152 protein-coding genes, 1 rRNA gene and 8 pseudogenes are annotated in these 175,330 nt (G+C 71.2%); 95 read left to right on the top strand and 66 right to left on the bottom strand.

Annotated features, from left to right (window positions below; all coding sequences use genetic code 11):
* The 3 genes and pseudogenes from rrf to AC5P09_RS16895 all read left to right on the top strand — a co-directional run.
* Nucleotides 1-74 (top strand): 5S ribosomal RNA (gene rrf / locus AC5P09_RS16905); the annotation flags it as partial.
* A gap of 95 nt (nt 75-169) precedes the next feature.
* Nucleotides 170-1,462 (top strand): annotated as a pseudogene (locus AC5P09_RS16900) (hypothetical protein); the annotation flags it as partial.
* Between the two features lie 42 nt (nt 1,463-1,504).
* Nucleotides 1,505-2,359 carry a tetratricopeptide repeat protein gene (locus AC5P09_RS16895; protein WP_493874700.1) on the top strand — a complete coding sequence of 285 codons (855 nt, stop codon included), beginning with the start codon at nt 1,505-1,507 and terminating at the stop codon, nt 2,357-2,359.
* A gap of 54 nt (nt 2,360-2,413) precedes the next feature.
* Here the strand turns inward: AC5P09_RS16895 and AC5P09_RS16890 are convergent, their stop codons facing one another.
* The gene (locus AC5P09_RS16890) at nt 2,414-3,706 is read right to left on the bottom strand and encodes a DUF1015 domain-containing protein (RefSeq protein ID WP_493874692.1); all 1,293 of its coding nucleotides are present in this window, start codon (nt 3,704-3,706) and stop codon (nt 2,414-2,416) included.
* Between the two features lie 74 nt (nt 3,707-3,780).
* Here AC5P09_RS16890 and AC5P09_RS16885 point away from each other — a divergent pair, with 74 nt between their 5' ends.
* From AC5P09_RS16885 to AC5P09_RS16870, 4 genes are all read left to right on the top strand, one after another.
* Nucleotides 3,781-4,845, top strand: a complete 1,065-nt coding sequence (locus AC5P09_RS16885) for an HAD-IIA family hydrolase (RefSeq protein WP_493874691.1) — start codon at nt 3,781-3,783, stop codon at nt 4,843-4,845.
* 112 nt (nt 4,846-4,957) lie between these two features.
* On the top strand, nt 4,958-6,001 hold the full coding sequence (locus AC5P09_RS16880) for a FecCD family ABC transporter permease (protein ID WP_493874690.1): 1,044 nt from the start codon (nt 4,958-4,960) through the stop codon (nt 5,999-6,001).
* Entirely contained in the window at nt 5,998-7,035 is a 1,038-nt protein-coding gene (locus AC5P09_RS16875; protein ID WP_493874689.1) for a FecCD family ABC transporter permease, read from the top strand. The genes AC5P09_RS16880 and AC5P09_RS16875 overlap by 4 nt, the downstream gene beginning before the upstream one ends.
* Nucleotides 7,032-7,967, top strand: a complete 936-nt coding sequence (locus AC5P09_RS16870; RefSeq protein ID WP_493874688.1) for an ABC transporter ATP-binding protein — start codon at nt 7,032-7,034, stop codon at nt 7,965-7,967. Before AC5P09_RS16875 ends, AC5P09_RS16870 begins: the two co-directional genes overlap by 4 nt.
* Here the strand turns inward: AC5P09_RS16870 and AC5P09_RS16865 are convergent.
* Nucleotides 7,951-8,298 carry an SCP2 sterol-binding domain-containing protein gene (locus tag AC5P09_RS16865; protein ID WP_493874687.1) on the bottom strand — a complete coding sequence of 116 codons (348 nt, stop codon included), beginning with the start codon at nt 8,296-8,298 and terminating at the stop codon, nt 7,951-7,953. The two genes, AC5P09_RS16870 and AC5P09_RS16865, sit on opposite strands and share 17 nt — an antisense overlap.
* Before the next feature lie 42 nt (nt 8,299-8,340).
* Here AC5P09_RS16865 and AC5P09_RS16860 point away from each other — a divergent pair, with 42 nt between their 5' ends.
* The 7 genes from AC5P09_RS16860 (at nt 8,341) to AC5P09_RS16830 (ending at nt 16,139) form a co-directional block, all read left to right on the top strand.
* Nucleotides 8,341-8,703, top strand: coding sequence for a hypothetical protein (locus AC5P09_RS16860; protein ID WP_493874686.1), 363 nt, complete (start codon nt 8,341-8,343; stop codon nt 8,701-8,703).
* 7 nt (nt 8,704-8,710) lie between these two features.
* Nucleotides 8,711-9,526, top strand: coding sequence for a TlyA family RNA methyltransferase (locus AC5P09_RS16855; protein WP_493874685.1), 816 nt, complete (start codon nt 8,711-8,713; stop codon nt 9,524-9,526).
* Nucleotides 9,523-10,428 carry an NAD kinase gene (locus AC5P09_RS16850; protein WP_266442047.1) on the top strand — a complete coding sequence of 302 codons (906 nt, stop codon included), beginning with the start codon at nt 9,523-9,525 and terminating at the stop codon, nt 10,426-10,428. Before AC5P09_RS16855 ends, AC5P09_RS16850 begins: the two co-directional genes overlap by 4 nt.
* Before the next feature lie 177 nt (nt 10,429-10,605).
* A complete protein-coding gene (recN, locus tag AC5P09_RS16845) occupies nt 10,606-12,324 on the top strand; it encodes a DNA repair protein RecN (RefSeq protein WP_493874699.1) in 1,719 nt (572 codons plus the stop codon).
* A 75-nt stretch (nt 12,325-12,399) separates the two neighbouring features.
* On the top strand, nt 12,400-13,710 hold the full coding sequence (locus AC5P09_RS16840) for an alpha-amylase family protein (protein ID WP_493874684.1): 1,311 nt from the start codon (nt 12,400-12,402) through the stop codon (nt 13,708-13,710).
* Between the two features lie 272 nt (nt 13,711-13,982).
* Nucleotides 13,983-14,747 (top strand): hypothetical protein, encoded by a 765-nt coding sequence (locus AC5P09_RS16835; protein ID WP_493874683.1) that lies wholly within the window; start codon nt 13,983-13,985, stop codon nt 14,745-14,747.
* A gap of 255 nt (nt 14,748-15,002) precedes the next feature.
* Nucleotides 15,003-16,139, top strand: a complete 1,137-nt coding sequence (locus tag AC5P09_RS16830; RefSeq protein WP_493874682.1) for a glycosyltransferase family 4 protein — start codon at nt 15,003-15,005, stop codon at nt 16,137-16,139.
* Nucleotides 16,140-16,143: 4 nt separating this feature from the next.
* Here AC5P09_RS16830 and AC5P09_RS16825 read toward each other — a convergent pair whose 3' ends face one another.
* Complete coding sequence (locus tag AC5P09_RS16825) at nt 16,144-17,784, bottom strand: PucR family transcriptional regulator (RefSeq protein WP_493874681.1); 1,641 nt, start codon at nt 17,782-17,784, stop codon at nt 16,144-16,146.
* A gap of 62 nt (nt 17,785-17,846) precedes the next feature.
* On the opposite strand from AC5P09_RS16825, the gene AC5P09_RS16820 reads away from it, so the two are divergent.
* On the top strand, nt 17,847-18,803 hold the full coding sequence (locus tag AC5P09_RS16820; RefSeq protein WP_493874680.1) for an LLM class F420-dependent oxidoreductase: 957 nt from the start codon (nt 17,847-17,849) through the stop codon (nt 18,801-18,803).
* Nucleotides 18,804-18,822: 19 nt separating this feature from the next.
* On the opposite strand, the gene AC5P09_RS16815 is transcribed toward AC5P09_RS16820, so the two are convergent.
* Both AC5P09_RS16815 and AC5P09_RS16810 read right to left on the bottom strand, forming a co-directional pair.
* Complete coding sequence (locus tag AC5P09_RS16815; RefSeq protein WP_493874679.1) at nt 18,823-20,205, bottom strand: FAD-binding oxidoreductase; 1,383 nt, start codon at nt 20,203-20,205, stop codon at nt 18,823-18,825.
* Between the two features lie 67 nt (nt 20,206-20,272).
* Nucleotides 20,273-22,075, bottom strand: coding sequence for a glycoside hydrolase family 15 protein (locus tag AC5P09_RS16810; protein ID WP_493874678.1), 1,803 nt, complete (start codon nt 22,073-22,075; stop codon nt 20,273-20,275).
* Nucleotides 22,076-22,599: 524 nt separating this feature from the next.
* Between AC5P09_RS16810 and pyrG the strand changes: the two genes are divergently transcribed.
* From pyrG to AC5P09_RS16750, 12 genes and pseudogenes are all read left to right on the top strand, one after another.
* On the top strand, nt 22,600-24,264 hold the full coding sequence (gene pyrG, locus AC5P09_RS16805) for a CTP synthase (RefSeq protein ID WP_493874677.1): 1,665 nt from the start codon (nt 22,600-22,602) through the stop codon (nt 24,262-24,264).
* A gap of 86 nt (nt 24,265-24,350) precedes the next feature.
* Complete coding sequence (locus AC5P09_RS16800; protein ID WP_307673770.1) at nt 24,351-24,977, top strand: NUDIX domain-containing protein; 627 nt, start codon at nt 24,351-24,353, stop codon at nt 24,975-24,977.
* Between the two features lie 161 nt (nt 24,978-25,138).
* Nucleotides 25,139-27,229 (top strand): tetratricopeptide repeat protein, encoded by a 2,091-nt coding sequence (locus AC5P09_RS16795; RefSeq protein WP_493874676.1) that lies wholly within the window; start codon nt 25,139-25,141, stop codon nt 27,227-27,229.
* Between the two features lie 134 nt (nt 27,230-27,363).
* On the top strand, nt 27,364-28,488 hold the full coding sequence (gene ald, locus AC5P09_RS16790; protein WP_493874675.1) for an alanine dehydrogenase: 1,125 nt from the start codon (nt 27,364-27,366) through the stop codon (nt 28,486-28,488).
* A 425-nt stretch (nt 28,489-28,913) separates the two neighbouring features.
* Entirely contained in the window at nt 28,914-30,050 is a 1,137-nt protein-coding gene (locus AC5P09_RS16785; RefSeq protein ID WP_266442077.1) for a ParA family protein, read from the top strand.
* A complete protein-coding gene (locus AC5P09_RS16780) occupies nt 30,035-30,622 on the top strand; it encodes a hypothetical protein (protein ID WP_493874674.1) in 588 nt (195 codons plus the stop codon). Before AC5P09_RS16785 ends, AC5P09_RS16780 begins: the two co-directional genes overlap by 16 nt.
* An 18-nt stretch (nt 30,623-30,640) precedes the next feature.
* A complete protein-coding gene (locus AC5P09_RS16775) occupies nt 30,641-31,726 on the top strand; it encodes a segregation and condensation protein A (protein ID WP_493874673.1) in 1,086 nt (361 codons plus the stop codon).
* Nucleotides 31,723-32,397: an SMC-Scp complex subunit ScpB gene (gene scpB, locus AC5P09_RS16770; RefSeq protein ID WP_307673765.1), complete on the top strand. Its 675-nt coding sequence runs from the start codon at nt 31,723-31,725 to the stop codon at nt 32,395-32,397. Before AC5P09_RS16775 ends, scpB begins: the two co-directional genes overlap by 4 nt.
* On the top strand, nt 32,397-33,524 hold the full coding sequence (locus tag AC5P09_RS16765; protein WP_266442086.1) for a pseudouridine synthase: 1,128 nt from the start codon (nt 32,397-32,399) through the stop codon (nt 33,522-33,524). Before scpB ends, AC5P09_RS16765 begins: the two co-directional genes overlap by 1 nt.
* A 109-nt stretch (nt 33,525-33,633) precedes the next feature.
* Nucleotides 33,634-34,593: a sigma-70 family RNA polymerase sigma factor gene (locus AC5P09_RS16760; protein ID WP_493874672.1), complete on the top strand. Its 960-nt coding sequence runs from the start codon at nt 33,634-33,636 to the stop codon at nt 34,591-34,593.
* Nucleotides 34,590-35,144: a TIGR03086 family metal-binding protein gene (locus AC5P09_RS16755; protein WP_493874671.1), complete on the top strand. Its 555-nt coding sequence runs from the start codon at nt 34,590-34,592 to the stop codon at nt 35,142-35,144. The genes AC5P09_RS16760 and AC5P09_RS16755 overlap by 4 nt, the downstream gene beginning before the upstream one ends.
* A 375-nt stretch (nt 35,145-35,519) precedes the next feature.
* Nucleotides 35,520-35,876, top strand: a pseudogene (locus tag AC5P09_RS16750) (MFS transporter); the annotation flags it as partial.
* Here the strand turns inward: AC5P09_RS16750 and AC5P09_RS16745 are convergent.
* Nucleotides 35,768-36,007, bottom strand: a complete 240-nt coding sequence (locus AC5P09_RS16745; protein ID WP_493874670.1) for a hypothetical protein — start codon at nt 36,005-36,007, stop codon at nt 35,768-35,770. The pseudogene AC5P09_RS16750 and the gene AC5P09_RS16745 sit on opposite strands and share 109 nt — an antisense overlap.
* Before the next feature lie 44 nt (nt 36,008-36,051).
* On the opposite strand from AC5P09_RS16745, the gene AC5P09_RS16740 reads away from it, so the two are divergent.
* The 3 genes from AC5P09_RS16740 to AC5P09_RS16730 all read left to right on the top strand — a co-directional run bounded on the left by AC5P09_RS16740 (nt 36,052) and on the right by AC5P09_RS16730 (nt 38,379).
* A complete protein-coding gene (locus AC5P09_RS16740) occupies nt 36,052-36,573 on the top strand; it encodes an MFS transporter (protein WP_493874669.1) in 522 nt (173 codons plus the stop codon).
* A 61-nt stretch (nt 36,574-36,634) separates the two neighbouring features.
* Entirely contained in the window at nt 36,635-37,366 is a 732-nt protein-coding gene (locus AC5P09_RS16735; RefSeq protein ID WP_493874668.1) for an NUDIX hydrolase, read from the top strand.
* Nucleotides 37,363-38,379 carry an ADP-ribosylglycohydrolase family protein gene (locus tag AC5P09_RS16730; RefSeq protein WP_493874667.1) on the top strand — a complete coding sequence of 339 codons (1,017 nt, stop codon included), beginning with the start codon at nt 37,363-37,365 and terminating at the stop codon, nt 38,377-38,379. Before AC5P09_RS16735 ends, AC5P09_RS16730 begins: the two co-directional genes overlap by 4 nt.
* Nucleotides 38,380-38,406: 27 nt before the next feature.
* Here AC5P09_RS16730 and AC5P09_RS16725 read toward each other — a convergent pair whose 3' ends face one another.
* The 3 genes from AC5P09_RS16725 to AC5P09_RS16715 are packed head-to-tail and all read right to left on the bottom strand — an operon-like array spanning nt 38,407 to nt 40,091.
* A complete protein-coding gene (locus AC5P09_RS16725) occupies nt 38,407-38,817 on the bottom strand; it encodes a Rieske (2Fe-2S) protein (RefSeq protein WP_493874666.1) in 411 nt (136 codons plus the stop codon).
* Nucleotides 38,814-39,398 carry a DUF6529 family protein gene (locus tag AC5P09_RS16720; protein WP_493874665.1) on the bottom strand — a complete coding sequence of 195 codons (585 nt, stop codon included), beginning with the start codon at nt 39,396-39,398 and terminating at the stop codon, nt 38,814-38,816. The genes AC5P09_RS16725 and AC5P09_RS16720 overlap by 4 nt, the downstream gene beginning before the upstream one ends.
* An 18-nt stretch (nt 39,399-39,416) precedes the next feature.
* On the bottom strand, nt 39,417-40,091 hold the full coding sequence (locus tag AC5P09_RS16715; protein ID WP_493874664.1) for a hypothetical protein: 675 nt from the start codon (nt 40,089-40,091) through the stop codon (nt 39,417-39,419).
* A 240-nt stretch (nt 40,092-40,331) separates the two neighbouring features.
* Between AC5P09_RS16715 and aroH the strand changes: the two genes are divergently transcribed.
* From aroH to der, 5 genes are all read left to right on the top strand, one after another.
* Entirely contained in the window at nt 40,332-40,700 is a 369-nt protein-coding gene (gene aroH / locus AC5P09_RS16710; protein ID WP_493874663.1) for a chorismate mutase, read from the top strand.
* Nucleotides 40,697-41,782 (top strand): prephenate dehydrogenase, encoded by a 1,086-nt coding sequence (locus tag AC5P09_RS16705; RefSeq protein ID WP_307673757.1) that lies wholly within the window; start codon nt 40,697-40,699, stop codon nt 41,780-41,782. The genes aroH and AC5P09_RS16705 overlap by 4 nt, the downstream gene beginning before the upstream one ends.
* 86 nt (nt 41,783-41,868) lie before the next feature.
* Nucleotides 41,869-42,555, top strand: a complete 687-nt coding sequence (gene cmk / locus AC5P09_RS16700) for a (d)CMP kinase (protein ID WP_493874662.1) — start codon at nt 41,869-41,871, stop codon at nt 42,553-42,555.
* 62 nt (nt 42,556-42,617) lie between these two features.
* Nucleotides 42,618-43,205, top strand: coding sequence for a lysophospholipid acyltransferase family protein (locus AC5P09_RS16695; RefSeq protein WP_493874698.1), 588 nt, complete (start codon nt 42,618-42,620; stop codon nt 43,203-43,205).
* Nucleotides 43,206-43,284: 79 nt separating this feature from the next.
* Complete coding sequence (der, locus tag AC5P09_RS16690) at nt 43,285-44,760, top strand: ribosome biogenesis GTPase Der (protein WP_493874661.1); 1,476 nt, start codon at nt 43,285-43,287, stop codon at nt 44,758-44,760.
* Between the two features lie 49 nt (nt 44,761-44,809).
* On the opposite strand, the gene AC5P09_RS16685 is transcribed toward der, so the two are convergent.
* Both AC5P09_RS16685 and AC5P09_RS16680 read right to left on the bottom strand, forming a co-directional pair.
* Nucleotides 44,810-45,163 carry a hypothetical protein gene (locus tag AC5P09_RS16685; RefSeq protein WP_493874660.1) on the bottom strand — a complete coding sequence of 118 codons (354 nt, stop codon included), beginning with the start codon at nt 45,161-45,163 and terminating at the stop codon, nt 44,810-44,812.
* A gap of 96 nt (nt 45,164-45,259) precedes the next feature.
* Nucleotides 45,260-46,042, bottom strand: a complete 783-nt coding sequence (locus AC5P09_RS16680) for a DUF8842 C-terminal domain-containing protein (protein ID WP_266442135.1) — start codon at nt 46,040-46,042, stop codon at nt 45,260-45,262.
* A 545-nt stretch (nt 46,043-46,587) separates the two neighbouring features.
* Between AC5P09_RS16680 and AC5P09_RS16675 the strand changes: the two genes are divergently transcribed.
* Together AC5P09_RS16675 and AC5P09_RS16670 are read left to right on the top strand one after the other, a co-directional pair.
* Nucleotides 46,588-47,265: a LysM peptidoglycan-binding domain-containing protein gene (locus tag AC5P09_RS16675; protein WP_493874659.1), complete on the top strand. Its 678-nt coding sequence runs from the start codon at nt 46,588-46,590 to the stop codon at nt 47,263-47,265.
* 116 nt (nt 47,266-47,381) lie between these two features.
* The gene (locus AC5P09_RS16670; protein ID WP_493874658.1) at nt 47,382-47,879 is read left to right on the top strand and encodes a LysM peptidoglycan-binding domain-containing protein; all 498 of its coding nucleotides are present in this window, start codon (nt 47,382-47,384) and stop codon (nt 47,877-47,879) included.
* Between the two features lie 42 nt (nt 47,880-47,921).
* Here AC5P09_RS16670 and AC5P09_RS16665 read toward each other — a convergent pair whose 3' ends face one another.
* From AC5P09_RS16665 to AC5P09_RS16655, 3 genes are read right to left on the bottom strand one after another with little or no spacing between them, the layout of a single operon-like run.
* Complete coding sequence (locus AC5P09_RS16665) at nt 47,922-48,617, bottom strand: ABC transporter ATP-binding protein (RefSeq protein ID WP_493874657.1); 696 nt, start codon at nt 48,615-48,617, stop codon at nt 47,922-47,924.
* Nucleotides 48,614-51,301 (bottom strand): ABC transporter permease subunit, encoded by a 2,688-nt coding sequence (locus AC5P09_RS16660; protein ID WP_493874656.1) that lies wholly within the window; start codon nt 51,299-51,301, stop codon nt 48,614-48,616. The genes AC5P09_RS16665 and AC5P09_RS16660 overlap by 4 nt, the downstream gene beginning before the upstream one ends.
* On the bottom strand, nt 51,301-51,777 hold the full coding sequence (locus tag AC5P09_RS16655; protein WP_493874697.1) for a hypothetical protein: 477 nt from the start codon (nt 51,775-51,777) through the stop codon (nt 51,301-51,303). Before AC5P09_RS16655 ends, AC5P09_RS16660 begins: the two co-directional genes overlap by 1 nt.
* 121 nt (nt 51,778-51,898) lie before the next feature.
* On the opposite strand from AC5P09_RS16655, the gene AC5P09_RS16650 reads away from it, so the two are divergent.
* The 4 genes from AC5P09_RS16650 (at nt 51,899) to AC5P09_RS16635 (ending at nt 55,663) form a co-directional block, all read left to right on the top strand.
* Complete coding sequence (locus tag AC5P09_RS16650; RefSeq protein WP_493874696.1) at nt 51,899-52,435, top strand: MTB12 C-terminal domain-containing protein; 537 nt, start codon at nt 51,899-51,901, stop codon at nt 52,433-52,435.
* On the top strand, nt 52,410-53,702 hold the full coding sequence (locus AC5P09_RS16645; protein WP_493874655.1) for an ABC transporter substrate-binding protein: 1,293 nt from the start codon (nt 52,410-52,412) through the stop codon (nt 53,700-53,702). The genes AC5P09_RS16650 and AC5P09_RS16645 overlap by 26 nt, the downstream gene beginning before the upstream one ends.
* Before the next feature lie 68 nt (nt 53,703-53,770).
* On the top strand, nt 53,771-54,574 hold the full coding sequence (locus tag AC5P09_RS16640) for a hypothetical protein (RefSeq protein WP_493874654.1): 804 nt from the start codon (nt 53,771-53,773) through the stop codon (nt 54,572-54,574).
* A gap of 48 nt (nt 54,575-54,622) precedes the next feature.
* Nucleotides 54,623-55,663, top strand: coding sequence for a helix-turn-helix transcriptional regulator (locus tag AC5P09_RS16635; protein ID WP_493874653.1), 1,041 nt, complete (start codon nt 54,623-54,625; stop codon nt 55,661-55,663).
* Here AC5P09_RS16635 and ctaD read toward each other — a convergent pair.
* Nucleotides 55,662-57,233: pseudogene (gene ctaD, locus AC5P09_RS16630) on the bottom strand (aa3-type cytochrome oxidase subunit I); the annotation flags it as partial. The gene AC5P09_RS16635 and the pseudogene ctaD sit on opposite strands and share 2 nt — an antisense overlap.
* Before the next feature lie 430 nt (nt 57,234-57,663).
* On the opposite strand from ctaD, the gene AC5P09_RS16625 reads away from it, so the two are divergent.
* Entirely contained in the window at nt 57,664-57,879 is a 216-nt protein-coding gene (locus AC5P09_RS16625) for an I78 family peptidase inhibitor (protein ID WP_307673747.1), read from the top strand.
* Between the two features lie 111 nt (nt 57,880-57,990).
* Here AC5P09_RS16625 and AC5P09_RS16620 read toward each other — a convergent pair whose 3' ends face one another.
* Nucleotides 57,991-58,998: a phosphatase PAP2 family protein gene (locus AC5P09_RS16620; protein WP_493874652.1), complete on the bottom strand. Its 1,008-nt coding sequence runs from the start codon at nt 58,996-58,998 to the stop codon at nt 57,991-57,993.
* 237 nt (nt 58,999-59,235) lie between these two features.
* On the bottom strand, nt 59,236-60,420 hold the full coding sequence (locus tag AC5P09_RS16615; RefSeq protein WP_493874651.1) for a mannosyltransferase family protein: 1,185 nt from the start codon (nt 60,418-60,420) through the stop codon (nt 59,236-59,238).
* Nucleotides 60,421-60,699: 279 nt separating this feature from the next.
* On the opposite strand from AC5P09_RS16615, the gene AC5P09_RS16610 reads away from it, so the two are divergent.
* Nucleotides 60,700-62,301, top strand: coding sequence for an MFS transporter (locus AC5P09_RS16610; protein WP_493874650.1), 1,602 nt, complete (start codon nt 60,700-60,702; stop codon nt 62,299-62,301).
* A 306-nt stretch (nt 62,302-62,607) separates the two neighbouring features.
* Entirely contained in the window at nt 62,608-63,780 is a 1,173-nt protein-coding gene (locus AC5P09_RS16605) for an acyl-CoA dehydrogenase family protein (RefSeq protein WP_493874649.1), read from the top strand.
* Between the two features lie 39 nt (nt 63,781-63,819).
* Here the strand turns inward: AC5P09_RS16605 and AC5P09_RS16600 are convergent, their stop codons facing one another.
* Nucleotides 63,820-64,260, bottom strand: coding sequence for a cell division protein SepF (locus AC5P09_RS16600; RefSeq protein ID WP_266442164.1), 441 nt, complete (start codon nt 64,258-64,260; stop codon nt 63,820-63,822).
* Nucleotides 64,261-64,560: 300 nt separating this feature from the next.
* On the opposite strand from AC5P09_RS16600, the gene AC5P09_RS16595 reads away from it, so the two are divergent.
* The gene (locus tag AC5P09_RS16595; RefSeq protein WP_493874648.1) at nt 64,561-65,751 is read left to right on the top strand and encodes a DUF5685 family protein; all 1,191 of its coding nucleotides are present in this window, start codon (nt 64,561-64,563) and stop codon (nt 65,749-65,751) included.
* An 11-nt stretch (nt 65,752-65,762) separates the two neighbouring features.
* Here AC5P09_RS16595 and AC5P09_RS16590 read toward each other — a convergent pair whose 3' ends face one another.
* A complete protein-coding gene (locus AC5P09_RS16590; RefSeq protein ID WP_493874647.1) occupies nt 65,763-66,704 on the bottom strand; it encodes an ABC transporter substrate-binding protein in 942 nt (313 codons plus the stop codon).
* 405 nt (nt 66,705-67,109) lie between these two features.
* Here AC5P09_RS16590 and AC5P09_RS16585 point away from each other — a divergent pair, with 405 nt between their 5' ends.
* The 3 genes and pseudogenes from AC5P09_RS16585 to AC5P09_RS16575 all read left to right on the top strand — a co-directional run.
* Nucleotides 67,110-67,973 carry an amino acid ABC transporter permease gene (locus AC5P09_RS16585; RefSeq protein WP_493874646.1) on the top strand — a complete coding sequence of 288 codons (864 nt, stop codon included), beginning with the start codon at nt 67,110-67,112 and terminating at the stop codon, nt 67,971-67,973.
* Complete coding sequence (locus AC5P09_RS16580; protein ID WP_493874645.1) at nt 67,970-69,727, top strand: FAD/NAD(P)-binding protein; 1,758 nt, start codon at nt 67,970-67,972, stop codon at nt 69,725-69,727. Before AC5P09_RS16585 ends, AC5P09_RS16580 begins: the two co-directional genes overlap by 4 nt.
* Nucleotides 69,728-69,759: 32 nt before the next feature.
* Nucleotides 69,760-69,894 (top strand): annotated as a pseudogene (locus AC5P09_RS16575) (ATP-binding cassette domain-containing protein); the annotation flags it as partial.
* A gap of 733 nt (nt 69,895-70,627) precedes the next feature.
* Here the strand turns inward: AC5P09_RS16575 and AC5P09_RS16570 are convergent.
* Nucleotides 70,628-70,819: a hypothetical protein gene (locus AC5P09_RS16570; RefSeq protein ID WP_493874644.1), complete on the bottom strand. Its 192-nt coding sequence runs from the start codon at nt 70,817-70,819 to the stop codon at nt 70,628-70,630.
* A gap of 736 nt (nt 70,820-71,555) precedes the next feature.
* On the opposite strand from AC5P09_RS16570, the gene AC5P09_RS16565 reads away from it, so the two are divergent.
* Nucleotides 71,556-72,524, top strand: a complete 969-nt coding sequence (locus tag AC5P09_RS16565; RefSeq protein ID WP_493874643.1) for a helix-turn-helix domain-containing protein — start codon at nt 71,556-71,558, stop codon at nt 72,522-72,524.
* A 495-nt stretch (nt 72,525-73,019) separates the two neighbouring features.
* Here the strand turns inward: AC5P09_RS16565 and AC5P09_RS16560 are convergent, their stop codons facing one another.
* The 4 genes from AC5P09_RS16560 to AC5P09_RS16545 form a co-directional block, all read right to left on the bottom strand.
* The gene (locus AC5P09_RS16560; RefSeq protein WP_493874642.1) at nt 73,020-73,568 is read right to left on the bottom strand and encodes a hypothetical protein; all 549 of its coding nucleotides are present in this window, start codon (nt 73,566-73,568) and stop codon (nt 73,020-73,022) included.
* Between the two features lie 1,153 nt (nt 73,569-74,721).
* Complete coding sequence (locus AC5P09_RS16555) at nt 74,722-76,077, bottom strand: AAA family ATPase (protein WP_493874641.1); 1,356 nt, start codon at nt 76,075-76,077, stop codon at nt 74,722-74,724.
* 818 nt (nt 76,078-76,895) lie between these two features.
* Nucleotides 76,896-78,551, bottom strand: a complete 1,656-nt coding sequence (locus AC5P09_RS16550; protein WP_493874640.1) for a recombinase family protein — start codon at nt 78,549-78,551, stop codon at nt 76,896-76,898.
* The gene (locus AC5P09_RS16545; protein WP_493874639.1) at nt 78,548-78,760 is read right to left on the bottom strand and encodes a hypothetical protein; all 213 of its coding nucleotides are present in this window, start codon (nt 78,758-78,760) and stop codon (nt 78,548-78,550) included. Before AC5P09_RS16545 ends, AC5P09_RS16550 begins: the two co-directional genes overlap by 4 nt.
* 63 nt (nt 78,761-78,823) lie before the next feature.
* Between AC5P09_RS16545 and AC5P09_RS16540 the strand changes: the two are divergent.
* From AC5P09_RS16540 to AC5P09_RS16510, 7 genes and pseudogenes are all read left to right on the top strand, one after another.
* A pseudogene (locus AC5P09_RS16540) lies at nt 78,824-79,500 on the top strand (amino acid ABC transporter ATP-binding protein); the annotation flags it as partial.
* 26 nt (nt 79,501-79,526) lie between these two features.
* On the top strand, nt 79,527-80,606 hold the full coding sequence (locus AC5P09_RS16535; RefSeq protein WP_493874638.1) for an LLM class flavin-dependent oxidoreductase: 1,080 nt from the start codon (nt 79,527-79,529) through the stop codon (nt 80,604-80,606).
* Entirely contained in the window at nt 80,603-81,898 is a 1,296-nt protein-coding gene (locus AC5P09_RS16530; RefSeq protein WP_493874637.1) for an NtaA/DmoA family FMN-dependent monooxygenase, read from the top strand. Before AC5P09_RS16535 ends, AC5P09_RS16530 begins: the two co-directional genes overlap by 4 nt.
* Before the next feature lie 4 nt (nt 81,899-81,902).
* Nucleotides 81,903-82,685: a DUF1684 domain-containing protein gene (locus AC5P09_RS16525; RefSeq protein ID WP_493874636.1), complete on the top strand. Its 783-nt coding sequence runs from the start codon at nt 81,903-81,905 to the stop codon at nt 82,683-82,685.
* Between the two features lie 210 nt (nt 82,686-82,895).
* Complete coding sequence (locus AC5P09_RS16520) at nt 82,896-83,801, top strand: S1 family peptidase (protein ID WP_493874635.1); 906 nt, start codon at nt 82,896-82,898, stop codon at nt 83,799-83,801.
* Between the two features lie 151 nt (nt 83,802-83,952).
* Complete coding sequence (locus AC5P09_RS16515) at nt 83,953-84,822, top strand: slipin family protein (RefSeq protein WP_493874695.1); 870 nt, start codon at nt 83,953-83,955, stop codon at nt 84,820-84,822.
* 231 nt (nt 84,823-85,053) lie between these two features.
* Nucleotides 85,054-86,136, top strand: a complete 1,083-nt coding sequence (locus AC5P09_RS16510) for a S1 family peptidase (RefSeq protein ID WP_493874634.1) — start codon at nt 85,054-85,056, stop codon at nt 86,134-86,136.
* 194 nt (nt 86,137-86,330) lie between these two features.
* Here AC5P09_RS16510 and AC5P09_RS16505 read toward each other — a convergent pair whose 3' ends face one another.
* Complete coding sequence (locus AC5P09_RS16505) at nt 86,331-87,404, bottom strand: DUF3533 domain-containing protein (RefSeq protein ID WP_493874633.1); 1,074 nt, start codon at nt 87,402-87,404, stop codon at nt 86,331-86,333.
* A gap of 153 nt (nt 87,405-87,557) precedes the next feature.
* Between AC5P09_RS16505 and AC5P09_RS16500 the strand changes: the two genes are divergently transcribed.
* A complete protein-coding gene (locus AC5P09_RS16500) occupies nt 87,558-90,986 on the top strand; it encodes a DNA polymerase III subunit alpha (protein ID WP_493874632.1) in 3,429 nt (1,142 codons plus the stop codon).
* Complete coding sequence (locus AC5P09_RS16495) at nt 90,983-91,951, top strand: DNA polymerase Y family protein (RefSeq protein WP_493874631.1); 969 nt, start codon at nt 90,983-90,985, stop codon at nt 91,949-91,951. Before AC5P09_RS16500 ends, AC5P09_RS16495 begins: the two co-directional genes overlap by 4 nt.
* 138 nt (nt 91,952-92,089) lie before the next feature.
* Here AC5P09_RS16495 and AC5P09_RS16490 read toward each other — a convergent pair whose 3' ends face one another.
* Nucleotides 92,090-92,464, bottom strand: a complete 375-nt coding sequence (locus tag AC5P09_RS16490; RefSeq protein WP_493874630.1) for a cupin domain-containing protein — start codon at nt 92,462-92,464, stop codon at nt 92,090-92,092.
* 94 nt (nt 92,465-92,558) lie between these two features.
* Here AC5P09_RS16490 and AC5P09_RS16485 point away from each other — a divergent pair, with 94 nt between their 5' ends.
* Nucleotides 92,559-93,005 carry a MarR family winged helix-turn-helix transcriptional regulator gene (locus AC5P09_RS16485; protein ID WP_493874629.1) on the top strand — a complete coding sequence of 149 codons (447 nt, stop codon included), beginning with the start codon at nt 92,559-92,561 and terminating at the stop codon, nt 93,003-93,005.
* Between the two features lie 182 nt (nt 93,006-93,187).
* Complete coding sequence (locus AC5P09_RS16480) at nt 93,188-94,048, top strand: esterase/lipase family protein (RefSeq protein ID WP_493874628.1); 861 nt, start codon at nt 93,188-93,190, stop codon at nt 94,046-94,048.
* A gap of 55 nt (nt 94,049-94,103) precedes the next feature.
* Here the strand turns inward: AC5P09_RS16480 and AC5P09_RS16475 are convergent, their stop codons facing one another.
* Nucleotides 94,104-95,117 (bottom strand): lytic polysaccharide monooxygenase, encoded by a 1,014-nt coding sequence (locus AC5P09_RS16475; protein WP_493874627.1) that lies wholly within the window; start codon nt 95,115-95,117, stop codon nt 94,104-94,106.
* Nucleotides 95,118-95,258: 141 nt separating this feature from the next.
* Here AC5P09_RS16475 and AC5P09_RS16470 point away from each other — a divergent pair, with 141 nt between their 5' ends.
* Nucleotides 95,259-95,708 (top strand): GNAT family N-acetyltransferase, encoded by a 450-nt coding sequence (locus tag AC5P09_RS16470; RefSeq protein ID WP_493874626.1) that lies wholly within the window; start codon nt 95,259-95,261, stop codon nt 95,706-95,708.
* A 30-nt stretch (nt 95,709-95,738) separates the two neighbouring features.
* On the opposite strand, the gene AC5P09_RS16465 is transcribed toward AC5P09_RS16470, so the two are convergent.
* Nucleotides 95,739-95,873 carry a hypothetical protein gene (locus AC5P09_RS16465; protein ID WP_493874625.1) on the bottom strand — a complete coding sequence of 45 codons (135 nt, stop codon included), beginning with the start codon at nt 95,871-95,873 and terminating at the stop codon, nt 95,739-95,741.
* 139 nt (nt 95,874-96,012) lie between these two features.
* Between AC5P09_RS16465 and AC5P09_RS16460 the strand changes: the two are divergent.
* Nucleotides 96,013-96,625 (top strand): annotated as a pseudogene (locus tag AC5P09_RS16460) (class I SAM-dependent methyltransferase).
* Nucleotides 96,626-96,689: 64 nt separating this feature from the next.
* Here AC5P09_RS16460 and AC5P09_RS16455 read toward each other — a convergent pair.
* Both AC5P09_RS16455 and AC5P09_RS16450 read right to left on the bottom strand, forming a co-directional pair.
* Nucleotides 96,690-97,193, bottom strand: coding sequence for a ribonuclease FAU-1 family protein (locus AC5P09_RS16455; protein WP_493874624.1), 504 nt, complete (start codon nt 97,191-97,193; stop codon nt 96,690-96,692).
* Nucleotides 97,174-98,100, bottom strand: a complete 927-nt coding sequence (locus AC5P09_RS16450) for a GNAT family N-acetyltransferase (protein ID WP_493874623.1) — start codon at nt 98,098-98,100, stop codon at nt 97,174-97,176. Before AC5P09_RS16450 ends, AC5P09_RS16455 begins: the two co-directional genes overlap by 20 nt.
* 71 nt (nt 98,101-98,171) lie before the next feature.
* Between AC5P09_RS16450 and AC5P09_RS16445 the strand changes: the two genes are divergently transcribed.
* Entirely contained in the window at nt 98,172-98,543 is a 372-nt protein-coding gene (locus AC5P09_RS16445; protein ID WP_307673724.1) for a GntR family transcriptional regulator, read from the top strand.
* 265 nt (nt 98,544-98,808) lie between these two features.
* Here AC5P09_RS16445 and AC5P09_RS16440 read toward each other — a convergent pair whose 3' ends face one another.
* Together AC5P09_RS16440 and AC5P09_RS16435 are read right to left on the bottom strand one after the other, a co-directional pair.
* A complete protein-coding gene (locus AC5P09_RS16440) occupies nt 98,809-99,579 on the bottom strand; it encodes a DUF72 domain-containing protein (protein ID WP_493874622.1) in 771 nt (256 codons plus the stop codon).
* Between the two features lie 15 nt (nt 99,580-99,594).
* Entirely contained in the window at nt 99,595-100,689 is a 1,095-nt protein-coding gene (locus tag AC5P09_RS16435) for a DUF5925 domain-containing protein (RefSeq protein ID WP_493874621.1), read from the bottom strand.
* A 101-nt stretch (nt 100,690-100,790) separates the two neighbouring features.
* Between AC5P09_RS16435 and AC5P09_RS16430 the strand changes: the two genes are divergently transcribed.
* Complete coding sequence (locus AC5P09_RS16430) at nt 100,791-102,203, top strand: GH39 family glycosyl hydrolase (protein WP_493874620.1); 1,413 nt, start codon at nt 100,791-100,793, stop codon at nt 102,201-102,203.
* A gap of 39 nt (nt 102,204-102,242) precedes the next feature.
* Here the strand turns inward: AC5P09_RS16430 and AC5P09_RS16425 are convergent, their stop codons facing one another.
* From AC5P09_RS16425 to AC5P09_RS16395, 7 genes are all read right to left on the bottom strand, one after another.
* The gene (locus AC5P09_RS16425; protein ID WP_493874619.1) at nt 102,243-106,046 is read right to left on the bottom strand and encodes a lipopolysaccharide biosynthesis protein; all 3,804 of its coding nucleotides are present in this window, start codon (nt 106,044-106,046) and stop codon (nt 102,243-102,245) included.
* Nucleotides 106,039-106,839, bottom strand: coding sequence for a polysaccharide deacetylase family protein (locus AC5P09_RS16420; RefSeq protein WP_493874618.1), 801 nt, complete (start codon nt 106,837-106,839; stop codon nt 106,039-106,041). Before AC5P09_RS16420 ends, AC5P09_RS16425 begins: the two co-directional genes overlap by 8 nt.
* Complete coding sequence (locus tag AC5P09_RS16415) at nt 106,832-107,857, bottom strand: glycosyltransferase family 2 protein (RefSeq protein WP_493874617.1); 1,026 nt, start codon at nt 107,855-107,857, stop codon at nt 106,832-106,834. The genes AC5P09_RS16420 and AC5P09_RS16415 overlap by 8 nt, the downstream gene beginning before the upstream one ends.
* Nucleotides 107,854-108,675: a glycosyltransferase family 2 protein gene (locus AC5P09_RS16410; protein WP_493874616.1), complete on the bottom strand. Its 822-nt coding sequence runs from the start codon at nt 108,673-108,675 to the stop codon at nt 107,854-107,856. The genes AC5P09_RS16415 and AC5P09_RS16410 overlap by 4 nt, the downstream gene beginning before the upstream one ends.
* Nucleotides 108,676-109,041: 366 nt before the next feature.
* A complete protein-coding gene (locus AC5P09_RS16405) occupies nt 109,042-110,139 on the bottom strand; it encodes a GNAT family N-acetyltransferase (protein WP_493874615.1) in 1,098 nt (365 codons plus the stop codon).
* A gap of 1 nt (nt 110,140) precedes the next feature.
* A complete protein-coding gene (locus AC5P09_RS16400; RefSeq protein WP_493874614.1) occupies nt 110,141-110,575 on the bottom strand; it encodes a hypothetical protein in 435 nt (144 codons plus the stop codon).
* A gap of 138 nt (nt 110,576-110,713) precedes the next feature.
* On the bottom strand, nt 110,714-111,922 hold the full coding sequence (locus AC5P09_RS16395; RefSeq protein ID WP_493874613.1) for a S8 family peptidase: 1,209 nt from the start codon (nt 111,920-111,922) through the stop codon (nt 110,714-110,716).
* Nucleotides 111,923-112,218: 296 nt separating this feature from the next.
* Between AC5P09_RS16395 and AC5P09_RS16390 the strand changes: the two genes are divergently transcribed.
* Nucleotides 112,219-113,025 carry an SGNH/GDSL hydrolase family protein gene (locus AC5P09_RS16390; RefSeq protein ID WP_493874612.1) on the top strand — a complete coding sequence of 269 codons (807 nt, stop codon included), beginning with the start codon at nt 112,219-112,221 and terminating at the stop codon, nt 113,023-113,025.
* A gap of 11 nt (nt 113,026-113,036) precedes the next feature.
* Here the strand turns inward: AC5P09_RS16390 and AC5P09_RS16385 are convergent, their stop codons facing one another.
* From AC5P09_RS16385 to AC5P09_RS16370, 4 genes are all read right to left on the bottom strand, one after another.
* Nucleotides 113,037-114,674 (bottom strand): serine/threonine-protein kinase, encoded by a 1,638-nt coding sequence (locus AC5P09_RS16385; RefSeq protein WP_493874611.1) that lies wholly within the window; start codon nt 114,672-114,674, stop codon nt 113,037-113,039.
* Between the two features lie 156 nt (nt 114,675-114,830).
* Complete coding sequence (locus tag AC5P09_RS16380) at nt 114,831-116,525, bottom strand: urease accessory protein UreH domain-containing protein (protein ID WP_493874610.1); 1,695 nt, start codon at nt 116,523-116,525, stop codon at nt 114,831-114,833.
* Nucleotides 116,522-118,375 carry a tetratricopeptide repeat protein gene (locus tag AC5P09_RS16375; RefSeq protein WP_493874694.1) on the bottom strand — a complete coding sequence of 618 codons (1,854 nt, stop codon included), beginning with the start codon at nt 118,373-118,375 and terminating at the stop codon, nt 116,522-116,524. Before AC5P09_RS16375 ends, AC5P09_RS16380 begins: the two co-directional genes overlap by 4 nt.
* A gap of 318 nt (nt 118,376-118,693) precedes the next feature.
* Nucleotides 118,694-120,226: a DUF4331 domain-containing protein gene (locus AC5P09_RS16370; protein WP_493874609.1), complete on the bottom strand. Its 1,533-nt coding sequence runs from the start codon at nt 120,224-120,226 to the stop codon at nt 118,694-118,696.
* A 208-nt stretch (nt 120,227-120,434) separates the two neighbouring features.
* Here AC5P09_RS16370 and AC5P09_RS16365 point away from each other — a divergent pair, with 208 nt between their 5' ends.
* From AC5P09_RS16365 to AC5P09_RS16350, 4 genes are all read left to right on the top strand, one after another.
* Nucleotides 120,435-120,977 (top strand): sigma-70 family RNA polymerase sigma factor, encoded by a 543-nt coding sequence (locus AC5P09_RS16365; RefSeq protein ID WP_493874608.1) that lies wholly within the window; start codon nt 120,435-120,437, stop codon nt 120,975-120,977.
* A complete protein-coding gene (locus AC5P09_RS16360) occupies nt 120,974-121,774 on the top strand; it encodes an anti-sigma factor (protein ID WP_493874607.1) in 801 nt (266 codons plus the stop codon). The genes AC5P09_RS16365 and AC5P09_RS16360 overlap by 4 nt, the downstream gene beginning before the upstream one ends.
* A gap of 126 nt (nt 121,775-121,900) precedes the next feature.
* A complete protein-coding gene (locus AC5P09_RS16355; protein WP_307673706.1) occupies nt 121,901-122,167 on the top strand; it encodes a hypothetical protein in 267 nt (88 codons plus the stop codon).
* 280 nt (nt 122,168-122,447) lie between these two features.
* Complete coding sequence (locus AC5P09_RS16350; protein WP_493874606.1) at nt 122,448-124,175, top strand: amidohydrolase; 1,728 nt, start codon at nt 122,448-122,450, stop codon at nt 124,173-124,175.
* Nucleotides 124,176-124,308: 133 nt separating this feature from the next.
* On the opposite strand, the gene AC5P09_RS16345 is transcribed toward AC5P09_RS16350, so the two are convergent.
* Both AC5P09_RS16345 and AC5P09_RS16340 read right to left on the bottom strand, forming a co-directional pair.
* The gene (locus AC5P09_RS16345) at nt 124,309-125,091 is read right to left on the bottom strand and encodes an ABC transporter permease (protein WP_493874605.1); all 783 of its coding nucleotides are present in this window, start codon (nt 125,089-125,091) and stop codon (nt 124,309-124,311) included.
* Nucleotides 125,088-126,035, bottom strand: a complete 948-nt coding sequence (locus AC5P09_RS16340; protein ID WP_493874604.1) for an ATP-binding cassette domain-containing protein — start codon at nt 126,033-126,035, stop codon at nt 125,088-125,090. Before AC5P09_RS16340 ends, AC5P09_RS16345 begins: the two co-directional genes overlap by 4 nt.
* Before the next feature lie 63 nt (nt 126,036-126,098).
* Between AC5P09_RS16340 and AC5P09_RS16335 the strand changes: the two genes are divergently transcribed.
* Nucleotides 126,099-126,812 carry a TetR/AcrR family transcriptional regulator C-terminal domain-containing protein gene (locus tag AC5P09_RS16335; protein WP_493874603.1) on the top strand — a complete coding sequence of 238 codons (714 nt, stop codon included), beginning with the start codon at nt 126,099-126,101 and terminating at the stop codon, nt 126,810-126,812.
* Nucleotides 126,813-126,819: 7 nt separating this feature from the next.
* Here the strand turns inward: AC5P09_RS16335 and AC5P09_RS16330 are convergent, their stop codons facing one another.
* The 3 genes from AC5P09_RS16330 to hmgA are packed head-to-tail and all read right to left on the bottom strand — an operon-like array spanning nt 126,820 to nt 130,115.
* On the bottom strand, nt 126,820-127,977 hold the full coding sequence (locus AC5P09_RS16330; RefSeq protein WP_493874602.1) for a type ISP restriction/modification enzyme: 1,158 nt from the start codon (nt 127,975-127,977) through the stop codon (nt 126,820-126,822).
* Between the two features lie 26 nt (nt 127,978-128,003).
* Complete coding sequence (locus tag AC5P09_RS16325; protein WP_493874601.1) at nt 128,004-128,753, bottom strand: GntR family transcriptional regulator; 750 nt, start codon at nt 128,751-128,753, stop codon at nt 128,004-128,006.
* 27 nt (nt 128,754-128,780) lie between these two features.
* Nucleotides 128,781-130,115: a homogentisate 1,2-dioxygenase gene (gene hmgA, locus AC5P09_RS16320; protein WP_493874600.1), complete on the bottom strand. Its 1,335-nt coding sequence runs from the start codon at nt 130,113-130,115 to the stop codon at nt 128,781-128,783.
* A gap of 158 nt (nt 130,116-130,273) precedes the next feature.
* On the opposite strand from hmgA, the gene AC5P09_RS16315 reads away from it, so the two are divergent.
* The 11 genes and pseudogenes from AC5P09_RS16315 (at nt 130,274) to AC5P09_RS16265 (ending at nt 144,194) form a co-directional block, all read left to right on the top strand.
* On the top strand, nt 130,274-130,909 hold the full coding sequence (locus AC5P09_RS16315) for a hypothetical protein (RefSeq protein WP_493874599.1): 636 nt from the start codon (nt 130,274-130,276) through the stop codon (nt 130,907-130,909).
* Complete coding sequence (locus tag AC5P09_RS16310; protein ID WP_266442293.1) at nt 130,906-131,523, top strand: TetR/AcrR family transcriptional regulator; 618 nt, start codon at nt 130,906-130,908, stop codon at nt 131,521-131,523. The genes AC5P09_RS16315 and AC5P09_RS16310 overlap by 4 nt, the downstream gene beginning before the upstream one ends.
* Nucleotides 131,524-131,672: 149 nt before the next feature.
* The gene (locus tag AC5P09_RS16305; RefSeq protein ID WP_493874598.1) at nt 131,673-133,925 is read left to right on the top strand and encodes a molybdopterin oxidoreductase family protein; all 2,253 of its coding nucleotides are present in this window, start codon (nt 131,673-131,675) and stop codon (nt 133,923-133,925) included.
* A gap of 134 nt (nt 133,926-134,059) precedes the next feature.
* Nucleotides 134,060-135,484 carry a CitMHS family transporter gene (locus AC5P09_RS16300; protein ID WP_493874597.1) on the top strand — a complete coding sequence of 475 codons (1,425 nt, stop codon included), beginning with the start codon at nt 134,060-134,062 and terminating at the stop codon, nt 135,482-135,484.
* A gap of 50 nt (nt 135,485-135,534) precedes the next feature.
* The gene (locus AC5P09_RS16295) at nt 135,535-136,779 is read left to right on the top strand and encodes an MFS transporter (RefSeq protein WP_493874693.1); all 1,245 of its coding nucleotides are present in this window, start codon (nt 135,535-135,537) and stop codon (nt 136,777-136,779) included.
* 134 nt (nt 136,780-136,913) lie between these two features.
* Complete coding sequence (locus tag AC5P09_RS16290; protein WP_493874596.1) at nt 136,914-137,489, top strand: hypothetical protein; 576 nt, start codon at nt 136,914-136,916, stop codon at nt 137,487-137,489.
* A gap of 307 nt (nt 137,490-137,796) precedes the next feature.
* Nucleotides 137,797-138,537: pseudogene (locus AC5P09_RS16285) on the top strand (class F sortase); the annotation flags it as partial.
* A gap of 171 nt (nt 138,538-138,708) precedes the next feature.
* Nucleotides 138,709-140,046: an ABC transporter ATP-binding protein gene (locus tag AC5P09_RS16280; RefSeq protein ID WP_493874595.1), complete on the top strand. Its 1,338-nt coding sequence runs from the start codon at nt 138,709-138,711 to the stop codon at nt 140,044-140,046.
* Nucleotides 140,047-140,261: 215 nt separating this feature from the next.
* The gene (locus AC5P09_RS16275; RefSeq protein ID WP_493874594.1) at nt 140,262-141,650 is read left to right on the top strand and encodes an aldehyde dehydrogenase family protein; all 1,389 of its coding nucleotides are present in this window, start codon (nt 140,262-140,264) and stop codon (nt 141,648-141,650) included.
* Nucleotides 141,651-141,661: 11 nt separating this feature from the next.
* Nucleotides 141,662-142,744, top strand: a complete 1,083-nt coding sequence (locus tag AC5P09_RS16270; RefSeq protein WP_493874593.1) for a Zn-dependent alcohol dehydrogenase — start codon at nt 141,662-141,664, stop codon at nt 142,742-142,744.
* A 127-nt stretch (nt 142,745-142,871) separates the two neighbouring features.
* Nucleotides 142,872-144,194 (top strand): MFS transporter, encoded by a 1,323-nt coding sequence (locus tag AC5P09_RS16265; protein WP_493874592.1) that lies wholly within the window; start codon nt 142,872-142,874, stop codon nt 144,192-144,194.
* Here AC5P09_RS16265 and AC5P09_RS16260 read toward each other — a convergent pair.
* The 3 genes from AC5P09_RS16260 to AC5P09_RS16250 form a co-directional block, all read right to left on the bottom strand.
* Nucleotides 144,186-145,145, bottom strand: coding sequence for a DMT family transporter (locus tag AC5P09_RS16260; protein ID WP_493874591.1), 960 nt, complete (start codon nt 145,143-145,145; stop codon nt 144,186-144,188). The two genes, AC5P09_RS16265 and AC5P09_RS16260, sit on opposite strands and share 9 nt — an antisense overlap.
* A 284-nt stretch (nt 145,146-145,429) precedes the next feature.
* Nucleotides 145,430-146,143 carry an ArsR/SmtB family transcription factor gene (locus AC5P09_RS16255; protein WP_493874590.1) on the bottom strand — a complete coding sequence of 238 codons (714 nt, stop codon included), beginning with the start codon at nt 146,141-146,143 and terminating at the stop codon, nt 145,430-145,432.
* A 41-nt stretch (nt 146,144-146,184) separates the two neighbouring features.
* Complete coding sequence (locus AC5P09_RS16250) at nt 146,185-146,826, bottom strand: TetR/AcrR family transcriptional regulator (protein WP_329342224.1); 642 nt, start codon at nt 146,824-146,826, stop codon at nt 146,185-146,187.
* 90 nt (nt 146,827-146,916) lie between these two features.
* Between AC5P09_RS16250 and AC5P09_RS16245 the strand changes: the two genes are divergently transcribed.
* The 3 genes from AC5P09_RS16245 to AC5P09_RS16235 all read left to right on the top strand — a co-directional run bounded on the left by AC5P09_RS16245 (nt 146,917) and on the right by AC5P09_RS16235 (nt 149,150).
* On the top strand, nt 146,917-148,068 hold the full coding sequence (locus AC5P09_RS16245; protein WP_493874589.1) for an acyl-CoA dehydrogenase family protein: 1,152 nt from the start codon (nt 146,917-146,919) through the stop codon (nt 148,066-148,068).
* A gap of 121 nt (nt 148,069-148,189) precedes the next feature.
* The gene (locus tag AC5P09_RS16240) at nt 148,190-148,435 is read left to right on the top strand and encodes a YiaA/YiaB family inner membrane protein (RefSeq protein WP_493874588.1); all 246 of its coding nucleotides are present in this window, start codon (nt 148,190-148,192) and stop codon (nt 148,433-148,435) included.
* Nucleotides 148,436-148,526: 91 nt separating this feature from the next.
* Nucleotides 148,527-149,150, top strand: a complete 624-nt coding sequence (locus tag AC5P09_RS16235; protein ID WP_493874587.1) for a TetR/AcrR family transcriptional regulator — start codon at nt 148,527-148,529, stop codon at nt 149,148-149,150.
* A gap of 12 nt (nt 149,151-149,162) precedes the next feature.
* Here the strand turns inward: AC5P09_RS16235 and AC5P09_RS16230 are convergent, their stop codons facing one another.
* Nucleotides 149,163-149,624: a MaoC family dehydratase gene (locus tag AC5P09_RS16230; protein WP_493874586.1), complete on the bottom strand. Its 462-nt coding sequence runs from the start codon at nt 149,622-149,624 to the stop codon at nt 149,163-149,165.
* 103 nt (nt 149,625-149,727) lie between these two features.
* Here AC5P09_RS16230 and soxR point away from each other — a divergent pair, with 103 nt between their 5' ends.
* The gene (gene soxR / locus AC5P09_RS16225) at nt 149,728-150,201 is read left to right on the top strand and encodes a redox-sensitive transcriptional activator SoxR (RefSeq protein WP_493874585.1); all 474 of its coding nucleotides are present in this window, start codon (nt 149,728-149,730) and stop codon (nt 150,199-150,201) included.
* 181 nt (nt 150,202-150,382) lie between these two features.
* Here soxR and AC5P09_RS16220 read toward each other — a convergent pair.
* A pseudogene (locus tag AC5P09_RS16220) lies at nt 150,383-150,640 on the bottom strand (RNA ligase (ATP)); the annotation flags it as partial.
* Between the two features lie 148 nt (nt 150,641-150,788).
* Between AC5P09_RS16220 and AC5P09_RS16215 the strand changes: the two are divergent.
* Nucleotides 150,789-151,529: a hypothetical protein gene (locus tag AC5P09_RS16215; RefSeq protein WP_493874584.1), complete on the top strand. Its 741-nt coding sequence runs from the start codon at nt 150,789-150,791 to the stop codon at nt 151,527-151,529.
* On the opposite strand, the gene AC5P09_RS16210 is transcribed toward AC5P09_RS16215, so the two are convergent.
* Together AC5P09_RS16210 and AC5P09_RS16205 are read right to left on the bottom strand one after the other, a co-directional pair.
* On the bottom strand, nt 151,475-152,203 hold the full coding sequence (locus tag AC5P09_RS16210) for a 3-keto-5-aminohexanoate cleavage protein (protein ID WP_493874583.1): 729 nt from the start codon (nt 152,201-152,203) through the stop codon (nt 151,475-151,477). The two genes, AC5P09_RS16215 and AC5P09_RS16210, sit on opposite strands and share 55 nt — an antisense overlap.
* 98 nt (nt 152,204-152,301) lie before the next feature.
* Nucleotides 152,302-152,904 carry a hypothetical protein gene (locus AC5P09_RS16205; protein WP_493874582.1) on the bottom strand — a complete coding sequence of 201 codons (603 nt, stop codon included), beginning with the start codon at nt 152,902-152,904 and terminating at the stop codon, nt 152,302-152,304.
* Nucleotides 152,905-153,145: 241 nt separating this feature from the next.
* On the opposite strand from AC5P09_RS16205, the gene AC5P09_RS16200 reads away from it, so the two are divergent.
* Nucleotides 153,146-155,944, top strand: a complete 2,799-nt coding sequence (locus AC5P09_RS16200) for a penicillin acylase family protein (protein ID WP_493874581.1) — start codon at nt 153,146-153,148, stop codon at nt 155,942-155,944.
* Nucleotides 155,945-155,962: 18 nt separating this feature from the next.
* Here the strand turns inward: AC5P09_RS16200 and AC5P09_RS16195 are convergent, their stop codons facing one another.
* Both AC5P09_RS16195 and AC5P09_RS16190 read right to left on the bottom strand, forming a co-directional pair.
* Nucleotides 155,963-157,282: a serine-threonine protein kinase gene (locus AC5P09_RS16195; protein WP_493874580.1), complete on the bottom strand. Its 1,320-nt coding sequence runs from the start codon at nt 157,280-157,282 to the stop codon at nt 155,963-155,965.
* 102 nt (nt 157,283-157,384) lie between these two features.
* A complete protein-coding gene (locus AC5P09_RS16190; protein WP_493874579.1) occupies nt 157,385-158,617 on the bottom strand; it encodes an exo-beta-N-acetylmuramidase NamZ family protein in 1,233 nt (410 codons plus the stop codon).
* A gap of 228 nt (nt 158,618-158,845) precedes the next feature.
* Between AC5P09_RS16190 and AC5P09_RS16185 the strand changes: the two genes are divergently transcribed.
* From AC5P09_RS16185 to AC5P09_RS16175, 3 genes are read left to right on the top strand one after another with little or no spacing between them, the layout of a single operon-like run.
* Entirely contained in the window at nt 158,846-159,619 is a 774-nt protein-coding gene (locus tag AC5P09_RS16185; RefSeq protein WP_493874578.1) for an SDR family oxidoreductase, read from the top strand.
* The gene (locus tag AC5P09_RS16180) at nt 159,616-161,277 is read left to right on the top strand and encodes a class I adenylate-forming enzyme family protein (RefSeq protein ID WP_493874577.1); all 1,662 of its coding nucleotides are present in this window, start codon (nt 159,616-159,618) and stop codon (nt 161,275-161,277) included. Before AC5P09_RS16185 ends, AC5P09_RS16180 begins: the two co-directional genes overlap by 4 nt.
* 41 nt (nt 161,278-161,318) lie before the next feature.
* On the top strand, nt 161,319-161,912 hold the full coding sequence (locus tag AC5P09_RS16175) for a TetR/AcrR family transcriptional regulator (RefSeq protein WP_493874576.1): 594 nt from the start codon (nt 161,319-161,321) through the stop codon (nt 161,910-161,912).
* A gap of 56 nt (nt 161,913-161,968) precedes the next feature.
* Here the strand turns inward: AC5P09_RS16175 and AC5P09_RS16170 are convergent, their stop codons facing one another.
* The 5 genes from AC5P09_RS16170 to AC5P09_RS16150 form a co-directional block, all read right to left on the bottom strand.
* Nucleotides 161,969-163,192 carry an acyl-CoA dehydrogenase family protein gene (locus AC5P09_RS16170; protein WP_493874575.1) on the bottom strand — a complete coding sequence of 408 codons (1,224 nt, stop codon included), beginning with the start codon at nt 163,190-163,192 and terminating at the stop codon, nt 161,969-161,971.
* 6 nt (nt 163,193-163,198) lie between these two features.
* Nucleotides 163,199-164,230, bottom strand: coding sequence for a phosphotransferase family protein (locus AC5P09_RS16165; protein ID WP_493874574.1), 1,032 nt, complete (start codon nt 164,228-164,230; stop codon nt 163,199-163,201).
* A 161-nt stretch (nt 164,231-164,391) separates the two neighbouring features.
* A complete protein-coding gene (locus tag AC5P09_RS16160; protein WP_493874573.1) occupies nt 164,392-164,688 on the bottom strand; it encodes a hypothetical protein in 297 nt (98 codons plus the stop codon).
* Nucleotides 164,689-165,362: 674 nt separating this feature from the next.
* Nucleotides 165,363-165,695 (bottom strand): DUF202 domain-containing protein, encoded by a 333-nt coding sequence (locus AC5P09_RS16155; protein ID WP_493874572.1) that lies wholly within the window; start codon nt 165,693-165,695, stop codon nt 165,363-165,365.
* Nucleotides 165,692-166,084, bottom strand: coding sequence for a YidH family protein (locus AC5P09_RS16150; RefSeq protein WP_388355897.1), 393 nt, complete (start codon nt 166,082-166,084; stop codon nt 165,692-165,694). Before AC5P09_RS16150 ends, AC5P09_RS16155 begins: the two co-directional genes overlap by 4 nt.
* 66 nt (nt 166,085-166,150) lie before the next feature.
* Here AC5P09_RS16150 and AC5P09_RS16145 point away from each other — a divergent pair, with 66 nt between their 5' ends.
* Nucleotides 166,151-166,816 (top strand): hypothetical protein, encoded by a 666-nt coding sequence (locus tag AC5P09_RS16145; RefSeq protein WP_493874571.1) that lies wholly within the window; start codon nt 166,151-166,153, stop codon nt 166,814-166,816.
* 31 nt (nt 166,817-166,847) lie between these two features.
* On the opposite strand, the gene AC5P09_RS16140 is transcribed toward AC5P09_RS16145, so the two are convergent.
* Together AC5P09_RS16140 and AC5P09_RS16135 are read right to left on the bottom strand one after the other, a co-directional pair.
* Nucleotides 166,848-167,363, bottom strand: a complete 516-nt coding sequence (locus AC5P09_RS16140) for an NUDIX hydrolase (RefSeq protein WP_493874570.1) — start codon at nt 167,361-167,363, stop codon at nt 166,848-166,850.
* A gap of 24 nt (nt 167,364-167,387) precedes the next feature.
* Complete coding sequence (locus AC5P09_RS16135) at nt 167,388-168,287, bottom strand: DMT family transporter (protein ID WP_493874569.1); 900 nt, start codon at nt 168,285-168,287, stop codon at nt 167,388-167,390.
* 431 nt (nt 168,288-168,718) lie between these two features.
* Between AC5P09_RS16135 and AC5P09_RS16130 the strand changes: the two genes are divergently transcribed.
* From AC5P09_RS16130 to AC5P09_RS16115, 4 genes are all read left to right on the top strand, one after another.
* Nucleotides 168,719-169,672, top strand: coding sequence for a hypothetical protein (locus AC5P09_RS16130; RefSeq protein WP_493874568.1), 954 nt, complete (start codon nt 168,719-168,721; stop codon nt 169,670-169,672).
* 31 nt (nt 169,673-169,703) lie between these two features.
* On the top strand, nt 169,704-171,242 hold the full coding sequence (locus tag AC5P09_RS16125; RefSeq protein WP_493874567.1) for an APC family permease: 1,539 nt from the start codon (nt 169,704-169,706) through the stop codon (nt 171,240-171,242).
* Nucleotides 171,243-171,386: 144 nt separating this feature from the next.
* The gene (locus tag AC5P09_RS16120; RefSeq protein WP_493874566.1) at nt 171,387-172,145 is read left to right on the top strand and encodes a molybdopterin-dependent oxidoreductase; all 759 of its coding nucleotides are present in this window, start codon (nt 171,387-171,389) and stop codon (nt 172,143-172,145) included.
* Nucleotides 172,129-172,749 (top strand): cytochrome b/b6 domain-containing protein, encoded by a 621-nt coding sequence (locus AC5P09_RS16115; protein WP_493874565.1) that lies wholly within the window; start codon nt 172,129-172,131, stop codon nt 172,747-172,749. Before AC5P09_RS16120 ends, AC5P09_RS16115 begins: the two co-directional genes overlap by 17 nt.
* Before the next feature lie 4 nt (nt 172,750-172,753).
* Here the strand turns inward: AC5P09_RS16115 and AC5P09_RS16110 are convergent, their stop codons facing one another.
* Both AC5P09_RS16110 and AC5P09_RS16105 read right to left on the bottom strand, forming a co-directional pair.
* Nucleotides 172,754-173,821: a hypothetical protein gene (locus AC5P09_RS16110; RefSeq protein ID WP_493874564.1), complete on the bottom strand. Its 1,068-nt coding sequence runs from the start codon at nt 173,819-173,821 to the stop codon at nt 172,754-172,756.
* The gene (locus tag AC5P09_RS16105; protein WP_493874563.1) at nt 173,818-174,435 is read right to left on the bottom strand and encodes a hypothetical protein; all 618 of its coding nucleotides are present in this window, start codon (nt 174,433-174,435) and stop codon (nt 173,818-173,820) included. Before AC5P09_RS16105 ends, AC5P09_RS16110 begins: the two co-directional genes overlap by 4 nt.
* Nucleotides 174,436-175,330: the final 895 nt, after the last annotated feature.

Genomic DNA, 175,330 nt, shown 5'->3' with positions numbered 1-175,330 from the left:
ACCCGGAAGCTAAGCCTTACAGCGCCGATGGTACTGCAGGGGGGACCCTGTGGGAGAGTAGGACGCCGCCGAACAATCTTTGGAAGGACCCCTGGTCCCCAGCGTTCAGCTGGGGACCAGGGGTCCTTTTTGTTTTTCCGGAGCGCGCCGGGTACTCGGCTGCGCGAGAATGAACTTGCAGTACCGAAGACAGGAGTCACCGATGTCCACCAACTCTCCCGACGACCGACCGGAGCGCGACCAGCGGCGACGGGACAGTGGTGACCGCGGCGACCGCGGCGACCGGGGCGACCGCGGCGGTTACCGCGGAGACCGTGGCGGCGTCCGTCGCGACAATGACCGCCGGGACAGCGACCGTGGCGGTTCCGACCGTGGCGGTAACGACCGCGGTAGTTATGTCCGTCGCGATGATCGCCGTGATGACCGGCGAGGCGATGACCGTGGGGACCGCGGTGGTTTCCGCCGTGACGACAATCGCGGAGCGTCTCCGAGCCGTGACGACCGTCCCGCAGGACCGCGCCGCGATGACCGTGGGGACCGCGGTGGCTTCCGGCGTGACGACAACCGTGGTGGGTACAGCGGTGGCCGGCGAGATGACCGTCGAGAGGGCGACCGTGGGCCTCGTCCGGCGTTCCGCCGTGATGACCGTCCGGCCGGGCCGCGCCGGGACGATCGTCCCGCGGCGCCGCGCCGTGATGACCGTTCGGCCGGGCCGCGCCGTGATGACCGTTCGGCCGGGCCGCGCCGGGACGATCGTCCCGCGGCGCCGCGTCGCGATGACCGTTCGGCCGGGCCGCGGCGTGACGACCGTGGGGACCGCGGTGGCTTCCGGCGTGACGGTGACCGTCCCTCCTTCCGGCGTGACGACCGTGGCGAGCGTGGGGAGCGCGTAGAGCGTCGGGACGACAATCGCGGTGGCTTCCGGCGCGATGACAATCGTGGTGGGTTCGCTGGTCGGCGTGACGATCGTCGGGGCGATGACCGTGGTGGTTTCGCTCGCCGTGATGACCGTCGGGATGACCGGCGCGATGATCGCCGTGACGGCGGTGACCGGGGCGGCTTCCGTCGTGACGACCGCGGTGACCGTCCCTCCTTCCGCATCGATGACCGTGACCGTGGAGTCCGCCGGGACGACCGAGGTGACCGTGGCGATCGCGGTGGCTTCCGCAGTGATGAGCGGCGGGACGACCGCCGTGATGACCGTCGGGGCGATGACCGCGGTGGTTTCCGGCGTGACGACCGGCGCGACGACAACCGCGGAGGAGTCCGTCGTGACGACAGTCGCGGTGGTTTCCGTCGTGACGACAGCCGCGGGGGGCAAGGCGGAGACCGCGGCGGGTACCGGGGCCGGGACGACCGTGGCGGCGGCCCCCGTGGGCCGCGTCGTGACGACCGGCGTGACGACCGTGGCGGACGTCCCGGCGGCTTCCGTGGCGGTGACGACCGGCGTGGTGGCGGGCGTTTCCGGGACGAGCGCGACCGCGACCGGGAGCCCATCAAGCGGCTGCCGATCCCGGAGGACGTCACGGGCGAGGAGATCGACAAGGACGTACGGCAGGAGTTGCAGAGTCTGCCGAAGGGGCTCGCCGAGGACGTCGCCAAGAACCTGGTGATGGTGGCGCGGCTCATCGACGAGGACCCCGAGGCGGCGTACGCCTACTCGAAGGTGGCCCTGCGGCTGGCGTCGCGGGTCGCTGCCGTACGCGAGGCCGGCGGGTTCGCGGCGTACGCGAACCAGAAGTACAGCGAGGCGCTCGCGGAGTTCAGGGCCGCGCGGCGGATGACCGGCGGTGTCGACCTGTGGCCCGTCATGGCGGACTGCGAGCGTGGGCTCGGGCGGCCGGAGAAGGCGCTGGACATGGCCGGGGCGCCCGAGGTGCACAAGCTGGACAAGGCCGGGCAGGTCGAGATGCGGCTCGTCGCGGCCGGCGCTCGGCGTGACATGGATCAGCTCGACGCGGCCATCGTGACGCTGCAGAGCCCGGAGCTGGCCTCCAACTCCGTACAGCCGTGGACCGCGCGGCTGCGGTACGCGTACGCGGACGCGCTGCTGGCGGCCGGTCGTGAGGGCGAGGCACGGGAGTGGTTCGCGAAGGCCGCGGAGGCCGACAAGGACGGCAGCACGGACGCGTCGGACCGGCTTGCCGAGATGGACGGTGTGGAGTTCGTCGACGCCTTCGACGAGAGCGAGGCGGAGGCTGAAGCTGAGGCGGAGGCGGAGGCTGAGGACGACGCTGTGTCCCAGGAGGCGCCCGCGCATGCCGTCGAGGTCGCTGAGGACTCCGAGGCTGACAACGACAACGACAACGACAACGACAACGACAACGACAACGACGCCAAGGACGACCACAAGGACTGACGTCGCTGAGTGAAAGGGCGGGGCCCCTGACCGGGGTCCCGCCCTTTCGCATGTTCAGACGTCCAGCGCGCGCAGCACCAGGCCCGAGGCCGGCTTCGGGCCGAACGACGTCGACTTGCGGGGCATGGTGACGCCCTGGCGGGCGAGGTCCCGTACGACCTCCTCGCGGACCGGGTGCATCAGGACCGCCGTTCCGCCGTCGCGTTCCGCCTTCGCGACCGTGGCGGCCGTGTCGTGTATGTAGGCGATGTGGGCGGGGGAGTCCTCTGGGATGTGCCAGACGTGGTCGAGGAGGGTGGCGTGCAGGACCGTGGCGTCCAGGGTGCGCCAGGCCGCCGGGCGGTCCGTGGGGATCGTGCGGGCCAGCAGGGCCGGGTCGGGGCGGTCGACGAGGTGGAAGGCGCCGTCGCCGGCCAGCAGGAAGGCGTTGCCTGCGCGGGCGGCGTCGGCCAGGGCGTCCAGGGCCTCGGCCAACGGGAGTTCCAGGCGATGGATGCGGAAGTGGCCCTCCAGGGGCGCCAGGGCCTCCGCGACCGGCAGGCCGTGCAGAAGGCGGTGGATGGCGCGGACGCGCAGGGGATAGCGGGCCGTGTCGACGAGGAGGACCAGGCCGTAGTCCCAGGGGCTGGGAGAGGGGTGCTCCGCGCGTAGCCGTCGGTAGGTGGCCCAGCGGTGGTGGCCGTCGGCGATCAGGGCCTGGTGATCGGCCAGGTCGGAGCGGATGCGGGCCAGGTCGGCGGGGTCGGTGACCGACCACAGGCGGTGGCTGAAGCCGTCCTCTGTGGTGGTGGCGAGCAGCGGGGGCTGTGCGGCGGTGCGTTCGACGGCCTCGGCGGTGGCGGACGCCGAACCATTTCCGCGGTACGTCAGGAGCAGCGGCTCCAGGTTGGCGGAGGTGGCGCGCATCAGGGCGGCGCGGTCGGCGACCACGTGCGGCATGACGTCCTCGTGGGGCAGGACGACGCCCTCCGAGGGCTCCGACAGGCGCAGGGCGCCGATGATGCCGCGCTGGAGCATGCCGTCGCCGTCGCGCTGCTCGTAGACGTACAGGCCCGGTTCGGTGTCGGTGGTCAGGATGCCTTCGGAGAGCCAGCGGCGCAGGGTGTCGGCGGCCTGTTCGTTGCGGACGCTGGGGGTGGCGGCCTGGGGCAGGATCAGCCTGACGATGTTGTACGGGTCGGCGGACTGGAGATGGTGCAGGCCGTCGGGGCGGACCACGACGTCGTACGGCGGGGAGGTCACGGCGGCCAGGCTGCCGACTCGGTCGGGGTCGTAGCGCAGGCCTCGGAACGGGGTGAGTTCCAGGCCCCGGCGCGTCGTTGCTTCCGAATGGCCTGCTGTGTTCATCCCGGCATCGTACGGGTGTCAGTGGCATGGGGGATGATCGGGGGAAAGCGAGCCACACCAAGGAGCGATGCGGAATGAGCCAGGGCGTCAGGACGAAGCCCGAGGGCAGTGGGCAGGCCCTGAGCGAGGCGTACGACACGGCGCTGCTCGACCTGGACGGGGTGGTGTATGCGGGCGGGAACGCGATCGCGTACGCCGTCGAGTCGCTCGCCACCGCCCGCGCGGGCGGGATGCATCTCGCGTACGTCACCAACAACGCGCTGCGGACGCCAGACACCGTGGCCGGCCACCTCACCGAGCTGGGCATACCGACGGAGGCGTCGGACGTCATCACCTCCGCGCAGGCGGTCGCCCGGCTGATCGCCGAGCAGGTCCCGGCAGGCGCGCGGGTGCTGGTGATCGGCGGGGAGGGGCTGCGGGTGGCGCTGCGGGAGCGCGGCCTCGAGCCGGTGGAGTCGGCGGACGACGATCCGGCGGCGGTCGTGCAGGGGTACGGCGGGCCCGAACTGCCCTGGGGGCGTTTCGCGGAGGCGTGTTACGCCATCGCGCGCGGGGTTCCGTGGTTCGCGTCCAACACCGACCTGACGATTCCCAGCGCACGCGGGATCGCGCCGGGCAACGGCGCGGCGGTGGAGGTGGTGCGGATCGCCACGGGTGCCGAGCCGCAGGTGGCGGGCAAGCCGTTGCCGCCCATGCACCGGGAGACGGTTCTGCGGACCGGTGCCCAGCGGCCGCTGGTGGTGGGGGACCGGCTGGACACGGACATCGAGGGCGCGTTCAACGGGGAGGTCGACTCGCTGCTCGTCCTGACCGGGGTGACGGACGGCCCGCAGTTGCTCGCCGCGCCGCCGCAGCACCGGCCGACGTATGTCGACGCCGATCTGCGGGGGATGCTCACCGGGCAGCCCGAAGTCGTCGAGGAGGGCGACGGGTTCCGGTGCGGTGGCTGGACGGCGGTGGCCGGTGGCATGGGGGTCCCCCCGCTCGGGCGAAGTCGAGAGTGGGGGAGGCTGGAACTAGACGGTGACGGTGAGGCTCTGGACGGCTTGCGCGCGCTGTGCGCGGCGGCCTGGACGGCGGCCGGAGCAGGTGTATGCGCACTGGACGGAGGGAAGGCGCTGGCACGACTGGGTTTGTGAGCCGTCGGGGGTGTCCACCCGGGCGGGGCCGGCGCAGGCTCGTCCTGTGAGGGTGCGAAGCGTTCGTGACACGGAATCGTGGCTGAATGCGAGGGTAGGCTAACCTAACTGCGTGTTGGTAGACAGTCCTCCCGAACAGCGCGCGGAGACCGCCCCCGCGCCCCCAACCCGCCGGGCGATACGAGCCATTGGGCTGCTCGTCTCCGTGGCGATCCTGGTGCTCGTCGCGCTGGCCAGCATCGCGATCGGCGCGAAGGCGTTGTCCATGGGGCAGGTCTGGCACGGCCTGTTCCAGGACACGGGGACATACGGCGACGTCGTGGTCGCCGACCGGATCTCGCGAACGGTGCTGGGGCTGCTCGCCGGTGCCGCGCTCGGCCTGGCCGGGGCCGTGCTCCAGGCGCTCACGCGCAATCCGCTGGCCGATCCCGGACTGCTCGGCATCAACGCGGGTGCGTCCGCCGCGGTCGTCACCGCCATCACGTTCTTCGGCGTCACCTCGCTGAGCGGCTATGTCTGGTTCGCGTTCGCCGGCGCGGCGGCGGTCGGGGCGCTGGTCTGGTTCCTCGGCGGCAGCCGGGGAGCGACACCGGTGCGGCTGGCGCTCGCCGGCACCGCGATCAGCGCCGCGCTCTACGGCTATCTCCAGGCCGTGATGATCCTGGACGACGTGGCGCTGTCCCGGATGCGCTTCTGGACCGTCGGTTCGCTGGCCTCGGCGAGCGACTCGGCCATCCTCCAGGTCCTTCCGTTCATCGCGGTGGGCACGCTCCTCGCGCTCTCGCTGGCCCGGCCGCTGAACGCCATGGAGATGGGCGACGACACCGCCAAGGCCCTCGGCGCCAACCTGAACCGCACCCGGGCGCTGGCCATGCTCTCAGCAACCGTGCTGTGCGGGGCGGCGACCGCCGCGTGCGGGCCGATCGTGTTCGTCGGGCTGATGGTCCCGCACGTCGTACGGTCCTTCACCGGGCCCGACCTGCGCTGGATCCTGCCGTACGCGACCATCCTGTCGCCGGTGCTGCTGCTCGGTGCCGACGTCATCGGCCGGATCATCGCCCGACCCTCGGAACTCCAGGTCGGCATCGTCACCGCGATCATCGGCGGCCCGGTCTTCATCTATCTCGTACGACGGCGGAGGACGGCGCAGCTGTGAAGACCAACCGTGCCATCAGGACGCCGGGCGGGCTCTCGCTCCGTGTGGACGTCCGTGCCGTCACCGTCGTGGCCCTGCTGCTGTGCGCCGCGCTCGCCGCGAGCGTCGTGCTGATCGGCACCGGCGACTTCCCGATCCCGGCCGCCGACGTGCTCAAGACGCTCGCCGGCGACGGCAACGCGGGCCAGGAGTTCATCGTCAACGAACTGCGGTTGCCGCGGGTCCTCGTCGGGCTCCTGGTGGGTGCCTCGCTGGGGGTCGGGGGTGCGCTGTTCCAGGCCATCTCCCGCAATCCGCTGGGCAGTCCGGACGTGCTCGGGCTCGGGCAGGGAGCCACAGCCGGCGCGCTCGTGATGATCGTGCTGTTCTCCGGCAGCGCGGCGCAGGTCACCCTCGGCGCGCTCGTAGGCGGTCTCGCGACCGGGTTCGCCATCTATCTGCTCGCCTGGAAGCGGGGAGTGCACGGCTACCGACTGGTCCTGGTCGGTATCGGTGTCTCCGCGATCGTCACCGCGATCAACGGCTATCTGCTCACCGTGTCCGACATCGTGGACGCCGCCCGTGCGGTCGTCTGGATGACCGGGTCGCTCAACGGGCGTGACTGGGACCAGGTCTGGCCGCTGCTCATGCTGTGCGGCGTGCTCGTGCCGTTCGTCCTCGCCAATGCGCGCGGGCTGCGGATGATGGAGATGGGCGACGACGTGTCGTACGCCCTCGGGGTGCGTGTCGAGCGCGTACGGCTGCTGCTGTTGGTCGCCGCCGTCCTGCTCACGGCGACCGCCACCGCGGCCGCCGGTCCCGTCAGCTTCGTGGCGCTCACCGCACCGCAGCTGGCCCGCCGGCTGACCCGCTCGCCCGGCCCGAACCTGCTGCCGTCCCTGTGCATGGGCGCCGCCCTCCTGGTCACCGCCGACTGGATCTCGCAGCGCACCTTCGGCGCCGACCAGGTGCCCGTGGGGGTGGTCACCGGTGTCCTCGGCGGCGTCTACCTGCTGTGGCTGCTGGTCACCGAGCGAAAGGCGGGCCGGATATGAGCCCGCAGAAGGAATCCCGGCCCGAGACGCGCGGCACGGCGAACGAGAACACCCGAAGGAGCACTGTGAACCGCCTGTCCGCCGAGAACGTGACCCTCGCCTACGACCAGCGGGTCATCGCCGAGGAGTTGTCGGTCGAGATACCCGACAACTCCTTCACCGTGATCGTCGGCCCGAACGCGTGCGGCAAGTCCACGCTGTTGCGGGCGCTGTCGCGGATGCTGAAGCCGAACCAGGGGCGGGTGCTCCTCGACGGCAACGTCATCCAGTCGATGCCGGCGAAGAAGGTCGCGCGCACCCTCGGGCTGCTCCCGCAGTCGTCGATCGCGCCCGACGGCATCACCGTCGCCGACCTCGTCGGCCGCGGCCGCTACCCGCACCAGGGCATCCTGCGCCAGTGGTCCACCGAGGACGAGCGGGTCGTACAGGAGTCGATGACCCAGACCGGGGTGGCCGAACTAGCCGACCGGTATGTCGACGAGCTGTCCGGCGGTCAGCGGCAGCGGGTGTGGATCGCGATGGCGCTCGCCCAGCAGACGCCGCTGCTGCTGCTCGACGAGCCGACGACCTACCTCGACATCCAGCACCAGATCGACGTCCTCGACCTGTGCGCCGAACTGCACGAGGAGCAGGGTCGCACGCTGGTCGCCGTGCTGCACGACCTCAACCACGCCGCCCGGTACGCCACGCACCTGATCGCCCTGAAGGACGGCAGGATCATCGCCGAGGGGGCGCCGAACGACATCGTCACCGCGGACCTGGTCCAGGAGGTCTTCGGGCTGCGCTGCCAGGTCATCGATGACCCGGAGACGGGCACGCCGCTGGTGGTGCCGGCGGCGCGGAAGGCGCGTACGGACGCGAAGGCCGACCTGGCGAAGACCGACGCCGAGGAGACCGACGTCGAGAAGGTGGCCGCTACAGAAGCTTCCTGAGGCGGAGCAGGTCCCTGAGGCCTGCCTCCAGCTTCACCCGGCCCGAGCCCCAGGCCTTCGCGAAGTTCAGCTCGCCGTTCACCATGGCGACCAGGTCGTCGCCGGCCAGGGTCAGTCTGATCTGGGCCTTTTCCGGCGGCGGTCCCTGCAGTGTGTCCTGGACCACGATCCGGCCGCCCGTCATGCGGCCGACGAACGTGACGTCCAGGTCGGTGATGCGGCAGCTGACCGATCGGTCCAGAGCGGCGGCAGCGCCGACGTCGCCTTCGGCGGTCTGCATGTTGTCGGAGAGCTTCTCGAGTGCGGCGCGGCACTCCTCGATCGTGGCCATCGCGATCGACGGTACCGCAGCGGTTCGGGGTAGCGTCTGGGCATGAGCGACTCGGTTCCGGAGACGGAGACCCCGCAGGAGACGGCGGAGACAGGGGAGACGCGGGAGACGGTGGAGGCGCAGGCCGATCACGACCCCGCCGCCCCCGCCGCGCTGAACGTGCCCCGCACTCCCACCGGCAACGCCGAGGTCGACGCCCAGTTGGAGCGGCTCGCCGATGCCGACCACCTCGCCACCGACGGACACGTCGAGGTGTACGAGGATGTACACCAGGGGCTGCGCGACGCGCTCACCGCGCTCGACGCCCGCCCGGGACCTCCGGCTCCCACCCGTCACCCGACCACCACCCCTCAACGAGACCCTTCGGGTCACACCTTTCAATCGCCGTACGCAAGCAGGAGCTGAACCGAACGTGGCAGGAGTCGCACGCCGTCGTCTCGACGCGGAGCTGGTCCGCCGGAAGCTGGCGCGCTCGCGCGAGCACGCGAGCCAGCTGATCGCCGCGGGGCGGGTCACCGTCGGCAAGGCCGTCGCGACCAAGCCGGCCACGCAGGTGGAGACCGCCGCGGCGATCGTGGTCGCGGTCGACGACGGCGATCCCGACTACGTCTCGCGCGGCGGCCACAAGCTCGCCGGCGCGCTCGAGGCGTTCGTACCGCAGGGGCTGGTCGTCGAGGGGCGGCGGGCGCTGGACGCAGGCGCGTCCACCGGCGGTTTCACGGATGTGCTGCTGCGGTCGGGGGCCGCGCACGTCGTCGCCGTCGACGTCGGCTACGGACAACTCGCCTGGTCTCTTCAGAGCGATGAACGCGTCACCGTCAAGGACCGTACGAACGTACGCGAGTTGACGCTGGAAGTGATCGATGGGGAGTCTGTGGATCTTGTCGTGGGGGATCTGTCCTTCATCCCGCTCGGACTGGTGCTGCCCGCCCTGGTGCGGTGCGTGAAGCCGGACGCCGATCTGGTGATGATGGTCAAGCCGCAGTTCGAGGTGGGGAAGGAGCGGCTGGGCAGTGGGGGAGTCGTACGGAGTCCGCAGCTGCGCGCTGAGGCCGTGCGCGCGGTGGCCCGGCGGGCGTGGGAACTGGGGCTCGGCGTGAAGGGTGTCACCGCCAGCCCCTTGCCCGGCCCGTCCGGGAATGTCGAGTATTTTCTGTGGCTGCGGTCGGGTGCACCCGAACTGGACCCGGCCGACGTTGATCGTGCAGTGGCGGAGGGGCCGCGTTGACACAGAACCGAGCTCGTACTGTTTTCCTGCTGGCCCACACCGGGCGGCCCGCGGCGATCCGCAGCGCCGAACTGGTGGTGAAGGGGCTGCTGCGCGAGGGCATCGGCGTGCGTGTGCTGGAGGCGGAGGCGCTCGATCTGCCGCTGCCGGAAGAGGTGGAGCTGGTCAAGGAGGCGACTCCGCAGTGCCTCGACGGATGCGAGTTGCTGATCGTCCTCGGGGGTGACGGGACGCTGCTGCGGGGGGCCGAGTTCGCGCGGGCTTCCGGAGTGCCGATGCTGGGCGTCAACCTGGGGCGAGTCGGGTTCCTCGCGGAGGCCGAGCGGGACGATCTCGACAAGGTCGTCGAGCGGGTGGCGACGAAGGCGTACGAGGTCGAGGAGCGGATGACCGTCGATGTCGTCGTGCATCGCAACGGCGACATCGTGCATACGGACTGGGCCCTGAACGAGGCGGCCGTACAGAAGGCCGGTGCCGAGAAGCTGCTGGAAGTCGTCCTGGAGATCGACGGGCGGCCGGTCACCGGGTTCGGGTGTGACGGGATTGTGCTGTCCACCCCGACGGGGTCCACGGCGTATGCGTTCTCGGCGGGTGGGCCGGTGGTGTGGCCCGAGGTCGAGGCCTTGCTGATGGTGCCGATCAGTGCGCACGCGCTGTTCGCGAAGCCGTTGGTGACCTCGCCGGACTCCGTGCTGGCGGTGGAGGTGCTGCCGCACATTCCGCCGGGTGTGTTGTGGTGTGACGGGCGGCGGACTGTGGAGTTGCCGCCGGGGGCGCGGGTCGAGGTGCGGCGGGGGGCTGTGCCGGTGCGGCTTGCTCGACTGCATCACGCGTCATTCACTGATCGTCTTGTGGCGAAGTTCGCGTTGCCGGTGTCTGGATGGCGCGGGGCGCCGCACTAGCGCTACCGGAGGGGTTGCGGGGTAGCGATACAGCCCCGCGCCCCTTATGGACGTCCACTCACCTGGGTGACATGCGAGGTCGGTGCGCATTCGTTACCTGCACCTTCACATGTCAGGGTCGGGGGGCGTCGCACTTCCCCTCCCTGACCTCGTAAGGTCGTGTCCGTGCTGGAGGAAATGCGGATACGGTCGCTCGGAGTCATCGACGACGCGGTCGTCGAGCTGTCGCCCGGGTTCACCGCTGTCACGGGTGAGACGGGTGCCGGCAAGACCATGGTGGTCACCAGCTTGGGGCTGTTGCTCGGTGGTCGTGCCGACGCGGCGCTCGTGCGGATCGGCGCCAAGAGCGCGGTCGTGGAGGGGCGGATCAGTGTGTCCGCGGGCGACACCGCCGCCGTACGGGCCGAGGAGGCCGGCGCGGAGCTCGACGACGGGGCACTGCTGATCAGCCGTACCGTTTCCGCCGAAGGGCGGTCCCGGGCGCACCTGGGCGGGCGCAGCGTACCCGTGGGAGTGCTGGCCGAGCTCGCCGACGAGCTGGTGGCCGTGCACGGGCAGACCGACCAGCAGGGGCTGCTGAAGCTGTCCCGGCAGCGGCAGGCGCTGGACCGGTACGCGGGGGGTGCGGTGGCCGGGCCGCTGGCCAAGTACACCGAGGCCTACCGGCGGCTGCGGGCGGTCTCCGTCGAGCTCGACGAGATCACCACGCGCGCGCGTGAGCGGGCCCAGGAGGCCGACATGCTGCGTTACGGCCTCGACGAGATCGCCGGCGTCGAGCCGCGCGCCGGCGAGGACGTGGAGCTGGCGGAGGAGGCGGAGCGGCTCGGGCACGCGGAGGCCCTGTCGTCCGCCGCCACGGCCGCTCACGCCGCGGTGGCCGGCAATCCGGAGGACCCCGAGGGCATCGACGCCGCCACGCTCGTCGCGGGCGCGCAGCGGGCCCTGGACGCCGTGCGCTCGTACGACCCGGCACTGGCCCAGCTCGCCGACCGGATCGGGGAGATCGGGATCCTGCTCGGTGATGTGGCGGGGGAACTCGCCGGGTACGCAGACGACCTGGACGCCGATCCGCTGCGGCTGGCGGCCGTCGAGGAGCGGCGGGCCGCGCTGACCGCGCTGACGCGGAAGTACGGCGAGAACGTCGCCTCGGTGCTGGACTGGGCCGAGCGCAGTGCCGCGCGGCTCACCGAGCTGGACGGCGACGACGAACGGATCGGGGAGCTGACCGCCGAGCGGGACGCGCTGCGGACCGAACTGGGCGGGCTCGCGCAGGCGTTGACGGACGCGCGGACGGACGCCGCCGAACGGTTCGCGGCCGCCGTGACCGCCGAGCTGGCCTCGCTGGCCATGCCCCACGCGCGCGTGTCCTTCGACATCCGGCAGACCGAGGATCCGGAGGGCGTCGAGGTCGGCGGGCGTACGGTCGCGTACGGGCCGGCCGGTGTCGACGAGGTCGAGCTGCTGCTGGCCCCGCATCCGGGAGCGCCGCCCCGGCCGATCGCCAAGGGCGCGTCCGGTGGTGAGCTGTCGCGCGTCATGCTGGCGGTGGAGGTCGTCTTCGCCGGGACCGATCCCGTGCCGACCTATCTCTTCGACGAGGTCGACGCCGGTGTCGGCGGCAAGGCCGCGGTGGAGATCGGACGGCGGCTGGCCCGGCTCGCGAAGACCGCGCAGGTCGTCGTCGTGACGCACCTGCCGCAGGTGGCCGCCTTCGCCGACCGGCAGTTGCTGGTGGAGAAGACCAACGACGGGTCCGTGACCCGGTCCGGTGTGAAGGTGCTGGAGGGCGAGGAGCGGGTCCGGGAGCTGTCCCGGATGCTCGCCGGGCAGGAGGACTCCCAGACGGCCCGGGCGCATGCGGAGGAGTTGCTGGCGACGGCCAGGGCGGACCTGTGACGAGCTGACGCCGGTCGCCCCTCCCACGGCCGTCGCGTCCGGCCGTACGACCCCACCGAGCTGACGGAGGCTGCCGTGTCCTGGTCCGACCACGCCATCTGGTGGCACATCCATCCGCTGGGCTTCCTCGGCGCGGAGCGCACCGCCCTGCCCCCGGGCGAGCCTCCGCGTCACCGGCTGCCCGCCCTCGCCGACTGGCTGGACCACCTGATCGCGCTGGGCTGCAACGGCCTCGCCGTGGGCCCGGTCTTCGCCTCCGAGACCCACGGCTACGACACGACCGACCACTTCCGGATCGATCCCCGTCTGGGCACCGAGGAGGACCTGACCGAGCTCGTCGAGCGCGCCGCCTCCCGTGGGGTGCGGGTCCTGCTGGACGGCGTCTTCAACCATGTGGGCCGGTCCTTCGGCCCCTTCGCCGACGTGGCACGACACGGCACGGCCTCGGCGTACGCCGACTGGTTCGTCCCCGAAGGGGACGACTTCCGCACCTTCGAGGGCCACCGTCATCTGGTGGCCCTGAACCACGCTTCCCCCGCCGTCGCCGACCACGTCGTCGCCGTCCTCGACCACTGGCTCGACCGGGGTGTCTCCGGCTGGCGGCTGGACGCCGCGTACGCCGTCCCCCCGGCCTTCTGGCGTACCGTCACCGACCGCGTCCGGGCCCGGCATCCCGAGGCCTGGTTCAGCGGCGAGGTGATCCACGGCGACTATGCCGAGTACGTCACCGAGGGCGGGCTGGACTCCGTGACGCAGTACGAACTGTGGAAGGCGATCTGGAGCTCGCTGAACGACGCCAACCCGCACGAGCTCGCCTGGGCGCTCCGGCGCCACAACGCCATGCTGGACGTCTTCGCGCCGCAGACGTTCGTCGGCAATCACGACGTCACCCGCATCGCCAGCCGCCTGCGTGAGCCCGGGCAGCTGGCGCACGCCCTCACGGTGCTGTTCACCGTCGGCGGGATTCCGTCCGTCTACGCCGGCGACGAACGTGCCTGGCAGGGCGTCAAGGAGGAGCGCGAGGGCGGGGACGACGCGGTCCGGCCGGCCTTTCCCGCCGACCCGTCGGGTCTCGGCGCCGAAGGGTTGTCCGTCCAGCGGCTCCACCAGAGCCTTGTGGGCATCCGGCGACGTCACTCGTGGCTGGTACGCGCCCGGACCCAGGTCCACACCCTCGGCGACGCGGTGCTCACCTACACCGCCGACGATCCCGGCACCGGCGCGGCCGTCGCCGTCGCGCTCAACTTCGGTACGGAGCCCGCCGCGGGCCGTGTTCCCCCCGCTCACTGGACGCACGCGGCGGGCGATCCCGTCATCGACTCCGCCACCGGATCCGTGTCCCTGCCGCCGCTCGGCTGGTCCGTCGCCACGGCGGCGGGGACCTGACGCGCATCGTCCGACAGGGATGAGTGATGTCCGCATTTACGCGGGCCGACTGGTCGCCGAGCGCGGCGCGGCGCGGCGACTGCGGAGGCGACCCGGCTGCGTGCCGGGCGGCGGGCGAAGGTCTGGGTCGCCGACATCAACGGCCCCGACCAAGTGATGGTCTCCGGTGCGCAGCGACCGGTTCCGCCGCCACCCCCGCCCAACTGGACGCCCCCGTCGCCGACGGGCGGCCTGACGGAACCGCCGCCCCGCCCGCTTCCTAAGGTGGGCGCATGATCACGCGGATGAGAAGAAGCGCCGCCTTCGCCCTGGCGGCCGGGCTGGCACGGGCGACCACGGCGGGACTGCGCGCCGGCGCCCCCGGCGGCCGGGACCGGTGGGAGCGGACGAACTACGCGGGCCGGACCGTCGAGTTGTACGCGGGCCCCGCATGCGCCGTGGCGGCCGCGCTGGGGTCGGCCCGGGTCCGTCCCGCCGCCGGATTCGCCGTGCTCGCCGCCGGTGTCTGCGGTGCCTACGACGATGTCGCCGGGGCCGACGACCCCCGGCGCGGATTCCGGGCCCACCTGTCCGCTCTCCGGCACGGGGAGGTCACCAGCGGGGCCGTGAAGCTGTTCGGGATCTCCGCGGCCGGGCTCGTCGCGGGAGCCCTGCTGAAGGAGCGGGCCGTCGACAAGGTGCTCGCAGGGGTCGTGATCGCCGGGGCCGCGCATGTCGTGAACCTCGTGGACGTACGGCCGGGGAGGGCTGCCGCGGCCGTTGTCGCGCTCGGCGCGCCCGGTCTGCTGCGGGAGGGGCCCGGGGCGGAGCTGGCCGCGGCCGCCATGGGGGCCGCGGTGGCCGTACTGCCCGACGACCTCGGTGAGCGCACGATGATCGGCGACACGGGCGCGCACGCGCTGGGTGCGGCTCTGGGCGCCGCCGCGGTGGTGGGCAACGGGCGGGCCGGGCTGCTCGCGCACGCTGCCGCGGTGGTCGCCGCGGCCGTGTACGGGGACAGAGTGAGCGAGGTGGCGCGTTCGGTGGGCGGGCGGTGACGGGGGCGCGATCCCGGGGCCGACAGGTGCGGGCACATACGTGCGGAACGGCCCTTCCCTCACTCGTGTGGGTGACCAGACCCGCCGTGCCGGCGGGCCGACCGGCTCCCGGCGTTCCCGGAACAGCCGTACGTGCTGGCATCCTTGGCGGAGAACAGCAGTAACGCGTAGGAAGCGCGCGGTACACCCCTCCGCTCGACACCTTCTGTACGTTTCCTCGTGACCGCCCGACGCCGAACCAGGAGCCCCGGCCACGTGACCCCCGTGAGCAGCCACTCACCGCACGGCCAGTCGCAGCTGCGCACCGTACAGGTGCTGGGCGGAGGCAACGCCGGCAGCAGCGCGCATGTGCGCTCCCTGACCTCGGGGCTGGTCGCACGGGGCGTGCGAGTCACGGTGTGCGCCCCCGTCGAGGCCGATCGCGCCTACGACTTCACCGGGGCCGGTGCCGAACACGTGCACGTGCCGCGCAGCAGCGACCCCGGCTCGGTGGCCGCGCTACGGATGGCCTGCACCAACGCCGACCTGGTGCACGCGCACGGACTGCACGCCTCCTTCCGCGCGGTGCTCGCGCTCAGCGGGCGGCGTACCCCGCTCATCGTCACCTGGCACGACCGGGCGCACACCGAGGGCGCACGCGCCCATTTCCTGCGCCTGTTGGAGCGGCGGGTGGTGAAGGCCGCCGCCGTGGTGCTCGGTACCACCTCGGCCCTCGTGGACCGGGCCCGCCGCACGGGTGCACGGGACGCCCGGCTCGCCGCCGTCGCGCTGCCCGGGCCCCGCGAGGCCGTCGAGCAGGAGGATCCCGACCGGCTGCGCCCCAAGGTCCGGGCCGAACTCGGTGCCACCGGACGCCCGTTGCTGATGGCCGTCGGCTCCCTCGACCGGCACCGGGGCTACGACCTGCTGCTGGACGCCACGCGCGCGTGGCGCCGCCTCGACCCCGTGCCGCTGGTGGTGATCGCGGGGGAGGGGCCGCTGCGCGCGGAGTTGCAGCGGCGGATCGAGGACGAGGGGCTGCCGGTCCGGCTCATCGGCCGTCGGGAGGACGTCACCGAGCTGCTCGCCGCCGCCGACCTCGCGCTGCTGCCGAGCAGCGGCGAGTCGCGGGACGTCCTCGCCCAGGAGGCCCTCCACGCGCGCGTGCCCCTCGTCGCCACCCACGCGGGCGGCATCCCCGAACTGGTCGGCGAGGCGGCCGAACTCGTCCCGGACGGTGACGCGGAGGCCTTCGCGGACGCCGTCGTACGGCTGCTCGGTGATCCCGAGCGGCAGGAGCTGCTCAGGGAGAAGGGCCTCCGGCAGGCGGCCACTTGGCCGACCGAGGACGAGACGGTCGCCCAGGTACTCAGTGTCTACGACGAGTTGACCCAGCCACGGCCGCTGATCTAGGAAGCTAGGACACGAGTCTGCGGGCTCGCAGCGCCAGGCTCAACGCCAGGACCGTCTGCGGGTCGTCGAGGTCGGTGCCCAGCAACTCGCCGATGCGGGCGAGGCGGTTGTACAGGGTCTGCCGGTTGAGGTGGAGTTCGCGGGCCGTCTCCGCCTTGCGGCCCGCGTGGGCCAGGTAGGTCTGCAGGGTGGGCAGCAGCGGCGGCTTGGAGCGGTCGTCGTGGTCGCGGACCGGGCCGATCGCGCGGTCCACGAAGGCCGCCAGGTCCGGATGGTCGCGCAGCCGCCACAGCAGCAGGTCGATGTCCAGGCGGCGGGCGTCGTACCAGGGCCGGTCCGACAGCCCCTGGGCTGCCGTCGCCGTCTCCGCCGCGTGCCTGAGGCCCGCCGAGGCCGCCGCCCAGCCGCCCGCCACCCCGACGACCACCACCGGCGGCTGCGCCCCGGGCCGCTGCATCCCGGCCCGCTCCACGCCCGCCCGGAGCGCCGCCGCGACCCGGTCCGCGACCGCCGACCGCTCCGACTCCGAACGCAGGCCCAGCAGCAGCGGAACACGGCCCTCGACGGGGCGTACGCCCAACAGGACCGGCACTCCCACGGCGGCCAGCTCCTCCGCGACCGCACGGGCCAGGACCGCCCAGCCGCCGCCGGTGGAGAGCGCGTCGCCCAGCCCCATCACCACGGGGAGCAGCGGGCTGTCGCCCGGTTTGAAGCCCAGCACGCGCGCCTGCGCGGGCGCGTCCTGAGCGGCGATCCGGCCCTCGGCGAGGTCGGTGAGGAAGTCACCGCGCCCGCGCGCCGCCAGCTCCTCCTCCTGCCGGGCCTGCATCAGCACCACGGCCAGGATGCCCGCGGCCCGTTCGGCGGCCATCCGGTGCACCGGCGCGAGCGGAGCCCGTACCGGCAGCAGGACGAGGCGGGCCCGGACCGAGCCCGTCCCGGCCCCGCCGCCCGGCACGTCCACCAGGACCGAGCCCGCCGGCGGCCCGTCCTTGTCCCGGCCGCGCAGCCCGTCCCACACCTGGAGCGGATCGGCGCCCTCGGGGCCGGCCCCGGCGGCGTACAGCAGCCGGCCGTCCGTCGTCTCCAGGAAGACGGGGTTGCCGCCGAAGTCGGCCAGGATCCCGAGCACCTGGGGGATCCCGCCGCCGCCCAGCAGGGCCTCGGTACAGCGGCGGTGCACCTCCTCCGCCCGCTGGAGCAGGGCGTAGTGGCCATTGACGATCTCGGTGTGGATCTCCTCGGTGACCGCCACGAAGGGCACCTCGCGGTGCAGCTGGACCAGCGGCAGACCGGCCGCGCGCGCCGTGTCGACGAGGGCCGCGGGCAGCCGCGTGAAGCGCGGGCCGAGCTCCACGACGAGGGCCGCGATACCCCGCTCGGCGAGGGTGCGCACGAACGCGCGCTGTTCGGCCGGACGGGTGCCGAGGCCGTAGCCCGTGGTCAGCAACAGCTCACCGCCCTTGAGCAGCGAGGCGATGTGCGGCACCTCGCCCGCGTGCACCCAGCGCACGGTGCGCCCCAGCCGGTCCGCGCCCGCGAGGACCTCGGGCAGCCCGCTGCGCAGGCCGGGCAGCTCCAGAGCACGCTGAACGGTGATCCCGGCGTCCTGGGTCTCGAATCCGTGGTCCGTGCGGCTGTCCATGCAGCGGACGCTACCTGTGGCGCGCCCGGTTAGGGAGATCACCGCCGGGTAGCGGCGGGAGCATGGACATCAGTGTGGTCGCCGTGGGGCGGGAGGACGACAGTCCGGTCGACGAGCCGTTGCGTGTCGCGGTGCTCGCCGACCGGCTCGGATATCGCGAGGTGTGGGCCGGCGAGGGGCCCACCTGGGACTCCTTCGTCCTGGCCACCGCGATCGGGCGGACCACCGAGCGGGTCGCGCTGACCGCCGGCCCGGTCCCGGTGTCGGTGCGCGACCCGTTCACGATCGCCCGGGGTGCCGCGGGCGTCGCGGCCGTCACGGGCCGCCCGGCCGGGGTGGCGCTCGGCACCTCCAGCAAGCGCGTGGTCGAGGGCGTGCACGGGCGGCCCCGGGTCCGGCCCGCGGCCGTGCTGGAGGAGAGTGCGGCGGCCGTACGGCGCTTTCTGCACGGTGTGCCGGGGGAGCCGGTCGTGCCGGACAGTCCCTTCCGGCGCCGGCTCCCGCCGCCCGGCGGCCGGCTCACCGTGGCGGCGTTCGGGGACCGCGCGATCGCCACGGCCGCCGCGCACGCCGACCGCATGCTGCTGGACATCGTCTCGCCGGAACAGGTGCGCGTGCTGCGGGGCAAGCTGCTCGCGGCGGCCGTGAAGGCCGACCGCACCCCGCCCACGCTGGCCGCCTGGCTGCCCGCGGCCGTCGATCCGGAGCCGGAGTCCCTCGCTCAGGTCCTCGGAAGCATCGCCGGATATCTGACCGTGCCGGGCTACAGCGACATGTTCACCGCGGCGGGCCTCGGCGAGGCGGTTCAGCTGGCCGCGGCCGGCGCCGACCGGGACACCCTGCTGCGCGCGCTCCCGCCGAAGGCCGCGGGCGTGGTCGGTCTGGTCGGGGACCTCGACGCCGTACGGGCCCGGATCGACGCCTATGCCGAGGCCGGGCTCGACGAGATCGCGCTGGTGCCGGCCACGGCGGGCGACCCGGCGGGGGAGCGGACACTGACGGCGCTCAGGCCGGTCTGACGCTCAGGCCGGTCTGAGCTCAGGCCGGCTTGATGTTGTGGTTGAAGCGGAAGACGTTGTCCGGGTCGTACTGCCGCTTCACCATCGCCATCCGCCGGGCGTTCTCGGCCCCCAGACCGGCCACCACGCGCTCTGCGCCCTCGTCGCCGATGAAGTTGAGGTAGACCGCGCCGGTGCTCCACGGCCGCACGTCGGCGCGCACGTCCCGGACCCACTGGACGGCGCGTTCGTCGTCGGCCGGGTCCTCCCAGGCCGCGAACGGGTGCACCGCCCACGGCGCGTCCCGGTACGGCACGGGATACTCGCGCGGCCCGTCGGCGATCGCACCGCCCTGCGGGAACAGCACGTGCTGGGTGCTGGACGGCACGGGCATGGAGCGCGCGCGGTCGCAGAAGACGTCCACGAAGTCGTCGGGCGCCTGAGAGACGTACTCCGCCGACCAGTAGTTCCGCAGCCCGGGTGGATCGTCGATCATGCACTGGACGTCGGCGTACGGCATCGCCCCGACGACCTCCGCCTCGTGCGGCAGCGCCAGGAGCGGCTCGGCGAGCTTGCGCAGGTCCTCCTCGCCCCCTGCGTACGTCAGCAGCACCCCGCACAGCAGCGTGCCGACCAGAGGCGGCGGGACGAACTCCTCGGGCGGGCCGGTGAGATAGATGACACCTCCGGCCGCCTCGACCGGGCCGACCGAGATCAGGTCGCGGTAGGTGCGGACGACCTCGGGGCCGTGCTCCGGCAGGTACAGGACCAGGGCGATGGAGAACTCGGGCAGCTCGTGCAGCTTCAGGGTGATCGCGGTGGCGATGCCGAAGTTGCCGCCGCCGCCGTGCAGGGCCCAGAACAGCTCGGGGTTCTCGTCGGCGCTCGCGTTGATCCGGTTGCCCACGGCTGTGACCAGCTCGACGCCGAGCAGATTGTCGACGGCGAGCCCGCAGCAGCGGTCCAGCCAGCCGGTGCCGCCGCCGAGGACGAAGCCTCCGACGCCGGTGGTGGAGGCCCGGCCGCCGGTGGTCGCGAGGCCGTACGGCTGGGTGGCGCGGTCGAGGTGGCTCATCGTGGCACCGCCCCCGACCCGTACCGCCTCGGCCGCCGGGTGGACAGTCACTCCGTGCATCCGCCGCAGGTCGACGACCAGCCCGCCGTCGTTCAGCGCCATGCCCGCCACGCTGTGCCCGCCGCCGCGGACCGCGATCTTCAGGTCCAGATCCCGCCCGAAGCGCACGGCCCGTACGACGTCGTCCTCGTCCGAGCACTGCGCGATCACCGCGGGCCGCCGGTCGATCATGCTGTTGTGAACGATCCGAGCCTGGTCGTATCCCGGATCGCCGGGCGCGAACACCTCACCGGTCAGATCCTCGCGCAACGCGGCAAGAGCCGCGCCCGCCTTCGAGAGGGAAGCCATGGCCGCCCCCTTCCGTGCAGGGGGTTGGTGGCTTCCAGCCTAGGCGGGCGCGGTGGGTCGGTCCTGTTCAGCCGCCGTACGCCCCCGACGCCGTCAGACGCAGAGCCGTGTCGATCAGCGGAACGTGGCTGAACGCCTGCGGGAAGTTGCCGACCTGGCGTTGCAGGCGTGAGTCCCACTCCTCGGCCAGCAGACCGAGGTCGTTGCGCAGGGACAGCAGCTTCTCGAACAGCTTGCGGGCCTCGTCCACGCGGCCGATCATCGCGAGGTCGTCCGCCATCCAGAACGAGCAGGCGAGGAAGGCTCCCTCGTCGCCCGCCAGGCCGTCCACGCCCGCGTCCTCGCCGGCCGTCGGGTAGCGCAGGATGAAGCCGTCCGATGTGGACAGCTCGCGCTGGATCGCCTCGATCGTGCCGATCACGCGCTTGTCGTCGGGGGGCAGGAAGCCCATCTGGGGGATGAGGAGCAGCGAGGCGTCCAGCTCCTTCGAGCCGTACGACTGCGTGAAGGTGTTGCGCTCCTTGTCGTAACCCTTCTCACACACGTCCCGGTGGATGTCGTCGCGCAGTTCGCGCCACTTCTCCAGCGGGCCGTCCGCGTCACCGGACTCGATCAGCTTGATGGTGCGGTCGACGGCGACCCAGGCCATCACCTTGGAGTGCACGAAGTGGCGGCGCGGGCCGCGCACCTCCCAGATGCCCTCGTCCGGCTCGTCCCAGTGGCCCTCCAGGTAGCGGATGAGCTTCAGCTGGAGCAGGGACGCGTAGTCGTTGCGGGCCAGGCCCGTCATGTGGGCCAGGTGCAGGGCCTCGGTGACCTCGCCGTACACGTCCAGCTGGAGCTGGTGCGCGGCGCCGTTGCCGACCCGGACCGGCCCGGAGTTCTCGTAGCCCGGCAGCCAGTCCAGCTCGGCCTCGCCCAGCTCGCGCTCGCCCGCGATGCCGTACATGATCTGCAGGTTCTCCGGGTCGCCGGCGACGGCCCGCAGCAGCCACTCGCGCCAGGCGCGGGCCTCCTCGCGGTAGCCGGTGCGCAGCAGCGAGGAGAGGGTGATCGCCGCGTCCCGCAGCCAGGTGTAGCGGTAGTCCCAGTTGCGGACGCCGCCGATCTCCTCCGGCAGGGAGGTGGTGGGGGCGGCGACGATGCCGCCCGTCGGGGCGTACGTCAGCGCCTTCAGCGTGATCAGCGAGCGGACCACCGCCTCGCGGTACGGACCGTGGTACGTACAGTGCTCCACCCAGTCCCGCCAGAAGTCCTCCGTCGCCTCCAGGGACTGCTCGGGCTCCGGCAGCGGCGGCGGCTGCTTGTGCGAGGGCTCCCAGGAGATGGTGAACGCGATCCGCTCACCCGGGGCGACCGTGAAGTCCGCGTAGGTCGTCAGCGACTTGCCGTAGGTCTCGGCCTCCGTGTCGAACCACACGGAGTCCGGACCGGCGACGGCCACCGTACGGCCCTCGTGCTTGTGCACCCACGGGACGACCCGGCCGTAGGAGAAACGCATCCGGAGCGCCGAGCGCATCCTGACGCGGCCCGAGACGCCCTCCACGATCCGGATCAGCTGCGGGGCGCCGTCACGCGGTGGCATGAAGTCCGTCACACGGACCGTGCCGCGGGGGGTGTCCCACTCGGATTCCAGGATCAGGGAGTCGCCGCGGTAGCTGCGCCGGGCCGCGGTGGGCGGTTCGGCGTCGGCCGCGTGCGCGGGACCGAGCCGCCAGAAGCCGTGTTCCTCGGTGCCCAGCAGACCGGCGAAGATGGCATGCGAGTCGAAGCGGGGCAGGCACAGCCAGTCCACTGTGCCGTCCCGGCAGACCAGGGCAGCGGTCTGCATGTCTCCGATGAGTGCGTAGTCTTCGATGCGCCCGGCCACGTGCAACTCCAGTCGAACGGCCACGTCGCCCCCGGGAAATACGGGGGCTGTCGCTAGTGCGGTCAAGGGGTCTTTGTCATGCGTCGTTGAGTGGTGAAGCAAAACAGTCCGTGCTGCTGTGAGGCAAAACGACATCTGTTGCTCAACGAACTGACGAGCTCTCGTTGTTCCGGTGCTTACGGGCGGGGGTGGTGCCGTGTTGCCGGCCTGGCTCGATCAGCGAGTGTCCGAGCAGGATACGACGCACGTAGATGATCTGCGTGCCGCTCCCGGCAACGTGGGTGAGCCGAACGGGTGAGCACCGGGTGAGAAACACGTGAGGTTGTGCGGCCCCGTGTCGACCTGTGTGCGGAGCGTGGCCGGAAGCCATCCCGGCCGGGCGCTGATACCCTGGTAGCCCGTGGACCGGTGGGCACGAAACCCCCGAACCGCAGCGACGGCACCTCCAGTAAAACCCGGGTTCTCCGGGCCGGACGAGCCGTACCGCACCCCCAGATCGCGACCACGGGAGCCCCCTCTTGGCCATGCCGACCGCTGCTTTTCGAAACAGCACAGCCACGACGACCAAGCACATCTTCGTCACCGGGGGTGTCGCCTCCTCGCTCGGCAAGGGCCTCACCGCCTCCAGCCTCGGCATGCTGCTCAAGGCCCGCGGCCTGCGGGTGGTCATGCAGAAGCTCGACCCCTACCTGAACGTCGACCCGGGCACGATGAACCCCTTCCAGCACGGTGAGGTGTTCGTCACCAACGACGGCGCCGAGACCGACCTGGACATCGGCCACTACGAGCGCTTCCTCGACCGCGACCTGGACGGCTCGGCCAACGTCACCACCGGCCAGATCTACTCGACGGTGATCGCCAAGGAGCGGCGCGGCGAGTACCTGGGCGACACCGTCCAGGTCATCCCGCACATCACCAACGAGATCAAGCACCGCATCCGCCGCATGGCGACGGACGAGGTGGACGTCGTGATCACCGAGGTCGGCGGCACGGTCGGCGACATCGAGTCGCTGCCGTTCCTGGAGACCGTGCGTCAGGTCCGTCACGAGGTCGGCCGCGACAACGTCTTTGTGGTGCATATCTCGCTCCTGCCGTACATCGGCCCCTCGGGGGAGCTGAAGACGAAGCCGACCCAGCACTCGGTTGCGGCTCTGCGGAACATCGGTATCCAGCCGGACGCGATCGTGCTGCGCTGCGACCGCGAGGTCCCCACCGCGATCAAGCGCAAGATCTCGCTGATGTGCGACGTCGACGAGGCCGCCGTGGTCGCCTGCCCCGACGCCCGCTCGATCTACGACATCCCGAAGACCGTGCACGGCGAGGGCCTGGACGCCTACGTCGTCCGCAAGCTGGACCTCGCGTTCCGCGACGTGGACTGGACGACCTGGGACGACCTGCTCGACCGCGTCCACAACCCGGACCACGAGATCACGCTCGCCCTGGTCGGCAAGTACATCGACCTGCCCGACGCCTACCTCTCGGTCACCGAGGCGCTGCGTGCCGGCGGGTTCGCCAACAAGGCCCGCGTGAAGATCAAGTGGGTCACCTCGGACGACTGCAAGACCCAGGCCGGCGCCGCCCAGCAGCTCGGTGACGTCGACGGCATCTGCATCCCCGGCGGCTTCGGCGACCGCGGTGTGCTCGGCAAGGTCGGCGCCATCCGCTACGCCCGCGAGAACAAGCTCCCGCTGCTCGGCCTGTGCCTGGGCCTGCAGTGCATCGTGATCGAGGCCGCGCGCAACCTGGCCGACATCCCGGACGCCAACTCCACCGAGTTCGACGCCGCCACCGGCCACCCGGTCATCTCCACCATGGCCGAGCAGCTCGACATCGTCGCCGGCGAGGGCGACATGGGCGGCACCATGCGCCTGGGCATGTACCCGGCCAAGCTGGCCGAGGGCTCGATCGTGCGCGAGGTGTACGACGGCAAGGAGTACGTCGAGGAGCGCCACCGGCACCGCTACGAGGTGAACAACGCCTACCGCGCGGAGCTGGAGAAGAAGGCGGGCATCCTGTTCTCCGGCACCTCGCCGGACGGCAAGCTCGTCGAGTACGTGGAGTACCCGCGCGAGGTCCACCCGTATCTGGTCGCGACCCAGGCGCACCCGGAGCTGCGCTCGCGTCCGACGCGTCCGCACCCGCTGTTCGCCGGGCTCGTGAAGGCGGCGGTCGAGCGGCAGAATTCGTAGCTGCACGACAGTTGTACGGTGGCCGGGGCGCGCGCATTCAAAAGGTGTGCGCCCCGGCCTCTTTTTCGTATCGGGAAGGACAGGGCATGACGATCAAGGACACCCCCGAAGCGTGGGAGATCCGGGCGACCGAGACCCCCTTCGTGGGCAACAAGACCTCGGTCCGCACGGACGAGGTGGTCATGCCCGACGGTTCGGTGGTCAAGCGCGACTACCAGGTCCACCCCGGCTCCGTGGCCGTCGTCGCCCTCGACGGTGAGGACCGTGTCCTGCTCATCAAGCAGTACCGGCACCCGGTGCGGCAGAAGCTGTGGGAGATCCCGGCCGGCCTGCTCGATGTCCCCGGCGAGAACCCGCTGCACGCCGCCCAGCGCGAGCTGTACGAGGAAGCGCACGTCAAGGCCGAGGACTGGCGGGTGCTGACCGACGTGTACACGACGGCCGGCGGCTGTGACGAGGCCGTACGGATCTTCCTCGCCCGCGATCTGTCCGAGGCCGAAGGAGAGCGCTTCGAGGTGGAGGACGAGGAGGCCGACATGGAGCACGCGCGCGTGCCGGTCGACGAGCTCGTCCGGGGCGTGCTCGCGGGGGAGCTGCACAACAACTGCCTCGTCGTGGGCGTGCTCTCGCTGGTCGCCGCGCGCGCCGGGGACGGGCTCGACGCCCTGCGCCCGGCCGAGGCCCCCTGGCCCGCGCGACCCTTCGAGTCCTGAACGCACACCCCGTGCCGCTGATGTGACCATCTGCTGATCCGATCGGGGGACGTGTCCGCCGCGCTCCACACGGAACGTAGCAGAGCGTGAACTAGGCTCTGGAAACGCCCGAACCGGAGTCCCGGCGGGCTTGCGCGTGCGGTGGGACGGGAGTGTGGCCCGTGGCGGATCAGGCGGTGGACACAGGCGGCGTGCAGCTGTCCCAAGACGCTGCTGCGGAGACTCGATTCCTGGGCCGTACAAGGGAGTTGAAAGAGCTCCGCGCCGACATCGAGCGCGCCGGCCTGGACACCCTCTCGGGCCGCAAGGCCCCCCGCGCGCGCGTGCTGCTCATCGCGGGCAAACCCGGCTCGGGGCGCACGGCGCTCGCCGAGGAACTCGTACGGCAGGTCGCGGACCGTTACCGGGACGGGGTGCTCCGGGCCCGGCTCAGCGAGCCCGACGGCACGCCCGTACCGACCGAGCGCGTCGCCCGCGAACTGCTGACCGCGCTGGAGCTGCCGACGCCCGCCGGAGCCGCCGAGGACGACCTCACGGCGGCGCTCCGCGAGGCCCTCGCGGAGCGCCGGACGCTGCTTCTGCTCGACGACGCGGCCACCGCCGAGCAGGTCGACGCGCTGCTGCCGGACACACCGGAATGCCTGGTCGTGGCCGTCTCCGGGGGCCCGCTGACCGGCATCGCGGACGTCCGCCCCTGCACCCTGGGCGGCCTCGACACCAAGTCCGCCGTCGAACTGCTGTCCCGGCACACCGGCTCGGTCCGCATCACCGTCGACCCCCGTGCGGCCGAGGGGCTGGTCGAGGAGTGCCAGGGCCAGCCCGCCGCGCTGATGCTGGCCGGCGGCTGGCTCGCCGCCCGCCCCAAGGCGGCCGTCGCCGACCTCGCCAAGCACCTGCACGCCGACGGCGACGAAGGGACCACCCCACTTGGCAGGGTCTTCCGGCTCGCCTGCACGTCCCTGCCCGCCCAGGCCGCCCGGATACTGCGACTGCTCTCCCTCGCCCCGGCCGGTCTGGTCGACCCGCACACCGCCGCCGCGCTCGCCGGCTGCTCGGTGGGCGGCGCCCGCACCACCCTGGACGACTTCGTCGCCCTCGGCCTGCTGCACGCCGTGGAGTCGCCGCTGCCGCAGTACGAGGTCCCCGGCTGCCTCCAGCCGCTGCTGGAGGCCATCGCCGAGGCCCAGGACCGCCCCGCCGAGCTCCAGCTGGCCCGTGCCCGGATGCTGGAGCGGACCGTACGGCTGCTGCAGTCGTGCCGGGCGATCACCGAGACCGACAGCCCCGAGGCCCGCGAGAAGCTCCAGGGCATGCCGCGCTCCCTGCGCTTCCCGAGCCCGAGGGCGGCCGCCGACTGGCTGAGCATCCGCAGGCCCGCCCTGCTGGCCGCGGCCCGCCTCGCGGTCGCCGACGGCGCGCTGGACACCCTCGCCCGGCGCCTGATGTCCCAGCTCGTGCGGGCGATGGTCGCCCACTTCGGCACCCAGGCCGCCGCGCCCGACCTGTACGGCATCCACCGCCTCGTCCTGGATGTGGCCGAGCGCCGCGACCTGCCCCGCGAGAAGGCCGCCGCCCTGCTGAACCTCGCCGACCTGGACGCCCGGACCGGCCGCACCAAGGAGGCCCTGGCACGCTACCGGGCGGCTCTGGACGCCGGACGGGAGGCAAATGATCCGTACGCGACCGGCCGCGCGATGGAATCCGTAGGCGGCGCCCATCTGGAGCTCGGGGACTACGACCGGGCCGCCGACTGGTACGGCCGGGCACTCGTCCAGCGGCTCGCCCGGGACGAGCGCGCGGACGCCGCGCGGCTGTACGGCCGTATCGCCGCGGCCCACACCTATGCGGGCCGGTACGGCGAGGCGCAGCGCAACTGGCGGGCCGCGGTCGCCGGGCACCGCAAGAACGGCGATGTGGCCGCCCACGCCCGGGCGTTGAGCGAACTCGCGCGCGTCCAGGAGTACGCCGGACGGCCCGAGGAGTCGATGGAGACCTGCCTCGAGGCGGTCGAGTGGGCGCGCCGCGCCGAGGACGTCCGGCTCCAGGCCGCGCTCCAGCTGAGGCTCGCCGACACGCTGGAACACCTCGGCGATCCGGCGGCCGCCTCGCTGCACCGCGGTGCCGCCGAGAGACTGCTGGCCGAGGAGCCTCAGGAGCCCGAAACGCAGGCCGAGCCGGAGCCGGAACAGCCCGATCTGCCGGAACATGACGCTAACGCCTGCGAAATCCGTAGTACATCCGCTGAAGATTGATGCAATGAAAGGCTAGACAGCGGGAACACCTTCATTAGACTGGCTCTGCCGCACCTTCTCCTGCGGTGTCTCCCGGTGTGCCTCGCATGCCTGGGTATGTCTTGTAATGCCCCACACTCACAGAGCCAAGGACCGTGATCGACGTGAAGGTCGGCATCCCCCGCGAGGTCAAGAACAACGAGTTCCGGGTGGCCATCACCCCCGCCGGCGTGCACGAGCTGGTGCGCCACGGCCACCAGGTCGTCGTCGAGCGGGGCGCAGGCCTCGGCTCCTCGATCACGGACGACGAGTACGTCGCCGCCGGCGCCGGGATCCTGGAGACCGCCGACGAGGTCTGGGCCACCGCCGACCTGCTGCTGAAGGTCAAGGAGCCCATCGCCGAGGAGTACCACCGCCTCCGCAAGGACCAGACGCTCTTCACCTACCTGCACCTGGCCGCCTCCAAGGAGTGCACGGACGCGCTCGTCGAGTCCGGCACCACCGCGATCGCATACGAGACGGTCGAGCTGCCCAGCCGCGCGCTCCCGTTGCTCGCCCCCATGTCGGAGGTCGCGGGCCGGCTGGCCCCGCAGGTCGGCGCCTACCACCTGATGCGCGCCAACGGCGGCCGCGGTGTGCTGCCCGGCGGTGTCCCGGGCGTGCTGGCCGCCAAGGCCGTCGTCATCGGCGGCGGTGTCTCCGGCTGGAACGCCGCGCAGATCGCCATCGGCATGGGCTTCCACGTGACCCTGCTCGACAAGGACATCAACAAGCTCAAGGAGGCCGACAAGATCTTCGGTACGAAGATCCAGACCGTCGTCTCCAACGCCTTCGAGCTCGAGAAGGCCTGCCTCGAGGCCGACCTCGTCATCGGCGCCGTCCTCATCCCGGGCGCCAAGGCCCCGAAGCTGGTCACCAACGAGCTCGTGTCGCGCATGAAGCCGGGAAGTGTCCTTGTCGACATCGCGATCGATCAGGGCGGCTGCTTCGAGGACTCCCGCCCGACCACCCACGCCGAGCCGACCTTCCCGGTCCACAACTCGGTCTTCTACTGCGTCGCCAACATGCCCGGCGCGGTGCCCAACACTTCCACCTACGCGCTCACCAACGCGACGCTGCCGTACATCGTCGAACTCGCGGACCACGGCTGGGTGGAGGCGCTGCGCCGCGATTCCGCGCTGGCGAAGGGTCTCAACGCCCATGACGGCAAGGTCGTTTACCGCGAGGTCGCCGAGGCGCACGGCCTGGAGCACGTGGAGCTGGAGACGCTGCTCGGCTGACCGCCGACAGCGTGAAGCGGCAGGTCGCCGTCGCTAAGTCACCATTGGGCAAAAGGCGATACGTCAACACAGGTCGTCAACACCGCGCACCCGGCCGGACCTTGCCCGACAAGGTCCGGCCGGGTGTGTGTATGGTCACTTTGCGGCTCAAGGTCAACTCGCCTCGAACGTAACCCTTGAACCGATTCGTACACCGGTGAAACCCACCGTGCGACGGCCGTACGCCCTTGACAGAGGGATGTTTCATTGCCGACACATCCTGCCGGGTCCGGCGGATTGTGTTGCTGCGAACGCCCGACACGCCATAGAGTCGCCAACCGTCGGCATGGTGCCACGCTGACCTGTCTAGAAGTTTCCTGGTCACCAAGGAGGTAAGACGACTTGTGAATGAGTCGACATTTTCTCCCGGGGGTGGTCAACCAGGAATGCCTGCACGGGCCGAGGGCCCCGCGGGGTTCGAGGCTGTCGGCTCCGTCGCGGTGCGCACCTTCGCAGCCCACCGGAGTCACCGGATCTCAGGGGTGACTCAGCCAGCACACCAGAGCATGGATGGCCATCACGTGAACGCCATGGCCGGCGAGGGAAGTGGCGCGCCCCACAACCACTTCGCCGACTACGACGAACTGCCCGACGGGCACTTCTACGATCCCGACGCCGAGTACGAGCCCGACCCCGAGTACGCGGCCACGCTCGCGCCCGACGCTGCCCGTCAGCGCCGTGAGCGGATCGGCCCGACCGGTCGTCCGCTGCCGTACTTCCCGATCCCGGGTCCGCTGACCGATCACGGACCCGCGAAGATCATCGCGATGTGCAACCAGAAGGGCGGCGTCGGCAAGACGACGTCGACCATCAACCTGGGTGCCGCTCTCGCGGAGTACGGCCGTCGTGTGCTGCTCGTGGACTTCGACCCGCAGGGCGCGCTGTCGGTGGGTCTCGGTGTCAACCCGATGGAGCTCGACCTCACGGTCTACAACCTGCTCATGGAGCGGGGCATGGCGGCCGACGAGGTGCTCCTGAAGACGGCGGTCCCCAACATGGACCTGCTGCCCAGCAACATCGACCTGTCCGCCGCCGAGGTCCAGCTGGTCTCCGAGGTCGCGCGCGAGTCGACGCTGCAACGCGCCCTGAAGCCGCTCATGGCCGACTACGACTACATCGTCATCGACTGTCAGCCCTCGCTCGGCCTGCTCACGGTGAACGCCCTGACGGCCGCGCACAAGGTGATCGTGCCCCTGGAGTGCGAGTTCTTCGCCCTCCGCGGGGTAGCGCTGCTGACGGAGACCATCGAGAAGGTCCAGGAACGGCTCAACCCGGATCTGGAGCTCGACGGCATCCTCGCCACGATGTACGACTCGCGCACGGTGCACAGCCGTGAGGTGCTCGCACGGGTCGTCGAGGCCTTCGACGACCACGTCTACCACACGGTCATCGGGCGTACGGTCCGCTTCCCGGAGACCACGGTCGCCGGTGAGCCGATCACCACGTACGCCTCCAACTCCGTCGGGGCCGCCGCCTATCGCCAGCTCGCCAGGGAGGTGCTCGCCCGGTGTCACGCCGAGTGAGTCTGCCGGGGGCCGACGAACTGTTCCGTACGACAGGGGGAATGGCGCTCCAGGCGTCCTCTCCCCGGCGGGGGGCCAACGGCGAGGCCCGGGTGCCCGCTCCCGCGGGGGAGCCCGACGGGGCCGCGGGCGGGTCGTCCTCCGGTGAGGACGCACCGCAGTCGGTGCCGGCCCAGGGCGGTGACGGCGACGGCGCGGAGCATGTGGCGACCGACGCCGAGCCGACCGAGGCCGGCGAGTCCCGCAACCGGGGCGCGGACCGCTCCGGGCGTCGTCAAGGCCCGCAGGAAGGTTCTGCCTCGGCTGCCGCGGCCGCCGCGCCGCGCGGCAAGCGCGGACGGGCGGCCTCGCGCCGGCCCAGCGGGCGGGAGCGGCACGACGAGAAGATCACGGTGTACGTCTCCGCCGAGGAGCTCATGGACCTGGAGCACGCGCGTCTGGTGCTGCGGGGCGAGCACGGGCTGGCCGTCGACCGCGGGCGGATCGTGCGGGAGGCCGTGGCCGTCGTGCTGGCCGATCTGGAGTCGCGTGGGGACGCGAGCATCCTCGTACGACGGCTGCGTGGGCGGTAGCGGTAGCCTGCGGGGGCCATGACCTCGAACGACCTTCCCCCCGGCGCCGGCGCAGCTGCCGGTCGTCGGCGTGCGCTGGGGAGGGGGCCGGGGTCTGATCCAGTGGCCGAGGTCAAGGATCCGGAGCCGGAGCCTGCGCCTGCGCCTGCGCCTGCCCACGCTGCCGGCGGCGGTCATGAGGAGCCGCCTGCTGCTCAGCCCGAGACGTCTGCCCAGCCCGAGTCGCCGCCCAGCGAGCCTGAGCCCGTCCAGCCGCAAGAACCCGACGACGGTGTCTTCAAGGTCCGCCTCTCCAACTTCGAGGGGCCCTTCGACCTGCTGCTCCAGTTGATCTCCCGGCACAAGCTGGACGTCACCGAGGTCGCGCTGTCGAAGGTCACCGACGAGTTCATGGCGCACATCAGGGCGATGGGGCCGGACTGGGACCTCGACCAGACGACCGAGTTCCTGGTCGTCGCGGCGACGCTGCTGGACCTGAAGGCGGCCCGCCTGCTGCCCGCCGCCGAGGTGGAGGACGAGGCCGACCTGGCGTTGCTGGAGGCCCGGGACCTGTTGTTCGCGCGGCTCCTGCAGTACCGCGCGTACAAGCAGATCGCCGACATCTTCAGCGGACGGCTCGACGAGGAGGCCCGCCGCTACCCCCGTACCGTCGGACTCGAACCGCACCACGCCGAGTTGCTGCCCGAGGTGGTCATCAGCATCGGCGCGGAGGGGTTCGCCAAGCTCGCCGTCAAGGCGATGCAGCCCAGGCCCAAGCCGCAGGTGTACGTCGACCACATCCACGCGCCGCTGGTGAGCGTGCAGGAGCAGGCCGGGATCGTCGTCGCACGGCTCAAGGAGCTGGGAGAGGCCAGCTTCCGGGTGCTGGTCGAGGACACCGACGACACCCTGACCGTCGTGGCGCGCTTCCTGGCCCTGCTGGAGCTCTACCGGGAGAAGGCTGTCGCCCTCGACCAGGAGACCGCCCTCGGGGAGCTGCTGGTGCGCTGGACCGGTGGGGACGGGGACACCCAGCCCGTCGTCACCGACGAGTTCGACCGGCCGCCCGAGGTGCCCACGGCGTCCACGGTGTCCAAGGCGTCCAAGGAGGAGAAGAAGGCGTGAGCGAGGAGATGACCGACGTTCCGGCCGGGCAGCGCACCGTCGCCGACCTCGACCTCAAGCCGGCCCTGGAGGCCGTCCTCATGGTCGTCGACGAGCCCGCGACCGAGGAGCACCTGGCGAAGATCCTCCAGCGGCCCAAGCGGCAGATCGGGGACGCGCTGCGGGAGCTGGCCGACGACTACACCGTGCAGGGGCGTGGCTTCGAGCTGCGGCTGATCGCCGGCGGCTGGCGTTTCTACAGTCGCCCCGAGTACGCGGCGGCGGTCGAGGGCTTCGTCCTGGACGGCCAGCAGGCCCGGCTCACCCAGGCCGCCCTGGAGACGCTGGCGGTGGTCGCCTACCGCCAGCCGGTCAGCCGCAGCAGGGTCTCGGCGGTCCGCGGAGTCAACTGTGACGGCGTGATGCGCACCCTTCTCCAGCGCGGTCTGGTCGAGGAGGCGGGCACGGAACCCGAAACAGGTGCGATCCTGTACACGACGACGAACTACTTCCTGGAGCGGATGGGCCTGCGCGGTCTGGACGAGCTCCCGGAGCTCGCGCCCTTCCTCCCGGAGGCGGAGGCGATCGAGGCCGAGACCCAGGAAGCCGTACCGTCGTTCGATCCGGATGCTCCGGACTTGGACGACGGGCCCGGGATGAACATGCCTATTACAACAACGACGGACATTTGATGCGAAGCAGCGGTAGCGGCAAGAGCGGCGGGCGCGGCAACCCCCGCGGGGCCGGCAACAACAGGGGCCAGAAGCAGGGCCAGGGCCCGGGCAAGGGACAGGGCCAGGCCAAGGGGCAGAGCCAGGGTCAGGGCCAGGCCAAGGGTCAGGGCCGTCCCAGCAAGCCCCGCCCCGAGGAGCGCCGCTACGACGTGGGCCCCAGCGCGTCTCATGAGGGCCCGAAGGCGGGGCGCGGCGGCGCGGCCCGCGGCGGCGCCAAGGGCGGGCCGAAGAAGCCCCAGCAGCGCGGGCGGAGTGCGCCGGCGACCTCGCGTGAGTACGAGACGCGGGCCGAGGAGCGCAACCGCGAGCGGTACGCGGACAAGAAGGACGTCAAGCTGCCCAAGACCTTCCCGGGCGCCGAGGAGGAGGGCGAGCGGCTGCAGAAGGTCCTCGCGCGCGCGGGCTACGGCTCGCGGCGGGCCTGCGAGGAGCTGATCGAGCAGGCGCGGGTCGAGGTCAACGGCGAGATCGTCATGGAGCAGGGCAAGCGGGTCGACCCGGAGAAGGACGAGGTCAAGGTCGACGGCCTGACGGTCGCGACGCAGTCGTACCAGTTCTTCTCGCTGAACAAGCCCGCCGGTGTCGTCTCGACGATGGAGGACACCGAGGGCCGGCAGTGCCTCGGCGACTACGTCACCAACCGCGAGACCCGGCTCTTCCACGTCGGCCGGCTCGACACCGAGACCGAGGGCGTCATCCTGCTCACCAACCACGGCGAGCTGGCACACCGGCTGACCCACCCCAAGTACGGCGTGAAGAAGGTCTACCTCGCGCACATCGTGGGCCCGATCCCGCGCGACCTGGGCAAGCAGCTGAAGAACGGCATCCAGCTGGAGGACGGGTACGCGAAGGCGGACCACTTCCGGGTCGTCGAGCAGACCGGCAAGAACTACCTCGTCGAGGTCACCCTCCACGAGGGCCGCAAGCACATCGTCCGCCGCATGCTGGCGGAAGCGGGCTTCCCGGTCGACAAGCTGGTGCGGGTCGCCTTCGGGCCGATCACCCTGGGCGACCAGAAGTCGGGCTGGCTGCGGCGGCTGTCGAACACCGAGGTCGGGATGCTGATGAAGGAAGTCGACCTGTAGAAGGCGCTTGACCTCCAGAAGTTGTATCGGCCGATTCCGGATGTCCTCGGGACCGGCCGATTCGTTTTCGCCCTTCCGACGGTCTGTATCGGGGACGGAGGGAGCGGGGATGACCACGACGACGGACCGTGACGAGTTCGTGCGGCTGACCGACCCGTACCGGCGGGAGCTGCTCGCGCACTGCTACCGGATGCTGGGTTCGGTGGACGAGGCCGAGGACCTGGTGCAGGAGACGTATCTGCGGGCGTGGCGGTCCTACGCCGGCTACGAGGGCCGGGCGTCCCTGCGCACCTGGCTCCACCGGATCGCCACCAACACGTGTCTGACGGCGCTGGAGAGCCGTGTGCGGCGTCCGCTGCCCACGGGACTGGGCGGGCCCTCGGACGGGCCCGAGGAGCCGCTGGGTGCCCCGGCGACGGACGTTCCGTGGCTGCAGCCGCTGCCCGACGCCCTCGTCGACCCCGCGACCGTCGTGGCGGCACGCGGCAGCCTGCGGCTCGCCCTCGTCGCCGCGCTGCAGCACCTGCCCGCACGGCAGCGGGCCGTGCTCATCCTCCGTGACGTGCTGGCCTGGCGGGCGCCCGAGGTCGCCTCGCTCCTCGGCACCTCCGCGGCGGCCGTCAAAAGCAGCCTCCAACGCGCGCGTGCCCGCCTCGACGAGGTCGCCCCCGAGGAGGACCTCGTCGTCGAACCCGACGGCGCGGCCGACCGCCAGGTGCTCGACCGGTACATGGCCGCCTTCGAGAACGCCGACATGGAGGCGCTGCTCGGGCTCCTCCAGGACGGGATCGAGCTCGAGATGCCGCCTCACCTGGAGTGGTTCGTCGGCAAGAAGGACGTCCTGCGGTTCCTGCGGGCGCGCGTGCACGAGAAGGGCGGCATCCGCATGTTCCCCACGCGCGCGAACGGGCAGCCCGCCGTCGTCATGTACGAGCGCGGGACGGACGGCGTCTTCAGGGCGCACGCCGTGCAGGTCCTCACCGTCGAGGAGGGGGCCGTCTCCCGCATCACGGCATTCCTGGACCTGGCACCGCTCGGCCGCTTCGGGATGCCGAAGGTGCTGTCATGAACCCCGGGGAGCTGCTGGAGCGTTCGCTCGCCTACGCACTCGGCAGTGTGGCCGGGGTGGCCCCCGGCGGCCTGGGGCGGCGGACGCCGTGCGCTCAGTGGGATCTGGGGGAGCTGCTCGGGCACCTGGACGACTCGCTGGACGCGCTCCACGAGGGGCTGACCGGCGGGCGGATCGGGCTCTTTCCCGGTGAGCCGTCGGCGGATCCCGCGTGCGGCTTCCGCCGGCGTGCGGGTGCGGTGCTCGGCGCCTGGGCGGCCGGGCCGGCGGAGCGGGTCCTGGTCGGCCAACGGCCGCTGGAGATACGGCTGATGGTCGCCGTGGGCGCCGTCGAGATCGCCGTGCACGGTTGGGACGTCGCCCAGGCCTGCGGCCGCGGGCGACCCATTCCGGGCGCCCTCGCGACCGAGCTGCTGCCCGTCGCGCGGTGTGTGGTCGAGGAGGCCGACCGGGGGGTTCGGTTCGCCGAGCCGGTCGCCGTGTCGTCGTGCGCCCCGCCCGAGGCCCGGCTGCTGGGCTTCCTGGGGCGCCGCGATTCCTTTGTGGGGTGAGCCCGGTCTGCCTTCCGTGAGTAACTCGTGCCTCACGGAAGGAGCCGCGCCGACTTCGGGGCGAGCGTCTCTGATTGGCTTGCCGACCCAGCGGAGTGAGCAGGGCCGGGACACGGGAAACACCGCGATGCCAATCGCCTTCGTGTCCTGGTGCCCACAGACAAGCCGTGGGCCCTCGTGACACGCCCCTCCGGACGCTGGCCGGCCGGGACGACGCCCCGGCCGGGGAGGGTGCCCAACGTCGCCTGGGCGCTGGGCGTGTGCGTCACGCTCTGTCACAGTGTGACTACGATTGGCTAATCCGACTGGTGAGCCCACCTGGCCTCCGCCGCCGCGGCCCTCGCGGGCGGCCCGGGACAACTCATCACCGCCCGTGTGGTGCAGGGCGCGGGGGCCGCCGTGCTCCTGCCGCTCACCCTGACCTTGATCAGCGAGGCGTTCCCGGCCGAGAAGCGGGGCATGACCATCGGAGTGTGGGGCGGGGTGACCGGCCTCGGCGTGGCGGCCGGGCCCGTGCTCGGCGGGGCGGTCACCGAAGGACTGTCCTGGCAGTGGATCTTCTGGCTGAACGTGCCCATCGGCATCGCGATGATGCCCCTGGCCGCCACGAAACTCCGCGAGAGCTACGGCACCAGGCCCCAACTCGACCTGGTCGGACTGGTGTTGGCGGCCGTCGGGCTGACGGGCCTGGCCTGGGCGCCGGTGCGGGCTCCCGAAGCGGGCTGGGGGAGCGTCGAGGTGCTGGCCGCGCTGGTCGTCGGGACCGTGTCCGTGGCGGCCTTCCTGGGGTGGGAGCAACGGGGCGCCCGGTATCCGATGCTGCCGCTCGGATACTTCCGGCGGCGGGCCTTCTCCACCGCCAACGCCGCCGCTTCTCCTCTTCGGCTCGCTGCTCGGCGCCCTCTTCATGATCACGCAGCTCTTCCAGTTCGGGCTCGGCTACTCCCCGCTGGAGGCGGGCGTGCGCATCCTCGTGTGGAACGCCATGCCCCTGCTGGTCGCACCGGTCGCGGGCGCGCTCGCGGACCGGTTCGGCACCCGCCCCTTCATGCTGACCGGCCTGGCGTTGCAGGCGACGGGGCTCGGGCTGCTGGCCTGGCAGATCGAACCCGGCGTCGGATACGGGCAGATGGTGGTCCCGCTGATCATCGCGGGCATCGGCATCTCCATGGTGTTCCCCAGCGTCGCGAACGCCGTGACCTCGTCCGTGCCGCTGAGCGACGCGGGCGTCGCCGCCGGCGTCAACAACGCGCTGCGCGAGCTGGGCGGGGTCTTCGGGGTGGCCGTCGCCGCGGCCGTGTTCATGACCTACGGCGGCTACGGCTCACCGGCCGCCTTCCTGGACGGGTGCGCGCCCGCGCTCTGGGTCTCCGCGGGGGCCGCGGCGGCGGGGGCGGTGGTGGCGGTGTTCGCACCGGGCCGCAAGTAGGGGGTTGTGGAGACGCAGCCACCTCTTTATAGTCGTACTGACTATAAAGAGGTGGCTGCGGATGGACGGCGACAACGAGGTCTACGACAAGTACGCCTACGAACCCTTCGCTGTCACCGTCGACCTCGCCGTGCTCACCCTTCGCGCGGGAGCGCTGCACGTCCTGCTCGTCGAGCGCGGGCAGGAGCCGTACGCCGGGCACTGGGCGCTGCCCGGCGGGTTCGTGCAGCCGGACGAGTCGGCGGAGACGGCCGCTCGGCGGGAGCTCGCCGAGGAGACCGGCCTCGCGGACGTGTCCGGGCTGCACCTGGAGCAGCTGTGGACCTACAGCGAGCCCGACCGGGACCCCCGGATGCGGGTCGTGTCGGTCGCGTTCGCCGCACTGCTGCCGGACCCGCCCGAACCGCACGGCGGCAGTGACGCGGCGCAGGCGCGCTGGGTGCCCTACGACTCGGCCCGGCCGCTCGCCTTCGACCACGACCGCATCCTGGCCGACGCCCATGAACGCGTCGGCGCCAAGCTCGAGCACACCTGCCTCGCCACCGCCTTCTGCCCGCCCGAGTTCACGCTCGGCGAGTTGCAGCAGGTCTACGAGACGGTGTGGGGCACCACGCTCGACCGGCCCAACTTCCGGCGCAAGGTGCTCGCCACACCCGGGTTCGTCGAGCCGGTGCCCGGTGCCGCCCGGCTGACCGGCGGCCGGGGCAAACCGGCCGCGCTGTACCGGGCTGGTCCGGCCACCGCCCTGCACCCGCCTCTCCTCCGACCGTCCCGGGAAGGACGCCCCGCATGACCACCACCCTCACCAAGCGCGCCGCCACGGGCTCGCTCATCGGGCTCGCCCTCGGTGACGCGCTCGGCTTTCCGACCGAGTTCAACGACGTGCCGTCGATCCTCGCCAAGTGCGGACCCTGGCGGGAGATGGCGCTGCCGACGCCCGCGATCGTCACCGACGACACGCAGATGACGCTGGCGCTGGGGAAGGGGCTGCGGACGGCCATGGATCGGGGGGTGCTCGGGCCCGACATGGCCGAGCCCGTGCGGCGGGAGTTCATCGCCTGGAACCGTTCCCCGGAGAACAACCGGGCCCCGGGCAACACGTGCCTGCGGGCCTGCGCCCTCCTGGAGCGTGAGCACCTGCCCTGGCAGGACGCCAGCCAGATCGGCTCCAAAGGCTGCGGAGCCAACATGCGGGTCGCGCCCGTCGGGCTGATCCCCGGCCTGAGCGACGAGCAGCGCGCGGGTGCCGCCCAGTTGCAGTCCGCCCTCACGCACGGGCATCCGACGGCACTCGCCGCCTCCGACCTCACCGCGCACGCCGTACGGCTGCTCGCGCACGGGACCGAGCCGGGCGAACTGGTCGGGCTGCTGCGGTCGTACGCCGAGGAGAACCGCAGCCGGTACCACGAGCGCTGGCTCGGGGACCTGTGGACGCGCAGCCAGGATCCCGGCCCCGAGCACTTCATCGCCCGCGGGTGGGACGAGTGCCTGGCCATCCTGGACCGCCTCGAGGCCGCCCTGCGCTCGCCCTCGCCCGAGTCCGACCCGTGCCTGGCCACCGGCGAGGGGTGGATCGCCGAAGAGGCCATGGCTACCGGGCTGTTGAGCTTCCTGCTCTTCGCGGACGAGCCGGTGACGGCCCTGCGCCGGGCCGCCTGCACCGCCGGTGACTCGGACTCCATCGCATGTCTGGCGGGTGCCTTCGCGGGCGCGTACCTGGGCGCGGAGGTCTGGCCGGCCGAGTGGGCGGACCGGATCGAGTACCAGGGTGAGCTGGTGACCCTCGGGGCGCTCTGGGACGCCTGACGGGGCTGCCGAACCGGTCTGCGGCGGTCAGGCCACAGTGATCGAGTCCCCTGACACCTTGATCTGCTTCTCGGGCAGGGGCTTGGTCGCCGGCGGGTTCTGCACAGCGCCGTCCGTGATGCTGAACTTGCTGCCGTGGCAGGTGCAGTTGATGGTGCCGTCGGTGACGTTGGCGACCGGGCACTGCTGGTGGGTGCAGATGTTCGAGAAGGCCTTGAAGTCGCCCTCCTTCGGCTGGGTGACGACGATCTTCTGGTCCGGGAAGATCTTGCCGCCGCCGACCGGGATGTCGCCCGTCTTCGCCAGTTCCTGCCCGGCGGAGGCCTCGACCGAGGACGAACCGGAGTCGCTGTCGTCGCCGTACTCGCTGCATCCGACGGTGAGCGCCGCCGCGCCCGTCGCGAGGAGAACCGTGCGCCGCGTCGGGCCTTGAGTCATGTCGTCACTCCGAAAGTGCGGAAGAACCAGAGGGCTGAGGTGAGCCAGATGATCGTGAGGGCGGTGAAGACCAGGCCGCCGACGATGGGCAGCAGCCAGCCGGGGAGTCGCTCCGAACGGAGCAGCAGCATCTTGGCACTGAAGGCACCGAAGAAGAAGCAACCCAGAAGAGAGTGCCACAAAACGCGCGTTTCGTACGTCTGATACCCCAGCGCGTACAGACAGTGCACCGCGACCGGCACCGACACCAGGAACGCCACCCGGCCCGACCAGCGGTGCAGGGCCGGTGACCAGCGAGGGCCGGGCAGCCTGCCGTACATCATCGCCGCCGAGACCACCTGGACGAGGGCGAAGAAGAACGCGACGGTGCCGAGCCACGACTTCACCGCCCCCGTGCTGCTGAAGCCGGCCAGGTTGAAGGCGGTCCCCGCCGGATCGTGGACCTTGCCGTACACGCCCAGGCCCACCGCCACCGCGGCGGCGACGAGCGCCGGGACCAGATAGCGGGCCGGGTGCGGGCGGCGGTGGTCGGGCTCCGGGGAGGGGAAGTTCTGGGTGGCGGCGTTCGGGTCGACGGTCATCAACGACTCCGGGAAGGGTCAGGGGGTGACGGGGCGTGCCGTGAGCTGCTGTCCGTCGATCGTCACCGCGCCGGTCTCCGGGTCGATCCGCGGTGCTGGTGAGGGTTCGCCGTCGCGGGTGAGGATGCCGACCTGCCGGCCGTCCGGCAGGACGATCCAGCCGCCGTCGACCTTCGCGCCGCGTACCGTCGCCGTGGCCCGGTACAGCCCGGACGGCTTCTTCGCCTTGTCGGCGGTGAACGCGTACTGCCCGCCGTCGATGTCGACGGTGCCGCTGATCCGCTTGCCCTCCTTGAGGGTGCCGTTCAGCTCGGCGCCGTGCTTCCCGGTGAGCTTCATGGTGCCGTCGCCCTCGACGTCGCCCTTCAGCCAGGACTCCTTGGCGCGGCCGTCGCAGAAGTAGGCGATCGCCTTGCCGTCGCGCAGCGTCACGGCGACGGAGGCGGAGTCGTCGGTGGTGCGGCCCGCGTAGTCGGCGTCGGGAATCTGGGTGCGGGACGGGGACGGGGACGGGGAGGGTGAGGGGGACGCGGTCGTCCGGGTGGGCGTCGGGGCGGCCGTGGCCGCCTCCGGTGACTCCTCGGCGTAGGAGGTCGAGGCGCTCTTCGTCCCCGTCGTCGAGTTCATCGACAGCATGAACAGGCCGAGCAGCAGTCCCGCGAGCAGAGTGACGACAGGTCCCGAACGCTTCATGAGAGGCCTCCCCCGAGGCGAGCTTCCTGCCATCAGAGCGGACCGGGGGCCCCGCGTCCAGAGGCGCACGGGGGCGTTCTCGCCCCAAGTAGCGGATTTGCGCGTTACGGGTGACCTTGGCGGGGTTCGCCTGAGAGACAGGCGCCGTCTCAGCGGGCGGGCGCCGCGCACCGGCTCCACACGGGCTGACTAGGCTGGATGAACCAAGAGCCGACAGGTACATCAGCAAGGAGCATGATCGTGGCGGTACGAGCGGTGAGGGGCGCCGTCCAGCTCGAGCGGGACGAGGCCGGCCACATGGACGAGCAGGTCGGGGCCCTGCTCACCGCGGTCCTGGAGCGCAACGGCCTCACCCCGGACGACCTGATCAGCATCTGGTTCACGGCCACGCCCGACCTGCACAGCGACTTCCCGGCCGCCGCGGCCCGCAAGCTCGGCATCGGCTTCGGCGATGTGCCGCTGATCTGCGCCCAGGAACTGGACATCGAGGGCGCCATGCCCCGCGTCGTCCGCGTCCTCGCGCACATCGAGTCGGACCGGTCCCGCGCCGACATCGCGCATGTCTACCTCGGCGCCGCGGCCGCCCTGCGCAAGGACATCGCCCAGTGAGAACCGCCCTCGTCATCGGCACCGGACTCATCGGTACGTCCGCCGCTCTCGCCCTGTCCCAGCGGGGCGTCGTCGTCCACCTCGCCGACCACGACCCGGAGCAGGCCCGTACGGCGGCCGCGCTCGGCGCCGGCACCGACGAGGCGCCCGAGCAGCCCGTGGACCTCGCGATCGTCGCCGCCCCGCCCGCTCACGTGGCCGCGGTGCTCGCCGACGCGATGCGCCGGGGCCTGGCCCGCGGCTACCTCGACGTGGCGAGCGTCAAGGGCGGCCCGCGCCGCGAGCTGGAGGCGCTCGGCCTCGACCTGTCGGCGTACATCGGCAGCCACCCGATGTCGGGCCGCGAGAAGTCGGGCCCGCTGGCCGCCACCGGCGACCTCTTCGAGGGCCGCCCCTGGGTGCTGACGCCGACCCGGGACACCGACACCGAGGTGCTGAACCTCGCCCTGGAGCTGGTCTCGCACTGCCGTGCCGTGCCGGTGGTGATGGACGCCGACGCCCACGACCGTGCCGTCGCCCTCGTCTCCCACATGCCCCACCTGGTCTCCAGCATGGTCGCCGCGCGCCTGGAGCACGCCGAGGAGGCCGCCGTACGGCTGTGCGGGCAGGGCATCCGGGACGTGACCCGGATCGCCGCGTCCGACCCCGGGATGTGGATCGACATCCTGTCCGCGAACCCGGGGCCGGTCGCCGACCTCCTCGCGGACGTCTCCGCCGACCTCGACGAGACGGTCCGGGCGCTCAGGGCCCTGCAGGCCTCCGACGAGGACAAGCGGCGCGAGGGCACCATCGGCATCGAGAGCGTCCTGCGGCGCGGCAACGCGGGCCAGGTCCGGGTGCCCGGCAAGCACGGATCCGCTCCCCGGGCGTACGAGGTCGTGGCCGTCCTCATCGACGACCAGCCCGGCCAGCTGGCCCGCATCTTCGCGGACGCGGGGATGGCCGGGGTCAACATCGAGGACGTACGGATCGAGCACGCGACCGGGCAGCAGGCCGGTCTGGTGCAGCTGATGGTGGAGCCCAAGGCGGCGCCGGTCCTGACGGCGGCACTGCGGGAGCGGGGCTGGGCCATCCGCCAGTAAGGAGGCCTCTGGCGAGCCAGTAACCTTGTGCGGGGCGCTTTTGCGTCCCCGCACACTCCCACCACGCACCAGGAAGGTGTCCCCCCGTGGAAAACGGCGCCGCCCAGCCCGTGATTGTCGCCATTGACGGCCCCTCCGGCACGGGCAAGTCGAGCACGTCGAAGGCCGTGGCCTCCCAGCTCGGCCTGAGCTACCTCGACACCGGCGCCCAGTACCGGGCGATCACCTGGTGGATGGTGAACAACGGGATCGACACCGACGACCCGTCGGCGATCGCCGCGGCGGCCGGCAAGCCCGACATCGTCTCCGGCACCGACCCGTCCCACCCCACGATCACGGTCGACGGCGCCGACGTGGCCGCCCCGATCCGCACCCAGGAGGTCACCTCCAAGGTCAGCGCGGTCAGCGCGGTGGCCGAGGTGCGCGCCCGGATCACCGAGCTGCAGCGCTCCATCGCGGCCACCGCCGAGCAGGGCATCGTCGTCGAGGGCCGCGACATAGGTACGACCGTGCTGCCCGACGCCGACCTGAAGATCTTCCTCACCGCCTCGCCGGAGGCACGGGCCGCCCGCCGCAGCGGTGAGCTGAAGGGCGCCGACGTCAACGCCACCCGCGAGGCCCTGATCAAGCGGGACGCGGCCGACTCCAGCCGCAAGACCTCGCCGCTGGCCAAGGCCGGCGACGCGGTCGAGGTGGACACCACCGAGCTCACGCTGGCGCAGGTCATCGAGTGCGTCGTCACGCTCGTCGAGGAGAAGCGGGCCGCGAAGTGAGCGTTGTGTCCGTGCCCTCCGAGAAGGGCGCCGAAGTAGGGCGGCGCATCGGCGTCGGCCTGATGTACGGGCTGTGGAAGCCGCGCGTGCTGGGCGCCTGGAAGGTCCCCGCGACCGGCCCGGTGATCTTCGCGGTCAACCACTCCCACGTCGTCGACGGTCCGATGGTCATCGGCGTGGCGCCCCGGCCCTCGCACTTCCTGGTCAAGAAGGAGGCGTTCGTCGGCCTGCTCGGCCCGTTCATGACCCGCGTCGGCCAGATCAAGGTCGACCGCGACACCACCGACCGGACGGCCATCACGCGCGCGCTGGGCGTGCTGGAGAACGGCGGCGTCCTCGGGATCTTCCCGGAGGGCACCCGCGGCGAGGGGGACTTCGCCGCACTGCGCGCCGGGCTCGCGTACTTCGCCGTCCGCGGCGGCGCCCCGATCGTCCCGGTCGCCGTACTGGGAAGTTCCGAGAGGCCCGGACGGTTGATAAAGGGGCTGCCCCCGCTGCGCAGCCGGGTCGACGTCGTCTTCGGCGACCCGTTCGAGGCCGGCGACGGCAGCGGACGGCGTACACGCAAGGCGCTCGACGAGGCGACCGAACGCATCCAGAAGCAGCTCACCGCACACCTGGAAAACGCCAGGCGCCTGACCGGGCGCTAGGCGACACTGAGTAGTGGACCAACCGGACAAACGAACCGGGTGTTCCACCGATCACCACGATGAACGAGGTACGGACTTCATGAACGACCACATCCACTCCGACGGCTCGGGCGAGGAGCACGACCACGGAGCGCTTGGCGACGCCGAGTACGCGGAGTTCATGGAGCTCGCCGCGGAAGAGGGCTTCGACGTCGAGGACGTCGAGGGCGCGATCGAGGCGGCGGGCCACGGGCCGCTGCCCGTTCTCGCCGTCGTCGGCCGCCCGAACGTCGGCAAGTCGACTCTGGTGAACCGCATCATCGGCCGCCGCGAGGCCGTCGTCGAGGACAAGCCCGGTGTCACCCGCGACCGCGTGACCTACGAGGCCGAGTGGGCGGGCCGCCGCTTCAAGCTCGTCGACACCGGCGGCTGGGAGCAGGACGTCCTCGGCATCGACGCCTCCGTGGCCGCACAGGCCGAGTACGCGATCGAGGCGGCCGACGCGGTCGTGTTCGTCGTGGACGCCAAGGTGGGCGCGACCGACACCGACGAGGCGGTCGTACGACTGCTGCGCAAGGCCGGCAAGCCCGTCGTGCTGGCCGCCAACAAGGTCGACGGCCAGAGCGGCGAGGCCGACGCGGCCTACCTGTGGGCCCTCGGTCTCGGCGAGCCGCACCCCATCTCCGCGCTGCACGGCCGCGGCACCGGCGACATGCTGGACGCCGTCCTGGAGGCCCTGCCGGAGGCGCCCGAGCAGACCTTCGGCACCGCGGTCGGCGGCCCGCGCCGCATCGCCCTCATCGGCCGGCCGAACGTCGGCAAGTCCTCGCTGCTGAACAAGGTGGCGAACGAGGAGCGCGTCGTCGTCAACGAGGTCGCGGGCACCACGCGCGACCCGGTCGACGAGCTGATCGAACTCGGCGGCGTCACCTGGAAGTTCGTCGACACGGCGGGCATCCGCAAGCGCGTCCACCTCCAGCAGGGCGCCGACTACTACGCCTCGCTGCGCACCGCGGCCGCCGTCGAGAAGGCCGAGGTGGCGGTCATCCTGATCGACGCCTCCGAGTCCATCTCCGTCCAGGACCAGCGCATCGTCTCCATGGCCGTGGACGCGGGCCGCGCGCTCGTCCTCGCGTTCAACAAGTGGGACACCCTCGACGAGGAGCGCCGCTACTACCTGGAGCGCGAGATCGAGACCGAGCTCGCCCAGGTCGCCTGGGCGCCGCGGGTGAACGTCTCGGCGCGCACCGGGCGCCACATGGAGAAGCTGGTCCCGGCGATCGAGACGGCTCTCGCCGGCTGGGAGACCCGCGTCCCCACGGGCCGGCTGAACGCCTTCCTCGGCGAGCTGGTCGCCGCCCACCCGCACCCCGTCCGGGGCGGCAAGCAGCCGCGCATCCTGTTCGGCACGCAGGCCGGTACCAAGCCGCCGCGGTTCGTGCTCTTCGCCTCCGGCTTCATCGAGGCGGGATACCGGCGCTTCATCGAGCGCCGCCTGCGCGAGGAGTTCGCCTTCGAGGGCACCCCGATCCACATCTCGGTGCGGGTGCGCGAGAAGCGCGGCAAGAAGAAGTGACGCACGCATGAGGAAGGGCGGCCGCTCCGGGGCCGCCCTTCCTCATGTCTCAGACGCCTCTGCGCGGCCCCGGCGGCAGCGCCGCCGGAACGTGGTGCATCCCGGTGCTGTGCTGCTGCCCGATCTGCCCGACGCGCTGCCACTGCGACTGCTGGCGGGCGCTGTAGGCCCCCGCACTGTAGGCGCTGTACGAGCCCGTGCTGTGCGGGATGTTCCCGAAGGCGGTGAAACCCAGTTCGTCCTCGCCGCTGCGATCACCCGGCAGCGAACGGAACGACTTGACGTACTCGGCGTAGAGCGCGTCGTAGATCGGCGTGGCCGAGGGGCCGCCCGAAGGATCCTGAGCCACTCGCGTGGAGGGGAGCGACGGGAACTGGCGGCGGGGAACATCGTAGGTGTGCACGTATGTCCAAACGACCCCGCACTTGAAGAGATGCGGTTGTGCATCAGGCCTTCAGGGGCGCGAGGCCGCATCGATGTGCGGCTCCGCCGCGTGGGCTCACGTCCCCGCAAGCGGCATCGCGGCCGCGACCAACTTCCCATTGGCCGCCGCCTTGTCCAGCGCGTCCCGCAGCAGGTCCTCCCGGGGCTGCCGCCCGATGGACCCCACCGGCGCGGCGAACATCAGCACCTGCTGGTGCTTGTTGGCGGCGGCCCGCCAGCTCTCCGTGACCTGAAGAGGCTGGTGCGCCTGCCACCACGCCACCGGCTGCCCGCCGTTCGGCGAAGGCTGGAGCACCGCGTGCAGCTGCCCCACGGCCAGCAGCACCGACCACCCGTGCAGCACGGACGGCGTGGAGTCGATCGTCGTCAGCGGCATGAACCCCTGCTCGATGAGCAGCGGCAGGAAGTCGTCGCCGGCCCCCGTCGCCCCGGGCCGCACGATCGGCGCGGTCGGCTCGACCACCAGCGCCGGGTGCAACTCCCCGGCGATCAGGACCAGTCCGCTGGTCACGCCGAGCACGGCCTGCTCGGGTGCGATCTTGTCCGGCTCCAGGTCGACCGTGTCGCCGGTGATGGACTTCACCGCGCCCTGGAGCTGTTCCTCGGTGACCTGGACGACCTGGGAGGGCAGACAGGTGGCGTGGGCGAAGGCGAGGACGGCGGTCTCGTCGCCGATGAACAGGACGGTGCTGGTGCGCTCCTGCTCGGAGTCGCCCTGGGTGCGGCAGGACGTGCAGTCGTAACTGCCGGGGGCGTTCTCTCCGGCGAGCAGCCGGTCGGCCTCTTCGTCGCCGATCTCGGCGCGTACCTCGTCGCTGACGTCGAGCATGCGCGGCACGGTGGCTCCCTCGGGATGTGGTGCGTGGCGGGGCCGGGTGGCTCCCGGCCCGTGAACCGGGTGGGTCCCGGGCTCATGAAGAAGACAACGGGCGATCTGTGGCGAGAGTCACGCCCCAGGGCGAACGGAATCGAACCATCCACAGCGCAGGGTCACCTTTGGTGCGCAATCCGGCACTCACCGTCAATTCCTCGGATATCCAAGGAAGTTGGTTCGGTGAAGTGGGTCACAGATCATCGAGACGACTGGTCGACAAATCAGGAAATCGGCGAATGAAGTGGGTGGCCGAAAGTTGCCGATACCCGAGGTAACGGCGAACTGGCCTGGAGTGACAAGCAGTTGGTTGATACCGGGCGGTCACCCTCTCTACATTCCTCCGCCGTGTGCAACGAGCACCGCTCGGGTTCGTCCGCCGGCCGCACGCGTCCTCGACGCCTGCACGCTTCACAGCCTCCGGCGGACGGGGCGGAGCACGACGACGGCGTACGACACGCAGGCGTCGCGCCCCGCCTTGGGGGACCCCGGGTCCGTGGAGAGGGAACTTCATGTCCGAATGTGCCGATACCACTCGCGACAACGTTCGTAAGACCCGTACGACGGCGGTCCTCGCCGGGGCGGCACTGCTCGCCCCGCTCGGTCTGCTGGCCGCGACCGGCAACGCCGCGGCGGCCGACGGCGGGGTGTGGGACCGCATCGCCCAGTGCGAGAGCGGCGGCAACTGGCACATCAACACCGGAAACGGCTACTACGGAGGACTCCAGTTCTCCGCGTCCACCTGGCGCGGGTACGGCGGCACGGCCTACGCTCCGACCGCCGACCAGGCGACCAAGTCCCAGCAGATCGCCGTCGCCACCAAGGTCCAGCAGGCCCAGGGCTGGGGCGCGTGGCCCACCTGCTCGGCGCGGGCCGGAGCGTCCGGGAGCGCGCCGGCGGCTCCCGCGGCCGGCTCGGCCTCCGGGTCGGAATCGGGATCCGGGTCGACCTCGGGGTCGGCCTCGGGATCGGCCGCCACCGATTCGGCTCCGTCGAAGGCGCCGGAGCGCTCGACGCCGAGCACGTCCCGCGGCTCGTCCCGCGGTGACTACACCGTCCGCGCGGGCGACACGCTCAGTGGCATCGCCGCCCGGCACGGGACCACCTGGCAGCGGCTCTTCGCCGCCAACAAGGCCGTCGTCGGCGGCGATCCCGACGTGATCGTGCCCGGGCAGCGCCTCGACCTCTGAGCCGCTCCCCCCTCCCCGGGTACGGGGCCCCGCCCGGTCCGCCGACCGGGTGGGGCCCCTGGGCGCACCGGGCGCGCCGCGACGGGCGTACGGCACGGGCCGCCTAGCGTGGACCGATGCACCCGAAGCCGATCAAGCTCGCGCTGGCCACGGCCCTGCTCGCCGCCCTCGTCTCCACCCTCGCTTCCGGGGTCGCGCACGCGGCACCGCCGTCACCGGCTCCCGGACCGCTCCTGGAGCGCGCGCCCTACGAGTGCGCCGCGGACCAGTGGCCCTGGGGCTGCATCGCCGAGTGCGAGAGCGGCGGGCGCTGGAACGCCAACACCGGAAACGGCCACTACGGAGGGCTCCAGTTCGGGCAGCCCACCTGGGAGGAGTTCGGCGGCCTGAAGTACGCCCCGCGCGCGGATCTCGCCACCCGGAAGGAACAGATCGCCGTCGCCCAGAAGGTGGTGGCCGTGCAGGGCTGGGGGGCCTGGCCGGTCTGCTCCAAGAGGTACGGGCTCACGGGCCGTATGCACACGGTGAAAACCAACGACACCCTCTCCGCGATCGCCCACAAGTACGGCGTCGAGGGCGGCTGGCGGGCGCTGTACCAGGCCACCAAGGACTGATCGGCCGCTCTCCGGACCGGCTGGAGGTCGGCACGCTGCTGGTCATCCCGAAGGGCTCGGCCCGCGTCTCCGCGCTGTTCGGTCCGTCGCTTCCCGTCTCCGGAACTCTGCTGCCTCTCCGCTGAACAGCACGCTCCCGCGACGCAGTTCGTACACGACCGCCGCCTGGTCGTGCAGGACGGGCGGCAGCCGCTGCTCGGCGACGACCACGCACGCGTCGAGCGAGGCCAGCAGCGTGTAGGTGCGGGCCGCGACCGTGGGGGACATGCCCTGCGCGGGTTCGTCGACGAGCACCACGCGCGCGCGTGCCAGTAGGGCGCGGGAGAGGGCGAGCATGCGCTGCTCGCCGCCGGAGAGGGTGCCGGCGCGGCGCTCGAGCAGGGGTGCGAGCTGCGGATAGGCGTCCAGGGCGATGTCGTGTGCCGGTGCCGCGAGCTCCAGGTTCTCGCGCACGGTGAGGGAGGCGAACACCGCCTGCCGTTCGGGGACCAGGCAGAGGCCGCGGCGGGCCCGCTCGAACGCCGGTACACGGGTCACGTCGGTGCCGTCCCAGAGCACCGCGCCGCCGGACAGCGGCACGGTTCCGGCCAGCGCGCGCAGGACGGTCGTACGGCCGGAGCCGTTGCGGCCCAGCAGGACGGTGAGGCCGGGGCCCGGGGCGGCGAGGGTGACGCCGTGCAGGGCCTCCAGGGGGCCGTAGCGCACGCGCGCGTGGCGCAGTTCCAGGGCCACCGTCATGCGGGGGCCTCCTGGGCGCCGAGGGCGTCGAGGACGCGGGCGGGCGGGCCCGAGGCGACGATCCGGCCCGCCGTCATCACGTGCACGACGTCGGCGAGGTCGGCGACCAGGTCCAGGTCGTGCTCGACGACGAGCAGGGCGGTGCCGTCGGCGGCGAGAGCCTTCAAAACCTTGGTGAGCGCGGCGACTTCGGCGGTGTCCAGGCCGGCGGCGGGTTCGTCGAGCAGCAGCACGCGGGGGGCGCCCGCCAGGGCCCTGGCCAGTTCGACGCGGCGCAGGGTGCCGGTCGGCAGGTCGGCGGCGGGCAGCGCGCGGACCGGTCCGTCGAGTCCGAGCAGCCTGAGTGCACGCTCCACGGCGCCGGGATCGGTGACGCGTCCCTGCTCCGCACCCACTTGAACGTTCTCGGCCACGGTCAGGGACGGGAAAACGGCCAGTTGCTGGAAGGTGCGGGCGATGCCGAGCCGGGTGCGTGCGTGTGCGGTGAGCCGGGTGATGTCCCGTCCGCCCAGCAGGACCTGGCCGTGCGAGGGGCGGTGCGTTCCGGCGAGGCAGTGGAACAGGGTGCTCTTTCCGGCGCCGTTGGGGCCGACGATCGCGGTGATCCGGCCGTGAGGGACGTCGAGGTCGACGCCGTCGAGGGCGGTGAAACCGTCGTAGCGGGCGTGGAGGTGGCGGGCTGTGAGGGTGGGTGCGGGTGCGTTGGGGGGCACCCGGCGCGCGGCCGGGTTTTTTGGGTTCCCACCCGCACCGCCGGTGCGGCTTTCGTGGTCGGGTGCGGGTGGCCCTGGTGGGGGCGGAGCGCCGTCGGCGGCCGCAGCCCGTCGCTCCACGGGCCGCAGCCGCGCCCGCACCCGCTCCCCGAGCGGCGTCAACGCTGCCCGCGGCCGCGGCCGCAGCCGCCCCGCCGCTGTCCGCAGCGCCTCGTACGGTCCCCCGGGGAAGCGGCCGACCAGTACCGCCAGTACCCCGATCAGCGCCGCCGCCACCCCGCCCCGGGCGCCCGCGTCGAGGCCCACCAGCAGCGCCGCCGCGGCCAGGGCACCCAGGGTGCTGTCGGCGCCCAGGACGACGACCGCGGCGAACCAGAGGAGGCCGCGGACGGGGTCGTAGGCGCCGGGGTCGAAGGCGCGCAGGCCCATGCCGAGCATGCCGCCGCCGAGCGCGGCGAGCGCGGCGCCCGAGACGAAGGCGAGGAGCTTCAGGAACGGCACCCGGACACCCGCCGCCGACGCGCCCGCCTCGTGGTCGCGCATGGCGGCGAGGGCCCGGCCCGTACGGCCCCTGCGCAGGGCGTGCGTCGCCAGCAGCGCGGCCGCCAGCAGGAGGAGCTCCAGGACGTAGTACGCGCGGTCGCCGTCGAAGCCGGCCGGCCGGCCCAGCGACAGCCCGGAGACGGCGTACGGCTGGGCGAAGACGAAGCGGCTCACCCCGACGCCCACCGCGAAGGTCGCGAGCGCGAGGGCCAGGCCCCGGCGGCTGATCGCCGGCCAGCCCGTCAACAGGCCCAAGGGGGCGACCAGGACCACCGCCACGGCCAGCGCGGCCAGTTCGGGGAGCCGGGGCAGTCCGGGGAAGCGCCCGGCCGCCAGCAGGGCCGTGAAGAGCGCGCCCAGGCCCGCGTACGCCGCCTGCCCCAGGGAGATCTGGCCGCCGCGGCCGGTGACCACCACCAGGGACAGCAGCACCACGCCCAGTGCCGGCACCTGGACGGCCGTATGGAGGTCCGAGCCCGCGAAGCCGAGCGGCAGCAGGAACAGCACGGCGGCGACTATCCAGGCGCCCGGCGGCGTCGGCACGCGCGCGGTGGCCGTGCGCGGCAGCGCGTCGCGCGTGCCGATGCGGGGGAGTGCCAGCGCCGCGATCAGCAGGGCCACGACGAAGAGGTTCGCGCCGGCCGCCTGAAGCAGCGGTTCGCGCCAGCCCGAGGGGTGCAGTCGCGTCAGCTGGCTCTGCGCCACCCCGATGCCGAGGGCCACCACGACCGCGACCGGCAGGCTGCGCATCCGCGCGGCCACCGCGACCGCCACCACCTCCATGACCAGCAGCGGCAGACCGTACGGGTCCAGGCGTACGTACGGCGCCAGCAGCACGCCCGTCAGACCCGCCGTGAACGAGCCGAACGCCCAGCCCGCGGCGGCCACCCGGTCCGCGTCGATCCCGCCGAGCACGGCGAGCCGCCGGTCGTCCACCACGGCCCGCAGCTCCCGCCCGAAGCGCGTCCAGCGGATCACCGTGCCCACACCGACGGCCAGCACCAGAACCACCGCCAGCTGCCCCCACGGGTCCGCCGACACCAGCTCCGGAGCGTCGTCCCGCGCGCCCTGCCCCCACACCAGCGCGGCCCCGCCCACCAGCAGCACGAACACGCCGATGGAGGCGACCAGCGTCTGCGCCGGGTCGCTCCCCAGCACCGACAGCGGCCGGAAGACGAAACGCTCCAACGCCATGCCCAGGGCCGGCGCCAGCACCAGCAGCGTGACCGCCGCCCCCGCCCACAGCGGCCAGCCCCACTCGACCACGCACTGCCGCAGCACGTACGCGCACACCATCGCGATCGCGCCGTGCGCGAAGTTGAGCACGCCGGTCGCGCGGTACGTCACGATCAGGCCGATCCCGGTGAGGGCGGCGGCGCTGCCGACCGAGAGACCGGCGAGCGTGAGGTCGTACGTCAGGGAGGACATCAGTCGGTTTCTTCGGCGGGCTCGCAGATGGGGCAGGGGCCCAGCTCGCCGCTCGCCACCAGCTTGGAGTCGACCGGCACCGCCTCCGCCTTCCCCGCCACCAGCGGGCAGTCCGCGCGGTGCCACAGCGTGCCGCCGGGCACCATCAGGAGGTCCCCGCTCACCGCCAGGGGCGCCGTCACGGTCTGCCCGGACTCCTCGGCGTCGGCGGGCTCCGCGGTCACCAGGAGGCCGTACAGCTCCTCCACGCGGGCCGCGGCCAGGGCGTTGCGGCCGTGGGTGAGGAGGACCGCCCCCGCGATGATCAGGGCGGCGCCGGGGACCGTGCAGGAGGCGAGATAGGGCAGTTGGCGTTCGGCGTAGCGCTCGCCCGAGACGCCGTACCAGCCGAGGACGCACAGCACCGCGCCCGCGGCGAGCGCGGCCCAGCCGGCCCACAGGACGGGGTGAACGGTCCGCAGTCGGGCTGTCCGCATCTCAGGCTCCCACGTCATGTGTCTGTCCATGTCAGCCGATGGCTTGCACTATGCCTTCTGGAAGCTGACCCTGAAAGCACCGGGCGCCCACGGCCCGGACCGACACCCGGTGGTGAGCCAGATGGTTCTCGGGAGCGACCTCAGGCGGGGGAACGTCAGCCGAGGGCTGGTGGCGGTGGTGTTCCTCCTCGCCTCGGCCCTCACAGCCTGCTCGGACGACAGCGGCGGCGGCGACACCACTCCGCCCACACCCTCGGTGGAGACCCCCGCCAGCGCGGAGCCGAGCCCGACCGCCCCGGACGACGCCGCGGCGGCCGAGCGGGAGATCAAGCGGAACTGGGTGAAGTTCTTCAACCCGGCCGTCCCGGTCGAGGACAAACGGGCCGTCCTGGAGAACGGCGACCGGATGACCCAGGTCCTCGACAGCTTCAGCGGCGACGAGCGCGGCGGCCAGGTGGAGGCGAAGGTCAGCAAGGTCGAGTTCACCTCGCCGACCGAGGCCAACGTGACGTACACCCTCACCCTGAAGGGCGCCACGGTCATGCCCGACGCCGCCGGCACGGCCGTCGAGCAGGACGACGTGTGGAAGGTCTCCGTGAAGACGCTGTGCGGGCTGGTCGGCCTGAGCGGCAATGCCTCTCCGGGCCCGGGCTGCTGAGATGGCCGTCGCGGGCCTGCTGCTCCTCTTGAGTACGGCCTGCGGCAGCCGCCTCCCGGAGAGCGACTTCGAGCACGGCGGCCGGACGTCGGCGCCCGCGCGCAGGGACGGCGCCCCCCTCCGCGTCGGCATCATCACCAGCGCCACCAGCCCGGTCGGCGGCAACGCCTTCACCGGCCCGCGCGACGGAGCCAAGGCCTACTTCGACCGCCTCAACGCGCGCGGGGGCATCGACGGCCGCCCGGTCGAGGTACGGCTGTGCGACGACGGCGGCAGTGGAGTCGGCAACAACACCTGCGTGCACAAGCTGATCGACGAGGACAAGGTCGTCGCCCTGGTCGCCACCACCGCCCTCGACTACGCGGGCGCCTCCCGCGTCGCACGCGCGCGCGTGCCCGACATCGGGGGCCAGCCCATCGGTGCCGCCTACGACACCTGGCCGCACCTGTACGGCATCTACGGCAGCCTCGCGCCCCGCGACGGCACGACCGGCTGGGACGGCGAGCAGTACGGCGGCACCGAGGTCTACCGCTACTTCAAGCGCGAGCACGGCGCCCGTACGGCCGCCGTCGTCTCCTACAACCAGGCCGCGTCCGCCGCCTACGCCTCGCTCGTCGAGCGGGGGCTGAAGGCCGAGGGCTACCAGGTGGTGACCGAGCAGGTCGACTTCGCGCTGCCCAACTTCCGTGCCGTGGCGGCCGACTTGAAGGAGCAGGGCGTCGACCTCGTCTTCGACGCCATCGACAGCCACGGCAACGCCCGGCTGTGCGAGGCGATGGACGACGCGGGCGTAGAGGTCACCGCCAAGGTCACGAACGTACAGAACTGGACGTCCACCGTCCCCAAGGACTACAAGGACGCCCCGCGCTGCCGCAACGCCCTCTGGGCGACCGCGTCCAGCCGCAACTACGAGGACACCGGTCATGAGGCCGTACGGGAGTTCAGGGACGCCACGAAGGGCCTCAAGACGCACTCGCAGTGGCAGCTGGAGGGCTGGGCGGCCGCGATGTGGTTCACGGACGCGGCACGGTCCTGCCCCGAAACCGGCGTCACGCGCGCGTGCGTGGACGCTTTCATGAACCGCGGCGAGGGATACACCGCGGACGGGCTGCTCGTCCCCGTGGTGTTCGAGCGGCGTGCCGAGCCGCCGAAGACCCGCCGGACCTGTCTGTCGGTGGCCGGCTGGGAGGACGGCCGGGGATGGGTGTCCCAGGGGGACATGGACAGCACTTGTTTCGACGTTCCGCAGCTTCCGTATCGGCCGTGACAGGCAACCAAAGTGTCCGTTCGGTGGTCTAACCGGGCAGTACTGATCCAAAGGAGGATCGCCGTCGCATGACGATGCCCGCTCCTCGGGTCGCACCGCTGAGTGCCGACTGCGTCGCCGACTCCGCGGGCGGACTGACGTTCGACGTCGCCGCGCGCGGAGCGAGTGGCGTGGCGCATCTGGTGCTGCGTCGGCGCGACGGGGAGGAGGAGATCGGTCTGCCGCTGACGCCGGTCGCGGACGGCCGGCTGCGGGCCGCCCTGCCCAGCACCGTCGCCCTGCCCGAGGGCCGCTGGGACGCCTACGCCCGCGTGACCGGGAGCGAGCCGCAGCGCCTCGCTCCGGGCGCCACCGACCTGAGCTCGCTCGCCGCCCGCATCCCGAGCGGCTCCCGCGGCCACATCGCCGTCCGCATCCCGTACGCCACCCGGCAGGGCAACCTCACGGTCCGCAGCTGGCTGCGCGCCCCGCACGCCGAGGTGGGTGAACTGCGCGTCTCCGGCGCCGCGTTGACGGTGCAGGGGCGGGTGTACGGCACGGACTTCGCCCCGGACGCGTACGCCGAGCTGCGCGGCCGGCACCGCCCGGACCCCGCCCGGCGTACCGAAGTCGCCGTCGACCGGACGGAGTTCGGCTTCTCGGTGGCGTACGCGCGTCTGGAGCCCGGCGTCTGGGACCTGTGGCTCAGGCCCGGCGGGGAGACCGGGCCGCGGGTACGGATCGCACGACTGCTCGACGACGTCGCCGACAAGAAGCCCGTGTTCACCTATCCACGCGCGCGCGTGCAGACGTCGGACGGGCCGGTGGAGGCGGGGCCGTACTACACGCGGGACAACGACCTGTCGGTGTCCGTGAGCCCGGTCGGTTCCTGAGGTACTTGCGGACAGCGGCTGTCCGCGATCGCTGGCAGACTCGGCCCCATGTTGGAGACCTCGGCACGACTGCTGCGCCTGCTCTCGCTCCTCCAGGCCCACCGCGAATGGTCCGGCGCCGACCTGGCCGACCGCCTCGGCGTCACCCCGCGCACCGTGCGCCGGGACGTGGACCGGCTGCGTGAGCTGGGCTATCCCGTCAACGCCAGCCCCGGCACCGGTGGCGGCTACCAGCTGGGCGCGGGCGCCGAGCTGCCGCCGCTGCTCCTGGACGACGACGAGGCCGTGGCGGTCGCCGTGGGGCTGCGCACGGCCGCCGGGCAGGGCATCGACGGCATCGGCGAGACCTCGGTCCGGGCCCTCGCCAAGCTGGAGCAGGTCCTGCCGGGCAGGCTGCGCCGCCGGGTGAGCGCCCTGAACGCGTTCACCGTGCCGATGCTGCGCGGCCCTTCGCCCTCCGCCGTCGACCCGGCCGTCCTCACCGAACTCGCCAACCTCTGCCGGGACACCGAGCGGCTGCGCTTCGAGTACCGCGATCACGAGGGCGCCCCGACCCGCCGCAGCGTCGAACCGCACCGCCTGGTGTGCAGCGAGCGCCGCTGGTACCTGGTCGCCTGGGACCTCGACCGCGAGGACTGGCGTACGTTCCGCGTCGACCGCATCACCCCCAAGCCGCCGCACGGCCCGCGCTTCGAGCCGCGCGAGCCGCCCGCGGAGGACCTGGCCGCCTACGTCTCCAAAGGCGTCTCCACGCGCGCGTACGCCTCGCACGCGGTCATCCGGCTGCTCGTGCCGATGGCAGAGGCCGCCGAGCGGATCTCGCCCTCCGCGGGGACGCTGGAGGCCTCCGACGAGAACAGCTGCATCCTGCGCACCGGAGCCGCGAGCCTCGACGTGATGGTGCTCCACCTGATGATGCTGGGTTTCGAGTTCGAGGTGCTGGAGCCCTCGGAGCTGACCGAGGCGATCAGGACGGCTCGCGACCGGCTTGCTCGCTCTTTGGCTCGGGCTGGGGAGTCAGGGCCGCGTACTCGGGATGGTGCAGATCGAACGCCGGGGACTCGGAGCGGATCCGGGGCAGCGTGTTGAAGTTGTGCCGGGGCGGCGGGCAGGAGGTCGCCCACTCCAGGGAGCGGCCGAAGCCCCAGGGGTCGTCGACCTCGACCTTCCGGCCGTACTTGGCGGTCTTCCAGACGTTGTACAGGAACGGCAGCGTGGAGATGCCGAGCAGGAACGAGCCGATCGTCGAGACCGTGTTGAGCGCGGTGAAGCCGTCGGCGGCGAGGTAGTCGGCGTACCGGCGGGGCATGCCCTCCGCGCCCAGCCAGTGCTGCACCAGGAACGTGGTGTGGAAGCCGACGAACAGCGTCCAGAACTGGATCTTGCCCAGGCGTTCGTCGAGCAGCTTGCCGGTGAACTTCGGCCACCAGAAGTAGAAGCCGGCGAAGGTCGCGAAGACGACCGTGCCGAAGACGACGTAGTGGAAGTGCGCGACCACGAAGTACGTGTCGGTGACGTGGAAGTCCAGCGGCGGCGAGGCCAGGATCACCCCGGTCAGGCCGCCGAACAGGAACGACACCAGGAAGCCGGTCGCCCACAGCATCGGCGTCTCGAAGGACAGCGAGCCCTTGAGCATGGTCCCGGTCCAGTTGAAGAACTTCACTCCCGTCGGCACCGCGATCAGGAAGCTCATGAACGAGAAGAACGGCAGCAACACCGCGCCGGTGGCGAACATGTGGTGCGCCCACACGACCATCGACAGACCGGTGATCGACATCGTCGCCGCGACCAGCGTCAGGTAGCCGAACATCGGCTTGCGGCTGAAGACCGGGATGATCTCCGTGATGATGCCGAAGAACGGCAGCGCGATGATGTAGACCTCGGGATGCCCGAAGAACCAGAACAGGTGCTGCCACAGCAGCGCCCCGCCGTTGCCCGCGTCGAAGACCTGCGAGCCGAACCGCCGGTCCGCCTCCAGGACCAGCAGCGCGGCGGCGAGCACCGGGAACGCCATCAGGATCAGGATCGACGTGAACAGGGTGTTCCAGACGAAGATCGGCATCCGGAACATCGTCATGCCGGGGGCGCGCATCCCGATGATGGTGGTGATGAAGTTGACCGCGCCGAGGATCGTGCCGAAGCCGGCCAGCGCCAGCCCCATGATCCACAGGTCGGGGCCGACGCCGGGGGAATGCACGGAGTCGTTGAGCGGCGCGTAGGCGAACCAGCCGAAGGCGGCCGGACCGGACGGCACCAGCAGCGAGCCGAGCACGATCAGTCCGCCGAAGAGGAACAGCCAGTACGACAGCATGTTCAGCCGCGGGAAGGCGACGTCGGGCGCGCCGATCTGCAACGGCATCAGCTCATTGGCGAAGCCCGCGAAGCTGGGGGTCGCGAACAGCAGCAGCATGATCGTGCCGTGCATCGTGAAGAGCTGGTTGAACTGCTGGTTGTCCACGATCTGCAGACCGGGCCGGGCGAGTTCGGCGCGCATCAGCAGCGCCATCACACCGGCGATCAGAAAGAACGCGAACGACGTGATCAGGTAGAGATGGCCGATCTTCTTGTGGTCGGTGGTGGTCAGCCAGTCGACGACCACCTGGCCGTGCCGCTCGGTCCGCACGGGTCGTGCCGTCGCCTGCGCGGTCTGCGTCCCCATCGCTCGCTCGCCCCTTCGCTCGCCCTGCCCCGGGCCCGCTGAAGCCCGCGCCACGCGTACCCGCGAGCTCACGTCATGATGCTCGCGCCGTCGCGTGCTCCGACAGGGGGCGTACGGGCGTTCTGTGCTGAAACCGTGTATTTCTTATGTGGTGTCAGCACCCGCGGGTCCCTGCGGAATCGAGCGGGGAAAGGGGTCGGGAACGGTACTTCCGGAACTTTCCACGGGTCTTTTCCCGCGTCCCTCACGACACGCGGGAATTGCGTTCGATTACCTGCGGAAGGACCAGGAAACCGCTCGTACGTGTGACGGAGTTGGTCCAAAACGAGTGTCGTGATTCTGTGACAGAAGCGTGACCGGAGAGGGACGCGTGACGCCGGGTGCTCAGCCCGGACTTCCCCGGTCGTCGGACAGGGCCTAGCGTGGCCGTATGGCACAGATTCCGACTCCTCCCGCCGAACCCGACGACAGTCCGGACGCCTATGTCGGCCTCGACGCCGACCGGGCCGAACGGCTCGCGCGCGAGCGCGGGTGGTCGACGGTGCGCTCGCTGCCGCCGGGGGCGATCATCACCATGGAGTACCGCGTGGGGCGGCTGAACTTCGAGGTGAAGGACGGGCAGGTGGCCCGGGCCTGGAAGGGCTGACCCCTCGACTCGACGACTACGACTACGGCGACGGCCCCGGCTCCGGAGAAGGAGCCGGGGCCGTCGCCGTGCGGGGTGGGGCGTGCGTACCGGCCCCGCTGCTGCCTCGGGTCAGCCGCCAGTCAGGGGACGGGCTGTGGAGGCCGTACCGCGTGCGGTGCGGTCCGTCTGGGCTGGGCGGCGGCTGCCGACCGGGGTGACCGGTGTGCGTTCCGAGCGGGTCGTGTGCGGGCCCGGGGCCAGGTAGACGGGCGCGCGGGGTGCCGCGGCGCGGGCCGCGGTCTCATTCTGGGAGGCCGGGCGCGGCTTGAGCCGTACGGGGGTCTCGACGGGCGACAGGGGCGCCGGTGCCGTCTTGCTGCCGCGGGCCCGCCAGCGGTCGCGCAGGTCGAAGATCTGGTCCTCGGCGCGGGCGATCAGCGGCTCGAACCACGGCAGCGCCAGCAGGACCAGCAGGCCCGCGACCCAGCCGAGGAGTACGTCGCTCAGCCAGTGCGTACCGAGGTAGACCGTGGCCATGCCGACGCCGAGCGAGGTCACCGCGGACAGGGCGGACAGCCAGCGGCGCGCTCTCGGGGTGGAGGCCAGATAGGCCAGGATTCCCCAGGTCACCACGGCGTTGGCGGTGTGGCCGCTGGGAAATATATCGCCGCCCAGACCCATCTCGTTCGAGCCGATGGTGGTCGCGTAGTGCGGCCCGAGTCTTCCCATGCCGATCTTGGCGGCGCCGACCGTGATGTTCAGCAGCAGCAGGGAGGTGGCCAGGGTCAGCATCGGGCGCAGGGTGTGCTGCCGCCAGGAGCGCCAGGCCAGCCAGGCCGCGATCATCACCGCGGTCGGGCCGCGCTGGCCGAGTACGACGTAGTAGTCGACGAACCAGTGGATCTCGGCCCACTGCTGGTACGGGCGGAAGAACATGACCTGCCAGTCGAGACGGACCAGCCAGGAGGTGATCACGACGAGCCACACGATCGCCAGGTAGAAGGCCAGGGTTCCGGCGAGCAGCGCGACCCGGTGACGGCTCATCTTCGGCACGTCGATATGAGCCGGCCGTTCCGGCTCCCGGTCCAGCCTCGCGAACACCCGGTCCAGACGGGTGAGGTTTCGTTCGGTACGCACCCAATCGACGTTACAGCGAGTGAGCTCAGTTCCCCGGCGATTCCACGGCTTTGTGATGACGATGTGATGTGGGATTCCTCTCAGCGAGAGGTTTATTTCCAGGGATTCCGCAATGCCGACGGGCGGCGCCCTTCAATTCCTTTGATCATTCTGGGTTGCGGTTTTATTCCGCTTATGAATTCGTTCACCAAATCATGGGGTGGAATTCTCCGGACGCTCATCGCGCTCCGGAGTCGGTCACGGCGGACCGGAGCCGTTCAGCCAGAACGCCCCGTACAGGGACGACGCCACGGCGATCGTCCCGAGCACCACGGCTGACCTGGGCGTACGCAGCCGGGCCAGGGCCAGGGCGAGGGGCAGCAGCAGGGGGAAGGCGGGCATCAGCAGGCGCGGTTTCGAGCCGAAGTAGCTCGACGCGCACAGAGCGAGGGTGGTCACGACCCCCGCGTACACCAGGAGCGGGAGCGGTTGGCGCTGTCGTACACAGACGACGTACAGCCAAACGAGCAGCCCGACCCCGACGATCAGCCCCACGCCCGCCAGGGCCGAGGGAAACGACGTGAACTTGTCGGCGACGAAGCGGGCGAAGGCCTGGCCGCCGTCGAAGCCGTTGCGCCAGCCGGCCTGGACGTCGAGGTAGCCGAGGGGGCCCTTGCCCGTGTGGTGGCCGACCCACAGGACGTAGCCGACGGCGCCGAGGGGGGCGAGGAGCATGCCGAGGGCTCGGCGTGCGCCCAGGGAGCGTGCTTCGGGGTGGGCGCCGTCCGGTCGCGCCGGGCTGCGGTCCCGGACGAACGAGGCGACGGCAGCCACCCACACCGCCGCGACGACCGCGAGGCCCACCGGGCGGGTCAGGCCCGCCAGCAGGGCCAGGGTGCCGGCCGTCACCCAGCGGCCGGTCAGGACCGCGTACAGCGACCAGGCGGCCAAGGCCGTGAACAGTGACTCGCTGTACGCCATCGACTGCACGATCCCGACGGGGAGGACGGCCCACACAAGCACCGCACAGACCCCCGCCCGGCGGCCGTGGACATGATCGGCGACCGCGAAGATGCCCCAGGCCGCCGCCACCGAGGCGAGCAGCGCGACGGCGAAGCCCGCGTCGGCGTACGACAGCGGGGTCGCGGCGGCCAGCAGCCGCTCCAGCCACGGCAGCAGCGGGAAGAACGCGAGGTTCGAGTGCACGTCGCCGTTCGGCAGGCGCACCTCGTAGCCATACCCCAGCTCGGCCACCCTCGTGTACCAGAGGGCGTCCCAGCGGGCCGTCAGCAGCGTGTACGCGTTCTTGTCGCGCGCCGCGCTCCACAGGGCCAGCGTGAGCAGCCCCAGGGCGCGTACGGCCGCGTAGCCGAGCAGCGCCGGAGCCGCCCGGCGCAGGCTCGGGGCGGCGGGCGGGGCCGCGCGCGTTTCAAGATCGGTCACGGGCTCGATTATCGACGGCGTGCGGAACCGGGGGTCCGAGCGGGGCGTGGTCGCAGGGGAGGGACGGGGAGAGGAGGGGAGAGAAGTGGTGCACGCCACACGCGTTCCGTGCAACCTCTGAGAGGTCCGCCACTTGGTACCGGCACGAACTCGCGTACGCTGACGTGTCACTCGCCACTGTTGCGCGGGCCGGAGACCACCGCTCCTCTCCGGCCGAGTCATGGGGAGTCCCCACCCCGTGAGCCCGCCGAAGCGAGGGAACATCTGGGAGGTACGTACATGTCCGGGACGACCACGGCCGCTGCGCTGCGCCGTCGGGCGGCCGGGGCCGGTGCCAACCGCTGGGTCGTCCTTGTGGTGCTGTGTGCCAGCCTGCTCCTGGTCGCTCTCGACGCGACCGTGCTGCACGTGGCGGTCCCCGCCGTCACCGAGGACCTCAAGCCCGGCGCGATGGAGCTGCTCTGGATCGTCGACGTCTATCCCCTCGTCTGCGCCTCGCTGCTGATCCTCTTCGGCACGCTCGGCGACCGCGTCGGCCGCAGACGGGTCCTGCTGCTCGGCTACGCGCTCTTCGGCGTCGCCTCCGCCATGGCCGCCCTCGCCGACACCGCCCAGGTGCTGATCGTGGCGCGGGCGCTGCTCGGCGTCGGCGGCGCGATGATCATGCCGGCGACGCTCTCGATCCTCCGCCAGGTCTTTCCCGACCGGCGTGAGCGGGCGCTCGCGATCGGCATCTGGAGCGCGGTGGCGGCGGTCGGCGCGGCGGTGGGTCCGCTGCTCGGCGGCTTCCTGCTGGAGCACTTCTGGTGGGGTTCGGTGTTCCTCGTCAACATCCCGCTGATGCTGGTCAGCCTGCCGATCGGGCGATTGTTCCTGCCCGAGTCGAAGGGCGACGGGCGCGGGCCCTGGGACGTGGTCGGCGCGCTGACGGCGGCGGCCGGGCTGTTCTGTCTGGTGCTGGGCGTGAAGCGGCTCGGGAGCGGGGAGCTGGGCCCGTTCACGGTGGTGCCGGTGGTCGTGGGCGCGGCGCTGATCGTTCTTTTCGTACGGCGTCAGCGGCGCCGGGCGCATCCGCTGGTGGACCTGCGGATGTTCGCCCGGCCGGCGTTCAGTACGTCGGTGGGCTGCATCGTGCTGGCGATGCTCGCGCTGGTCGGCCTCGAGCTGATCGCGGCGCAGTATCTGCAGCTGGTGCTGGGCCTGTCTCCGCTGGAGACCGGGCTGCGGCTGCTGCCGCTGACCGTCGCCGCGATGGCGGCGGGGCTTGCGGGTGCGCGGCTGCTACGGCGGTTCGGGCCGCGTCGGATGGTGAGCTGCGGTTTCCTGCTGACGGCGGTGGCCGTGGTGCTGCTGACGGCGATGGGCGGCGAGGACAACCCGGCTCTGATGCTGTTCGGGTTCGTGCTGCTGGGCTTCGGCCTGGAGACGACTCTCTTCGGGGCGTACGAGTCGATGCTGAGCGAGGCTCCGCCGGAGCAGGCGGGTGGGGCGGCGGCGATCGGGGAGACCTCGTACCAGCTCGGTGCCGGCATCGGGATCGCGCTGCTCGGCAGCGTGATGAACGCGGCGTACGCGCCCGGGCTGTCGTCGGTGCCGGGTGTTCCGGCGTCGGCGGCGGCGTCTGCGGGGCATTCGCTGGGCGAGGCGTACGAGGTGTCCGAGCGGCTCGGGGGGTCGGCCGGGGTGGCCCTGCGTCGGACGGCTCAGGACTGTTTCGTGTACGGGCTGCATGTGACGTTGCTGGTGAGCGCGGGGTTGTTGCTGCTGGGGGCGGTGATGGCGTTGCGGTTGCCGCGGGCCATGCAGTGCGGGGAGGTCGGGGCCGGGGCCGTGGAGGTACCTGCGCCTCGGGAGGTCGCGGACTCCCGCGTCTCCGCCTGACGAAGTGCTTCTCCCACCCACGCACGGCCCGTGACTGTCGGTCGAGAGGTGGAGCTCTCCTGTGGGGGTGGACCGCCGTCGGCGGCCGCGGGTCGCCTGTCGGCGTGATGCGCCACATCCCTCGGCGGCGCGGCACCTGCCTCAAGCCGCCGACGGTGACGTATCCCCACTGGCGACGTTTCACCATGTCAACTGGCTGTCACGGGTGCTGCGTGGGTGGGAGACGTCCTGGACGTGCGGGACACTGCGTCGTAACGTCAGGGTCGGAAACGTAACTAGCGGTGCTAGTTTTGAGAGGGCGTGCTCATGGCTCCGTTCGACCCCGCCGACCTCCTCGGTGTCGATGACCTGCTCGCGCCGGAGGACCTGGCGATCAGGGAGACCGTGCGGGCGTGGGCCGGTGATCGTGTGTTGCCGTATGTCGCCGAGTGGTTCGAGAGCGGGGAGCTGCCCGGGATCCGGGAGCTCGCGCGGGAGTTGGGCGGGATCGGGGCGCTCGGGATGTCGCTCAGCGGGTACGGGTGCGCCGGGGCGAGCGCCGTGCAGTACGGGCTGGCCTGTCTGGAGCTGGAGGCCGCCGATTCCGGGATCCGGTCGCTGGTGTCGGTGCAGGGGTCCCTCGCCATGTACGCCATTCACCGGTTCGGGAGCGAGGAGCAGAAGCAGGGCTGGCTCCCGCGCATGGCCGCCGGTGAGGTCATCGGGTGCTTCGGGCTGACCGAGCCCGACCACGGCTCCGACCCCGCCTCGATGCGGACGTACGCCAAGCGCGACGGCAGCGACTGGGTGCTCAACGGCCGCAAGATGTGGATCACCAACGGGTCCGTGGCCGGGGTGGCCGTGGTGTGGGCGCAGACCGAGGACGGGATCCGGGGGTTCGTCGTTCCGACCGACAGCGCCGGGTTCGCCGCCCCGGAGATCAAGCACAAGTGGTCGTTGCGCGCCTCCGTCACCAGTGAGCTCCTGCTCGACGACGTACGGCTGCCCGCCGACGCCGTACTGCCGGAGGTGACGGGGCTCAAGGGGCCGCTCAGCTGTCTCTCCCACGCCCGCTACGGCATCGTCTGGGGAGCCATGGGCGCGGCCCGCAGCTGCTTCGAGACCGCGGTCGACTACGCGAAGACGCGGGAGCAGTTCGGGCGGCCGATCGGCGCCTTCCAGCTGACCCAGGCCAAGCTGGCCGACATGGCGGTCGAACTGCACAAGGGGATTCTGCTCGCCCATCACCTGGGGCGTCGCATGGATGCCGGCCGCCTGCGTCCCGAGCAGGTCAGCTTCGGCAAGCTCAACAACGTCCGCGAGGCCATCGACATCTGCCGTACGGCCCGGACGATCCTCGGTGCCAACGGGATCTCGCTGGAATACCCCGTGATGCGGCACGCGACGAACCTCGAGTCGGTGCTCACCTACGAGGGCACCGTCGAGATGCACCAGCTCGTGCTGGGCAAGGCGCTCACCGGGCTCGACGCCTTCCGCTGAATTCCCCCAGCAGCGGCAGGGCCGGTGAGCGGCCCTGCCTCAGCTCTGGTTGAAGAAGCCGTCCGTGCGGTGCGCGGCCGGGTCGCCGTTCACGATCTCCGTGTTGGCGGGGGTCAGCAGGAACACCCGGGTGGACACGCGCTCGATCGAACCACGCAGGCCGAAGATCAGCCCGGCCGCGAAGTCGACGACGCGCTTGGCGTCGGCGGCCTCCATGGCCGTGAGGTTCATGATGACCGGGACGCCTTCGCGGAACAGTTCGCCGATGGCGCGGGCGTCCCGGAAGCTGTCCGGGGTGACCGTACCGATCCGGCGGCCCTTCTCCTCGGCGACGTCCGAGGCCACCTTGACCCGCGGGTCGGTGACCCAGGCATCCCCGGGCTGCTCGGTCCCTTCGGAGTAGTCGTCGTCGTAGTAACGCTCGTCATCGTTGTCGTCGACGAGGCCAAGCCAGGCACTTGCCTTGCGTACCGATCCCATGGACGCCTCCTCTCACAGCGGTCTTTTCTGCTTTCCGCATCCCTATGGTCATCCATGATGCGGACGTCGCGCCAAGTGGATAGACGCCGCGCGGGGGGTTTGTGACGGTACTGGTGCACAGCGAATCCGTCGAGAGTCCGTGTGTCCCAAGGGTCGTTCCGCAAACGGCTGCTGACTGTGAGTGAAATATGATTCTTCACGGCGTATGGGTGATGGGCGGTGCGTACGGGTGAACGCGGCGATCGGTACGATGCCGCAGCTCACCGCAGTTCAACGTCGTACGCACCACGGGGGATCGTCGTGTTCGGAATCGTCAGGCCGTGCCGTCACAGGCTCTCGGAGAGTCTCAAAGCCCAGTGGATGGCGCATTTGTGCGGGCTGTGCCTCGCGCTGCGCAAGGACCACGGACAGTTCGCGAGGGTCGTCACGAACTACGACGGCTTGCTGATATCTGTTCTGACGGAGGCTCAGGCCGAGAAGGACGGTGGCGGGCGGCGCACGGCGGGGCCGTGTCCGCTGCGCGGAATGCGTAGCGCGTCCGTCGCGCACGGTGAAGGGGCGCGGCTCGCGGCCGCCGTCTCGCTGGTGCTCGCCTCGGCCAAGGTACGCGACCATGTCGCCGACAAGGACGGGCTGCTGGCCCGCAAACCGGTGGCGCTCGCCGCGCGCCGGGTCGCCGCCAGCTGGGGCCGTGCCGGGGAGCGGACCGGCTCGGACGTCGGGTTCGACACCGCCCTGCTCGTCGACGCCGTGGAGCGGCAGGTCGGCATCGAGGCGCTGGCGGGGCCGGGAACGCCCCTCCTGACGGTCACCGAACCCACCGAGACCGCGACCGCCGCCGCCTTCGCCCACACCGCGGTCCTCGCCGGACGACCGGGCAACGCCGAACCGCTCGCCGAGGCCGGGCGCCTCTTCGGACGGCTCGCGCATCTCCTGGACGCCGTGGAGGACAGGGAGGCTGACGCCGCGTCGGGTGCCTGGAACCCCCTCACCGCCACCGGGACGCCCCTCACCGAGGCCCGGCGCCTGGCCGACGACGCCGTGCACGGGATACGGCTCGCGCTGCGGGAGGCCGACCTCGCCGACCCGAAGCTCGCGCACCGGCTGCTCGTGCACGAGCTGCGCACCTCCGTGGACCGGGCCTTCGGCACCGCCTCCTGCGCGCACCGGCCCGCGCCGACGGGAGCGATGCCGGGCGGACCGTACGCCCCGCCCGGCGGCCCGTGGGCCCCGCTGCCGCCGGAGCCGCCCCGCCGCGACCGGCGCGGGCTGCTCGCCGGGTGCGCGGTGTGGATGGGGCTCGCCTGTACCTGCCAGATGTGCTGCGGAGGGTTCGACGACCCGTGGAGCCGGGAGCGCCGGGAAGGACTGTGCTCCAACACCGACTGCAGCGGCTGCGGTGACTGCTGCAGCTGCTGTGAGTGCTGCGGGAACTGCTGCGGCGACGACGGCTGCGGCTGCGACGGGTGCGACTGCGGCTGCAGTTGCTGAGCCGCTCCCGGTCAGTCCTTGAGCTCCGGCGGTGAGATCTCCGACTTCGTGAGCGCCGAGCCTGTCGTCCCCCACTTCTTCAGGATCCTGTCGTACGTCCCGTCCGCGATGAGCCTGTTCACCGCGGCCCGGAAGGCGGGGGCCAGCTTGGTGCCCTTCTTGAAGGCGAAGCCGACGTCCAGGCGGTGGAACTCGTTGAGGAACTTCACGCCCTCCTGGCGGGCGACCGCGTACCGCAGGCCGTTGATCGTGGACATCACGACGTCGCTGCGGCCCTGCTGGAGCGAGGACCAGATGGCTCCCTGCTCGTTGTAGGTCTGCACCTTGTACGCCTGCTCGCCCGCGTCGGTGCACAGGTGCCTGTTGTCCTCCAGGGTGGCCTCGAAGGTGGTGCCCGCGCCGGTCGCGATGTTCAGGCCGCACAGCTGCTTGAGGTCGGTGACCTGGGAGAGCTTGCTGTCCTTGCGGGTGGCGAAGCCCTGGCCGTCGTTGATGTAGGTGACGAAGTCGATGGTCTTGCGGCGTTCGTCGGTCACGCCGAAGTTGCCGACGCCGAGGTCGTACTTGCCGCTGTCGAGGGCCGGCAGGATCGCCTCGAAGCTCGCCTGCTCGGTCCTGAGCCTGATGCCGAGGACCTTGGCGACGGCGTGCGCGAAGTCGACGTCCTGGCCGGCCAGGGTCTTCCCGTCGTCCAGGATCGAGGTGCCGGGCGGCTGGCCGGAGACGCTGACGGCGAGGGTGAGGCTCGACGCACCGGACGGCAGGAGCTCGGCGGCTGCCTCGTCCTTCTTGACGGCCGAGACGACGTCCGCGGTCGGGACCTGGTCGGACCGGGCGGAGGTGCTGACGGTGCCGTCCCTGCCGGAACCGCATGCGGTGAGGACCAGGGTCGCCGCGGTGATCAGGGCAAAGGGGATGACGAGTCTGTTTCGGGCAGGCGTGGGCGTGCGCATCGTGAAGCGGTCTCCTGGGAGCGGGAAGCGCTGGGTGAGGGGAAGGCGCGCGTGTGAAGGCGAACGAGTGTGAACGCGAAGGAGAGAACGCGAGAGCGCCCGGCCGGATCAGTGATCAGCGGATCAGGGCGCGCAGTGGGTCAGCTCAACAGGAAGAGGACCACACGCGACCGAAGTCGATGTGGGAGCGCTTGACCAGCCACTGCTGTGGATGCATGGGCCAAGTGGAACAGGCATCCGGTGGAGCGTCAACCGACTTGAGACGTACGGCTCACAGTCCGGACAGCCTTGACAGCGAGGGGAAACGCACCCGTACCCTCGAAGGGCGGCCCTGCTGAGGGGCTCGGCCGCAACCGTGTGAAGGCACGCCCGAGTTCGACCGACTCGCTGCCACGGAGCCTTCGCATGTCCTCCGACACCCTCGCCAAATCCCCCGCCGCACCGGACATCCCGGAGCACGCGGACTCCCTGCGGATCGTCCCGCAACGCCGGTTCGGCCAGTGGACGGCCGCCGTCGCCGTCCTGGTGCTGCTGGCGCTCGCCGTCAACTCCGTCCTGCGCAACCAGGCGTTCCAGTGGGACGTCGTCGCCGACTACTTCACCTCGGACGCCGTGCTGCGCGGCCTGTGGCTCACCCTGTGGCTCACCGCGGTCGTCATGGTGCTCGGCTTCGCGCTGGGCACGCTGCTCGCAGCGTTCCGGCTGTCGGCCAACCCCGTGCTGAGAACCGTCAGTTGGGGATACGTCTGGCTGTTCCGGTCGATCCCGATCCTGGTGCAGCTGCTGCTGTGGTTCAACATCGGGGCGCTGTACCCGCAGGTCCTCGGTGTGAAGACGGTCGATCTGCTCGGTCCGGTCACCGTCGCGGTCATCGGCCTGACCCTGCACGAGGCCGCGTACGCCGCCGAGGTCGTGCGCGGCGGCATCCTCTCCGTCGACCGCGGGCAGATCGAGGCCGCGCAGGCGCTCGGCCTGAGCCGGTGGCGCCGCTGGTGGCGGATCGTGCTCCCGCAGGCGATGCGCTCCATCGTGCCGCCGGCCGGGAACATGCTGATCGGCACCCTCAAGGGCACCTCGATCGTCAGCGTCATCGCCGTGCAGGACCTGCTCTACTCGGTGCAGCTCGTATACCACCGCACCTACCAGGTCATCCCGCTGCTGATGGTGGCCACCGTCTGGTACACCGCCGTCACCTCGGTGCTCAGTGTCGGCCAGCACTACGTGGAGCGGCACTACGCCCGGGGCGCGGACTCGGGGAGCACCCGATGAGGCCCTCTCTCGTGATCGTCGGGGCCGGGCCGCGGGGGACCGGTCTGATCGAGCGGATCGCCGCCAACGCTCCCGAGCTGTACGCCGGTTCGGGCCTCGACCTCCACCTGGTCGACCCGCATCCGCCGGGCGCCGGACGCATCTGGCGCCCGGCCCAGTCGCCGCTGCTGTGGATGAACTCGCACGCCGAGGACGTCACCATGTTCACCGACGACACGGTCGACATGGCCGGGCCCGTGCGGGAGGGCCCCACCCTGCACGAGTGGGCCGGCATCGACGGCCGTACCTTCGCGGACCGGCGGCTCCAGGGCGCCTACCTGAGCTGGGTGCACGAACGGGCGGTGGCCGCGCTGCCGCCGGGTGTCGTCGTCCATCACCATCCCCGCCGTGCCCTGCGGGTCGGCGGGCCGTCACAGGGACGCCAGCAGGTGTGGCTGGAGGGCCGCGCGCGCCCGCTCCTCGCCGACCTCGTGGTACTCGCCCTCGGTCACCTGGACGCCGAACTCGACGACGAGCAACGTGCGTTGGCGGCGTACGCCCGCGAGCACGGCCTCGTCCACCTCCCGCCGGACTTCACCGCCGACAGCGACCTGTCCCCGCTCGCGCCCGGCGAACCCGTCCTCGTCCGCGGCTTCGGGCTCGCCTTCGTCGACCTGATGGCACTGCTCACCGAGGGCCGGGGCGGGCGGTACGCCGGGAACACGTACGTGCCTTCGGGACAGGAGCCGGTCCTGTACGTCGGGTCGCGGCGCGGAGTGCCGTACCACTCGAAGATCGGGTACGACTGGACCGGTGAACGGCCGCCGCTGCCCAGGTTCTTCGGGCCCGCCGAGGTGGACGGGCTGCTCGCCCGGCGGGAGGGCTTCGACTTCCGGCGGGACGTGTGGCCGCTGGTGGAGAAGGAGCTGGGCTTCGCGCACTACCACCGGCTCTTCACGGTCCACCCCGGGCGGACCACCGTGGCCTGGAGCGTCTTCGAGGAGAAGTACGCGGCCGTCGACGACCCGGCCGGGCGGGCGGCCCTGGTCGCGTCCGCCGTGCCCGATCCCGCCGACCGGCTCGACCTCGCGGCGCTCGACCGTCCGCTGGAGGGCGTGCGGTACGGGTCGTACGAGGAGCTTCAGGAGGGGTTGCGCGGGTATGTCGAGGGTGACCTGAGCCGTCGTCACGATCCTTCCCGCAGCCCTGACCTGGCGGTCTTCCTCGGGCTGCTCTCCGTCTACGGCCAGCTGGTCCGGCTCGGGGACATCGGGCCCTGGTGGCACGGGTTCTTCAGCTATCTGGCCTCCGGTCCGCCCGGGCCCCGGCTGCGGCAACTGCTCGCCCTGTCCCGCGCGGGCGTGGTGAGGTTTCTCGGCGCCGGCATGACCGTCAGCACCGAGGGCGGGGTGTTCCGGGCGTCGAGCGCCACCGTGCCGGACTCCGTCGTCGAGGCCCGGGCGCTGGTCGAGGCGCGGCTGCCCGGGCCGACGGTCGCGCGGGCCCGCGACCCGCTGCTGCGTGAGCTGCACGCCGACGGGGTGGCCGAGACGCCGGACGGGCTGCTCCGGGTGGACCCGGCCGACGGGCGGCTCCTCGACCGGGCCGGCCGTCCGCACCCCCGGCGCTTCGCCCTCGGGCCGCACACCGACGCCCGCGCCCCCGGCGCCTTCACCCGGCCGCGCACCGGCGGGCCCGCGTTCCGGCAGAACGACGCCACGGCCCGGGCCGCGCTGACGTTCCTGAGCGCGCTGTACGGGCGTGCGGCCGCGTGAGACACCCCCGCTTCCACCGTGAGGAATCCGCGATGACCGTCATGGTCGACATCAGGTCCGTCCACAAGAGCTTCGGCTCGCTGGACGTGCTCAAGGGCATCGACCTCGCCGTACGCGCGGGCGAGGTCACCGTGATCCTCGGCCCGTCCGGCTCCGGCAAGTCGACCCCGGGTTTGTGCACCTCAATACTCCCACAGCCGCGCGACCCTGTGTAGCTAGCCGCTCGCAGGCGGCAAACGTGCAGGTCAGGGCGCAGATGCAAGGCGCCCCCAACTGCGCGCCTTGCTCGCACAGTTGGGGGCGGTGGGACCGTTCCGGACGGGGGCACCGGTACGGGGGGCATGCGGTATGGGCAATGCGCCTCTCAGCGCTTCCTACGGCGCTCGTGCGGGCGCCCTGGGTAGTCGGCGTCATCCTTGGCTGTGGGCAGTACGGTCGACCCTTCCGCCCAGTGATTGACCCACCCGCAGTATCCGCAGGCGTACCTGTTGTTGAGCCCGGACACCTCGGCGCCGCAGTGACGGCAATCCGTGGTCGTGATCTCGGCAGTGACCAGCCGCGCGACTGCGTCAGCGCTCCGCATGGCTTCCGTTGACTCCTGCGACATACAGCAAGGCTACCCGCCCAGCGGGGGCGTAGCCGCTGGACCATCCGCATTGATTCGTGCAAATCCAGGTACCGCCCGAACCCTGAATTGCCGCTCCACCACAATTGGGACACTGCATAATCAGTTCTCCTTCAGCGTTGCTGGTTGCATCCATTGAGGGTTTTTGATGTGCCCGCCCCCAACTGCGGCCGTAGCTCTCGCAGTTGGGGGCGTTGCCCGTCCCGGACGGGGGGCCGGGACGGGAGTCATGCGGTGCTGCCCTTGGGTTCCCCGGAAGCGGCAGCCGTCGAGGTCTAGCGGTCCTGCGGTTCCTCGGTCAGCTCGTCGGCGGGCACAGTCCACTCGCGGCCACCGTGCACGGGGCGCAGATAGGCAGTCTTGCCGCCCAGGACGTCAGTCACGACGCCTAGGCGCCCCTCGGGGTCGCGGACGCGCAGACCGATGCGCCGGTCGTATCCGGCCTGCTCGTGCTTCCGGCCGGTCACGTCGTCTGCCCAGGGGGCGCGATGCGGGTTTCCCGGTAGACGCACCACAGGCGCCGCCCCGTCTCGCAACCCTCGCTCGGCTTGTCGGCTGCCCTGCAACCATCGCACCCCTGGGCGTGCAACAGCCAATCTCCGTACGCGAGTTGATGCGCGCTGTCTGCGGCTGTGAGGGCGCGGCCGACGAGGCCGCTACGTGCTGTCTGGGCGTTCATGAGGCAGCCTCCCAGGGTCGTGCCTGGGCGCCGGTTCGCGCCTTCCTGGGAGCCTCGCCCAGGTGCGCCACGTAGGGCCGGACCATGGCGCCCGTGTGCTCCCAGGGGTGAGGCGCGAACCACTCGGCGCGCTCCTGCGGTTGGGGCTGCCACGACTCGGCCGGAGGCGGGGCGTAGCGCTCCCTGCGCGTGCTGCGGGCGGTTACCAGGCGGGCGCCCCAGACGTCCGGAGTGGGGCGCCCGCCGGGCGCAGGGCGCGCCTGGGGCGCTTCCGGGGGCGTAGCCGCGCGGCTGTGCCTGCCGGTGCTGCGTCGCCCCCGTAGGGCCGTTCTCACTCGTTCGAGTAGCTGCGTGATATCCATGGGTCGTCAGCGCTCCTCTGAAGCGTTGGCCAGTCCCCGGCCGGTCGCACGGTGCGGGGACACTTGCTGTCGGTCCATGCTTGGGAATCGCAACGGTCACACGGGAGTTGACCAGGGTTGACTATCCTGGAAGCACCACCGGTCAACCCCCAGAGGTTCACGATGCGTGACTTTGCCGACCTCGCCCGCAGGGCGCTGCGGGACAGCGGCTATTCGATGAAGGCTGCCGCACGCGCGATGAATTACGACCCTGCCTATCTGTCTCGCGTACTCAACGGGAAACAGGATCCGTCGGCAAAACTCGCGGAATCGATTGATGCCCTCGTTAATGCGGGTGGCGCATTGGCCGCGCTTGTGCTCGACCCTGACGACGAATCACGAGTGACGCGTAGCGCTGCCCAGCCTTCCCGATTGGATGCCGGAACGGTCGACGCATTGGCAGGTGTGCTAGCCGCGTACCGGCGCCTTGACGATGCCGTAAAACCTGAGTCGGTAATCCCTGCGACCATGGAGCAAATGCGCGAGGTTACGCGGATGCTCAAGGGTGCCAGAGGTCCGCACCGTGACAGCCTCGCGGAGGTCGCGTCAGAGTTCGTCCAATTTGCGGGATGGATGCTTGCCCAGGTGCGCAAGGATGATGAGGCGGTAAGGCTCCTCAATGACGCTTTAGAGCTTGCCGACGAAATCGGTAACGGCACCCTCGCGGCCCAGGCACTCAATTTCAAGGGCTACATTGCCCGGCAACAGGGGCGCCCCCAGGGCATTGCCCGGTGGTTCTCTGCCGCAGCCAATACCCCAGGCGCGCACCCTGCCCAGCGAATCGGAGACTATCTGCAAGCTGCGGCAGGAATGGCGACACTGAACGAACGGGATTCGGCCTTGCGTCTGGTCGAGGATGCGGAAAGGCTGACCGATAAGGCTGCCGCCCTGCCTCCGCCGGATACTGCCTACTGGCTTACTCCTGCGTTCAACCGCCTGAATATGGGTCTGTGCACTCTCTCCCTGGGGCGCTATAGCGAGGCAGCCGACCATCTGCGGTCCGGCCTTGCAGGGCTGCCGGAAGAGCTGAGAGACGCGCCCTGGTCATGGGAACACAAGGAAGCGCTACGAAAGGCGCTAGAGGCAGCGTAAGGGGAAGGCATGCGACGCATGGCCCGAGCAAGCGATCTGGCGGACATGACATTGAAGGAGAGATGCAACCGCTGTTTTCGGCAATTCTCCTTGGGGAATCTCTATCCGTCAGACGATGAGGAAGATGATTTGTGCTGCGAGGCGTGCTTTATTGAAGTGTTCGGGTACGCGCCGCCCAGCACGCCCTAAACGCAGAATAGGCCCCCTCTGCCATCCCGCAAACGCGAGACGGTAGAGGGGGCCTATTCGTGTCGGCTAGCTATCAGCGCTCACGAGTGATGAGTAGATACCGCTGCCGTTGGAAGTTCTCGACCTTGACAGCCTGGGCAGCCGCTCGACGTTGCACGCCCTTAAGCGCCCTGTGTTCAGTGATCCGCTGAAGAATCCAGCGCTTGCGTTCCTCGCTGAATTGCCCTCCGGGAGGAACGCCCCAGGAGCGAGGGAACACACCAAAGCCACGCGCGGAGTCGGCCCGTTCGATATCGCCTGTCGCCATCACAACACCTCGATTTCCTTTGGCGCCTTTCCAGCGCCTCGCACTGCGCCTACGGCGGCAGCAAGGGCGGACCCTTCCTCATCGGGAGTGACGTACGCGAGTTTCACGCCGTCCCGGATTCCGTGGAATTCGGGGCGCGCGTGGCGCCGCTCGAATTGAGCGCCTGCGTGCGCGCCGGCATTCTGCCGGATGTCCAGGTTTTTGGCAGGCGATAGAGGGCCCTGCGAACCTCCGAGGCGCCCGCGTCGAGTGGCGCTACGCTCGGCCTTTTTCTGCGCCTCATCTGCCGCCGCGCGGACGGCAGCCGTACGGGCCTCTTCCCATTCCTTGCACGCTTGCAGATACAGGCGCCATTCTTCCTCATGTTCGAAGACTCGCCGCGCGTCGCCACAGACCAGGGCGCGCGCATCGTCCGCTGTCAGTGCCGGACGTCCCGCCCAGTCAGTGTCGACATAGAGGCGCAGCGCCTCGCACTCCGCTTTCACCTCGTCGACCTTTCGGCGTGTCACTTGCGCGATCTCACTAAGCGGTACCATTTGCTGACTCATGTTTTACCTCGTTTATCCGTAACGGGAATTTATCTGCCTCATTAGGGCAGCGCTGAATAGGTGCGATTGCCACACGTGAAAGCCTCGCACCAGCCCAGAGAGCGCGAGGCTTTCACGTGCGCGCAATTCAGTTATACCCGTAATGCGCGAACGGTTAAAGCGGCACGGAAGGGAGGGAGTCAAAATCCCCTGCCGCTTTAGCTGTCGCGCACCTGAATCCGGCCAATGCCGACCACAGCCGGACTCAAGATCGTTGGCCCCCTCGCACTCAAGATCGTTGCCCCCGGAATCCGCCCCGCAAGATTTTCCCGAAGTGTGGGCCGGGGCTGGGAAGCGTCCCCCACCAAAGAACGGCGGTGCTCAGAGTCCGCGAGTCCAGCGCAGCGCCCGCCATTCGCGGTGGTAGTGGGTGAGGCACATTCCGCGCGAGTGCTGGAGTCGAGTGCAGTCGGGCATGGTGCAGGGTCCTAGTCGCTGCGCTCTGGCTTGCAGGTAGCAGGAGCGGCACAGGCCCTTTGCCTGCGGCTGCCCTGCGCAGCCTTGCGTGTGGCACTGCTCTGCCATGGCGCCCCCTTGGCTGTGTCGGCACGGCTGCCGGTCGAGGGCGCCCAGGCGGACGCGTGGCGGACGGGCGGGGCGCTGCCCAGCGTGGGGCGCGTCGTCGGTAGCGGCGGCGCCCAGTGGGCGCGTGTGGGGCGTTCCTGCGCCCAGTGGCGCCCCGGTACCGGCAGGCATGTGCGAGGCGCCCAGGCGGCAGCGTGGCGCGTGCTGCGGGGCAGGCACGGGAAAGGCTCCGGACCAGTGAGGTACGGAGCCTGATAACGGGCGCCCAGTGATGAGGGCATGCCGGACGCGCCTCAATCTTCGCCCAGTTCTTTTGCAGTAGTCCAGCTATTCAGGGCGCCTGTTTTTGTGATGTGCATTGCGCCTGTCTCTGTGTCTGTCGCCTTGCGTCGCTATGCGGGGGTACTACGTACACCCCCGCAGCTATAGCGACACGATCAAGGTTTGCGATCAATGGATAGCGACGAAAGCACTACATGCCTGGTCAGAGGTAACGACGAAAGCACGACGGACTAGCGACGATAGCGACGGCAGGTAGCGACGAAAGCACTACCGGATCTTGTTTCGTCGCTACCTGGTCACTACGGGATCAAGGCGCGTCCATGGGCAACTGGGCGGCAGTTTCCTCCCGTGCCGATGCCGCAGCTTTCGCCGCGATAGCGTCCGCCTGTTGCTGCCCCTCGTACGTCACCTGATAACGCCCACTGTTCGGGACCTTGGTAATCAGGCCCTTCTTTTTGAGTGCACCCATGTGCGTGCCTATGGTCGAGCGCTCCTCTTTCCTCCCTAGACGTTCGGCGACTCCCGTAGGGGATGCGCCTATCTCGCCAAATTCAGCGATGGCGCAAAGGGCCTGCGCTTGCTTGCCTGTCACTATGATTTGCACGCTGGCAGGCTCGGCCGTAAAGGCGCCCTGCGGTCGAAGCGCCAAAGAGTCGCCAGTCTTTACAGCCTCTAGAGCTAGGTCCGGCGCTTCCGCCATGTCTTTCTGCGCTCGGGTTATGACTGTGACTTTAGTGGCGTCTTTCTCTCGCTTCACTTCAAACTCTGAGTCAATGGCCGCGAGGATTGCCGTTGCGCCCCTCGCGCGTCCGCCCTCATTGCCGGAGTGGTGAACCAGCATGACGCCTGCCTGTGTCCATTCGCGGAGCTTGTCTAGACGGGCCACGATCTTACCCATTTCACTGTTGCTGTTTTCCTCAGTGCCGACCGTGCATCGCGCTTGCGTATCGAAGATGACAAAGCCGTATCCGCCCTGTCTCGCGTACGCGATGAGTTGGCGCATTTGGTCATCGTCGCCGATCTGTACGGCTCTTGGATAGAACGCGACTCCCGTCATTTTCCGGCCGTTCATTTGCTCCCAGGCGCGCACGCGTGGCCTTATCCCTCGCGCACCCTCGGCGACGACATAGAGCACAGGGGTTTTAGTGGTCCTGTAGCCGAACCATCTTTCGCCCGTGCCCATAGCGGCAGCCATGGAAAGGGCTATGAATGACTTGAGGCTCTTAGGTGGTCCGAATATGCGGCATGTCGTGTCGCGGTTGATAAAGTCGGCAATCAATGGCTCATGATCCGGGATACTGTCAAGGCTGTCCGCGCTAAGCGCGTCCGACGCGAAGCGCGCGGCAAGCGATGCCGTGCCTTTCTCGTCCGACAGGAGCGCGGAAAACTCCTCCTCCTCAATCTGCGCGGCTTTCTTTAGCGCCTTGTGATAGCTCGCTATCTCCTTTGCTTTGTGTATCTCGACTGCCTCGCGCTCGAACGCCTCGATACGGGAATTTATTTCGGGGTCGAGGCCCCGTGTCGGGAGCTTGGACGACAGTGCGCTGACTAGCCGCTGCACGTCTTCGCTCAGTGAGGCGAACGGTAGTGATTCCGGATTGAGCAGCCACGCGAGGGCGAGGCGGCTGTCTATGTCAGATTGTTGCAGTGGCTCGTCACTCACTCGGCACCCTCGCCGAATGGGCCAGTCATGACCCCCGTAACTCCGCCCGCGACTACGGCTGCCCGGAGTGCGTCCGGAACGTCCGTGAGGGTGCCTCGCAAGACCGGACAAGTGGAATCATGGCAAACCATCATGCGCCAAATGCCGGACGGGTCCTTAACGATGCCGTCAACATTGCTCCGACAATGTGAACAAACGTATGCTGCCCCGAAGTCTCGTATTGATTTTGGTGGCCGGTCGGGCGCCGGCTTTGGCTTTCTGGGCTTTTTGTTTCCTGGCATATTCGTGCCTCTCCGATAGGTGGGGTGGTGCTTTCTCGATTATCTTCTAGTCAGTTCTCAAGCCGTGCCCTGTCCGGCTGTCAGGCTGCGCTCTGTTGAGTTGTCAAGGTGCATGCGCGTAACGCGCTCAATTACGGGCGGAGGTCGGGCAGCAACAGTTCCGCGAGGCGTTCCCGTTGTTCGTCCGTGAGGGGTGGCCACTCATTCACAGTTGCGAGGTGTTGGGCCAGAGTGATCGTTTTCAGTTCTCTGCGGGCATCGTCGGCAAGCTCCGGCCGGTCCGAGTGCCAGCGTTCATGGGCTGCAATGCGCGCCTGTGCGCGTCGCGCGTCTCTTGGAAGAGTCATGTACTCATGCTGTGTGGAGGCGCATAGGGGCAGACCTGGGCGCCCCCATTTACTGACAGGACGTCACGGCCGATTGCTAGATCAAAAAAGGGCAGTGCCCCGGAAACCTGGGATGGAATCCGGGGCACTGCCTTTGATGGTGCGGATAGGGGGAGATTTCGGCACACGGACAGCCCAGTGCCTTCCGGCGCTAGGCGGCAGCCTGGGGCGCGTCCTGGGCGCCTGCCGGACGCCACGGACCCTGTACGGCGCTGCCGCCCTGCGCTGCCCCCTGGGGCGCTCCCTGGGCGCCTGCGAGGCGCTTAGGCGCGAGGATGACCGTAGACGTGTCCAGCTCCTCAGGGGGCGCGTCTGCGGGGCGCCTGCCTCGCCTGCGCTGCGGCGCTTGCAGGATCGTGACAGTCATCAGGGTCCGGATGATTTCCCGCTTACGGCCCAGGCTCAATCCGGCCCAAAGGCTTTCCGCGTTCGCAGGGTCGAGGGCGAACGGCGTAAGCGGAGACTCGCCCACAGCGTCAATCAGCATGCGCTGAATCTCGCCCAGCCGCTTAACGATGTCCGCCGTTCCTGCCTCTAGCTGCGCCATGTCGATAGAGCCTCTGCCGAACGCGACCGCTAGCCCATCCTTGCGTTCCTGTAGCTGCGTCCGCTCCTCGCGCAACCCGTCGAAATCGACGTCCTGCCTGGGCGCCATCAATTCGGCGACGTCCGGCCGCGACAGGCGCTCAATCACCTTTGCCTCTACGTACGCGTCAAGCAAGGGGGCAGGCTGCCGACCCTTGCCGCATTGGTTGCACAGGTACAGCGGCATTTTGTCGCTCGGTCTCTTGAGGCGCTGCCGCATGACTCCGCCCTCGCACTGCCCGCACTCGAAAATGAGGCTGCCCAGCCATTTAGGCTGGTTACCGGGCGAGGTCCGGCGCTTAGGGTCGCTGAAAAGCTCGATGAGCGCTTGCCGTTCTTCCTCCGTAATGATCGGGTCGTAGACGTCCCGCGCGACGATTTCGCCCCGCCATACGGCGTGGCCGGACACGCGCGGACTGGTCAGAATCCCGACGACGGTTTCCCGTGACCACTTGTACGAAAGGATGTTCCGTCCGTTGCGAATCATCTTGCGTCCATCTTTCTCCGACACAGTCTTGACGCCTCGCCGGTTAATCTCCGCGATCAGGACGGAGACTTTCACGCCTGCGAGCAACTCGCTTTTCCAGTGGCGGATTTCGTCCCGCTCGTCCTCGCGGTGGTGCGTCATGTCCAGTACGGGCCGATCCTCGTAAACCCTGTCGGCAATATCCGCTTTCGGGTTGACGCAGTAGGACCGGACTCGCCCAGTGTCTACGCCCCAGCCGAACGGCCGGACTCCTCCGCCCCATTCACCGTTACGGGCACGTCGCTTGTGCGACAGGGCGACGCGTTCACCCTTGTGCCCGGACTCTTCCTCTGCCTTGACGATGTCCCGCAGGAAGTCAGCGCGTCCGGCAGCGCGGTTGAAGTTGTACTCTCCGCCCCGCTGTTGGCTGAACAGTTTTACGCCGTACTTCCGGCACAGGGTGATGAATTCGCGCCCCTCGCCCACATCGCGCGTCAACCGGTCTGCGTGCCACACGATGACGATGGCGATTAGCCCTAGCCGAATGTCCCTCAACAGGGCCTGAAATCCGGGGCGTTCTTTCCTCTGATCGAAAGCGCTAATGCCAACGTCCTCATAGCGCGCGCTTACGGGGTGGCCGATTTCCTCGCCGAAGTCGTCGTTTTCGTTGTGCTGCGAGGCGACACCCTGGCCTAGCTTCAATTCGTCGAGCGAGACACGCCCATAGTCGACGTTGAGGCGTTCGGGGGCGCTCATGCCGTCGCCCCGAAGAAGTTCACGGCTTCCACGTAGTAGTGCCCGGTGCGCGTTTCGAGGCGTCCCGCCATGTCGCGCGCTTCCTGCTCACTCTCGAATGCGCCTACCGCGTACCCGTCCGTGTCGCGCTCGGCGGGGGTGAACAACAACAGGTAGACCTTCGGCTGTACGTGCTGGGCACTCTGACCTGCGCCGTTGGGTGTGGTCATGGGTCCGGGTAACCTCCGCTTGCGGCCCCTGCTAGGGGCTAGGCGATTGGGTCCCACAAACCCGGAGTGGGGAAGTCGACGCTGCTGCGCACCATCAACCACCTGGAGAAGGTGGACCGGGGCGCGATCAGCGTGGACGGGGTGCTGGTCGGCTACCGGCGCTCCGGCGACCGGCTGTACGAGCTGCGCGAGCGCGAGGTGCTGAGGCAGCGCACCCGGATCGGCTTCGTCTTCCAGAACTTCAACCTCTTCCCGCACCTCACCGTGCTGGACAACATCATCGAGGCGCCGGTGTCCGCGCTGAAGCGGCCCCGCAAGGACGCCGTCGAGACCGCGCGACGGCTGCTCGACCGGGTGGGGCTCACCGAGAAGGCCGACGCCTATCCCCGGCACCTCTCCGGTGGACAGCAGCTGGGGGTGCCCCCAGGCCGTTCAGGCACTGGGGGAGGGTGGCGATCGCCCGGGCGCTCGCGCTGGAGCCCAGGCTGCTCCTCTTCGACGAACCGACCTCCGCGCTCGACCCCGAGCTGGTCGGTGAAGTCCTCGACGTCATCAAGGACCTGGCCCATCAGGGCACCACGATGATCGTCGTCACCCACGAGATCGGGTTCGCCCGCGAAGTCGCCGACACCGTGGTGTTCATGGACGACGGGCGGATCGTCGAGCAGGGCGCACCCGGTGACGTGCTGGACGCGCCGCGCCACGAGCGGACCCGGGCCTTCCTCTCCAAGGTCCTCTGAGGCCTGCCAAGAAGGGTTTCTTTCCCATGACCTCATCGCACGGCCGGCGCCTGCTGCACCTGGCCGCCGCCGTCGACCAGCAGAGGGTGTACGACGCCGACTCCTACGTCGGGCTGGCGCGACTGGCCGAACGCGGCGGCCTCGACTTCGTGACCCTGGACGACACCTTCGCCCGCCCGGGCCCCGACGCGCTCTCCGTCCTGTCCCGGGTAGCGCCCGCGACCGGCAGGGTCGGCCTGGTGCCCACCGTGACGACCACGCACACCGAGCCCTTCCACGTCCAGGCGGCCGTCGCGACCCTCGACTGGGTCAGCCGCGGCCGGGCCGGCTGGCGGATCGACGTGTCGGCCACCGAGGGCGAGGCCCGTCTCTTCGGCCGGCGGAACGCGGCCCCGCCCGACGCGCTGTGGCAGGAGGCCGGTGAAGTCGCCGAGGTGGCGGCCAAGCTGTGGGACAGCCGGGAGGACGACGCCGGGATACGGGACGCGGCGACCGGCCGTTTCACCGGCCGGGGCACGCTGCACCACGTCGATTTCACCGGCTCCACCTTCTCGGTCCAGGGTCCCTCCACTGTGCCGAGACCCCCGCAGGGCCACCCGGTGCGCGTGGTCGACGCCACCGAGAAGCACGCCCGGGGGACCGCCGCCCGGTACGCCGACGTGGCGCTCGTCCGGGCCGTGAGCCCGACGCAGCTCGCCGCCGTACGGGACCGACTCCGGGAAGCCGCCTCGGCGTTCGGACGGGACCCCGACGACCTGCGGGTCCTCGCGAGCCTTGTCATCGACCTCGGCGGCGGCGAGTACGCGGCCGAGCCCGGCCACGGCGGGGGCGGCCCACGGCCCACCGCCCAGGGGCTGCTGTACCGGGGTGGTCCCGTCGACCTCGCCGAGCTGATCGCCGCCTGGTACACGGACGGCGCCGCCGACGGCTTCCACCTCACGCCCGCCGAGCCCCGCCGTGACCTGGGGCGGCTCGTCAACGGCACGGTCGCGCTGCTGCAACACCGGGGACTGTTCCGCACGTTCTACCCGGGCAGCACGCTCAGGGAGCACCTGGGGCTCGCCCGGCCCGCCAACCAGTACGCCGTGGCAGGGGGAACGTCATGACCGTACGGCAACGCCTCAGGCGGAAGCGGATCCACCTCGCCGCGCATGTTCCCGGCGTCGACAACACCTCCCGGCCCGGGATCGAGTTCGCCTCCTTCGAGCATCTCGCCCGCACCGCCGAACGCGGCCTGTTCGACTTCCTCCTCCTCGCGGACGGGCTGCGGCCGCGTGAACACGAGGGCCGGATCGACGACTTGGACGTGGTCGGACGCCCCGAGTCGCTCACGGTGCTGGGCGCCCTCGCCGCCGTGACCGACCGGCTGGGACTCGCCGCGACCGTCGACGCCACCTTCAACGAACCGTACGAAGTCGCCCGCAGACTCGCCACCTTGGACCATCTCAGCGGCGGGCGGGCCGCCTGGCACGTGGTGACCTACTCCGACGCCTTCACCGGCGAGAACTTCCGGCGCGGGGGACATCCGGACCGCTCCGAACGCTCCTCACGCGCTGCCGAATTCCTCGCTGTCGCCAGGAAGTTGTGGGACTCCTGGACCCCGGACGGAGTCTCCCGGCCCTTCGCTCACCGGGGGCGGCACTTCGACATCGCGGGCGAGTTCACCGTCCCGCGCCCGCCGCAGGGGCACCCGGTCGTCATCCAGGCGGGGGACTCGGAGGAGGGGCGGGAGTTCGCCGCCGCCACGGCCGACGGGATGTTCACGCGGCACGGGACCCTGGAGGACGGGCGTGCCTTCTACGCCGACGTCAAGAAGCGCCTGGAGAAGTACGGCCGAACCCCCGACGACCTGAAGATCATGCCCGCCGTCACCGTCGTCCTCGGCGACACCGCCGCCGAGGCGCGGGAGCGGGCGGCCGGGATCCGGCGGCAGCAGGTCTCCCCGCAGCACGCCCTGCTCACGCTGGAGCGGATCTGGGGCGTCGACGTGTCGTCGTACGACCCGGACGGGCCGCTGCCCGAGATCGACCCGGTGCCGGAGCCGGCGATCGCGCAGGGGCGGAGGTGGCACGGTGACTCGGTGGCGGTGGCCGAGAAGTGGCGGGCGCTGTCGAAGGAGAAGGGGCTGTCCATCCGGCAGACCGTGATCGAGGCGGGATGCGGCCGGCCGTCCTTCATCGGCACTCCGGAGGCGGTCGCGGCCGAACTCGACGCGTGCGTACGGCGGGGCGCGGCCGACGGCTTCGTCCTCGTTCCGCACCTCACCACGGGCGGGCTCGACGAGTTCGTGGACCGGGTGGTGCCGCTGCTGCAGGAGCGCGGCGCGTTCCGTACGGAATACGAGGGCGCCACCCTGCGCTCTCACCTCGGGCTTTCCGGCCCGCCAGGGAAGGGTTGAGCACATGACGACGGACGCGTCCGAGGCGTGGAAGCAGTGGCACGAGCACCGCACCGAGACGGTGGCGGCGCCCTACGGACCTCTCGCGCTGACCGGCACCTACTGGCTGGAGGACTATCCGGACGGGCGACTTCCGGACATCGCCGGGTCATGGACCGTCGAGGGCGACGCGGTCGTCCTCACGGCCGCCGACGGGGACGGCCTCACCGTGGACGGGCAGCCCTTCGCCGGTGCGGTGCGGCTCGCCGCCGACCGGGGTCCGGCCGGCGCCGCCCGGGTGGCGTACGGAGAGCGGCGGCTGGTCGTGCTGGTACGTGAAGGCGTGTGGGGCGTGCGCGACTTCGACCCCGCCTCCGCCGCCCGCCGGGCGTTCCGGGGTATCGAGGCCACGCCGTACGATCCGCGCTGGTCGGTGCCGGGGCGCTTCACGCCGTACGGCGAGGACCGCACCGTACGGGTCGAGAACGCGGACGGACGCGCGCGCGGTCTCGGCCTCGGCGGGGAACTGGCTTTCCGTCTGGACGGGCGGGAGCTGACGCTTCAGGTGACGGTCCAGGGCGACGGTTCGCTGTGGGCGGTTTTCGGCGATGCCACGAGCGGGAACGGCAGTCACCGCTTCCGGTTCCTGCGGCCCGCCGCGCCCGACGCCGACGGGCGTACGACGGTCGACCTCAACCGGGCGCTGCTGCCGCCGTGCGCGTTCGCCGACCATTTCATCTGCCCTTTCCCGCCACCCGGGAACACGCTGGAGCTCGCGGTCGAGGCGGGGGAGCGGCACCTGCTCTGAAAAGCAGTCATCTCGCGTAGACCGTGGAGATCGTTCAAAGCTTGACGGCCGAAAGGCGCCCTTGCGTCGACCGGTCGTTCGGCCGAATACTCCCCCTCAGCGCTTGTCAGGAGCACGGCGTGTTCGGAATCCGGGCACCCGGCATCCTGGCTGCGCCTCACGGGCCCGACCCCACGAGGGCCCCCGACTTCCCATGTGGAGGAACGAAAAGTGAGGATCAAGCGCACCACCCCCCGCAGTGGCATTACGAGACGGACCCGGCTGATCGCCGTGACCGCCGGACTCGCCGCCGCCGCAGCCGTCGCGATCCCCAGCGCGAACGCGTCCGACGCCCCCACCACGTTCAGCGCCACCGCCCTCAAGAGCGCCAGCAGTTCGGTGCTCAAGGCAGACATCCCGGGCACCGCCTGGGCCGTCGACAGCAAGACCAACCGTGTCGTCGTCACCGTCGACAGCACGGTCTCCCAGGCCGAGATCGCGAAGATCAAGGAGCAGGCGGGCACCACCGCCGACGCGCTCACGATCAAGCGGACCCCCGGCACGTTCAACAAGCTGATCCAGGGCGGCGACGCCATCTATGCGAGTAGCTGGCGCTGCTCCCTCGGCTTCAACGTCCAGAACAGCAGCGGCGTCCAGTACTTCCTGACCGCCGGTCACTGCACCGACGGCGCGGGCAGCTGGTACTCCAACTCCGCCCGCACCACGGTCATCGGCTCGACCACGGGCTCCAGCTTCCCGGGCAACGACTACGGCATCGTGCGGTACTCCGGGTCCGTCAGCAGGCCCGGCACCGCCAACGGTGTGGACATCACCCGCGCGGCCACGCCCGCCGTGGGCACCACCGTCATCCGCGACGGCTCCACCACCGGTACGCACAGCGGCCGTGTCACCGCCCTCAACGCGACCGTCAACTACGGCGGCGGCGACATCGTCTCCGGTCTGATCCAGACCAACGTCTGCGCCGAGCCCGGCGACTCCGGCGGTTCGCTGTACGGCAGCAACGGCACCGCCTACGGTCTCACCTCCGGCGGCAGCGGCAACTGCAGCTCCGGCGGAACGACGTTCTTCCAGCCTGTCACCGAGGCCCTCAGCGCCTACGGCGTCAGCGTGTACTAGGCCCCGGCCGAACTCCGGCACCTGTACGGCCTGGCCTGCAGCCAGCAGCAGACGAGCCCCCGCACGCAACTCTCGTGCGGGGGCTCGCCCTTGTCCGGCACCGGCGTTACCGTCGACATACAGGCGGTCACATCGGACCCTGGGGGCCGTGATGGTCGAGGAGCTGGTGGCGGCGGGAGTGACGCTCGCGTCTGCCGGAGCGGTGTACGTGATGGCTGCGGCGCGGGTCGTCAAACAGTACGAACGGGGTGTGGTCTTCCGGCTCGGGAAGCTCCGGTCGGAGGTACGCGGACCGGGCTTCACCATGATCGTTCCGGGTATCGACAAGCTCCGGAAGGTCAATATGCAGATCGTGACGATGCCGGTGCCCGGTCAGGAGGGCATCACCCGGGACAACGTCACCGTGCGGGTCGACGCCGTCGTCTACTTCAAGGTGACCGCGCCGGCCGAGGCGGTCGTCCGGGTGGAGGACTACCGGTTCGCGGTCGCGCAGATGGCGCAGACCTCACTGCGGTCCATCATCGGCAAGAGTGAGCTGGACGATCTGCTCTCCAACCGCGAAAAGCTGAACCAGGGGCTGGAGTTGATGATCGACAGCCCGGCCGTGGAGTGGGGCGTGACCATCGACCGGGTCGAGATCAAGGACGTGTCGCTGCCCGAGACCATGAAGCGTTCCATGGCCCGCCAGGCCGAGGCCGACCGGGAGCGGCGGGCCCGGGTCATCAACGCCGACGCCGAGCTCCAGGCGTCGAAGAAGCTGGCCGAGGCTGCCAAGGAGATGTCCGATCAGCCCGCCGCGCTGCAACTGCGGCTGCTGCAGACGGTGGTGGCGGTCGCCGCCGAGAAGAACTCGACGCTGGTGCTGCCGTTCCCGGTGGAGCTGCTGCGGTTCCTGGAGAGGGCGCAACAGCCGGTGCAGCAGGCGCCGCCCGTGGCGCAGCAACCGGTGCAGGAGCAACGTCCGTCCGTCGAGCCCCGGCCGAACTCCGATGTGCAGGGGTCGATTTCAAGACAGGACTAGACCTCACAGGCTGATGAAGGTTACTCGCACGTAGTGTTTGCAGCGCGAAGGGCCTGGGGTGACCGTGGACAGTCAAAACCGAAGGGGGCGCGCAATCGCGTTCTACGCGCGTCCGGAAGTCGACCTTGTGCGCCCCCCGTGGGGTTCGGAAGAGTAGGCGCTCGTCAACCAGCCTTCCGGTCCGCGAGATCCCCACAACCTCCGGACCGACCCCCCACAGGAGGACGCGAGTTGAAGCACCGACGCATACCCAGGCGGCGGGCCGCCGTGGCAGGTGCGGGCATCGCCGCACTGGTCGCCGCGGGAGTCACCTTCCAGACTGCGAACGCCAGCGAGTCGGCGAACACCCCTGAGCTCCAGGTCCTTTCGGCCCTGTCGGCCGGAAAGCTCGCCTCGACGCTCGGCCAGGACCTCGGCTCCGACGCCGCGGGCACGTTCTATGACGCGAAGACCAAGAGCCTCGTGGTCAACGTGCTCGACGAGGCCGCGGCCAAGACCGTCGAGGAGGCCGGAGCCCAGGCGAGAATCGTCGAGAACTCCCTCGCCGAGCTGAAGAGCGCCCGCAGCACCCTCACCCAGGACGCGACCATCCCCGGCACCTCCTGGGCGACCGACCCGACGACCAACAAGGTCGTGGTCACCGCCGACCGCACGGTCTCCAAGGCCGAGCTGGCCAAGCTGACCAAGGTCGTCGACGCACTCGGCGCCACGGCCGAACTCAAGACGACCAAGGGGGAGTTCAAGCCCTTCATCGCGGGCGGCGACGCCATCACCGGAGGCGGCGGGCGCTGCTCGCTCGGCTTCAACGTGGTCAAGGGCGGCGAGCCGTACTTCCTCACCGCCGGGCACTGCACCGAGTCCATCTCCACCTGGTCGGACTCCAGCGGCACCGAGATCGGCACCAACGAGGTCTCCAGCTTCCCGGACAACGACTACGGCCTCGTCAAGTACACCGCCGACGTGGACCACCCGAGCGAGGTGGACCTGTACGACGGCTCCGCCCAGCAGATCACCGGCGCCGCCGAGGCCACCGTCGGTATGCAGGTGACCCGCAGCGGCTCGACCACCCAGGTGCACGACGGCACGGTCACCGGCCTGGACGCCACCGTGAACTACGGCAGCGGCGACATCGTCAACGGCCTGATCCAGACCGACGTCTGCGCCGAACCCGGCGACAGCGGCGGCTCGCTCTTCTCGGGCAGCAGCGCGATCGGCCTCACCTCCGGCGGCAGCGGCGACTGCACCTCGGGCGGGGAGACCTTCTTCCAGCCGGTGACGGAGGCGCTGTCCGCGACCGGTACGCAGATCGGCTGACGCACGACCGTCCGGCTTCGTGAAGTCCCGCCCCGCGCGCGAGGGGCGGGACTTTCGCGTCGTACGGGACCGAACCGCCGCCACGGGTGGGTCGAGCCGGTGCCCCGTCGACGGCCGCTGCGACGTCTACGGCTTCGCCCGCGTCGTCCATGAGACTTTCGCGAGCCGCCCGCCCGGTCGGCGGCCTGCGTCGCCTACGCGGGCTGTGCGGGCTGTGCGGGCTGCGCGGTCTGCCTCGGCTGTCGCTTTGCGCGCAGCCCCGCCGCCAGCAGCGTGATGACGATCCCCGCGAGAGCCCACGCCGACAGCACCAGCAGCGAGGCGGTCGTGTCGTTGCCCTCGAAGTACGCGATCGAGCGTGCCGCCCAGGTGCCGGCGCCCGGCGGCAGCGCCGGGCCGATGGCGTTCCAGAACGGCGGCAGCATCGGCAGCGGGAAGGCGCCGCCCGCGCTCGGGTTGCCCGCGATCACCACGAGCAGGATCGCGAGGCCGATGCCGACGATGCCGAAGACGCCCTGGAGGGCGAGCGTGGCGGCGCCGACCGCGAAGGTGATCAGGGCGCCGAGGCCCCAGAGGGCCGCCACGCTGCCGGGCAGGGCGTCCAGGACCGGCCCGACGATGATCGCGCCGCCCAGCCCGCCGACGACCGAGACCAGTGCCATCGTGGCCAGCCTGATCACCGCGCGGCGTGGGTCGGCGGGCCGGGCGCCGGTGCTGATCGCCAGGATCGAGGCGCACAGATAGCCGTCGACGCACCAGCCGACGACCAGATAGAAGGACGACAGCCCGTCGAGGTCCCGGGCGGAGGCCGGCGCCACGTCGACCGTTCTGACCGACCGCCGCTCGGTCTGCTCCAGGGTGGTGGTGAGCGTCTCCAGGGCGGTGGCGAGAACCGTGCCGCCGCCGGAGGCGACCAGGAGGGTGTCGGTGGTGCCGGCCGGGTCGACGACGAGTGCGCCGTCGATGTCCCGGTTCAGGATCTGCTCGCGGGCCGTCGCCTCGTCGGTCACCGCGCGCGGGTCCAGCGGCGAGCCGGGCAGCTGCTCCAGCCGGGTCACCGCCTGCCGGGCCGCGGCCTGCGGCGCGACGACTCCGAAGGGCACGTCCTTGGGTTTCGGGTCGTGCAGCGCCCCCACATAGGAGGCGATGAACAGCAGCTGGAGCGCGACCGCGCCGAGCACGAGCAGCGTCGCCCGCGGGGTGACGGCGTCCCTCACCTCACCGAGGAAGGACGTACGCGAAGGGCCGGCACCGGTGGGCTGCGTCATGCCCCCACGGTCCGGTCCGTGGGGTGTTTGCGCAGGTGGGACGGGCCCGAACGGATGTCGCACACACATTCGAAAATTGGTCTATGGTGGGGGTGAGGTGGTTGGGAACAGATGTTCGAGAGCTCGTCGGGCTCACGAGTGCGGGAGGTGCGTGTGCCGGGTTTCACGCATCTGCACACCGTCTCCGGGTTCTCCCTGCGATACGGAGCCTCACACCCGGAGCGCCTGGCCGAGCGCGCCTCCGAACGGGGCATGGACGCCCTCGCCCTCACCGACCGCGACACCCTCGCCGGCACGGTCCGCTTCGCCAAAGCGTGCGCGAAGGAAGGGGTCCGCCCGCTGTTCGGCGTGGACCTCGCGGTGGAGATGCCCGGGAGCGGACGGCAGGAGCGGCGCCGCACCCCCGTGCGCGGAGGTGCCTTCATCGACGAGTCGACACCCCGCGTCACCTTCCTCGCCCGGGACGGCGCCCGCGGCTGGGCCGACCTGTGCCGGCTCGTCACGGCCTCGCACGCGGGGGAGGGCACGCCCCTGCTGCCCTGGGCCGACAACATGGCGGACGGCCTGACCGTCCTGCTCGGCCCCGCCTCCGACGTCGGCCGCGCCCTCGCCGCGGGACGCCCCGACCGCGCCGCCAAGCTGCTCGCCCCCTGGCGGGAGGTCTACGGCGACGCCCTGCGCCTCGAAGCCGTCTGGCACGGCCGCACAGGTACGGGACCCGGCTCCTTGCGCCTCGCCGCCCGCACCATCGGCTTCGCCGCCGAACAGCGGATCCGGCCCGTGCTCAGCAACGCCGTCCGGTACGCCGATCCCGGGCTCGGCCCGGTCGCCGACGTCCTGGACGCCGCCCGCCGCCTGGTGCCTGTCGACGCGACCAAGGAACTGGACTCCGGCGAGGCCTGGCTCAAGGACGAGGGCGCCATGGTCCAGGCCGCCGAGCGGGTCGTCGAGGCCGCCGGCTACCGCCGCGACACCGCCCACCGCCTGCTGGAACAGACCCGGGCGACGGCCGCCGAGTGCCTGGTCGACCCCGAGGACGACCTCGGCATCGGCACCGTCCACTTCCCCGAACCGCACCTGGTCGGCGCGGGCCGCCGCACCGCACAGCGGGCGCTGGCCTCCCGGGCGGCGGCGGGGATGGTGTTGCGCGGTTACGCCGGGAAGCGCCCGTACTGGGAGCGGATGCACCAGGAACTGGACATCATCGCCCACCACGGATTCGCCTCCTACTTCCTGACGGTCACCCAAGTGGTGGACGACGTACGGCACATGGGCATCCGGGTCGCGGCCCGCGGCTCCGGCGCCGGATCCCTCGTCAACCACCTCCTCGGCATCGCGCACGCCGACCCGGTCGCGCACGGGCTGCTGATGGAGCGCTTCCTGTCCAAGGAACGGATCGCCCTGCCGGACATCGACATCGACGTGGAGTCCGCGCGCCGCCTGGAGGTCTACCGCGCGATCATCGGCCGGTTCGGCGCCGAGCGGGTCGCGACGGTCGCGATGCCGGAGACCTACCGGGTGCGGCACGCGATCCGTGACGTGGGCGCCGCCCTGTCCATGGACCCGGCCGACATCGACCGTATCGCCAAGTCCTTCCCGCACATCCGCGCCCGCGACGCCCGCGCGGCCCTGGAGGAACTGCCCGAACTGCGGCAACTGGCAGGGGAGCTTCAGCGGGGAGGGGAGCGGTACGGACGTCTCTGGGAGCTGGTCGAGTCCCTCGACGCCCTCCCGCGCGGAGTCGCCATGCACCCCTGCGGGGTCCTGCTCTCCGACGCCTCCCTGCTCTCCCGTACGCCGATCATGCCGACCAGCGGCGAGGGGTTGCCCATGGCGCAGTTCGACAAGGATGACGTCGAGGACCTCGGCCTGCTCAAGCTCGACGTGCTGGGCGTGCGGATGCAGTCGGCGATGGCGCACGCGGTCGCGGAGGTGGAGCGGGCGACGGGGGAGCGGATCGACCTGGACGCGGTGCCGGACGGCGACCCGGCCACGTACCAACTCATCCGTTCCACCGAGACCCTGGGCTGCTTCCAGATCGAGTCGCCGGGCCAGCGGGACCTGGTGGGGCGGCTCCAGCCGGCCACCTTCCACGACCTCGTCGTCGACATCTCGCTCTTCCGGCCCGGTCCGGTCGCCGCCGACATGGTGCGGCCGTTCATCGAGGCGCGGCACGGGCGGGCGCCGGTGCGTTACCCGCACCGGGACCTGGAAGGGCCGCTGAAGGAGACGTACGGAGTCGTCGTCTTCCACGAGCAGATCATCGACATCGTCGCCATCATGACCGGCTGCGGGCGCGGGGTGGCGGACCAGGTGCGGCGCGGGCTGTCCGACCCGGAGTCGCAGGGGCGGATCAGGACCTGGTTCGCGCAGCACGCGGCGGCCGAGGGCTACGACGCAGAAACGATTCAGCGGACCTGGGGGATCGTCGAGGCCTTCGGGTCGTACGGCTTCTGCAAGGCGCACGCGGTCGCCTTCGCCGTACCGACGTACCAGTCGGCGTGGCTGAAGGCGCACCACCCGGCCGCCTTCTACGCCGGGCTGCTCACGCACGACCCCGGGATGTATCCGAAGCGGCTGCTGCTGGCGGACGCGCGGCGGCGCGGGGTGCCGATCCTGTCGTTGGACGTGAACAGGTCGGCGGTCGCCCACCGTATCGAACTGGTGTCTGAATCGAAGGTGTGGGGGCTGCGGTTGGCCCTCTCCGACGTCCACGGCATCAGCGAGGCCGAGGCGGCGCGGGTCGCGGACGGGCAGCCGTACGCCTCGCTGCTCGACTTCTGGGAACGGGCCCGCCCGAGCCGTCCGCTCGCCCAGCGACTCGCGCAGGTGGGCGCGTTGGATGCCTTCGGCGCCAATCGCCGTGATCTGCAACTGCACTTGACCGAGCTGCACCGGGGAGCCCGGGGCGGCGGCAGCGGCGGGGGCCAACTCCCGCTGGCGGGCGGCCGGAAGACGGCACCGGCCGGGCTGCCCGACCTCTCCTCGGCGGAGAAGCTGAGCGCCGAGCTGGGTGTGCTGTCCATGGACGCCTCGCGCAATCTGATGGACGACCACCGGGCGTTCCTCGACGAGCTGGGCGTGGTGTCGGCGCGGCGGCTGCGGGAGGCGCGGCACGGGGAGACGGTGCTGGTCGCAGGCGCCAAGGCGGCCACCCAGACGCCGCCGATCCGGTCCGGCAAGCGGGTCATCTTCTCCACCCTGGACGACGGCACCGGTCTGGTCGACCTCGCCTTCTTCGACGACTCCCACGACGCCTGCGCGCACACCGTCTTCCACTCCTGGCTGCTGCTGGTGCGCGGGGTGGTGCAGCGCCGCGGCCCGCGCAGCCTCAGCGTGGTGGGCGCCGCCGCCTGGAACCTCGCCGAACTGGTCGAACTGCGCGCCGAGGGCGGGCTCGACGTGGTGGCGGCACGGCTGGCGGAGCCCGTGCCGGAAGGAGGCGGGGATTCGACAGGGGGCAGGCGAATCCAGATGCCCACCGGATACGAACTGCATCCGTGGGCCGATCTGCGTCCTGCGGGCGAAGAGCCCGCGAAAGTACGGAAGTTGTGGCATCAGAGTCCGGGGAGTGCGGGATGACCATCCTCTGCGTACGTTTCCAGCTGCCGCCGATGCACGAGGCGGCCCTGCCGGGGCTGCTCGGGTTGCTCGAGGAGTTCACGCCCGTCGTCGAGGCGCTGCCGCCGGACGGGGCGCTGGCCGATCTGCGCGGCGCCGAACGGTACTTCGGGCGCAGCGCCGTGGAGCTGGCGTCGGTGATCCGGGTCCGGTCGCTCGCCCTGCACGGCGTCGACTGCGTGATCGGCGCCGGGCCCGGCCCGATGCTGGCCCGCATCGCGCTGCGCGACGCCGAGCCGGGGGTGACCTGCGCGGTGCCCGAGGACGCCGTCGTGGAGTTCCTCGCCGACCAGCCCGTCGCCGCGCTCCCCGGCGTCGGCGCCGCGACCGCCCGCACCCTGGGCGAGTACGGCCTCGACACCCTCGGCCTGGTCGCCGCCGCACCCCTGTCCACGCTCCAGCGTCTGGTCGGCGGGAAGGCCGGCCGCGAGCTGCGCGAGAAGGCGAACGGCATCGACCGCGGCCGGGTCGTGCCGAACGCCGTGTCCCGTTCACTGGCCGCCGAACGCCCCTTCCACCGCGACGAGTTGGACGCCGACCGGCACCGCCGCGCCCTGCTCTCGGCCGCCGAGGAACTGGGCGCCCGGCTGCGCGCCCTCGACAAGGTCTGCGGCACCCTGACCCTCACCGTGCGCTACGCCGACCGCTCCTCGACGAACCGCACCCGCACCCTCAAGGAACCGACCGCACACTCGGCCGCGCTGACGAAGGCGGCCTACGGCCTGTACGAGGCCCTCGGCCTCCAGCGCGCCCGGGTCCGCTCGGTCACCCTGCGCGCCGAGGCCCTCGGCCCCGCCGAACAGGCCTCCTACCAGCTCGCCTTCGACCCCGTGGACGAGAAGCTCCGCCGTATCGAGGAGGTCGCGGACCGCGCGCGAGCGAAGTTCGGGCCACGGGCGGTGATGCCGGGGACGCTGGCCGCGTAGCGCCTGGCCGGCGGATCGGCCGGCAGGGAAACGACGGCGACCCATGAGCGCAGGTGAGCCGGCGGGCGACGGAAACGCGGCAGCTGGGCGTGCCTGACCCCGCGTCTGCGGCCTGATCCGCCGGACGGGCCCGAGGAGTCAGTTGGCCCACGGGGGCGTGATCCGCGTGCCGTCGGCGAGTTCTGCCTCCAGGCCGATGGACGTGGTGACCCAGGAGGTGGCGATCTCGGTCGTCGGGTTCTCGACGGCGAGGGTCGACCCGGCGTTGATGATCACCGTGTCGCCCGCGGTGACGCGGTGGGTGTGGCCGTCGAGGGTCATCAGCAGTTCGCCGCCGAGCACATGGAAGATCTCCTCCCGGTTGACGGTGTGCGTGGGCGCCTTGGTCCCCGCCGGGATCTCCCCTCGCCAGGCGCACAGCTCCCTGCTGCCGGTGCGGGGAGTGGCGTACGAGACGAAGCGGGCGCCGTGGATCTCGTGAGTGACGGCTTCGGACGGGCGTATGACGGGCAAGGGGCTCTCCGATGTCAGATGGTCAAGTAACTTGACTAGTTGGCCCCATGGTCAAGCTGCTTGACCAATTCGTCAAGGGTGTTTCAATGCCTCCGTGGAGAACTCCGAAGCCATGGCCCTGTCCGCAGCCCTGCTCGCCGTCGCCGGTGAGCTCACGCAGCGCATCAACGAAGGTGTCGTCGCCCGTGGCTTCGAGGGGATCAGGCCCGCGCACGGCTTTGCGTTCGCCCGGCTCGCTCCGGAGGGGGCGACGGTCACCGAGCTCGCGGCCCACCTCGGGGTGACCAAGCAGGCCGCGAGCCAACTGGTCGACGAGATCGTGCGCAAGGGATACGCCGAGCGTCGGCCCCATCCCGACGACGCCAGGGCCCGGCTGGTCGTGCTGACCGGGCGGGGGTGGGCGTGTACTCGTGCGGCGGAGGAGGCCGCCGCGGAGGCCGTGGGGGCGTGGGTGGCGTTGCTCGGTGAGGGGAGAGTGCACGCGTTGCGCGACCAATTGGTGCGCATTGCGCCCTATGGTCCCATCCGGCCCGCCTGGTGACGATTCGTCAGTGCTTCATCAGTGGCTTCAGCCGTCCACGGTTACCACTGGAAGTTTTTACTGACGCGTAACTTCACAAGCGCACTACTCGTCCGTAACTTGACAGTGAACAGCATCCTCGTGATCCGGGTCACAGGGCGTAGAGCCGTCGCAACTCCCTTGAGCCGCAAGGAGATCACCCGATGCTGCCCTGGAAACGAGTGCTCAGACCCCTGACCGCGCTGCTGCTGACCGCCGCGGTCACCATCGTCCCCGCCGCCACCGCCCAGGCGGCCGACGCCCCCAGCAGAGGCTGGAACGACTACTCCTGCCAGCCGTCCGCCGCCCATCCCCGCCCCGTCGTCCTCGTCCACGGAACCTTCGCCAACTCCGTCGACAACTGGCTGGGCCTCGCGCCCTACCTGAAGAACCGCGGTTACTGCGTCTTCTCGCTCGACTACGGACAGCTCTCCGGCGTCCCGCTCGTCCACGGCCTCGGCCCGGTCGACAAGTCGGCCGAGCAGCTGAAGACCTACGTCGACAAGGTGCTCACCGCGACCGGCGCCGCGAAGACCGACCTCGTCGGCCACTCGCAGGGCGGCATGATGCCCCGCTACTACCTGAAGTTCCTCGGCGGAGCCGCCAAGGTGAACGCCCTCGTCGGCATCGCGCCCAGCAACCACGGCACCACACTCGCCGGGTTCACCCACCTCCTGCCGTACTTCCCCGGCATCGAGGACCTGCTCACCACCAACACCCCCGCCCTCGCCGACCAGGTCGCCGGTTCCGCCTTCCTCACCAAGCTCAACGAGGGCGGCGACACCGTGCCCGGCGTCCGGTACACGGTGCTCGCCACCAAGTACGACGAGGTGGTCACGCCGTACCGGAGCCAGTTCCTCAGCGGACCCGGCGTACGCAACGTCCTGCTCCAGGACCTGTGCCCCGTCGACCTGTCCGAGCACGCCCTGATCGGACTGCTCGACCGGATCGCCTTCCACGAGGTGGCCAACGCCCTCGACCCGGCGCATGCCACCCCGACCACCTGCGCGTCGGCGGTCGGTTGAGCGCCGCCGGGGCCTGTCCGGCCTGAGCCGCCGGTCAGGCCCCGGAACCCCTGGATCAGCGACCGTGCCGGCCGCCGCTCACCGCCCGCCGGCGGACCGAGGCGAACAGGACCGCCGAACCGAGCGCCAGCGTCGCCGCACCGCCCATGGCGAGGTACGGCGTGCTGCTGTCGCCGCCGGTCTCGGCGAGGTTCTCGGTGCTGCCGGCCGCCTTCGGCTCGTTGGGCACGGAGCTCTCGGTCTGCGCGACCGGCTCCGCTTCAGCCTCCGGCTTCGCTTCCGGCTTCGCCGACGTACCGGCGTCCTGGTCACCGTGGCCGTCGTGTTCGACCGTCGACTGGTCGCTGCCGTCCTCGATCTGCTCCTCGGAGGGGGCGGAGGCGGTCGGGACGGGGGACGGGCTGCTCGTCGTACCCCCGTCACCGCTGCTGCCGCCGCCGAACGTCACGTCCGAGCAGGAGTAGAACGCCTCCGGGCTGTCCGAGCGCTGCCAGACCGCGTACAGCAGCTGCTTGCCGGAGCGCTCGGGCAGGGTGCCGGAGAAGGTGTAGAAACCACCGGACGCGGCCGGGTCGGTGACCGTCGCCACCGCGTCGGACAGATCCAGGTCGTCCCAGGCGAGCGGCCGCGAAGGGTCGTAACCGGGCTTGGTGATGTACACCTTGAAGGTGCCCTTGTGGGGGGCCGTCACGCGGTACTTGAAGGTGTACGACCCGCTGCTCACGCTCGTCGCCGGCCAGTCGGCGCGGGCCAGGTCGAGTCCCTTGAACGCGTCGTTGTTCGCGCTGCACAGCTTGCCGTCCGGGATCAGTGCCTGGTGCTGTCCGTCCGCGTTGCCGATGCGGATGCCGTTCCAGTCGTAGAGCGCCTGGGTGCCGCCGGCCGCGACCGCTGCCCTGCACGCGTCCGACGCCGGGCTCTCGGGACCCTCCGCGTAACACTGCGAGACCCGGCTGACCGGGTCCCCCATCAAACCGTGCGCGGACGCGGGGGCGGCCGACAGCGCGGTCAGGGCGAGCGGGGTCAGACCGAGAGCGGCGACGGCGGCGGCCTTGCGGCGTGCGGGCATGGGGGATCTCCTCGGAACCGGAACTGATGCGTGCCGGATCAAAGGAACCGTGAAAACGCCTGCTGGGGGCGGTCGGCAGCGATCTTTATGGCCGCCTTAAGGGAGTGCTGAGACTCAGATCAGGTAGGTAGCGTGCGCGTCATGATGAACGAGGAGATCCGGCCCGCCACGCCGGCCGACGTGCCCGCCGTGAAAGCCGTCACCGACGCCGCCTATTACCCCTACATCGAGCGCATCGGGGTGGTGCCGCAGCCCATGGAGGCGGACCACGCGGCGAACGTGGCCGAGGGGAAGGTGTTCGTGACGGGGGAGCCCGTGAGCGGGCTCGTGGTGGTCGAGGCGTACCAGGACCACCTGTACCTGGACAGCATCGCCGTCCACCCCGACGCGCACGGAAAGGGCGTGGGCGGACGGCTGCTGCGTTTCGTGGAGGCACGCGCGCGTGCGCTGCGTCTCCCCGAGGTCAGGCTCTACACGAACGCGATGATGTGGGAGAACCAGAAGATCTACCCGAAGTACGGGTACGAGGTCGTGGAGCGGCGCGTCGACGGGCCGTACGACCGTATTCACTATCGCAAGCGGCTGGGCTGAGTGAACTCGGGCTGAGGGAGCTTGGGCTCCTCACCCGTCCGGCCACCACGTGCGTGCGATGTCCTTTCGGACCTCCGGGCGTCCCGCGGGGCGCCCGTCGGCCTCCTCGCGGACCTGGCGGGAGTCCGTCTTCTTCAGGGGCTTCTGCACGGTCACACGGCGCATGGCTGCCTCCTTCACGGTCCACGAGTTCCGCGTTCTCACGGAGGTAGACCCGTTCAGGGAGAGTTCCTCATCGGTTGGCGTTCTGTCAGTGGCCGCTGTCACGATTCGACTGTCAGTGGCGGGTGTCACTCTTGGGCACATGACGAACGAGAGTGACGGCACGACCTCGGCGGATGTCGACTGGGACGCACAGGCCGCCGTCTTCGACGACGAGCCGGACCACGGCCTGCGCGACCCGAAGGTGCGCCAGGCCTGGGCCGGACGGCTGCGCGACTGGCTGCCCGAGCGCCCTTCCGACGTCCTCGACCTCGGCTGCGGCACCGGCAGCCTGTCGCTCCTCGCCGCCGAACAGGGACACCGTGTCACCGGCGTGGACAGTTCCCCGGCCATGGTCGACCTCGCGCGCGAAGCTGGCCGGGCGTGACGCAGTGTTCCTGGTCGGTGACGCGGCGGCACCACCGGTGGGGGAGCAGCGCTTCGACGTCGTGCTCGTACGGCATGTGCTGTGGGCGCTGCCCGACCCCGGCCGTGCCCTGCGGCACTGGCGGGAGTTGCTGCGTCCGGGAGGGCGGCTGGTGCTGGTCGAGGGCGTGTGGGGCACGGTGAGTCCGGTGGGCCTGCCCGCCGACCGGCTCACCGCACTCCTCGCGCCGCTCGCCGGACAGGTGCGCGTGCACCGGTTGTCGGGCGACGCGCTGCTGTGGGGGAAGGACGTGGCGGACGAGCGGTATGCGGTGGTGGCGACGGTGTGAGGTGCCGGGCCGCTCACATCAGCAGCGGCTCCAGGCGCCTCACCCGGCAGCGGCTCCAGGCCCCTCACACCAGCAGCGACTCCAGCCCGCCCTCGACGTTGGCGAACCTCTCCAGCTCGTCGAGGGCGGCGACGGCTGCCGCCGCGGCCTCCGGGTCCCTCTCCGCGAGTCCGCTCTCCTCGAACTCGTCCTCGTCCAGCCGCCGTACGTCATCGCCGCCGGCGGAGCGCCACAGGTCCAGGTCGAGATCCTCGACGATCAGCTCGGTGCCGACGAGCGTCGCGGGACGGGTGATGTCGCAGTACCAGCCCTTCAGGGCACCGGACGCGTCGCGGACCTCCTTCACCGAGTACCAGCGGTCCCGCCAGTAGTACTCGGTGAACACGTCGCCGGGCTCGAAGCGGACGAAGCCGAAGTCGCGGACGCCCTCGCCGGCCCAGGGGGCGCGGACGGCGAGCCGCGTGCCGTCGTCGTCGAGGAGCTCGGCCTCGTAACGGATCTTCGTACGGCCCGCCTTGACGAGGACGACGTCCAGGAGAACCGAGGGGTCAGCCGAGTTCGCGGACATACCGCACCTCCGTAGCGCAGATCTCGTACCCGAACCACTTGTTGATCGCGATCATCGGGCCGTTGCCGGTGTCGTTGCCCGTGAACGCCTCCGTGAAGCCGGCGGCACGGGCGCGGTGCAGGGAGTCGTTCTTGGCGAGCTTGGCCAGGCCCCGGCCGCGGAAGGCGCGGGCGGTGCCGGTCATGACGGTGCCGTAGCGGGTGCCGCCGTCCGTGCGGGCCATGCTGAAGGCGGCGGGGCGGCCGTCGGCCACGGCGACCGAGGTCAGCTCGGGGCTGAAGAGAGGGTTGTACCAGGTCTCCGCCAGCCAGGCCTCGTAGTCGGTGAACTCGTAGGCGATGTCGCTCGGTTCGTCCGACATCGTCTCCGAGTCCAGCTCGAACAGCGGGCGCGGGTCGGCCGCGAAGTCGGCTCCCGTGCGTAGTTCGACGCCCGGCGGAAGCGGCCGGAGCGGCGGCAGGTCGCCCGTCAGGTCCAGGCGGAGGAAGTGCGCGGAGCGGCTGCCGCGGTAGCCGTGCCGCTCGGCGAAGGCGAGGTTGCCCGGCTCGTCCAGCACCCAGGCGAAGAGCTTCGTCGCGCCCCGGTCGGCCAGGTGCCGCTCGGCGGCGTGGACCAGCAGTGAGCCGGCGCCGCGGCGTGTCAGCCCTGGGTGCACGTACACGTTGACGTAGCCGAGGCCAGGCTCCGGACTGTCGTGGACGAGCCCCACCTGGGCGGTGCCGATCACCTCGCCGTCCTCCTCCGCGACCAGGGGCCGGTAGTGGGCCTCGGGGCGGGCGTGTGCGAGGTCGTAGGCGAGGGAGTCCGGGGTGACGAGGAAGAAGGGAAGCGCGAGATGGCGGACGCGGGCGAAACCCTCGACGTCGGCTCGGACCTCGGGGACGAGGTCGCGGACGGTCACAGTCATGTACGCGCACGCTACGGGTGAGATGCACCGCGGTGCCTCTCATTTTCTGGCGGGTGCGGGACAATCACCCCGTGACCTTGAAGATCCACATCGATGAGAGCGCCCCGCCGTACGAGCAGGTGCGGGCGCAGATCTCCGAGCAGGCGCGGTCGGGGGTGCTGCCGGTCGGGTACCGGCTGCCCACGGTGCGCGGGCTGGCCGAGTCCCTCGGGCTCGCCGCGAACACGGTCGCCAAGGCGTACCGGGCACTGGAGTCGGACGGGGTGATCGAGACGCGGGGCCGCAACGGAACGTACGTCGCCGCCGCGGGCTCGGCGGCGGAACGCGAGCTGGCGTCGGCCGCCCAGTCCTACGTGGAGCGGGCCAGGCGCCTGGGACTCACGGAGGCGGATGCGCTGGCGGCGGTGCGGGATGCCCTGCGGGCGGCTTACGGGGAGGGGTGAGCGGGGCTCGGCCTGGAGGGGTGAGCCGGGGCTCGGCGGGAGGGGTGAGCGGGGCTCGGCGGGAGGGGTGAGCGGGGCTCGGCCTGGAGGGGTGAGCCGGGCCCGGCGGGAGGGGTGAGCCGGGCCCGGCGGGAGGGGCGAGCGGGTTTCGCGGGAAGGCTGAGCAGGGTTCGGCACCGCCGGGAGACGCCGTCGTGGCTGGGCGCCGTTCCGGCGGAGAAGAGCTGAGCGTCGTTACGGGGGAGCACAGGCAAAGGCGGGAACGTCATGCCCGTTCCAGGTGCTCCGGTACCCGAGTGACGTCCAGGCCCTCCGCCCGCGCCGCCCTCGCGAAGGTCATCGCGTCCTCCACCGCCGCCCCCGTCGGGTCGTTGTTGAAGTAGGCGTACACGTCCTGCCTCGCGGACCACGCCTCAGCGATCCGCTCGGCCCAGGTCTTCAGGGACTGCCGGCCGTAGTGCGGCCAGGCGCGGGCGCGTCCGACGTGGAAGCGGACGTAGCCCCAGTCGGTGGTGCGCCACAGCGGGGTCGCCGGGCGGGACCGCACGTCGGCCCAGCACAGAGCCGCCCCCCGGGCTTCCAGCACCTCGCGCACCTCGTCCGTCCACCACGAGTCGTGGCGCGGCTCGACCGCGACCCTCGTGCCGGCCGGGAAGCAGGACAGGCAGGCGTCCAGCAGCCCCGCGTCCGCGCGCAGGGTCGGCGGCAGCTGGAGCAGGACCGGGCCCAGACGGTCGCCCAGGCCCGCCGCGTGGCTCATCAGGCGGTCCACCGGCTCCTCGGGGTCCCGCAGCCGCTTGATGTGAGTGAGGAAGCGGCTGGCCTTGACGGCGACGACGAAGTCCGGCGGGGTGCGCTCCCGCCAGGCCTCGAAGGTCTCCAGGGACGGCAGCCGGTAGAAGGCGTTGTTGCTCTCCACCGTCGAGAAGCGCGTCGCGTACTCCTCCAGCCACAGCCGGGTGGGGCACCCGGCGGGGTAGAGAACACCCCGCCAGTCCTTGTACTGCCACCCCGACGTGCCGACGAACAGGGTCATACCTTCATCAAAGCACTACAGGTACAGCCCCGCGTCCGCCCCTGTCCGCGCCTCCGGCACCGACGTCGGCGAGGTGCCCCGGCGCAGCGCGTACAGCTCCGCCAGCGTCGCGCCCTCGCGCCCCACGCCCTCCTCGGTGCCCAGCCAGTTCACCGCCTCCCGGTGGGTCAGCCGCCCCACCTCGATGCGGGCCAGACAGCGGCCGGGGCGGACCACGGCCGGGTGGAGGCGCTCCAGGTCCTCGTTGGTCGTGACGCCGACCAGGACGTTGCGGCCCTGGCCGAGCAGACCATCGGTCAGGTTGAGCAGCCGCGACAGGGCCTGGCCCGCCGTGTGCTTCGCCTCCCCGCGGATCAGCTCGTCGCAGTCCTCGAGGAGGAGCAGCCGCCAGCGGCCCTTCCCGGTGCCGTCCTCCTCGCCGATCGCGATGTCCATCAGATAACCGACGTCGGAGAAGAGGCGCTCCGGGTCCAGGACGCAGTCCACCTGGCACCAGTCCCGCCAGGACCGGGCCAGCGTCCGCAGCGCCGACGTCTTGCCGGTGCCGGGCGGGCCGTGCAGGAGCAGCAGACGGCCCGCGATGTCCTGAGGGGTCGTCTTCATCAGGCGGTCCATCGCGTCCGCGACCGGCGCGGTGTAGTTGTCCCGCACCTCGTCCCAGGTGCCCGCGGAGATCTGCCGGGTGGTGCGGTGCGGGCCGCGCCTCGGGGAGACGTACCAGAAGCCCATGGTGACGTTCTCCGGCTGTGGCTCGGGCTCGTCCGCCGCGCCGTCGGTGGCCTGGTCGAGGACTTTCTCGGCCAGTTCTGGGGTGGTCGCCGTCACGGTGACGTCGGCGCCGCGGTTCCAGCGGGAGATCAGCAGCGTCCAGCCCTCGCCCTCGGCGAGGGTCGCGCTGCGGTCGTCGTCGCGGGCCACGCGCAGCACCCGCGAGCCCGCCGGCAGCAGGGTGGCCCCGGAGCGGACGCGGTCGATGTTGGCCGCGTGCGAGTACGGCTGCTCGCCCGTCGCGAAGCGGCCGAGGAACAGCGCGTCGACGACGTCGGACGGCGAGTCGCTGTCGTCGACGTTGAGCCGGATCGGCAGAGCGTCGTGTGGGTTCGCAGACATGCCGCCATGATCCGGCACCCAGGCCTCCCACGCACCGGATTTCCGCTGGGCACCCACGACATCTGCCCCAAAGACCATCAACCCGGCTACCGTTGCCCTCGATGGGACGTCATGGGTGGAATTCGGGGGTGGGGCGGTGGCGGCTCACCGCGCTGCTCGGTGTGGGTGTGGCCGCTCTGGCCCTGGTGGTGACCCTCCTCAACACGCTTCCTGGGGGCGGCTCGGGCACCGAGGGCACCTCGCGCGACGGCGACAAGGTGCACGGCACGCCCACCGCCGCGCCGGCCGTGACCGGGCCGGACGTGGGCTGGGGCTTCACCCACACCCAGTTCAGCGCCGACGAGGGCAGTGCCGCCGCCGTCGAGCGCGTCGAGGGGCGGCTGTCCGAGGCCGGGGGCCTGCCGCAGATCCAGCACCTCATGGGCTGGGGCGCCGACAACCCCGAGCCGGTGAAGGGGCGTTACGACTTCGAGGCGATGGACCTCCGCGTCGACTTCATGCGCGCGTCCGGCGGCACGCCCGTGATCACCCTGTGCTGCGCCCCCGACTGGATGAAGGGCGGCAAGGCCGGCGTCGACAACACGAACTGGAGCCAGGCCGCCCTGGAGACCGCCCCGGAGCCCGAGCACTACCAGGACTTCGCCGACCTGGCCGCGACCGTCGCCAAGCGCTATCCGGACGTACGCCACTTCATCGTCTGGAACGAGTTCAAGGGCTTCTGGAACGACGCCGAGGCCCGCTGGGACTACGAGGGGTACACCGAGCTCTACAACCTCGTCCACAAAGCCCTGAAGAAGGTCGACGAGGACATCATGGTCGGCGGGCCCTACCTGGTCATGGACAGTCTCGACCCGAGGTCGGAAGACGCCTCGGCGACCTTCAGGGGACCCTGGGGAGCCATGGACCAGCGGGTCCTCGACGCCTTCGAGTACTGGAACAAGCACAAGGCGGGCGCCGAGTTCGTGGTCGTGGACGGGTCCAGCTACACCCAGGACGACGAGCTGCTGCCCGACGAGTTCGCGGCCACCGACAAGTTCACCGCGGTGGGCGACTGGGTGCGGGCGCGCAGCGGCGAACTGCCGCTGTGGTGGGCCGAGTACTACGTCGAGCCGGCCGACGGCAAGGACGAGCGCAAGGGCTGGTCCGAGACCCGCCGGGTCGCCGTCCAGGCCGCCGGGATGATCGCCATGGTCAAGGGCGGCGCCTCCTCCGGCTTCTACTGGAACCCGGAGAAGGAGAAGGGCACCGACTGCCCCGGTTGCCTGTGGACGCCGACCCACGCCGGCAGCGGGGGCGAGAAGCTGCCCATGTACGACCTGGTCGCGCGCTTCAGCCGGGAGTTCCCGCCGGACACCGCCTACCGGACGGTGCCGGTCGACTCGCCCGACGTCCGGGTCCTGGCGACCGACAAGGTGATCCTGGTCGTCAACACCCTCGACCGGTCGACCAGCGCGAAGATCGACGGCCAGGAGGTCGAGTTGCAGGCGTACGAGGTCAAGTGGCTGACCCGCTGAGCCACTTGACCGCCGCCTACGCCACCTGCGTCACCCACGTCACTTCATCGTCAGGAACCGCTGCACCAACGCGGCCAGCAGCACCGCCAGCAACGGCAGCGAGAACCAGAAGGTGCTCTGCATCCACCGCAGTTGCCGCACACTCGGCCGCACCGCGACCCGGACGACCTCCCGGGCCGAGAGCAGCACGATCAGCGCGAGCGCCGCGAGCGCCCCGACGACCGACCACGGCGTCCAGGTCACCAGCGGCCCGACCGGACCGGGGTCCGCGGCCGGGACCTTGCCCTCGGGCTGCTTGGCCAGCGCGTACATCGTCACGTCCTCGTTGACGAAGACCTTCTTCAGTTCCTTCCGGGCGTCCAGGTTCTTGATCAGGCGCGGCTCCCAGCTGGCCGAGTAGCCCACGTCCAGCTGGAGGTAGACGACCTGACTGCGGTTGATCATCAGATACGAGTTCGGGCCCGCGTCCTTGAGCGCCTTGACCAGGCCGGACACCAGCACCGGGTCGGTCGGCGCCAGCGTGGGCACGTACTCGACCTTCTCCATGTCCTTCGAACCCCACGGCAGCGACGGCGTCACCACGTTCACCGTGTCGTTGCTCAGCCACAGCAGACGCGCCGTCGGGTCGTCGTGCGCGTACACGTACTCCATGGCGGCGATCTCGCCGCTGCGGGTCCGCTCGAACGGCTCGTTGCCCCAGCGCGCCACCAGGAAGCCGCCGATGAGCATCAGGCCCGCCATCAGCGCGGCCAGCGGAGCGAGGCTCACCCGGTCCTTGTCGCGCTCCTCGACGGTGACGCCGGTGCGCGGGAAGAGGGCGAGGCCCGCGAGCAGGGCCGCGCCGGGCAGGGCGAACATGAAGACCCGCAGGGCCATTTCCCCGCCGTACGACTGCATGCCGAAGCCCAGGAACGGCACGAAGGTGAGGACCAGCAGCGAGCGCTCGCGGTACTTGTGCTCGCGCCGCCGCCACCAGCCGTAACAGGCGAAGGCCATCACACCGCCGGCGAGCAGCACGCGCACGTACAGCACGAGCTTGTGGGTCGAACTGCCGCCCTCGATCCGCCCGGACACCGAGGACGACACATTGCCGCCGACCCCGCCGACCCCGCCGAACATCTCGTTGAAGTGTCCTGACCAGTACGGCTCGGCCATGAAGCCGATCCAGACGGTCACCAGGACGCCGAACAGGACGGGCAGCCCGCGCAGTTCGCTGCGCCCGACCAGGACGAGCACCGTCAGCACGCCCAGCATCACGAATGGGGTGAGCTGGTGGGCCGGGACGCTCGCCGCGAACAGGCCGATCACGACCATGAGGAGCACGGCCCGCTGCCGCCGGTTCGTCGGCTCGACCTCGATCTCGCCGGGGCGCCGCTTCGTCCAGATCACGCCCGGTGCCCGGAACCAGACGAGCAGCACCGCCACGAAGACCAGGTAGAGGAGATAGGTGAAGCCCTGCGGGGAGAAGTAGTCCTGGCCGACCCAGCCGCTGAGCACGAAGATCCAGATGCCGGTCCACTTGGCCCGCCAGCTCGCCCGCATCGAGCGGACAAGGAGGAACATCGGCGCGAGATACAGCAATTGGATCGCGAGCGGCCACCAGCGGATGACCTCGGTGAAGTCGCTGACTCCGCAGGCCTTCAGCACGAACGCGGCGGCCGCGAAGAAGCCCGGCCAGCTCCAGCGTGCGTCCAGGTCGGGCACCGCGGTCCCGGTCCGGTCGATGTAGTCGAGGAAGCCGAGGTGCTGCCAGGCGGTCGCGAAGCGCGGCTCGGTCTCGATCACGGCGGGCAGCGCGTGCAGCGAGACCAGCGTCGCCAGCAGCGTGACCAGCAGCAGTGCCCGGTGCTCGTGGCCCAGCCACAGCAGCGAGGCGAAGACCACCACCAGCAGTCCGGCGCCGACGAGCGTGGCCGTCGGCAGCACGGAGATCAGCCCGAGCCCGCCCATCTCGTCCAGGTCGGCCTCGCCGAGCCGCAGCGCGGGCACCCAGTACAGCAGGAGCGCGGCGGTCAGCAGACAGCCGAGGACCACACCGAGACGGGTGGGCAGCAGACGTGCATGCCAGGCCAGAGGCGGTACCTCTGCCGGCTCCCGTACCTCTTCGGCCTCCGGTGCCTCTTCCTGTACGACCTTCTCCTGTTCCTCGCGGCTCTCCGGCTCCTCGAACGGCGCGTCCACCTCCGGCTCGACCGGCCCCAAGGACGCCTCGGAGCCCGGTTCGCGCGCCTCGACCGGCAGCCCCAGCTCCCGCTTGCGCGCCCAGGTGGGCCGATGGTCCTCGTGCAGCGCGGGCGTGCCGGTGGGCGGGGTGCCGGGGCCCGGGCGTACGTCGGGCCGGCGTTCCAGGTGGTCGAAGTCGACGTGGATGCCCAGGGCGAGCGTGTCCTGGTCGAGTGCCCAGGCGGGCCCGCGCTTGTGCGCCGCCGGGGCGGGGACCTCGCGCGCCCCCAGGTCGGCGAGGTCCCCGTCGGGTGCCGCGCCGTCGGAGGCGGCACCCGACGCACCCCGGACGATCTTGTACAGCTTGGGTGCGGCGATCGCGACGATCAACGTGAGGGCCGAGATCTCCGCCACGCCCGCGCCGATGAGCCCCATGCGGGGAAGCAGCAGCAGCGTCAGACCGAGCACCAGGACGCACAGCAGGCCCTGCAGCCAGGCGAGTCCGGCGGTGCGGCTCTGCGCGCGCAGCACCGCGAAGTACGTCTCGATGACGACCCGCAGGAGCCCGCCGACCGCGAACCACCGCAACAGCCCGGTGGCCGCGTCCGCGTAACCCGCGCCGAAGACGCCGAGGATCCACGGCGCTCCGAAGAACAGCACCGCGGCCACCGGCAGCATGATCCGGGCCATCCGCTTGAGCGCGGCCCGGGTGTTGGCGGCCAGCCGCCGCGGGTCGTGCGAGCCCTCGACGGTCAGGGAGGCGCCCATGTTGATGGCGAGCAGGTTCACCGTGCCGCCGATGGTGGCGGTGATGTAGAAGTACGCGTTGTCCTCGGAGCTGACCTGCGAGGCGATGATCACCGGGATCAGATAGACCACGGCGAGCGAGAACAGCGAGCCGGTGTAGTCGCCGGCCAGGAACCGTCCGATCTCCTTCCAGGTCGGCGGATGCGCGTGCTCCTCGGTCGCCTTCACCTGCCGGGGCACCAGACGCCGGAACACCAGCCAGCCCAGCGGCAGCACCGAGAAGGCGATCGCCGCGACCCACGACACGAACACGCCGGTCGTGGGGATGGCCACCGCGAACGCGACCAGCAGCCCCAGCTTCACCACGGAGAACACGGTGTTGCCGACCGGCACCCACAGCGCGCTGCGCAGCCCGGTCAGCACCCCGTCCTGCAGCGTGAGCAGGTTCCAGGCGACCACCGCCACCACGAAACCGAGTCCGTTGACCGTCGGGTTCAGGAAGCGGTACGACGGCCCCCACATGTCCAGGGTCAGCAGGAAGACACCCGCCGCCAGCGCCACGACCACCGAACTGCCCGCGTACGTACGGAAGATCAGCCGCCCGGTGGCGCGGCCCGCGACCGGTATGAAGCGGGCCAGTGCCCCCGTCAGGGTCACCGCGGTCAGACCGGCGAGCAGCTTCATCGCGGCGATCGCGGCGGAGCCCTGGCCGACGGCCGCCTCCGAGTAGTAGCGGGCCGCGGCCAGCCAGAACCCGAGGCCGAGCACCGCGGAGATGCCGGTGTTGAGCATCAGGGCGTAGGCGTTGCGGAACAGCTGGCTGCCCCCCGGCGACCGGCCGAGGCCGGGCAGCCGGAGCCGGCGCCCCGGCCGTTCCGGCGCCCCGGTCGCGGGCGAGGTGTCCTCGGTCGTGGTCGTGGTCGTGTCAGACACGGGAACGGATGGCCTTCCGGCGGACCTGGCGTGCTCTGCGGACCAGGGCGTACCCCTTGGTGAGGGCACGGTCCCGGGCGAAGTTCCGGGCGATCGCACGGCCCTGGACGAGCCGCTCGAACTCCTCGATGCCCGTGCTGCGGCGCACGGTGACGCGTCGCAGGGCGTACGGCCCCTGGCGGCGGCGCGCGAGGCCGTTGCCGACGGCGAGCGCCTGGCCGTAGCCCGTCTCGCGCACCGCCTGCCGCACCCGGCGGCTGGAGTAGCCGTAGGGGTAGGCGAAGGAGGCCGGGACGGTGCCGAGTTCGTCGGTGACGATCTCCTTGCAGTGGATCAGCTCGTGGCGCAGCCTGTCGTCGTCGAGCTGGTCCAGCTGCGGGTGCGTGTGGCTGTGCCCGCCGATCTCGACGTCCGCCGCGGCCAGTTCGCGGACCTGCTCCCAGTCGAGCATGGTGTCGAGGCCGGCGCCGGTGTCGTACGGGCCGCGGATCCAGCCGGTGGAGACGAACAGGGTGGCCGCGAAGCCGTGCTTGGCGAGCACGGGCAGGGCGTGCCGGTGCACGCCCTCGTAGCCGTCGTCGAAGGTGATCAGGACGGGCCGCGCGGGCAGCGGGCGGCCGGTGCGCCAGCGAGCGGCGAGATCGGCGGTGGTGACCGGGGTCAGGCCCAGGTCACCGATCAGCGCCAGCTGGGCCGCGAAGTCGTCGGGTGTCACCGACAGTTCGCGGGTCGCCTCGCTCGGATCGGTGTCGATCGCGTGGTACATGAGGATCGGCACGGATGCCTCAGTCATGTCTTCCCCCCTCGCTGTCCGACAGCGGAGCCACCGAAAAGGTTGCCCCGCCCCGGCGGGCCCGGACACTGCCCACCACGTACCCGCCCGCCGCCGTGAACACCCCGGCGACGATCGCGCCCGCCCGGCCCGCGCCGCCCGGCCGGGCCAGCAGGGCGTCCCGCAGCCCGCGCGCCACCCCGGCCGGCAGGACCCGGGTGGCGTACCGGCGCTCCGACTCCAGCCCCTTGTCGGCGCCCACACTTCGCGCCACCAGGGCCTTGGACAGGCCCTCGGCGTACGCGCGCGTACGGAAGTACCCGAAGTGTTCGCGCGCCTCGGGCACCCGGTGGTGGATCACCGCCCGGTCGTCGATCAGGAGGACCGCGTCCGGCCGGGCCCGGGTGAGACGGATGCACAGCTCCGTCTCCTCGCAGCCCAGCGGGCGTTTGTCGCCGTCGCGTCCGATGCCGGTGGCGAAGCCGCCCGCCGCGTCGAAGGCGCTGCGCCTGAAGGACGCGTTGCCGCCGAGCACGTTGCGCACCCGCACCAGGCCGGGCGGCAGCCCCTTGTAGGTGCAGCCCACCACCCAGTCGAACTCCTCGGGAAACCAGGCCGGCCGGCGGCCCGAGGCCCAGATGGGCTCCGTACGGCCGCCGACGGCCATCACCCGCGGATCGGCGTACGCCTCGGCGAAATGCCGCAGCCAGTCCCGCTCGGCGACGGCGTCGTCGTCCAGGAAGGCGACGACCTCGCCGCGCGAGGCGGCGATACCGGTGTTGCGGCCGGCGGACAGGCCGCGGGGGCCCGCGTTGGCGAGCACCCGCACGACCGTGCCGTTCTCGGACTCCTTGTACTCCTTGTACTCCTTGTACTCCTTCGTGAGCCGGTCCAGGAGAGCCGCGTTGTGGTCGACGACCAGCAGGGTCTCCAGGGCCGGCCGGGACTGCGCCCGCACCGAGGAGACCGCCGCGAGGATGTCCTCCCAGCGGTCCTCGGTGTAGACGCAGATCACGACGGAGATGTCGGGACCGCTCAAGACACCTCTCCCCGGACCGAGTCGAGCATCGGGGAGTGGTGCTTACGGCTGCGCAGGGCACGCCGGTTGGAGCGCTCCCGCAGGATCACCTTGAGCACCCTGATCCCGTCCCGCACGGCCCGCAGATTGCTGGTGCCGTGGATGCGGAGGTACTCGTGGCTCGGTATCTCCTGCACCTTGAGCCCCGCCTTGACCACCCGGATGTTCATCAGGGTCTCGACCTCGAACCCGGTGCAGTCGAGGTCGATCTTGTCGAGGCAGTGCCGCCAGAACGCGTTGTAGCCGTAGCAGAGATCCGTGTAGCGGGCGCCGAACTTGCGGTTCACAGCGGTGCACAGCGCCCAGTTGCCGAGCTTGCGGATGAAGGTCATGTCGTCGGTGCCGCCACCGTTGGCGAAGCGGGACCCCTTGGCGAAGTCCGCGCCCGAGACGAGGGCGGAGACGTACGACACGATCTCGTTGCCGTCGGCCGAGCCGTCCGCGTCGACCATCACGATGATGTCGCCGGTGCAGGCGTTGAACCCGGTGATCAGGGCGTCGCCCTTGCCCTTGCCGCGCTGCTCGACGACCTTGACGTCCGGCCACAGCTCGCGGGCGACTTCGACGGTGTTGTCGGTGGAATTGCCGTCCACCAGGACCACTTCATGGATCCAGTCCGGAAGGGTCTTGAAGACGTAGGGGAGATTCTCCGCCTCATTCATGGCGGGAATCACCACGCTCACCGGCGGTGTGATGGCCAGGTGAGAGGAGATCGGCCGGTATTGGCCGGCCAGTAAGGCGTCCTGACCTGATGTGGCCGGGCGCAGATCGAAGCTCATGGGTCTGGTCCCTCTCGTCCGGTGGACCGCCCGCCCCTGGGCGGTCCGGTTTCTGTGTCCGGTTCGAAAGGGGGGTTTCTCACGCACGGCAGCACGGAATTGAGCTCCGCACCTGCCGGGTGAGCTGGCAAAACTGGCCGACCGCCGAAAACGGCTGTCGACCGCGCGGCACGACTCGGTCACCAGTACGGTCACCGAGCACGGCACCCCCCTACCGCGCCCCGCGCCGGGCCATCGCGGTCCTTGAGCCCTCCCCTAGAGCCGCGTAGTGATGGACCGATGCGGGTGAGATGTACGACGGTATTGACGATTGAACCCGTATGGCAAGACCTGGAACGAGCCCTCACGTTTTTGTTGGTTTGACCGTTACCGACGGGACGAACGGATCTTTCCCGCCCGCTTGAGCAGTTTGTCGGCCGGCTCGAACAACTCCGGACGGGACACCACCGCGTTGCGCAGTGCCCTGACCGGAGCGCGGCGGACGCGATGTCCGACCGCGACCGGGTGACGCCGGGTCACCCACCCCTCGGACACCTGCAACTCACGTGTCTTCAGGGAGTCCTTGTATTCCTTCTGGCCCCGTCCCAGGTCCAGATAGGCGATGCCGTCGGCGGCGGCCGCCTCGGCCATCCGCAGATGCAGCACCAGGCCGGGGGAGTACTTCGAGTACGCCGGGTCGTACGCCGGGAACCAGCACGCGAGCACCCGCTCGGTGCGCAGCCCGAAGTGCGCGGCGATCGGCTTGCCGTCCGCGTACAGCACGGACAGGATCCCCGCGAACGACTCGGAGCGGGTGTGGAACAGGTGCTCCACGAGCCGGGTGATCCAGTCGTGCGCGAAGCGGTCGCTGCGCCCGGTCCTGCGGTACTGCGCGGACTTCCAGTTCATCAGGGTGCGCAGGGCGGCCGGGTCGCGCTCGTCGTGCACGTACGTCACCTCGCCCGCGTCCCGGCCGAGCTTGCGCTCCTTGGCGAGCGTGGTGCGGGTGAACTTCGGTGACCGGGCGCGCAGTTGGCCGAGATAGGCCTCGTAGCCCTGGTCCACGTCCATGACCGGCGACGGGAAGGTGCCGGTGGCCGCGGCCTCGAACGCGGGCTGGCCCTCCACCAGGTGGTCGAACTCCCACAGGGCGAGCCCGCAGGCCCGCAGCAGCTCCCGGGCGTCCCAGGCGAACCCGGGCCGGTGCACCACGCCCTGGGCGTCGGAGATGCCGAGCCCGATCGCCCGGCCCACGCCGGTGGCGGTCCGCTGGTACGGGAAGAACGCGGCGGGCTCGCCGGCCTCCCGCACCACCGCGATCCGCACTCCGCGCCGGTAGCGGCCCACCGCGAGCGCGAACTCGGGGGACAGGAACGGGTTCGCCAGCTCCGGCGAGCCGAGCAGATGGGCCTTGGACTGCATCGCCGTCCACGCCGTCCGGTCGGCCGCGCTCAGCTCGCCCGGGCGGTACACGCTGATGTCCACGTCAGATGCCCTGCCTTGTCGTCGTACGGCCACGTGGTCGTCGTAGCAGAACCAGCAGGAGAAGCACACCGCTGATCGCGGTCACGGCCACGATCCCGCCGCGCACCGACCAGCTGTGCAGGGCCAGCATGCCCTGGGCCACCAGCATGTTGACGACGACCGAGCCCGCGAGCGCGGCGATGGTCCGGCCGAAGGGTTCGAGGCCGCGCAGTGCGGCGGCGATGGCCGCGGCGGGTGCCGCGAGCAGGTAGAACAGCGTGAGCGGGCCGCGCAGGGGTGAGTCCGAGCCGGCGAGTGCGAGGACCGCGCCGAACCCCCCGACGGCCGTCGCGGCGCCCGCGAGCAGCGGCGCCAGGTCCCTCCCCGGTCCTGGTCGCGCCCCCTCGGCGCCGTCGGCCGACGCTGTTGAAGTTGTCTTGCCACGTATGGTCTGCATTGGCGACTTTGCCCCCCGAAGCGCCGGATGCCGGGCTTCAATGTCGCGCAGTCGCACGGGGATCGTCAAGACGGCGAAGCCGGACAACGGCAGTTCCCCGTGCCCGGTACCGGGCACGGGGAACTGGTTCGTGGTTGCTTACGGCACGATCTTCAGCAGGCGGTTCGGGGAACCGGTGCCCGCGCTGGTGACCTTGCCGGTGGTCGAGCCGTTGATGAGGGCCGTGGCGACCTGGGCCGGGGTGGCCGAGGTGTGGCCCGCCAGGTAGACCGCGGCCGCGCCAGCGACGTGCGGGGTCGCCATCGACGTACCGGAGATGGTGTTCGTCGCGGTGTCGCTGGTGTACCAGCCGGCCGTGATGGAGGAGCCGGGGGCGAAGATGTCCAGAACCGAGCCGTAGTTCGAGAAGCTGGCCTTGGCGTCGGTGCTGGTGGTGGCGCCGACCGTGATCGCCGAGGCGACGCGGGCCGGGGAGTACGAGGAGGCGTTGGCGCTGCTGTTGCCGGCCGCGACCGCGTAGGTCACGCCGCTGGCGATGGAGTTCGCCACGGCGTTGTCCAGCGTGGTGGAGGCGCCGCCGCCGAGCGACATGTTGGCGACCGAGGGGCCCGAGTGGTTGTTGGTCACCCAGTTGATGCCCGCGATCACGCCGGCGGTGGTGCCGGAGCCGGCGTTGTCGAGCACGCGGACCGCCACGATCTTCGCCTTCTTGGCGATGCCGTAGGTCGAGCCCGCGATCGTGGTGGCCACATGGGTGCCGTGGCCGTTGCCGTCGGAGGCGGTGGTGTCGCCGTCGACCGCGTCGTAGCCGTACGAGGCACGGCCGCTGATCTGGGAGTGGGTGATCCGTACGCCGGTGTCGATGACGTACGCCGTCACACCGGTGCCCGCGGTGTCCGGGTAGGTGTAGGTGCCGGACAGGGGCAGCGAGGTCTGGTCGCTGCGGTCCAGGCCCCAGGGCGCGCTGGACTGGGTGGTGTCGGTGAGCTGGACGCGCTGGTTCTGCTCGACCACGGCCACCGACGGGTCGGCGGCGAGTCTCTTGGCCTCGGTGGCGGAGAGGGTGGCGGTGTAGCCGTTCAGCGCGGCGCCGAACGTCTTCCTGACCGAGCCGCCGTACTCCTTGATGAGGCTCTTGCCTTCGCTGGAGGACGCCTTGAAGCCGGCGTCCTTCTTGAGCGTGATGATGTAGCTGTCCTTGATGGCCGTGGGGGATCCGGCGGCCAGGACCTTGCCCTCGGCGGGGGCGGCCTGGGCGGGGAGGGTGGTGAGTCCGCCCACGAGGGCGGCGGTCGCCAGGCTGGTTATCGCGGCGAGCCGGATTTTGTTGCTACGCAGTTGTGCCATTACGAGGGAGTCCTCCTCATAGGCGACGCGTGCCTGGGTGGGGCGCGCGTCTGTGGGGGGTGCGCGCGTCGTCGCACGCACGGCCGTGGAGCGTCGCGTTCCGCCCCGCGGCTGTGTAAAGAATCAGTGGTCTACGGGTGTAGATCAAGGGACTTGAGGACCTGTCACATGTTTGTCATGGACGCGTAATCGGATGCACTGTCAGCGCGTCCGAAAAGTCTTGGCATGAACACTTCCCGTCAACACGCGTAGTTGCTACGAAGGTTGTGGCAGAGATCCTGCTAAAGGGAGGTTCCATGAGACGTTCCCGATTTGCCGCATACGTCGGCTCGCTTCTCCTCGCCGCCGGTGCCGCCCTCACCGGGGCCACGACCGCGCAGGCATCCCAACTCGCCGCCCCCGGCGGCTATGTGGCCCTCGGCGACTCCTACTCCTCCGGGGTCGGCGCGGGCAGCTACCTCTCCGCGAGCGGCGACTGCAAGCGCAGCACGAAGGCCTATCCCTACCTCTGGGCCGCCGCCCATTCACCCTCGTCGTTCGACTTCACCGCTTGCTCGGGCGCCCGAACGGGTGATGTTCTGGCGAGTCAGCTCACCCCGCTCAGCGCCACCACCGGCCTCGTCTCGATCAGCGTCGGCGGCAATGACGCCGGTTTCGCCGACGTCATGACGACCTGTGTGCTCCAGTCCGACAGCGCCTGTCTGTCCCGGATCAACACCGCGAAGGCGTACGTCGACTCGACGCTGCCCGGCAAGCTCGACGGCGTCTACTCGGCGATCCGCTCCAAGGCGCCGGGCGCCCGTGTGGTCGTGCTCGGTTACCCCCGCTTCTACAAGCTCGGCACCGCCTGCCTCGGCCTCTCCGAGACCAAACGGAAGGCGATCAACGACGCGGCCGACTATCTCGACACCGCCATCGCCAAGCGGGCCGCGAACTTCGGCTACGTCTTCGGCGACGTCCGCACCACCTTCACCGGCCATGAGCTCTGCTCCGGGAGCTCCTGGCTGCACAGCCTCAACCTGCTGAACATCGGCGAGTCGTACCACCCCACGGCGACCGGCCAGTCCGGCGGCTACCTGCCGGTCCTCAACGGCCTGGCCTGACCGCCTGACCGTCAGGAGGAAGGCGAAGCGGAAGCGGAAGCGGAGGCCCCGTCCGGCGGGGTCTCCGTCACGCAGGTCACCGAGAACGGCACCGAGTTGGACGTCGTCTCCACCGGGGAGCGGACCTCGACACTGATCTCGTTCTCCAGGCTCCCGTTCTCGTCGTTCGTCGTCACGAACGCCGTGTCCTGCTTGGTCAGGCCGCCGCCCTCCGGGAACGACAGGGTCTTCCACCCCTGGTCCATGATCTCGCCGTCCTTGGACACCCAGCGGTAGGTCACCTCCGACGGCAGGCTGCCCACCGTGAGCGTCGCCGTGAAGGCGGGCGCCTCGCCCTGCGGGGGCGGGCAGGTGCCGGTGTACTCCGTGTGCGCGCCGGCCAGCGTGACCTTCACCGACGCGGGCGGAGCGGAGGTCGTGGCGCTGCTGCTGGGGCTCGGGCTGGGGGAGCGGCTCGGCTCCGCCGTGTCACTGCGGTCGGGGTCGCTCACCGAGGGCGAACTCAGGCCCGTCGTCTCGCTCTTGGGGCCTCCGGCCTCCTTGCCGTCGTCATCGCGGTTCAGCAGCGCGTACGTCAGTCCGGCGATCGCCAGCGCGAGGGCGAGAATCCCGGCGATCAGGACGACGGCGGCTCGGCGGTTGCGACGGGGCTCCTCGGCCGTCGTCGTGGCCGTACCCGCGGACTGGCTCCACGGAGGGGGCGGCGGGACGGGCGCCGTCGGTGACGACTGGGCGTGCGTCGGCCGGGACTGGGGCGGCTGCAGGTGGGCGGCGATCGTCGGTGGGTAGGGCGAGGCCTGGACGGCGTCCGAGCGGACGGTGCCTCCCGCGCCGATCACCCGCAGATCCTGCTCGGCCCGGTCGGCGGGCAGCCGCTCGGCCGGGTCCTTGCGCAACAGTCCCTCGATCACGGGAGCGAGCGGACCGGCCCGGTGCGCCGGCGGCAGCTCCTCGTCGACGATCGCGCGCAGGGTGCTGAGCGGGGTGTTCTGCCGAAAGGGGGAGTTGCCCTCGACCGCCGCGTACAGCAGCACGCCGAGCGACCACAGGTCAGACTCCGGGCCGGGCGTGCGGCCCAGCGCCCGCTCCGGCGCCAGGAACTCCGGCGAGCCGATGACCTCACCGGTCATCGTCAGCGCGGAGCTGCCCTCGACCATCGCGATGCCGAAGTCGGTCAGTACCACACGTCCGTCGTTCGACAGCAGGACGTTGGCCGGCTTCACGTCCCGGTGCAGCACCCCCGCCTCGTGCGCGGCCCGCAGCGCGGCCAGCACCTCCGCGCCGATGTGCGCGGCGCGCTGCGGGGTGAGCGGGCCCTCGGCCTCCAGGAGCTCGGCCAGCGAGATGCCCCGGACCAGCTCCATGACGATCCAGGGGCGGTGGTCCTGGGTGGCCACGTCGTACACCGTCACCACGTTGCGGTTGGAGATCCGGGCCGCCGCCCATGCCTCCCGCTCCAGTCGCGCGTACATCCGCTCGATGTCCGCGCCGGGCAGTCCGGAGGGCGCGCGCACCTCCTTGACGGCGACCTCGCGGTTGAGCAACTCGTCGCGGGCGCGCCACACCGTTCCCATGCCGCCCTCGCCGAGCGGGGACAGCAGACGGTAGCGGCCCGCGATCAGACGTTCACTGCCCGGTTCTTCGGACATTGGGCCCCCATTCGCAGCCGACTCGTATACTTCCCGTGTCGCGGCGGGACACGCCGGAGGGGTAACACCGCATCAGCGGTCGAGTGCCCGTGAACCTCAGCCCGCAGGGCTGGAATCCCGCGCCCTCAGGGTGGGGGAGGATGTCAAAAAAGTAGCTCAGCCGAGTACAGATGTCGCCCCCTTGAGTACCAGTCCGGCACCAAGGGCCACGACGACGAACGCAGAGCCCAGCGGTACGGTCCGGCGCATCAGCGCCGTGACCGGCCCGCCGGCCCAGCGGGGACGTTCGTCCAGTACCCGCGAGACCCTGGTACCCAGCTTGACGACGGCGAAGCCGGCCGCGGTGAGGGTGAGGGCGAGCCCGACGCCGTACGCGACGACGAGCAGCAGCCCGAACCAGGCCTGCCCGAGCGCCGCCGCGCCGACGAGTACGACGACGGCGGACGGACTGGGCACGAGGCCGCCGGCGAAGCCGAGGAGGATCGTGCCGCGGAGGGTGGGGGCGGTGGCGTGGGTGTGGGTGAAGCCGCCGTGGGTGTGTTCGACGGTGTGGGGGTGGGCGTGGGGGTGGTCGCCTCCGTGGCTGTGACCGTGGTCGTGGCTGTGGTCGTGGTCGTGGTGGGGGTGGGCGTGCGGGTGACGGTCTTCGTGGGTGTGGCCCGTGGGAGTGGCGTGGCTGTGGGCGCCGACCAAGACCGGCGTGCGCTCGTGGGCGTGCGGGTGCGGGTGCGGGTGCGGGTGCGGGTGTCCGTGGTCATGGTCGTGTCCGTGTGTCGGTCGGCGGTTTCGCCAGGCCCGTCGTACGAGGGTCGCGCCCGCCACCGTCACCAGGGCGCCGCTTGCGATGCCCAGCCAGGCGACCACCGAGGGTGCCGCCGCCGAGCCGGCCGTGACCAGGAGGCCGAGGGCGACCACGCCGAGGGTGTGGGTGACCGTCACGGAGGCGGCGAGGGGCAGGACGTCCTTCATCCGGGCCCGCCCTCCCCGTGCCGCGGCCACCGCAGCCATCAGGGTCTTGCCATGGCCCGGTGCGAGGGCGTGCATCGCGCCGAGGGCGACGGCGATGAGCAGGGCGAGCGCGGCGAAGCCGACGGTGAGGTCGTTGCGGGCGACCAGGGAGTCCAGGGCCCGGGTCCAGCGGTCGGCGCCGCGGGGCAGGACGGAGGCGGCGGGGGCGTCCGTCTGCTCCTCGACGAGGGCCGGGCCGCCGGGCCGTACGCGCAGGGCGGCCGTGCTGGTGTCGGCGGGGGAGGAGAGCAACTCCTCGGGATACGCGGTCAGTTCGCGGGACGGCGACGTCGTCGGTACGTCCGACTCGGTGAGCGTCGTGCGGTCGCCGCGCGCGGTGATCTCCCGCCAGCCGGGGCCGGAGTCCGCGGCCGCGCTGCGGAAGCCGAGGGTGACCGCGTCGCCCTCGGGGAGCGGGGCCGTGAGGCGGCACTCCACGCGGAGGGTGTCGAGGCCGGCCTGGCCGGGGCGCAGGCGTGCCGCGCTGCTCTCCGGGGTGAGGGCGACCGTACGGCCGTCGACGGTGACCCTGCTGCCCTCAGCGGCCTGCGCGCACCGCTGCCGGGCCCACTCGGTCATGCCCAGCCGCTCGATCTCCGGACCGGCCTGCGTCGCCGGGATCTCGGCGAGGTCCTCGACGTGGTCGACGCGCAGTTCGCCGGGGGCGGTGACGAGGCCGTCGTAGTGGTTGACGGTGAAGTTGCCGAGGGGATGGGCGCCGGCCGTCCCCGAGGGCACGAGCACGAGCGCGCAGGCCGCCGTGAGGACTGCCGCGGCGGAGGCGAGGACGCGGCGACGGGGCCGGGACTGAGGGTGGGGCTGGAGCTGGGGCCGGGACTTCACTTGGCCGCCTCCAGTGTCTTACGGGCCTCATGGGCGCCCAGGGGCGAGAAGCCGGGGTTGAGGTCCAGGGCCGCCTTCAGGTGGGTGCGGGCCTCCTTCTCGTCGCCCGCGGCGTGTTCGATCACGCCGCGGTGGTAGAGGAAGGCGGCGTTGCGGTAGCCGGTGGCCGTGGCCCGGCGGGCGTACGGCAGGGCCTCCTCGTCGCGGCCGTTGACGTGCAGGGCCCAGGCGAGGGCGTCCGCGGTGTGCACGGTGTGGCGGCGGGCCCATTCGGCGCGGGCCGCGCGCAGGGCCTCGGCCCTGTCGCCGTGGTCGGCGGCGGCGAGCGCGGTGTCGAGGTCGGCGTTGACGCCGCCCGCCCGGGCGAGTGCCGTCCAGGCGTCCACGAGGGCGTACTGGTCGCCGGCCTTCGCCCGGTCGCCCTCGGCGCCGCGGGCCTCGTACAGCTCGCCGAGTGCGACGAGCGGGCCGGGCAGCGGGTAGCGGGCGACGACGGCCTCCATGCCCTTGATCGCGGCCGCCCGGTCGCCATTCGCGGCCTGGGTGCGGGCGCGGCCCTCCAGGGCGGGCAGATAGGTGTCGTCGGCGGCGAGGGCGCGCGCGTAGTGGTCCAGGGCCGTCTCGTACTCGCCCTGGTTCCAGGCGAGTTGGCCGAGGGCGGTGGCCACGTAGGCCACGTCTCCGGGGGCCGTGGCGGACGCGAGCGCCTGCTCCAGCACCCGGCGCGCGGTGCTCACGTCGCCGCGCAGCTCGTGCACGTACGCGTACCGCGTGAAGACGGGAATGCCCGGCCGGCGCTCGTCCGCGAGCTCGGAGGCCTTCAACGCGTCGTCGTAGCGGCCGAGTTCGACGAGCGCGTCGACACAGGAGGACAGGGCGCGCTCGCTGTACGGGTTCTGCTCCAGTGCCTGGTCGGCGTAGGCGAGCGCGTCCTCGAAGTCGTGCCGCGCCGCGGCGAGGGCGGCGTAGCCGGCGAGAGCCTGGACGTTGTCCGGCTCCAGGCCGAGGGAGCGCTTCAGCGCCCGCTCCGCCTGCGGATAGCGCGACGGGTCGCCCTTGGTCCGGGCCTGCTCGACATAGGCGAGACCGAGCGTGGCCCAGCCGCCGAAGTCCCTTGGCTGGGCGCGCAGATGAGCCTGCAGGGCGGTGATGCTCGCGTCGAGGTCACCGCCGGTGAGCAGTTCGGGCGACACGGCGGCGGGTGCGGAAACGACCTCCGCCGTGCCGCCGTCCCGCACGGCACCGACCGCGATGGAACCGGCGGTGAACGCGATGGCCAACAGCGCCGCACAACCGGCGAGTTGAGCAGCCCGCCAACGCCGCCCGGCAGCCCCCACCCGCCGCACGGCGGCAACGCGCTGATCGGTCACGGCGATTCCGGAGCCCCGGGCGGGATGGGTTGCCTCCGGCGTGGCTTGGGTATCGGGCCGAGGGTCCGCTGGTGCGGTGTCGGGCTCCGGCGGGGTTGTGCTCTGGGGTGGGGGTGCTTTGGAGTCGGTCCCTGGCTTGGGTTGAGTTGTTTCCGGGGCGGCTTGGGTATCGGGCCGAGGGTCCGCTGGTGCGGTGTCGGGCTCCGGCGGGGTTGTGCTCTGGGGTGGGGGTGCTTTGGAGTCGGTCCCTGGCTTGGGTTGAGCCGTCTCCGGGGTAGCTCGGGTGCCGGGCCGAGGATCCGCTGACGCGGCCCCCGCCCCCGTCCGGGACGCGCTCCGCGGCCGGGCTGATTTCGAGTCGGCCCCCGGCTTGTGCCGAGCCGTCTCCTCCCGGGTGCCCTTGGCCTCCGGCGTGACCGGCTCCGGATCGACGGCGGTTGGTGCAGCCGGAGAATCCGGGCCGGCGTCCGTTCCCGGCACGGTGGCTGTGCTCGCCTCGTCCACGGGCACCGGCACAGCAGCCGCAGCCGCACCCGCGCCGCCTTCGTGTCCGGGCCCCGCGGCCACGGCCATACCCGCACCGCCCTCGTGTCCCGGCCCCGCGTCCATGCCCGGGCCACGCCCGCGCTCCGGCGGCGCCGTCGGCTCTGCGCCCTGGTCGTTCTCCGGTGCGCTGTCGTTCGTACGCCGGGCCATGCCCTCTCCTCGGTCGGCTCGCTGTGCAGGGAAGCTGCGGCGCGGCCCGCGCCGTGGGGGAATGGGAAGGTGCGGGCCGCGCCAGTCGGTGGGGAGTACGGATCAGTACGCCCGGCCCCTCATCCGGCGCCACCACATGAGGCCGGTGCCGATCAGGAGGATTCCGGCCGCGCCGGCGCCCGCGGAGGCGGCGATCAGTGTGGTGTCGTCGGTCCCGCCCGCACCGGCCGGCTGCAGCGCGTCGCCGATCTGGCTGCGGACGTCGTTGCCGTCGGTGGTGCCCTTGGCGAGCGGGCCGCGGGAACCCTCGGTGGGCAGAGCGACGTACGGGAAGGCCTTCTCGAAGTCCTTGTCGTTCTTGTCGACGGCGTCGCCCAGGTCGTTCTTGGCACCCAGCAGTTCACCCTCGACGACCTGGAGCGAGGCGTCGATCACGTCGTCGGTGAGGCGGCGTCCGTTCGGGAAGCCCGCGTTGTCGCCGTCGAGGACACCGAGCCGCTTGGGGTCGGCGACCGGCTGGATCGAGGTGTTCAGGCGCAGTTCCTCCGCCGCGCGCACGTGCGGAGGCTGGTTGAGGCCCTTCACGCCCTTCAGGAAGACGTCGACGAGGTCGTTGCGCGGCTCGTCGGGCGCGTCGATCTTGTAGATCGCCTCGATGAGCTTCGGCAGCTCCGGGTTGGTCACGTTCTCGAGGAACTGGGCGTCGTCCCAGGGCGCGGACGCGTTGAACTTGTCCTTGTCCTTGATCGGGTTGACGACCTCGTTGACCAGCGGCATGCCGAGGCGCGAGACCTGGGAGTAGTAGCCCTGCGCGTTCTTGCGCTGGGTCGTCGACCAGATACCGACGATCGGCTGCTCGGCCGACTCGGTGATCATGTGGGTCGGGACCTGGAGGGCGATGGAGTTGACGTTGTAGCCCTTGAGGGTGTCGTTGCCGACCTCGGTGAGGTTCCCGCCGTACAGCAGGTCGAAGACCCGCAGGTCCAGGAAGAACGGGTCGTCGGCCTGGCCGGCGAACGTCGTCGAGCCGCCGGGCAGCTCGTGCACCGCCTGGTCGCGCAGCTTGGCGTAGTCCGGCATGGACGCCTTGCCCACGTTCGACGGCGCCACCGGCACGTCGTCGGCGACCTTCGTCTTCGACACCAGCTTCTGGTGCTTCAGCTTCAGCAGCTCGATGTCGTACGTCTGTGTGACGTTCAGGTCCGGGTCGTCCAGGCTCTCGACCGGCCCGGTGTTGTACAGGAACGTCTTCTCGTTCTTGACGTGCGTCTTGAAGGTGAAGCGGTACAGCAGTTCGCCCTGCGCGTCACCGTTGTTGTCGATGTGGAGGTCGTACTGCGCGTCCTCGGCGAACGGGAAGAAGTTCGGACCGCCGGCCGGCTCCTCGAAGGGGATCCAGTTCGCCACGATCGTCGTCGTGTCGGGCTTGTCCGGGCTGACGAACGCGTACACGTCCGTGTTGTCGTACTGGGGCTGCCCCGATATCAGCGGGGCCTCCCGGTGGCTGGAGGCGGCGGCCGCCCCCGGTTCCAGCGCGGTCACGCCGGCGGCTGCGAGCCCCCCGGCGGCCAGCGCACCACATACGAGGGTCGCGAGGTGCTTGCGTCCCGAACCGCTCCTGGAGATAGGTGTCATGCCGTCCGTCCTCAGTCCAACTTGCCTGACGCCGGGGGATTCGGAGCGGGAGGCGGGCCGGATTGGTCGAATCTGAAAAGTCTTTTTCTCCCTGCCGGGCCCGCGTTTTCGGCCCGCTGATCCGTAACCCCATCCGGAGGTGGGTTCGTTGCGAATACCTCGTGGGACGGGGCGGGCCGGGTGCGGTGTGCGGAGAGGGGGAGCCGGGGTGGAGGCGGACGAGCTGCTGATGCTCGTGGCGGGTGGTGACCAGAAGGCGTTCGAGGAGCTGTACGGACTGGTGTCCGGGCCCGTGTTCGGGCTGGTGAGACGGGTCGTACGGGATCCGGCGCAGTCGGAGGAGGTGTCGCAGGAAGTGTTGCTCGAACTCTGGCGGTCGGCGGGGCGGTTCGACCCGGGGCGGGGCAGCGCCCTGTCCTGGATCCTCACCCTGGCCCACCGCCGGGCCGTCGACCGGGTGCGCAGCGCCCGCGCGGCCGGCGAACGCGAGCAGCGCGAGGCGAGGCGGTCCCACAACCCCGCCTTCGACCAGGTCACCGAGGAGGTGGAGGCCGGCCTGGAACGCGAGTGGGTGCGCCGCTGCCTGGACCGCCTCACGACTCTGCAGCGCCAGTCGGTCACCCTCGCTTATTACGAGGGGTACACCTACCGTGAAGTGGCCGAGCGACTCTCCTTGCCGCTCGGCACGGTGAAGACGAGGATGCGTGACGGACTGACCCGCCTGCGCGAGTGCCTGGGAGGTGTGGCGTGAGCCTGTTCCGCCGCGAGAACCTCCACTCCCTGGCCGCGCCCTACGCCCTGGACGCCCTCGAACCCGACGAGCGCCGCCGCTTCGAGAAGCACCTGAAGAAGTGCGACAGCTGTCCCGCCGAGGTGCGCGCGCTGGCCGAGGACGCCGTCCGGCTCGCCTGGTCGGCGGCAGCCCCGGCGCCGGTCGCGATGCGCGAACGGGTGCTGGCCGCGGTACGCACCACTCCGCAGGAGAACGCCCCGCGGGAGGCGGCACGCGCGCGTACGCCCCAGTTGCCGCCGCACGTGTGGGGCGTGCAGCCGCCGCCCCGTGAGCGGCGGCGGATCCCCCTGTTCGTGCCCTTCGCGACGGCGACCGCCGCCGCGGCCCTCGTGGTCGCGTCCCTGTTCGCCGTCCAGGCCGGGCAGACGGAGGATCAACTGAACGCCGAGCGGGCCCAGGCGCGTGAGATCGCCCACGTTCTCGCGGCTCCCGACGCGCGTGCGACGAGGGGCCAGGACACCGAGGGCCGCAGTATCGGAGTGATCGCCTCCGCATCGGAGGGGAGCGCGGTCGTCACCCTGAGCGGATACGACGACCTGCCGAGCGACCGTGTGCGCCAACTGTGGCTCATGCGCCCCGACGCGCAACCGCGCTCCCTGGGGCTCTTCGACGACGACACGCCCTTGGTGGCGTCCGGTCTCGACACCTCCGCCACCTCACTGGCTGTGACCGTCGAGCCCGACGGGGGATCACCGCAGCCCACTACCCAGCCGGTTGTCCAACTCGCCCTGAAATCGGTTGGATTCGGAGAGTGATCAAAGAGGAGTCGTCAACCTCCTTACAGGGAAGGTGAATCCTGTGACCGCGATACACGAGTGCCCCAAGGGGGCGATAGGGTTACCCTGCCCGGGCCGGGTGGACTCGTACGGGTGGGGAGTGACATGGAACAGATAACAGTGCGCAGCAGGGCGAGGGTCCCTGCGATCACCTGCGGGAGCAGCGCGACCAGTTCGCGTCTCGACCGCCATCTCTCGGTGCTGGGCGGTCCTGCCGTCCCCCAGCGGGAGACGGTCGAGGCGACCTCGTTGATGCGTGAGCTGACCGCACGTGACACGCGCGAGCGCAGCCCCAGGGGTGCGCGAGTGAGGCGGCTGTCGCTCTTCGCGCCGCTGCGCCGACTGAGCCGTTCGCTGTTCGGCGGGCGCTGAGCCCTCGCGTTCGGAGTTCCTGACCCGCGCTCAGGCGGCCACACCGTCCCGGCGTAGTGCTGCGATCCCGTCGTCCGTCATCCCCACGGCATGCAGCGGCGTCCAGGTGTGTCCGCCGAGCGCGGGTACGTCCCCTCACCCTCTCGCTTCCCGGTGCCCCCGCGCGTAACACCTTTGTCATGCACGCATGTTGACCCGGCAACGTTGCCGGTCCAGGGTTGTTGATCGTTTACACGTTTCACGTGGCTGATGCACCGATCCTCAACCGCCGGAGGCGCGCGTGTGTGACCTGCACGATCAGCATGAACACGAGACGACGTCCGCGAACGGCCAGATACTGAGCCGCCGCCGCATCATGCAGCTGCTGGGCGCGGCCGGTGTCACGACCGCCGTGATGGCCGCCGAGACCGACCCCGCGATGGCGGCCTCCGCCGACGACACCCCGCCCGCCTACGAGGCACCCACCGGCCTCGCCCAGGACAGCCCCGCCAAGACGACCGCCCTGGACTGGATCAAGGGCAACTCGGGCCGGATCACCGCTCTCAACTCCGAGATCTGGGAGAACGCCGAGCTCAGCCTGCGCGAGTGGAACTCCTCCCTCGCCGCAGCGGGCTTCCTCGAGAAGGCCGGATTCGACGTCGAGTTCGGCACCGCCGGCTTCCCGACCGCGTTCACCGCGACCTTCTCGTACGGCAGCGGCGGCCCCGTCCTCGGCTTCAGCGGCGAGTACGACGCCCTGCCCGGCCTCTCGCAGCACAAGGGCGTCGGCCACCACGACCCGCGCGAGTACGTCCACGACCCCTTCGCCCCCAGCTACGGCCCCGGCCACGGCTGCGGCCACAGCGCCCTCGGCACGGCGGCGGCAGCGGCCGCGGCGGCCGTCGCGCAGGCCGCCCGCAAGCACAGACTTCCGGTCACCGTGAAGTTCTTCGGCTCCACCGCCGAGGAGACCCTGATCGGCAAGACGTACGCGGTCAGCAAGGGCGTGTACGAGGGCCTCGACGCGTTCCTCGACTGGCACCCGTCGACCTCCAACGCCACCGGCTGGGGCTCCTCGACCGCGATGACGGCCGTGACCTTCACCTTCCTCGGCGTCGCCGGTCACGGCGGCACCCCGCTCGGCAACAAGAGCGCGCTGGACGCGGCCGTGATGATGGCGACCATGTCGGAGTTCCTGCGCGAGGAGAACCTGGCGCCGTCCGGCCGCCTGCACTGGGTGATCAACAACGGCGGGGACATCCCCAACGTCACCCCGGAGATCGCCGAGATCTCCTACTACGTACGGGAGGGCAGCCCCGCCCGCGTCCAGGTCCTCCTCGACAAGGTGATCGCCGTCTCGGAGGCCGCCGCCAAGGCCTCGCAGACGAAGGTGCGGCACCGCATCACCTCCGCCTGCTGGAACCAGCTGCCCTCCAAGGCCTTCGCGGAGCTGATGCACGACAACATGCGGCAGATAGGCCCGCCCGAATACTCCGACGAGGCCCACCAGCTGGCCAAGGAGCTGCAGGAGTCCCTCGGGCTGCCGCAGAAGGGCATGCACGCCGAGGTCGCCGCGCTCACCGCCCCCAACCCGGTGTTCATGGGCGGCGGTTCCACGGACGTGGCCGACATCAGCTGGAACGTGCCGACCGTCTCGATGGGCGCCGCGCTCGCCCCGATCGGCACCAAGATGCACACCTGGTCCACCGCCTCCTGCGCGGCGGCCGCCCCCGGCCAGGCGGCCCTGCTCGCCGCCGCGCGCTATCTCGCGGCCACGGCCGTCGACCTGATCACCCAGCCCGAACGGCTGAAGGCGATCAAGGCCGAGTTCACGAAGCGGACGAAGGACGTCGAATGGAAGACGTCCCTCCCCGACGGCTACGAGCCGCCGATGTACGAGCCGCCCCAGTGGTTCCTGAAGAAGACCGGCCAGAGCTGGCCGCCGGACAACATCACCTGGCCGCCGAAGCGGGTCGTCTCCCAGGAGAAGTTCTCCTCGCTCGGGCCCGAGCTGGCCCCGCAGACCTAGGGCCTGTCCGGCGGATCAGGTCGCAGGAAAACGGCGGTGCCTGATCGGCGCCCGCCGCGGAGCGGCTGATGTCGCTGCTGCCCCCGCGTCGGCGGCACGATCCGCCGGACGGCCCTGGTGCCGCGCCAGGCGGTCAGCGCTCGCCGTGCGCGTACCGTCGCACGGCGAGCGGCACGAACACCGCGAGGAGGACCGCGCACCAGGCCAGTGACCCGGCGACGGGATGGGCCACCGGCCAGGCCGCCCCCTCCGGCACGGGCGCGTTGCCGAAGAGGTCCCGCAGGGCCGTCGTCACCGCGCTGATGGGGTTCCACTCGGCGACCGTCCGGAGCCAGCCCGGCAGTCCGTCGGCCGGGATGTACGCGTTGGACAGCAGCGGCAGCAGGAAGGTCGCGCCGCCGAGCTGGCCCGCGGCCTCCTCGTTGCGGGTGAGCAGGCCCAGGAAGATCCCGATCCAGGTGGTGGAGAACCGGAACAGCAGCAACAGACCGAAGGCGCCCACCGCCTCCAGAGCGCTGCCCTCCACGCGCCAGCCCACCGCGAGGCCGACCAGCAGCAACGGCACCGTCCCGGCCGCCGTGACGAGCAGGTCCGCCACCGCCTGCCCCAGCGGCACGGCCGCCCGGCTCATCGGCAGGGTGCGGAAGCGGTCCATCACGCCCCGGTGGGTGTCCCCGGCCGCCTGGAACATCCCGGTCATGATCCCGTTCGCGGCGGTCGCCACCAGCAGGCCCGGCAACAGGAACGAGCGGTAGTCCTCGCCCGGCATCGCGAGCGCGCTGCCGAAGACGTAGCCGAAGAACAGCAGCATGCTGATCGGCATGGTCTGGGTCAGGATCAGCAGCCCCGGGTTGTTCCGCATCCGCCGCAGCTGACGGCCGAGCATCGCGCCGCTGTCGTAGGCCAGTGTGGTCATGCCGCACGCTCCTGGAGGTCGTCGGTGAGCCGGAGGAACACGTCGTCGAGGGTCGGCGGACGCAGGCTCGCATCCAGCAACGGCACACCCGCCGCGTCGAGTTCGCGCACCAGGCGGGGGATGGTGAGCGTCGAGTCCCGGCTGACCGCGCCGACGGCGTTGCGCTCGTGGTCGAACGACGGCTGTGCGCCGGTGAGTCGGTCCAGCACGGCCGCCGCCTTCGCCAGCACGTCCGCGTCCGCGACGACGACCTCGACCTGGGTCCCGATGAGCGACTTGAGCTGGGCCGGCGAACCCGTGTGCGCGACCCGCCCTCGGTCCACCAGGGCGATGTCGTGGGCGAGTTGGTCGGCCTCCTCCAGGTACTGGGTGGTCAGCAGCACGGTCGTGCCCTCCGCCGTGAGGTCGCGCACGGCGGCCCAGATCAGGTTCCGGCTGGCCGGGTCGAGCCCGGTGGTCGGCTCGTCCAGGAACAGCACTTCGGGACGGCGTATCAGACTCGCCGCCAGGTCCAGCCGGCGGCGCATCCCGCCCGAGTAGGTGGACGCGGGCCGGTCGGCGGCCTCGGCCAGCCCGAAGCGGTCCAGGAGCTCGCCGGCCCGCTCGGCCGGCCCCCGCACCCGGTGCAGCCGGGCGAACAGGCGCAGGTTCTCGCGCCCGGTCAGGTCGCCGTCGACCGACGCGTACTGCCCGGTGACGCCGATGCTGCGCCGTACGGCCGCCGCCTCCCGGACGAGGTCGTGGCCGGCGATCCGCGCCGAGCCCGCGTCCGGTCGCAGCAGCGTGGTGAGCAGGCGTACGGCCGTGGTCTTGCCCGCCCCGTTCGGGCCGAGGATGCCGCAGACCGTGCCGGTCGCCACCGCGAGATCCAGGCCGCGCAGGGCGTGCACGGCACCGAACCGCTTCTCCAGACCTTCACTAAGTACAGCGTACGTAGAAGTCATGGACCGACCATAGCGCACTACGTACGCTGTACGTAACTAGGATGGTGGCCGAGGTGATGATCGATGGCGGGCCGAGCGGCCGTACCCGAAGTGATCTGGGCCCGTCCCGAGCGGACGGGCCGGGGGCCGAAGCCGGCGTTCACGCGCGCGGACGTCGCGGCGGCGGCCGTGCGCATCGCGGACGCGCAGGGGCTGGACGGCGTCTCCATGCGGCACGTCGCGGCCGAACTGGGCTGCGGAACGATGTCGCTGTACAACTACGTCCCGCGCAAGGAGGACCTGTACGAGCTGATGCTCGACGCCATCGGCGCCGAGCACGAGATGGGCGAGCCCTCGGGCGACTGGCGCGCCGACATGCTCCGCAACGCGTACGAGACCCGCGCCATCATGCGCCGCCACCCGTGGGTGCCGCGCCTGATGGCGGGGGTCTACGGCTTCAGCCCCAACACCCTGCGCTACCTGGAGCACTGCCTGGCCTGCCTCGAACCGCTCGACCAGCCGTACAGCATCAAGATGGAGCTGGTCGCGCTGCTCAACGGCGTCGTGACGACGTACACCGCGAACGAGCTCGCCACCGCCGAGCGCACCCGCTCCATGCCCTGGTCCGAGGAGGAGGAGAACGCGGTCCGGATCGCCTACCTCGGCAGTCAGGTGGCCACCGGCGCCTATCCGCGGGTGGCGGCGGCCTTCATGGAGGCCTCCGGGCCGATCGATCTGGAGGAGGTGTTCGAAAGGGCGCTCCAGCGGGTCATGGACGCCTTCGAGCCCAGAACCTAGAGCAAGGCTAGAGCAAGGCGACTTGGCCTTCCGGGCCTTCCTCGTGGTGGTCCAGCACCGACGCGGGCCGGCGTGCCGCCTCCGGCACCGGCAGCACGCCGGCCTTGCGCAGCTCCTGCGTGGTGATCGGCGCGGTCACCGTCAGTTCCTCCTGCCGCGGCCTCAGCTCCGCCAGCAGCGCCAGCACCGTGATCAGCTCCAGCAGCTCCGACGTCCACACCTGCGGCCAGGTCGGCGGGCGGATCGCCTCCAGCGTGCCCGGCTCGGGGTCGGTGGTGCGGGCCGTGAACCACTGTTCCAGTACGCGTGTTCCGCCCACCTCGAAGTCCCAGGACTCCGGGGGCACCGGGGAGATACGGCCCTCGTCGAGGTGGAGGGCCTCCTCGTCGCGGTCGTAGTGCACGGAGAGGGGGCGGGAGGGCAGGGGCGCGCGGACGTACGGGCGGCGGCCGCCCGGCAGCTTCGGGCGGCTGCCGTCGCGGCGCATCAGCCACAGGACGCGGTGGCCGAGTTCGACGCCCTGTGCCCAGAGTTCGGGGTCCTCGGTGAGGGGGACGGTGAGGCCCGGGCGGACCGCCGTCACGGTCCAGGCCAGGAGGTCCGCCGGGGTGGGGGAGAGGCCGAGACGGGCGGCCAGGTGGTCCATCAGGCCCGGCGCGAGATTGGGTTCCGCGCCCCCGGGGCGGCGGTACAGGGGGCGGATCCGGCCGGGGCGGTGGAGCGGGATCAGGGAGGTGGCGAGGAGGAGCGGGCCGGGGGTCTCGGGGCTCTCCGTGACGAAGATCTGGTGCTCGTCCGCCACCCGCCACAGTTCGGGCCGGGCCGCGTCGATCAGCCGGTGGTCGGGGATCAGCCACTGTTCGTCGAAGGGCGCGTTCAGCACCCGTACGGGCTCCGGGCAGGGTCCCGAGGCGCGGATCAGCTTCTCCGTGCTGCCCGCCTGGCCCGGCAGCTGGCCGACCGCCGAGCGCAGGGTGCGTGAGCGGGTCGGCTCGAACAGGGCCTCCCGGTCCGGGCCCTCGGCCTTCAGCAGGGCGTCCCAGCGGGCCTTCAGGGATGCCGCGTCGGGGCCCGTCGGCCACCCCCGGCCGAGCCGCGGCGGTGCGACGGACCACGGCATGAGGTCCGCCAGCGGCGGGGCATCGTCGTGCGTCACGCTCGGCATCGTACGACCTGCCACGGACAGCCGGCTCAGGTGGCGTCCAACGTCACCGTGAAGGAGAAGCGGTCCCCCCGGTAGTGGATGACGGCCACGTCCAGGGGGCGCCCGTCCGTGTCGTAGGTGACGCCCGTGTAGTGCAGGATCGGGCTGAGCAGCGGGACTTGGAGGAGGCGGGAGGTCTCCGGGTCCGCCAGGCGGGCCTCCACGGTGTCCGTGATGCGGCTGATGTCCGCCCCGACGACATCCTTGAGCACCTTGGTCATCGGCCAGCGGACCAGGTCGTCCGGGTCGATCTGCGCGGCGAGTTCGGGACGGACGTAGTTGCGGGCGTGGTTGGTCGGCTCGCCGGTCTTCTCGTCGCCGCGCAGGCGGTGGTACGTCGCCACCTCGGCGAGATCCGGGAAGAACTCGGCGAGTTCGGGCGGCACGGGCGCCCTGCCGTGCTCCAGCAGCTGCGTCGCCATGCCTGACTGCTGGGCCACGATCGCGTCCACCGAGCCGAGCAGCCGCACCGGGGCGCCCCGGAGGGCGTCCGGTTCGATGAACGTGCCGCGCCTGCGGTGGCGCGTGATCAGGCCCTCGTTCTCCAGCTCCTTCAGCGCCTGCCGCATGGTCAGCACGCTCACCCCGTAGTGCCCCGCCAACTGCTCCTCGGTGGGCAGCCGCAGCGGATCCTGCGGCGAGCGGCCCAGTATCGAGGCGCGCAGCGACTGCGACACCTGGTACCAGAGCGGCAGCTTGCGGTTCAGGACGATCGAGTCCGGGGCGAAGGAGGTCACGGGGCCATCCGTACCGGTAGGGAATCTTCAGTGCAAGGGGCGGAAATGCCGCTCCAGGCCCTGCCACACGTCGTCGTAGCCCTGCTGCAGATGCTCCGCCCGGGCCGCGTCTGGTGTCAGGGTCACCGGCCAGCGGGTCTCGAACATGAACGCCAGCCCGTCGTCGACCTTCTGGGGTCGCAGCTCGGCGGCGCTCGCCCGGTCGAAGGTGTCCCGGTCCGGCCCGTGCGCCGACATCATGTTGTGCAGCGAGCCCCCGCCGGCCACGAAGCCCCCCGGACCGGAGGTCTTCGCGTCGTAGGCGCCCTCGATGAGCCCCATGTACTCGCTCATCACGTTCCGGTGGAAGTACGGCGGCCGGAAGGTGTCCTCGCCCACCAGCCAGCGCGGTGCGAAGACCACGAAGTCGACGCCGGCCAGGCCGGGAGTGTCCGACGGCGACGTCAGCACCGTGAAGATCGACGGGTCGGGATGGTCGTACGAGATGGTCCCGAGCACATTGAAACGGCGCAGGTCATAGACGTAGGGCACATGGTTGCCGTGCCAGGCGACGACATCGAGCGGCGAGTGGTCGTACGTGGCCGTCCAGAGGTTGCCGCAGAACTTGTTCACCACCTCCACCGGGCCCGCCGTGTTCTCGTCGCCCTCGTATGCGGCCACCGGCGCCCGGAAGTCCCGGGGGCTGGCGAGGCCGTTGGCGCCGATGGGGCCGAGGTCGGGGAGGCGGAACGGCGACCCGTAGTTCTCGCACACATAGCCGCGGGCCGACGCATCCAGCAGCTCCACACGGAAGCGGACGCCACGAGGGATCAGCGCCACATGTCCCGGCTCCACATGAAGCAGCCCGAACTCCGTGCGCAGCAGCAGCCCGCCGCGCTCCGGCACGATCAGCAGCTCGCCGTCCGCGTCGCTGAAGACGCGGTCCATCGAGGCGTCGGCGTGGTACAGGTGCACGGCCATGCCGGTGCGCTGGGTCGCGTCGCCATTGCCGCCGAGGGTCCGCAGCCCGGCGAGGAAGTCGGTGCCCGGGGTGGGCTCCGGCAGGGGGTCCCAGCGCAGCCGGTTCGGGTCCGGCACGCACTCCGTGAAGGGAGCCGTACGGATCCGGCCGTTCTCTGTGCGCGTGAACGCCGGGTGCGCGGCCGACGGGCGGATGCGGTACAGCCAGGAACGGCGGTTGTGCGACCGGGGCTCGGTGAACGCCGTACCGCTGAGCTGTTCCGCGTACAGCCCGAGAGGGGCGCGCTGGGGCGAGTTGCGGCCCTCGGGCAGTGCGCCCGGGATGGCCTGCGAGCTGTGCTCGTTGCCGAAGCCGGAGAGGTAGGTGAGGCCCTCGGCGGTCTTCCGCGCGTCCCCGTTCATGATCGCTCCTTTGCGGTCTGATTCCTATGTACCACCGTAGGATTGCGTTTTCCCCGGCGCAAGAGGACAGGGAGACCTCCTCACGGAGGAGCTCGGAGCGCGGGAACCAGACTCCAGGGGGATACGAGGTGTCGTACCGGTGTTCTACGCTCCCCGACATGGCGTGGACGCGGGCACTTCTTGCTGCGCTCGCGGTCTGTGTCCTGTTGCTGACAGGATCCGCGGGCTGTGGCACCAGCGGTGCGGACGAGCAGCAGAACCGGAGGAACGACCCCTCACCCTCACCGGTGGGCAAACTCCTCGACGAGACCGACAAGGAGGGGCATCGCTACCGTGAGGTGGAGGAAGAGGGCGCACCCGACGTCGGCATCGAGGTGCAGCCCGCCGCCGGCAACAGCTGGAACGTCCGCCTGACTCTCGAGGACTTCCGCTTCTCGCCCGCCGGTGCGAAAGAGGAGGCGGTGGCCGGCCGCGGCATCGTCCGCCTCTTCGTGGACGGTCATCCGGTCGCCCGGCTGCGCACCTCCGAGTACCGCCTCTCCGCCCGCTACGTCCCGCACGGCACCCACCACGTCACCGCCCGCCTGTACGCCGACGACGGCACGGTGTGGGCCGTCGACGGCGAGCCGGTCGAGAGCACCGCGGACATCACGGCGTCGCCGCAGTCGGAGTCGGCGGGGACCGGGAAGTCGCCGGAAGCGACCGGGACCGCGAACGGCGTGCTGAGCGCACCGGGCTCCGTGCTCCGTACTGAGGGGCGAGGTTTCCCGGACCGCGGCGGAAAGGCATCATGAAGCCCGTGCCCCCAGCGACATCGCTCCGCCGAGCGCCCGTGCAGCGGCGCAGCGCCGAACGGCTGACGAGGATCCTCGACGCCTGCGCCGACCTCCTTGACGAGGTCGGCTACGACGCGCTCAGCACCCGGGCCGTCGCCCTGCGCGCCGGCGTTCCGATCGGCTCGGTCTACCGCTTCTTCGGCAACAAGCGCGCGATGGCCGACGCCCTCGCCCAGCGCAACCTGGAGCGCTACACCGAGCGCGTCACCGAGCGCCTCCGGGGGACCGGCGAGGGCGGCTGGCGGGCGGCGGTGGACGCCGTACTCGACGAGTACCTCGCCATGAAGCGCACCGCCCCCGGCTTCACCCTCGTCGACTTCGGCAACCAGATCCCGGTCGGCTCCCGCTACGCCGAACCCAACCACCGCGTCGCCGACCGCCTCACCGACCTCCTCTCCGGCTACCTCGACCGCGCCCCGGACGAGGACCTGCGCCGCACCTTCCTGGTCGCCGTGGAAACCGCCGACACCCTCGTCCACCTCGCCTTCCGGGTGGCTCCGGAGGGCGACGAGAAGATCATCGAGGAGACCCGGGAGCTGCTGCGGGCGTATTTGGCGCGGGTACTGGACTAGGGCGTCCGCGCCCTGGCCGGCCGGACCGGCGCTGTAACGGTTCGTGAATTTCCGACCTCGTCCCCCGCTGACCCTCCCCTCCGTGCATACCGCTCGGTATGCTCGCTCTCGTCCGCGCGTCACCGAAGCCGCCGCTCCCGGGAGGACCCGTGTCCCGCACCGCCCTGCGAATCTGCCCCCTGTGCGAGGCCACCTGCGGGCTCACGCTCACCATCGAGGGCACCCGCGTCACCGGTGCCCGCGGTGACCGGGACGATGTGTTCAGCCAGGGGTTCATCTGTCCCAAGGGCGCCTCCTTCGGGGCCGTCGACGGCGACCCCGACCGGCTGCGCGGACCCCTCGTCCGCAAGGACGGCAAGCTGCGCGAGGCCACCTGGGAGGAGGCCTTCGACGCGGTCGCCGCCGGGATCCGGACCGTCGTCGAGCGGTACGGCGCGAACTCCGTCGGCGTCGTCCTCGGCAACCCCAACGTGCACACCATGGCCGGCGCGCTCTACCCGCCAGTGCTCCTCGCAGGGCTCGGCACCCGCAGCATCTTCACCGCGTCCACGGTCGACCAGATGCCCAAGCACGTCTCCAGCGGCCTGCTGTACGGCGACGCCAACGCGATCCCGGTACCCGACCTCGACCACACCGACCACCTGCTGCTCCTGGGCGCCAACCCCCTGGAATCCAACGGGAGTCTGTGCACCGCCCCCGACTTCCCCGGCAAGCTCAAGGCGCTCAAGGCCCGCGGCGGCACGCTCACGGTCGTCGACCCCCGCCGCACCCGTACCGCCAAGCTCGCCGACCGCCACATCGCCATCCGGCCCGGCACCGACGCCCTGCTGCTCGCGGCGATGGCACACGTCCTCTTCGAGGAGGGCCTCGTGGAGCTCGGAGACCTGGCCGCCCACGTGCAGGGGCTCGACGAACTCGCGGCGTCCGTACAGGACTTCACCCCCGAAGCCGTGGCCGACGCCTGCGACGTGGACGCGCTCACGATCCGCGCCCTCGCCCGCGAACTCGCCGCCGCCCCCACCGCCGCCGTATACGGCCGCATCGGCAGCTGCACCGTGCCCCACGGCACCCTCGCCAGCTGGCTCGTCGACGTCCTCAACATCCTCACCGGCAACCTCGACCGCCCCGGCGGCGCCCTCTTCCCCCAGGCGGCCACCGACAGGACGCCGCGCCCCGCCGGACCCGGCCACGGGTTCGCCCTCGGCCGCTGGCGCTCCCGGGTCAGCGGGCACCCGGAGGCGAAGGGGGAGCTGCCGCTCTCCGCGCTCGCCGAGGAGATCGACACGGCCACCGAGCAGGGCGAACCGGTCCGCGCGCTCATCGCGGTCGCCGCCAACCCGGTGCTGTCCGCCCCTGACGGGAACCGGCTCGACAAGGCCCTCGACTCCCTCGACTTCATGGTCAGCGTCGACCCGTACCTGAACGAGACCTCGCGCCACGCCCACGTAGTGCTGCCGCCGCCCCCGCCCTCCCAGAGCCCGCACCACGACTTCGCCTTCAACACCCTCGCCGTCCGCAACCAGGTCCGCTACACGCGCCCCGCCGTGCCCCTGGAGCCCGGCAGGATGGCCGAGACCGAGATCCTCGCCCGGCTGGTCCTGGCCGCGACCGGCATGCACGGCGCCGACCCGGCCGCCGTCGACGCGATGGTGATCGACCAGACCCTCGGCAAGGCGGTCAAGGAGCCGCACTCCCCGGTCCACGGCCGGGACCCCCGCGAGCTCGCCGCACAGCTCACCGGCGAGACCGGCCCCGAGCGGCGCCTCGACCTGATGCTGCGCCTCGGACCGTACGGCGACGGCTTCGGCGTACGCCCGGACGGGCTGAGCCTGGAGAAACTGCTCGCGCATCCGCACGGCATCGACCTCGGGCCGCTGAGCCGGCGCCTGCCGCAGCCGCTGAAGACCCGCAGCGGCAGGGTCGAGCTGCTCCCGCAGCCGATCGCGGGCGACCTGCCCCGCCTCCGGCAGGCCCTGCACGAGCGGCCCGCCGGACTCGTCCTCGTCGGCCGGCGTCATCTGCGCTCCAACAACAGCTGGATGCACAACGTGCCCGCCCTCACCGGCGGCACCAACCGCTGCACCCTGCACATCCACCCCGAGGACGCCGAACGCCTGGGCGTACGGGACGGGGCGCCCGTGCGGGTCAAGGGCGCCGGGGGAGAGGTGACCGCGCCCGCGGAGGTCACCGACGGCGTGCGCCGGGGGGTGGTGAGCCTGCCGCACGGTTGGGGTCACGACCGGCCCGGAACCCGGCTCAGCCATGCCTCCGCCGACCCCGGAGTCAACGTCAACCAGATCCTCGACGGCAGCCTGCTCGACCCGCTCTCGGGCAACGCCGTTCTCAACGGAGTGCCCGTCGAGGTGGCCGCCGTGACCGAAAAGTTCCCTGCTCTGACCTGAGCAAAGCTGTGACCAGGAGTTTTGCGCTTATTGCTCGCGTGTCAACGTCTTGTTAACGCCACTTGACGAGTCCTAACGTCGTCGCCACCGCCGGCCCTGGTGGGAGTTCAAGGGCGAACGTTAGGTATCCACTCATGCTGACCATCCTCGGCTTCGCCATGATCGCGACCTTCCTGGTCCTGATCATGATGAAGAAGATGTCGCCGATCGCGGCGCTCGTACTGATCCCCGCACTGTTCTGTGTGTTCGTGGGAAAGGGCGCCAAGCTCGGTGACTACGTCATCGACGGCGTCACCAGCCTCGCCCCCACCGCGGCGATGCTCATGTTCGCGATCGTCTACTTCGGTGTGATGATCGACGTCGGCCTCTTCGACCCGGTCGTTCGCGGGATCCTGAAGTTCGCCAAGGCCGACCCGATGCGGATCGTCGTCGGCACCGCCGTCCTCGCCGCGATCGTCTCGCTCGACGGCGACGGCTCGACCACCTTCATGATCACCGTCTCGGCGATGTACCCGCTGTACAAGCGCCTCAAGATGAGCCTGGTCGTGATGACCGGTGTCGCCGCCATGGCCAACGGCGTGATGAACACCCTGCCGTGGGGCGGCCCCACCGCCCGCGCCGCCACCGCCCTCAAGCTGGACGCCAGCGACATCTTCGTCCCGATGATCCCCGCCCTGCTGGTCGGCCTCCTCGGCGTCTTCATCCTGTCGTACGTCCTCGGTGTGCGTGAGCGCAGGCGGCTGGGCGTGCTGACGCTGGGCGAGATCCTGGTGGACGAGAAGGTCGAGGAGAAGGAGACCGAGACGGTCCTGGTCGGCGCGGGCGGTTCCGGCGACGGCAAGACCCCGGCCCGCACCGGCGGCGCGGGCTTCGGCACCGACGCCGGTGCCGAAGCCGGTGCCGACGGCGATGACGACTTCCAGGGCCTCGACCAGAACCGGGCCACCCTGCGTCCCAAGCTCCTGTGGTTCAACTTCCTCCTCACGGTCGTGCTGCTCACCGCCATGATCATGGAGTACCTGCCGATCCCGGTGCTGTTCCTGATCGGCGCCGCGCTCGCGCTCACCGTGAACTTCCCGCACATCCCCGACCAGAAGGCCCGCCTCGCCGCCCACGCGGACAACGTCCTCAACGTCTCCGGCATGGTCTTCGCCGCCGCCGTCTTCACCGGCGTCCTCCAGGGCACCGGCATGGTCGACAGCATGGCCAAGTGGATGGTGGACGTCATCCCGGAGGGCATGGGCCCGCACATGGCCCTCGTCACCGGCGTGTTGAGCCTTCCCCTCACGTACTTCATGTCCAACGACGGCTTCTACTTCGGCGTCCTCCCGGTCCTCGCCGAGGCCGGCGCGGCGCACGGCGTCTCGCCGCTGGAGATGGCCCGCGCCTCGCTGGTCGGCCAGCCGCTGCACATGTCGAGCCCGCTCGTCCCGGCCGTCTACGTCCTGGTCGGCATGGCCAAGGTCGAGTTCGGCGACCACACCAGGTTCGTGGTCAAGTGGGCCGCGCTGACATCTCTGATCATCCTCGGGGCAGGAATCCTCTTCGGGATCATCTGACGGACCCGTCGACCAGACCCGTCGACCAACTCGCCATGGAGGAAACGACCGTGAGGCCCGGTGCGAACCGCGGCTGGCTGCTCCGCCTCGTCATCGCCTTCAGCTTCGCGCAGGGGGCGGTGTCGATGGCCCGGCCCGCCGTGTCCTACCGGGCCCTCGCGCTGGGCGCGGACGAGCGGGCGATCGGCGTCATCGCGGGCGTGTACGCCCTGCTCCCGCTCTTCGTCGCGGTACCGCTGGGCCGACGCACCGACCACGGCCGCTGCGCGCCCCTGCTGCCGGCCGGGGTGGTCCTGATATCCGGCGGCTGTGCACTCAGCGGCCTCGCCAACTCCCTCTGGGCCATGGCGGTCTGGAGCGGGGTGATGGGCCTCGGCCACCTCTGCTTCGTGATCGGCGCCCAGTCGCTCGTGGCCCGCCAGTCCGCCCCGCACGAACAGGACCGCAACTTCGGCCACTTCACCATCGGCGCCTCCCTCGGCCAGCTGGTCGGCCCGATCGCGGCGGGCGCCCTGATCGGCGGCCGGGACATGGCGGGCACCAGCGCGCTCGCCCTGGTCGTCGCGGGCGCGGGAGCCGCGGTCGCGTTCACGTCCCTGTGGCGCATAGAGGACCGTACGACGGTCAAGTCCCGTACAGGCCAGGGCGACCGCGTCCCCGTCCAGCGCATCCTGCGCGCCCGGGGCGTACCCGCCGGCATCTTCATCAGCCTCTCCGTGCTCTCCGCGACCGACATCCTCACCGCCTACCTCCCGGTGGTCGGCGAACACCGGGGCATCGCCCCCTCCGTGATCGGCCTCCTGCTCAGCCTGCGGGCCGCGGCCACGATCGCCTGCCGCCTGGTACTGACGCCACTGCTGCGGCTGTTGGGCCGGGCGCTGCTGCTCACCGTCACCTGTCTGCTGGCGGCCGTGCTGTGCGCCGGCATCGCCCTGCCGGTGCCGGTGTGGGGCCTGGCCGTGATGCTCGCGGCCCTCGGCTTCTGCCTCGGCGTGGGCCAGCCGCTGTCCATGACGACCGTCGTCCAGGCCGCCCCCGACGGCGCCCGCTCCACCGCCCTCGCCCTGCGCCTGACCGGCAACCGCCTCGGCCAGGTCGCCGCGCCCGCCGCGGCCGGCCTGATCGCCGGGGTCGCGGGCGTGGCGGCGCCGTTCGTGATGCTCGGCGCGCTGCTGCTGGTGTCCTCGGGGGTCGCGCTGCGGTCGCCTTCGCCGGGCGGGCCGGCCGGGGAACGGGCGCCGGACCCCGAGCCCCGCAGAGCGGGGGTCGCACTGGACCGGAAGAGGGATGTCTGACGGGACGTAGGGCGCTGCTCCCACCATCCGCGGCGCGGATGTGAAAGAGAGTCAGATCAACTGCGATTTGTACGAAAATCGTCTGACTCGGAGGGGCCCGCATTTCCACCACGCTTCTTCCGCGCCGCGCCGGAATGCGCACCGCCGCCCTCGCGGCGCTCACCGTCACCGTAGGCGCGCTGGCGGGGACGACGACGGCAGTCGCCGTGCCGGCGGCACCCAGTGACCCCGACACCGTCAAGATCCACAGCGTGGAGCCGACCCGCACGACGCCCCCCGGTGACCCGAAGGACGAGTCGAAGGTCTGCAAGTTCTACCTCGACGCCAACGAGTTCGACCTCAACCAGACCGTCAGATGGTCCATCGTGACGCAGCCTCTGGTGCCGGGCGGCGCGACCCGCGACGGTCTCCTCAACCTCCCGGACGGCACGGGCAGCAGCGAGATCGTGACGCTGCCCGACGGCATGTACAAGCTCACCTGGAACATCGTCGGCGCGGCCGGCGCGGGCAAGACCAAGGTGTTCACCGTCGAGTGCAAGGACCAGCCCGCCGCCGCCGGCGTCCCGAACGGTGGTCCGCCCGCCGGTGGCGGCGGCCTCGCCCGCGCCGACGCCTTCACCCCGGTCGCCGGTGCCGCCGCCGTGGGCCTGGCCGCCGTCGGCGGGGTGGCCTGGTTCCGGCTCCGTCGCCGCTTGCATGGCGCCGCGTAGACGGACCCGCAGGCCCTGGTACCGGAGGCGCGCCTACCGCCTGGCGAGGACGGCCGTACTGACCGTCTCCCTGGTGGTGGGCGGCGTCTGGTGGGCGCAGCACGTCGACGAGGCACCCGCCGGGGCGGCCGCCGCCGCTGCCCCGGGCCCTCCTGCCGACGTGCCCGCGGTGTCACAGCAGGGGCGCGCGACCGGCACCGGACTGCACGGGGGTCGCCCCGAGCCGTTCGGCGCCGGCGGCGCGCCCGGCGCTCGCCGAGAGCCGCCCGAGGGCCGAGCCGACGCCAGGACTTCGAGGCCGCAGCGACCGCGACCGGCCGTCGACGCGGCCCGGGCGAAGCCGCCGCGGCCCGGGGCCGGTGCGGGTGCGGCGAAGTCCGCACCACCCAGGGCCGGCACCGGCCGTGCCCGGCACGAGCCGCCCAGGGCGGGCAGCGCTGCGAGCAGGCCGAAACCGCGGCCGCCCGGGGCGCGGGCCGGCGCGCGGACGGCGCAACCCCGCCGGCCGGCACCAAAGCCCCGGTCCGTCCGCCGCCCCCCGGCCTCGTCGCCGGAGCGCTCCCTGCCCCGCTCCCGTGCCACCCGGCTGGCCATCCCGTACCTGAAGGTCGACGCCCCGGTCATGGCCCTCCGCCTCGACCGCGAGCGGCGCCTGCCCGCACCGCCGGACGACCGTCCGAACCTGGTGGGCTGGTACGACGGCGGACCGACGCCCGGCGAGCAGGGGACCGCCGTCGCCGTCGGCCACCTCGACACCGACACCGGCCCCGCCGTCTTCGCGGGCCTCACCGAACTGAAACCGGGCCGCACCGTCGAGATCAGACGCGCCGACGGACGGACCGCCGTCTACACCGTCGACGCCATCAAGAAGTACGAGAAGAAGGACTTCCCCGACCGGGAGGTGTACGGCGCCCGCGGCCGCCCCGAGCTGCGGCTGATCACCTGCGGCGGCACCTACGACCGCAGGACCGGCTACTCGGGCAACGTCGTAGTCTTCGCCCACCTCACCCAGGTCCGCGAACCCGGCAGGGCCGCCCGCACTCGCTGAATCCGGCCGTCCGCTTTCTCACCGACTGGACGGGAGCGCCCGATCCGGCCCCTTCTCTTCCCCCGGCCGGGCACGGTCCGTTAACTTCCGTGACTCACAAGCCCGTACGACCCGCACGGGACATCCGACCGCGGAGCACCAGCGCCCAAGTGAGCCCCCGGGGGCACTGCCATGACACGCGCCATCTCTCTGCACGACGTGAGCAAGACCTACACGCGAGGCGTCCGCGTGGTGGACCGGCTGTCGCTGGACATCGCGCCCGGCGAGTTCCTCGTGCTGCTCGGCCCCTCGGGCTGCGGCAAGTCCACGGTGCTCAGAATGATCGCCGGCCTGGAGGAGATCACCGAGGGGCAGCTGCTGCTCGACGGCGAGTACGCCAACGACCTGCTCCCCGCCGACCGGCGCATGGCGATGGTGTTCCAGAACTTCGCCCTCTACCCGAACATGACGAGCCGCGGCAACATCGGCTTCCCGCTGCGCATCGAGGCACCCGGCGAGGACCCGAGCCCGCGGGTGGACGCCACCGCCCGCATGCTGGGCATCGAGGACCTCCTCGACCGCCTCCCCGGCCAGCTCTCCGGCGGCGAACGCCAGCGCGTCGCCATGGGCCGGGCGATCGCCCGCCACCCCTCCGCCTTCCTGATGGACGAACCGCTGTCCAACCTGGACGCCAAGCTCCGCAACCACCTGCGGGCCGAAATAGCCGCCCTCACCCGTCAGTTGGGCGTCACCACGGTCTACGTCACCCACGACCAGGCCGAGGCCATGTCGCTCGGCGACCGGGTGGCCGTCATGCGTGGCGGCGTCCTCCAGCAGGTAGGCACCCCGCGCTCGGTGTACGCCCTGCCGCGCAACGTCTTCGTCGCCGCCTTCATCGGCACCCCGCGGATCAACCTGCTGCGCGGCCTGGTCCGCGCCCCGCTGGACGGCGCGATGACCATCAGCCTCGGCAAGCAGTACCTGCGGCTGCCCGAACCCCTCTGCCTGGACCACCAGTTGCTCCGCGTCCAGCAGGGTCGCGAGGTCATCGTCGGCCTGCGCTCGGAGGCCGTCCGCCTCGCCAAACCGGCCGACGCCCGCCCCGGCGAGGTGGCGATCAGCGGCCTCGTGGAACACGTGGAGTTCCAGGGCCACGAGGTCCTCGTCCACTTCAACACCGGCTCCCGCCCAGCCCTCGTACCGGAGCTGGAGGCCCCACGCCCCGCCGCCCCCACGGACCGGCGCCGCCGCCGCGAGGGCACGGTCCTGAACCGCTTCCGGGAGCGGGCGGGCGCCCTGCGCGCCGGCCCGGTGGTGGTCCTGGACGACGCGACGAACCCCGCCCCCGAACCCGCCCCGGCCGACGGCCGCCTCCCCGGCGACCTCGTCGTGCGCACCACCCCCGACATCGACCTCCGCCGGGGCATGCACGTCCCCCTCCTCGTCGACATCGCCCACCTGTTCGTCTTCGACCAGCACGGCGAACGTATTTCCCCGGCCCCGGCGCGGCTGCCCGACCTGGAGGAGTGACGCGGGCGGCGGGGGACGGGCGGAAGACCGAGAGGGTCCGGCGGGCGTACGAGACGGCCTTCGGGCGGGAGGCCGTGGCGAGGGCGGACGACCGGGCGCGGGTCGGCTTGTGATGTCCTGGGCGTCCGGCTGATCCCCAGAGACGTCTGGCGCCAGAAAACTAACGCCGCTAGTTTATGGGGCGGACGACGCAGCCCCGCCCGGGAGGACGCACGATGAAGGCACACGACGGCATGTACATCGACGGCGAGTGGCGCCCCGCCGCCGGCCCGGACACGATCGAGGTCGTGAACCCGGTCGACGAGCGGATCGTCGGCCGGGTCCCGGCGGGGGCCGCCGAGGACGTCGACGCCGCCGTACGGGCCGCCCGTGCCGCCCTCCCGGCCTGGGTCGCGACCGGCCCCGCCGAACGGGCCGCGCGCCTGGCCGCCCTCCGGGACGTCCTCGCGGCCCGCAAGGACGAGATCGCCGAGACGGTCACCGCCGAACTCGGCTCGCCCCTGAAGCTCTCCCAGACCGTCCACGCGGCCGTACCGATCGCCGTCGCCGGTTCCTACGCCGAGCTGGCGGCGACGTACGCCTTCGAGGAGAAGGTCGGCAACTCGACCGTCTTCCACGAGCCGGTCGGCGTGGTCGGCGCGATCACGCCGTGGAACTACCCCCTGCACCAGATCGTCGCCAAGGTCGCCCCTGCGCTGGCGGCGGGCTGCACGGTGGTCGTGAAGCCCGCCGAGGACACCCCGCTCGTCGCCCAGCTCTTCGCCGAGGCGGTCCACGAGGCCGGCGTGCCGGCGGGTGTCTTCAACCTGGTCACCGGCCTCGGCCCGGTCGCCGGACAGGCCCTCGCCGAGCATCCGGGCGTCGACCTGGTCTCCTTCACCGGCTCCACCGCCGTCGGCAGGCAGATCGGCGCGACGGCGAGTGCCGCCGTGAAGAAGGTCGCCCTCGAACTGGGCGGCAAGTCCGCCAACGTCATCCTCCCGAGCGCCGACCTGGCCAGGGCGGTCAACGTCGGCGTCGCCAACGTCATGTCCAACTCCGGCCAGACCTGCAGCGCCTGGACGCGGATGCTGGTGCACCGGGAGCAGTACGACGAGGCGGTCGAGCTGGCCGCCGCGGCCGCCGCGAAGTACGGCGACCGCATCGGCCCGGTCGTCAACGCCAAGCAGCGGGAACGCGTGCGGAGTTACATCGACAAGGGTGTGGCGGAAGGCGCGCGGCTGGTCGCGGGCGGCCCCGAATCCCCTCGCGAACAGGGGTACTTCGTCAGCCCCACCGTCTTCGCCGACGTCACCCCCGACATGACCATCGCGCAGGAGGAGATCTTCGGCCCGGTCCTGTCCATCCTCCGCTACGAGGACGAGGAGGACGCCCTGCGCATCGCCAACGGCACGGTCTACGGCCTCGCGGGCGCCGTCTGGGCCGGTGACGAGGAGGAGGCGGTGGTCTTCGCGCGCCGCCTGGAGACCGGGCAGGTCGACATCAACGGCGGACGCTTCAACCCCCTTGCCCCCTTCGGCGGTTACAAGCAGTCGGGCGTCGGCCGGGAACTCGGTGCGCACGGTCTCGCCGAGTACCTCCAGACCAAGTCCCTGCAGTTCTGAGGAGCGTTCACGTGGTCCGTGCCGCCGTACTTCCCGCCGTCGGCGCTCCTCTGGAGATCGCCGAGATCGACCTCCCGGACCCCGGCCCCGGCCAGGTTCGCGTCCGCCTCGCCGCCGCCGGCGTCTGCCACTCCGACCTGTCCCTCTCCAACGGCACCATGCGCGTCCCCGTCCCCGCCGTCCTCGGCCACGAGGGCGCCGGTACGGTCGTCGCCGTCGGCGAAGGGGTGGCGGACATCCGGCCCGGTGACGCCGTGGTCCTCAACTGGGCCCCTTCCTGCGGCAGTTGCCCCGCCTGCTCGCTCGGCGAGGTCTGGCTGTGCGCCAACGCCCTCAACGGGGCCGCCGACGTATACGCCCGTCGCGCGTCCGACGGCAGCGACCTCCACCCCGGCCTGAACGTCGCCGCGTTCGCCGAGGAGACGGTGGTGCCGGCGAGCTGTGCGCTCCCTCTGCCCGAAGGCATTCCGCTCACCGACGCGGCCCTCCTCGGCTGCGCGGTCCTCACCGGCTACGGCGCCGTCCACCACGCGGCGCGGGTCCGCCCGGGGGAGACCGTCGCGGTGTACGGCGTCGGGGGAGTGGGCCTCGCCGCCCTCCAGGCGGCCCGGATCGCCGGCGCGTCCAGGATCGTGGCGGTCGACATCTCCCCGGCGAAGGAGGAGCTGGCCCGGGCCGCCGGCGCCACCGACTACCTCGTCGCCTCCGACACCATCGCCCGCGAGATCCGCGCCCTCACCGGCAAGCAGGGCGTCGACGTGGCCGTCGAGTGCGTGGGCCGCGCGGCCACGATCCGCACGGCCTGGGACTCCACCCGCCGCGGCGGCCGTACGACGGTCGTCGGCATCGGCGGCAAGGACCAGCAGGTCACCTTCAACGCCCTGGAGCTCTTCCACTGGGGCCGGACCCTCGCGGGCTGCGTCTACGGCAACTCCGACCCCGCCCGGGACCTGCCGGTGCTCGCCGAACACGTCCGTGCGGGCCGCCTGGACCTGGGCGCCCTGGTGACGGAACGGATCGGCCTGGAGGGCATCCCGGCGGCGTTCGAGAACATGCTGGCGGGCAAGGGCGGCAGGGCGCTGGTCGTGTTCTGAGGCCTGTGGGTCGCCCGGAGCCCCTCGGGTGCTCCGGGCAACCTTCGTGCACACCCGTTGACCCCATACCGTCCGGTCAGTATGTTCCCGGGAACGTCCCCACCGCACCCACCGGAGTGTGCACGCAATGGACACAGCACCACCCGCTCACCCCCTCCCCACCACGGCCCTCCCCAAGGCCGGCCACCGCCGCGTGGCCACCGCGGCGGCGCTCGCCTCCGCCGTCGAGTGGTACGACTACTTCGTCTTCGGCATAGCCGCCGCCCTCGTCCTCGGAGACCTGTACTTCCCGGCGGGCAGCTCCAGCGCCGGAGTCCTCGCCTCCTTCGCCACCTTCGCGGTCGGCTTCCTCGCCCGCCCGCTCGGCGGCATCGTCGCCGGCCACCTCGGCGACAAGCGCGGCCGCAAGCCGATGCTGGTCCTCGCGCTCACGCTCATGGGCCTGGCCACCACCGGCATCGGCCTGCTCCCGACGTACGACACGATCGGCGTCGCCGCCCCGATCCTGCTGGTCGCCCTGCGCGTCGTCCAGGGCGTCGCGGTCGGCGCGCAGTGGGGCGGCGCCATGCTGCTGGCCACCGAGTACGCCCCCGAGGGCAAACGCGGTGTCTACGGCAGCTTCGTCCAGCTCGGCGTTCCCATCGGCGTGGTGACGGCCAACTCGGTCTTCCTGCTGGCCGGCGCGTTCACCACGGACAGCGAGTTCGCCGCGTGGGGCTGGCGGGTCCCGTTCCTCATCGGGCTGTTCGTGCTCGTCCTCGCCTGGTACATCCACACCAAGGTCGAGGAGACGCCCGCATTCCGGGAGGCCGAGCAGGCGTTGACGCAGAAGGAGAAGTCCGAGCAGAGCTCCCCACTGCGCACGATCCTCCGCGACCACCTCGGCACGGTGCTCCTGGCCGGCGGCTCCTTCGCCGTGAACACCGCGACGTTCTACATCATCATCACCGGCGTCCTCGACTACACGACCCGCGAACTCGACATGAAGCGCGGCGCGGTGCTCACCGTCTCGCTCTGCGTCAGCCTCACCCAGCTGGTGCTGATCCCCGCCTCCGCGGCGCTCTCCGACCGCGTCGGCCGCATCCGGATCTACGCGTTCGGCGCGGCCGGCATCGGGCTGTGGGCCGTACCGATGTTCCTGCTGATCGACACCGGCTCGCTGCTGTGGCTCGCGGTCGGCACCTTCGTCGCCAGCTGCTTCCTCAGCATCATGTACGGCCCCCAGGCCGCCCTGTTCGCCGAGCTGTTCACCGCCGAGATGCGCTACACGGGCGCCTCCCTCGGCTACCAGATCGCGGCGGTGTTCGGCGGCGGGCTCGCGCCCTTCCTGATGGTGCTGCTCCTGGAGGCCACCGGCACCTCGATGGCGGTCTCCGCCTACATCATCGGGCTCGCGGTGATCGCCCTGCTCTCCATCAAGGTCCTCGCGGACCGGGCTCGTTCACGCTGACGGCCCGGCCGCCTTCTCGGGCCGCGGCTCCGGTACCGCTCCCGGAGCCGCGGCCTTCCGCGTGCGCGAGCGCGACACCGCCACCCCGGCCAGGCACAGCAGGCCGCCCGCCAGCGTGAGCAGTCCCGGCACCTCGCCGAGCGCCACCCACGACATCAGGACGACCAGGGCGGGCACGGCGTACGTGGTCGCGCCCATGCGGCTGGCGGTCGTACGGGACAGGGCGTACGCCCACGTCGTGAAGGCCAGCGCGGTCGGGAACACGCCCAGGTAGACCATGTTGAGGGTCGCCGAGACCGGCGCGTCGGCGGCCTCGTGGACGAGCTGACCGGCGAACGGCAGACACACCACGGTCCCGACCAGGCACCCGAACGTCGTCACCTGCAACACGCTCGCCCGGCCGAGGGCGGGCTTCTGCGCCACGACACCGGCCGCGTAACCGACCGCGGCGAGCAGGCACAGCACCACACCGAGCAACGACGACCCGCCGCCGCCCGACATCGACAGCCCGACCGTGACCGCGCCCGCGAACGACACCGCCATCCCCGCCAGCAGCCGCGGCGGCATGGCGTCGCCCAGAAACCGCGCGCCGAGCAGGGCGATCAGGATCGGCCCGATGTTCACGACCAGGGCAGCCGTACCGGCGTCCACCTGCTGCTCGCCCCAGTTCAGGGCCACCATGTAGAAGCCGAACCACAACACCCCGGATATCGCGATCCCCCGCCACGCCGAGCGTGGCGGCAGCCCCTCCCGCCGTACGAGACAGATCACCCCCAGCGTCAGCGCCCCCGCGAGCAACCGCCCGAGCGCCAGGGCACCCGGCGAGTACTCGGCCCCCGCACTGCGGATCGACACGAACGCGGAGGCCCACAACACGACGGTGACGGTGGCAGCCCCGGCGGCGAGCAACTGGGAACGACGGGCGGGACGGGACGGGGAGAGGGTCATCATGCTCCAGAGGCTAGGAGGGAAGTGGGGTTGAGGGCTCGCGGATTTCGGACGTCGAAGGGGGCCGGGTAAAAGGCCGTGTCACTGGGCATGGCAACTGCGGTGCCTGGCAAGCGGCGTGCAACCGCCCCCCAGGAGGTGCGGTGCCCGGCAAGCGGGCCTGCACCGCACCCCCAGGGGCGCGGGGCTGCATCGACATGCGGCTCCGCCGCGTGGGCGCGACCAGCCCCCGCACACCCGCACCCGGCACACCACACAAGCCCACCCCCGTATCCGCCCGCCCAAGCTCAGCGCAGCGCACCCGCCGAGATCCCCAGCAGCTCCGACAGTGCCCGCGAACCCGCTCCCGTCACCTTCACCGCCCGCTCGGACCCGATCCGCACGCACCACCCCGCATCCAGCGCATGCCGGCACAGCGCCGCGCCCGCGACGCCCGCGAGGTGGGGGCGACGCTCGGTCCAGTCGAGGCAGGCACGGGCGAGCGGGCGACGGCTCGAACGGTCGAGGCGGATCCCGGCGGCGTCGAACCAGCCGACGCCCGCGTCCGTCAGTGCGAACCCGGTGTCCTGGCGCAGCAGTTCGCGTGCGGTCAGGGCGTCGGTGACCGCGATGCCGAGCCGCCCCGCGAGGTGGTCGTAGCACGTGCGGCCGCGGGCCATCGCCGACCCGGCGGTGGACTCGCGCAGATTCCGGGGCCGTACGGCGTCACCGCCCGGAGCGACCTGTGCGGCGAGGTCCTCCACCAGTTGGGCGACCCGCGCGTCGGCCAGCCGTACGTACCGGTGCCGCCCCTGACGTTCCTCGGTGAGCAGCCCGCCCGCGACGAGCTTGCCCAGGTGTTCGCTCAGGGTCGACGGCGCGACGCCCGCGTGCCGCGCCAGCTCACCGGCGGTCCAGGCCCGCCCGTCGAGCAGCGCGAGCAGACAGGCGGCCCGGGTCTCGTCGGCGACGAGACCGGCGAGACGGGCCAGCGGGTGCGCCCGTGGGTCCTTCGTGGTCATGCGTCCCAGCATGGGACACGGACGGTTCGGCGCCGGCCGAACTATGCGGTGCGCCGCACCTGCTCGTACTGCTGCACCAGCCCGTCCAGCAGCGCGGTCAGCCCGGTCTCGAAGGCCCGCTCGTCGATCTTCTCCTGCTGTTCGGCGAGGAGGTGGGCCTGCCCGAGGTGCGGGTAGTCGGCGGGGTCGTACGCGCTCGCGTCGTCCACGAAACCCCCGGCGAAGGAACCGAGCGCGGAGCCCATGACGAAGTACCGCATCAGCGCGCCGATGGAGGTGGCCTGCGCCGGTGGCCAGCCCGCCTCGACCATCGCGCCGTAGACGGCGTCGGCGAGACGGAGCCCGGCCGGGCGGCGGCCGGGGCCGCGGGCCAGTACCGGGACGATGTTCGGATGGTCGCGCAGGGCGGCCCGGTAGGAGACCGCCCAGTCGTGCAGCGAGGTCCGCCAGTCCCGTCCGTCCTCGAACATCGACAGGTCGACCTGCGCGCTCACCGAGTCGGCGACCGCCTCCAGGATCTCGTCCTTGGTGCGGAAGTGGTTGTAGAGCGAGGGCCCGCTGACCCCCAGCTCGGCGGCGAGCCGGCGCGTGGAGACGGCCGCCAGGCCCTCCGCGTCCACGAGCACCCGGGCGGTGGCGACGATCCGGTCGGTGCTCAGGAGGGGCTTGCGCGGTCGGGCCATGGCGCACATAGTAGGGCTGCGCGCGTAAACTAGCAGTGCTAATTTAAATGGGCGGCTGAATGTGCAGCTTTCACACTGGGGTGGCACGTCATGAACCTTGAGCTCAGCGAGGAGCAGACCGCGGTCCGGCAGCTGGCCCGGGACTTCGTGGACCGCGAGATCGCCCCTCACGTCATCGCCTGGGACCGCGCCGAGGAGGTCGACAGGTCGATCGTCAAGAAGCTCGGGGAGGTCGGCTTCCTGGGGCTGACCATCGACGAGGAGTGCGGCGGCTCGGGCGGCGACCATCTCGCGTACTGCCTGGTCACGGAGGAACTCGGCCGCGGCGACTCGTCCCTGCGCGGGATCGTCTCCGTCTCGCTGGGGCTGGTCGCCAAGACCGTCGCCGCCCGGGGGAGCGAGGAGCAGAAGCGGCGGTGGCTGCCGGGCCTCACCTCCGGCGCGTACGTCGGCTGCTTCGGCCTCACCGAGCCGGGCACCGGGTCGGACGCAGGCAACCTCGCCACGCGCGCAGTGCGCGACGGCGACGACTACGTCATCAACGGCACCAAGATGTTCATCACGAACGGCACCTGGGCCGACGTCGTGCTCCTGTTCGCCCGCTCCACCGACGCCCCCGGCCACAAGGGCGTCTCCGCCTTCCTCGTGCCGACCGACACCCCCGGCCTGACCCGCCGCGCCATCCACGGCAAGCTGGGCCTGCGCGGCCAGGCGACCGCGGAGCTCGTCCTCGAGGACGTACGGGTGCCCGCCTCCGCGATGCTGGGCGAAGAAGGCAAGGGATTCTCGGTCGCCATGTCGGCCCTGGCCAAGGGGCGGATGTCGGTGGCGGCGGGCTGCGTCGGCATCGCCCAGGCCGCGCTGGACGTGGCCGTCCGGTACGCGGGCGAGCGCGAGCAGTTCGGCAAGACCATCGCCCACCACCAGCTCGTCCAGGAGCTGATCAGCGACATCGCCGTCGACGTGGACGCCGCGCGCCTGCTGACCTGGCGGGTCGCCGACCTGATCGACCGCGGCCTGCCCTTCGCCACCGAGTCCTCCAAGGCCAAGCTCTTCGCCTCGGAGGCGGCCGTCCGCGCCGCGAACAACGCCCTCCAGGTCTTCGGCGGCTACGGCTACATCGACGAGTACCCGGCGGGCAAGCTGCTGCGGGACGCCCGCGTGATGACTCTGTACGAGGGCACCAGCCAGATCCAGAAGCTGGTGATCGGGCGGGCGCTGACGGGGGTTTCGGCGTTCTGAGGGCTTCTGAGGGCTTCCGAGGGCTTCCGAGGGCTTCCGAGGGCTTCCGAGGACTTCTGAGTACGTTCTCTGAGTACTTCGGCGGATGTGGCACGGGCCACGTCCGCCGATCCTTGTCCCCATGAGTGACACACAGGGCAAGCAGCAGAACACGGCCGCGTTCTACGGGCAGGCCGTCGCGTCCTTCTCCGTGGCCATGGCGGCCACCGGCATCGGCATCTACAACCTTCAGGGCGACGCCTGGGTGCGCGGCTTCCTCGCGATCGCCGTCCTGTACCTGGTGACCTCCACCTTCACCCTGTCCAAGGTGATCCGGGACCGTCAGGAGGCGGCGAGCGGGGCGTACCACCCGTTCGAGAAGCTCTGAACCCGTTTCGCGCAGCGCTGAGCGGCCACGCTAAGCGCTCGCTCACCTTCGGCGGTATGGTGTGGGTCGTGCCAGTCGAGAGGGGCCAGTGATGAATACGGCGGAGGAGACGGCCGGCGGCGAGACGTCGGCGTGGGGCGAGGTCACGCCCGACGCGGCCCGGCGGCTGCTCGTCGCCGCGGTGGAGGCCTTCGCCGAGCGCGGCTACCACGCCACGACGACCCGTGACATCGCGGGCCGCGCCGGCATGAGCCCGGCCGCGCTCTACATCCACTACAAGACCAAGGAAGAACTCCTCCACCGCATCAGCAGGATCGGCCACGAGAAGGCCGTGGAGATCCTGCGCGTGGCGGCCGGGGGCAAGGGCAGCGCGGCCGAGCGGCTCGCCGACGCGGTCAGCTCCTTCGTCCGCTGGCACGCGGGCGGCCGTACCACCGCGCGGGTCGTGCAGTACGAACTCGACTCCCTCGGCCCGGACGCCCGCGCCGAGATCCTCGCCCTGCGCCGGCAGTGCGACGCCGAGGTGCGCGGCATCATCGAGGACGGCGTGGCGGCGGGCGAGTTCGACGTCCTGGACGTCCAGGGGACCACGCTCGCCGTGCTCTCCCTGTGCATCGACGTGGCCCGCTGGTTCAACGTCAAGGGCCCCCGCACACCTGAGGAGGTCGGCGCGCTCTACGCCGACCTCGTGCTGCGGATGGTGGGGGCGAAGTAGGCCGGCGGGGTGTCAGAGGTAGTACCGGGACACGGACTCCGCGACGCACACCGGCTTGTCCCCGCCCTCGCGCTCCACGGTGAAGGCGACGGTCACCTGGACCCCGCCCTGCACATCGTCGACGCCGGTGATCGTGGCGGTCGAGCGCAGCCGGGAGCCGACCGGGACCGGGGCGGGGAAACGGACCTTGTTCGACCCGTAGTTGACGCCCATCTTCACGCCCTCGACCTTGATCAGCTGAGGCCCGAAGAGCGGGAGCAGGGACAGGGTCAGGTAACCGTGCGCGATGGTCGTCCCGAACGGCCCCGAGGCGGCCCGCTCCGGATCGACGTGGATCCACTGGTGATCACCGGTGGCCTCCGCGAACAGGTCGATCCGCTTCTGGTCGATCTCCAGCCAGTCGGTGTACCCCAGCTGCTCGCCCACCGCCCCCTTCAGGTCGTCGACGGACGCGAAGATCCTCGGCTCTGTCATGTCCCGGCCTCTCGTGTGATGTCTAAGCGACTGCTTAGCATGGTCGGCTGCGCATCCCATGTCAACGGACCGGCGCGAGGAGGGAGTGGGTAGGCTCCGAGGAGTGCCCCAGATTCACGAGAAGATCCATGAGCTCACGGTCGGCCAGCTCGCCGCCCGCAGCGGCGCCGCCGTCTCCGCCCTGCACTTCTACGAGTCCAAGGGCCTGATCAGCAGTCGCCGCACCGCGGGCAACCAACGCCGCTACTCCCGTGACGCCCTGCGCCGGGTCGCCTTCGTCCGCGCCGCCCAGCGCGTCGGCATCCCGCTCGCCACGATCCGCGAGGCACTCGCCGAGCTCCCCGAGGAACGCACCCCCACCCACGAGGACTGGGCCCGCCTCTCCGAGGCCTGGCGCTCCGAACTCGACGAACGCATCAAGCAGCTCAACCGCCTCCGCGACCACTTGACCGACTGCATCGGCTGCGGCTGCCTCTCCCTGGACACCTGCGTCCTGTCCAACCCGGACGACGTGTTCGGCGAACGGCTGACGGGTTCGAGACTGCTGGTCGAACAGCGGAAGGACCGACAGGCGTAGCGCCGGGTCCGTCTGCGCGGCCATGGCGGGGGCTGTCCGCGCCGTCGTGGCCAGTGGCCTGGTGGCCGCAGCATCATCCGTGCGGCTGTGGCCGGGGCTGTTCGTGCCGTGGCGGCGGGTTCGGAAGGCGTCGCCCCTGAGAGCTGTACGCGCAGCGGTGGCCGCAGCTTCGTCTGTGCGGCGAGAGCTCACCGCGCAGCCGCACCGCCTTGACCCGGTCGTGGTTGCCGCCCGCCAGACGCCCGGTCAGCCCCAACTCCTCGATCAGTCCGGCCGGGAGCACGGACTGCTCGGGGATGTATACGGCGGCCTCACCGGTGCGGTACGCGCCCTTGGCGACGACGGCCCGGTACAGACCGACCTGCGCCAGTTCGAGCGCGTCGGCCTTGGGATGGTCGTGGACGGTCAGTACTTCGGCGGTGACGCGGAGCGTCGACATCGGGACTCCTCCGGTTCTTCAGGGGTGTCTCATCGCCTCCCAATGTCCGGACCCGAAAGCGCTGGAGTGAGCGGATTTCCCCCTGGTAGGGTCGCGATCTTCGGCCGACGGCGATGCCCGGCACGGAGTCCCGACGGGACGAACTCCCATGTCCTCACCCGCCCTTGACGCCGCGCTCGCGGACATCGACGCGGTCTTCAACGGTTTCGCCAGTCCGGCGGAGACCGGCTGCGAGTACTGCTTCCGCCCCGAGGAGACGGCGTATCTGCGCACGCCGTACACACGCGTGCCCACCGATCTGGTCGCCCGGTTCCTGTTCAAGGATCCCCTCCACTTCGAGGACCACGCCGCCGTGACCCGGCGCCTGCTGCCGCAGACGGCGCACGCGATGGTCGACGGCGCCCTGCACGACGTCGGCTGGGGCCACCACGCTCTGAGCCGCGTCAACTGGCGTGCCTGGCCCGCCGATCAGGCGGCCGCCATCGAGGCGTTCGTGCTCGCGTGGTGGCAGGACGTCCTCAGGACGCCCGAGCCGCCGTATGCCGTCTCCGACGTGTTCGAGACCTGTGCCTCCATCGCCGGGAGCGTGACATCGTTCCTCGACGCGTGGGCGCCGGGCCCGGTCGCCGACCGGCACCTGGTCCGCTGTGCCGACTGCTGGCTCTATGACCTGGTCTCCGACTGTTCCCCGTTTCACTGGTGGGACAGTGACGACGAGGACGAGGACGAGGGCGTCCCGGCGCTGCGCGCCTGGCTGTCCCGCCCCGGTGCCGCCCGGCTGTTCGCCCTGGACCAGCCCCACTTCGCGATACGTGCCAGTCTTCTCGCCCTGCCCTACGAGGAGCGTATGTGCCATCCGTACTGGACGAGCCCCTCCGCCACCAACTGAGCGTTGGACAGGGCACGTCGCCCGTCGGGAAGGGCCAGCGTGTCCTCCAGTCCCACTCGGGTCGCGAGGCCGAGACGTCCGGCCAGCCGCAGCACCGGCCACGCGCCGCCGTCCTCGCCGTGCAGCAGCACCGGGCGGCCGTGCGCGGAACCGAGGTCGGCCAGGAGCGCACGCGCGGTGTCCTCGGCGGTCTCGGACGCCGGGTCCGTCACCTCCGCCAGCACCCGCAGTACCTTCGGGCCGAGCGGCGAGACGGCGAACCGCGCGGCCCCGTCCGTACCCGACCAGATGCCGGCCTCGACGCCCACGCCGAGGTCGATCAGCGCGGCGGCCAGCTCCTCGGCGCCGGGTTCGTGCCAGTTGACCGAGGCGTGGTCGGGCAGGATCGTCCAGCTCCGGACGCGGTCCAGTCGGGCCGCCGGATCGGGCTCCGCCCAGGTGCCCGTGGTCACACCGACCGGCACCGACACCCGCGCACGGATCGCCTCGAGCGTCGCCGCGATCACGCGCGGCGACAGACTGTCCTGCCCGCACGGCGTCTTGGGATGGACATGCACGTCCGTGGCACCGGCCGCGACGGCCTCGGCCGCGGACTCGGCCAGCGCCTGCGGCGTGAGCGGCACCATCGCACCGTCGGCGGCCCCGCGGGGCCCGTTCACACACACCTGCACCATGACTCGATGGTGCCAGTCACCACTGACAAAACAGGGGGTGCGGCATCCCCGGCGCACCCCCGCACGCACGGTTCCTAGGTTCGCTCCGGTCAGTCGGGTCAGGCCGACACGAGCAACCGTCCGCGCCTGGCATCCGCCAGGGCCTCGGGTGTGAGCACGGGACGCGGTACGAGAATTCCGCAGTTCGTGCAGACCGGACCCGTAGAGGGTTCGTGGTCCAGTTCGTACTTCCAGACGAGGCGCTCCCCGCCGCACACCGGGCATTCCGCGCCCGGCTCCCGCTCCAGCGCGGAGATCAGCCGGCGCAGCACCTCCGCCAGCGGTTCGTGCGGGTGGACCCGTGGGTCGTCGCACCAGGCGACTCCGAAGCCGCCCCAGGTCAGGCGGTGCCAGTCGTCCACGGTGCCGGGCCTGCGCAGCCCGTCGTGCTTCTCCTTCTTGCGCCGCTCGGCGAATCCGGCCTCGTAGGCCAGCCAGACCGAACGCGCCTCTTCCAACTCCTCCAGTGCGGCCACGAGCCGCGCTGGGTCGGGGGACCGGTCCTCGGGACCGAACCCGGCTCGCGAGCACAAATGGTCCCAGGTCGCCCTGTGGCCGTAAGGGGCGAACCGCTCAAGGCACTTGCGCAGCGAATAACGCCGGAGCGCCAGATCGCATCGTGGATCGCGCACCTGTCTCGCCAGACTCCGGAAACCGGCCATCGCCCTGCACCTCCGTCACACCTGCACCTGTACTTCGGTCACTTCGGCGTCGTCGTACGGACTTCGCGTGGACTTCGCACGACGTTGCCGAATAGACGTATCGACAAGCGATTCGGCTCCATCCGATTTCCGATGACCCCCATAAGCGATGCCACCGACTCCGAAAAGTGACGCATGTTCATCTTCAATCCCGGGGATACCGGCGGTAACGTCCGGCCCATCCCCGTCGGTAGGAGCTGTCATGCCTCGGCGCACCTCACGCACCGCACTCGACAGACTGAGAACTCCCGGCAGATTCCCCGGGTTCCTGAAGTCCGCCTCCGTATGCGTCCTGATTGCCGGTCTTTTGTCCCCGCTTTCCCAAGCAGCGGCGGCGGCGGACCCTGCGACCGTGGAGGCCGCGGTGGCGAACGACTACTGCGGGGGCCGGTGTTCCGACATCCTGCCGCCCGGCCAGAACGGCAACGCCACCCTCGCGCAGATCCTGCTCAACCAGGCCTTCGGCGCCCAGCCCGCGCACGCCGAGGACCAACTCGGCCCGTACGCCAACCTGGCGAAGGGCTATCCCGCGCTCACCGACGCCACGATCAACACCTTCTTCAACGACGCGTCTTTCGGGGTCCCTGCCGATCAAGTCGCCTCCACGCTCAGGCCCGCCGGTCGCAGCGACGTGACGATCGTCCGCGACAAGAAGACGGGCGTACCGCACATAACCGGTACCACCAGATACGGCACGGAGTTCGGAGCGGGCTATGCGGCGGCTGAGGACCGGCTGTGGCTCATGGATGTCTTCCGTCACGTCGGACGCGGTCAGCTGACTCCCTTCGCGGGCGGCGACCCGTCCAACCAGGGCCTGGAGCAGCAGTTCTGGCGCACCGCCCCGTACACCGAGGCCGATCTCCAAGCGCAGATCGACAACGCGGTCGCCACCAACGGAGCCCGCGGGCAGCAGGCCCTCGCCGACGTGAACGCCTACGTCGCCGGCATCAACGCCTACATCGACGCCTCCGACAGCGGCCGCTACTTCCCGGGCGAGTACGTCCTGACCGGTCACAAGGACTCCGTCACCAACGCCGGCACGATCGACCGCTTCAAGCCCACCGACCTGGTCGCGCTGGCCTCCGTGATCGGCGCGCTCTTCGGCTCCGGGGGCGGCGGCGAGGTGAACAACGCGCTGTCGCTGCTCGCCGCCCAGCAGAAGTACGGCGTGAGCGAGGGCACCAAGGTGTGGGAGTCCTTCCGCGAGCGCAACGACCCCGAGGCGGTCCTGACCCTCCACGACGGCAGCTTCCCGTACGCCTCGAAGCCCGACGACGCCCAGGGCGAGGCCCTGCCCGACGCCGGCTCGGTGGCTGCGGAACAGCTGGTCTACGACCGTACGGGCAGCGCGGCCACGTCGAGCGCCACCACCGCCTCCACCACGGCCGCGAAGACCGCCGTCACCTCGGCCAAGCGAGGCATGTCCAACGCCCTGGTGGTGAGCGGCGAGCACACCGCGAGCGGCAACCCGGTCGCCGTCTTCGGACCGCAGACCGGCTACTTCGCGCCGCAGCTGCTCATGCTCCAGGAGATCCAGGGCCCCGGCCTCAGCGCCCGCGGCGCCTCCTTCGCGGGCCTGAGCATGTACGTCGAGCTCGGCCGCGGCCAGGACTACGCGTGGAGTGCCACCACCTCGGGCCAGGACATCATCGACTCCTACGCCGTCGAGTTGTGCCAGGACGACTACCACTACCTGTACCGCGGCACCTGCACGGCGATGGAGAAGATCGAGCAGAAGAACGCCTGGACCCCGACCACGGCCGACGGCACCGCGGCCGGCTCGTACACGATGCGGGTGTGGCGGACGAAGTACGGCCCCGTGGAGTACCGCGCGACCGTGGGCGGCAAGAAGGTCGCCTACACCACCCTGCGCTCGTCCTTCATGCACGAGGCCGACTCGATCATCGGCTTCCAGATGCTGAACGACCCGGACTACGTCGACGGTCCAGAGACCTTCCAGAGTGCGGCGCAGCACATCAACTACACCTTCAACTGGTTCTACGCCGACTCCGAGCACACCGCGTACTACAACAGCGGCGACAACCCGGTGCGGGCCACCGGCGTCGACGCCGAGTTCCCGGTGTGGGCGCAGCCGGCGTACGAGTGGCGGAACTGGGACCCGGCGACGAACACGGCGCAGTACACGCCGGCCTCGGCCCACCCGAACTCGATCGACCAGGACTACTACATCTCCTGGAACAACAAGCAGGCCAAGGACTACACGACCGCCTCCTGGGGCGACGGTTCGGTGCACCGCGGCAATCTCCTCGACGACCGGGTGAAGAGACTGGTCGCCGCGGGCGGGGTCACCCGGGCCTCGCTGGTGAAGGCGATGGCCGACGCCGGGCTGGCCGACCTGCGGGCGGAGGACGTGCTGCCGGACCTCCTGAAGGTGGTCACCAGCTCGCCGGTGACCGACTCGACGGCCGCGGCGGCGGTGAGCAGGCTCCAGGCGTGGGTGACGGCGGGCGCCAAGCGCACGGAGACGACGGCCGGTTCGAAGACGTACGCCAACGCCGACGCGATCCGCATCCTGGACGCGTGGTGGCCGCTGCTGGTGAAGGCGGAGTTCGAACCGGGCCTCGGGAGCGACCTGTACACCGCGTTCACGAACAACCTGCCCGTCGACGAGACCCCCTCGGCCGCCCACGGCCCGACCGGCGCCCACGCGGGCAGCGCCTTCCAGTACGGCTGGTGGAGCTATGTCGACAAGGACATCCGGGCCGTGCTGGGCGAGTCGGTCCAGGGGCCGCTCGCGCGGAAGTACTGCGGCGGCGGCAGCCTCACCGCCTGCCGGGACGTCCTCATCAGCACCCTGAAGGAGGCGGCCGGCAGGACCGCCGCCCAGGTCTACCCCGGTGACGACCTGTGCTCGGCGGGCAACCAGTGGTGCGCCGACTCGATCGTCCAGCGCACGCTGGGCGGCATCAAGCACGGCAACATCAGCTGGCAGAACCGGCCGACGTTCCAGCAGGTCGTGGAGTTCACCTCGCACCGGTAGGGCGCGGGTGGCGGCGGGTCAGCGGATGCGGCCCGCCGCCACCACCAGCTGTGCCAGCTCCCGGTGCACGATGTCGCTGTGCGCGCCGGACGGCGCTCCGCCGCGCCTGACCACCTCGGCCGCGTCGACGTTCACGCACCCCGAGGCCGGCAGCTTCGCCTTCAACGCGGCGGCGAGCGTGAACGACTGGGTGCCCGGCACCGCCTGCACGCCGCCGTAGCCCATCGCCCCCCACTTGGCACCGAGGCCGCGTGCCAGGGCCAGTTCGGCGGCGGCTCCCTGCGCGTCGCCCGCCATCCGCGAGGCCAGCGGGTAGAGGGTCCCGAGGGCCGAGTCGTGCCGGGAGTGACAGCACACCAAGGGGCCGTCGATCCGTAGGTGCTGCCCCTGGAGCACCCCTCCCGCGCGCGCGTCGTGCGGCAGCCGCGCCGCGAACGCGTAGTGGGAGAAGGCTCCTTGGAGCAGCGTCACCGACTTCACCGTGCGCACGCCCTGCGGCAGCCCGCGCAGCGCGAACGACACCAGCCGGGCGCCGAAGCTGTGCCCCACCAGGTGCCCCCGCACGTTCGGTGCCTTCGCGGCCAACTGCCCGACCACCCGCCCGAGTCCGCGCTCGCCGACGGTCCCCGCGCGCCGCTTCATGGCGTAGTACGTCGCCTGGCGCAGCAGTTCGTGCGCGCCGTCCCACGGGTTGGGCAGCGAGAACCCGGCCGCCCCGCCCGGGGACTCGAGTTCCGCCAGCGCCCGCGCGAACTCCTCGCAGATCTCCGCCGTGGACCCCGAGAACATCAGGGGCTCGCTCTGCTGCACCCCTTCAGCCATCGTGTCCGCCGCGAACAGCACCTGCGGTCCCGGCGGCACGACGTCCACCAGCAGGCGCACCAGCCGCCCGAACTCCTCCAGCTCCCGCTCCTCGCGCGGCTGCTGGTCCAGCATCCGCGCGATCTGGTCGATCACGGTCGCCCGCCCGGGGAAGGTCTCCAGCAGCGCGTGCCGGGTGTCCTTGTCGAGCGCCGGACGCGGCGGCAGCTCGGCGGCCACGGCCCGCGGGAAGTCCGGGATCGGCTCGTCGGAGAACCGCATCGACGGCCAGACGACACCGACGTACCCGAGTCTGGCCGCCGGGGCGAGCGCCGGGATCGGGGCGAAGAAGCGGCTGTAGAGGCGGGTGGCCCCCGAGCGGTCGCTGTTCCAGCCGTGCGAGAAGACCACGAGGTCGCGCACGTCGTGTTCCGCGACCCCGGCCAGCAGCCGGTCCCGCTTCCCGCCGTCCGTGTCCCCGTCCGCGTCGAAAGTGAGCTCCCAGTACGGACTCACGCTCATTGCCGGCTCTGCCATGACGGGCCCCCTCGTCCCCCGGAGCGGTGCGATGTGCGCGCATCGTCCCGCTACCCCTCGGAGTTGGCCATACGTCGTGACTCATCCGGGTGAATCATCGGCTCACCGGTAGACGAGGTACTCCCGCCGCACCCTCCGGAAGGCCGCCAGCTCCTCCTCCCAGCCCGCCACCACCTCGTCGGCACCCGCCCCCGCGTCGATCATCGTGCGCACCAGCGTGGAACCCGTGAGCTTGTCGATCCAGTTGTCCGCACGCCAGGCGAAGCCGCTCCACACCTTCTTGGCGGTCACCAGGAGCGCGATCCCGGTGCGTACGGGGTCGTAGGCGTCCCGGTCGTGCACATGGACCTGCACGCCCCCGATCGTCTTCCCCTGGAACTTGGAGAAGGTGGGTGCGAAGTACGCCTCCCTGAAGCGCACCCCGGGCAGCCCGAGTCCGTTCGCCGCCTCGGCCCACCGCCCGTCGACGCCCTCCGCGCCGAGCAGTTCGAAGGGGCGGGTCGTGCCACGCCCCTCCGAGAGGTTCGTCCCCTCGAAGAGGCACGTCCCCGAGTACACCAGGGCGGTCTCCGGCGTCGGCATGTTCGGGCTCGGCGGCACCCAGGGCAGCCCCGAGTCGTCGTACCACTCGGACCGCTTCCACCCGCTCATCAGTACGGCGTCCAGCTCCACCGGCGCGGCCAGGAACTCCCCGTTGAACAAGCGGGCCAGCTCCACGACTGTCATCCCGTGCGCCTGCGCGATCGGCTGCCGCCCGACGAAGGTCGCGAACTCCTTGTGCAGTACGGGTCCCAGGGCCGCCCGTCCGGTCACCGGGTTGGGCCGGTCCAGGACCACGAACCGCTTCCCCGCGAGCCGGGCGGCCTCCATGCAGTCGTACAGCGTCCAGATGTACGTGTAGAAGCGCGCGCCCACGTCCTGGATGTCGAAGACGACGGTGTCCACGCCGGACGCGGTGAAGATGTCGGCGAGCGGCCGGCCGCTCTTCAGGTACGTGTCGTAGACGGGTAGGCCGGTCGCCGGGTCGTCGTAGCGGCCCTCGGAGCCGCCCGCCTGCGCGGTGCCCCGGAAGCCGTGCTCGGGGCCGAAGACGGCGGTGAGGTTCACGCGGTCGTCGGCGTGCATGACGTCGACGATGTGGCGGACGTCCCTGGTGACGCCGGTGGGGTTGGTGACGATGCCGGTGCGCTGGCCGCTGAGCTGGGCGTAGCCGTCTGCGGCCAGGTTCTCGAAGCCGGTTCGCCTCCGGCGGGTGGCCGCGAAGGTCGGGGAGGCTGCGGGGACTGCTGCTGCTGCCGTTGTTGCGGCGAGGAAGGTCCGTCTGGGTAGGTGCATGTGACCTCCTGGGATGTGGACGTCGGCATGGGCACGGTATGTGCTTCCGCGGGTTGTGTGGAAGGTGCGGGTCGTCTGTGGCTGGTCGCGCCCACGCGGCGGAGCCGCACATTGACACAGGCCCGCGCCCCTGGGGGCGTTGCAGTTGCCCTTCCCCTGCAACATACCGACCGGTTAGTCTGGCCGTTGCGGGGGCAGAGTCGATTCTCGTCGCGTCGAAGGAGACCGATGGTGGAAGCCGTGCAGGGTGCTGGTGTGGTCGTCACGGGGGCCGGGGGTGGCATCGGGGCCGCGCTGGCCCGGCGTTTCGCCGCCGAGGGGGCCCGGGTCGTCGTCAACGACCTGGACGCCGAGCGGGCGAAGGCCGTCGCCGAGGAGATCGGCGGCATCGCCGTTCCGGGCGACGCCTCGGCGATCGTCGGCGAGGCCCGTGAGGCGCTGGGCGGCACGGTCGACGTGTACTGCGCCAACGCGGGCGTCGCCTTCGAGGGCGGGGAGACCGGCGAGGCGTTCGACGAGCGGCCCTGGGCGCTGTCCTGGGAGGTGAACGTCATGGCACACGTCCGCGCGGCCCACGAACTGCTCCCGGGCTGGCTGGAGCGCGGCAGCGGCCGTTTCGTCTCCACCGTGTCGGCCGCCGGACTGCTCACCATGATCGGCGCCGCGCCCTACAGCGTCACCAAGCACGGTGCGTACGCCTTCGCCGAGTGGCTGTCGCTGACGTACCGGCACCGCGGTCTGAAGGTCCACGCTATCTGTCCGCAGGGCGTGCGCACCGACATGCTGGCAGCCACCGGCAGCGCGGGCGACCTGGTCCTCCAGCCGACCGCGATCGCCCCGGCGGAGGTGGCGGACGCCCTCTTCAAGGGCATCGAGGAGGACCGCTTCCTGATCCTGCCGCACCCCGAGGTCGCCGGGTACTACCAGGCCAGGGCCGCCCACCCCGACCGCTGGCTGACCAACATGAACCACCTCCAGCAGAAGTGGGAGGCGAGCCGGTGACCGACTCCCGTTACGCGGCCAAGCCCTGGCTCGGCCTGCTCAACGACGCCCAGCGCGCCCCGATCGACCCCGCCGACTCGCTGGTGCATGCCCTGCGCCGGGCAGTCGCCGACACCCCGGACCGCACCTTCCTCGCCTACTTCGACGGCCGTCTGACCTACCGCGAGGTCGACGAGCTGAGCGACTCCGTCGCCGGGCACCTCGCCGCCCGCGGCCTGGAGCGCGGCGACCGGGTGGCGATCCTGCTGCAGAACTCCCCGCACTTCGTGCTCGCCCTGCTCGGTGCCTGGAAGGCAGGCGCGACCGTGGTGCCCGTCAACCCGATGTACAAGTCGGGGGAGGTCGGGCATGTCCTGCGGGACGGCGAGGTGGCCGTGCTGGTCTGCTCGGACCGGGCCTGGGAGTCGTATCTGCGCGAGACGGCGGCCGACTCGCCCGTACGCATCGTGCTGACCGGCTGCGAGCTGGACTTCCAGAACCGCGGGGACGCGCGCGTGCTGACCTTCGAGCGGCTGCCTCTGGCCGCCGACGCCGACGACCTGACGGCCGTCGCCCGCGCCGGTCACAAGGCGCCCGAGGACCGCGACGCGGGCCCCTCCGATGTCGCCCTGATCAGCTACACCTCGGGAACCAGTGGCGCTCCCAAGGGCGCCACCAACACGCACGGCAACATCATGCACAACGCCGAGCGGCAGCGGACCGGCCTGGCTCTGCCCGAGGCGCCCGTCTACTTCGCGATGGCGCCGCTGTTCCACATCACCGGCATGGTCTGCCAGCTCGGCGCCTGTCTGAACAGCGCGGGCACGCTCGTCCTGGCGTATCGCTTCGAGGCCGGTGTCGTGCTGGACGCCTTCGCCGAGCACCGGCCGCACTACACGGTCGGGCCGTCCACCGCCTTCATGGCGCTGGCCGCCCATCCCGACGTCACCCCGGACCACTTCTCGTCCTTCGTGAACATCTCCTCCGGGGGCGCCCCCCTGCCGCCCGCCCTGGTGGAGAAGTTCCGGGCCGGCTTCGGGCCGTACATCCGCAACGGCTACGGGCTCACCGAGTGCACCGCGCCCTGCGCCTCCGTACCGCCGGACCTGGAGGCGCCCGTCGACCCGGCCTCCGGGACACTGGCCGTGGGCGCGCCCGGCCCCGACACGGTGGTACGGATCGTCGACGACCAGGGCGCCGAGGTGCCCTTCGGGGAGCAGGGCGAGATCCTCGTACGGGGGCCGCAGGTCGTCCCCGGCTACTGGCGGCGCCCCGAGGCCACCGCCGAGACCTTCCCGGACGGCGAGCTGCGCACCGGGGACATCGGCTTCATGGACCCGCAGGGCTGGCTGTACGTCGTCGACCGCAAGAAGGACATGATCAACGCGGCCGGCTTCAAGGTGTGGCCCCGCGAGGTCGAGGACGTGCTCTACACCCACCCGGCGGTGCGCGAGGCGGCCGTCGTCGGGGTGCCCGACGGGTACCGCGGGGAGACCGTCAAGGCGTACATCAGCCTCCGTCCGGGCTCCGACACGGACCCGGCTGCACTCGCCGCGTACTGCAAGGAGAGACTGGCCGCCTACAAATACCCGCGTCAGGTGGAGATCCTGCCCGACCTGCCGAAGACGGCGAGTGGGAAGATCCTCCGGCGGGAACTGCGTTCCCGCCCGCAGGGCTAGAAACAGCAACAGAAGAAAGTCTCGGAAGGCAGGTGGCGGCAGTGCCCAGGACTACGGACGGTGACGGTACCCCCGTGCCGCAGCGGCTCCTCGCCGCCGCCACCCGGCTCTTCGCCGAGCAGGGCTACGACCGCACCTCGGTGCAGGAGATCGTCGAGGCGGCCGGTGTCACCAAGGGGGCGCTGTACCACTACTTCGGCTCCAAGGACGACCTCCTGCACGAGGTGTACGCGCGCGTGCTGCGCGTCCAGCAGGAGAGACTCGACGCGTTCGCGAACGCCGACGAGCCGATCGAGAAGCGCCTCAGGGGGGCGGCGGCCGACGTCGTCGTCACCACCATCGACAACCTCGACGACGCGTCGATCTTCTTCCGCTCGATGCACCACCTGAGCCCCGAGAAGAACAAGCAGGTCCGCGCCGAGCGCCGGCGCTACCACGAACGCTTCCGCGCGCTCATCGAGGAGGGCCAGGAGGCGGGAGTGTTCTCGAAGGCGACCCCGGCCGACCTGGTCGTGGACTACCACTTCGGCTCGGTCCACCACCTGTCGACCTGGTACCGCCCCGAAGGCCAGATGAGCCCCCAGGAGGTCGCCGACCACCTCGCGGACCTGCTGCTGCGGGCGCTGCGGCCGTAAGCCACGCGCGCGTGCGGGGCGGCTGCCACCCAGGCGGCCGCCCCGCATCCTTCACCTCACACGTACTGCTTCAGCTCGCGCCGCGCCAGCGACCGCTGGTGCACCTCGTCCGGACCGTCCGCGATCATCAGCGTGCGGGCGCCGGCGTAGAGCTCGGCGAGAGGGAAGTCCTGGCTGACGCCGCCCGCGCCGTGCAGCTGGATGGCCCGGTCGATGATGTCGACGACCGCGCGGGGCGTGGCGATCTTGATGGCCTGGATCTCTGCATGGGCGCCCCGGTTGCCGACCGTGTCCATCAGCCAGGCCGTCTTCAGCACCAGCAGCCGCAGCTGCTCGACGGTGACCCGCGCATCGGCGATCCAGTTGTGGACGACGCCCTGCTGGGCCAGTGCCTTGCCGAAGGCGGAACGGGACACGGCCCGCCGGCACATCAGCTCGATCGCCCGCTCGGCCATGCCGACCAGCCGCATGCAGTGATGGATCCGGCCGGGACCCAGCCGGGCCTGGGCGATGGCGAAGCCGCCGCCCTCCTCACCGATCAGATTGGACACCGGCACGCGCGCGTGGTCGAAGACCACCTCGGCGTGACCGCCGTGGTAGTGGTCCTCGTAGCCGAACACCTTCATGGCGCGCTCGACCGTGACACCCGGGGTGTCGCGGGGGACGAGGATCATGGACTGCTGGCGGCGGATGTCGGCCCCGTCCGGGTCCGTCTTGCCCATCACGATGAAGATCCTGCAGTCCGGGTTCATCGCCCCGGAGATGTACCACTTGCGGCCCGTGATGACGTACTCGTCCGTGCCGTCGGAGGCTCGCTCTATGTGCGTGGTGATGTTCGTGGCGTCCGAGGAGGCCACCTCCGGCTCGGTCATCGCGAACGCCGAGCGGATCTCACCGGCCAGCAGCGGCTCCAGCCACTGCTTCTTCTGCTGCTCGTCGCCGAACTGCGTCAGCACCTCCATGTTCCCGGTGTCCGGCGCCGCGCAGTTCAGCGCGGTGGGAGCGAGCTGCGGGGAACGGCCGGTGATCTCGGCGAGCGGCGCGTACTGGAGGTTGGTGAGGCCGGCGCCGTACTCGGTGTCGGGAAGGAAGAGGTTCCACAGGCCCTGCCGGCGTGCCTCCGCCTTCAGCTCCTCGACCACGGCCGGGGTGTCCCACGGCGAGGCCAGCAGGGCGCGCTGTTCCTCCGCGACCGCCTCGGCCGGGTAGACGTACTCGTCCATGAAGGCGAGCAGCTTGGCGCGCAGCTCCTCGGTGCGTGCGTCGAACGCGAAGTCCATGGTGTGTCAGCCTTCCTGAAGAGTGGTCAGGCCGTGCCCGATGAAGACCGGGACCAGGTCACCGATGCGGTCGAAGCCCGGGCCGACCGTCTGGCCCAGGGTGTAGCGGTAGTGGATGCCCTCCAGGATCACGGCGAGCTTGAACCAGGCGAAGGCCGTGTACCAGGCGACCGCGGAGACATCGCGCCCCGAACGCGCCGCGTACCGCTCGATCAGCTCGGCGGGGCTCGGGTGCCCGGCGGCCTCGGCGGTGGTGGACACGGGGGAGTCGGGCATGCCGAGCGGCAGGCTGTACATCACTAGCAGGCCGAGGTCGGTGAGCGGGTCGCCGAGCGTCGACATCTCCCAGTCGAGGATCGCCTTGATCTTGTCGTCGTCGCCGATCAGGACGTTGTCGAGCCGGTAGTCGCCGTGCACGACGGTCGGGGCGGGGGAGTGCGCCAGCCGCCGGCCGAGGGTTGCGTGCAGCTCGTCGATGCCGGCCAGCTCGCGGTTGCGGGAGGCGTCCAGCTGCTTGCCCCAGCGCCGCAACTGGCGGTCGAGGAAGCCCTCCGGGCGGCCGAAGTCGCCGAGTCCGACCTCGGCGGGGTCCACCGCGTGCAGCTCCACGAGCGTGTCCACCAGGGCCAGCACGGCACCCCGGGTGCGCTCCGGGCCGAGCGGGGCGAGCTGGTCGGCGGTGCGGTACGGCGTGCCCTCGACGAACTCCATGACGTAGAAGGGCGCTCCGAGCACCGCCCCGTTCTCGGGGTTATCGCACAGCAGCACCGGACGCGGCACCGGCACGTTCGTCGGGTACAGCGCGCTGATCACCCGGTGCTCGCGCTTCATGTCGTGCGCGGTGGCCAGGACATGGCCGAGCGGGGGCCGCCGTACGACCCACTTCGAGGTGCCGTCGGAGACCGCGTAGGTGAGGTTCGACCGTCCGCCCTCGATCAGTCGGCCGGTCAGCGGGCCGTGCACCAGGCCGGGCCGCTCACGGTCGAGCAGGCCGCGCAGCCGGTCGAGATCGAGACCGGGCGGATGGTCGGGACTCATCAATGCTCCTACGGACGGGTGAACGCGACATGACCATGATGCCGACCGGTCGGTATGTCGTCCAGTAGGTGGGCGGAACGTGATCGGGGCCACGATAGGCCTGCAGCTCCCCGCGCAGGGCGCTGGGGAGCTGCAGGTGGTGACTTCTCGGCCAGGTCGGCTCAGTGGTCGTCCCAGTGGCCCTCGTGTTCGGCGTGCCGGTGGCCGTCGTGCAGATAGTCCACGTGGTCGCCGTGCAGGACGCTCGGGTGCCCGCAGTCCTGGCCGTGCCGGTGGTCGTGACTCTCGTGCGAGACGTGCCCGGAGGGTTCGCACTCGTCCCAGTGCCCGCTGTGCTCGCGGTGCATGTGCCCGTCGTGCGCGTAGTCGACGTGGTCGCCGTGCGGCACCGTGGCGTGGCCGCAGTCCGGGCCGTGCGTGTGCGTGTGGGAGGCGTGTTCCTGGTGGAGGGTGGTCATGGTGCTCACCTTCGAAGGTGCGGGTGATGACGTCGGACAGGCTGCCACGCGAACGCCGCGTATCCGGCGATTCGGACCTGGCGTGGCGTCCGGGTACCCCTGAGGGGCGGGCCCACGAAGCCCGTCGTCTCCGACGGTAAGGCGGCGCCAGGGGGCTCGCTCCTCAAGAGCGGCCCAAGAACGGATCAAGGTCGTGTACGAGGATCTGTGCCGGAGGTGTACGAGATCCGCGCCGGGGCGCGTAGGAGGGCCCGTGCCGGTTGGGCTGCGAGGCCCGTGCCGGTTGGCCTTCGAGGGTCGCGCCGGTTGGCGTACGAGATCCGCGCCGGGGCGCGTGGGAGGGCCGCGCCGGATTGCCCACGAGGCCCGCGCCGATTGGGCTGCGAGGCTCGCGCCGGCTGGCCTTCGAGGCCCGTGCCGGCTGGCGTACGAGGTCCGTGCCGCGGCCCGTATGAGATCCGCGCCGGATCGCCTACGAGGGCCCGTCGCCGGAATGCCATCGAGGGCCCGCGCCGGTTGGCGTACGAGGTTCGTGCCGGGGCGCGTACGAGATCCGCGCCGGATCGCCTGCGAGGCCCGTCGCCGGTTGGCCTGCGAGGCCCGTGGGATCGCCTAGGGGGCCCGTCGCCAGTTCGCTGCCAGGACCGCGCCAGGCTGCCCGGACAGCGCGCCGCCTAGAAGACCAGCGCCGCCGCGCACACCGCGAGCCCCACCGTGAGCAGCGCACCTGCCGTCGCGTGCCGGGGGGTGAGTGCCGTCGGGCTGCTCGTGGCGGACAGGGCGCGGATGCGGTGGTGGGCGATGAGCAGGAAGGCCAGCCAGAGGACGCAGCACAGGGCGCAGACGACGATCCCGGGTGCCGAGACTCCACCGTGCAGCGTTGTCTTCATGGCGAGGATGGCGGCTGCGGTGCTGGACAGGGTCGTACGCCGCCAGGCCAGCCGGGTCCGCTCGGGCTGGAGCCCGGGGTCCCGGTCCGAAGCCGGCCGGGCGGCCGTCCCGCTCATCCCTCCCACCCGACGAGCACCACGACGACCATCGCGACGGCCACGACCGCGACCGCGAGGCTCAGCAGCGCCGGGAACCGGGACACCGGAAGGTCCTCGCCGCGGCGCATGGCCCGCTCGCAGCGCACCCAGTGGTTGACCGCCCGCAGCGAGCACAGCACGCCCGCCGCGAGCAGCGCGAGCGCGAGCCCCACCCGCCAGCCCCAGCGCAGGTCCGGCAGGAACTGGTCCACGGCGAAGCCGCCGCCGATCAGCGCGAGCGCGGTGCGCAGCCAGGCCAGGAAGGTGCGCTCGTTCGCCAGCGAGAAGCGGTAGTCGGGGGTGACGCCCTCCTGCCGGATCTCCCGGGGGTCGAACCAGAGCCGGACGGTGCGTGCGAAACCGATCACGTGCAGGACCCTACCGGGGGCACTGCCACGGGGCGTTGTCAGTGCCGCCCGCTACCGTTCGGGGGCATGGATGTTCCCACGTCACTGGCCCGGTACGCGGAGGCCGGGCACGGCATCGCCCCCGCCGAGCAGCTGCTCGACCTGCCCGGGTTCTGGCCCGCCTACTTCGGCCCCACCTGGGACGGGTTCGCCGACGAGCCAGAGGTGTTCGGCGCCGACACGGCGGACGTGGACGCGGCGGGCGAGGCGTTGTACGGGGCGACGGAGGTCTGGCCCGCGTACCGCATACCGCTGCCCGGCGGGCACCTGCTCTGGATCGTGCACCGGAACCTCCCCGACGACCCGGGCACGGACTACCTGCTCACCCACCCCGACCAGGCCCGGGAGACCGTCCTGGCTTCCAGCGAGGGCCACTTCACCGGGCCGGGACTGTCCTGGCCGGATCTGGTCGCCGTTGCCGACTCGACCCCGGCGGACGCCGAGGGCGTACGCGATCCCGACCTGCGGCTGCTCCTGCTGCTCCAGGCGTTCGGCGACGCGGAGACACCCGTGGAGGAGGCGGTGGAGCGGATCGCCGCCGCGCTCGTCGCCGTGGGCATGACGGCTCAGGCGGCTCCGGAGGCGGCCGAGGGGTTCCTCGACCATCCCTTCTGGGAGAGCCCCTACTGGGCCGCTCCGGGCAACAGCCCGCTGAGCGGCGGTACAGGTACGGCCGGACCGGTCCGGCCGTAGCACTGCTCGGCGGACCGGTCGGCTCAGCGGCTCAGCCCATAGAGCGGTAGGCCCGCAGCCGCTCGTACGCGTCCAGCCCGTCCGGCACCCACTCCCACTCCCTCAGCCGGCGCAGCACCTCGTCCTCCGGCAGGAAGTCGTGCCAGGCGACCTCCTCCACCTGCGGGCTGACCGGAGGATCGCAGCGGACCTCGTACACCGAGGACCACCAGGTCCGGCCGGCACCGTCGTCGTAGAGGAACTTGAAGAGGTACTCGGGGCGCGGCAGCCCGCTCACGCCCAGTTCCTCCTCGGCCTCGCGCAGGGCCGCGTCGTCGTAGGACTCGCCCGCGCCGACCACTCCGCCGACGAACATGTCGTACAGGGAGGGGAAGACCAGCTTGGCCGGTGTGCGGCGGTGGACGAAGATCCGGCCCTCTGCGTCCCGGGCCTGGATGAAGACGCAGCGGTGGCGCAGGCCCTTCGCGTACGCCTCGCCCCGCGGCGACTGTCCGATGACCGTGTCGTTCTCGTCGACGATGTCGAGGATCTCGTCAGCAGCGCTCATGGCCCCATCCAAGCAGGGGTCGAATCAGGCCCGGGCGTCAGTGCGCTGAAGGTCCCGCGCCCGCTCGGTCTGCGTGCACGGCATCGCCGGATGCATGCCGAGGACCACGATGCCCACGACGATCGCCGCGAGTCCCGCCGCTTCCCAGGCCAGCGCGCCCGTGTCGGTGCGCAGCCGGTCGCCGAGGAAGCCGACGCCGCAGATGATCCCGGCCAGCGGCTGGGCCGCGGTCAGGGCGGGCAGCGACATCCGCAGGGGAGCGGTCTCGAACGCGCTCTGCACCAGGATGAGCCCGGTGACGCCGAGCAGCAGCACGGCGTACGGCTGCCAGCCGGTCAGCAGCTCCACCAGGCCGCCCTCGGAGAAACGCTGGCCGCTCACCTGGGTCAGTGCGTCCTGGACGCCGTACAGCAGACCGGCGGCCAGGGCGAGCAGGACCGGGCCGGAGCTCAGCCGGGAGCGCTTGGCGTAGGTCGTGAGCAGCAGGGCGAGGCCGACCATGGCGCCGATGATCAGCCAGTGGCGCAGCGGGTCGGTGAGCGCGGTGCCGCCGCGTGGCTCGCCCGCCACGATGAACGTGGTCACCCCGCCCGCGAGCAGCACGAGGCCCGCCCAGCCCTGGCGGCCCAGCGGCTGCTTGCTCTGCTTGCGGGACAGGGCGAGGGCGAACAGCAGGTTGGTGGCGAGGAGGGGCTCCACCAGGGAGATCTCGCCCTGGCCCAGCGCGATCGCGCCGAGGGCCATGCCGGCCACCATCAGCCCGATGCCGCCGAGCCAGCGCGGCACCTTCATCAGGTCGAGCAGCAGGCGGGGGGAGAGGAAGTCGCTCAGCGGGGCCTGGCGGGCGGCGTTCTGCTGGAGCACGAATCCGAAGCCCAGACAGCAGGCCGCGCTCAGGGCGAGAACCAGGACCAGAACCGACACGCTGCGTACCTCGAGATCATCCGGCGGGGCCACGGGGAGCGTGGGCGGCCGACTGTAGCGTCCCAGGGTCCGCCATGCCCCTGGGAGTGCCCGAGAACCCGGGCGGTTGACTCGATCCCGGCGCCCCGGCCGACGGGGCGGGCGCGCGACCGTGTCGACCATCGTGCGGGGTCCTGGCGGGTCCGCGCCATGGCGTGGGCCACAACGGAACCGGCGATCCGTGTCCGGTCTCGCCCGCCGCTCCACAAGTCCCTTTCAGGTCACGGAAGTTGACGCGTGTAACGCCGGTATCCCCCTTGACGGAAAGCGTTGGCTGAGGATTGGCTGTGAGTGATCAGCTGATGGCAAGCCGAAACGTCCAGACCAGAAGGCCGGCCGCCACGTCGGCCGCATACCGACGACGAGCCGCGTCGTGTGAGGAAGTCCCCGCGGTGTCCCCACCCCCGCCACCCCTCGGGCGCAGTCGCAAGCGCGCCGCCGCTCAGATCCTCGACGCCGCCCTCGACGACAGCGAACTCGTCGCCGCCCGGGCCGCCTTGGCGCAGGGGCGATGGCAGGCCGCCCGTGCGCTGCTGGCCCGGACGGGGGACGACTGGGACCGGCGGGGGCACCGGGTGACGGTGCTCGCCCTGGAGCCCTACAGCGCCGCGTGGGCCGGCGACTGGCTGCTCGCCGAGCCGGAGTCGGCCGACGCGGCCGTCCTGCTCGCCCTCGCCCAGGTCCGGCGGGCCCTGCGGGGCAAGGAGAAACCGGTCACGGCCCGCGAGGCCTGCCGGACCGCCGCCGCTCTCGCGCCCGCCGACCCCACCCCCTGGCTCGGCCTGCTCATGCTGGAGCGGGACCTCGGCGCCGGCGAGGAGACCGTCCGGCTGTTCGGCGAGGTCCGGGCGCGGTACGCCGACCACCACCACGCCCATCACCTGATGGTCGCCCACCTCGCCGAGCACCGCTCCGAGGCCGGCCCGGACCCCCTGCACGAGGTGTACGACTTCGCCCACTGGGCCGCCGAGCAGGCCCCCGCCGACTCCCCGCTCGCGATCCTCCCGGTCGTCGCGCACGCCGAGCGCTACCGCGTGCTGGCCGCCGCCGGGCACGAGCCCCCGGACCCGGCCGCCTGCGGGCACTGGGCCGGGCGCCGGGCCCGGCAGGTGATGAAGGCCGCCTTCGACTGGTGGCTGGAGTGGGAGCACGAGGGCCACCCGCGCCGACTGGTCGACCTCAACTTCCTCGCCCACGCCAAGGTCTGCGAGGGCCGGGGCGCCGAGGCGGCCGCCCTCTTCCACCGCATCGGCGACCACGTGACCCCGGCACCGTGGTCGTACCCGGACCGCGACCCCTGCCCCGCCTTCCGTGCCGCCCGCGCCGGCGCGCTCGGCACGGCGTAATGCCCATCTCCCGGAAAAGGACGGTCTCCCCGTGACCACGGACAGTTCGCGCAGCAGCACCACCCCGGGCGGCATCAGTACGTTCAAGGGACAGGAGCGCGCCCTGCGCTCCGACCGCCTCGGCACCGGTGGCCTGCTGCTCTCCGTCCTCGCCGCGACCGCCCCCCTCATGGTGGTCGCGGGTGTCATGCCCACCACATTCGCGGTGATGGGCGTCGTCGGGCAGCCGCTCCTCTTCGTCGTCCTCGGCGTCGTTCTGGTCCTCTTCGGCATCGGTTACGCGGAGATGAGCCGGCACGTCCACAACGCCGGCGCCTTCTACGCGTACATCTCCCGCGGCCTCGGCGGCACCGCCGGCGCGAGCGCCGCCCTGGTCGCCCTCGTCGCCTACAGCGCGCTCCAGGTCGGCATCTACGGCATCTTCGGCTTCGAGGTCGCCGGCCTGTTCGCCACCTACGCCGACCTGGAGATCGCCTGGTGGATACCGGCACTGGCGGCCGCCCTCGTGGTCGGCGCGCTGGGCCGGCTGAAGATCGACGTCAACGCGCGCGTGCTGGGCGTTCTGCTGATCGTGGAGGTCGCCCTGGTCGTCATCTTCGACGTGGCGGCCGTCGCCGACCCCGGCCCGCAGGGCCTGTCCCTGCACGCCTTCAACCCGGACACGCTCACCGGCGCCGGGCTCGGCACCGCCCTGTGCTTCTGCATCGCCGCCTTCCTCGGCTTCGAGCAGGCGCCCGTGTACGCCGAGGAGACCAGCCGCCCGCACATCCTGGTGCCGCGCGTGATGTTCCTGGCGGTCGGCGGGGTCGCCGTCTTCTTCGCGCTCAGCAGCTGGGCCCTCACCGTCGCCACCGGCCCCGCGGCGATCGTCGGCGAGGCACGGCAGCAGAGCGCCGGACTCCTCTTCACCCTCACCGAGGCCCGGCTCGGCGGCACCTTCACGGACGTCCTGCACATCCTGTTCGTGACCGGCATGTTCGCGGCCCTGCTCAGCTTCCACAACGTCGTCGCCCGGTACGCCTTCGCCATGGGCCGCGAAGGCCTGCTGCCCGCCGCCTTCGGCCGGACCACCGGCGCGAGCGGCGCCCCCGGCACCGGCTCCCTGCTCCAGACGGCCGTGTCCGTCCTGGTCGTGGCCGCCTTCGCGGTCGCCGACGACAAGCCGGTCGGCGACCCCACCGCCCCCGTCCTGCACCTGTTCACCTGGTGCGGCAACCTCGGCGCGCTCGGCGTGATCGTGCTGATGGCGGCGGCCTCCCTCTCGGTCGTCGTGTTCTTCGCCCGCCGCGGCGCCGCGGGCGCCCAGGCCTGGCGCCTGGTCACCTCCGCCCTCGCGGGCATCGCCCTCCTGGTGATCGCCGGCTACACGGTCAGGGACTTCGACGTCCTGGTCGGCGCCGGCCCCGGCTCCGCCCTGAGCTGGGCACTGCCCGGCATCATCGGCCTCGCCCTGGTGATCGGCCTGGTCCAGGGCCTGGTCCTGCGCTCCAGGGCACCCGAGGCGCACGCCCGCATCGGGCTCGGCAACGAGGCGTTCCAGCTGGAGAAGGCGGCGGAGAAGACGCCGTGACCACCGTCGTGACCGTTGTGATCACCGTCGTCACCACCTGGGATTCGCGTAAGAAGTGATGACGGAACCCTGACGAGCACCCGCGACCCCTGGCCGCCCCCGGGTCGCGGGTGTTCGAATGAACCCGTGAACTCCGATGAACCCGTGAACACCGAACGGCCCGAGGAATCGGGCGGAACGGGCACGGACCAGCCCGAGGCACGCGGCACGCCCGTCGGCCGCCGCGTCTTCCTCGGCACCCTCGGCCTGGGCGCGCTGGGCGTCGTCGCCGCGCCCACCCTGCAACGCGGCCTGGAGGCCTTCCTCGGCAGCGCCGCCGACAAGGACCCCACCGGCCTGACGGGCCTGCTCCCGAACGGCGGCGGCTTCCGCTACTACTCGGTCACGTCCTCCGTGCCCCGCAAGAACGCCGAGAACTACCGGCTCACCATCGACGGCCTGGTCGACCGCCCGAAGACGTACACGCTGGCCGACCTCCGAGCCCTGCCGCAGACCCGCATGGTCAAGGACGTCCAGTGCGTCACCGGCTGGCGGGTCCCCGACACCCCCTTCGAGGGGGTACGCCTGTCCCGGCTCCTGGACGCCGCGGGAGTGCGCCCCTCGGCCGGGGCGGTGCGTTTCACCTGCTTCGACGGCGCCTACAGCGAGAGCCTCACCCTCGACCAGGCCCGCCGCGCGGACGTTCTGGTCGCCCTGCGCATGCAGGACAAGGACCTCGGCCACTCCCACGGCGGCCCGGTCCGCCTCTATGTGGCACCCATGTACTTCTACAAGTCGGCCAAGTGGCTCTCCGGCATCACCGTCACCGAGGACGTGAAGCCGGGCTACTGGGAGAAGCGGGGATACGACATCGACGCCTGGGTGGGCCGTTCGAACGGGCGGGACGATGAGCCTACGAGCTGACACCCCGCCGACCACGCGGGTGCGCCGCTTCACCCGGGCCGAACGGTGGGTGCACCGGACGACGGCCGTCCTGATGGGCGTGTGCGTGGTGACGGCGGCCTGTCTGTACGTCCCCCAGCTCGCCGAACTCGTCGGCCGCCGCGAACTGGTCGTCCGCGTCCACGAGTGGGCCGGCCTCGCCCTGCCGGTGCCGGTCCTGGCGGGCCTCGTCTCCCGCGCGTTCCGCGCCGACCTGCGCTTCCTCAACCGTTTCGGCCCGCACGACCGTCTCTGGCTGCGCGCCGCCCTGCGCCGCGACAAGCGGCGCGCAGCCCGCCCGGCGGGCAAGTTCAACGCCGGCCAGAAGGTGTACGCGGCCTGGGTCGCCGGCGCCACCCTGGTCATGCTCGGCACGGGACTGATCATGTGGTTCACCCACCTCACCCCGCTGATGTGGCGCACCAGCGCGACCTTCGTCCACGACTGGCTGGCGCTGACCATCGGCATCGTCCTCGCCGGGCACATCGGCATGGCGCTGGGGGATCCGGAGGCGCGGCGGGGGATGCGGACGGGGGCGGTGAGCCGGGAGTGGGCGGAGCGGGAACATCCGCTGTGGCGTCCGTGACCGGTCAAGGGCATTCCGTCGCCCGGTAGTCCTGCCCGCTGACGTACTCCACCCGCAGGGTCTTGTCCTGTTCCCGCAGGACGTACAGCCTGCCCTTCCAGGGCGCCCAGTACCTGGGCACGAGGAACAGACGGTCACCGGAGACATGGAACAGCCGTAGCCCGGCGTACCGGTAACGGTAGGGGCTGCCCTTCGCGTCGACGACGGCGAAGCAACTGCCGCCGCCACGGATCAGCAGGTCCTGCTCGCTGAAGACGACGACGGCCGGGAACCCTTGGTCGACTGTGGCGGCCGTCGTGGCGGCACGGCCCCGGCCGACGATCCCGGCGTACGCGTACACGGCCCAGAACAGCGCGATGACGGCGACCAGCAGGGCCGGCGCCCAGATCCGCGCGGCCCCGGGCCGGGGCGCCGTCGCGTCGGATCCCGGTCGGGTGCGCGCGTAGGCGCTGACCAGCACGCCGGTCAGGATCAGCAGCGGGAGGATGAGTTCGAGGACGTCCTGGGCCACGTAGTAGACCGGCAGGAGGAGCACCGACGGCACCCATGCGTGCCGTAGCGCCCGCAGCGCCCGCGCGGCGCGCGCCGGATCGCGCTGCACCCGCTGGTGCAACGCCGTCGCCGCGATCGAGACGGCGGCCGCCACGAGGACGGGGAGGTACAGCGCGTCCACACTCCGCAGCAGATAGTCGGCCGTGGAGAACCGGAAGAGGGTGTCCCGCAGGCCCAGAGCCCGGGTCTCGGCGTCCGTGCTGGCCCAGCCGAAGTAGAAGAGGACGGCGGTGAAGAGGGAGAGGAACGAGCCTGCGGTGCCCAGGAGTTCGAGCCACTTGGGGGCGACGGGCGGGGGCTCGGGGGGTATGGGTTGCGGCTCCGGGTCGGGTGTGGGCGTGGGCTCGGGGGGTATGGGTTGCGGCTCCGGGTCGGGTGTGGGCGTGGGCTCGGGGGGTACGGGTTGCGGCTCCGGGTCGGGCGTGGGCGCGGGGTCGGGCGTGGGCGGCGTACGGCGGAGTGCGGCCCGGGTGCGTGTCACCGCCGTACGCAGGCGGCTCAGGTGGGTGCGGTCGCTCACGGGGTGGCGGCGGTCGAAGGGCTTCCGTCCCGTGACTCGACCGGCGACGGGTCGGTGGAGCCGGCCGTGGCCGGGGCGACGAGGGAGAAGGCGTCGTCCAGGGTTGCCGTCCCGTCGCCACCGTTGTGGTCGAGGCGCACGGTGGCGCTCCGCGGATAGCCGCCCGAGTCCGGCGTGGGGACGACCACGTCGAAGGTCAACTGGTCGGGTGGCTCGGCTTTCGGGTTCGGATCGTCGTCAGGAAGATCGACGGGGATCCCGGCGATGGTCATGCTGCTCGCTCCGCCCAGCAGCTCCGCCTTGTCGAAGTAGATGCCGCCGACCTTGACCGTGATCGTGTCGCCCGGCCTGGCCGTGCCGTCGTCGCCGACGTGCACGGAGATGATCCGGAAGGAGCAGACGTCACTGCCGCCGGCCGAGGACGGCGTCAATCGCGCGGTGGCGGAGGGCTGTTGCCGGTGGAAACGCAGGACTTCGCCGAGTACGGCATGAGCCTTCCTCCCCTTGCAGCCGGTGAGCCTGCCCTGGAGCGCGGCGTATTCCGTGGCGGCCGTGTCCCAGCTGCCACCCTGGCCCTGTACGGCCTTGCAGGCCTCGGCCAGTGCGCCGAGCACGCGCCACTCGTCGGTCCGTGGTTTCGCCGAGATCAGTTCGGCGGTTGTCCCGCAGTTCTGCGGGGCCTCGCCGAGCAGGTCGTAGGCAGTCTCCGGGTCGTCCTCGGCGTCGGTGTTGGGCGACTTCGGCCCCGGTGGTAACCAGGAGGGTCCCTCGATACGCCCGCCTCCGCGGCCCGAGTTTCCGCCGCTCCCCGAGCCTGCGGAACCTCCGGGGGTTCCGGAGCCTCCTGAACCTCCGGAGTCTCCGGAACCCTGAGACCCGCTCGAGCCGCCGGACCCGGATCCCCCGGATCCCCCGGATCCCCCTGACCCACCCGAACCACTCGAACTCCCGCCGCCCCCCGACCCGTTGGACCCGTCGCCGCCCCCGGTACCGTCATCCGGGCGCCACGTCGGTGTTCCCTCGCCGGAGCCGCCCGTACTGCTCGCCCCTCCGTCGCCCCCGCCGGTGCCACCGCCCGACACGCTCGTGCCGCCGCCGGACCCGCCGCCCGCGTCGTCACCGCCGCCGCCCCTGCCGCATGCCGCGGCCGTGCCGATCGCCAGTGCTCCCGCGAGCAGGAGCCCCGATATGCGTACCCCGAGCGAAATCGCCATGACGCCCCCGAAGTCATAGGCCCCGGGGCGTCGGCTCTGCAGGCCGGTGGCCGCGGGCGGCGCCCCGGAGTGCTCCCATGATGGGACGCGCCCCTCCGTCCGGGAAGCGGCTTCACCCAGGCTGCGAAAGCTGGGGCGAATCGATGCTCGGGGGGGGGGGGGGGGGGGGGAGAAAAGGGGTAGGAGGGGGGGGAGGAGGGGGGAGGTCGGTGGTGAAAGGTGGGTCAGGGAATGAAGTACTCGGCGAGGTCATCGCCGAGGAGCTCGCGCAGTCTCCCCAGGGCACGGGTGCAAC

The sequence above is a fragment of the Streptomyces sp. a15 genome (genome assembly GCF_059026085.1).
This window is presented reverse-complemented; position numbering and strand designations above follow the sequence as displayed.

What these genes read in the sequence shown, in the direction of transcription:
- AC5P09_RS16245 (WP_493874589.1), top strand. Translation starts at nt 146,917, where the DNA reads ATGAACCTTGAGCTCAGCGAGGAGCAGACCGCGGTCCGGCAGCTGGCC.
- AC5P09_RS16260 (WP_493874591.1), bottom strand. Translation starts at nt 145,145, where the DNA reads ATGATGACCCTCTCCCCGTCCCGTCCCGCCCGTCGTTCCCAGTTGCTC.
- AC5P09_RS16530 (WP_493874637.1), top strand. Translation starts at nt 80,603, where the DNA reads ATGACCGTACGGCAACGCCTCAGGCGGAAGCGGATCCACCTCGCCGCG.
- AC5P09_RS16890 (WP_493874692.1), bottom strand. Translation starts at nt 3,706, where the DNA reads ATGAACACAGCAGGCCATTCGGAAGCAACGACGCGCCGGGGCCTGGAA.
- AC5P09_RS16480 (WP_493874628.1), top strand. Translation starts at nt 93,188, where the DNA reads ATGCTGCCCTGGAAACGAGTGCTCAGACCCCTGACCGCGCTGCTGCTG.
- AC5P09_RS16755 (WP_493874671.1), top strand. Translation starts at nt 34,590, where the DNA reads ATGAACCCCGGGGAGCTGCTGGAGCGTTCGCTCGCCTACGCACTCGGC.
- AC5P09_RS16420 (WP_493874618.1), bottom strand. Translation starts at nt 106,839, where the DNA reads ATGACTGAGGCATCCGTGCCGATCCTCATGTACCACGCGATCGACACC.
- AC5P09_RS16475 (WP_493874627.1), bottom strand. Translation starts at nt 95,117, where the DNA reads ATGCCCGCACGCCGCAAGGCCGCCGCCGTCGCCGCTCTCGGTCTGACC.
- AC5P09_RS16355 (WP_307673706.1), top strand. Translation starts at nt 121,901, where the DNA reads ATGGAACAGATAACAGTGCGCAGCAGGGCGAGGGTCCCTGCGATCACC.
- AC5P09_RS16730 (WP_493874667.1), top strand. Translation starts at nt 37,363, where the DNA reads ATGACCACCACCCTCACCAAGCGCGCCGCCACGGGCTCGCTCATCGGG.
- AC5P09_RS16835 (WP_493874683.1), top strand. Translation starts at nt 13,983, where the DNA reads ATGATCACGCGGATGAGAAGAAGCGCCGCCTTCGCCCTGGCGGCCGGG.
- AC5P09_RS16255 (WP_493874590.1), bottom strand. Translation starts at nt 146,143, where the DNA reads ATGACCACGAAGGACCCACGGGCGCACCCGCTGGCCCGTCTCGCCGGT.
- AC5P09_RS16655 (WP_493874697.1), bottom strand. Translation starts at nt 51,777, where the DNA reads ATGCGGACAGCCCGACTGCGGACCGTTCACCCCGTCCTGTGGGCCGGC.
- AC5P09_RS16670 (WP_493874658.1), top strand. Translation starts at nt 47,382, where the DNA reads ATGCACCCGAAGCCGATCAAGCTCGCGCTGGCCACGGCCCTGCTCGCC.
- AC5P09_RS16535 (WP_493874638.1), top strand. Translation starts at nt 79,527, where the DNA reads ATGACCTCATCGCACGGCCGGCGCCTGCTGCACCTGGCCGCCGCCGTC.
- AC5P09_RS16145 (WP_493874571.1), top strand. Translation starts at nt 166,151, where the DNA reads ATGGATGTTCCCACGTCACTGGCCCGGTACGCGGAGGCCGGGCACGGC.
- AC5P09_RS16610 (WP_493874650.1), top strand. Translation starts at nt 60,700, where the DNA reads ATGTCCGGGACGACCACGGCCGCTGCGCTGCGCCGTCGGGCGGCCGGG.
- AC5P09_RS16195 (WP_493874580.1), bottom strand. Translation starts at nt 157,282, where the DNA reads ATGGCAGAGCCGGCAATGAGCGTGAGTCCGTACTGGGAGCTCACTTTC.
- AC5P09_RS16565 (WP_493874643.1), top strand. Translation starts at nt 71,556, where the DNA reads ATGCGTGACTTTGCCGACCTCGCCCGCAGGGCGCTGCGGGACAGCGGC.
- AC5P09_RS16265 (WP_493874592.1), top strand. Translation starts at nt 142,872, where the DNA reads ATGGACACAGCACCACCCGCTCACCCCCTCCCCACCACGGCCCTCCCC.
- recN (WP_493874699.1), top strand. Translation starts at nt 10,606, where the DNA reads ATGCGGATACGGTCGCTCGGAGTCATCGACGACGCGGTCGTCGAGCTG.
- AC5P09_RS16440 (WP_493874622.1), bottom strand. Translation starts at nt 99,579, where the DNA reads ATGACCCTGTTCGTCGGCACGTCGGGGTGGCAGTACAAGGACTGGCGG.
- AC5P09_RS16820 (WP_493874680.1), top strand. Translation starts at nt 17,847, where the DNA reads ATGGACATCAGTGTGGTCGCCGTGGGGCGGGAGGACGACAGTCCGGTC.
- AC5P09_RS16725 (WP_493874666.1), bottom strand. Translation starts at nt 38,817, where the DNA reads ATGACTCAAGGCCCGACGCGGCGCACGGTTCTCCTCGCGACGGGCGCG.
- AC5P09_RS16800 (WP_307673770.1), top strand. Translation starts at nt 24,351, where the DNA reads ATGACGATCAAGGACACCCCCGAAGCGTGGGAGATCCGGGCGACCGAG.
- AC5P09_RS16505 (WP_493874633.1), bottom strand. Translation starts at nt 87,404, where the DNA reads ATGACGCAGCCCACCGGTGCCGGCCCTTCGCGTACGTCCTTCCTCGGT.
- hmgA (WP_493874600.1), bottom strand. Translation starts at nt 130,115, where the DNA reads ATGAACGGGGACGCGCGGAAGACCGCCGAGGGCCTCACCTACCTCTCC.
- AC5P09_RS16335 (WP_493874603.1), top strand. Translation starts at nt 126,099, where the DNA reads ATGGCGGGCCGAGCGGCCGTACCCGAAGTGATCTGGGCCCGTCCCGAG.
- AC5P09_RS16560 (WP_493874642.1), bottom strand. Translation starts at nt 73,568, where the DNA reads ATGAGTCAGCAAATGGTACCGCTTAGTGAGATCGCGCAAGTGACACGC.
- AC5P09_RS16580 (WP_493874645.1), top strand. Translation starts at nt 67,970, where the DNA reads ATGAGGCCCTCTCTCGTGATCGTCGGGGCCGGGCCGCGGGGGACCGGT.
- AC5P09_RS16340 (WP_493874604.1), bottom strand. Translation starts at nt 126,035, where the DNA reads ATGACTTCTACGTACGCTGTACTTAGTGAAGGTCTGGAGAAGCGGTTC.
- AC5P09_RS16155 (WP_493874572.1), bottom strand. Translation starts at nt 165,695, where the DNA reads ATGAGCGGGACGGCCGCCCGGCCGGCTTCGGACCGGGACCCCGGGCTC.
- AC5P09_RS16760 (WP_493874672.1), top strand. Translation starts at nt 33,634, where the DNA reads ATGACCACGACGACGGACCGTGACGAGTTCGTGCGGCTGACCGACCCG.
- AC5P09_RS16300 (WP_493874597.1), top strand. Translation starts at nt 134,060, where the DNA reads ATGCTGACCATCCTCGGCTTCGCCATGATCGCGACCTTCCTGGTCCTG.
- AC5P09_RS16200 (WP_493874581.1), top strand. Translation starts at nt 153,146, where the DNA reads ATGCCTCGGCGCACCTCACGCACCGCACTCGACAGACTGAGAACTCCC.
- AC5P09_RS16470 (WP_493874626.1), top strand. Translation starts at nt 95,259, where the DNA reads ATGATGAACGAGGAGATCCGGCCCGCCACGCCGGCCGACGTGCCCGCC.
- AC5P09_RS16240 (WP_493874588.1), top strand. Translation starts at nt 148,190, where the DNA reads ATGAGTGACACACAGGGCAAGCAGCAGAACACGGCCGCGTTCTACGGG.
- AC5P09_RS16695 (WP_493874698.1), top strand. Translation starts at nt 42,618, where the DNA reads ATGTACGGGCTGTGGAAGCCGCGCGTGCTGGGCGCCTGGAAGGTCCCC.
- AC5P09_RS16645 (WP_493874655.1), top strand. Translation starts at nt 52,410, where the DNA reads ATGCCTCTCCGGGCCCGGGCTGCTGAGATGGCCGTCGCGGGCCTGCTG.
- AC5P09_RS16400 (WP_493874614.1), bottom strand. Translation starts at nt 110,575, where the DNA reads ATGCAGACCATACGTGGCAAGACAACTTCAACAGCGTCGGCCGACGGC.
- AC5P09_RS16330 (WP_493874602.1), bottom strand. Translation starts at nt 127,977, where the DNA reads ATGCCGAGCGTGACGCACGACGATGCCCCGCCGCTGGCGGACCTCATG.
- AC5P09_RS16395 (WP_493874613.1), bottom strand. Translation starts at nt 111,922, where the DNA reads ATGGCACAACTGCGTAGCAACAAAATCCGGCTCGCCGCGATAACCAGC.
- AC5P09_RS16640 (WP_493874654.1), top strand. Translation starts at nt 53,771, where the DNA reads ATGACGATGCCCGCTCCTCGGGTCGCACCGCTGAGTGCCGACTGCGTC.
- AC5P09_RS16735 (WP_493874668.1), top strand. Translation starts at nt 36,635, where the DNA reads ATGGACGGCGACAACGAGGTCTACGACAAGTACGCCTACGAACCCTTC.
- AC5P09_RS16410 (WP_493874616.1), bottom strand. Translation starts at nt 108,675, where the DNA reads ATGAGCTTCGATCTGCGCCCGGCCACATCAGGTCAGGACGCCTTACTG.
- AC5P09_RS16585 (WP_493874646.1), top strand. Translation starts at nt 67,110, where the DNA reads ATGTCCTCCGACACCCTCGCCAAATCCCCCGCCGCACCGGACATCCCG.
- AC5P09_RS16860 (WP_493874686.1), top strand. Translation starts at nt 8,341, where the DNA reads ATGAGCGACTCGGTTCCGGAGACGGAGACCCCGCAGGAGACGGCGGAG.
- AC5P09_RS16635 (WP_493874653.1), top strand. Translation starts at nt 54,623, where the DNA reads ATGTTGGAGACCTCGGCACGACTGCTGCGCCTGCTCTCGCTCCTCCAG.
- AC5P09_RS16190 (WP_493874579.1), bottom strand. Translation starts at nt 158,617, where the DNA reads ATGCACCTACCCAGACGGACCTTCCTCGCCGCAACAACGGCAGCAGCA.
- AC5P09_RS16825 (WP_493874681.1), bottom strand. Translation starts at nt 17,784, where the DNA reads ATGGACAGCCGCACGGACCACGGATTCGAGACCCAGGACGCCGGGATC.
- AC5P09_RS16815 (WP_493874679.1), bottom strand. Translation starts at nt 20,205, where the DNA reads ATGGCTTCCCTCTCGAAGGCGGGCGCGGCTCTTGCCGCGTTGCGCGAG.
- AC5P09_RS16715 (WP_493874664.1), bottom strand. Translation starts at nt 40,091, where the DNA reads ATGAAGCGTTCGGGACCTGTCGTCACTCTGCTCGCGGGACTGCTGCTC.
- AC5P09_RS16665 (WP_493874657.1), bottom strand. Translation starts at nt 48,617, where the DNA reads ATGACGGTGGCCCTGGAACTGCGCCACGCGCGCGTGCGCTACGGCCCC.
- AC5P09_RS16590 (WP_493874647.1), bottom strand. Translation starts at nt 66,704, where the DNA reads ATGCGCACGCCCACGCCTGCCCGAAACAGACTCGTCATCCCCTTTGCC.
- AC5P09_RS16185 (WP_493874578.1), top strand. Translation starts at nt 158,846, where the DNA reads ATGGTGGAAGCCGTGCAGGGTGCTGGTGTGGTCGTCACGGGGGCCGGG.
- AC5P09_RS16625 (WP_307673747.1), top strand. Translation starts at nt 57,664, where the DNA reads ATGGCACAGATTCCGACTCCTCCCGCCGAACCCGACGACAGTCCGGAC.
- AC5P09_RS16720 (WP_493874665.1), bottom strand. Translation starts at nt 39,398, where the DNA reads ATGACCGTCGACCCGAACGCCGCCACCCAGAACTTCCCCTCCCCGGAG.
- AC5P09_RS16885 (WP_493874691.1), top strand. Translation starts at nt 3,781, where the DNA reads ATGAGCCAGGGCGTCAGGACGAAGCCCGAGGGCAGTGGGCAGGCCCTG.
- AC5P09_RS16230 (WP_493874586.1), bottom strand. Translation starts at nt 149,624, where the DNA reads ATGACAGAGCCGAGGATCTTCGCGTCCGTCGACGACCTGAAGGGGGCG.
- AC5P09_RS16215 (WP_493874584.1), top strand. Translation starts at nt 150,789, where the DNA reads ATGTCCTCACCCGCCCTTGACGCCGCGCTCGCGGACATCGACGCGGTC.
- AC5P09_RS16385 (WP_493874611.1), bottom strand. Translation starts at nt 114,674, where the DNA reads ATGTCCGAAGAACCGGGCAGTGAACGTCTGATCGCGGGCCGCTACCGT.
- AC5P09_RS16235 (WP_493874587.1), top strand. Translation starts at nt 148,527, where the DNA reads ATGAATACGGCGGAGGAGACGGCCGGCGGCGAGACGTCGGCGTGGGGC.
- AC5P09_RS16280 (WP_493874595.1), top strand. Translation starts at nt 138,709, where the DNA reads ATGACACGCGCCATCTCTCTGCACGACGTGAGCAAGACCTACACGCGA.
- AC5P09_RS16675 (WP_493874659.1), top strand. Translation starts at nt 46,588, where the DNA reads ATGTCCGAATGTGCCGATACCACTCGCGACAACGTTCGTAAGACCCGT.
- AC5P09_RS16370 (WP_493874609.1), bottom strand. Translation starts at nt 120,226, where the DNA reads ATGACACCTATCTCCAGGAGCGGTTCGGGACGCAAGCACCTCGCGACC.
- AC5P09_RS16250 (WP_329342224.1), bottom strand. Translation starts at nt 146,826, where the DNA reads ATGGCCCGACCGCGCAAGCCCCTCCTGAGCACCGACCGGATCGTCGCC.
- der (WP_493874661.1), top strand. Translation starts at nt 43,285, where the DNA reads ATGAACGACCACATCCACTCCGACGGCTCGGGCGAGGAGCACGACCAC.
- AC5P09_RS16650 (WP_493874696.1), top strand. Translation starts at nt 51,899, where the DNA reads ATGGTTCTCGGGAGCGACCTCAGGCGGGGGAACGTCAGCCGAGGGCTG.
- AC5P09_RS16660 (WP_493874656.1), bottom strand. Translation starts at nt 51,301, where the DNA reads ATGTCCTCCCTGACGTACGACCTCACGCTCGCCGGTCTCTCGGTCGGC.
- AC5P09_RS16765 (WP_266442086.1), top strand. Translation starts at nt 32,397, where the DNA reads ATGCGAAGCAGCGGTAGCGGCAAGAGCGGCGGGCGCGGCAACCCCCGC.
- AC5P09_RS16115 (WP_493874565.1), top strand. Translation starts at nt 172,129, where the DNA reads ATGAGCCTACGAGCTGACACCCCGCCGACCACGCGGGTGCGCCGCTTC.
- AC5P09_RS16435 (WP_493874621.1), bottom strand. Translation starts at nt 100,689, where the DNA reads ATGTCTGCGAACCCACACGACGCTCTGCCGATCCGGCTCAACGTCGAC.
- AC5P09_RS16605 (WP_493874649.1), top strand. Translation starts at nt 62,608, where the DNA reads ATGGCTCCGTTCGACCCCGCCGACCTCCTCGGTGTCGATGACCTGCTC.
- AC5P09_RS16545 (WP_493874639.1), bottom strand. Translation starts at nt 78,760, where the DNA reads ATGACCACACCCAACGGCGCAGGTCAGAGTGCCCAGCACGTACAGCCG.
- AC5P09_RS16495 (WP_493874631.1), top strand. Translation starts at nt 90,983, where the DNA reads ATGACCATCCTCTGCGTACGTTTCCAGCTGCCGCCGATGCACGAGGCG.
- AC5P09_RS16785 (WP_266442077.1), top strand. Translation starts at nt 28,914, where the DNA reads ATGCCTGCACGGGCCGAGGGCCCCGCGGGGTTCGAGGCTGTCGGCTCC.
- AC5P09_RS16600 (WP_266442164.1), bottom strand. Translation starts at nt 64,260, where the DNA reads ATGGGATCGGTACGCAAGGCAAGTGCCTGGCTTGGCCTCGTCGACGAC.
- AC5P09_RS16870 (WP_493874688.1), top strand. Translation starts at nt 7,032, where the DNA reads ATGAGCCCGCAGAAGGAATCCCGGCCCGAGACGCGCGGCACGGCGAAC.
- AC5P09_RS16345 (WP_493874605.1), bottom strand. Translation starts at nt 125,091, where the DNA reads ATGACCACACTGGCCTACGACAGCGGCGCGATGCTCGGCCGTCAGCTG.
- AC5P09_RS16390 (WP_493874612.1), top strand. Translation starts at nt 112,219, where the DNA reads ATGAGACGTTCCCGATTTGCCGCATACGTCGGCTCGCTTCTCCTCGCC.
- AC5P09_RS16310 (WP_266442293.1), top strand. Translation starts at nt 130,906, where the DNA reads ATGAAGCCCGTGCCCCCAGCGACATCGCTCCGCCGAGCGCCCGTGCAG.
- AC5P09_RS16525 (WP_493874636.1), top strand. Translation starts at nt 81,903, where the DNA reads ATGACGACGGACGCGTCCGAGGCGTGGAAGCAGTGGCACGAGCACCGC.
- pyrG (WP_493874677.1), top strand. Translation starts at nt 22,600, where the DNA reads ATGCCGACCGCTGCTTTTCGAAACAGCACAGCCACGACGACCAAGCAC.
- AC5P09_RS16205 (WP_493874582.1), bottom strand. Translation starts at nt 152,904, where the DNA reads ATGGCCGGTTTCCGGAGTCTGGCGAGACAGGTGCGCGATCCACGATGC.
- AC5P09_RS16450 (WP_493874623.1), bottom strand. Translation starts at nt 98,100, where the DNA reads ATGACTGTGACCGTCCGCGACCTCGTCCCCGAGGTCCGAGCCGACGTC.
- AC5P09_RS16740 (WP_493874669.1), top strand. Translation starts at nt 36,052, where the DNA reads ATGATCACGCAGCTCTTCCAGTTCGGGCTCGGCTACTCCCCGCTGGAG.
- AC5P09_RS16210 (WP_493874583.1), bottom strand. Translation starts at nt 152,203, where the DNA reads ATGGTGCAGGTGTGTGTGAACGGGCCCCGCGGGGCCGCCGACGGTGCG.
- AC5P09_RS16455 (WP_493874624.1), bottom strand. Translation starts at nt 97,193, where the DNA reads ATGTCCGCGAACTCGGCTGACCCCTCGGTTCTCCTGGACGTCGTCCTC.
- AC5P09_RS16515 (WP_493874695.1), top strand. Translation starts at nt 83,953, where the DNA reads ATGGTCGAGGAGCTGGTGGCGGCGGGAGTGACGCTCGCGTCTGCCGGA.
- AC5P09_RS16290 (WP_493874596.1), top strand. Translation starts at nt 136,914, where the DNA reads ATGCGCACCGCCGCCCTCGCGGCGCTCACCGTCACCGTAGGCGCGCTG.
- AC5P09_RS16550 (WP_493874640.1), bottom strand. Translation starts at nt 78,551, where the DNA reads ATGAGCGCCCCCGAACGCCTCAACGTCGACTATGGGCGTGTCTCGCTC.
- AC5P09_RS16140 (WP_493874570.1), bottom strand. Translation starts at nt 167,363, where the DNA reads ATGAGCGCTGCTGACGAGATCCTCGACATCGTCGACGAGAACGACACG.
- AC5P09_RS16160 (WP_493874573.1), bottom strand. Translation starts at nt 164,688, where the DNA reads ATGACCACCCTCCACCAGGAACACGCCTCCCACACGCACACGCACGGC.
- AC5P09_RS16775 (WP_493874673.1), top strand. Translation starts at nt 30,641, where the DNA reads ATGACCTCGAACGACCTTCCCCCCGGCGCCGGCGCAGCTGCCGGTCGT.
- AC5P09_RS16315 (WP_493874599.1), top strand. Translation starts at nt 130,274, where the DNA reads ATGGCGTGGACGCGGGCACTTCTTGCTGCGCTCGCGGTCTGTGTCCTG.
- AC5P09_RS16865 (WP_493874687.1), bottom strand. Translation starts at nt 8,298, where the DNA reads ATGGCCACGATCGAGGAGTGCCGCGCCGCACTCGAGAAGCTCTCCGAC.
- AC5P09_RS16465 (WP_493874625.1), bottom strand. Translation starts at nt 95,873, where the DNA reads ATGCGCCGTGTGACCGTGCAGAAGCCCCTGAAGAAGACGGACTCCCGC.
- AC5P09_RS16165 (WP_493874574.1), bottom strand. Translation starts at nt 164,230, where the DNA reads ATGAGTCCCGACCATCCGCCCGGTCTCGATCTCGACCGGCTGCGCGGC.
- AC5P09_RS16170 (WP_493874575.1), bottom strand. Translation starts at nt 163,192, where the DNA reads ATGGACTTCGCGTTCGACGCACGCACCGAGGAGCTGCGCGCCAAGCTG.
- AC5P09_RS16430 (WP_493874620.1), top strand. Translation starts at nt 100,791, where the DNA reads ATGGGACGTCATGGGTGGAATTCGGGGGTGGGGCGGTGGCGGCTCACC.
- AC5P09_RS16275 (WP_493874594.1), top strand. Translation starts at nt 140,262, where the DNA reads ATGAAGGCACACGACGGCATGTACATCGACGGCGAGTGGCGCCCCGCC.